Genomic DNA, 197,465 nt, shown 5'->3' on the forward strand with positions numbered 1-197,465 from the left:
ACAATAAGGCTAACATTCGTTAGCGAAGATTGGGAGGATATCATGTTAACAAAGCAAAGAATACTGGATGAAGCATTAACGCTGTTTGCTGAGAACGGATATGACGGAACCGGCGTAGATCTGATTGCTGAACGTGTCGGCATCAAGGGACCTTCCCTCTATAAGCACTATAAGGGGAAGGAAGAAATTCTAAATGCCCTGATAGATGCGGCTGAGGAACGTTATGAGGAGTACTTCGGATCGGAGAAGCATATCGGGAAACTGCCTCAGAGCCGGGAAGAGTTTATAAAGGTGACGATGGAAAGAATCTCATTTACGATGCGGGATCCCGTAATCCGTAAAACGCGGATGCTTCTTGTTCAGGAACAGTTCAGAAATGAAAGGATTTCCGAGGTTACGACCAGGCATCAGCTGGACGGAATACAGAGGATGTTTGCAAAGATCATCAAAGGTATGATGGATGAAGGTATCGTTAAGAATGATGATCCGGAACTGCTTGCGGTAGAACTAACCGCGCCTGCTGTTCTGCAGATTGCAAGGTCGGACAGGCAGCCGCAATATGAGGAAGAATGCATGGAATACATCGAAAAGCATTTACGGCATTTTTGCAAGGTATACATGAGAGAGGATTGATCAAACGGATTTAATCGTAGTATGGAGAAAACCTGTGACCCCAATAAAGCAGAAGTGGTTATCGGAACAGAAAGACTGTTTCTGCGGGAAATGAACATGGGCGACTATGAAGCACTTTATTCGGTCCTTGCGGATTCTGACAATATGCAGCACTATCCATATGCTTTTGATGAGGGAAGAGTCCGGGACTGGATAGAGAGGAACATGGAACGATATCGCAAGGATGGGTTCGGACTTTGGGCGGTATGCCTGAAGGATACGGGTGAAGTAATCGGCGACTGTGGGCTGACGCTGCAGGATATAGAAGGAGAAATGCTTCCGGAGATCGGATACCACATCCGTCGCGGCTGCCAGTGCAGAGGCTATGCAAAGGAAGCTGCATCAGCAGTACGGGATTGGGCGTTTAAGAATACAGATTACCCTGCGCTGTATTCATATTGTAAATATACAAATACAGCTTCCATAAAGACAGCGGAGGCTATCGGGATGAGATTTGACAGAGAATATTCTGATGAAGAAAACGGGATAACACATGTATCGGTAATATATCGGAGGACATGATCATGAATGAATACATTGCATATTGCGGGCTGGACTGTGAGGCTTGCGAAAAGGTAGGAGCAATTATAGGGAACAATCCTGATGCACGTGGCAGGCATTGAAAATGCCGGAAGCGTATGATGGCAAATGTAATAACAGGAATAAGAATCCTTGTGAGTGCGGCACTCCTGCTTTGTCCCGTGTTTTCTCCAATCTTTTATGCAATGTACGGGGACAAACTGATCCAGTACGATGCGCTTGCCGTTAATACGATCGTTAAAAACAAAAACAATGAAGTAAGTTCCTGTGATATCAGTCAGTCAGCAGATCTGCTGTTTGGATAGGACAGATTTGAACAGGAAATGACAGTAAAATTACAGGTTCAAGGAGGCGATCAAATGAATTGCAAAATAACAAAAATGTTCCAATTTAAGGTTATCGGTTTTCAAAAGGTATTTGATAACGATACCGCTTATCAGGAAATCCCGAAGTTCTGGGACAATATCTGCGAGAAGTATGCGGCAAATGTTTATGCAGGGAATGCTCCTGCAAATCCTTATGAGAAGGCTATCGTGGAGAACTGCATCGGTGAGTACGGTGTCTGCATCGACGATATCGGAGAGGGAAAGTTCCGTTATCTTGTGGCCGGTAAGTATGCCGGAGGCGAAGTTCCTGAAGGAATGGTGGTCTATGAGTTCCCTAGAGGTGATTGGGCAGTGTTTGACTGTATCGGCCCTATCCCGGAGGCATTGCAGAGCCTGAATACACAGATTTTCAAAGAGTGGCTTCCAGGGAATCCGGACTATGAACTTTGCGGGAATGCATCTGCAGAGTGGTATGACTGTGTAAATGGAGAAAAGACGGATAAGGATTACCACAGTGCGATATGGATCCCGGTAAAAAAGAAAGACTGAAAAAACCGAAAGCATTGTCTGAAAGAAGGATCGGGCAACCGGTTCTTCTTTCACAAGATGAAAGGAGTTCAAAATGAAAAGAAGACATAAAATAATATGTTACAGCGAAAGAGAAATGGACAGACGAGCAGATGCCTTGATAGAACAGGGATACAAGGTTGAGAGGTATTTAGGGGTACTGTATGTTCAGGCAATGTGCATCCCCACATATAAAGTGTTTTTTTGGAGGTGAACAAAAAAGAGGATATCCTGAATTCACTTGTAAATATTACACATCTGCGTACATGCAGGGAAGAATATAGGTTAGCACACGATGATGCGGTTTTAAGTAATATGGTATCAAAGGATAATTATCCGGATATTCCGATCATCCTCGTAACTCATTCATCAAAAGAATCTCAGGCTGCGTATAAGGCATTGGGATGTGTGCATGCTGAGGAGATAATACCCTGGATTGCAGATGAGGAGCCATTTGATGTACAGCTGGAATTTGTATTATAAATGGCTGTGTTCAGCAGAAGAGGTGGGGACAGATGAAGATAGAGCATATTGCTATGTATGTGAATGATTTGGAAGGAACCCGAGATTTCTTCGTAAAGTATCTTGGTGGGTTGTCAAATGATGGATATCATAATGAATTAACAGGATTCAGATCATACTTTATCACTTTTGATGACGGGGCAAGACTTGAGATCATGAATAAGCCCTCTATGGAAGATTCAGCAAAGATAGTCAATCGTACAGGGTATATTCATATAGCATTTTCGGTTGGAAGTGCTGAAGAGGTTGACCGTCTGACAAGAGTATTTCGAGAAGATGGATATGAAGTGATTAATGGTCCTCGAACAACAGGTGACGGATATTATGAAAGCTGTATTATCGGCGTAGAGGGAAATCAGATAGAGATTACAGTTTGAATTACTGTAGGATATATGACTAAGACAAATGGTTAAATACGAAATTATTGACTTGCCTATAATAGCGATTATTGGCAAGGAAGGCGTAGGCACGAAAGGAAAGAATTATTCATTTCTGAAAGGAGGCTTGAAAGGAATGTTTATTGCGGATATGATTGCCCCATGCGGACTGGACTGCAGCATCTGTAAACGTGCACTGGCTGAGACCGGCCCCTGTGCCGGATGCTCTGTAAGGAGCTGATTCCGGGGTATCTGGATGATGTGACCGGGGTATATCAGACTCCGCAGGGATACTATGTGAAGGACGAGGACGTGGATGAGTTTGATAAAGAGTTTCCGCCCAAAGAGAAACTGAAGCTTTTGGGACAGATATTCGGATAAGCGTTAGCAATTATAAGAGACCGCTGATGGAATTTTTAAGTCTGTCGGCGGTTTTTTGCGCGGTAAAGCCGTCATGCGGGCGTGCTTGCACTCACATTTGACGGCCTACGCGACATCGAGCAGCTTGCTGCGAGATTGTTGGCGAAAAAAAGTTTCATTGCTATAATAAACATGACATACAGCTGACATGTTAGATCTACTATGATACATACGGAGCGTGAGAGAAATGAAGATAGACAGACTTATCGGAATACTGTCCGTGCTGCTGCAGGAAGAGAAAACCACGGCACCGGAGCTGGCGGAACGATTTGAGGTATCGAGAAGGACAATCAACCGGGATATCGAGGATCTGTGCAAGGCGGGGATTCCCATAAGAACAGCGCAGGGAACCGGCGGCGGTATCAGCATTATGGACGGTTACCGGATGGACAGGACGATCCTGACATCAAAGGATATGCAGATGATCCTTGCAGGACTGCGAAGTCTGGACAGCGTGAGCGGAAGTAGCTATTATGGGCAGCTCATGGAGAAGATTCAAGCGGGATCCTCTGAGTTTATTACCGGCAGGGATTCCATTCTGATTGATCTGTCATCATGGTATCGGGAATCGCTTGCTCCGAAGATAGAGACCATACAGGATGCAATCGGGTTAAGGAAGACCATCAGATTTAAGTATTATTCTCCAGGCGGGGATACGGAAAGGGAAATAGAGCCTTATTATCTGATTTTCAAATGGACAAGCTGGTATGTTTATGGCTACTGTCTTATGAGAAACGATTTCAGACTATTTAAGCTGAATCGCATGGATAGTATTACGCATATAGCCTCCTTTGAAGGAAATCGTGAGGTTCCGCTGCCAGATCTTTCTAACGAGAAAGTATTCCCTGCGAAAGACCGGGTGAAAGCATTGTTTGATCCTTCGATGAAATGGCAGCTTGTGGAAGAGTATGGCGTGGATTCCTTTACGGAACAAGATGATGGAAGCCTGTTGTTTGAACGTGAGTATGCGGATGATGAGGGATTGCTTGCCTGGATTCTTTCATGCAGAGATATGGTGACTGTCCTGGAACCGGAGCGAATCAGGGAAAAGCTCTATCAGATTACCTCTGAAATAGCCAAAAGATATGAAGGAGAACGGGAATGAAAAACAAAGCGTTGGTCGTGATAGACCTTCAGAATGACATTACGAAGAATTACCAAAAGATCATAGGGCAGGTAAACAAGGCAATCGATTGGGCGATGTCGAACGATATGCATGTCGTCTATATCAGACACTACAATCTGTCGGAAAAGACAAGAACCTTTAAGTCGGACACAAAAGGGGCTGAGCTGGTTCCTGAAATGAAGGTGGTATCCGATAATATCTTTGTGAAGACGAAGGCAAATGCGCTTACGAGCGAGGAATTTACAGAGTTCATTGAAAAGAATGGAATTAACGAGTTCTTTATTGCCGGTGCGGATGCCACAGGCTGCGTAAAGTCCACATGCTTCAATATGACAAAGGCAGGATATAGCGTTCACGTGATATCCGATTGTGTTACAAGCTATGATCTGAAAAAGATGGATGAAATGTACGCATACTATGCGAAAAAGGGCTGTGAGGTCAAAGAACTTAAGGATTATATGGGGGGCGCTGATCGTCCGGTGGACGATCGTTTAGCGAGGACCGGAACGAAGTGGAGACAGAGTATGAGATTAGATGGTTTTGGGTTACTTGTAGAAGACATGGGGAAGATGATTCGCTTTTACAGGGATGTTCTCGGATTTGAGATCAAGGAAGAAGAGAATACTTCTAATGTTTATCTTGTAAAGGATGGAACGCTTTTTCTGCTTTACGGCAGGAAGGATTTTGAGAAGATGACAAGCCGGCGGTATGAGTATATAAAAGGACTGAACGGTCATTTTGAAATAGCGCTGTATGTCGATACTTTTGAAGAGGTGGATGAAGCATATAAGAAGGCCGTGGAAAATGGAGCGACATCCGTGCTGGAACCAGAACTTGAACCTTGGGGGTGCGGGTGTCCAGTGGACACCTCTCGCGAAGCGAGAAGCACCGACCGAGCCGGGAGGCGAGACCAGAGAACCTGCTATATCGCTGATCCGGAAGGCAACTTGATAGAGATCGGTTCCTGGAATAAGTCTTATGAAACAAAAGACTTGACGGAGGGGTGCACGTGAGAAGTTAAAAACAGTGATAAGGCATCCGATCAAAGTGAAAGGGGATTGATCTTATGGAATATATCAGAGTTACAAAGGATAACCTGGAAAAGGAACACATTTGCTGTGCTATTTCCAACAACAAGGATGCACAGGTATCTTCAAAGAAGGCGTGGCTTGCGGACAGATTTGATGAGGGGCTTGTATTCTTAAAAAGTGTGGAGCGCGGGAAGTGCTTCATCGAATATATCCCGGCAGAAAATGCGTGGGCTCCAATTGAGGCAGACGGGTATATGTATATAGACTGCCTGTGGGTGTCCGGATCTTTCAAGGGGCATGGATACTCAAGTGACCTGCTTTCCGAATGCATCAAAGACAGCAAGGAGAAGGGAAAGAAAGGACTTTGCATTCTTGCTGCAGCAAAGAAAAAGCCGTTTCTGGCTGATCCGAAATTCCTAAAGTACAAAGGCTTTATTGCCGGTGATGAAGCTGATAATGGGATACAGTTATGGTATCTGCCGTTTGAAAAAGGAACCGAGAAACCAGTGTTCAAGGAATGTGCCAGACATCCCCACATAGATGAGAGCGGTTATGTTCTTTACTATACGAATCAGTGCCCATTTAATGCAAAGTATGTACCGGTTTTGGAACAGACAGCGAAAGATAATGGTATTCCCTTCAAGGCGATTCACATAGAGAGCAGGGATGAAGCACAGAATGCCCCGACTCCGATCACGAATTATGCTCTTTTTCATGATGGAGAGTATGTAACAAATGAGCAGATGAACGATAAGAAGTTCCTAAAACTGGCCAATGGATCTTCTTAATATAAATTCGTGACTGCGCCGAAGTAATATACATATGATGGTAATGCTATGGAATAAACCATGCGTCGGGAAGGAATGGTGCATAGTCTTGAAAAGAGCTGATACTCAAAAACAGGTATTTACTATTTTTATCACTATTTTAATGTCACTGAACCTTATTACAGGGGTATTTGCCGGAACGGAAGAAGTTTCAAGGGATACCCTTTGTGTCGGCGTGCCTGTAGACAGGTGCCCTATGTTTTATCTCGATGATGAAGGCGGGATAACCGGCATAGGAGCCGATATGATGAGGGCTGTCTCGGAAGAAGCAGGCTACGACGTTTCCTTTAAACGTATAAATGAAGTGACTCTAAAGGAGGCTCTGGATAATGAAGAGTATGATGTTGTTATGCCCTTCGGAAGTGCCATTCCAAGCGCGGCAGGGCATGAAACCATTGTTTCGGAAAATCTGCTGCAGACTCCTTTTACCCTTGTAAAGGGTGGGGACAGAAATCTTTCTTCGATAAATAAGCTTAAAGTTGGGATGTTAAAATCCCTTGGGGGTGCAGCAGAGACTGTAAAGCAGCTTTTTCCGGGAATGGAAATAGTGTTTTACAACAGCATGGATGATTCTGTAAAAGCACTTCGAACAGGAGAGGTTGATGCTCTTCTGAACAATTCCTATGTATGGAGTTATGTGCTTCAAAAGCCTGCTTATGGAGATCTTTCGGTTCAGCCCTCAAATATGTTCTCAATGGATTTTCGTGTGGGAGCTATGGATACTCCGAAAGGTCATGAAATAATAGACCGGTTAAATGCCGGAATAGAGGCAGTGCCCGATACTCATCTTCAGGCCATAGTTCTTGACCATACCTCCAGAAAGCTCTATAAATATGATTTTTCCGATTATCTGTATCAGTACAGATGGTTTCTTATTTTCGGAGGAATGCTTTTTGCGGCCCTTATCATTATAACCACTATGAGAGTGAGGGTCATGAGACTTGAGCAGGAAGAAAAAGTGCGTCAGCTTATCGACAAGGATCCGCTTACGGGAGTCTTAAGTCTCAATGGTTTCAGAAAACGTGTTGAAGAGTTGCTTCGAGACCATCCTGATGTGCCGTACCTTATTTCATATAATAATATAAAGAATTTCAAATATATAAATGACAGTCTCGGTATGGCGGCCGGTGATGATCTGCTCAGATTCTGGGCCCAGAAATCTATGGAAGTCATGACCGAGGAAGATGCTATCGGCAGAATAGAGGGAGATCATTTTGTGGTTCTGAGAAAAGCCGGCGGGGATGAAAAAATGCTTCGTGATGAAATCGATGTGTTTGAACCGGTCAGAAACTTTTTTATCGACAAGGGCAAGGGAAACAAAGTACAGATCTGCAGTGGTGTCTATGTCCTGACTCCAAGGGATCATCAGATTATAGATGTTGATCATATGCTCGATTTCGCAAGAGTTGCGGAGAAAAGAGTCAGAGACAGTAAGAAAGACGGATATGAGTTCTATAATCCTGAGCAGTGGGAAAGAGGAAAGAGAAGCGCTCATATCATCGGGCATCTTCCTGTTGCCATTAAAGATGAAGAAATACAGGTATGGTACCAGCCTCAGGTGAACTATGAGACCGGAAAGATAACAGGAGCAGAGGCTCTTTGCAGATGGAATCATTCGAAACTCGGATGGTTACGTCCTGTGGAATTCATTCCGGCTTTGGAAGAAGCAGGTCTTATATACGATCTTGACTGTTATGTGTGGGAAAGAGTATGTCAGGATCTCAGGAAATGGAAAGATCAGGGTAAATACCGTTCTGTATCCGTGAATCTTGCCAGATGTGATATAAGCGAAGAAAGGAATATCTCCGGACACTTCTATGATTTGATAAAGAAGTATGGACTTGAACCTGATCAGCTTCATATTGAGATCACTGAAAACGCATATACAGAGGAACCTGAGCTTATCAAAAAAACAACGGAAGAGCTCAGAGAGTTCGGATTTCGTGTAGAAATGGATGATTTCGGAAGCGGATATTCTTCTCTTTCCATGCTCAAAGAAATTCCTATGGATCGTATAAAGCTGGATTTCCGTTTTCTTACTGGGGCAGGTGATCCTGAAAAAGGCCGTATCATAGTCAGCTATATTATAAAGATGGTTCATTCTCTTGGAATGGATATCATTGCAGAAGGTGTAGAAAAAATAAGCCAGGCGGATTATCTGAAAGAACAGGGCTGCACCGAGATGCAGGGCTACTATTTCCATAAACCTATGCCGGTTTCGGAATTTGAAGAATTGAATGACAGGATAGAAGCGGAGCAGTAAGAAATAAACCGGTTCGATGCCGTTTTACTAAACTCCCGGGGAATGTGTTGGAAATATTCCCCGGGAGTTTAGTATCGGATCTTGAGAATGAATCCCGGAAGTACCGGGAAGTATATATAAAAGGTGCGAAAGGGCTGATATTTCAGCCTTTTCGCACCTTTGCATTTACACATCGCTGTGCAATATAGTTATAAACAAAGTCGTAGTCGGAAGGTTCCACATAAATCTGATTATGGTCCAGAAGTTTATTGACCTTTATTACACACATCCATCTGCTGCCGATTACCTGTCGAACATTTATAAAATCCGAGGTAGAGGTATTGCGGGTCGCGGCAAGCATGCCTGTTCCGATGGTTCCGGCCCTTCCTGAAGCGATTCCAGCCATGGCTGTGAGCCATCCCAGGGCTTCCGATTTCTTAAACTGACTCGGCAGCTGTATATGGACTACCTTTTCCTCGTCCATTTCAAACAGAACCATATATTTAAAACCATACATTGCAGCCAGAATGATATATGATAAGATGACTACTCCTATAAAGAAAAGAATGACCCAAAAGCCTATTATCCATTCATCCGGATCTATGGCCGGGGTTATGCTTCCATCTTCGATAAGATCAATAAGCAGTGCAAATATGGCGATTATTGCTGCGGACATACCAAGAACCCTGAATACGGTAAATAAGATAACAGGATTTTTGAGCATAGGAAACTCATATATCCATCGGTACTTGCCGTCGGGACAGAGATAGACATTTTCCGTTACTCTTTCGCCATTGATGATTCCGGGTGTGTTCTGGTTATTGTTCATAGTTGTTCACCTCAAATTATCATAATAATGGTGGACATAAGAAATATATAACGCCACATGTTTCTATAGTATGGTATCGACACAAATTAACAGAAATATTCATTAAAGTATGTAATACGGGCAGTCTCTATCTGATATATTGACAGTATAATACTGTAAAAATATAATTGTAAGCGAACAATTTAACGGGGAGCTCGTAGACGGGCTGAGAGGGAATGATCAATTCCGACCCACAACCTGATTTGGATAATGCCAACGTAGGTAAATACCGTAATTTGATTTTATCAGTGGAAGCGTTGTCCCCCGTGGGCGGCGCTTTTTTTGTGATAAGGCCGTCAAGTGCATATCATGTGTACATGGTTATGTATTTGACAGCCAACGCGGAATCGAGTAGGGTATTTTCCCCTATTCGATTGGCAATATCCATTTTATTCTTGGAGGGATGATATGGAAAAAAAGACAACGGTTTTTGACAATGCACTTATCTGGTTCGGTGCGGGGGTATCGATAGCTGAGATACTGACAGGTACTTATCTGGCACCTCTGGGATTTCAGAGGGGACTCCTGGCTGTTCTGCTGGGACATCTTATCGGTGGCGTTCTGTTCTATCTTGCGGGGATGATAAGCGGACAAACCGGAAAGAGTGCCATGGAGACGGTTAAGATGACCTTTGGAAACCGGGGCGGAATGTTGTTTGCGGCACTGAATGTACTTCAGCTTGTAGGCTGGACTGCCATTATGATTTATGACGGGGCTCTTTCCGCTGCCGGAATATGGAATACGGATAAAAACATCTGGTGTCTGATCATCGGAGGGCTTATCATTCTGTGGATAATGGTAGGTGTGACTAATCTCGGAAAACTGAACCGTATTGCCATGACGGCACTTTTCATTCTTTCGGTGGTTCTATGTGTTGTTATAGTGAGACAGGGAGGGGGAACTGCGGCAGCTGAAAGCATATCCTTCGGTGCGGCTTTGGAACTGTCGGTTTCCATGCCTTTGTCATGGCTTCCTGTGGTGGGTGATTACACAAGAGAGGCCGGGGATGCCCACAGGTCAACATTGGCAAGCACCATAGTCTACAATCTGGTGAGCTGCTGGATGTTTCTTATCGGAATGGGGGCGGCGCTGCTCACGGGAACATCTGACATAGCTGAGATAATGCTTAGGGCAGGTCTGGGAGCGGCAGGGCTTCTCATTATAGTGTTTTCAACAGTTACCACAACATTTCTGGATGCATTTTCGGCCGGTATCTCAGGAGAATCTCTTACAAAGCAGTTGAGCGGAAAGTCTATGGCCATTGCGGCTGCAGTAGTGGGAATTGCAGGAGCTGTATTCTATCCTATGGATGATATCACAGGCTTTTTGTATCTGATCGGTTCGGTCTTTGCACCAATGGCGGCGGTTATGATAGGCACATGGTTCGTTCTCAAGACAAATTCAGAGCATAAGTCCTTCGATTTTGTGAATCTGCTCCTGTGGCTTGCCGGTTTTGTGCTTTATCGCTATCTCATGCAGCTGGATATTCCTGTGGGATATACGCTCCCTGATATTCTTTTCACTACCATACTCACGGTAATTGTAGGAAAAGTACTGATGGCTGATTACGGTCAGACCCGATACTCCGAATAACGAAATATCACACGCGCCCGACAGTCAGGAAGTGAACTCCTTCAGGACCTGTCCGGGTGCGATTTTTTTGTTTCAGGATATAATAACATGCCCTTAAATGTAAGCGCTTAACATGACGCAGAATCTTTAATACCACATCTTCGCGAATTAATGTCAAATTCAATGAAGTGTGGTATATTTAATAGTAATTATAAGGGACGCCTAATGCGTGAAAGGACAGGTTATGAAAGTAGTGTATTTGGGAACGGATGCAATGCTTCCTTGTTTTTCTTATTTCTTAAAAGAGCATGAAATCATGGCATTATATATATGCGGAAACAGAGAAGATTACTTTCGTGAAGAAGCTATCCGCAGGATGGCAGAAAAAGAAGGCATTCCTGTATTTAGTGAGACTATTGATGAGACGGCAGAAAGAAAGTTTATTGCTGAAGGCTGTCAGCTATTTGTCAGTGCGGACTATGGCAGAAAAATACCGGTTCTTCCGGAAGAAGATGGGTTTTTCGGGATAAACATTCATACAGCTCTGCTTCCGGAGGGGCGAAGCTATTGCCCTATAGAGTGTGCTCTTGAGAGGGGAGAGAGATGTACCGGAGTAACTATACATAAGCTGATATATGAGTTTGACAAGGGTGATATATTGATGCAGCAGGAAGTTCCTATCTGGAAAGACTGTGACAGTATAGATCTGTATCTCAAGTGTGCAAATGTAGCTGAAGCACTTCTTCGCGATATGATGAGGGATTTCACGAAGACCTGGAAGGAAGCGAAACCTCAAAAAGGGAAAGGTTCGACCTGGAAGCTAAGGGAATTCCAAAGGGCCAGACTCAGCCACGAGATGGATGTTGATGAAGCGTGGGAGATATACAGGATATATAATCGCATGACCAGAGTGAAAATAGATGAAGATGTCTATTTCGTACTGAGTATGGAAACAGGAAATGTGCCGATAAAGTATGATACAGTGAAACTTGGAGAGATTACATTGTTCCGCTTAAGAAACGGATATGTAAGACTGTTCCTTGAAAAGGCAGAGAACCCTAAAGCAGTATGGGAAAGTGAGAGTTATCCATTCAGATTTTGAAAAAAGGTGCTTTTATAGGAGGATAGTATGGGAGAGGGTAATGCAGCTTCAAAAAAACATTCATTGAGCAGGAAGTTTTTCATCAGGCTTCTCATTCTTTTTGTGGTCCTTTGGGCACTTATCAGTCTGAGCGTTACGATATTCTATAAAAACAACATGGAAGAAAAGTACACCCATACTGCTTTTTCCCAGGCACAGATCGCTGCCATGACTGTGGACGGAAATAAGATAAAAAAGTATGAGACAACGCTTGAGAAAGATGATTACTATGAGCAGGTTCTGAAAAAGCTGAAAGCTCAGAAGAGTGTATCCGGTTTAAAGTATCTTTATATAGTTGTTCCCAAGGAGGAGGAATACCTGTACATCTGGGATGCCGGAGATCCTGCTTCAGAAGAAGGTGTATGTGATCTTGGGGCTGCGGACAGCTATTACGGCGGTGGAGATGAGGTTATGAAAGCAGCATTTCGGGGTGATACCGGAGGCAGAATGCTTATTACCAGAAGCCCCAGTTACGGATATGTTGCATCAGCATTTTATCCTATATATGATTCCGAGGGTGAACCTGTGGCTTTGTCTTCGGTGGATATCTCCATGGAAGAGATTATTTCAGACATTCTCAAATTTCTTCTTGTCAATTCTCTTTTCATGATTTTTATTATGTTGCTGTCCAGTATTCTTTATTATAGAGCCATTTCAAGAAGCATCATTATGCCGGTTCAGAAGCTTGAAGAGATGGTCAAGCTTTTTGTTTCCAATCAGATGGAAAAGGGAGATGTTCTTGTTCCGGATATCCATACAGGTGACGAAATTGAGGAACTTGCAGACTCTTTCTCCAGAATGTCTGTTGAACTCAAAACATATATCAACAATTTTGAGACGGTAACCAAGGAAAAAGAAAGAATCAGTACCGAATTGCATGTTGCTACCCAGATTCAGGCAGATATGCTTCCCCGTATATTCCCGCCTTTCCCTTACAGAAAAGAGTTTGACCTGTATGCTTCCATGACTCCTGCAAAAGAGGTTGGAGGAGATTTTTATGATTTCTTCATGGTGGATGATGATCATATTGCGCTGGTTATCGCAGATGTATCCGGAAAGGGCGTTCCGGCAGCACTGTTCATGGTAATAGCAAAGACTCTGTTAAAGAACCGTTCACAGATGAAAGGTTCCACACCTACAGAGATTTTTGGAGATGTCAATAATCAGTTGTGTGAGGGCAATGAAGCAAGTCTGTTTGTAACGGTCTGGCTCTGCATAGTAGAGGTTTCAACCGGACATTGTATGGTTGCCAATGCGGGCCACGAGCATCCTGTGGTTAAGAGAAAAGGCGGCAGATATGAAGTAATTGACTATAAGCATTCGCCTGCTCTTGCGGTAATGGAAGATATGGTTTTCCGTCAGCATGATTTTCAGCTGGAGCCCGGAGATACTATCTTTGTTTACACAGATGGTGTTCCGGAGGCGACAAATGCTTCAAATGAACTTTTCGGAACCGAGCGTATGCTTGAGACATTAAATGCCGAACCTGAGGCCTGTGTGGAAGATGTTTTGCATAATATGAAAGCCGGTATTGATGCCTTTGTGAAGGATGCTCCGCAGTTTGATGACATTACTATGCTTGCTTTCCATTATAAAGGTTCATCTGATCAGGCAGACTAGAAATGGTACGTAGTATGAGGTGATGGTTTGAAAAAACATGAGAGTAATCTTGTTGTGTTATCTGTTATGCTGTGCTGGGCTTCAGCCTATGTTTTCATCAAGGGTCTGCCGCAGGAGCTTTCGGATTTCGGATATCTGGCGCTGATGAATGGTATAGCGGCAGTGATACTGGCAGTCATATTTGCGCGGAGATTTCGCTATCTGAATAAAAGTAATATCAAGCATGGAGTGCTTCTTGGGCTGCTTATGATGCTGGTGCTTTTATTTGAAAAGGAGGGAGTGGACAGGCTGACTGCATCGTCTGCCAGTATACTTACGTCGCTTGATATACTGATAGTACCTACACTTATGCTGGTTTTTTATCGAAGGAGGCCGCCAAAAAAACAAGTTGTTGCCATAGCCTTTATTCTGGCGGGAGTTATCAGTACAAACGGGCTTTCGCTAAAGGATTTTCCCATAGTCGGAACTTTGTTCATGTTGGGAGACTGTGTGTGCATGTCTCTTTATACCGTTGTTGCAAATAAATACTGTAAAAAGGATGATGCAATCTTACTTGCGGTAAATCAGATAGTTACCATGGCGATTGCGGCCATGATCTTGTGGACCGTTGAGGAACCGGGTATGATTTTCAGACTGAATTATACCCCGGCGCTGGCATCCTCGCTGTTTGTTCTTGCATTATTTACAAAAGCGTATGCGTATATAATGCTGATGTTCGGTCAGGCATATGCGGACCCTGTGGATGTGGTTATCATTTTTGCTCTGGAGCCTGTTGTCACTATGATACTTGCAGTGTTTATTCCTTCTGCTTTTGGAGGTGTAGAGGAGAATTTTTCGATCACAACGCTGTTAGGCGCTATTCTTATCGCAATAGGAGCTGTGATAGGAGAGGTTGATATAAAACGGTTTATAAGACGGTTCAGAGGAGGGGTGGAGTGTGCAAAGACTTGAAACAAAAAAGAGTTCCCAGGTCCTCGTTATATTACTGGCTTTTCTGATCCATGGCATCGGAATATATTTTAATGTCATGGTGCTTGTTGAAGGATTTACGGAAGTAAGGCCTGTCAATGCGGTCCCTGTTCCTGCCGGACTTTTTTTCGGACCGGTTGCAGGTATTGCATGTGCTTTCGGAAATCTGCTGGCAGACTGTTTCGGACAGTTGGCGCCTTCGTCGGTGGTGGGATTTATCGGTAACTTTCTGGCAGCCTATCTGCCTTTCAAATTATGGTATCTTTACACAGATGAAGAGCCTAATGTTCATAGGCTCAAAAACCTTTTCATATATGTCTGGGTTACATTTATTGCGGCTATTGCGGTAGCCTGTATGATTGGCAGCCTGTTATGGACGGCGTTCGGAGTCTGGACGGATAGTCTTACTCTCTATATCTTCATGAATGACTTTTGCTTCCCTCTTTTTTTTGGTCTTCCTGTTTTTATAGTTTTGACTTCTCCGACTATAAATATAGTATGCGTAAAGCCTGTAAAAAGTATTATCAGGCTTCCGGACAGAATAAAAAGAATATGTGTCATCGTATATGCCGTAGTTCTGACAGTGATTTTCTTTTTGACGCATTTCGGGGTAGAGAATATGAAGGGCATTATGTGGATTTTATATCTTCCTGCGGCAGTTCTCACCTTGATTCTTACACTGTGACAGTATTCAGGTATCAGCTGAAAAGAGTTTTATTGGTTTCTTTTATATAGGTGTTTTTACGAAAGGTTATGATATGCCGATAAATAATTCGAAACATCATAAACATTTAAAAACATTTGGCATCGTACTGATAGTTGTTATTATATTTATCCTGAGTTTTTTTAGGTGGCTGTTTTATGTTTCAAAACAGAATACGGTCAATACGTGGAAAAACTCCGTCACAAGGGTAGCGGGTGATGCGGAATACTACCTCATTATGCCTGTCCATGCCATACAGTTCACGGCTGTACAGGTGGAGAAGATGCTGGATAAAGATATGCCGGTTGAAACCATACAGGATTATCTCGTGCAGCAATCCGGAGTCTATTCAAATATAATTGAAAGCAACCATACCGGTATATATGGTTACTGTAAAGGAACATATCTGAATGGTTCGGGATGGGTGCCGGATGAGAGATATGCTCCAAGAGAACGTCCATGGTATATTGATGCCATAATTGCGAATGGAGAGGTTGCTTTTGTCCAGCCATACTACAATTTTCAGACGAAAACCATGATGATGTCAGTAAGCAAGATGCTCTCTGATGGTGAGAGCGTTGTATCCATGGACATATTTCTGGACGGACTTCAGGCTATGGTTGAGAAAATAAATGGGGCCGACAACATTGATTCCGTTATTGTTATGGCCGATGATGGATTTGTGGTGTCTCATTCAAATCCGGCCGAAATCGGAGTCAGGTACCTTGAGAGTAAAGATGAGTACAAGAAGAGCCTGGCAAAAAATGTTTTAAATTCGGATGAAAGCACCTTTTCTCTGAATGCGGCTGATAAGAAGACCATGGTCTTTTCGGAGAAGATCAACAATAACTGGTATGTGATTTTTATCCTGGATGAAAATAAACTGTTTGGATCTCTTCAGTTTATCTATCTCTTTTCTGCAGTGGCTCTTTTGGCTGCAATTATCTCGCTTTTGATGCTGTTCTATGTGTTCCATACAAAGTATATCGAAGCCGAGGAGCTGTCTCACGATATCCAGGCGGTGGCCAATATTTATGCCGCTGTGTACAGGATAAACATTAAAACAAATCACGCCAGACTCTTGAGAATCACCGGAAAGTTTGATCCTCTTATGGAGGGCGGAGTATATGATTATAACGGACCGCTTCCTGATCTGATTAAGCTTTTTGCAGCTGATCAGTCGAGAGATACACTCATAAACTTTCTTGACAAGAGCACCTATGAGGAACGCCTCAGAGAAAGCAATTCTCTTTCCCATGAGTTTTTGGATAAGAATGAAAGGTGGATAAGAGTACAGCTTATTGAGGTTGACAGAGATGATGATGGTAATCTCCTGCATGTCATGTGGGCGTTTGAGTCCATAGATGAAGACAGGAAACAGAGGGAGAGCCTTAAGCTTCTGGCTGAAACGGATGCCATGACGGGAATAAAGAACAGGAAGGGCGGAGAAGCCAGAATACGGGAGGCGATGGCTGAAGGAACCAAGGGAATGTTCATTCTTGTGGATGCGGATCATTTCAAATCTGTTAATGATGATTTCGGTCATGACGTGGGAGACAAGGTTATAATCACCATTGCAGATTGTCTGAGAAGAACATTCAGAGATTCGGATATAGTATTCCGTTTGGGGGGTGATGAGTTCGCGGCTTTTGCGCCAACTGTGGAAACCGAGGAAATCGGCAGACGTATCATCAGAAGACTTTATGACAACATTGAAATGGTGGATATTCCTGAGATGAAGGGCAGAAGGATAACCATAAGTGTCGGCGCAACTTTTTATCCCGCAGACAGAAATGATTCCTTTGATGCTATGTATCAGAGAGCGGATAAAGGAATGTATGAAAGTAAGAAGCAGGAAGGGAATGCCCTTTCGTTCAATAGGGGAGAATTGTAGGTTCTTAGATCAGGAATGGATTCTTTCCGGCCTGTCCCGTCATATAGATCCGATAGAAAGAAATTATTAGAAAAAGGATATATTTATATATACCCTCTTTATGAAATGCAAGGATTTGTTTCATAAAGAGGGTATTATTATGCGTTAATTCGCGGAGAACATCTGATATTGACTATTGATAAATGTTTAACCAATAGAAATAATCTATATTATATACAATGATTGCTACATAATTAACAGTAAACTGCCCATAATAGAATAAAAAATTGTACAATATTTATTTACAAATTGGTTTTTTAGTGGTTCAATCTTACTTAGACACTAAGATTTGATGTGATTTCTGCTTGAGAAATTACATTGGGAAGTAAGGAGGAGACACCATGAGTAGATTGAGCATTGTAACACAAAACAATGCTATGAAAACGGTGGAAGATCTTTATAAGGATCTTGAACGAAGGATAACAGCCAGTCAGCCCGGATTATGTCCGGTAGACCTGGCTGCATCTTTTTTGCACCTTTGCCACGCTCAGTCCTGTGGAAAGTGTGTTCCGTGCCGTATAGGATTAGGACAGCTGGAGCTGCTGATCGAATCCGTTCTTGACGGCACTGCCACTATGGAGACATTGAAAGTAATAGAACAGACTGCGGAAAGCATCTATTTTTCTGCGGATTGTGCCATAGGCTCAGAAGCGGCCAGAATGGTACTTAAGGGCATCAGAGGTTTCAGGGATGATTATGAAGAGCATGTTCTTCACGGACGCTGTTCGGGACACCAGGATCAGCCGGTTCCTTGTGTTTCACAGTGTCCTGCCCATGTGGACATACCGGGATATATTTCACTGATACATGAGGGAAGATATAATGATGCGGTTGCTCTTATCAGGAAGGATAATCCGTTCCCTGCAGTTTGCGGCATGATCTGTGAACATCCCTGTGAAGTTCGCTGCCGCAGGACTATGGTAGATGACCCTATCAATATTCGTGGATTGAAAAAGTTTGCCGTAGAGCATGAGGATGAGTTCAGAATAGGTGACAGGCAGCCTGCTACAGGAAAGAAGGTTGCGGTTGTGGGCGGAGGTCCGGCAGGACTTTCTGCAGCATATTATCTTTCTCTGATGGGACATGAAGTTGTGGTTTATGAGCAGAGAAAGAAGGCAGGAGGAATGCTCCGTTACGGTATTCCGGCATATCGACTCCCAAGAGAAGCCCTTGATGCAGAGATCGAATGCCTGAAGAAGAGCGGATTTACCATCAGGACTGATGTCAGCATCGGAAAGGATGTTTCCATTGCCGAACTCAGAGATCAGTATGATGCCATGTTTGTGGCCATAGGAGCCCATACCGACAAAAAGATCGGTATAGAGGGAGAGGACGCCAAGGGGGTTATTTCAGCGGTTGAGATGCTGCGAGCAATAGGAGATGATGATTATCCTGATTTCACAGGAATGGATATAGCTGTTGTTGGCGGCGGTAATGTCGCTATGGATGTTGCCCGTTCTGCCATCAGATGCAATGCAAAATCTGTAAAGATCCTTTACAGAAGAAGAATCAGCGATATGACTGCGCTTCCCGAGGAAGTTGAGGGAGCTATCGCTGACGGCTGTGAGGTGGTTGAGCTTCATGCACCTCTCCGTATAGAGAAAAATGAAGACGATACAGTAGCTGCTATATGGGTTCAGCCCCAGATAGTGGGACCTATCAGGGACGGAAGACCCAAGCCTGTTTCTGCCGATACAGAGGAAGTACGTATTCCCTGCGACAGAGTTCTCGTTGCCATCGGACAGGGTATAGATTCAATGAAGTTTGGTGAGTACGGTATTCCTGTTGAACGTGGTCATATCGATGCCTTTGATACCAGTGATATCCGTGACAAGGAAGGGGTATTTGCAGGCGGAGACTGTGTTACAGGTCCTGCAACTGTTATACGTGCCATTGCGGCAGGAAAAGTGGCAGCTGCGAACATAGATGAGTATCTTGGCTTCTTCCATGAGATAAAGTCAGACATTGACCTTCCTCCGGTTCGTTTTGATGATCATAAGCCCTGCGGAAGAGTCAATATGAAGGAGCGTTCACCTGAAGAAAGAAAGCATGACTTCAAGCTTATGGAATGTGGTATGTCTCATCAGGAGGCATGTCAGGAATCCGGCAGATGTCTGCATTGTGATCACTTCGGATACGGAATCTTCAAAGGAGGCAGAGAAGCAAAATGGTAAATGTTACGATAGACGGAATTAATATACAGGTTCCCGAAAAGACAACTATACTGGATGCTGCCTCTCAGGCAGGAGTCCATATTCCCACACTCTGTTTCATGAAGGAACTCAATGAAATAGGAGCATGCAGGGTTTGCGTCGTTGAAGTTGAGGGTTACGACAGACTGTTCACAGCCTGCAACAATACGGTAGCAGAAGGTATGGTGATCCATACAAATTCAAAGAAGGCGAGAGATGCGAGAAAGGTCAATGTCAAGCTCATCCTTTCCCAGCACAACACCAACTGTGCGGTTTGCGTCCGCAGCGGCAACTGTACTTTGCAGAAGGTTGCCAATGATCTTAATGTGCACAGCCTTCCTTACAAGAAACTGCTTCCCGAGAATCATGGAAGCCATAAGTTCCCGCTTATAAGAGATTATGACAAGTGTATCAAGTGCATGCGTTGTATACAGGTATGTGACAAGATTCAGAATACAAATATCTGGGATGTTGTTAATACAGGCTCCAGGGTGACTGTTGATGTTACCGGGGCTTATAATCTTGAGGATTCACAGTGTGCTCTTTGCGGACAGTGTATCACTCACTGTCCTGTAGGTGCCCTTCGCGAGCGTGATGATGTGGATCGTGTACTTGAAGCTGTGGAAGATCCCAACAAGATAACAGTTGTTCAGATAGCTCCATCCATTCGTGCGGCATGGGGAGAGCCTTTTGGACTGGATCCTGAATTTGCAACTGTTAAGCGTCTTGCGGCAGCCCTCAGAAGAGTTGGTGTTGACTATGTATTTGATACCAACTTTACAGCTGACCTGACCATCATGGAGGAGGGGTCTGAGTTTGTTGAAAAGCTCTCACATCCTGAAAAGAACAAATTCCCTATGTTCACTTCCTGCTGTCCGGGCTGGGTAAGATATGTGAAGGCACATTATCCCGAGTTTGTTGATCAGCTTTCCAGTGCCAAGTCTCCCCAGCAGATGTTCGGAGCTGTGGCTAAGAGCTATTTTGCGGAGAAGCTTAATGTTGATCCATCAAAGATCTTCTGCATATCCATCATGCCTTGTCTTGCCAAGAAGGCAGAGTGCGCATATCCGTCCATGGTTGATGCTCAGGGTGATCCTGAGGTTGACTGCTCACTTACAACCCGTGAGGTGAACCGGCTCATCCGTTCGGAACAGATCATTGTAAAGGATCTTCCGGAAGAAGAACTGGATATGCCATTCGGTATAGGCTCCGGCGCCGGCAACATCTTCGGAGCTACAGGCGGAGTTATGGAAGCTGCTCTCAGAAGCGCATACTATCTTGTGAATAAGAAGAATCCCGACCCCGATGCATTTAAGGCTGTACGAGGTATGGACGGATGGAAGGAAGCGGAGTTCGAGCTTGGCGGAAAGACTCTTAAGGTTGCGGTTACAAACGGTCTCGGCAATGCAAACAAGCTTCTTACCTACCTTAAGCAGGGCCGCGTAAAGTATGATTTTGTTGAAGTTATGGCCTGCCCCGGAGGCTGCGTAGGCGGCGGCGGACAGCCTATTCATGACGGTGTAGAGATGGCACCGGAAAGAGCTCCGATTCTCTACTCACAGGATAAGAGCATGAAACTTCGTTTTTCTCATGAGAATCCTTCTGTGGCAGAGGCTTACAGGGAATACTTTGAGGCACCTCTTTCGGAAAAGTCTCATCATCTTCTCCATACAGACCATCATGCATGGAAGATGCCCGGAGAAAAATAAAAATTTTACGGACCTCACACCGGAAGGTGCGGGGTCTTTTCTGTTGTCAGGCCGATGATGCCCGGCATTCACACATTCGTGTGCATAGAGCAGGAATCCTTACAGATTCCTTTGAAGCGCTCAAAGCCGCGTGGCTCCTTCGATTAAAAATCGAAGGCAGTTGTGATGCGGAACACTCATAACTCACTTCCTTTTGCCATGTAAAACGACTACGTTATTCGTATTCCGGTGGGTCATAATAGAAGAATGCAAAAGACCGTTGCGTATGCAACGAAAATGAAATAGAATAGGAACATTATGAAAAAAGAGATTACATATAAGGATATCCCGTTATTTGCCAATATCAAAGAGATGGATCTGAATCAGCTGTTTACCTGCCTTCGAAGTTATAAGCAGAAATACAAGCGGGGAGAGAATATCATAATGGAACAGGACAATGTCCAGTATATAGGAGTTGTACTGTCCGGTATGGTACACATGCTGAAGGATGATATCTGGGGAAACCAGACGCTTCTCGGGTTTATGGAGCCCGGAGAACTCATCGGAGAGAGCTTTGCCGTTCGGCGGTCAACGGAATCCTATGTCAGGTTTCAGGCTGTCAAGGATTCGGAAATCATATTTCTTGCGGCATCCAGTATCATACATAACTGTCCTAGACAATGCGGCTTTCATGCCCAGATAACCCAGAATATGTTTCAGCTTATGGGAGAGAAAACTGTACAGCTTATGGAGAAGATAGAGGTATCGTCCAAATCTTCCTTAAGAGATAAGATACTTGCCTATCTCTCTCTTATGTCCCAGAAACAGAATTCAAGATATATAGAGTCACCTCTTACAAGGACCGAGCTTGCGGAATATCTCTGTGCCAACAGAAGTGCCATGACCAGGGAGCTTGCGGCCATGAAGGAGGAAGGCATACTCGATTATGATAAAAATACCTACAATCTGAAAAAGTAAAGGAATACAAATGGATAAAAAGACTTTAAAGATCACCTACGGTGCCATGATTGTGGCTCTTTTCGGAGTGCTTCTTTTGATAAACAGGCAGACCGGAGGAATGTTCCAGGGTATACTGCTGTACATTCTTCCCATTCCCATGGTTGCCTATGGGGCAAGATACGGCTGGAAAGCAAGTATAGCGGCCTGGGCGGCTGCGACCTTCATAAGCATTTTCGTGAGTACCCCTACAACCATCATCTATGCAGCCTGTGAGGCATTTCTTGGTATGGTTCTGGGAACCTGTATTTATCACAAAAAGGATATGACCAGGTCTCTTCTTCTGATAATGTTTCTCTGCGTTATTTCGGAGCTTTTCAATGCTGTGATTATTACTGCCCTATCGGGTCAGAGTCTTTCCATGTATGTGAAAGAGATGCAGGAAGGCATGAATCAGTCTATGGAGCTGATGAGTAAATATATGGGCTCCGATCCGCGGATGGAGTCACAGATCTCCCTTATGAAATCCATGATGTCAGATGCCTTCATAGCAAGGATTCTTCTGGTGTCTATGGCTTTTGGAGGGGCTGTTCAGGGCTTTATCATATATGAAGTGAGCCTCCTTATACTGAGACGTCTTCATATCGCAGTTCCTAAGCCAAAGCCCGTTGCTCTCTATACACCGCCCTCATGGACGGCATACCTTGGGATAGTGACCTTTATGCTTTATAATTACACCTTTGCAAAGCCCTTTGAAAATGAAGTGGTTCAGAGCGTGGCGCAGGTTGCAGGTATAGTGGGAGTTATGTATCTGATGTGTTTCGGCGTCATAGCCGTAACTCTGCTGGTTCAGGTTTACATAACCAGGGTAAAGCTTGTGGTTGGTATCATGGGATTTCTGAGTCTTTTTATGATGCCTCAGTTGGTTCTCATACTGGGAATCTTTTATGTGGCAGGACAGCTTCACAGATTTCTGTTAAGGAAGCTGGGATATGAAGTGCAGGAATTGTCTGATAAACGAATGGGCTGATTTTTAATATAAAAAGATTTTTGGTGCAGATGCCGGTTTATAGACCCTCATCTGCACTTTTTATATTTAAAATGTCTTATTTGTTCCGATTTCTGATATAGTATATGTATAAGATGATGGTGGAACAGTTTCAAACCTGGGTTTGAAAAGCGCTTTTACACTGACATCTTATTATTACTTGGACGTAATGTATGGTTTCGTTCAAAAGGAGAGGCAGAGTATGGAATATAAGGTAATTACAATCAGCCGTAATTATGGAAGTCACGGACACGAACTTGCTCAGAAACTGAGTGACAGACTTGGGATACCGTATTACGACAGAGACTTTGTACGTAAGACGGCTGAAGAGAGCGGTTTTTCTCAGGAGCTTATAGATGAAGATGGTGAAAAGATAAAGATGGGAACAAAATTTCTCGAGATGCTGTCACCGGCTTCACTTAATTCAAGTCATGATGAAATATTTAAGGCACAGAGCAGAGTTGTACTGGAGCTCACGGCTTCACCCTGTATCATAGTGGGAAGATGTTCCAATTATATACTCAGGGAGGCAGGAATCCCCTCTTTTGATATATATCTTACAGCTGACAGTTCATGGCGTATTGATAACTCCCTGAATCACAAGGTAAAGAAGGAAGATGTTACAGAACAGTACTTAGTCAGGAAGGATAATGAGAGAAGCGATTATTACAAGCTCTATACAGGGCATCCCATGGGAATGGCTTCGGACTATACCATTTGTCTTGACGTGGGAAAGCTGGGGATGGACAAATGTGTAGATATCATCTGTGATCTTCTAGAGCAGCCTAAATAAAGACTTCCGTAGTGAATATACAGAGATTTGTGTTATAATACCCGTATTCTTGCATAAAACGCTGGAATATGGGTATTATTTTAATAAATATGCATCGTGCTGAATAAAATCAGAATCAGCCGGCTGCATCGTGACATAGGTTTTAACTAAATGCATAGCTGTTTGAAAGAAAAGAGGAGATGGCAATGAAAACAAAAATTTACATTGACGGACAAAGCGGCACCACAGGTCTTCAGATTTATGACCGTATCGGATCAAGAGAGGATTTGGATCTGCTCCGTATTCCTGAAGATAAACGTCATGATACAGAGGAACGTAAAAAGTATCTCAATGCTGCAGATATCGTGTTTCTTTGCCTGCCTGATGACGGAGCCAGAGAAGCGGTTTCGCTTATTGACAATGCTTCTGTCAGAGTTATTGATGCTTCAACAGCTCACAGAACAAATGATGACTGGGTGTATGGTTTTCCGGAGTTTTCAAAGGAGCAGAGGGAGGCTGTACGTACAGGTAAAAGGATCGCGAATCCGGGATGCCATGCCACAGGCTTTATTTCAGTGACTGCGCCTCTTGTACGCATGGGTATACTTCCAAAGGATTATCCTGTTACCTGCTATTCACTTACAGGCTATTCAGGCGGCGGAAAAAAGATGATACAGGATTATGAGACAGAAGGACGTTCAGAGCTTCTCAGCGCTCCCGGAATCTATGGACTGAATCTAAAGCACAAGCATATTCCCGAGATGCAGAAAATGACAGGTCTTTCTTACCCGCCTGTTTTTATGCCTGTAGTTGACGATTATTATAAAGGCATGGCAACCACTATCATGCTTCAGAACAGACTTCTTAAGGGTAATCCAACAGCAGAGAACATTTGTGAGAAACTGCAGGAGTACTATAAGGATGAGCATTTTGTGAAGGTGGTTCCTTTCGGTGAAAATGACAGTAAGCTTTATGCCAACAGGCTTGCGGGAACAAATGAGCTTCAGATCGTAGTGTGCGGATATGAGGATCAGACATCTGTTACGGCACTCTTTGATAATCTCGGAAAAGGTGCCAGCGGAGCAGCGGTTCAGAATATGAACATCATGCTGGGACTTCCTGAGGATACGGGACTTTAAAAGCCCAATCCATAACGAATGATGTACAGTGAAAAAAATACGATCACTTCCGGTTATGTCTGACGCTATGAAATATGTATGGCTTGAAGACTTCCCCGGAGTTTATTGTAGTGTAAAATAGTGTGAAATAATCGTTTTGCAAGTATATAATTGAGTTATGATTTTTCGTCAGGAGGAAATAATTATGCGTAGTGATTTAGTTAAGAAGGGTATAGAGCACACTCCTCATCGCTCACTTTTAAAGGCGGACGGACTTACGGACGAGCAGATGAGACGCCCTCTTATAGGTATCGTAAACTCCTTTACAGAGGTTGTTCCGGGGCATGAGCATCTTCAGCAGATTGCAAGAGCCGTAAAGGACGGAGTTCTGATGGCAGGGGGAACACCTCTTGAATTCAATACCATTGCCGTATGCGACGGTATCGCCATGGGACATGACGGCATGCACTTCTCACTGTCATCACGTGAGCTCATCACCGATACCATCGAGTGTATGGCCACAGGACATGCTCTTGATGCCCTTGTATTTATTCCTAACTGTGACAAGATCGTTCCGGGAATGCTTCTGGCTGCACTTCGTCTCAATCTTCCATGTGTATTTGTTTCCGGCGGACCGATGCTTTCACTTCATCAGCGTGACCTGAACACAGCTTTTGAGGCAGTGGGTGCCTACAAGGCGGGCCTTATGGATGAAGCAGGTGTTATGGATGTTGAGAACAGCTGCTGTCCGACCTGCGGTTCCTGCTCAGGTATGTTCACTGCAAACTCCATGAATTCACTTTGTGAGGTTCTCGGTATGGCACTTCCCGGAAACGGAACCATTCCGGCAGTTTATTCAGAGAGAATCCGTCTTGCAAAGACTGCCGGTATGCAGGTCATGAAGGTTCTGGAGCAGGATCTTCGCCCAAGAGACATTATCAAAGCGGAGACTATAGAAAATGCCATTACAGTGGATATGGCTCTCGGATGTTCAACCAATACAGCCCTTCATCTTATGGCTGTGGCACATGAGGCAGGTTTCCCCTTCGATCTTCACAAGATCAATGAGATTTCAGACAGAACACCAAATCTTTGTCACCTTGCGCCTGCGGGACATCACCATATGCAGGATCTCATGGAGGCCGGCGGTATCTATGCGGTTATTCATGAACTTGACGAGCATGGACTCATTCACAGAGATTGCAAGACCGTTCTCGGCGTGACTATAGGTGAGGCAACAAAGGGTGCAGTAAACAGAAATCCTGAGGTTATAAGACCTTTTGATAATCCATATCTTAAGGAAGGCGGACTTGCGGTTCTTTACGGAAATCTGGCACCTCACGGTTCAATCGTTAAGCGTTCGGCTGTTGCACCTGAGATGATGGTGAATGAGTGCACCGCAAGAGTATTTAACTCGGAAGAAGAAGCCATCGGTGCAATCTATGGCGGAAAGATCAAGGCAGGAGACTGTGTTGTCATCAGATATGAAGGCCCTGCAGGAGGTCCGGGAATGAGAGAAATGCTCAGTCCTACATCTGCTATCGCAGGCATGAAGCTTGATACAACAGTTGCCCTTGTAACAGACGGACGTTTCTCAGGAGCATCCCGCGGCGCTGCCATCGGACATGTTTCACCTGAGGCTCAGGCCGGTGGCCCTATCGCATATGTAAAGGATGGAGACAAGATAAAGATCGATATCCCTAACTATTCCATCCAGCTTCTGGTTTCCGATGAGGAGATGGAGGAGCGTAAGAAAACCATGCAGGTTCGCGAGCAGCGTAATCTGACAGGTTACCTGAGAAAATATGCAAAGCTTGTTCATTCTGCTGATACAGGAGCTATCGTAGAGTGATACTGAAAAAATAACATGTGATACTTCGGGGCAGACTTAGGTCTGCCCTCGTTGTTATGTTACAATGTACAAAGAATGATCAATCCGGTTTTGCAAGGAGGTAAGGTAATGAAGATTTTAGGCGCGATGCCGTTTACTGACGATGATAAAAAGTATCTTGAAAACATCGCGAAAGACTGCGAATTCGTGTATAAAAACAAGGAATCAGTGGGTGAAGATGATGTTCAGGACATAGATATTATTCTTGGCAATGTATCGCCGGATGTCATATCACGGGCACCTAAGCTCAGATGGCTTCAGACCAATTCCGCAGGGGTTGATGTTTACTGTAAGGATGGGATTCTCCGCCAGGATACTTTACTGACCAGTGCCTCCGGTGCCTACGATACGACGGTTTCCGAGTGGATGGTATCTGTATGCTTCATGCTGGCCCGTAAGGAAGACTTATATATGCGTAATCAGGTAGAAAAGCTTTGGAAGCATGAGGGCAAAGTAGTGTCTATAGAAGATTCGGTGACGCTGGTGCTGGGGCTTGGTTCCATAGGTAAGCATTATGCGAAAAAGATGCATGCCCTGGGAAGCTATGTAATCGGTGTAACGAAAAACCGGCATAGTGAAAAACCGGACTTCGTTGATGAACTTTCAACCGTTGAGAATCTTGATGAGCTGCTGCCAAGGGCCGACTATGTTGCAATGGTGCTTCCGGGAACGGCGGAAAATGTTCACATCATAGATGCTGAACGTCTTAAGCTGATGAAGCCCACTGCTTTCATAATCAATGCAGGCCGCGGTAATGCTATAGACGGCGTGGCACTTAATGCCGCACTCAGGAACGGAAGTATAGGCGGCGCAGCCCTTGATGTTACGGATCCTGAACCGCTTCCTGAGACAGATCCTTTGTGGGATGCCCCAAGATGCATCATTACCCCGCACATTGCCGGACAGTTCTATCTCAAAAAGACCTTCGAGAATATCGTGAAGATCACAGGAGAAAATCTTGAAAAGTATCTGTCCGGAGACATAGAGGGGATGAGAAACAAAGTGGATCACAAAAAGGGATACTAATAAGAAGTTAAGTATAAATCTTCCAACATATCTTTATTGCTAAGTAACGTGAAGAAAATGCAAGGGATGGGTGACTGGGCTTGCGAGTTGAAAGAACAGACTGATTGCTATGTACGAACCGGATGCACTTTTGTGCAGCCGGAGCGAACATAGCAAGAAGGATGTACTTTCAATCTCGTGGGCCGTCACCCGCCCCTTGCATTTTCTGTACTATTTCAAATTATATTCGTTGAACCTCAGATCTCAGCCGCAGCATTCTCTCCGGCAACCTTACCATAGTACATAGCCATGGAGTGGCTCACGCCCTTAAGACCGATAGGATATTCCATTCCGAAACGTCCGCCCTGCATGTTTCCGGCAACATAAAGACCCTTGATGATCTCTCCGCAAACCTGACGGCCCATTTCATCAGTCACCTCTGTAAAGGTGTGGCAGTCCTCATCGGATTCAAGACCTCCGATGCAAACAAGCATAATGGCTGTTGTGAACTGGTCTGCATAGAAAGGAGCTGTATCTACAGGCATGAGACGGCTTGGAACCTTGTGGAAATCCTCGTCATAGCCTGCGGCTGCAAGCTCGTTATATCTCTTGATTGACAGAAGTGCCTGCTTCTGGGCAGCTGTATCGTCAGGATATACCTTTTCAACCAGCTCTTCCAGGGTATCAGCCTTCAGGCATCTGCCGTCCTGAACAGCCGCTTCAAGCTGATAAGGACTCTTCCAGTTACGGTAGGTCTGGTTGTTCTTTGGAGCTTCGTCTATGGAAGCATAGTCCTCAAAGTAGCATGCTCCTCCGTGAGCCGCCGGCATATGTGTAACCTGCTCTGGCCAGTTTGCATCAAAGAACTGCCAGCTCTGCATAAGTCTTGTCTGCTCAATCTGATTTTCAAGCTGCTGTCCCGGAAGATCCTCGCACATGAAACGCCTGCCGTCCATATCAAGGTTCAGGAAGCCGGCATTACCCATGACACCTACGCCGGAAAGATCGGCTCCGCCGCCCATATGGTGAATCATAGGGGCATTGTAGCCCATGATCTTTGCGCCTGCCCATGCGCCCATTCTGAGACCGTCACCCTGGTTTGTAGGTACACCGTTTACGTCAAAGGAGGTGAAGAGTCTGTTGTTTGCGTGGGTCTTCATTACATCCGGAGCAAAGTGCTTCATTGCAGCATCATTGGAACCGTAATCGCCGGTAGAAAGGATTACACCCTTCTTTGCGGTTATCTTCAGGTACTTGCCCTTGTCTGAAGACTGAGGGTCGTCATTTAATGCATATACACCCACGCATTTTCCGTTTTCCATGATGAGCTTTCTTCCGAAGTGACCGAAGTAAGCCTCAACTTTGCCTGTTGCCAGAGCCTTTTCCCAGTTTGCATTGAAGGTGGCAGACTGATTGGGAAGGAATTCAACCGAAGTCGGGTAGCATGGGAAACGCTCTTCCTTCCAGTTGTATACATGCTCCTTTCCGTTTTCATCCTTGTAGGATGGAAGAGGACGGAAGATGGGAACCATGAAATCATCTGCATTCTCATCTTCGATAGCCTGTCTTGTCTCATCGGCTATGAAGAGATGGTCATCAGCGTCGGTCCACCAGTCAAAAGCTTCACCGATGTTGTCGGCCCACTTCTTTGCTATGCTTCTCTTTACACGATATGAAGATTCATTAACATGAGAGTCGATGATCTCATCAACTTCCTCTCTTGTTAATGCTCTCTCCGGCCAGCAGGCGTTAAGCTTTGGACTGTTGATAACCGCATATTCGCCTGAACGGCAGCAAGGGGACGCTGCACCGTCTATTCCGATTACAGAGGCGTCTTTTTCGGCTGCAGCTCTTGCTGCGGCAACGCCGGCTACACCCAGACCTACAACCACAACATCAGCTTCAACTTCGGAATAGATATCACTGTCCTTGATATCAGGTTCTTCTCCGAGCCACTCATCCTGAGAGCTTCCTGAAGCAGCTGCTCCTGAAGCTGCCTGTAACTCGCCCTTTGCCTGGGCTATACAATTTGCGGCAGCCTTCTTTACTGCATTTGATGTTACAGTTGCGCCTGATACTGCATCCACCTCTGCACTCTGGGCATCAAGAATGGCTTTGGACAAAGGTTCAGGAGTTGCTGTTCCGAGACCCTCCGTTTCACCTGCAGCATCAATGACCACATCGGTTATACTGCTTTCATCAAAGGTCATGGTGACAGTTACATCACTCTGCAGCCCCTTTTCTACTGCGGTATATGTTCCCGGTGTATAAAGTGATTTTGTAACTGCTTCTGTGGCAGCGGCAGACTGTGATGTCTCTGCAGCAGCAGTTGTAGCCTCAGGTACATTGGAGTTACAACCTGTAAGGGTTCCTACCACGGCACCGGCTGTTAATGTTACAGCACCTGCTGCGGTGCCTCTGAGAAAGTCTCTTCTGGAAATCAGTTTAGCCATTTTTCCTCCTTGGGGACCTCAAAATGAGTCCGATAATTATTAACACATACTAAATAGATTAAGCCAAATCTTTGGCATATATTTAACAATATTTTCCCACAGCTTTTCTTGTTTGTATATTTCAGTTGTGTTAATGTGTATTCAGGTTTACTTAACACCGGAGGCGATATGTACAGCACACAGATAAAGACATTTCTCGAGGTATGTGAAAAGGGTAGTTTTAACAAAGCGGCGGCGGAACTATACATTACCCCAAGCGCGGTTCTTCAGCAGATAAATTCTCTGGAAAAAAGACTTTCCGTACATCTCATGGTGAGGAACAGAGGAGGGGTGGAGCTGACCCCGGCAGGAGAATACCTGTATAAAGAAGCCACAGCATGGATAAGACAGGGGGATGCCATACTTGAGGAAGTGCGTTACATCGCTGAACAGGAGAGTACCATATACATAGGCACTTCACTTCTTGAAAAGTGCAGGCTTCTGTATGAGCTGTGGATGCTGTATTCCTCCCAGAATGATAGTGTAAAGATTAATATGGTTTCCATAGATGCAGACCATCACATACCATCCCAGACGGATATGGTGGAAAGTATCAACAGCGGTGTTCCCTGGATGAAGGAATGGGAATTTATAAAGATCTGTGATGTGCCCTTTGGAATTGCTGCTTCGGAACGTAATCCTTTTTCCAGGAGGGAGCGACTGTCACCGGAGGAACTTCGCGGGGAAACAGTCATATGTTTCAGAGATGATGGATCGGAAACCATTCAGGACGTATTTGGCTGTTTGAAAGCCCATGAAGTAAAGCTGGATATACATGAGTATCCCAGCAATGCACTTCTTTGGGGGAGCGGCTTTAAGGATCAGCTGCTACTGGTGCCTATGTGCTGGAACGATATACTTCCCGGCATGAAGCTGATTCCGTGTACATGGGATTATGATCTTCCCTACGGGATATTTTACAGGAAGAATGCTTCAGAAACGGTACGTAGTTTTCTTTCCTTTATTCGTAAGACCTACGAAGACGGCAACGAGCAGGGTATAGTGCCGGTACTGAACTAGTAAGGACGTATAACAATCGAGTAGGGAAATTACGCCCTACTCGATTTCACGTTGGCCTTCACATGTGCTATTGTACAAGCACAACGCACGCGTGAAGGCCTTATCGCGAATAAAAAAGCGTAGCAGCCATAAAACTGCTACGCTTTAAAAGATTAATTTTGGTGGTTCGGTACACAAGACCGAACTTTTTTTTTCGCGATCAGGGGACACCGAATCACATGAAAAATAGGTTTAAGCATTTGCAGCTGCAGTGTTCTCGGCAACTGTTTCAGCGGTTGTTTCTGCCGTAGTCTCTGTTACGTCATTTGCATGAAGGTAGTTCTGACTTGCTGCATACTCACGAAGGGCCTGAACCCAGATGACATAAGCGTCGGCATTCTGGTGAATGTACTCGTCTGTGCAGTACTTTGGATCAAGGTTTCCGTTTGCATCTGCAAGGCGGTTAGCGATGTCGATGTAGCCGTAGCCCTTTTCAGTGCAAAGCTCCTGAAGAGAAGTGTTGAGCTTACGGACTGTGTCATTATCAAAAGCCCAGCTCTTGATGCCGGAAAGCTTTGTCTGAGCAGCAGGATAGATGTAGGTGGTGCTTATGATGGTTATGTCTGCAGCAGGATTTGCAGTTGCGATGCTGCTTATAAGTGACTTGTAGTTTGCAAGAACCTCGCTTGGACGTCCCTTGATGTCGTTGAGACCAAGTGAGAGATATACATGCTTTGCGCCCACAAGAGAAACAAGCTCATAAGCATAATGCTGTGCTCCTCCATACCAGAGATGGTTTACGCCTTCTGTGCCGATAGGCTGGATCTCATCATGGATGCTGTAACGGGCCTGAGTCTGGAAATTGATGTTTGCAAGTAAAGGATTCTGATTGCGGGCTATGCAATATCTCTTGAAACCGTCTGCAACGGAATCTCCTATGAGGATGGAATCCTTATAGAAATCAACTACGCGCTGATCCTCTGTAGCGTTCAGAACAGGGTCGGCCGAAAGATCTGAAGCCGCTGAGCTGTTGGAAGCTTCGGCTGAAGATTCTGCAGCGGCTTCTGCTGAGGCTTCAGTTACAGCGTTTGTCTCTGCTGCAACAGCGGCAGTTTCTGATGGTACGGAAGGACCATCTGCAAGTGATACGATTCCTGATGTGATGATCATGGATGCTGCAGCAGCTATAAGAGCTGCTTTACTAAAAGTTTTTTTCATATCTATTCTCCTTTAGACCACAGAAAAAACAGGTTATTCTGCGGGGTCTATCACTGTTTATGCCATTCCCAGTTTCTTAAGCCCGTATTCCTTGAGGGCTGCTGTCCAGATGTCGTATGCCAGGTCGTTCTGGTGGATGTATTCATCTGAGCTGTAAACAGGATTCAGATCGCCATTTTCGTCTTTGAGACGGTCGGCAACATTGATGAAGTTCCATCCGTTAGCTATACATACCTGCTCCATGGTAGTGTTGAACTTTTTGACATTGGGACTGGTCATGGTTCCGTAATACTTGCCGGGATAAATGTAAGTGGCGCTGATAACTGTGATATCAACTCCGGGATTTACGGCAATGATCTGGTTTATGAGCTTCTGATAATCCTCGATAACGCTGGGATACTGAACCTCTGTAGTGCCGAAGGACAGGAATACATGCTTTGCACCCATGAGCTGTACGGAATCCCATACAAAGCGCTGCTGGCCTCTGTAGAAAGGATGGCGGCTGGTGGCGCTGATGGTTTCAAAGGCACCTTCTATATAGTAGCCGTTAGCTGTCAGGGACTGGAAGTTCTTGAGAACAGGATCCTCTGTGTGCTTTTTGGTGTAAAGAGCAAAGCCGTTTCCGATGGAATTTCCGATTATTACGGAGTTTTGGAATAGTTCGTCAAGAGCGGTGTTCTGAGAATCTGTCAGGGCAGATGTATCAATGGCGGATACAGGACCGATAACGATGGCACCTGTCTGAGCTGTGTATGTTCCGAGAGCTGCCTGAACCGCCTGTAAGGACTCCAGGGTTGAAGCTGCAGCTTCGTTTTCAGTGGTTTCCGGGGTGGCAGAAGCATCTGTACTGCCCGGCATCGGGCCGAAAGAAGAATTGTAGCTGCTTAAGTCGATACCCTGTGCGCCTGTTGATGCGGCAAGGGCAGGAAAAACTCCTGTGCCTGTTACAAGAGCTGCGCTCAAAGCAAGGGTGGCAAGTTTTTTCATACGTCTCATAAAAAAGACCTCTTTATTCTTTCAATAAATTTACATGCATCATTTTAGCACAAGAAAAGTATATGGATTATAAAATCAACTGTCACAACGATTACAAATTACTGACGTGGCGGGGGAATCCGGTGGAAACGGTATTAGCTGCCCGGAATCAGCGACATGGTTTTATAATAAAAAAACCGGAACCAAAAGACCGAAGTCTCCGGATTCCGATTTCAAATCAAGCAGCTAACGGGAATCGAACCCGCCTCCTCGGCTTGGGAAGCCGATGTACTACCGATATACTATAGCTGCAACAATCACATGTCCTAAATTTTACTCTTAATTTTTATCAAGTCAACATGGATTTTATGTACTTTACATATAACGATCAAAATCCCGCTTACTTTTTATTCTTCCATTTTGTGTTGAAAAAATGAAAATATGAGTAAACCGCAATCACGCATATTACAAGGTTTATATAAAAATTGTCCGTATATCTGTATATGAGAGTTGCGATAAGAATACAGGTCACTATGATGAAGATATTCCGGTTTCTGTTAAGGGAATTTCTGATTTTCTGAAGATCCATTATTTCGTACCTTTCTTTCGGCTTCCCGTATTTTTACGGTCTTTTGATTTCTTCTCTGACTTATCACTCCGGCCATTAAAAAGAGCTTTCTTTTGAAATTCGGGTTTGACTTTCTTTGGGGTCTTTTTTCCGGCAACAGGCTTTTTTCGTACGGAGTAGCCGAAGCTTCCCAGCTTTTCTCCCAGGGACATATAATCTCCATGGGAATATGCCACAAGACCTACCTGATCCATGTGGAAGGCGTCCTTTTCATCTATGTACCGGTCGTCTACCTGAACAGCCACAACCTCTGCAAGGAACATATCATGAGTTCCGAGAGGAAGCACTTTGGTGACTCTGCATTCTATGGATACAGGAGCTTCTTCAATGGTGGGGGCGGAGACCACGGAAGCCTTTCCCTCATGAAGGCCCATCTCTTTCCATTTGTCCACCTTGGCAACGCTGCGGACTCCGCAGTAGTCCAATGCTTTCACCAGCTTTTCATCCGGAAGGTTTATTACAAACTCTCCTGATTCAACAAGCATCGGGTAGCTGCCTCTGTTCTTTCGTACAGAAATGTAAGCCATAGGCGGATCGGAACAGATGGTTCCGGTCCATGCAACAGTAATAATGTTTGTCTTTCCTGATTTATCTTTGAGGCTGACCATAACAGCCGGTACGGGATATATGAAATTACCCGGTTTTTTAAATGCTATCTTTGCCATAATTCTTCCAAATAATAAGTATGTTTCTGAATCAAGATTAATCTAATCTTGAAGCTATCATACGTCAAGCATATTAAAGCATTATCTGTATAAATACTTAACTGGACATAAAGCTTAGGCAGTAATAAGATTATTTCAGACGTATTTTTCAGGGTATTGCAAGACGAGGTTGAAAATCCGGCATGTACCGTCAGTTTTTGAGAATCATTCTCAGAACGGCGTTCTCAGATTTAGGAGGGAAAATATGAGAAATCATCGGATCATAGCGGCAATTCTGACTTTTACCGTATCCGTATGCCCATTGTCTTATTCTCATGCAGAGACATTGACAAACAGCGCGGATACAACAGCACTTTCATCATCCGTGGGCCCCACAGTGGGAACATATTCCGACGGAGCATCATCAGTTCCTGAAACCACAGGGGGTTCAAATTATCCGGCGGCTTTAGAAACAGCAGAGGAAACTGTTCAGGAAACAAAATCCTATGAAGAGATTCTGCTGGAGCAGCAGGCTCTTGAACAGGCCAGGCTTGCGGCTCTTGCCATGCATGCAGCGGATATCGGAAATTACTATAAGGATTCTGTGCTTATAGGCGATTCCGTGGCCATGGGATTTTCTCTTTATGCAGCAAGAAATGCCACCGCCCCGATTTTCCAGAATCTTAAATTTCTCACCAGAGGAAGCTATTCTGTTCATAATGCTTTTTCCAAGATTACAAGCAAATCCACGCACCCTATCTACGGGGGAGAGCAGCATTACATCTGGGATTCCATCAAGCTTGTCAATGCAAAGCACGTTTACTCTTTCTTCGGTCTGAACGATCTTTATGACGGAGTTGATTACACAGTTCAGAAATATCTGCAGCTTTTGGACAAGATCAAAACTGAAAATCCTGATGTGGATTTCACCATAGTAAGTACCACGCCTATGTATAAAGGTTCGGAAAAGAAGAATCTTAACAATGCAAATATTCGTGCCCTCAATGAACAGATGAAGGCATTGGCTGCTGTGAACGGCTGGGGATTCATAGATGTGGCTACACCTCTCACGGATTCAACAGGATATCTTGCTCCGAAATACTGCAGTGATAAGTATGTTCATCAGACCAATTCGGCTTATGCGGTATGGCAGCAGACTTTCGAGCAGTATGCAGAGCAGCATCTTAAGGATGGGGAGAATGAGGAAGAGATAAAAGAGACAAGGGTGGAAGAGTCGGCTCCTGATGCTATACGACCCACAGAGGCAGCATCTGCATATTGATGGGGACATCTGGAATAATAGGCTCAGAAGACGGTCTTCAACAGCAAAGAATATTGAAGTTTTAAGATTTTCTCTATATAATGGTGCAAGAGTTCAAATAAAGTAACACCCGGAGGCAGGGGCCGATGGGTTATGCAGAAACATAAACTAGAGGGAGAATGGTTATGAGAAAGAACATTATCTGTACTACGGCTGCTGTACTTGCAGCATCAGCTCTGATTCTTAACGGATGCGGAGGAAGCTCTTCAGCTCAGGCTGTAACTACAGCTGCTGCAGAGACAACTGCAGCTGCCGAGGAAACAACAGCCGAAAAGGAGACAACAACTGCTGCAGAGACAACTACAGCCGAAAAGGAGACAACAACTGCTGCCGCAGAAGAGACAACAGCCGCTGCAGAGGAGTCATCTGAAGAAGAGACAACCAAGGAAGAGGAAACCACCAAGGAGTCCAAAGAAGAGACCACGACTGCTGAAGAAACAACAACTGCCGCAGAGACAACTACAGCCGCTGAAACAACAGCTGCAGAGACAACAGCTGCCCAGTCAGCCGGCATTGATCCCAGCGCTATCTACAGCAAGGTTACAGGACTTCTTCCGGGTATGATCACAGTTGATGCAAACTACATCTCAAACTACTATGGAATTGATGCTTCACAGCTTGAGGGTTATGTATTTGCCATGGCTGAGGATGTAACCAAGGCTGATACAGTTGCTATACTTAAGGCTAAGGATGCTGCTTCTGTTGCAGCTCTCGCAGGACAGCTCAGCGCTGTTCAGCAGCAGAAGGCTCAGGAACTTCAGGACTATATGCCTGAGCAGTATCAGATCGTAGCAGCAAGTGCCGTAAAGACAATCGGCAACTATGTATATCTGGTTATGTCATCAAACGGAGCTGCTATCGAGCAGACCATCGCAGCGAGCGTAGGCTGATAGGGAGAACTTAAAGAGCTTTGGTTAATACAAGGCTTTGGAAGACATTACAATAAAATGAATCATTATTATGGCAGGTGCAGGAATCGCACCTGCCATTTTTTTCACGATTTGCCATAAGGCGGAATTGAGTATTCCGGACAGGGAGTATTCTTTATATTTCCCTTATACATATTGCCATCCAAAGGCATTTGATTGTAATATATGAGAGTTGCGGACAGTGTATCCTGCCATCAAGACAGGGATGCTTCGGTTCGAATCAAGTCTACACAAACGGAGTTAATTTATGGTTTTCAGTAGTATTCCATTTTTGTTTTTCTTCCTTCCTCTGTGCCTGATACTTTACTATATGGTACCCTTCAAAGTGAAGAATTATGTGCTTCTTTTATTCTCGCTGGTTTTCTATGCATGGGGCGAGCCTATTTACATTCTGCTCATGCTTTTTGAGACATTATCCGACTATACCCTCGGAAGATTAATGCATAAGGCGGGGGATAACACAGGACTTCGCAGGCTCTGCCTCGCCCTTTCGGTGATCATCGACCTGTCTGTTCTCGGATTTTTCAAATATGCGGATTTCCTTATAGAGTCTCTTAATGCAGCTTTAGGAACAGCCATCACGCCTTTTGGTCTGGGGCTTCCTATAGGAATCAGTTTTTTCACTTTCCAGACCATGAGCTACACCATCGATCTCTATAAAAGAGAGGTTAAGGTTGAGAAGAATTATTTCTATTATCTGACATATGTATCCATGTTCCCGCAGCTTATCGCAGGACCTATCGTAAGATTTTCAACTGTCAATGAAGAGCTTCATGACAGAAAGATTGATTTCGAAGGATTTATACAGGGAGGTCTCAGATTCCTTCAGGGCCTCTTCAAGAAAGTACTTCTTGCCAATACCATCGGTTCCTTGTGGGAGGTGATCAAGGCGGGAGCATTTGCATCCGCAGGAGAACTTAGCGTTGTCAGCGCATGGCTTGGGGCAATATGCTTTACACTTCAGCTTTATTTCGATTTCAGTGCCTACAGTGATATGGCCATAGGCATGGGAAGGATGCTGGGTTTCCATTATCTTGAAAACTTTAATTATCCTTTGAGTGCGGTTTCCGTAACAGACTTCTGGAGACGCTGGCATATTTCATTAAGTACATGGTTCCGTGACTATGTTTACATTCCTCTTGGAGGTAATCGTCACGGGGAGCTGAAACAGCTGAGAAACATGTTTGTTGTATGGTTCCTGACAGGTCTATGGCACGGGGCGGCATGGAACTTTATACTGTGGGGACTTTTTTACGGAGTGCTGCTGGCACTTGAAAAGAATGTGTGGGGCAGGTTCCTTAAAAAGCTTCCGGCTTTCCTTCAGCACCTTTATGCCATGTTTATTTATGTGACAGGATTTATCATATTTGTATTTGATGATATGGGACAGCTGGGACATTATCTCGGAATCATGTTCGGTATGTCGGGAGCTCCTTTGTTCAATGCTGATTTTATATGGTATCTCAGAAACAATTTAATTCTGCTTATTCTGGGATGCATGATTTCGTTCCCGGTATATCCGTGGCTCAGAGGAAAGATAAGAAGTGTGGCAAAGGGAAACGGCAGGGCAGGCCTTTCCGAAATGATCACGAGGGAGACATTTATTACCATCATTAGATCGTCTTTCTACATTATTCTGTTTTTCCTGACCACGGCTTATCTTGTGAATGATACATATAATCCATTCCTTTATTTCAGATTCTGATGAGCCATGGGAATTATTTTTAAATAATCGTAAGGGCTTATGATGATCAGGGAAATTAAGACATTAACATCTGATAATTGGAGTTTATGATGCAAAACGAATCAAATAAAAAAGAAGACTATCTTCTGGCAGGTGTCCGGAATGTGGGTAATATCATTATCGTAATGACAGTTACTTTGGCCATACTTGTTTTCGGAGTCTGGTTTATGCTCTCACCTAAGAGAGAATTCAGTGAGAGCGAGAACAGACAGCTTGCACTGTGGCCGACCTACACTTTTCAGTCTCTGAAGGACGGTTCATACATGAGCGGTATACAGAGGTATCTGTCGGATCACTTCCCTGTTAGAGATCAGTTTATGACATTAAAGACAAAATCCGAGATAATGATGGGTAAGCAGGAAATCAACAACATCTATGTCGCAAAGGACGGTTTTCTCATTGAGGCTTATGATGAGCCAAAGCAGAACGAAAAGATCATAAATCAATTCGGAAAGCTTTATCAGAACATAACTACTGATGCAAGGAATAACATAAAGCTCATGCTTGTGCCGACGGCTGTGACTGTTTACAATGACAAGCTTCCCGCAGGTGCTCCGGATAAAGGTAACCTTTTGCAGCTTGAGACCATTGAAAAGCTCCGTGAGGCACTTCCCGGGTTAAAGTTTATCGATTGCTATGACGGGCTTCTTGAGGCTGCCCGGGCCGAAAAGAATGCTTCCGGATTTACCCCGCTTTACTATCGCACAGATCATCACTGGACAACCTATGGCGCGTATGTTTCGTACAGAGAGTACTGCAAGGCCGAAGGCATTGAACCTCTTCCCGAGTCGGCTTTTACAAAGACGGTAGTTACAGACAGCTTCCGTGGAACGGTTTATTCGAAACTAAACGATACTACTGTTCCCGGGGAGGAGATAACCATTTATGAGAATCCGGACAATGCTTTAACCGTGGATTACACTGACTCACATGAGGTTACGGATACGCTTTATAACAGGGAGTATCTTGAGAAAAAGGACAAGTATTCCATGTTTCTCAATAACCTCCATCCTCTTATTGAGATTACAAATGAGACTGCGGATTCCGATAAGGTTATGGTGCTCATCAAGGACAGTTACGCAAATTCCATTGTGCCCTTCCTTGTAAACCACTACAAAAAGATTTATGTGTTCGATACCCGTTACTACCGTTTCGGACCTGCTTCATTTATCAATCAGCATCCGGAGGTTACGGATGTGCTTATACTGTACAATATGAACACCATCGATACAGATCTGGGAATAGGCGGTATATTCTAAGATTTTGAGAAGGGCTGAAGGTAACGATACAGCCTGATGATAAAAACCAAAGAGCCTGTGGCATCCATTTGAAAACGGATGCCACAGGCTCTTTGGTTTTTTAGATATTTACGCTGACATTTGGTCAAAACCGTTCATCCAGCTTATTTACAATATATCGAAGGCATCCGTCCTCAAACACGTTATCGAGACCGGCCTTCTTCATGAGTCCGTTGTAGAAGTCTGAAGCTGAAAGCCTGCAGAGTTTAAGGTAGCTTTCCCATGCCTCACGGTAGTCTTTATCCATGCGGACCTTGTACTGGAGTGCATTGGCACCCGCGATGCAGTAGTCAATGTAGTAGAGCGGGCTGTCATAGATATGGTGCTGCCGCTGCCAGTATCCGCCTTGCTCAAAGTAGTCATTACCTGTGTAGTCAAGGTGAGGCTTGTACTGACGCTCAAGGTCTCGCCATACCTCGTTTCGTGCCTTTGGTGTAAGACCCGGGTTTGAGTAAACGATGTCCTGATATTCATCCACCATGGTGCCGTAAGGGATGAACATGACCGCATCCATGAAATGCATTTTGATGTAGTCATCTGAACGATTGCCGAAAATCAGAGGCATCCATGGCTCTGTAAAGAACTCCATAGACATAGAGTGGGTTTCCGCGATTTCCATGGTGATGTCATTATGCTCGATTACGGGATCTCCGGCGGTGATGTAGCCCTGGAAGGCGTGGCCGCATTCGTGGGTTATGACATCAGCATCTCCGGAGGTTCCGTTGAAGTTGGCAAATACGAAAGGAGCCTGATAGTCAGGGAGCATGGTCATATAACCGCCTGTCTTTTTGTTCTTTCTTCCCAGGACATCAAAGAGCTCAGAGTCGCACATGAAGTTAATGAATCTTCCGGTTTCCGGTGAGAGTTCATTGTACATTTTACGTCCGGCTAAAAGGATCTCCTCAGGGGTACCTATAGGAGCCGGGTTTCCGTTTGTAAAATAAACGCCTTCGTCTATGTAGCTAAGTCTGCTGAGCTTGAGCTGCCGGCGGCGCATATCGTGAAGCTTCTCTGCGAAAGGAACAAAATCACGCTTTACCTGTTTGCGGAACTCTTCTACATCGGAGCGGCCAAAGCTGTTTCGGTTCATTCTTGCGTAACCGAGAGGAAGGTAGTTCTCATGGCCCATGAGTTCGCCCTGTTCTGTACGGTTCTTTACAAGTTTGTCATAGAAGTCGTCAAGTTCTTCTTTGTGGGCTACAAAGAATTCACTGAACTTTTCCCATGCTTCCTTTCTTGTATTTCTGTCCTGATTATGGAGGTATGGATTCATGAGACTTAAGTTCAGTTCCTCACCGTTCCAAGGGATGCGTGCACTTGCAAGAAGCTTGTTGTATTCGGTCTGCAGTTTGTTTTCCTCCTGCATGAGGGGGATGAGCTTTTCGTCCACAGACTTCATGGCAAGTTCAATATTTTTGAAGGCCACCTTGCCTATTCGCTCTTCAAGATAAGGCCTGAACCTGGAATTAAAAAGCTTCTTCCTGTAGGAAACCACCAGATTCTGGAATACAGGCATGTTCTCGTCAAAATACTGCTGTTCTTCAAGAAGGGCCTCGTCTGACATGTCTATGTCTGAACGGATCATGGCTATCTGCGACTCTGTCATAACATGGTTGTAAATTTTGTAAAATTCTTCGTGGACAGCGAACTGTTCTTCGCCGGAAGAGGCTTTGTCGAAACGCTCCTCCAGTTCCTTAAAGTCCTTTGTGAGTCCGGTGAAATCTATACGCTCGTAGGGCATTTCCGAAAATCTCATTGATTATCTCCTTTCCGTTCTTTTTGAAAGAATAAGATTGCCTCGTCCGGAGGGCGAGGCAATCAATGATTATCATTATATATATTGTTACGTTGTCTGCAATACATTTTTGTACTGCTGAAAAGTTTCCTTTGAATCATCAATTCGGTGCAGCCGCCTGTATGGCATCTGACTGAACATCGCCTCCGGCCCCCGGATTCTGACCTACAGCCATCCATGCTGCGGTCTCTGAAACCTTTTGGGCCTCCTGGGCACTCGTAGGTACATAAGTGTCATCCTCCTCAGTGGGGGCTTCTATCACGTCGGCTTCGGTGGCTTCCGTTGCCGCTGCTGCCGTTTCTGTGGCTGAGGTTTCGGCTTCAGTGGCAGCCTTCGTGGTGCTCTGTTCGGATTTCCTGGTTTCCGAAGCGGTCTCCTTTGAGGCGGCTTTGGTGCTTGTTTCGGAAGATTTGGAAGAAGACTTTTCACTTGATTCCGAAACCGTTGATGAAGCTGAAGTGGTGCCTGCAGCAGCTGTCTCTGCATTAGTTGCATCAGGCGGAGCTGCATAAGGGAAAGAGGAATACTGCTTTCCGTTTCCTCCGTGGACCTCAGCATTATGGAAGGCAATAAGCTCCGAAACTGTTACCAGCTGATAGCCCTGCTCATAAAGCCATGGGATAACCTCCTCAGAGGCTGCCTGAGTGGCGGAGTAGAGCTCGTGCATAAGGACAACGTCTCCGTCCTTTATCTGAGATTCGATGATATCAACGGTACTCTGTGCATTCTTTGTCTTCCAGTCGATGGTGTCAATGGACCAGAAAATCATGGGCTGGGTCACGGCGCTTCGTACAGCGTCGGTGATGATTCCTCCCGGAAGCCGCACAAGAGCCGGTGATACACCGGTGACTTCGAGGATCTTTGCATTGGTCTTTTCAAACTCTTCCCTGATATAGTCGGTGGACTTTTTGGAAAGTGAGGTATCGTGATCCCAGCTGTGGTTGGCTACCTCGTGTCCGTTTGCTGCCATGCGCTGAACTTCGGATGCAAATTCGTCTATACGGTTTCCTACCAGGAAGAAGGTTCCTCTTCCGTTGCAGGCTTCAAGCGCATCCATGATTTTTTCTCCTGTGGAGCCGTTTGGACCGTCGTCCCAGGTCAGAGCTACCATGGGCTTTGTGGTGTCAACGTATCTTCCGTTTGAAAGAACGTGAGTAGGGTCATAGGCTTCGGTGGTTTCGACAGTTGCTTCGGTACTTTCCGCGGCAGAGGATTCTGCTGCAAATGTCTGGCCCACTACATCAATGGAATCATTTCCTTTATTTATCTCGATGTTCTGCATGGCATCAACTTTCTGCTGCCTGCTGTCGGTTATATAGCCTGTGATTCCGGTGACAAATTTCCATACGACGAATACCACTGCGATAACACAGCCTAAAGCTATTAAACGGTAGGTATAGGCTCTTTGACGGGCTTTCTTTTTACGCATGGCTCTTCGGTGCCGTTCCATCAGTTCCTGTTTTTCCGCGTTGGTCATCACCCGGTTCCTTCCGGTATGATTACGTTCCTGAGAGCGGTTGTCCCGGGATGAATATCTGTTTCCGGAGTTTCCGGAAGAATATTGACGGCCGGAACCTCCGTTATTTCTATTGTTGTGGTCTGAATAATAGTTTCTTGCCATTACATTAAACTCTTCTTAAAATTAATTTATTTATTTCTAACCTTGAATTATAAGGCATCATGCTTTATATGAATACTATTTTTGACAAAAAAATAATTTATTTGTGAATATAGCAGACAAATAAGGCGTCAGGTTATTTTAGAGCCCTGGTATATACATGAATAAGAATATGACGGGGACTTGGAAGAGAGCGGAATATATGATAATGTACCCATCTGAACCCCGGCTCTGATGATTTACGGGGAGTATAAACAGAGGCTGTTGATCTTTGCCCGGGAGGGGAAATCCTTCTCAGGGGAGCAGTAGGAGAATGATATATGCGTTTAGACAAGTATCTTGCCGACATGGGAGTCGGCAGCAGAAGCGATATAAAGAAAGCCATTCGTAAGTGTAAGGTCACTGTGAACGGAGAGGTTGTCCGGGATGCCGGAGAGAATGTTCCGGAAGGAGCAGTGATTACTTTTTTTGATGAAGAGATCGCTTATCAGAAGTATCAGTACTATATGATGAATAAACCGGCGGGGGTCATTTCCGCAAGTGAGGATAAGCATCAGGAAACTGTTGTTGATCTCATAAGAGATGATGTTTTCGGAGGACAGGTCCGCAAGGATCTTTTTCCTGTGGGGCGTCTGGATAAGGATACGGAGGGCCTTCTCATTATTACAAATGACGGTAAGCTCTCACACAGACTTCTTTCGCCGAAGCATCATGTAGATAAGGCGTATTATGCTGTGGTGACGGGAACAGTGGGAGAAGAGGATACAGAGAAGTTCAGGAAAGGGATACGTTTCGACGAGCATCTCACAGCCATGCCGGCGGAGCTTGAGATCCTGAGTACCGGAAAGACGGTAAAGGAGCTTGCGGATAAGCTGCAGCTTTCCGTGGATCCGGAGAGATTTGAGAGAGTCAGACTTTCGGGTGCCCTGTTTGCAGGCGCGGAAGGTCCTGCTGCCATAACAGATGAAACCCTTTGCTCCGAGGTGAAGGTGGTCATACAGGAAGGTAAGTTTCATCAGATAAAGAAGATGATAAGAGCTCTTCCGGGCGAAAAGGATGTTCTGTATCTGAAGAGAATGTCCATGGGAGACATTGCACTTGACGAGAGCCTTGCGCCCGGAGAGTACAGAAGTCTCACTGAGGAAGAGATGGAAATTTTGACAAAGTCCTGCGGCAATGAGGACTAAAGGAGAATGTTGTAAATGGATAAAAAGTCAGTAAGCGAGATCAAATCAAAGTGTTTTAATAAAAATGACTGCCGCATAGATCGTATGCGTGCCTGTTATGTCAATGAGGAGAAGGAGAAGATATCAACCTTCCATGATATGTTCCTGCAGCTTGAGGAGCAGGAGAGGGCTAAGTATTGTGAGCTTTTCAAACGTTCCATGTCGGGAAAGTTCGGAAGAAACCTGTTCAATGTAGAGTTTCCTGTTCCGGAGGAGATGGAGGGAGGACATCAGGAGTTCCTGTACCGCCTTCAGAAGTCGGAGCTTAAGGATGATGGGCTTGTGGAGCAGCTTTTCGACAAGATCATCGGTTCCTACAGCTATCCGGGAAAGTATCTCATCATACTGACCCACGGAGTTTATGACATTCCCATGAAGCTTAAGGATCAGACAGTGCTTGATGATGCGAGTGAGTACGTCTACAGCTTCATCCTTTGCACCATCTGCCCTGTGGAGCTTCTCAGAGAGGGACTCTGTTATGATGTCAATGCCCAGACCTTCCTTAGCCGTACCGATGACTGGGCTGTAAAGAATCCGGAAACCGCATTCCTGTTCCCGGCTTTCAACTTCAGAAACACGGATATCCATAATTCACTCTACTTTACAAGACATCCCGAGGAACGTCATGAGGAGATTCCACTTGATATTCTGGGAGCAGAGCTTTCCAGAACAGAGAAAGATCAGCAGCATGTTTTCAGAGAGATAATCGAAACTACTCTTTCCGGTGACTGTACGTTTGAGACTGTGAGAAACATTTCCGAAGAGATCAATGAGATGATCAGGGAGAACAGCAATGATAAGGAAAGCGATGATCATGTGGAGCTTGGAAAGGGAGATATGAGAAGACTCCTTGCTTCAAACGGAGCCACTGAAGAGCAGCTGAACCAGTTCGAGAGAATATATGATGAGGCTGTGGGAGATGACAATTCCCCGCTGGTTGCCGAGAATATCCAGGATCAGAAGCATCTGGTGGTGAAGTCACTTACCATGAAGCTGGATGTAAAATCTGAAAATGCCGATCTCGTGGAGACCCGTGTCATAGACGGCAGAGAGTATCTTCTTATTCCTATTGCGGATGATATCGAGGTGAACGGAATAAAGATAAGACAGAATCTGAAGCCGGTGAAGGTGGAGGAAGAGAAACAGTAAAAGCTCAGTGGCAAAGGACAGGCAGCAGCCTGTTCCGTGAACCCGTGAAATCTAAAAGCCTGTGTATCCTGTAACCCTTAGCGATGGTTACAGGATACACAGGCTTTGATTTTTTAAAGGAACTGATTTAAGCGTTCTTCAGGGCTTTGACGATGGTACCTCCACCCACAACCAGATCTCCGTCATAGAGAACAACGGCCTGCCCCGTGGCCACAGCCCGTTCGGGCTCATCAAAGGTTACTTTAACCTGACCGGTAAGCTTCCCGTTCTCATCTCTCAGGGCTTCCGCTGTGGCAGGAACTTCCTTTGCCTTATAACGGGTTTTTACGGTAACCCGTACAGGGCCTTCCGGTTCGTCGAAAGGTATCCAGTTAAAGCGGTCTGCAATAAGAGCCTTTGAGTAAAGCTCGGGACCTGTAGTAAGGATGACCTCGTTCTTTTCCATGTCTTTTCCACAGACATACATAGGCTGCTTAAGGGCGAGACCGAGACCTTTTCGCTGACCGATGGTGTAGCGGATGATGCCCTTGTGGGTTCCCAAAACATTGCCCTCTGTGTCGATGAAGTTTCCCGGAGCAAAGCTGCGGCCGGTATAGCGCTCGATGAAATCACCGTAGTCACCATTCACTACAAAACAGATATCCTGAGAATCGTGCTTGTGGGCGTTTATAAATCCGTGTTTCTCGGCTTCCACCCGGACTTCGTCCTTGGAGGCAAAGTTTCCAAGGGGAAACATGGTGTGGGCCAGCTGATCCTGATTCATGAAGTAAAGGACATAGCTCTGATCCTTTGCGAGATTTCGTGACTTTTTAAGAAGCCATCGTCCGGTGCCCGGATCCTGCTCGATTCTTGCGTAGTGTCCTGTGACTATGAGGTCGCAGCCCAATGTCTCCGCCCGGTGATACAGCTTTTCGTGCTTCATGTAGCGGTTACAGTCGATGCAGGGGTTAGGAGTGCCCCCTTCTTCATAAGTACGTATAAAGCGGTCAATAACCTGTTTGTCAAAGTCTTCTGTGAAATTGAAAACATAGTATGGCATGCCGAGGCTGGCAGCTACCTGACGGGCATCCTCAGTGTCCTCAAGGGTACAGCAGGTATTGGCTCGGCAATATCCTATGTCTTCGTTGTTATATAGCTTCATGGTGACGCCTATGCAGTCGTAGCCGGCTTCCCGCATAAGGGCAGCGGCCACAGAGCTGTCAACACCGCCGCTCATGGCGATTAATGCTTTCTTATTTTCCATTTTTACCTCCGTGGGCCAGGTGCCCGCCTGTTTCATCCGGGGCGTATCTGTCCCATCAATAAAGTTTGAAAGTCTGCTTTCAAACCTTTCTTTCTATAGATAGCTTTCTTTGATTTAAGTGACTATAACATTACCGGACAGGCTTATCAAGGGGACAAAAACAGGCATTTTGTACGATTTTTAATGCTTTTTATGCGGAAATTAATGATATTTCAATTTGTATATGGTAGTTGATTGTGTTAGAATTTGGAAAGTATGTAGACATATCAGGCGTAGTATGCCCTTTTGAGTGAGGTTTAAAAAATCTGCCTGATAACTAAAGGAGATATTATGAAGGGAATTATACTTGCCGGTGGATCCGGTACAAGATTATATCCGCTTACAAGAGTAACCTCCAAACAGTTACTTCCTATCTATGACAAACCGATGATCTATTATCCCCTGAGCGTTCTTATGAATGCCGGAATAAGAGACATTCTGCTTATTTCTACACCGAGTGATACACCGAGATTTCAGGAGCTTCTGGGAGACGGAAGTCAGTTCGGTATAAATCTGGAATATAAGGTTCAGCCATCACCGGATGGACTTGCCCAGGCATTTATCCTCGGAGCAGAGTTTATAGGTAATGATTCCGTTGCCATGATCCTCGGTGACAATATTTTCTCAGGACATGGATTCAAGAAGCTTCTTCGCAATGCAGCTTCCAAGACATCCGGTGCAACAGTTTTCGGATACTATGTTGATGATCCCGAGCGTTTCGGTATCGTTGAGTTCGACAAGACAGGAAAAGCTGTTTCCATCGAAGAGAAGCCTGAGCATCCAAAGTCAAACTATTGTGTAACAGGTCTTTATTTCTATGACAACAAGGTTGTGGAGTATGCAAAGAACCTTAAGCCTTCAGCAAGAGGCGAACTTGAGATCACAGACCTTAACCGTATTTATCTTGAGAACGGTGAGCTTGATGTGACATTGCTTGGTCAGGGCTTCACATGGCTTGATACCGGAACCCACGATTCTCTTGTGGATGCCACCAACTTTGTATATACTATCGAAACTCATGAGCATCGTAAGATCGCCTGCCTGGAGGAGATTGCATATCTTAACGGATGGATCGACGAAGACAAGGTCAAGGAAGCTTACGAGATGTACAAGAAGAATGAGTACGGCCGTTATCTTAAGGATATACTTGACGGCAAGTATGTTGATAAGCTCACTGAGTGATTTTAAATAATGAGAGGTTTTATATGAAATATATAGTAACAGGCGGCGCCGGATTTATCGGCGGCAACTTCATGCATTTTGCGGTCAATACTTATCCCGATGATCAGTGGATCTGTCTTGATGCACTTACCTACGCAGGAAATCTTGAGACACTTGCACCTCTTGAGGGCAAGCCTAACTACAAGTTCGTTAAGGGCGATATCGCAGACCGTGAGTTTGTATTCAAGCTTTTCGAGACAGAGAAGCCGGACGTTATCATTAACTTTGCGGCAGAGTCTCATGTAGACCGTTCCGTATCGGATCCCGGTATCTTCTTAAAGACCAATGTCGGCGGAACAGTAGCTCTTCTTGATGCATGCAAGGAGTACGGCATCAAGAGATATCATCAGGTATCTACAGATGAGGTTTACGGTGATCTTCCTCTTGACCGTCCTGACCTTTTCTTCACAGAGGACAACAAGATCAAGGCATCTTCACCATACTCTGCATCAAAGGCATCAGCAGATCTTTTTGTGCAGGCATACCACAGAACCTTCGGTATCCCTACAACTATTTCAAGATGCTCAAACAACTACGGACCGTATCACTTCCCTGAGAAGCTTATTCCGCTGGTTATCTCGAGAGCACTCAATGATGAGAAGATCCCTGTATACGGAAACGGTGCCAATGTCCGTGACTGGCTTTATGTAACAGATCACTGCAAGGCAATCGACCTTATCGTTCGTAACGGAAAGGTAGGGGAGGTTTACAATATCGGCGGACACAATGAGAGAACAAATCTTGAGGTTGTAAAGACCATCCTTAAGGCTCTCGGAAAGCCGGAGTCACTTATCGAGTACGTTAAGGACAGACCGGGACACGACCAGAGATATGCTATGGATCCGACAAAGATGGAGACAGAGCTCGGTTGGAAGCCTGAGTATACCTTCGACACAGGAATACCTGTGACCATCGACTGGTATCTCAACAACAAGGAGTGGTGGGAGCACATCATTTCCGGAGAATATCAGAGCTATTTCGACAAGATGTATGTTGAAGGCAAGGGACTCAGCGACTGATGCTCCGTTATGCCTTGAAAAAGACTTTTTAGTTTAAAAATAAAAAAAGATAAGTGTGCCATTTCGTGGTATGCAGACAGAATGAGGAGTGGATTTATGCTCCTCATATCTTTTAATAGAAAGTGAGAATAATGTGAAAGTATTTGTTACCGGTGTCGGTGGTCAGCTTGGCCATGACGTTATGAATGAACTTGCAAAGAGAGGCTATGAGGGAATCGGTTCCGATCTTGCTCCTGTGTACAGCGGTATTCAGGATGACAGCGCGGTTACAAAGATGCCTTATGTTTCCATGGACATAACAGATCGGGAGCAGGTGGAGAAGGTGATTTCCGGGGCAGCACCTGATGTTATAGTTCATTGTGCCGCATGGACTGCAGTTGATCTTGCAGAGGATGAGGACAAGAAGGCAAAGGTAAAGGCTATAAACACCGATGGTGTGCAGAATATTGCGGATGTTGCAAAGAAGCTTGATGCAAAGATGATCTACATCTCAACGGATTATGTGTTTAATGGTCAGGGAACAGAGCCCTGGCTTCCGGACTGCAAGGATTATGCACCCCTTAACTACTATGGAGAGACAAAGCTTGGTGGAGAACTGGCGGTTGCCAACACTCTTGAAAAGTACTTCATTGTACGTATCGCCTGGGTATTCGGCCTTAACGGAAAGAATTTCATCAAGACCATGCTTAATGTGGGTAAGACACACGATACGGTAAGAGTGGTAAATGATCAGATCGGAACACCTACTTATACACTGGATCTTTCAGTTCTTCTTGTGGATATGCTGGAAACCGAGAAGTACGGATATTATCACGCAACAAACGAAGGCGGATATATCAGCTGGTATGATTTCACGAAGGAAATCTACCGTCAGGCAGGCTATAAGACAGAGGTTAAGCCCGTAACAACAGAAGAGTATGGTCTCAGTAAGGCGGCCCGTCCCTTCAATTCAAGACTCGATAAGTCGAAGCTTGCGGAGAATGGTTTCAATCCGCTTCCGACATGGCAGGACGCTCTTTCAAGATATCTTGAAGCCTTAAAGGATATTGAGGTCTGAGATAAAGAAAAAGCAGGGACTGTCTTCGGACAGTCCCTTTCACTTCATAAAAGGCAGGAATTTTGTAAAGGATAATCCTGACAGCACCGGCTGAGAAGCAGCCCGGAATAATTTGTAAAATAGGAGTAATCATGGGTAAATATTTTGGTACAGACGGATACCGCGGTGAGGCTAATGTGAACCTTACTGCAGACAGTGCTTTCCGTGTAGGCAAGTTTTTAGGATGGTATTACGGACAGGGTAAAAAGGAAGGTGAGCGCTGCCGTATCGTTATAGGTAAGGATACCCGCCGCTCAAGCTATATGTTTGAGTACGCTATTGCGGCCGGAATCACGGCAACAGGTGCTGATGCATACCTGCTTCACGTAACCACCACACCTTCTGTAGCATACGTTGCAAGATCAGAGGATTTTGACTGCGGAGTTATGATCTCTGCATCACACAATCCTTTTTATGATAATGGTCTTAAGGTTATCAACGGAAACGGCGAGAAGCTTGGTGAGGATGTTATCGAGAAGATCGAGGACTATCTTGACGGGGTGACACCGGAGGTGCCTCTTGCAACAAGAGACAATATCGGACGCACTGTGGATTTCGCAGCAGGAAGAAACCGCTATATCGGTTATCTTATTTCCCTTGCCACAAAGAGCTTTAAGGGCAAAAAGGTGGCTCTTGACTGTTCAAACGGTTCCGCATCATCAATCGCAAAATCTGTTTTTGACGCCCTTGGAGCAGACACACATGTTATTCACAATGAACCAAACGGCATAAACATTAACGATAAGTGCGGTTCAACACATATAGAGTCTCTTCAGAAGTTCGTCAAGGATCAGGGATGTGATGTGGGCTTTGCCTATGACGGAGATGCTGACAGGTGTCTCGCTATAGATGAGGACGGAAATCTCATCGACGGTGACCAGATCATGTATGTATGCGGATGTTATATGAAGGAAAAGGGACAGCTTCAGGATGACACCATAGTAACTACCGTTATGTCAAATTTCGGTCTTTACAAGGCACTTGATGAGGTCGGAATAAAGTATGAGAAGACCAAGGTCGGCGACAGATTTGTTTATGAGAATATGTCCCAGAACGGCTTCTCTCTGGGCGGTGAGCAGTCCGGTCACATCATTTTCCTTAATCACGCAACCACAGGTGACGGAATCCTTACTTCCATAAAGGTGATGGAAACCATGCTGGCAAAGAAAAAATCTCTCAAGGAGCTGGCTTCACCGTTTACAGTGTTCCCTCAGGTACTCAAGAATGTCAGAGTTCTTGACAAGGAGGCTGCACAGAATGATGAGGCTGTTGTGGCTGCTGTGGAAAAGGTTACCGAAGAACTCGGATCTGACGGAAGAATACTGCTCAGAGCTTCTGGAACAGAGCCTCTTGTGAGAGTGATGGTTGAGGCCGACACTGTCGATAAGTGTGACAAGTATGTGGATCAGGTTATAGATGTTATGAAAGAGAGGGGACTAGTCCTCGACGAACAATGATAATATAATAAAAGAATGTGGGGAGCCTTTGGGCGTCTGTCTGTATAGAAGCTTCACATGGTCAGTGTCGGATTTAAACATGAGATCCGATATGGGATGCCGGTCTGTCTGATGAGAGACCCAAAGACCGGTGTTCCGGGAAGGGAGATGACATATGTTGAATTACAAGCGTTACAGGAGATTTCCGGCATTTAAGTATCCGGAGAGAACATGGGTGGATAATGAGATTACGGAAGCGCCGGTCTGGTGCTCTGTAGACCTTAGAGACGGTAATCAGGCACTTATTGATCCTATGAGTGTCGAGGAGAAGATAGAGTTTTTCCAGATGCTGGTGAAGCTTGGCTTTAAGGAAATCGAGGTTGGTTTTCCGGCTGCTTCACAGATTGAGTATGATTTCCTTCGTCAGCTTATCGAAAGAAAGATGATTCCTTCTGATGTTACCGTACAGGTGCTTGTTCAGTGCCGTGCCGAGCAGCTGGAGAAGACCTTTGAATGTCTTGAGGGTCTTGATAAGGCCATCGTTCATATATACAATTCAACTTCTGTTCTTCAGAGGGATGTTGTATTCAACAAATCGAAGGAAGAGATCATAGACATTGCCCTTACAGGCACAGAGCTTGTGAAGAAGTACGCCAAGGATTTCCCGGGAAATATCCGTCTTGAGTATTCACCCGAGTCCTTCACAGGAACGGAGATGGACTATGCTGCGGATATCTGCAACGCTGTTCTTGATGCCTGGGGATGCAAAGAGGGAAGAGAGGTAATCATAAACCTTCCTTCAACAGTGGAGATGAATACTCCCAATGTCTATGCCGATCAGATCGAGTATATGTGCAATCACCTTAAGCACAGAGAGCATGTGATAGTTTCCGTTCATCCCCATAACGATCGCGGAGAGGGCGTGGCTTCCACAGAGCTTGCCATGCTTGCGGGAGCAGACAGAGTTGAGGGAACGCTTTTCGGAAACGGAGAGAGAACCGGTAATGTAGACATTCTTACGGTTGCCTACAACATGTTCTCCCATGGAGTGGATCCAAAGCTTAACATTGAGGATATCAATTCCATAAAGGAAGTTTATGAGAGATGCACAAAGATGACTATCCCACCGAGAGCACCATATGCGGGAGAACTTGTATTTACTGCTTTCTCGGGTTCACATCAGGATGCCATCAATAAGGGCGTAAAGGCCATGAATGACCGTCACTCAAAGATCTGGGAGGTTCCTTATCTTCCTATCGATCCGGCTGATATCGGAAGGATGTACGAGCCCATCGTTCGTATCAATTCACAGTCCGGAAAGGGCGGAGTCGCATTCGTCATGGATTCCCAGTTCGGCTACAAGCTTCCTAAGGGAATGCAGAGAGAGTTTGCCGATTACATTCAGGAGGTTTCGGAGAAGGAAGGAGAGGTATCACCACAGGAAATCTTCGACATCTTCGATGCCCGTTATATCCAGACAAAGGAGCCTATGCATTTCAAGAATCTTCGTACTACAGATACGGAGAACGGAGAAGACAGCTTCACGACTCTTGCAAATGTCACCTATATGAATCACGGAGAACTGAAGACCTTCGGAGGTGTGGGTAACGGACCTATCGATTCTGTTGTTTCCGGTCTCAATCATGAGCTTAACATCAGGTCAAAGGTTATCGATTATCAGGAGCATGCCCTTGGTTCAGGTTCAGGAGTTAAGGCTATTTCCTACATTCACCTTCTGGATGTGGATACAGGAAAAACAAGCTACGGCGTAGGTGTTTCATCCAATATCACCCGTTCCTCAATCCGTGCTGTATTCAGTGCTGTAAACAGACTCTATTTCAAGAAAGAGGCTGAGGAGGCCGGAAGCAAGCGTGTGGAGATGCAGAGGGGCACAGAAAAGCCAAAGGGACTTTTCGGAAATTCCTAAAAAGAAAGTATAAATCTCAGGTTTGGCTTCGTGCTGGACTTATACAGCAAAAAGTATATAATCAGAAAGGGCTCACCCCGAAATGGGGATGGGGCCCTTTAAAAATTTAAGGATAAACATATAGATATGAATATTGTATATGCATCTGATGATGGCTACTGTCAGCACATGGCAGTCTCCATTGTTTCATTAATTGAACATAACAGGGAAGAGCAGCTTAATTTCCATATTCTCTCTGATGCCATATCTGAGGATAACAAGGAAAAGGTCCGTCAGATGGTGAAGCTGTACGGAAGAAAGGTTACATTTTATCCTATAGAGCATCTGATGAAAGAGCTTGAGGATAAGATATACGGACTCGATACCGGCAGGTTCAGGATAACCACCCTGGCCAGACTTCTGATGGGCTCCATACTTCCGGATACCGTGACGAAGGTGCTTTATCTTGACTGCGACACGGTGGTTCTTCGAAATCTTGCAGCCTTCTATGATTTGAGACTTAACGACTGTATAGCAGCCATGGCAGCGGAACCAACCATCTATCCCGAGGTCAGAGAGCTGGTGGGGCTTACGGAAGAAGACAACTATTATAATGCGGGAGTCATACTCTTCAATCTTTCTGCCTGGCGTTTGGAAAATATGGAAGAGAACTGCCTTGCCTACTATAATTCCATGGGAGGGAAGCTTCCTTTTAATGATCAGGATGTTCTGAATTATGTTCTGAAGGACCGTATCAAGAGGGTTGGGCAGACCTATGATTTCATAACCAATTACTATTATTTCAGATATTCGACTCTGGTTGAAAAATCTTCTGCCTATGCTTCGGGAGAATCAAGGGAGAGTTTCCATATGGCAAAGCATCATCCTCATATCGTGCATTTTGCATCGGATGAACGCCCCTGGAACAGAGGAAACCTGAATCACTACAGCCGTGCGTATGATAAGTATCTGAGACTCACACCTTTTGCAGAGGCAGAAAAGATAAAGGGAAAAGAAGGTTACATGGCGGCATACCATCTTATGAATGTGGCCACATTTATTGCGCCAAAGCTTCGCCAGTACATTTCGGATAAGTATTACAATGACAAGATTAAAAAATAAAAAAATACTTCTCATAATGCCGTATTTCTATAATTATGAGAAAGATATAAAGAAATGCCTTGAAAACGCAGGGGCAAAGGTCTGGCTTTTTGATACCAACCTTCATGCCCACAGTCTTTTTAACAAACTTTTGATGTTTTATACCGAGAAAATGAGGGACAGGCTGGTACTGAACTACTATGAAAAGTCTTTATCGGCTGTTCCGGAGGATATAGACATCGTCTTTGTAATCAAAGGACAGTGGATGACGGATGAGGTACTTGAAAGACTGAGAAAAAGATATAGAGGAGCATCCTTCAGGATATATCAGTGGGACAGTATAGCCACATTTCCGGATCAGGAGCGGATAAATCCTCATTTTGACAAAATTTACACCTTTGATCCGGTGGACTCGGAGAATCAAAAATGGATTTACAGACCTCTGTTTTTCAAAAAGGAGGAATGTAAGACAGGGGAAGATAAGAGATATGATCTCATCTTCCTCTGTTCCATGCATACAAGAAGGATGCAGGTTCTTATAGCCCTGAAGGAGCTTGCGGAGCGGTACGGAAAGACCCTTTTCGGATATATCTATGTTCCAAAGCTTCAGTATATACAGGAAGCGGTGCTTAAGAGAAACCCTCTGTACAAGGGAGCTGAGGAATCACTGCATTTTGATTCTCTCTCCATGGATAAAACTATGGATATATATAATCATACCCGCTGCTTTGTTGACTATACTTTCCCTCAGCAGAACGGACTCAGCATGCGTACCATAGAGTCTGTGGGGCACAGATGTAAACTCATAACCAATAACAGACATGTTATGGATACGGATTTTTATGATCCTGCCAATGTCTGCATATACGATCCCGACAACTTTTCGGTGCCGAAGGAATTTATAGAGGAACCGTACAAGGATATAGATGAGGCTGTTTATGACAGATACAGTCTGGAGGGATTTTTGAAGGAGATTTTGATTTAAATGAAAATTCTTGTAACCGGCGCAAACGGATATATCGGACAGGGGCTTGTAAAACAGCTTCTTAGTGATGGACATGAGGTAGTTGCCACCGATTTCAGAACGGATAACATTGATTCCCGTGCAGAGAAGGTGGCGCAGGATCTTTTTGCATTGGAGGACCCCTATGAATTTTTCGGACAACCCGATGCATGTTTCCATCTTGCCTGGAGAAATGGTTTTGTGCATAACGACCCTTCACATATCGAAGATCTGCCTAAGCATTTTTCTTTTCTCGAGAAGCTTATAAAGGCGGATATACCACAGCTTGCGGTTATGGGATCCATGCATGAGATAGGTTTCTTTGAGGGCTCCATAAAGCCGGATACCCCCTGCAATCCACAGTCTCTTTACGGCATTTCCAAGAATGCTCTTCGCCAGGCGGTGGAGCTTCTTTGCAAGAACAGGGAGACTGTATTCCAGTGGGTGAGAGGCTATTACATAGTGGGTCATTCGGAGTACGGTTCTTCGATTTTCTCAAAGATCACAGCGGCTGAGAAGCGGGGAGACAGGGAGTTTCCCTTCACCATGGGGCAGAACCAGTGGGATTTCATCAATTATGACCGATTCTGTGAGATGCTTGCGGCTGTGATAGAACAGAAGGAGTTCAGAGGAATCATCAATGCCTGCTCGGGCTATCCGGAGAAGCTTGCCACAAGAGTTGAGAACTTCATAAAGGAAAACGGCTACAATATAGAGCTTAAGTATGGAGCATTTCCCGACAGACCTTACGACAGTAAGGCAGTCTGGGGTGATGACTCAGTGATACGTAAGATAATGGAAAAGAGAGAAGCGTGATGGTGACTGTACTTTTGTGCACATATAACGGAGAAAAATATGTGAGGGAGCAGATTGAGTCTATCCTTACCCAGAGCTGTGAGGATTTCAGCATAGTGGTGTCGGATGACGGATCTAAGGACGGAACATTGCCGATAGTCCGTGAGCTTATGGAAAAGCATCCCGGAAAGATAAGACTTATTGAGCAGAATCCTCCCACAGGAAGTGCGGAGAGGCATTTCCTTAAGCTTCTTGCGGAAAAGCAGTACGGCATCGGAGATTACATCATGCTTTCCGATCAGGATGACGTATGGGATGCCCGTAAGATGGAAAAGACACTCATGGAAATGCAGGCGCTGGAGGTAATCTACGGTAAGGATAAGCCTTTGCTTGTGCATTGTGATTCCGAGGTGGTGGATCAGGAGCTGAAAGCTGTTTCACCAAGTTATGTGGAGTATCAGAAAATGACCCCGGAAAGAAAGGGCCTTAATCAGCTTCTGGTTCAGAACAATGTTGTGGGCGGTGCCATGATGATAAACCGGGCCCTTGCGGAGCTTATAACCGAAGTACCGGAACATTGTGTCATGCATGACCAGTGGATAGCCCTTGTGGCGGCAGCCTTCGGTGAAATCAGGTTCATTCCCGAATCCCTGTATAAATACAGGCAGCATGGCAGTAATGTTCTGGGTGCCGAGAAGGGATCCCGTATCATGGAGGTGCTGGGAAGATTCGGAATCGGAAGAAAAGACGGTAAGAGCAAGGCCGAGATGGATGAACATTCCCGAAAGGTGTACAGAGAGATGTTTCTGCAGGCAGAGTGCTTCAGGGAGATGTATGAATCAAGGCTTTCAGAACAGCAGAAGAAGCTTTTGGATAGCTTTGTAAGCATACCTGAGAAGAACAGAATCGGAAAAATAATTACCATTCTCCGAGGCGGATTCACATACAATATGCTGCACAGAACTGTAGGGGAATGTCTGTTTATATGCTGAGATTACATATTCATTTTTGATGTGTTTAGTCTGGAAAAGGCAAGGGATGTGTGCCAAGGCTTGCGAGTTGAAAGAACAGACGCACAGACATGTACAAGACCGGATGCACGTAGTGCAGACGGGACGGACATGTCGAGCAGGATGTACTTTCAATCGAGTGGGCCGGCACGCGCCATTGCCTTTTCCTTCTGTACATATTGATGCTATACTGATCAATAAAATCATTTTAATGCAAAAAATAATTGAAACAGAAAGTTGGATAAATGAGTAAAGTGGAGACTGATGTAAAAAGTGAGCATGATGATCCTGTAATGGTCTCTGTTTGCGTGGTGACCTACAATCATGGAAAGTATATAGGTACCTGCCTTGATCATATTCTGGGACAGAACCGGGATTTCAGGATCGAGGTTCTGATTCATGACGATGCTTCTACGGACAATGCCCAGGAGGTCATAAGAAGTTATCAGGAAAGGTATCCGGATATCATAAAACCCATTCTCAGAACAGAGAATCAGTACAGCAAGGGTATAACCAATATTTCGGGTGCCTTTAATTTCCCGAGGGCAGTGGGAAAATATGTAGCTCTGACAGACGGGGATGATTACTGGTGTGACCCTGACAAGCTGAAAAAACAGGTGGGATATATGGAGGCGCATCCTGAGTGCGGTTTTACCTTCCATTCGGCAAGAGTGGTTACGGAGGATGGCTCTCTTGTAAACGGTGAACTTATGAGACCTTATAAACAGTCCCGTGTGGTTAAACCGGAGGAGCTTGTGGATAAAGCAGTGGGCTCACCCTTTGCAAGTTTCCTTTTAAGGCGGGAAATCGTTGAAAAACTGCCGGATTACTATGTGGATTGTCCGGTGGGAGACAGACCTCTGGAGCTTATGGCTGCTGCGGCCGGAGACAGCTATTACTTCGATGAACCTATGAGTGTATACAGATTTTCCATAGGTGGATCATGGACACAGAGTCAGATGACAGGAGACTATGTAAAGAAGCAGAAGAAGTTCGCTGAGGATCTTTTCAGGATGTACAGGAGCTTTGATGAAGAGACAGGGGGAAGATTTCATGACGCAGCCATGAGGGCCGCCAGACGAAATGAGTTTCTTACCAATGTTAATGTCCGGGACTTTAAGGAGATATACAAGGCTGAGAACAAAGAGTTTTACAGTGAACTCAATTTCCGGGACAGATTCTTTATAGGATTTGAATATCGTATGCCTAGACTGTATAACTGGCTGCGTAACAGAAAAAATGGCAGAAAATAATAATTTGAAATTCAAGGTGATCAGAGGTCTTTTCTGGAAGATACTGGAACAGTGCGGTTCACAGGGAATACAGTTCGTGGTGGCACTGATGCTTGCCAGACTTATGACCCCTGAGGAATACGGAACCATAAGCCTCATCACTATATTTATAGCAATAGCGAATACTTTTATTCAGTCAGGTTTCGCAACGGCCCTTGTGCAGGGAAAAGATGTGCAGGAGGAGGACTACAGCTCAGTATTCTGGGTGAGCATGCTGCTTTCTGCAGTCTGCTATTCTGTTCTTTTTATGGCTGCACCGTGGATAGCGGATTACTACAGAACTCTGGTACTCAGAGAGCTTGTAAGAGTAATGGGAGTTGTACTGTTTCCGGGAGCCGTGGTCTCCATACAGACGGCATTTGTGGCCAGAAATCTGAGATTTCAGCAGCTCTTCCAGTCCACTATGGCAGCCGTTATCATATCCGGCGGGGTGTCCATAGCCCTTGCCATGAGAGGGTTCGGAGTATGGGCCATGGCTGCGCAGCAGATAGTCTACTATTTCTCTCTTATGTTGGTAATGTTCATTACCCTGAGATGGTATCCGGGGATCATCATTCATACCGGAAGGCTCAGGCAGCTGTTTTCCTTCGGCTGGAAGATACTGGTTTCGGGAATTATAGATGCGGTATGGCAGAATATCTACGGGCTCATCATCGGGAAAAAGTATTCAAGTGCGGATCTCGGTGCCTATAATCGAGGGGAGCAGTTCCCTAAGATAATCGCAACGAACCTTTCCACCGCGATTCAGTCGGTGATGCTGCCTGCCTACAGCAAAAAGCAGGACGATCCGGGGACACTTCGCCGTATGGCCAGCAGATCCATACGTTTAAGTGCATTTGTGATTTTTCCCATGATGGCAGGACTGGCGGCGGTGGCTAAACCTCTGGTCATACTTCTTCTTACAGAAAAATGGATAGTGGCAGCGCCCTATCTTGTGCTTCTTGCGATAAGCTACGGAGTATACCCTATTCATATCATCAACCTTCAGGTCATGAATGCCATGGGAAGATCCGATCTCTTTCTGAAACTGGAGATCATAAAAAAGGCAATAGGAGTAGTGATACTGCTTTTGAGTATTTCCCTGGGAATCTGGCCAATGCTTATTTTGAAGGTGGCTGATGAGTATCTTTGTACGATTATCAATGCAGCTCCAAATAAAAAACTCATAGGCTACGGGCCTATGAGTCAATGGAAGGAAGTTCTTCCTACACTGATCATATCCGTTATCATGGGAGTCGGAGTATGGAGCCTGGAGCTCCTCGGTATGTCAGTGATGATCACTATTATAATTCAGGTGGCAGCAGGTACAGTGCTCTATATCGGGCTGTCCTGGCTGTTTAACCGCGAGCCTTTGCAGTATATTTTCGGATTAGTTTCGAACCGTACTCAAAGGTAGCTGTAATAAGTTTTAGTTCCAGAGTGAGGTATCGCATGGGCGGTACCTCATTTAATTTTGCCCTTTTCAGGCTTTTGGCCTTACGGATTCCTTCCATAAGTCCTGAGAAATATGCCTTTCCGAATCCCTTCTTAAAAAAGAAAAGCTGCTTGATGAGATAGCCTGCAAGTATAGGGAGGATATTCAGTATCACCATAAATGCCGGAAGATTCTTATAGAGAAGATATACGGAATTTCTTGCACTGAGTCTTACCTTAAATTCATTGTACTTTGAACCGCTGGTTCCTGAGCCCACATGCTGCACTACAGCTTCAGGGCAGTAGAGAACCTTGAAGCCATATAACCGTGCTCTGAAACAGACATCTATATCCTCAAGGTAGGCAAAGTGGTTTTCATCAAAAAGACCGACTACCTTAAAAGCCGAGGTTCTGTACATGGCAGCGCCTGCGCAGGCGGAAAAGGTTTCAGACTCCCGGTTCCAAAGCTGGAGTGATGAGGGCTCATCAAGACCCCGCTGGAACTGCCAGCCAAGAACTGTGTACTGGTCTCCGGCATCGTCCATGACAGAGTTGTCGTGCATCTTTATCATCTTGCTGGAGAGAGCGAAGATACGGCCCGTGGCATCCGAATCCATTTTCTTTTCAAGAGATTTTACAAAATCAGGATCGATCTTAGTGTCGTTGTTAAGGAGCAGAGTGTAGGCTATATCATGATCAAGAGCCCAGTTTATGCCCTGATTAACTGCCCCGGAAAAACCAAGATTGTCCTTGTTCAGTAGGAGTTTTCTGCGCACAGGATCCTTCTCATGCCACTTCTTAAGCCAGATCCTGTCTTCCTCGCCCGAACCGTTATCCACAACAAGAGTCAGGAAATCCGTGACTGTCTGAGCGTCAATGGCTGCCATACAGTCATCCAAAAATCTGAGGCCGTTGTAATTGGGGATAACGATTACGGTCCTGAATGTAGAAGGGTCAGGTTCATTTTTTTTATTGATATCTTCCGGTTCAAAAGCCGGTGACATAGTATCTGTGTATCTGTTTTTTGATTCAAAGGAAGAGGATGCTTCGTTTATGGTTTTATTCATAGTCGTCATTTCTTGTTTTTTTCGAGCCGAAAAAATTTAATCCTGTGTTAATGATCTTTTTTATGCATGTCAGGGCCAATACGAGTACAGTTGTTACCGCAAATATAAAAAGCGTATATATAAGGCTGTAAAGTATAAGCCCTGCGGAGCTTTCTCCGAACACTCTGCTGAACCATGCCTCCACGCCTGCTGCACGAAAATGATTTGTGAAAATATAGTGCAGAAGATATATGGGGAAGGTGAATCTGCCCAGCAGGGATATGATTTTTGCAACCGTGCCCCGGAGGATATTTTCGGGAATCAGAAGTATGGCGCCGCTGAGTGCCAGGGTCTGAATACCGCATATCATTCCGTGCCAGCTTGTGAAGTAATAGTCCGTACTTAACTCTTCCGCCGTTCTTCCCGAAAGTATGCCTGTAAGATAGATATGCTTCTGAAGAAAGAACAGTATCACTGAGCTAAGGACAAAAAGTATTATAAAAGAAAGCTGATAGAAGTAAATACCGTGTTTTAAAGTACCGGTTTCTTTGCCGGATTCATCATTGTGGTTTCTTATCCTTTTTATAAAGGAGTAAAAAAGTAAACCGGCTACAGTGTACATGGCAGGCTTTCCGACTGATTCAGGAATATAGATGCCTACAGGCAGTATCACCAGGGCGCTCAGGTTCTGGAGAGTGAAGTGAAATACTGCGATCATAAGCATTGCCATGAGCACTTTTATCTCGTCATGTTTTACAAGAGTCAGTATCACGGGCATCCAAAACATCACACTTGCGTAACTGAATATGTACCAGAGATGGTCCGCATATAGACCGAATCGAACCGTGTCAAAGGCGAGAAAACCCTGCAGCATGTCCGAAAGAATGGTCAAAGGCCTGGAACTCAGTATGCTTTCCATGAGTGATATTTCAGGGTGATCTATCCATGGACGGATAAGTCCGAGAACAAATACGAAAGCAGCTGCAGGAAGTATGACTCCTGTAAGGAAACGCCCGAAAACATGTGAGAAGGTTTGCTTTTTATTTATAAAGAAGCCGCTGATGAGAAAGAAGGCGGCTACTGCCGGACCGTTCAGAACATATATAAGTACTGCAGCATCTCTTAAATCCGTACCGGAAAAAGGAAAAGGTCTGACATGGATCATTATGACCATAAGACAGGCGATTATACGGAGCAGCTCAACCCTGAGATCCTGCTTTTTTTTTACATCCTGCATCTTGTTGCATCCTCCTGAAAATGGATTATTTCGGCATCAATACCGGAAAAATACGGGATGATGAAAAGTACCATCCTCATGTAATATGCTGCCCCATTATAACACGTTGAAGCAGAGGGTCAAAAGGCCCTGAAGGGATTTGCACGGGGTGAAGAGGGTATATTTTTATGACAACAAAAAAGCGGAACAGATTTTCATCTGTTCCGCTAAAAAAGAATCTATGTTACTGTGGCTCGCCTTCGCCTGAAGCTGCATCTGATTCAGCCTGAGCTGCTGCCTGAGCCGCAGCCTGAGCAGCTGCAGCGTCCTGAGCTGCTGTTATGACAGGATCGGTAGGATCGAAGGTCTGGTTTCTCGGGATGGCCTGCTGGATAGCATCCTTCTCGATAGGACCCTTGTCCCACTTGTTGTTATAAATAGTAACTGTTGTTCCGTTAGGACAGTTGTTATAGATCCATGCACAGTCTACTGCACGAAGACGTACACATCCGCCGGACATGGAATCATCCATGTAGTTGTAATATATAGCGTCCATGGTGTTGGAGTCAGGTCTTGTATAGAGCAGTGAGTGGAGCAGGAAGTGTCCCTTAAATCTTGAAAGGAACTGACAGTAGCAGTCTGTATGCATGAAGTGCCATCTGTACTTCTCATATATTGAGAAAGAACCGATAGGGGTATCATCACCTACTGTAACCATAAGTGTCTTATAAGGGATTGTGAAGTTTCCTGATGCATCCTGAGCAAGGATGTACATGGTTCTTGTGGCTTTGTTTATTCTGATGGCATAAGCACCCGGAGTTCCCATGACTTCTGAAAGATCCCTGAGAGCTACACCGCTTTCATCGAAGTAAATGTTGTAGCCGTCGATGACATTCCAGCCTGTAACCGCAACACCGTTGTTGAAGTAGTACTGGTTTGAATCTCCGTCAAAGCCCCAGCCTGTATATGAACGTCCGTCAGCTGTAACGTATGTGGCACCGTTCTCTGTCCAAAAGACACCTTCGTTGCTGTCGTTGGCCATAGGTTTTTCGGTTGAATCATAGAACTCAACACCCTTCTTCCAAAGAGCAAGCTTGATGCCGACGATATAACGGTCATCGCCTATGGAACCTACTGCCTGTCCTTCAGGTGCCCAGTCAGTTACGGTACCGTCATTGAGAACCGCTCTGTAGTAAAGGTCTCCGAGATTGTGAGTATAACCCTTTACTCGGATCTGCATAGCGGAAACGATACCCTGGTTAGGAGTGGCCTCCTTTGATGTAGCCCATGGGCCCCATCCTGTTCCGTTGGAATAAGTTCTGTAGTACCATCTTCCTACATTGGCATGCTCAAGCATGAAACTTGTGAATCCGATTGCGGAATATGCAAAGGAATCGTTCTTTGAGGTTGTGCCCCAGTCAATACTTTTGCCTGAACCGTCATAAATGAAATAAGAACCTAAGGGAACCATGTTGAGAACAGGATCTGCTTCCATGTTTCCTTCATTTGGTGTTGTCATGTAGTTATAACGGATGGTTTCAACATCTGTCGGATCAACAGTGGGAAGAGTCTTTGTGCTTGCTGATACAAGATTTCCCTTTACGGCTGATGTTGATGCGGTTGTATTTGAAGCTGTTTCAGTTGTTGCCTCTGTGGTTGTTGTTTCAGCGGCTGCAACGCTTTCAGTTACGGCTGTCTGGGCATCCGGGGCAGAAGGCTCTCCCGGAACAGTAGCCTGAACAGTGGTATCGGTTGTGACTGATGCGGCAGTTTCCGCAGAATCTGCAGTGGTTGTGGTCGGATCCTCGGCTATAACGACATTTGCTGACTGAACTCCTGCAGCGGTCGTTTCCTCAGTTACCGTAGCCGCACCCGGTATCGCATCGGCAGGTGAAGCTGCGTATGCAGATATAGGCTGGGCCATCATGGCTGCTGCGGCAAGGAGTGCGACAGTACGTTTCATACTTATCATTTTTTAATCCTCCAAGACTAAATCTATCAAAAATAACACGCATACACTTTATCACATGGGATTTGAAAGTTCCACCCGGGATTTACTTTTTATAGGCAATATTATAAAATCGTAAAGTATTGGCAATAAACTGCCTATTTTTGCGTTTTTTTGGAGTTAAAATGTCGGATATAAATAAGAATATCATAAATGTTACAAAGGCAAGTCTGCCTCCTTTTGATGAGTATACCGGGATGCTGAGAGAAATCTGGGACTCGGCGTGGCTCACCAATATGGGAAAGTTTCATGAAGAGCTGAGGTCCAGACTCAGGGATTACCTGAAGGTCGGATCTGTACAGCTTTTTGTGAACGGACACAGCGCCCTTGAGTTTCTGATCCAGGCCATGGATCTTTCGGGAGAGGTTATCACAACACCCTTCTCTTTTGCGTCAACTACACACGCCATCGTAAGGAACGGGCTTAAGCCTGTATTCTGCGATATTAATCTTCGGGACTATACATTGGACGCAGATAAGCTTGAAAGTCTCATTACTGATAAAACTTCTGCAATCCTTCCTGTGCATGTATACGGAAATATCTGCGACGTGGAAAAAATCAGGGAGATAGCAGACCGCCATCACCTCAAGGTACTGTATGACGCGGCTCATACCTTTGGAGAAGAGTATAAGGGTAAAGGAATCGGAAGTTTCGGTGATGCATCCATGTTCTCTTTCCATGCCACGAAGGTGTTCAATTCCATTGAAGGCGGAGCCATCACTACAGGGGAGCCGGATGAAAAGCTTATGGCAAAGCTTTATGAGCTGAAGAACTTCGGAATCCTGGGACAGGAAGAGGTGGCTTCTGTGGGAGGAAACGGCAAAATGAATGAATTTGCCGCCGCCATGGGCCTCTGCAACCTCCGTCATGTGGACAGCTACATAGAAAAGCGTAAGCTGGTTTATGAGCGTTATATGGAAAATCTCGGAGGAATTCCCGGAATCATACTTCCGGAACCGAACAGGGACGTTAAACCGAACTATGCATACATGCCGGTACGTTTCCATAATTACAAGAGAAACAGAGATGAGATCTTTGCCATCCTTAAGGACGGACAGGTCAATGCCAGAAAGTATTTCTATCCCTGCATCAACGCTTACAGCTGCTACAGAGATCAGTATGATGTGAAGGATACGCCAAATGCTCTTCTTGCTTCAACTGAAATACTGACCCTTCCCATATTCCCGGATCTCAGTCTCGATGATGTAGACAGAATTTGTACTATGGTTTTGAACTAAGAGGTAATACAGAATGGAAAAAAGAACAGCGCTGGTCACAGCTATAGGTTCCTTTGCGGCAGATACTGTCATAAGGACTCTTCACGAAATGGGCTACAGAGTGGTCGGCAGTGATATATATGAAAAGGAATGGGTGGCCAATTCTCTTGATGTGGATGCCTTTTATCAGGCGCCTTTCGCCAGCGATGAGGAGAAGTATATTTCCTTTATAAAAGATGTTTGCGAAAAGGAGAATGTGGAACGCATACTTCCTGTCATAGATCTGGAAATCGATGCCCTTAACCGACACAGGGATGAAATAGAAAAAGACGGTGTCAGGATCTGCATGTCGGATCATGATACCATAGAAGTCCTTCGTGACAAGTACAGGATGACTCAGCTTGTACGCAGTGTTCTGGACAGCCTGGAGGATGAGGAGCTCAAGTCGGCGGTTCGGGCCATTACTTCCATAAGGGCTTCGGAGGTGGACTTTGAGGAGGTTACATTCCCCATCATACTTAAACCGGTGGATGGCAGAAGCTCCTGCGGACTCTACAGGATCTTCCAGGAGGATCAGCTTGGCTTTGCATTCTCAAACATCATGGATCCTACAAAGCTGAATGATACATCACTGGAGAATTATATAGTCCAGCCTTTGATAAAGGGTAATGTAGTTACCGTGGATATCCTGAGAGACGGAGAGGGAAACTGTCGGGCCGTGCCCAGAGAGGAGCTCCTAAGGACTCCGAACGGTGCGGGACTCAGTGTCCGTGTGATGGAAGACAGAGCCCTTCAGAATGTCTGCTATAAGATAGCTGAACGGGCCGGAATAAAGGGATGCGTCAATTTTGAGTTCATAAAAGGCGAGAGTTCGGGAATCTACTATTTCATAGAATGTAATCCCCGTTTTTCGGGCGGTATAGCCTTTACCGAGCTTTCCGGTGTACCTATGATAAAAAATCATATGTATATTTTTGACGGAAAGCCTATGGAGGACATGCCTTTACAGAAATGCGGATTCATAACCAGAAAATATCAGGAAATCAGGATGTGATATGAAAGAAAGCTTTGACAGAGAATCAAATAAGGGCAGAGTGATCCTTATCATTCCTGCATACAATGAGGCGAATAATCTTCCCAGGGTGGTAGCGGATATTCTTTCCCAGGATTTTCCCATGGACTATGTCATAGTCTCGGACGGTTCCACCGACGGGACCCACGAGCTTTGCGAAAGGGAACATTATAATTATATAGAGCTTCCGGTGAACCTCGGACTGGCGGGGTGTTTCCAGACAGGAATGAGGTATGCCTACAGAATGGGTTACAGTTTCGCAGTTCAGTTTGACGGAGACGGTCAGCACAGGGCTGCCGATGTGGAATCTCTGTACAATAAGATGAGAGAAGGAGACTATGATATAGTTCTCGGATCCCGTTTTCTTGATAAGAAGAAGGGCGGATCCATGAGAGAGATAGGCTCGAGACTTATTTCCATGGCCATCAGGTTTACTACGGGAAAGATGATCACAGATCCTACCTGCGGCCTCAGGATGTACAGCCATAAAGTCATAGACGGCTTTGCCAACCGGCTTAACTACGGTCCGGAACCTGATACCATATCATATCTTATAAAAAACGGCGCAAGAGTCGTTGAGGCACCTGTGACCATAGATGAGAGATTGTCCGGCGAGTCATATCTCCGTCCGGTAAATGCCATGAAATACATGGCCCGTATGCTCATCTCCATCCTGATCATTCAGAGAAGCAGGAAGAAGGAGCTGGTCTGAGGTGTTGAATAAAGTGACAGATACTAAGAGAGATTTTTTGTGGAATGCCATAGGCAGTTTCGTTTATGCCATGGCTTCCATCGTACTTGCATTTGCGGTCATCAGGATCGTTGGAGCCGATGACGGCGGTATATTTGGATTTGGCTTTTCCACCCTGGGACAGCAGATGTTCATCATCGCCTACTTTGGTATCAGACCCTTTCATATCACGGATATGAAAAAGCAGTTCAGCTTTGGGGATTATCTCTGCACGAGGCGCATTACTTCACTACTGGCAGTTCTTGCCAGCTTTTTGTTTGTAGGGGGGCAGATGGCCTGGGGAAATTATGATCTCCACAAGTCAGTCATTCTTCTGCTTCTTTCAGCATACAAAATAGTGGACGGCTATGGGGACGTGTATGAGTCGGAGCTCCAGAGACAGGGATTTCTTTATAGAACCGGACAGTCACTGGCTTTCCGTACGGGTATTTCGGTAATAACACTTCTTTCGGTGCTTGTGCTGACAAAGAATCTTCTTGCGGCAGTGGCGGCAGCGGATGTAATGCAGCTTGCCGGAACCCATCTTTTTGCGGTCAGGGTCCTGGAGAAGGTTTCCGGAGTTGACAGAAATATGGTAAAAGAAAACATTAAGTCCATTATAGGTTCCACAGGACTTCTGTTCCTCAGCGTATTTGTGGATTTTTATATCTTTTCCGCTTCCAAATATGCAATAGACGCAAAGCTCAGGGATTCGGTGTCGGGATATTTTAATGTGCTCTTTATGCCTACATCCTTCATTTATCTTATAGCGAATTTCCTGATAAGGCCTATGCTCACGAAGCTGGCGGATCAGTTTGCCATGAAGGATTCGGCTGCGTTTAAGAAGACTTCGGTCTATATGCTTAAGGCGGTTTCACTCCTCAGCGTAGTCATTATCGTCGGTGCGGTTATATTCGGCCGATTCGGACTTTGGATCTTTGAGCTTATTCTCGGAACAGGGGCAAAGGGAAAACTGGTGTCAGAGTATATGACATTTGTTCTGCTTATTGCCGGCGGAGCGCTTTATGCCTTTGCCAATGTAATGTACTATATTCTTGTCACCATGCGTAAGCAGTTTCATATTTTTGCAGGCTATGTTATGACTGCTGTAGTTGCGGTCTTTTCTGCCGAAGGTATGGTTCAGATGAAGGGTATGTTCGGTGGAGCAGTAAACTACTTTATGCTTATGGGGATTCTGGTTGTTCTCTTTTCCTTGTTTGCCTTTCAGGCGGTAAGGGAAATGGAACTTAAAGAAAAAAATGAAAACCGGGATTTTTCGGAAGAGGCAAAATAGATGAAAACAGTAGATGTTATCATACCCACATATAAGCCGGGGGAAAAATTCATAAGGCAGCAGAGGATGCTTCAGAAGCAGACCTATCCCGTAAACAGGATTATCATAGTGAACACCGAGGCTGAATTTTTGGACAGAAGCCTGCTTAAAGACTATGCCAATGTTTCCGTAACAGACATTTCCGCTTCGGAGTTCGATCATGGCGCCACCAGAAATCTGGGAGTGTCACTGTCCAAAGCGGATTATTTTCTGCTTATGACAGATGATGCAGTTCCAAAGGATGAAAAACTGGTGGAGCATCTTGTGGGAATGATGGAAAGAAAAAGCCTTAATGATTTAAGGGCAGAAAAAGACACCGCTTCTTATGATGCAGGTACAGGCCGTGATGAGGAGAAGAGCTGTGAGATAGCCGCTGTATACGGAAGACAGCTTGCTACCGTGGAAAGCTCGGAGGATGAGAAGTACTCAAGAAGTTTTAACTATCCGGACAGTTCCTTTGTAAAGACCATTGAAGATCTGCCTAGGCTTGGTATCAAAACATTTTTTGAATCCAACGTATGCTGTCTTTACAGAAGAGATGTGTTTGAAAAACTGAAGGGTTTTCCGGAGCACACCATCTTTAATGAGGACATGATATATTGCAGTAAGATGCTGAGAGCCGGATACGCCAGCGCATATTGTGCGGAGGCAGAAGTATTCCATGCACACAACTATAGCGGAATACAGCAGCTTAGACGTAATTTCGATCTGGGAGTATCCCAGGCGGATAATCCTGAGGTATTCGGAGGTTTAAGATCCGAGGGAGAGGGAATAAAGCTGGTAAAAGGAAATGCTTTATCTCTTTTGAAAAAGGGAAAGATCTTATCCACTGTAAGACTTATCTTTATATCTGCATGCAAGTATTTGGGATATCGTCTGGGAAAGAACTATAAAAAGCTGTCCCGTAAGACTATCATGAAGCTGACCATGAATAAGCATTATTGGGACTGAAGGTTTATATTTTGTGATGATTTCCCGGAATGAACAGGTTATGGGGCAGGACGGGTCTTATACTGATTTCCCGGGATCATCACTTCATAAAGGAGATTTATCGTTATGATGACGCCGCTTTTCAGAGTAGTGCTGGTGGCAGTATCTGTTGCAACGCTGTGGATAGTGCTTGGCAGGATACGTAAGTCAAAATTAAATATAGAGGACTCTATTTTCTGGATACTGCTGGTATTCATGTTCGTGGTCTTCGCGGTATTCCCTTCGGTGCCGGACACTCTGGCAGGCCTTTTGGGAATCTACAGTACCGCGAATTTTCTGTTCCTTTTCATGATATTCATACTGATCATGAGGCTTTTTTCCATGAGTATGCGGGTGAGTTCACTTGAGGACAAGGTGAGAAGTCTCGTTCAGGAGATAGCCCTGAGAGATAAGATGAAAATGGATGAGAAAGAGGCGGGAGCCGCGGTTAAGGACCTTTCGGAAGAAGAGGCTCCTGTGAATAGCGTGATATCAAAGGAAAAGTCCGAAGGACAGGGTGAATGATATGGCCGAAGGTAAACAGAGATCGCTTTTATGGGATATCTTTAAGGGATTCGGAATAATATTCATTGTGTTTGGCCATACCGGAAAGGTGGGGGGAGCCATAGTTTATCTTTTTCATCTGGCTCTTTTCTTTTTTGTGACGGGATATTTTTTTAATGAGGAAAAGTATGGCGACAGGCCCTTTGTTTATCTGGGACACCGTATAGCAGGGGCATGGCCCAAGTATGTGTTCTACTGTACTTTCTTTGCTCTTACTCACAACTATGCGGTCATTCATGGACTTATGACAGAGGGCTCGGTGATTTACGGTACTTCCGAATTCATACAATCGGTTATGGGAAGTATGGTCTTTGAAAGACCGGAGCTGTATTCGGGACCCATGTGGTTTGTGCCGCTGTGGCTTTTGGGAGCCGGTCTCTTTGCAGGAGTGGTACATGTGTCGGGAGGACTCGCGGAGTATCTGGTGAAGCTTAGGATAAAGACCTCTTTCAGAAGGATTGATAAAAAGGTGATGGGAACTGTAGAGGATGGTCCTTCGGCATCTTCCGACGGGAAGGATAAAAATCCGGGACCGGAATTGACGCAAAAGAGGAAGAGGAGAGTAAGCTCCTATGAAGTTCTGAAACAGGCGGTTGTTGTCATTCTGACAGCTGCGTGTATAGTTGTGGGGCAGTTCGCGGTGGATAATGGAATAAATATTCTTTATCACATGGAACTTGCATTTGTGATTGAACCGTTTTTTGCCCTTGGGTATTTTATGCGGAAGTATCTTCCGGATATTCAGGAGAAGCTTCCGGTTCCATTGATGATTGTTCTTTCTGCAGTGATATTCTATATTTTTACAAGGTTTATCGAAGCCGGAATATGGTTTGATCTTGCAAGTCAGCTTATATTCGGAATGTGGTTTTATGTGGGCGGAATACTGGGAATAGTATTTACCATATTTATCTCAAAACTCCTTGAGAAAATCAGGATTCCGGATGAAGCGATGAAGAAGATTCCCATAATAAAAAATGCCGCAAATCCCATTGCGGGACTTGTGGCTCTTGCAGGGCGTTACAGCTTTGATATTATGGCTCTTCATATTTTTGTGTTTAAGATGCTGGACATGGTGCTGAGAAAGGTCTATTACCATGATCCGGGGATGAGTCTGTCACAGTATCCCTCACCCCTGTCCATGGAGTGGTGGATACTGTACCTTGTGGTAGCAGTGATGGTTCCTCTTTTGGCCGGTGTGATTTCAGACAAAGTAAAGTCGGCTGTCAAAGCCGGTTTAAGGCATTGACCAAAAAACGGATTATTCTGTTCTGAAGCTTTCCTACGGTCATTTCATAGATGGGAGCCGTTATGAAAAGTGCTGTGAAAGTAGCTGCTGCGATGATGATAAATTCCTTACTGTAGGAAATGCGGTTCACCATCAGGATGTAGAGCTTCAGGGAAAGACAGCATATCAGCGGAAAGTGAATAAGGTATACCGAAAAGTTAGTTGGAGCGAGGCGTTTCATGATGCCTGGCTCCAATATTTTTTGCAGAAAACTGCAGTTCATGATACCCATGATAATGAAAAAGCTGAATCCGATGACCCAGTACATATTCCATGTAAAGTAAGGGAGAAGCTCCGGAAAGTGCCTGTGAACAAAGGGGCTTATGAAATTCACGAGTCCTCCCGCATCCAGTATGATGGGTATCAGAGCTGCCATCATAAAGATCAGATCATAGACCGGTGTTCCGCTGCCGCCGGTTTTCAGTTTTTCTTTTATGAATTTGTCGAGATGCATCATCACCGAGCCGAGAAGTACCAGCACCAGATGGAAGAAATTGGGCTCAGGCGGGAAAAGGAAGCTTACGACCATAAGGATCAAAGCGGAAGCATCGGTAAAGTGCAGGATTGCTGCAGAGACATTTGAACTCATTACGGTACTCGAAATATGTCTTATATAGTTATAGATGTAAATAAGACAGGTTCCTCCGAATATATACTTCATCATCCAGAGCGGTCCGTTCAGAGTTCCGTCCATGGTGAGAGATGCCATGATGAGCTCGTCTATACCGTAGGGGTGGCTATAAAAGGTGCTTACCCAGCTGTTGTGCAAAAGCTCACTGGAAATCTGGGTGGGGAATCCCAAGGTGTAGTACATCACAAATGTGATTATGTTTATGAAGAAGAAGGGAACAGCAAATCTTATATAACGGCCCATAAGCTGCAGCAGAAGTTCCTTCAGAGAACGTATTTTTCTGAAGGATGCAAGATATCCCGAGATGATACAGAAACCGTACAGGGCAAGGTTTGAGTCCACGAGGATTGAAAGAGGGGGCTGGAACAAAAGCTGAAGCTCCGGACGAAGATCAGGCTTTATTTCGCACATTGTCCAGAAGACCCCGGTGAAGTGGGTCCAGAAAATGATGAGGCAGAAGATGTATTTGAGTGAATCCAGATACAAAAGACGTTTTTGTTTGTTGTTCTGTGACATATTAAACTCCTGAATATGAAAAATGTTCATTCACACTTTACTAAATATGGGGATAAAGCGCAATGGAATAGAGTGGTGGCTTTTGACACATATATTAATCTATTGTAAAATTGGAAAGATTTAGACATGGAAAGAATTTGTCGGAAGGTGAGGCGAAGATGCTTCAGATATTAAACAGCTTTCGCGGAACCGGAGATCAGTTCCTGATCCAATGGTTCCTTTTACTTATTATGGCACTTGCCGTGGTGTTTTTGGCGGTGACTTTTCTTTTACTTAAGTCAAAGCTCAGGCTCCACCAGATATATTTTACTGCAGTCCTATGGATGGGAATCATTTTTATGGCGGTGCTGCCACCGCTGTCAGCACCTGATGAAGTGCTTCATTTTGTGGGAGCCTATGAGCTGTCCAATAAGATGATGCTGAAGACAGCGAGAGATGACGACGGAAACATTATCATAAGAAAAGAAGATGAGTATATAGTGAACTGGCCCGGGGACAATGATCTGAATAAAGCCACAGTCCTTGGTCAGATCCTGAGCCGTCCTGTATATAAGGAGCTTCACGAGAGCGGGATTTTTGCCGTGGAAGAAGGGGAAAGCATAACTCTTCAGCAGCCGGTTGCCACAACGCCGCTTTCGTATTTTATGCCGGCTCTGGGCATAAGTCTGGCAAGGATCTTAAATTTGAGCGCCTTTTCACTGTTGTATCTGGGACGGTTCATGAATCTTCTGATGTTCTGTGTTCTGGGGGCTGCCGCCGTGAGAAGGACGCCTGTAGGAAAGAAGGTTTTCTTTGCAGTGTCCCTTTTTCCCATGACGCTGGAGCTTATGGGAAGCTACAGCTATGACAGCTTCATTATCGCCCTGGGGTTTTATCTTACAGCGGTTATCTTAAGCCACGCCGTGAAAGGAGAAGGGGAAAAGATAGACTGGAGAGATGTGCTTGAGATGGGCATTCTTGCGGTTTTGTTATCTCCCTGCAAGATGATCTATTCGACTCTTTTTGCATTGTGCCTCATGATACCTGTGGCGAGATGGAGAAAGCCGAGTGCAGTCAGATGGGGAGCCAGTGTATTTATCATAGGTATGCTTATGGCGGGCTCCATTGTCTTTGTAAATCTCAGAGAGGTGCTCCGCTATGTCAATGCTTCCGGCGTGACACAGGCACCTGAGCTGACCTCCTCGGGAGAAATCAACACAGTGAAGCTGCATGACATGCAGGAACTTCTAAGGGATAAAACTCTGGTTTTTCGTATCATCAGGAATACATTCCAGATTCTGGGGATCCAGTATCTTGGAACTACAGTGGGAATGTGGCTCGGAGCTTTCGACAGGGGGCTTTCGACAGGAACGCCGCTTTTGTGGGGATTCTGGGGTGCCGCTTTCTTTACGGCTCTTTTCGGCCGCAAGGGAGAGCCCGTGCTTAAGCTGTGGAAAAGATGCTTTATGGTTTTGATTGCGATTCTGCTTACATTTATACTGCTTGTGAGCATGCTGCTTTCTTATACCCCGGCAGACACCTTTTACATACTGGGGGTTCAGGGAAGATATTTCCTGCCGTACCTTCCGGTACTGCTCATAGCTTTCCATTCAGGGATGCTCGACAGAAAGATCAGGGATATAAGATGGATCGAGCCTGTCACGGTACTTATGATTTCAGCAGAGATACTTATGGATGCCGCGGTTCTGACATGCTGTTATCTTACAGTTGTTTCCCGGGCGGGCTAATAGTGGTATAATCGGATTTTGACACATATAACATAGGAGTAAATCGAAGGTCGGGAATATGACCTTTATATAAATATGAAACATTTAAAGAAACTTTTCAGGGACATCATCGAAAGAAGGAGGATGATCTTCGATCTTGCGAAGTCGGATTTCAGAAAACGTTTTGTGGGATCATACTTCGGAATCATCTGGATGTTCGTTCAGCCACTGGTTACCGTGGTTATCTATGCGTTTATTTTCGGTCCATACGGATTCAAGTCGGCGCCGCCTGTACCAAACACCAGCTATGTTATCTGGCTTATACCGGGACTGGTGCCCTGGTTCTTTTTCAGCGAAGCCATGAACACCATAACGGGCATACTTCATGAGTATAACTATCTCGTAAAAAAGGTGGTATTTCCTGTGGAACTGCTGCCCATCATAAAACTTTCATCCTGCTTTTTCGTTCACCTTTGCTTCATACTTATCATGCTTATAGCATATATTGTTTCGGGAAAGATGCCGGAGGTGAGCTGGATACAGATTTTTTATTACAGTTTTGCGGCTTCTGTTCTTGCCCTCGGACTTGGATACTTCACCGGTGCGGTGAATGTTTTCTTTAAGGATATGCAGCAGATCGTAGGGATAATGCTTCAGTTCGGCATATGGATGTGCCCCATCATGTACGATGAGACATTATTTACCGGAAAAGCTCCCTGGGTTGGAACTGTCCTCAAGCTGAATCCTTTTTACTATATAGTTGCTGGATACAGGGACTCGATGCTCACAGGGGATCCTTTCTGGATGAGACCTATGCTCAGTGTTTATTTCTGGGTATTTACACTTATGGTGTTTTTCCTTGGACTTGGATTTTTCAAGCGCCTCCGTCCTCATTTTTCGGACGTACTTTGATTTGAATGGAGATTCTATATGTTACATACAATAGCAGTTATTTCACTTATCGTTTTCTTTTTGACCATCGGAGATTTGATCTATCACGGAAGGATAGAGAAAATCGAGGATAGAAGAGAAAGATCTGCAGCGGCCGTACCACTTGTACAGGGCATACTCAGAACTATACTCAAGGCCAGCGGAGTGACCTATGAGGTTGAAGGACTGGAGAACCTTACTTCGATTCCCAAGGAAGAGGGAGTCATGTTCGTGGGAAATCATCGTTCCTACTACGATGTACTTATCGCTTATTCACTTGTTGACCGTCCTACAGGCTTCATTGCCAAAAGCGAGATGAAGAAGATAAAGCCTCTTGCAAGATGGATGGAATATGTAAGCTGCCTTATGATAGAACGCAACAATCTCAAGCAGTCTCTTAAGGTCATCATCACAGCCATAAAGTATGTGAATCTGGGTATTTCAATGTGGATTTATCCGGAAGGAACCCGCTCAGACGGTGCATCTGAAGAGGATATGCTTCCGTTTAAAGAGGGATCTTTTAAAATTGCCGAGAAGAGCAACTGTAAGATAGTTCCTGTTTCCATGATCCATACAAGAGATATTCTGGAAGCTCATTTTCCGATTATCAAACCTCAGCATGTTAAAGTGAAAATCGGAAAGCCTCTTACGGTAAGTGACATTCCTGAGGATATGAGAAAACATGTAGGTTCCTATGTAAGAGATATCGTGATCGCAAACATCAAGGACCTTAAGGCAAAAGAACAGGACGAGAAGAAGGCATAAGGCTAAGGGTATAAAAAAGTAAAAGAAGACTGTATAAGACATACCGAATGAGACGTAGGATATAAGACTAAAGGAGAGGACCTCTGAAGATGGAAAGCACACAGACGCTACTTGAAATAAGAGACCGGTTGGATGTTATAGATAAGGAGATCACTGGGCTGTACAAGAAACGTATGGATCTCTGCGCCGAAGTTGCTGAAACAAAAATCAAAAGCGGTAAGGCTGTTTTTGATCCCGCAAGGGAAGCGGAAAAGCTGGATACCGTTTCGTCATATCTTGAAAGCGACTTTGACAAGAAGTCCATAAGAGAGCTGTATCAGCAGATGATGACCATTTCAAGAAGGCTTCAGCTTGCTATCCTGGCAAGACATGGGAAAAGCTATGATACAGGATATAAGAAGATCGGGACCAGAAATAAGCTGGGAAAGAGGGCTGTCTATCAGGGTGTGGAAGGAGCCTATGCACATATCGCCGCAAGACAGTGCTTTGGAAATGATGCGGATCTTACCAATGTGAAGACCTGGAAGGATGCAGCGGATATGGTAAAGGAAGGGAAGGCGGATTATGCAGTACTTCCTATAGAGAATTCAAGTCATGGTGTGGTGTCGGATAATTTTGACCTGCTGATAAAATATCCGGAACTTGCTATAATAGAAGAAGTAGATCTCAAGGTGGAGCATGCTCTTATGAGTGTTGAAGGTGCAGAGCTTGAGGGTATTAAGGCTGTGTACTCACATCCTCAGGCGTTGGGACAGTGCAGCAGCTTCTTTGATGAACATCCTGATATTACCCCGGTTGCCACTGCAAACACAGCAGTTGCTGCAAAGCTTGTGAAGGAGCGCGGAGACAAGAGCATAGCGGCACTTGCATCAGAGGAGTCTGCGGAGCTTTACGGACTTACAGTACTTCAGAGATCCGTAAACAAGGAGAAGACCAATACCACAAGGTTTATAATTATCGGAAGAGAGAAGACCTATACGGATGATGCAAAGAAGATAAGCCTTTGCTTTGAAACGGCACATCGTCCCGGAGCGCTATACAATATTCTGGGTAATTTTATTTTTAATGATGTAAATATGACCATGATCTCTTCCCGCCCGGTTCCGGAGCGTCCTTTTGAATATCGTTTCTTTGTGGACATCGAGGGGAGACTTGATATGCCGGATGTTATCAATGCTCTTTCAGGCATGGTGGATCAGGTGACGGAACTGTCTATTCTTGGTAATTATTGAAATATAGTCAAAAATCTTACTGCTTGGGTCGTGTGAGGGTATGACCATGCATGTTATTCCCTTTCACAGTAAATGTACGGAACAGGGTTCCGCGGGAGGAAGGCTATGACAGTAAACATAAAGAATGTTTTTGACCCGGTAAACTATACAAACCGTGAACTCAGCTGGCTTGATTTTGATGCCCGGTGCCTTTATGAGGCAAGGGATCATAGCGAGCCTTTGTTTGAGAGACTAAAATTTCTGAGTATTACTGCCTCCAATCTTGATGAGTTTTTTACCGTGCGTGTTGCGTCGCTGAAAGATCAGGTCAATGCCGGATACCAGAAAAAGGACATCGCCGGCATGACTCCCCAGCAGCAGCTTACGGCCATTTCGGAGAAGACCCACAGTTTCATGAATCTGCAGTACTCAACATACAACAGATCCATACTTCCTTCTCTCAGAAATCAAGGGTTATATGTTATTTCGGAGCATGAGAAGCTGACAGAGGAAGAGGCTGCATTCGTTGATGATTATTTCAGAAGCAGTGTTTATCCTGTACTCACCCCTTTCGCAGTTGACTCTTCCAGACCTTTCCCACTGGTTCTTAACAGAACACTTAACATAGCCGCTCTTGTAAAGCCCAAGAAAATAAAGGGCAAGAGCATAGTCAGCAAGAAACATAAAAAGGCGGCAGGACTTGATATGCCTCAAAGCAATATTGAATTTGCCATGGTTCAGGTTCCGAATACCCTGCCGCGAATAGTCGAACTTCCGCCGGAAACATTGGAAAACGGAAAGACCCAGCGTGTTGTGATGCTTCTTGAAGAGATAATCGAGCGTAATATGGGTCTTCTGTTTGCAAACTATGAGATAGTTTCCACCCATGTTTTCAGAATCATGCGTAATGCTGATCTCAGTATAGATGAAGAAGAGGCCACAGATCTTCTTGAAGAGATAAAGAAGCAGCTTAAGCAGCGCCGCTGGGGAGAGGTGGTTAGGCTTGAGGTTGAGGATACCATGGATAAACGTCTTCTTAAGGTTCTCAGGAAGGAGCTTCATATAGAGAACAAAGAGGATGTTTACAGAATAAACGGTCCTCTGGATCTGACCTTCCTTATGAAGATGTACAAGATGGAGGGCTTTGACTATCTGAAGACTCCGGCTTATGTGCCCCAGCCTGTTCCCGCATTGCACAATGAGAATTCCATTTTTGAATGTATCCGCAGGAAGGATATTTTCGAAACGGTGCCCTATGAGACCTTTGAACCCGTTGTGAGACTTATCAGAGATGCGTCCAGAGATGCAGAGACTCTGGCTATAAAGATAACCCTTTACAGGGTTTCGGGTAATTCACCCATAGTAAAGGCTCTTGAGGAGGCCGCCATAAACGGCAAGGATGTTACTGTGCTTGTGGAGCTGAAGGCCCGCTTTGATGAAGAGAATAACATTCAGTGGGCGGAACGTCTGGAGAAAGCAGGCTGCCATGTTATATACGGTCTCGTCGGACTGAAGACCCACAGTAAGATAGCCCTTGTGGTTCGCAGGGAGGCCGACGGTATCCGCCGGTATGTACATCTGGCCACCGGAAACTACAATGACAGCACCGCAAAACAGTATACGGATCTCGGCATCTTCACCTGCGAGCCGGAATTCGGTGAAGATGCATCAAATTTCTTTAATATGATTTCCGGATATTCTGAGCCGGAAAACTGGAATGAGCTTATTCTGGCGCCGTTATGGCTGAGAAAGTGGGTTTTGCAACAAATCCGTAAGGAAATAGAGAACGCAAAGAAAGGCCTTCCTGCTAAAATAACAGCTAAGATGAACTCACTATGCGATCCCGAGGTCATAGGAACTCTTTATGAAGCCAGTCAGGCAGGGGTTCAGATCGATCTGATAGTCAGGGGTATATGCTGTCTGAAAGCCGGAATACCTAAACTAAGTGAGAACATTCAGGTAAGATCCATTGTGGGTTATTTTCTTGAGCATGCCCGCATATTCAGATTTGAAAACGGGGGAGACCCGGAGTATTATCTGGGAAGTGCAGACTGGATGCCCAGAAATCTTGACCGGCGCATAGAAATAGTTTTTCCTGTACATGATAAGGATATACAGAAGAGACTTCAGCATATTCTGGATCTGGAGCTTTCCGACAATGTGAAGGCCTCCGTTATGGATGAAAACGGAGAGTATCACCACCCTGATCTCAGAGGCCGGAAGCAGGTAAATTCTCAGATCATTCAGTGTGAAGAGGCTTTGAAGCAGACAAAGAAGCTTTCGAAGGCAACTAATGCGGATAGAAAGAAGTTTATACCCAGAGAACATAAGGATTTAGGTCGTTAAGTACCGGTATCCCTGATGAATCCGGGGATACGGAAAGTTTTGCCGTTTCGGGGATAAAAAGATAAAAAGTATGAAAAGGAGTAGTTATGCCACAGATTAATATTCTTGTAGTAGATGATGAAAAGGAGATTGCCGAGCTTGTTGAGATCTATCTTGTAAGTGATGGCTATAAGGTTTTCAAAGCCTACAATGCTGAGGACGGATTGAGGATTCTTGATGAGCAGGAGATCCATCTTGTGCTCCTTGATATCATGATGCCGGGAATGAACGGACTTGAGATGTGCAAGAAGATCCGTGAGAAGTCAAACATTCCTGTGATTATGCTTTCTGCTAAATCTACGGATCTCGATAAGATCGTAGGCCTCACAGGAGGTGCTGATGACTATGTGACAAAGCCGTTTAATCCGCTGGAGCTTACAGCCCGTGTAAAGTCACAGCTTCGTCGTTACACACAGCTTAATCCAAATGCTGCCAACCAGTTTACCAACAACGAGATCACCATCCGCAATATGACTATCAATAAGGATAATCACAAGGTTGTTATAGATGGTGAAGATATAAAGCTTACTCCTATCGAGTTTGATATCCTTTTCCTGCTTGCTTCTCATCCCGGCAAGGTATTCTCAACAGATGAGATTTTTGAAAAGGTATGGAACGAAAAGGTTTATGAAGCCAATAATACGGTTATGGTCCATATACGTCGTCTGCGCGGAAAGATGAAAGAAGACAGCAGAGAAAACAAGATAATAACAACCGTTTGGGGCGTTGGATACAAGATTGAAAAATAAAGATATGCCGGAGGTTGCGCTACAGTTCATGCAGTGTTTCTTCCGGCTGTTTTTGGTTTAAGGTTAAAAACATTGGATAACGAAAATAAACACAATAACAATCAGATACACAGTACAGGACGGGGATACATGCTGCAGCTTATAGCCAATATAGCTGTGGCCACGGTGATAACTGCGGTGATAGAAGTCTTCCTGATCACCAATATCACGGCTATCACCAGTTTCCTGTATCAGACAGGAAACAGCAGCCTTGCAGTTCAGCGCTTTGCCTTTGGATCCACCATAAGCGTGCTTCTTTTCGTGCTTTTGGGCATAGTGATGTTTTCTTTCATTTTTCTCATGACTCAGAGAAAGACAGCAAGAGATATAGAGACCATAGCCAGTGCGGTTCAGCAGATTTCCGAAGGTGATCTGAGCACAAGGCTTGATGTGGTCGGAGAGGGAGAGCTGACTGAGATCGCGGAAAACATTAACCGAATGGAAAAGGATATTCAGGAGCTCATCGAAAAGGAAAGAAACTCTGAGCAGTCAAAAACGGATCTTATCACAAATGTCGCTCACGACCTGAGAACACCGCTGACCTCCATAATAGGATACCTTGATCTTCTCAGGAAGAACAGGAATATCTCGCCTGAAATGCAGCAGAAATATCTGGAGATAGCATATAACAAGTCTGAGAGACTGCAGAAGCTCATAGAAGAGCTCTTTGGTTTTACCAAGCTTTCCTACGGTAAGGTCAATCTCAATATTTCCAAGGTCGACATAGTGAAGCTCCTGACACAGCTTCTTGAGGAGAGCTATCCGAATTTTGTGAACAACGGTCTAAGCTATGATTTTGTTTCCAATACGGAATCCCAGATCATAGATGCGGATGGAGATCTTCTGGCCAGACTGTTTGATAATCTGATAAACAATGCCATCAAGTATGGTAAAGAGGGTAAGCGTGTAAAGGTAAATCTCAGGGTGGACAGAGAGATAGTTACCATAAAGATAGTCAACTATGGCTATGTGATTCCGGAAAAGGAACTGCCCCTTATTTTTGACAGGTTTTACAGAACGGATCACAGCCGTACCACACAGAACGGTCCCGGAGGAACGGGCCTCGGACTTGCCATCGTTAAGAACATTACGGATATGCATCATGGTGTGGTTTCGGTATCTTCGGATCTTTCGGGTACCGTCTTTTCCGTAAAATTAAAGATTCATTTTGAGGAAGGAATAGAGAATTTTGAATCCAGAAATATTGAATCCAGAAACATTGAATCTAAGAATGATGAACCACGCAGACGGTCAGGCAGAAGATAAGACCGGAAGCGGGTTCAGTATACAGGGGCGGGCTGCCGTAAGAACCATGGCAGCGCTTTTTTTGAGCCTTCTTTTTGCGGCTTTTTTTTCGTTTGTCTCAAAAGCTGACACTATAGACCTCTCTGTGACATACGGGTACCAGAACATAGCGAAGGCGGGAAGATATCTTCCTCTCAATGTTCATATAGAGAATACCGGTGAACAGACTTTTTCCGGATATATACACGTGTACATGGTTGAGTCTGAAGACAGTGTCTACGAGTATCAATACAAGAAAACCGTGGAGGGAGAGTCTGAGGACGATCTTTCGGTTATTGTTTCCCTGAGTTCGGGTGTCAATCAGATCCTTGTTACAGCAGAAGATCTGAACGGAAATGTCCTTGGTTCCAGGAGAGTGGGACTTGATGTGGCGGGTTCTGACGCAGAACTTATAGTCGGAATCATTTCCCAGAGTCCCGAAGCTCTGACGTACCTCGGAGGAGTGGGCATCAACAATGGAATTCTTCGTACAAGAACGGTGACACTGGATATAAAAAATCTCCCAAGGGATAAGAGTGAGCTTGACCAGCTGGACGTTCTCCTGATCTCTGACTATCCCGCGGAGTTTATGAAGGACAGTGAAGCCAGAACCATACTGGACTGGGTAAGAAAAGGCGGAATTCTGGTGATCGGTACGGGAGCCAAAGGCAACCAGGCACTGGCACCGCATTTTGACGGTTATCTGAAAAATGCTCTGTCTCCTTCATCCATGAAGGTTCAGATGGGGGAAGGAGATGAAGAGGAAAGGGATGAGATCACACTTTCGGCTTCGGCTATCATGCTGAACGGCGGAAGAGAGGTTATGTTCTCAAACAATGTTCCCATTCTTTCAACTGTGACGGAGGGTACCGGTATCATCGCTGTTTGCGGATTTGATTTTTGTGATATTCAGAGATATGCCACAGATAAGGTATTCTACGTGGATAAGCTTTTTACCGCCATACTTGGGCAGAGCCGTCTGGATAAGCTGTCTCTGGCTGCATCGGAAAGAAGTCTTAGGCTCTATTGGGATATTCAGTCTCTTATGAATATGAGTGATGTAAGAAAAATCCCTGAGCCTATGTTTTATGTAAGCATTTTATTTGCCTATGTTCTTCTGATAGGACCGGGATTATACTTCTATCTCAGAACTCATGAGATGATAAGGGTATATCGCTCGGGAGTCCTCATTATAACCATACTGGCGACCCTGCTGATATGGGTAATGGGAGTCGGAACCAGATTCTCGGGACCGTTTCTTACCTATGCAAGGATCAAGGAGGTTTCTGCCGACAGCATTAATGAAACGGATTACATCAATCTGAGATCACCGTATAACAAGACCTACAGTTTTGATGTTAAATCGGAATATTATGTGTATCCTGTTTTGAAGGGCTCGGATTATAACGGTGATATCCAGGAAATCGCCATGAACAGTGAAAAGGGACACACGACCATCAGTAATTATCGTAATAAAACTGAAATCACCGTGGCCAATACCTCTCCCTTTACTGCAAGATACTTTGAACTGAATACCAAAACTCCCAATACCTCCGGACATTTCACCACGGATATGGTCTATTCGGGAGGTGAGGTAAGAGGGAATCTCAGGAATTCATCCCAGTACACTCTTACGGATGCAGCCATTCTGATATACGGAAAGGTTATACGGTTGGGAAAACTTTCGGCAGGAGAGGTGGTTGATCTTTCTGATAAGGAAATCATCAATGTTCCTGTGGGTGATTGTCAGAGAATAGCAGAAACCGTAACCGGCGGATCCGGGCTTGGCTTCCTGAAGTACTATCTTTCAAACTACATGACTGGATATTACGGTGATGCAAGACTTGTGGGTTTTGTTCAGGAAGATGAGAATGATAATTCCCTGGACTTTTCCGACGATCCCGGCTATGAGAATTACGGTGCGACCATGGTTGTGGCTTCCCTTACTCTTACCACAAGAGTCGGAGATGAGTACAGTTACAGCGCATTGTCCACGGATCCCGAAGTAAAGTCGGGTAATTATAATGTCAGCGACAATACCATATCCGGTGTGGCACCAACGGTGCTGGCTTACCACCTTGGTGAGGGCAATAACATAAACAGCATAAGCATTGAAAGTATCAATGTGGATGATGCAGATTCAAAGGGCAGGATCGGAAGCATCAGACCTTTCAGGGGATCCCTCAGTTTCTATAATAATCAGACAGGTGGATTTGATGTTATGGATATAGGAGACGGTGTACTGAACATGGCAGAGCTTACATCCTATCTCAGAGAAGATAATGTTCTTATTGTCAAGTACACATCGGCGGAACAGAATGCCGGAATAGATGAGAGAAGATATCTGCCTATGATAACAGTTACCGTAAAGGAAAATGTTGCGGTTATAAATCAGATACTTGAGTCTGATGGTAATGATACAGAGCAGCCTTCAGGAACTACGGAAGAGACCGGACCCTATGAAGCCGGTTCTTATGGAACGGTAGTGGCCGAAGAAACAGCTCCGTCTGTGGCAAATAATCCGCAATTGACAGAGTCCGGCAGTGACGTTGGTTCCGAAACAACGGAGGGAAATGAAAGTGAAGCCGTACCAGGAGACAGTAGGGCGGCGGATACCGGAACAGGTGTCTGAGATAAGATAAGGGAAAAGGAGGTGGGACTGTCCATGATAGTTCTGGAAAATGTAAAAAAGAGCTACGGCCATATGAATGCTCTTGATGGTCTCACGATGCATATTGAGGACGGGGCCATGTACGGCTTTGTAGGCCCCAACGGTTCGGGAAAAACCACAGCCATACAGATGATGTGCGGTCTGGAATATCCCGATGAAGGAACGGTTAAGGTTGACGACATGGAAGCTGGTTCCAATGTTCGCCGACTGAAAAGAAGGATAGGGTATGTTCCTGATTATACGGGAACTTATCCTAATCTCAGGATCATAGAGTACATGGATTTTTTCGCGGAGTGCTACGATATGAAGGATCAGAAAACGAAGCGCCGCATACAGAATCTGCTGAGTATGGTGGGGCTCCAGGAAAGACAGACTCAGTTCATGGATTCCCTTAACAGAGGCGCACAGCAGAAGCTGAGCCTGGCAAGGGCCCTGATTCACGATCCGAAGATTCTTATACTTGATGAACCTACAGCAGGACTTGACCCCAACACGAAGTTTGAATTCCGTCAGATGATTGCAAATCTGGCTGATTCTGGAAAGACAATAATCATATCTTCAAATGTGCTGAATGAAATATCCGAGCTCTGTACAGATATAGGTATCATAGATCAGGGAAGGATGGTCATGGAAGGGAAGATAGAGGATGTACTGGATCAGGTCAATGCCTCGAACCCCATCATTATTTCCATAGCGGGAAGTCTGGGATCTGCGCTGCAGGCTCTGAGAACAGACCGTCTGGTTCGTTCTGTCAGCATCAGAAACAACGAGCTTTTTATCACTTATGCAGGTTCAAAAAAGGATGAGTCCAACCTGTTGAAAAAGCTTGTGGAGGCAGGAGTTCCCGTAAGAGGATTCCATCGTGAGAAGGGTAATTTGGAGTCTCTGTTCCTTCAGCTAACGGGAACGAGAGAGGAAAGGAGAGTGACCTACTATGAGGCTGAATCCGATTTTCCTGAAGGATGAGATAACCAGTTCGAGAAGGTTTGCCCTTCCTGCCCTGGTGACACTTGTAAACGGGAGCCTGTCCATGCTGGTTCTTCTGAACCTTTTTTACATCAGCAAAAGTGCAAGGGTAACGGGAGAGATATCTTATGTGAATTTCCTCCGGATATACTATATAGCGGCAGCTGCGGAGATACTTCTCATACTTCTCATAACGCCGGCCCTTACGGCGACTTCCATTTCCGGAGAGAGGGAGCGTAAAACACTTGGACTTCTTCTCACAACTCAGCTTGATCCCTGGGACATAGTCATAGGAAAGCTTATGGGAGCTCTGGGCACTCTGCTCCTTTTGGTGTTCACATCCACTCCCATACTTGCCACGGTTTATATTTACGGTGGAATCACCTTTTATCAGATTCTGGTATTTTTCCTTTTTCTTGTGACATCGGCAGTTTTCTGTTCAAGCATAGGAATCATGGTCAGTTCCTTTTTTACCACAACAGCTGCGGCAACTGCCGTGGCCTATGTGATGATATTTTTGAGCTATACGGTGATGCTTATGGTGACAGTCTTCAGAGCCCAGCTGGGAATTCCCGATAATCGTATCCTTCCGGGAATTTTTATTGTATTATTGCTGTTGTCTGTTTTTTTGCTGTATCTCAGTAAAAGGCACATAGCACCTCACAGAAAAAGAAAGCTGCGGGAGGGATGATTGACTGTCTAAGGAGTTTAAGGCGATGTTTGCTCTAAAAAATATAAAGAAAGCAGGGAGAAAAAGCATACTGTTTATGACGGTATTGTGGATGCTGGTGATATTTGTTTTTTCGGCACAGCCGGCGGATGAATCTACGGAGACCAGCCTTTTTATCGGACAGATAGTGGAGTCGGTATGTGTTCCCGGATATGTTGACTTGTCAGAGGAAGAAAGGCTCATAATGGCCGAGAATATAGATTTCTTTGTCAGGAAGACTGCCCATGCCGCAGAATATGCTGTGCTGGGAATGCTTCTTTCATTATCCGCAGGTGAGATTTCAGAACTTCCCTTTTTTGAAAGGCAGAGGGCAGCGTATATTTTCGGGACGCTCTACGCCGCAACAGATGAGTTTCATCAGCTGTTCGTGCCGGGCAGAGCAGGAATGATAAGAGATGTGGTACTTGATTCCGCAGGGGTGATGGCAGGAGTTCTTTCTGTCTATGTATTTAAAAAAATTACAGAAAAGAATTTTTGCCGCAAAAGACTATCTGTGGCATAACCAATATTTATGAAACCGGGTTCAGTACCCGGTTTTTCTTTTATCTTTGGTTGAAAACGGTAGTTTAATATGCTTAAATGGTGTAAATGTTAAACCAAGGATCCTTTGGGATCCCTTTTAGACAGAGGTATAAAAAGAATGAGCTGTATTATGATTGGTATCGCCGGCGGTTCAGGTTCCGGCAAGTCTACATTTACCAACCGACTCAAGACAGAGTTTGGTGACAAGGTCACTGTTATTTATCACGATAATTACTATAAATCAAACGATGGAATTCCTTTTGAGATAAGACAGAAGAATAATTATGATTCTCCGGATGCTTTTGAGACGGATCTTTTGATTGCACACTTGAAGACATTGAGAAGAGGAGAATCCGTTCAGTGTCCTGTTTATGATTATTCACAGCATAATCGTACAACTGAGACTATAGAGCTTAAGCCTTCAAAGATAATAATAGTCGAGGGCATACTGGTTCTTGAGAACCCTGAGTTACGTTCACTTTTTGATATCAAGATATATGTTGAAGCTGACGCAGATGAACGAATCATAAGACGTATCATCCGTGATGTTAAGGAGAGAGGCAGACAGGTGGAGGATATCTCCACTCAGTATCTCACTACCGTAAAGCCTATGCATTATCTCTATGTTGAACCTACAAAGCAAAAGGCAGATATCGTTATCAACAGTGGAATGAATGATGTTGCATTTGATCTCATGAAAACCAAGATCAAAAGTCTTTTAGAAAACGGAGGAAACAATACCAATGCTTTATAACAGCACACGTGGCGGAGAAAAGGGTTTACAGGCATCAGAGGCTATACTTAAGGGTCTTGCGGATGATGGCGGCCTTTTTATGCCGGAATCCATTCCCACACTCAAGACTTCTCTTACAGAACTGAGCAGGATGTCCTATCAGGATCTCTGCTATGAGGTAATAAAGGAATTCCTTACAGATTTTACTGAGGAGGAGCTCCGTCACTGCATTAACTCCGCTTATGACGAGAAGTTTGAGACTCCTGCCATAGCTCCGCTGGTGAAAAGGGATGATGCATATTTCCTTGAGCTTTTCCATGGAAAGACTATTGCATTCAAGGATATGGCTCTTTCCATCCTTCCTCACTTTATGGTAACAAGTGCAAGAAAGAATGATGTAACAGACAAGATCGTTATCCTTACAGCTACATCCGGAGATACGGGAAAGGCTGCCATGGCAGGATTTTCAGATGTTCCGGGAACAGAGATCATCGTATTCTATCCATACGGCGGAGTATCCAGGTTCCAGGAGCTTCAGATGAGAACAGAGCCGGGAAAGAACACTCATGCAGCGGCTATCCACGGAAACTTCGATGATGCCCAGACCGGTGTAAAGAAGATTTTCGGTGATAAGGATTTTACAGCAAAGCTTAAGGAAAAAGGCGTTATCCTGAGTTCTGCAAACTCCATCAACATCGGACGTCTCGTTCCTCAGGTGGCTTACTATGTATATGCTTATGCCCAGCTCATAGCTCAGGGTGAGATCACTGAGGGAGAGAAGATCAATGTCTGCGTTCCTACAGGTAACTTCGGAAACATCCTTGCCGCTTATTTTGCAAAGCATATGGGAGTTCCTATTGATAAGCTTATTTGCGCATCAAATGAGAATCGTGTTCTTACGGATTTCTTCGGAACAGGAAAGTATGACCGTAACCGCCCCTTCATTCTCACTTCAAGTCCATCCATGGATATCCTGATCAGCTCCAATCTTGAGAGACTTATCTATCTCAGCACAGGCTGCAGCGCAGAAAAGACTTCAGAGCTCATGAAGGAGCTTAAGGAAAACGGCGTTTATGAGATTACAGATGATATGAGAGCATTCATTTCCGATTTCTTCGGAGGCTATGCAGATGAGGATTCTGTTTTTTCTACCATTAAGGCTCTTAAGGATAAGACCGGATATGTCATCGATCCTCACACGGCTGTTGCAAAGGCGGTATACGACAGTTATGTTGAAAAGACAGGGGACAAGACAAAGACAGTTATTGCTTCTACGGCAAGCCCCTTTAAGTTCTCACCGAATGTCATGAAAGCTCTCGGAGAGAAGGGTGATGACGAGGATGTGTTCAAGGTTATCGATGCTCTTCAGGAAATTGCAGGAGTACCGGAGCCAAGAGCCATCAGGGAAGTTCGCAGTGCTGAAATCCGTCACAATACTGTATGCGAAGTTTCAGAGATGGAAAAGACAGTGGAAAGTTTTCTGTTTTCATAATCAATATCCTTTTTTGAAGGAAATGGGATGCCCTCCGGGTGTTTTCTCATTAAATCAGAGTCGATCGGATTCCTTGGGGAGTCCGATCTTTTTCTTAATGTGGAATGCAAAATGATTTTTTTTACAAACCAAGTACCATTACAGCTCTTAAAATGTTATGATAGACGAGGATGTTGTAAGAATAGACATTCTAAAACTTCGAATTTTATGGGGACATAAGAAATATTCGTCAGTTTCTTTATGTTCTTGTAGAAATACAATACGAAGTATGTTAATATATTCACATACTTCGTATAAGTTATCACATTAGGAGGATATAAAATGTTAGTAAACGCAAAGGAAATGCTGGATAAGGCTCTTGCAGGTCATTATGCAGTTCCACAGTTCAACATCAACAATCTCGAGTGGACAAAGTCAATTCTTCTTGCTTGTGAAGAAGTCAAGTCTCCGGTTATTCTCGGTGTATCTGAGGGTGCAGGCAAGTACATGACCGGCTTCAAGACAGTTGCAGCCATGGTAAAGGCTATGGACGAGTCACTTGGAATCACAGTTCCTGTAGCTCTTCATCTTGATCACGGTACATATGAAGGCTCAAAGGCTTGCATCGAGGCAGGTTTTACTTCTATCATGTTTGACGGTTCTCACTATGATATCGAAGAGAACGTTGCAAAGACAAAGGAACTCGTTAAGCTCGCACATGATCTGGGCGTTTCCATCGAGGCTGAAGTAGGCGGAATCGGCGGCGTTGAAGACGGTGTAGCCTCTGACGGTGAGAAGGCTGATCCTGCTGAGTGTAAGATGATCGCAGATCTCGGCGTTGATTTCCTTGCTGCAGGTATCGGCAACATCCATGGTGTATATCCTGCTGACTGGAAGGGACTTGACTTTGATGTTCTTGCAGCTATCAAGGATCAGATCGGAGATCTTCCTATGGTTCTTCACGGTGGTTCAGGAATCCCTGAGGATCAGATCAAGAAGGCTATCTCTCTCGGCGTATCAAAGATCAATGTTAATACAGAGCTTCAGCTTGTATTTGCCAAGGCAACAAGAGAGTATGTTGAGGCTGGAAAGGATCAGGCAGGAAAGGGCTATGACCCTCGTAAGCTCCTTAAGCCGGGCGCAGATGCTATCATCAATGAGTGCAAGAACAAGATTGCAATATTCGGATCAGCTGACAAGGCTTGATGTTAATTCAGGGAGTCGCTTCATGCGGCTCCCTTTTTTCTGTTTTTATTCTTAAATTTGTACATTTTTCTCAATGTCTTTATCAGAAAGCAGAATATTTTTTCCTTGCCACAGACTTATGCTGTGGTTTACAATCGGCAAAGTAAAACTAAATACGCAATTTATCCTTTCATAAGGGAGTAAAAGGAGATTAACGAATGAATGGTGTTCTGAACGTCGCCGAGATTTTTGGCGAAGATGTCTTCAATGACAAGGTTATGCAGGAACGTCTTCCGAAGGCTGTATATAAGAAGCTTAAGAAGACGATCACTGAGGGCTATGAACTTGATCCGACGATAGCTGATTCTGTCGCACAGGCGATGAAAGAGTGGGCGCTTCAGCATGGAGCGACTCATTATACTCACTGGTTCCAGCCTTTGACCGGTATAACCGCCGAGAAGCATGACTCTTTCATTTCCGCCGCTGATCAGAACGGTAAGGTAATCATGGAGTTTTCCGGAAAAGAGCTTGTCAGAAGTGAAGCTGATGCTTCTTCTTTCCCGTCAGGCGGACTTCGCGCAACATTTGAGGCAAGAGGATATACCATCTGGGATTGTACCAGTCCGGCTTTCCTCCGTCATGAGGGTGACGATAACGACATCGTGACTCTGTGTATCCCCACATCCTTCTGCTCCTTTGGAGGTGAGGCTCTCGATACAAAAACACCCCTTCTTCGTTCAATGCAGGCCATCAACGAGCAGGCATTGAGAGTTCTCCGTCTTTTCGGAAATACCACAACAAAGTCTGTAAAGCCATCCGTTGGCGCAGAGCAGGAGTATTTCCTTGTTGACAGAAACAAGTATTTAAAGAGAAAGGATCTCATATATACAGGCCGTACCCTGTTCGGAGTTATGCCTGCAAAGGGCCAGGAACTGGATGATCACTACTTCGGTTCCATTCGACACAGAATCGCTGAATTTATGAGAGACGTGGATGTACAGCTCTGGAAGCTTGGTGTTACAGCCAAGACGGAGCACAATGAGGTTGCTCCGGCTCAGCATGAGCTTGCTCCTGTTTATGATGAGGCAAATCTTGCGGTAGACCATAATCAGCTGGTTATGGAGGTTATGAAGAAGACTGCTCCGAAGCACGGCCTTGAGTGTCTCCTTCATGAGAAACCATTTGAAGGAATCAACGGTTCAGGTAAGCACAATAACTGGTCACTTGTGACGGACGACGGCATTAACCTCATGAGCCCGGGAGATACACCACACGACAATATTCAGTTCCTTCTGGTTCTTGCCTGCGTTCTCGCAGCTGTAGACAAGCATGCGGATCTTCTGAGACTCAGCGCTGCAGACGTGGGAAATGAGCACAGACTCGGAGCGGATGAGGCACCACCTGCCATTATTTCAGCATTTATCGGAACACAGCTTGAGGATGTTGTTCAGCAGCTTATAGGTACAGGATATGCCACCAACTCAAAGAAGGGCAAGAAACTCCCTACCGGCGTCAACACCATGCCGGATCTTTATGCAGATGTTACGGATCGTAACCGTACATCCCCCTTCGCCTTTACAGGAAACAAGTTTGAGTTCCGTATGGTGGGTTCCAGCGATTCCATTGCCAGTGCCAATATCATTCTCGATTCAATAGTGGCTGAGCAGTTCAAAGAGGCTGCGGATGTTCTTGAAAAGGCCGAGGACTTCAAGACTGCCTGCCATGACTACATAAAGCAGCTTCTTACAGAGCACCAGAGGATCATTTTCAACGGAAACGGATACAGCGAGGACTGGGTAAAGGAAGCTGAGAGAAGAGGACTTCCGAATCTTCCTTCCATGGTTGATGCCATTCCTGCTCTTACAACAGAAAAGGCTGTAAAACTCTTTAAGGAATTCGGTATCTATACACAGTCAGAGCTTGAGAGCCGTAAAGAGGTTGAGTACGAGCATTACGTAAAGGTTACAAACATTGAAGCCCGTGCCATGATAAACATCTCAGGTAAGCAGATCATTCCGGCTGTTATTCATTACACAACAAGACTTGCGGATTCCATCAACAAGGTGCTTGCCGCATGTCCCGGGGCAGATGTGAGTGTCCAGCAGAGACTTCTTGACAGGGCTTCAAAGCTTCTTTCGGATATGGACAGCGCACGTACAGAACTTTTCGATTATGTTGAGAAGTACGGTAAGGAAAAAGATGCAGAGAAGAAGGCACATGATTATCATGATGTAATTGTTCCTGCCATGAAGGCCCTCCGTGAGCCTGTAGATGAGCTTGAACAGATCGTTGACAAGGATCTCTGGCCTTACCCGAGCTATGGTGACCTGATCTTCGAGGTTTCAGAGCCGTAAGAGCCCTCCGCCCGGAAGGATTCGATGCTGATTTATGACTCCCGCATCGAGATATAACATAATATTTTACCTATGTGAGCACTTCTCTGTCGATTGAGACAGAGAGGTGCTTTTGTGGTATATAAAGCTTGTAAAGAAGGAAGTATGATGCTATTATGTTCAAAATATTAAAAATATCTTGATAATTGAACATAAAATCAGGATCTGCTTTTGAACAAAAAGGATTCAGGAAATAATGATATAAAGGCACTGGGGATGGGAGCAATATGATGAAAGAATCTATAGTTATTTTACGAACACTTCATGAGAACAGAGAGAGCACCCAGAGAGACATCGCACTTCAGCTGGGAGTTTCCCTGGGAAAGACCAATAAGCTTATTACGGAAACTGTTTCCGAAGGCCTCCTTGTGAAGCTGGAAAATGCAGAGGGACGTGGGCGTAATGTTTCCTACGAAATGACTGAAAAGGGAAGACGGCTTCTGGAAAGATACCGCGTGGACAGGGCCCTGATTCTTGCTTCCGGCTTCGGCTCAAGATTCGTGCCCCTCACTTATGAGACACCTAAGGGACTTTTGGAGGTTTTCGGGGAGCGAATGATAGAAAGGCAGATAAGGCAGCTTCATGAGGTGGGGATAAAGGACATCGCTATCATGGTGGGTTATCTCAAGGAGAAGTTCGATTATCTGATTGACAAGTATGATGTAAAGCTCATTTACAATCCTGAATTTGCCGAAAAAAATACCCTTGCAACCATGCACCATGCAAAAGACTTTCTGAAGGGCAGGAACTGCTACATACTTTCCTCGGATAACTGGATGAGGGACAATATCTACCACACTTATGAGGCGGATTCATGGTATGCCGCCACCTTTATGGAAGGTGAGACAAGAGAGTGGGCCATGGAGACAGGTAAGAACGGGGCCATCAGAAGTGTTTCCGTGGGTGGCTGTGACAAATGGTGTATGTACGGTCCGGTTTATTTTACAAAGCAGTTCTCCGAGGCATTTCTTCCTCTTATAGAGGCATATTACAGGATGCCCGGTACGGAACAGTTCTACTGGGAGGACGTGCTTATCAGAAATCTGAGAAGACTGCCTGAAATGTACATGAATAAGCGTCCGGAGGGGGAAGTTTACGAGTTCGAAAATCTGGAGGAGCTTCGTCTCTTTGATGAGAAGTATGTTAATGATTCCGGCTCAAAAGCTATGCAGCTGGTTTCGGAAGTTTTTGGTATGCCGGAGTCGGAGATAGTGAATATAAAGTGTCTTAAAGCCGGTATGACCAACAAATCATGGTATTTTTCTGTTTCGGATGCTGAAGAGGCGCCGGAGCAGTACAGAGGAAGGGCGTATATCTGCAGAATTCCGGGACCGGGAACCGAAAAGCTTATCAACAGAAAGCAGGAGGGGGCTGTTTACAAGGCTGTTACAGAGCTTGGCATAACAGAGGAACTTGTATACTTTAATCCGGAAAACGGGTATAAGATATCGAGATATTATACCGGTGCGAGAAATGCGGATTACGGGAAAAAGGAGGAGCTTGCAGCCTGCATGACCCTTCTGAAAAAACTCCACAATTCAGGTATAAAGCTGGATCATGAATTTGATTTCAGGAGAGAGCTTACCGGGTACGAAAAGGATATAAAAGATGTAAATGCACAGATTCCTTTTGAAGACTATCCTGCTGTGAGAATGCATGCCATGGAGCTTATGGACTGGCTGGATTCCCTGGAAAGACCCAGGACAATAGCCCATATCGATTCGGTCAAGGATAACTTTATCTTTACGGATGAAGGACTCAGAATGATAGACTGGGAATATGCGGGAATGGCGGATCCGCTGGTGGATCTCGCTATGGCGGCTATATATTCCTATATGAATTACGATGAAGTTAAAGAGCTTATAGAAGTCTATGCCGGGGCTCCGGATGGGTCATGGGATGACGGAGGCATTGCCCTTAAAGGCTTAAGCCCCGAGGATGCTTTCGCTATAGTGACAGCTTACATGGGCATGGGAGGACTTTTGTGGTCTCTGTGGGGAGTGTACAAAATGGCCCTTGGAGAATCCTTCGGTGATTACACATTAAAAATGTACCGTTATTTCAAGGACTCCTATAAAATCTTACAAAAATTAGAAAAAATTTAATGTAAAAGACAAGGACGTACGCAATACAGCGTGTTAATATGGACCTAGATATATAGCGGAGGACTTGTGATTATGAATATGAAAGCTAAATTGAATGTTGTTGGTCTGAGTCTTGCCATTGGATGTACGGCATTTGCGCCGTCTGTGTTTGCTGGATGGGGTCAGAAGGACGGAAAATACTATTATGTTGATGACTCCACCAATGAGAATATACATAACAAGTGGATACACACTTCATCCGGATATTATTACATCGGAAGTGACGGATACATGGTGACAGGATGGAAGAAGATCAATGACAACTGGCACTATTTCAGAAGCAACGGTCTTATGGCAACGGGCTGGAGACAGATCGACGATAAGTGGTATTATCTGAAGGACGACGGTGTTATGCAGACCGGATGGCTGAAGCTTACGGAAAATGATACTACAAAGTGGTATTATCTGAAGGCTGACGGATCCATGAGTACGGGCTGGGTACAGCTTGATTCAAAATGGTATTATTTCCAGCCGGGTGACGGAACCCTGGTTATGGATTCCTGGGCAAAGATCGATGACAAGTGGTATCGCTTTGAGTCCAACGGTGTTATGCAGACCGGATGGTATTCAAACAACGGATCTTATTACTATCTCAACACCAAGGGTGTTATGCAGACCGGTTGGAAGACGGATACTTCAGGAAATAAGTATTATCTTGACACAGAGAACGGCAAGATGGCTCAGGGCTGGAAATCTATAGACAGCAACAACTACTATTTTGCACAGAACGGCAAGATGGTAACGGGATGGCTTGAGTACAACGGTTCCTACTACTATCTTGACAAGGAAAACGGCAAGATGATAAGGAACAAGACTGTGACCATAGACAACACAGAGTACAGCTTCAACAGTGATGGTGTGTGCACAAGCAGCATTGGCGGCATAACAGTGACACATGCTACAGCCGGTACAGGCCAGAGCTCATCCTCCGGCACCATTACCACACCTGAAACGACGAGCTCATCGAGTTCCACAAGCACCAGCAGTAACGGAAGCACAACTGTTACCACAACAACTACAACTGTTACTACAAATACAAGCTCAGGTACCGCTACGACACCTTCCTCGGGAACAGTGACAACTTCTCCTGTATCAGGTTCAGGAACTGTTACAACATCACCGGGAAGCTCAGTGTCAGGAAGCAGCATTACGGCAACTACCGCGGCACCAACCAATGTGAGCACGGATACAAGCTCAACGAAGACAACTGTTTCCACAAGCAACAGCTCTTCTATCAATGCGGGACTGACAACAGGACCAAAGTGACGGGTTTTGGCTATATTTGCTATAGCAAAAAATCCATAAAAGATGTATTACATATATCAGTATTAGCTTTAGGCCAAATTGATGGCGGAGCGTGATGACTATTCCGGGATCAGGCATAAACGTCTGGTCCCGTTCTTGTGTGCGGGAAAGCTGAAGGAACAGCTTTTTTGTTTGTTGAAAGAATCAGGAGGCAGGAAAACTGCCGTGTTTAGGAGATTATGTTAGAAGATTATGTAAAAGCCAGGCATCTTGGGGAAGGACAATACCGTAAGGATGTGGCAGGAGGCCGGTATCCTTATCTTACGGCTCTTGATGATATCATTTCCCAAAACTCCATTACAGCAGAAAATCATATGGGTGTTATGGAGATACCGATTTCGGCTATAGCCGGAACAAAGACCCGAGGGAGACAGGAGTCCTTTGCCACGAACTTTATGCCGATTCTCAGCTCCAAGACGGAGTTCGCACTGAAGTGGGGTATCCTTTATGATGCGGCCCTGAATCAGGGCATAAGGGATGCCATACTTGTTTATGAGTATATGAACCGCTTCTATGTACAGGAGGGAAACAAGAGGGTATCCGTATCCAAATTCAACGGGGCGGTTTCCATAATGGCGGATGTTATAAGACTTCTTCCGGAAAGAAACGGTTCAAAAGAGGTCAATATCTACTATGAGTTTGTGGAATTCTTTAAAGCAGCGGGATTTTACGGTATTCGCTTTTCTGAAGAGGGGCGTTATCAGAAGCTTTGCGATGTTCTGGGACTGCCTATGTCAAAGCCCTGGGATACGGATACTAGAAAGAGTGTGAAGTCTGCTTTTGACAGATTTTCTGATATTTTTGACCGTAAGGGCGGGAACCGTCTGGAAATAACAAGGGGAGATGCATTTCTTCTTTATCTCACAATCTACGGGTTGTATAATCTTCAGGATGTTTCAAATTCTCAGATAGAGAGTAACCTCCATCAGATCTGGAATGAATTTTTGAAGGATACAGATGATGTGAGCCTGGTGAAGGATCCTGAGGTTCTGGAGAAACAGGATAAGCCCAATCTCTTCAGTATATTCACATCTCAGGATAAGGGTTTCAGGGGCGATACTCTGAGGATAGCCTTTATTTACGAGAAGAGTGCAGAGACCTCAAGCTGGGCCTATGCCCACGAGTTGGGAAGACAGTATCTGAAGGACAGATTCGGTGACCGTATAGATACCATAAAGTTTGAGAACTGTGAGACCCCGAAGCTGGTTTCCGATGCCATAGACGCTGCGGCAGAGACCGGTGCCAATGTCATCTTTACCACAACAGCTATGATGATTGAGGCTTCTGTAAAGGCGCAGATAAAACATCCGGATATATACATACTGAACTGTTCCGTTAATACGAATTACAACACTATAAGGACCTATTACGGACGTATGTATGAAGCAAAGTATCTCATGGGAGCTCTTGCGGCTTCAGTTACGGACGGCAACGACATCGGATATGCTGAACTTTGCCCCCAGTACGGAACTCTTGCCAATGTCAATGCATTTGCAATTGGTGCCCAGATGGTGAATCCGTATGTGCGAGTCCATCTTAAGTGGACCGGACTTAAGGACGGTGACTGGAAGCAGGAGATGAAAGATGAAAATATCATGACTATCTCGGGCCCGGAGATCAATCCTCCGAAGCGGATATCGAGAGAGTTCGGGGTGTATATGGTGGCTGACGGAGATGTGGTCTCAAACATTGCCATGCCGATCTTTGACTGGGGAAAATTCTACGAGATAATCATTGATTCCATTCTGTGCGGCACATGGGGTAATACCATGCTGACAAGAGACCATAAAGCCCTTAACTTCTGGTTTGGAATGAAGTCAGGGGTTATAGATGTGATACTTTCGAGACAGCTTGGGTATGCCACAAAAAAGATGCTCAGGGTTCTCAGAAACGGTATTATGGATGACAGGCTGAATCCTTTTGACGGTGAGCTGTACAGCCAGAGGGGAATCATAAAGACAGAGGATGCGCCGAGACTTACAGGCGAAGAGATAGTGAATATGCATTGGCTCAATGACAATGTTTTGGGCACTATACCTCCTATGGAGGCATTTGACCTGCGCTCCAAAGAGCTGATGCGCATGAGCGGGTTTATGTTAAACAGAGGGGAGAAGAGGGATGAAGGTTCTTCTGATAGCTGATGAAGAGGATAAAGCGCTATATGATTACTATGATGATTCAAAGCTCAAAGATGTGGACCTGATCATCTCCGCGGGGGACCTGAGCTCCAGGTACCTGGAGTTTCTCGTTACAGTGGGACACGCACCGGTGATTTACATTCCGGGAAACCATGACACATGCTATGTGACGGATCCGCCCCTTGGGTGTGACTGTGCGGATGACCGTATATTTGATTATCATGGACTTCGTATATTGGGGCTGGGAGGCTCCATGAAATACAAGGACGGGGCCTACATGTACACTGAAAAGGAAATGGAGAAACGCATAGACCGTTTGAGGGGCAGCATCAAGCTTCATAACGGCTTTGACATCCTTTTGACCCATGCTCCGGCAAAGGGCTACGGCGATATGGATGACCTTCCCCACAGAGGATTCCAGTGTTTCAATGATCTCATGGAGAAGTATCATCCCAAGTACATGATTCACGGGCATGTGCACAAGACCTACGGGGATTTTGAAAGGGTACGGACCCATTCTTCAGGTACGGTTATCATAAACGCCTACGGAAAATACAATCTTGACCTGAAAAAGGGGGATCATCCCGAAGAGGGAAAGACAGGATCTTTCCTCTATGATTTATATAAAAACGTGTCCATGGGAAAGCGGCAGAAGCTTTATCATGGCAGTTACGGAGAAGATAAATGATGATAAAAAACGACTGGCAGACTTTTCTTGAACCTGAGTTTGCCAAGACTTATTACAGAGAACTGTATGACAGGGTAAATGAGGAGTACAAGGCGGAAAAGATATATCCTCCTGCAGAGGATATCTTCAATGCTTTTGAACTTACGCCTGTAAGCAAAGTGAAGGCTGTGATACTCGGACAGGATCCCTATCACGAGCCCGGACAGGCCCACGGACTTTCTTTTTCCGTGAAGCCCGGAATAGACATACCGCCCTCTCTTGTGAACATATATAAGGAGCTGAACAGTGATCTGGGATGCTATATACCAAATAACGGCTATCTCAGGAAGTGGGCGGATCAGGGAGTGATGCTTCTGAACACGGTACTTACAGTGAGAGCCCATCAGGCTAACAGTCACAGGGGAATAGGCTGGGAGGAGTTCACGGATGCAGCCATAAGAACTCTTGATAAAGTGGACCGTCCGCTGGTATTTATTCTCTGGGGAAGACCGGCTCAGATGAAAGCATCCATGCTCAGAAATCCGAAGCATCTCATACTGAAGGCTCCTCATCCGAGCCCCTTGAGCGCATATCGTGGATTTTTCGGTTCAAAGCCCTTCTCCAAAACCAATGAGTTCCTGCAGGCCCATGGTATAGAGCCTATTGACTGGCAGATAGAAAATATTTAGAGCTAAAAGTAAACAGGAGTATTTTATGAGTTTTATTGAAATTTTAAAGGTCATTGTATTTGGACTTGTGGAAGGCTTCACAGAGTGGCTTCCGGTCTCATCAACAGGACATATGATACTTGTCAACGACATCATCAGGCTTCGCCAGCCTGCCGAGTACTATGAGGTTTTTGAAGTGGTCATACAGCTTGGTGCCATCATGGCGGTGGTTACCGCTTTCTTTAAGCAGCTTTGGCCTTTTGACCGCAGAAGAAACGGCGGAATAGCACTGGTTCCTTCCAAGGTAGAGCTCTGGATCAAGATAATAGTTGCCTGTATTCCGGCGGCTGTATTCGGACTTCTCCTGGATGATTTCCTGGATACCTATCTTTACAACGGGCTGGTTGTGTCTCTCGCTCTTATTATCTATGGTGTGATATTCATACTTGTGGAGAAAAGAAACGAGAATACTGAATTTGCAATTCGTAATTTGAATGATCTTGACATGAAAACGGCGCTCTTTATAGGTCTGTTCCAGTGCCTTGCTCTTATACCCGGAACCTCAAGATCCGGATCCACGATAATCGGAGCCATGGTTCTGGGAGTTTCCAGAACTGTTGCGGCAGAATTCTCGTTTTTCCTTTCCGTACCTGTCATGTTCGGAGCAAGTTTTCTTAAACTCCTGAAACATGGAACTGAATTTAATGGGGTACAATGGTTCTATATGATACTCGGAATGGTCATTGCCTATGCCGTAAGTATCTACTGCATTAATTTCCTGATGAAATATATACGTAAAAACAGCTTCGTTATTTTCGGATACTATCGTATCGTTATCGGTCTCATCGTACTTATATGGTTCGCTGCTTCTGCGGCTTCCTGAGGGTGTAAGAAATACTTAAGAGGGACGTAACCGATTGTCGGTTGCGGACCCTCTTTTTTTGAACTATGCTCGTATCAGGTTTATAAATAAGCAGATCATGGTCGATTTCAACTATATGGATGTCTGGGTATAAGAGTGGTCACATGGATTTTTTGACAGGTTATCGGGGGTAAATTCAGACAGCTTTGAGAGAGAATTCTGCAGGAGATATAAACATAGAGCATGGAAGCTGTATGATACTGAGGGAGAAGAAAATGAAGAGGTTTAAAGTTGCATTTGCGGCCATGGCGATGTCGCTCATTATGGGGATGACGGCATTCGCTTCAACAGGGATAGGACTTAATCTTGATTGGAAGTATGCAGAAAATTCAAAGATCAATACAGGAAAAGCTGTACTTTATTCCAGTGATGCTGCCAACAGGAAGGATATTACGATTGCGGTAGATGCAGGTCATGGAACACAGGGCGGTGAATCCGTAAAGGTGCCGGCTCATCCGGACGGTTCTGCCAGGACGAATGGCGGAGCCACAACAGAGTCTGCTGTTTCCGGCGGTATGACGTTTGCAGACAAAACGTCTGAAGCATCGGTGAACCTTCAGGTGGCAAAGAGCTTTGCATCGATGCTGCTTGCGGATGGATACGATGTTCTCATGCTTAGAGACGGTGATGATGTTCAGCTTGATGATGTGGCAAGAGCGGTTCTTGCAAATAACAAGGCAGACTGTCACATATCCATACATTTTGATTCCACGGCAAAGGATAAGGGCGCTTTCTACATAGGAACACCGGATGCCATGAAGGGTATGGAGCCTTCAGCTTCATACTGGAAGAAGTCGGAGAGGCTGGGAGAAAATCTCATAGACGGACTTAGGGAAAGCGGAATAAAGATCTACTCCGGCGGAAGCAAGGATGAGGATAACATTCAGAATGCATATTCCACCATTGCTTCAGTGGATATCGAGCTCGGTGACAAGACAACAGACCACTCTCAGGAGGCATGCGACGGTTTTGCAGCAGGACTTCTTCTCGGAGTGAACAAGTATTACGGATTTGCCTGATCGGGAAGAAAGTCTTAAGCAAAGGGGACTTTTATTTAGAACCCGGCTTCCGGCAGTGAAAAGCATAATGCGATATAAAATCTATGATTACAGGACCCGCGGCAGTGTTGCCGTGGGCCTTTTTGGTTTAAAAAAGGGCACAATCCGGCCTTTCGTTTACATGAAAATCTGCCTCTGTTATAATTCACAGGACACTCTAAAACAGATAAAAATATACAGAGGTTTATATGACAGTAGAACATTTATCGAGCATTTTCAGTCTGTTTGGCGGACTGGGCATGTTCCTCTATGGCATGACCGTCATGAGCGACGGTATGCAAAAAGCTGCCGGATCACGTATGTCAAAGTTTCTGGATATGGTTACGGGAAACCGTATCATGGCCGTTATTCTGGGTGCGGGAATCACTGCCCTCATTCAGTCTTCTTCTGCAACCACCGTCATGGTAGTGGGCTTTGTTAATGCCGGCATCATGAATCTGTCCCAGGCTGTGGGAATAATCATGGGGGCCAATATCGGTACCACCATTACGGCATGGATGGTATCCCTGACCCAGATATCAAGTGATATGCTTACGGTGCTGAAGCCGGATTTCTTTGCACCGATTCTGGTTGGATTTGGTGCCTTCCGTATTCTTTTCGGAAAAAAAGGAACGGATGACCTTCTGGGAGATTTCTGCATCGGAGTAGGTTTTATATTTATAGGCCTCGGATTTATGTCGGGAGCTGTTGCACCATATGCGGATTCGCCGGTTTTCTCACAGGCCTTCAAGGCCATAGGCGGAAATCCTGTTCTCGGAATACTTGTTGGTGCCATCGTAACGGGAATCATCCAGTCCTCTGCGGCTTCTGTTTCCATACTGCAGACCCTTGCTCTTGCAGGGGCGGTTCCCAGGGCTTCGGGCTTTTATATCACTCTCGGTCAGAATATCGGAACCTGTATCACTGCCATGATCTCTTCTGCAGGAACCACCAGAACCGCAAAGAGAGCGGCGGTTATCCATCTTTTGTTCAATGTTTCCGGCGCGATTCTGTTCGGAGTTATCATATTTGCCGGCACCTTCCTTGTGCCTGATTTTATGACAGGAAAGCTTACTCCGGTTGAAATATCGGTATTTCATACCATCTTCAATACTCTTTGCACACTTGTACTGTTCCCCTTGGGAGATTTCCTTGTGAATCTTTCAGGTGCCATCGTGCCTGAGGAGAAAAAGGAAGAGGATGATGAGACAGTTGAAGACAAACTGAATCAGGAGGCACAGAGACTAAGAAGACATCTTGATGAACGTATGCTGGAGTCTCCTGCCATAGCTCTTGCGGCAGCGAAGAGTGAGGTTGTGAACCTCGGAAGAGTAGTGGCGGTAAACATTAACGCCGCATGCAATGCAATTACCGATGATGGGGAGAATATGATTCAAAATGTCTATGACCGGGAGAAGATCATAGACCATATGACAAATCTGCTTACGGATTATCTCATAAAGATCGACAAGCTTTCCCTCAGTGACAGGCAGAAGCTTCAGGTCACAGTGATGCTGAATGCCCTTACGGATATAGAACGTGCGGGAGATCATGCGGAGAATATAGCGGAAAAGGCCAGTTATGCCCATGACAAAAAGACTGAATTCACGGACTACGGACTTCAGGATCTTGACCGTATCTCTGCAAAGGCACAGGAAAGCTTCAGTCTCTCACTCAATGCCTTTGAGGATGGAAGCATAGATGAAATGGTTGATACTGCAAAGGCTGAGGATCAGGTTGATGCCATGGAACGTGAAATGAGACAGAATCATATGATGAGACTTTCCATGGGAGAGTGCACTACAGACGCCGGAGTCGTATTCCTTGATATCATTGGCGATCTGGAGAGAATCTCGGATCATGCGGACAATATCGCAGGATATGTAAAACAGTTGATTTGACAGAAGACAGATTTTGAAAAGAGAGATGACCCGGTGGACTGATTGTCAGTCTGCCGGGTTTTTGCGATAAGGAAGTCAGACGCTCCCCGGATTTTTCCTTTATAAAAGACCGGAGGAGTATTTGACGGCCAATGCGGAATCGTGTAGTGATTTTTTTCTACCCGGTTGGGCTGCCCGATTGTGGAAATTGCATATATATGTAAGTACAATGCGGTATATGGAAAACAAGGAAACGGGATGGAAAAAGGCGGTTTTAAAATGAAAAAGTTATTGGCAGAAGCGAAAAAAAGAAGAAATTTAATCTCATAGTTAGAAATTTCACGAATTTGTGTGAAATATTTCACAAAAATAGGGTTTTGCACTTGCAAAAATACATTTCATGACCTACAATGATTTTGCTGACGCGGAAAACAGTCCGACAGCATGATGCACAGGGGATATGTGAATCGTGCATCATTGATGAGTGGAAATAATTTTCACTTAAATTATTAACTACATATCATTTAAAGTATCAGGAGGATATTTACTATGGCAGTTAAAGTTGCTATTAACGGTTTTGGTCGTATCGGTCGTCTTGCATTCAGACAGATGTTTGGTGCAGAGGGATTTGAAATCGTTGCAATCAACGATCTTACAAGCCCTGAGATGCTTGCACATCTTCTTAAGTACGACAGCACACAGGGTCGTTACGAGCTTTGTGACAAGGTTTCTTTCGGTGAGGATTCTATCACTGTTGACGGAAAGAAGATCACAATCTACAAGGAAGCAGACGCTAAGAACCTTCCTTGGGGACAGCTTGGTGTAGACGTTGTTCTTGAGTGTACAGGTTTCTATACAAGCAAGGATAAGTCACAGGCACACATCGATGCAGGTGCTAAGCACGTTATCATTTCTGCTCCTGCAGGTAATGATCTTCCTACTATCGTTTACAATGTAAACCACCAGAACCTTACAAAGGACGACAAGATCATTTCTGCAGCTTCATGTACAACAAACTGCCTTGCTCCTATGGCTAAGGCTCTTAACGATCTTGCTACAATCAAGTCCGGTATCATGTGCACAATTCACGCTTACACAGGTGATCAGATGACTCTTGACGGACCTCAGAGAAAGGGTGACAAGAGACGTTCACGTGCAGCAGCATGCAACATCGTTCCTAACTCTACAGGTGCTGCAAAGGCAATCGGCCTTGTTATTCCTGAGCTTAATGGAAAGCTTATCGGCGCTGCACAGCGTGTTCCGACTCCTACAGGTTCAACAACTATCCTTACAGCAGTAGTTGAAGGAAACGTTACAAAGGATCAGATCAATGCAGCTATGAAGGCAGCAAGCAACGAGAGCTTCGGCTACAACGAGGACGAGATCGTTTCTTCCGATATCGTTGGAATGAGATTCGGTTCATTATTTGATGCAACCCAGACAATGGTTCTTCCTCTTGACAACGGAACCACACAGGTACAGGTTGTTTCATGGTATGACAACGAGAATTCATACACAAGCCAGATGGTTCGTACTATCAAGCACTTCGGAAGCCTTCTTAAGTAATTATCCTTGAAAGATAAATAAGACATGACTTTGAAGAGGTCCGGCCTATATGGGCCTGGGCCTCTTTATTTACCTGAAAATGCTAAAAATATAAGGATATTCTACAAAAAATATAGGATTTACGCTTTTGCTTTTGTTGAAATACACAAAGAGTGGAAAAATTCTTTTATAATATCATAGAGAAAAAAACAAGAGAGATACTTCTCTCAAAAAGGAGATTCATATGGCAGGTTTAAACAAGTTGACAGTCGATGATATCGACGTTAAGGGCAAGAGAGTACTTTGCAGATGTGACTTTAATGTTCCTCTTAAAGAGGGAAAGATCACAGACGAGAACAGACTCGTAGCAGCACTTCCGACAATCAAGAAGCTTATCGCTGACGGCGGAAAGGTTATCCTTTGCTCACACCTTGGAAAGGTTAAGACAGAGGAAGACAAGCCTTCAAAGACACTTGCTCCCGTAGCAAAGAGACTTTCAGAGCTTCTCGGACAGGAAGTTAAGTTTGCTGCAGATCCTGAGGTTGTTGGTGCCAATGCCAGGGCCGCTGTTGCAGAGATGAAGGACGGAGACGTTATCCTTCTTGAGAACACACGTTACAGAGCTGAAGAGACAAAGAACGGCGAGGCATTCTCAAAGGATCTTGCATCTATCGCTGATGTATTTGTAAACGATGCATTCGGTACAGCTCACAGAGCACACTGCTCAAATGTCGGTGTTACACAGTTCCTTAACGGTCCTCACGCTGTTGGTTATCTTATGCAGAAGGAAATCAAGTTCCTTGGACAGGCTGTTGAGAATCCTGTACGTCCATTCGTAGCTATCCTTGGCGGAGCTAAGGTTGCCGATAAGCTTAATGTAATCTCAAATCTCCTTGAGAAGTGCGATACACTTATCATCGGCGGCGGTATGGCTTATACATTCGCAAAGGCACAGGGCTATGAGATCGGAACATCTCTTTGTGATGAGACAAAGGTTGACTACTGCAAGGAAATGATCGAGAAGGCTCAGTCTCTCGGTAAGAAGCTTCTTCTTCCTGTTGATGCCGTAACTACAGATCACTTCCCTGAGCCAATCGACGGTGCTATCGATACAGTAGTTGTAGATATTGACAAGATTCCTGCAGACAGAATGGGTATGGATATCGGACCTAAGACACAGGAGCTTTATGCAGAGGCTGTAAAGTCAGCAAAGACTGTTGTATGGAACGGACCTATGGGTGTATTTGAGAACCCTACTCTTGCAGCCGGAACAAAGTCAGTTGCAAAAGCACTTGCTGATACAGATGCTACAACAATCATCGGCGGCGGTGATTCAGCAGCTGCTGTAAACCAGCTTGGATATGGCGACAAGATGTCACATATTTCTACAGGCGGCGGAGCTTCTCTTGAGTTCCTTGAGGGTAAGGAGCTTCCAGGTGTAGCTGCTGCAGACGACAAGAACTGATTTGAAATAAATTCTATGGGATATTCCGGAAGAGGGGATGGTCTTTTCCGGATATCCCAGATATTAAGAAAGAGGAATCTTTATTATGAGAAAGAAGATTATCGCCGGAAACTGGAAGATGAACATGGTACCATCAGAGGCTGTTAAGCTTGTTGAGACTTTAAAGCCACTGGTACAGAATGATGACGTAGATGTAGTTTACTGCGTTCCTGCAATTGACATCGTACCTGTAGTTGAGGCTGTTAAGGGCACAAACGTTCATGTTGGTGCAGAGAACCTTTATTTTGAGGACAAGGGAGCGTTCACAGGTGAGATTTCAGCTGATATGCTTCTTGATGCAGGTGTTGAGTATGTTATCATGGGACATTCTGAGAGAAGAGGTTACTTCCATGAGACAGATGAGGACATCAATAAGAAGCTTTTAAAGGCACTTGAGAAGGGCCTTAAGCCTATCGTGTGCTGCGGTGAGTCTCTTGAGCAGAGAGAGCAGGGAATCACTATGGATTTCATTAACATGCAGATCAAGATCGCTTTCCAGAATGTTTCTGCAGAGCAGGCCAAGGATGTAGTTATCGCTTACGAGCCTATCTGGGCTATCGGAACAGGTAAGACAGCTACAGTTGAGCAGGCTGAAGAAGTATGTAAGGGAATCCGTGAGACCATCGCTTCGGTTTACGGAACAGATACAGCAGAGGCTATCCGTATTCAGTACGGCGGATCAATGAACGCAGGAAACTGCAAGGAGCTTCTTGCCCAGCCGGATATCGACGGCGGACTTATCGGTGGTGCATCACTTAAACCTGATTTCGGCACCATCGTAAATTACAACAAGTGATCATATCAGCTTAGCTGATTGATTAATATCTTCCTGAAAAGGCCGGTCAGATTTTCTGACCGGCCTTTTATAATTGCATCCAGTGGAGCGGGTTTCTGATGATATAAATTTGAATCAGATATTTTGAAATATCAGAGGTGAAGTACCTGAATAAATCGTAAGCCCGCAGGGGGAGAACTATGAGTGATATTCATTACAGCCTGCGGAGTAGATTATGCGGTTATAGGCATTGTCCAATGTGATGTGAACTATCAGTTTGTCATTTATCTTCTTGTCTATAAGTGTTATGTCACTGGAGGATGATATTTCTGCATCCCTGAGATCAGAAAGGTTCAGGATACGTTCACACTCAGCCTCATAAGTTTCGTCCGGAAGAACCTCACCGAGACTAAGATGAAAACTGTCCTCAAGGATACTGCTGTATTTATAGTAACGATAAGTGATATTTGAGGCATTTCCCGGGATTCTTTCCGGAAAAATATGTCTGCTGATTAGTTCTGCATCCGGATCAATATTCTGATCCATTACCATATAATGCTTTACGTTCTCAGTACTGGAGCAGTAGGGAGAAATAAAACATAGTATGACAGAAGCTGTGATTCCCAGAATAAGCACCGGAAGCGACAGCGCTGTAAAAAACCGTACCCATACAGGGAGCTCGTTTGTCCTCGCCCACAGCCCCAGCACACCCACAAAGAAGGGCAGAAAAAGAGTCAGATAAAGCATATTAAGAACAGCAGCTTTTTCAAAAGTGAGTTTAGGGTAGCCCATGTGCCAGACAAAAACAGCGACCAGAAAAACGATAATCTGAAGAGTTATTCCGAAAATAAGGTCATAGGTCAGCCAGTCATGCCATAGGGGAGTTTTCTTATTTGAAGATGTTTTCACGGTTTTCTCCTGGATTTATAAACTAAAAATGCAGCTGCCGAAGCAGCTGCATCTAATTTAATCTAATGAAGAGAATGTGTCAAATCATTGCTCCCATGGAAGATCAGGCTTACCGAAATGTCCGTAGCTTGAAACAAGATTGTAATCCACGTCTCTAAGCTTAAGGGAGTTGATGATTCCCTTTGGTGTAAGGTCGTAATCATGCTTGATCTCATCCCAGATCTTGTTGCGGTCTTCCTTCTCTGTGCCGAAGCAGTCAACATAAACAGATACAGGCTCTGCTACACCGATGGCGTAGGCAAGCTGAACCTCACAACGGTCAGCCTTTCCTGCCTTTACTATATCTCTTGCGATCTTACGTGCCATATATGCTGCAGAACGGTCAACCTTACTGGGGTCCTTTCCGGAGAAAGCTCCGCCGCCGTGGTGAGCTGCTCCGCCGTAGGTATCTGCTATGATCTTACGTCCTGTAAGACCTGAATCAGCAAAGGATGAACCCATAACAAAACGTCCAGTAGGATTAACGAGAACTCTGAAATCTGTGTTGAGACCAAGCTCCTCTGCAGTTTCCTTCATGATGGCAGTAACAATCTCGCGAACCTTGTCAAGAGAAGTCTCTTCAGCATGCTGTGTTGAAATAAGGAAGGTATCGATACGGTGTGTGTCATAATCGAAGGATACCTGAGCCTTGGCATCAGGACGAAGCTGCTTGAAACCATCCTTGATATTGAACTCTCTGAGCTTAAGAAGTGCTCTGTTGGAGAGAACATAAGGAATAGGAAGAAGCTCTTCTGTCTCGTTTGTGGCATATCCGAACATCATACCCTGATCTCCGGCACCGTCATTATCAACACCCATTGCGATGTCAGGTGACTGCTTTGAAATAAGAAGGCGGATGTTGTATTTATCAACGTCTGTGAGTCCGATATTCTTTAAAACATTGCGTGTCAATGTCTCGTAATCGGGATCATAGTTTGTTGTAACTTCTCCGAGAATTGTGATCTCAAAATCCTTTATGGTTGTCTCTGCTGCGATACGTCCTGTCTTATCGTGCTGAAGAATATCAGTAACGATAGCATCCGAAATCTGGTCGCAGATTTTATCAGGGTGTCCATTAGATACCTGCTCTGATGAAAATAACATATAAATAATCCTTTCTGACGCATGGCGTCCTTGCGTTTCGAAAATGAAATCAGGATGAAGATGGTCTGATCCAAAAAGAAAAAGCCCGTCGAACAATCGACAGGCTTATAATAAGCATCCTCTTATTGTTCGAAACAAAATTAGTTCGCTCAGGTTAGCACCTTCCGGGATTCCGGGGTTGCTGCGGTTTCATAGCTCCTATGTAGCTCCACCGACTCTGAATAAGTATTCATTTGTACGAGATATTGTAACATGTCAACTCGATTTGTCAACAACTATCTTAAATCGGCATCATCCCGTACTGTTTACCCATATTGTTTTCATCGGCATACGTCTGATATTTATAAATGTCTGTATGATATTTATTTGGATTGTTGTCAAAACTGTTGTCAAACTGTAGTCAGAGTATAGTTATGAAAAGCAATTATTTTAATTATTGATTTTTTAATGTATACTAGCTTTAGCTGTCTGTATTTACGGGTTTTATAGGGTAAGGACGGCATTTGTACAGGTTAGAACAGTACAAAGATCAAGGGGATTGCCCCGATTAAAGGAGATGTTCATATGCCAATTAAAGTACAGAATGATTTACCGGCAAAGCATATTCTGGAGAGTGAAAATATTTTCGTTATGGACGAAGATCGTGCACAGTCACAGGAGATTCGTCCCCTTCGTATATGTATACTCAATCTTATGCCTCTTAAAGAGGATACGGAGCTTGATATCCTGAGGGTTTTGTCAAATTTCCCTATTCAGACTGAGATCACACTTATGAAGGTGGCCAGCCATGAGTCTACACATACCAATGCATCACATCTCAATAAGTTTTATGTGACTTTGGATAAGATTGAAAATGAGATGTTTGACGGACTTATCATCACGGGTGCGCCTGTAGAGAAAATGCCGTTTGAAGAAGTGGAGTATTGGGATGAGCTTAAGGAAATCATGAAATGGTCAGAGACTCATGTATTCTCAACCTTCCATATCTGCTGGGGTGCTCAGGCAGGTCTTTACTACCACTATGGAATCAGAAAGGTTATGCTTCCGAAGAAGCTTTCCGGAATTTACCGTAATAAGGTCCTTCATCGTAAGAAGATGATCATGAGAGGAATGGATGATTATTTCTATGTTCCCGTTTCCAGATACACCGGAATAGATGAGAGGGCAGTTAGAAGTAATCCGGAGCTTTATGTTGTTGCCGAGTCAGTGGATCCGGAAGAAGGCGGATCATATATGATACTTGCCTGCTCAAGCCGTCAGATTTTTATCACCGGTCATTCGGAGTATGATAAGTATGATCTGGATAAAGAATACAAGAGAGATATGGCGAAGGGACTTAATCCGGACATTCCTGTAAATTATTACACTGATGATGATCCCGAAAAGGAACCTATCCTTAGCTGGAGATCTACATCAAACTGTACTTATACAAACTGGCTGAACTTTGTATATCAGGAAACACCATATGATCTTAAAGAACTTAAGCCTGTTCATTACGACAGTTATGTAAAGGATGGAGATCATTTTAAAGAAAGAGATACAACCCTGACATTCAGAAAAATATGAAAGTGAAATCTCCCATCTCTGATGGGAGATTTAAATTTTGGAGGAAAAATGGACGTTTTAGAAAGATTTATTGAATATGCAAAAATTGATACACAGTCAAGTGAGACTACAGGAACGCATCCCTCAACAGAGAAGCAGTTTGATCTTGCCAGACTTCTTGTGAAGCAGATGCAGGATATGGGGGTACAGGATGTTCGTTTGAGCGATAAATGTTATGTATTTGGAAGAATACCTTCAAATCTCGATGGTGAAGAGAAGGAGACAACACCGAAGCTTGGTTTCATTGCTCATATGGATACATCACCGGCTGCAAGCGATACAGGTGTAAGCCCCCGGGAGATAAAGAATTATCAGGGTGGGGATATCATTCTTAATGAAGAGAAGAAAATAGTTTTATCACCGAAGACATTCCCAAAGCTTAATACTATGATAGGTTCAGATCTTCTGGTGACCGACGGAACTACACTTCTTGGCGCAGATGATAAAGCCGGAGATGCTGAGATTATGGCTATGGCAGAGTACCTTCTCACTCATCCTGAAGTAAAGCATGGTGAAATCCTGCTTGGTTTCACACCGGATGAGGAAATAGGAGAAGGTTCAGACTTTTTTGATGTGGCTGATTTTGGGGCTGATGTGGCTTTCACTGTTGACGGCGGAACTCTTGGCGAAATAGAGTATGAGAATTTCAATGCTGCCTCCGGAAAGGTTGAGATCACAGGTGTCAATGTTCACCCCGGAGATGCAAAAGGCAAGATGATCAATGCTCTTCTCGTAGCTATGGAGTTTAACGGGCTGCTTCCTGAGGATCAGCGTCCGGCTCTTACAGAAGGTTATGAGGGATTTTTCCATCTTTGTGGTATGGAGGGTGATGAAGCTCTTACTAAAATGAGCTATATCATAAGAGACCATGACAGAGAGAAATTCGAGGAGAAAAAGAAGGTATTTCAGCAGGCAGCCGACAGGCTTAATGAAAAGTATAAGGATACAGCGGCGCATATCGACATAGTTATAAAGGATCAGTATTACAACATGCGAGAGAAGATAGATCCTGACAATATGTATCTCATAAGTGCTGCGGAGGAAGCCTTCAGAAAAGCAGGAGTAGAGCCTGTAACAAAGCCTATTCGCGGCGGAACAGACGGCGCCCAGCTCAGTTTCAAGGGACTTCCATGTCCAAACCTTTCAACCGGCGGTGAAAACTATCATGGAATCTATGAGTATCTCAATATCAATTCCATGAGAAAGATGGTGGAAGTGCTTATCAATCTGGCAACGGGGATGGTTAAGTAAAAAACAAAAAAACAAAGGACCCTACCTCAGGGTCCTTTTCTAAGTATTTGAATTTTTAAAAGTTTCTTATCTATATTCTATTTTCAACTATCTAATACAACGGGGTAATCTCCCTTCTATGTATTAGGCATATACGCTACGCGGCGAAGCTTTGTGCTACGCTCTACTTATATACCTTGGAAAATGTAAACAAAATAGATATCTAAGATTTAATTCTTAATACTTAAATACATCGTATCCTGACGACACTCAAACTTCAGAAAGGTTAAATGATTGGAGAAACACTCCTCAGTTGAATAACATGACCACGCGAAGTGCTGTTATCGATTTTTCTAAATTACCTATCTGAAACCTAAGATATCATCGAGTAACTGTGCTGGTGTCATAATTTTCATCCCTCAGCTTTCTACGATATAGTTTTGCGACTATGTATGATCACGACCGATCATAATCGCCTGTGAGCTAACTTCATCATCCTTTCTCGTCAGATGATTTAGTTACCTTTCGTTTATCTTCTGACTTAATAGTAACATTCGGGTCAGTCTTTGTGAATATCAAAAGTATAAGAAAACATTTTTATTTGAAATAAATAATTAATAATTAATAAAATTTAGTCATATATCAGTTTGCGGACGAAACAGCAGAAAAATGCTGTAAATGCCGGATTTCTTTACATCGGAACATGTTTAAAATCGGCTGACGTATACTGCCGGGAAGGTTATAATATCATTATGGAAAAGAAAGAGCTGCGGGAATTAATCCGCGAAAAGAACAAAAATCTTACAGAGGACTACAGAGCCAGGGCCAATGCAGGCATTGCTACACGTTTTTTACTATATCCGGTGTTTCAGCAGGTGGATTCTGTTTTCTGTTATGTGAGTATGGAGAATGAACCGGATACAAGGACCATCATAGAGACGGCATGGCAGATGGGAAAGATGGTCACGGTTCCCAGGTGCATTTCCATAAAAGAAAGCAGGATGGAGGCAGTACAGATAAAAAGCTGGGACGATCTTCAGGTGGGGACCATGGGCATACTTGAGCCAAAGCCGGGGCTTCCGGTGATAGACGGATATAAGATAGCATTGGCAGTGGTGCCCTGCGTTACGGCTGACAGATGGGGAGGAAGACTGGGACACGGAGCAGGCTTTTACGACAGATGGCTCAAGGGACAGAGCATGTATAAGTATTGTCTCTGTTATGAGGAGCTGCTTTCTGAAAAAGTGCCAACGGATCAGAATGACATAAAGATGGACAGAGTGTTTACAGAGGATAAGATCTACAATCCAAAAGCCCAGAGTGACGATTCCATACAGGAAGCCATGAAGGAAGCAGGGAACATCAGCATTATAGGCCTCATCAAGGGATTTTTTAAAAGGTAAGAGTTTTCATAGTGACTTTTAAATGACTATAGGAACCGCTTTTACAGAGGAGGAAAAAATGGACGAACAGAAGGTGTTGGAACTAAAAGAGATGATCGATAAGTCTCACAGCATTGTCTTTTTCGGAGGAGCGGGAGTATCCACCGAGAGCGGAGTGCCGGATTTCCGAAGTAAGGACGGATTATACAACCAGCATGACGTTCAGTTTGAAAAGTACAGGCCTGAGTATCTTCTCAGCCATAGCTGTCTTGTACTTGAGCCTGAGGTCTACTTTGAGTTTCACAGACAGAAAATGGATACCAGAAACATTGAACCGAACAACGCCCACAAGTATCTTGCAGCACTTGAAAAGACAGGCAAACTTAAGGCGGTGGTCACACAGAACATTGACGGACTCCATCAGAAAGCCGGCAGCAAAGAGGTCTATGAGATTCACGGAAGTGCTCTCAGGAATTACTGCATGAGCTGCGGAAAGAAATATCCTATAGATCATATATTCTGTTCCAAAGAGCCGGTGCCCCACTGTGACTGCGGAGGCATCATTCGCCCCGACATAACATTGTACGAGGAAAGCCTTCCCGAGTTAGAAGTGAAAAAGTCTGTCAATGCCATAGCTTCGGCAGATATGCTCATAATCGGCGGAACTTCCCTAACGGTATATCCTGCGGCTTCCTACATCAACTATTTTGAAGGGAAGTATCTGGTTATCATCAACAGGGATGAGCTGAGTCTCAGAAGAACGGCTCAGAATACGCTGGTGATAAACGACAAGATAGGAGAGGTATTTACCAGACTCGCAGAGCTCTCCGGGATGGATCTTTAATAGTAAAATGAAGCAGCGGTCAAGAGAGTGTTGACTGCTGCTTCGTTTTTTTAAAAGAGGGAACGGATCACTCCGTTCCCTCTCCATAAAGCTTAGATTTACATCCTCAATGTATCTGAGAAATCAACAGACCCCCAATTATCCGCTGATTTCTTTGTAATTTATATGCTTGTCCCAGAAGTAAAATCCCAGGCAAAAGACATATATGACCACTGCATAGAAGAATGTAAACGCCATCAGTTTTGTAGTGAAATCCTTGTCTTTATCCATATACACTACCTACAGAGACCGGACTATCATCCGAAGTATCTCTTGAGAAGTCCTGCAAATGCCTTGCCGTGTCTTGCCTCATCGCGAGCCATTTCATCGAATGTTCCGCTTCGCTCCACATTCGCAAATGCTTGACTTTTCGGCATTCCTTTCATTAGTGTTCAGAACACATGTGTTCCAACTAAATACAAGATTAACATAGAAAAAAGTGTCCCACAAGTGTCTTTTTGGAGGAAAAAAGCATGTCGGAACATTTTAATCTTGGAGTTTATCAACTTGATAATGGGAATTGGGCTTGGAGATTTACAAAGACAGTTAATGATAAGCGTGTAAATCGTAAGGGAACAAAAGATATTGAAGGAAATCCTTTACGCAGCCAAAAGGCAGCTATTAGAGCAAGGGAACGCGCTATGCTAGACTTTGAGGCGCAATTAAACACAAAACCTAACATACGTATGACTTTGAGTGATGTATTTAAAGAATACAGCGAACATAGCATGAAAGGGAAAGCCTATTCTACCATTAGAAAGCAAAACAGCTTATGGAAAAATCATATTTGCGAAAAGTTCGGCTCACGCTTTGTTGACGATATTAGTGTTGGAGAAATTAACGATTATCTAGCAGAACTTTACTATGTGGAAGGTCGCGCATACGGATATGTTGAAGGTTTTTTGAAAGTTTTCTATCTGCTCTTTGGTCAGGCGTATTCACACAATTATATCAATTCAGAAACATACAACAAATTATGTGTGAATAAAGATATCAGAATCACAATGCCTAAAATGAAGATTGATGAAGATACTGATATTGTGGCATTTAGTCCAGAAGAGATAAACCAACTTGACGAATATTTCAGCGGTACAAATGCGGAAACCGCGTATCTGTTAGGGCGCATGTGCGGTTTACGCATCAATGAAACTTACGGCATCAAATGGCAAAATGTAGACTTAGATAAAGGTACGATTATTATTGATAGGCAAATGCAGTATCAAGACGGATTGATAAAGCTTGTATCACTAAAAACAAGAAATGCGCGACGCACTATTTATTTAAACGATAAAATAAAGCAGCATTTGCAGCAGGCATGGCAGCAGAGATTAGATGCCGAAAAAAATCAAAAGGATTTACGCAAACAGAACCAAACTATCATTACCGATATTGACGGGGAATTGATTTCAAGTACAGAATTAGTCAACTGCCTGCCGAATGGAAAAATCCAGACCGTAAATTCTATGAAATTCCATTCCCGCACTTTAAAGGAAAAGGGAATCAATTTCAAATATCATTTTCTGAGACATACTTACGGAACACAGCTTGCAAACATGAATACACCGACACACATTCTTTGTAACCAGATGGGACACGCAAGCGGCAAGGTAACAGAACGCTATTATCTTGCAGTATCTAAAGCAGGAATTGATATCCTCTTGAAAAATATCAACCACATGTAAAGCATAAGAACTAAAGAACGGCAACGGCAACAGACGGCAGCAGAACATAAAAAATAGAGCGGGACTCGTTTTCCCGCTCTTTAGTATTTCAAAAGTTAAAATCTCCTTCTGCTGCCATAATATCATCGATAGGATATTCTATTTGTAAATCATTCCACAGATAGTGATACATGTTATCCAGAAGCACAAGCATCTTGCTGTATGCTGTTCTATCCTTATCCATAGTCATATTAGTCCAAACCTATGTAAGGCTTTCAATCATTTCGTTTTCTGTCATTTTGAAGTGTCCTTTCTTAGAATATGAATTTCTCAACAGCGGGAGAAGCTTGCTTCTCCTGCTGCTTATTTATATTATTATTTTTATTATTTATATTTATTTCTCTGCTATCAGCCGTGCTTTTCTGTACATCATACGTTTTTGCGGCAACGCAAAAAGTATCATCTTCAAAGAACAAACCGTTATCCGTGTGCTATACATCATCACGCGTCACGTTTTGAGGCCGTTCATGAAATTCATAATGATTATGTCCTTTATCTACCAGATATCCTTTATCTAAAAGCTTCAAAAATTGGTCTCGATAAGTTTGAGGTGGCATTCCCACAGCCTGCCGTATGGCAGCAGGAGAAAGTGCAAGCGCATAGCCATCAGCATTTGATGCAAAGTACATATAAAGCAATAAAGCATGTGCGCCTAAATCACGTGCCGCAGCCTACCAATTAGAATTTTTGATACCTAAGAAGTCAGAAGTGGCGCGTTCTCTGTGAACATAAACTGTTCTTTGATTTGCTACAGTTCGAGGCATTATAATATACTCCTTTATCTTTAATAAGGCAGCAGCACACAGAACGGCGGCCGCTGCCCATAGTTATTTTTAATTTTTTCCTAGACGGTCAATTGCTTTATTCAATTCGTCAATTTGATTGACTATATCTGTAACGTCAACAGTACCGCTGATTCTATCAATAACTCTTGACGCAATTTCTTCTATTAACTGTTCTCGTTCCTATTGGTCAAGTAACCTCTGATGTATCATTTCACGCTAAAATGCAAGTGTTAATGCAGCGTCACCGCTTTTTACAAGAGCATTCAGCACCGCTTGATAAAATCCATTTGACATTTTCGCCATTGGTCTTTCCTCCTTTCTTTATTTTTCTATATTTATAATACAAAATATTTTTATAAAAATCGAATAAGGGCATTTTGTCGCAGCATCGCAAACATTCGTAGTACATGGGGGCGGTATAATGCGGGAAAAGCTTGGTTTTGTACTCCTATCCAAGTTTTGCGTGACCAAGCGCGACACCATGAGTTATATTGCCACACCGTTACCCGTTGCATGTATATGCATGTCAATTTGATGCATTACGCGTGTTTTTGATGAAAAAACGTAGCAATTTACAGCAATCGCAATGAAATGCATGATTTTTGTGCAAAATCGCTAAAATCACACATATTATCATTGCTTTGCATGTGATATTGACGATTTGTGCGTAAAAAAATATAATTATTATATCGATGTAACGCAACGCAATACAATGCGCTTGTTTTAATAGTTTTGCTTTTAGAAAGGAGCGAAATATGAGGATTATTTTAGACACCGATAAAAAAACAATCACTGTACCTTGGAATTATGCTGACAAACTTAAAGAACTTAACCGCATAATAAAGGATGGCGGCGGAACTAAGCAGTATGATTTCAAGTCCTACCTCAAAGAAACTTGGGATTTTTGCATGTCAAATACAGATGAGCATCTGAAGGTAGCAGATAAGCCTGTTCGGAATACAAAATAATGGGCGCGCCGCGTGTAACGCCGCAAGAAATAGTTGAAATGCACCGCCTTTATTCAGAACTTGGCAATTATGCTGCTGTTGGAAGGAAGATGGGGCGAAGTGGTTCAACTGTCGCGCGGTACATCAAAATGAAAGGTACACCTAATATTGTAAAGCATACATTTTCCGAAATTGTTAGACGAGGGGGTAAATAATGGTTCATACGTTTGATGAAATCATTGGTCTATTGGGCCAAACAATGGGATATACTCCAGATTTCAATGAAAAGCTCGGAAAAACCCTTAGAGGACATATTGAATTAGCTGTTAATTACTTGGATAGTGATGAAGAGACTCTTGCGGTTGCAAATTGTCAACCTCTTCAAAGGAGGAACGCTCCAGATATTATAGGATGCGTTGTTATCTTTACAACTAAACGGATTTTACTTTGCGGAGGCACGAGTACTTTAACAAACAGTTTATCTTGTACATCAATTCTAATTGATAATGTATCTTCCATAAATCCCAGTAAAGGATTTTTACTAGGAAGCGTACAAATAGAAACAATCGGAAATGATGATATAAGAATGCTAAACTTGAAGAAAGAAGAAGTTGATAGAATTACAAAAAAATTCACGGATGCACTTAAAATTGCAAAAGAAAAAATAAAAGAAAATTCAGTAACAACAATTATACATAAAGAAGCTTCGGCGGCAGATGAAATCTTAAAGTTCAAGGGGCTGCTAGATGCTGGTATTATTACTCAAGAGGAATTTAACGCAAAAAAGAACCAATTGCTTGGGTTGTAATTATATTAAAAGCGGGACGCGAGTCCCGCTTTTACTTTGCCTGTTCGCAAGAGTACACCTTTACAAACACGTGAAAACAATGCGTTTTTCTCGTTCGTAAAATATATTTTTGTATTTACGAATATATTCGTATAATGTATTGACATTTACGAACACTTTTGACACAATACGAACATAGAAATATGAAAGAGAGGAACGCGCCACATGGAAAGCCGCACATACTATTATGCAAGAGTATCAAGCAAAGACCAGAATCTTGACAGACAAATTGCAGCATTCACCGCTCTTGGAGCGTCAGAACGCGATATAATAGCCGATAAAGAAAGCGGCAAGGATTTAGACCGCGCAGGATATCAAGCCCTTAAAAATGCAATTCTAAGGCGTGGTGACACGTTAGTTGTGAAATCACTTGACAGACTTTCAAGAAACAAAACAGATATCCATAATGAGTTACAGTATTTCAAGGAAAACGGCATTCGAGTAAAGGTCATCGATTTACCAACAACAATGATGGATTTACCAGAAGGTCAAGAATGGGTTTTTGAGATGGTAAACAACATTTTGATAGAAGTGTTGGGAACTATCGCAGAACAGGAACGCACAACGATAAAACAGCGACAGGCCGAAGGAATCGCAGCAGCAAAACAGAACGGCAAGCGTTTAGGGCGTCCCGCACTTGAATTTCCTAATAATTGGAATGAAGTTTATTCCTCTTGGAAGGCAGGTGAAATCACAGCTAAAAAAGCAATGGAACTAACCGACACAAAGCGCACTAGCTTTTATAAGTTGGTTCAAATATCAGAGCAACAGTAACAGTAAATTTAGGACACTTTTTTCAAGGACACATTTTTCTATCCTAATGGAACGGGAGCAGGCAGCAGGACACCGCAAAAGACACATGTGCGGCAGCAGGACATAAAAATAGAGGGAATGGATTTCTCCCTTCCCTCTTGGAAATGCTTGATTTACAAGGCTTTATATTAGCCGAAGTATCTCTTCAGGAGTCCTGCAAATGCCTTGCCGTGTCTTGCCTCATCGCGAGCCATTTCATGAACGGTATCATGAATAGCATCGAGGTTTAACTTCTTGGCTCTCGTAGCAAGATCAACCTTACCTGCTGTAGCTCCATTTTCGGCCTTAACGCGAACTGTCAGATTCTCCTTGGTTGATGCGGAAACGCACTCACCGAGAAGCTCTGCGAACTTTGCTGCATGCTCAGCCTCTTCAAATGCAGCTGTCTTGTAGTACTCGCCCACCTCAGGGTATCCCTCGCGGAAAGCAGCTCTTGACATGGCAAGATACATACCGACTTCTGTGCACTCAGCTTCAAAGTTTGAACGAAGATCTGCCTTGATATCTTCAGGAGCGTCAGCAGCAACACCGATAACGTGCTCTGCAGCCCATGTCATCTCACCTGACTGCTCAACGAACTTTGATGCAGGCGCCTTACAAAGAGGACATGCCTCCGGTGGTGTGTCACCCTCATGAACGTATCCGCATACTGAACAAACCCATGTCTTCATACTAGAAATCTCCTTTTCTTTTATTTAGCGTCTTTGACGCTTATCGACGTTATAATCTGTCATCATCCCGGACTGAAAGTTTTTCCGCAGCTTTGCACTCATCACATATACCATGAAATACAAGATCATGACCGGTGATCTTTCCTGATATATATTGAGAAGCGGCTTCGTCCAATGTTTCTGCCACCTGCATGGGCACATCGATTACTTTCCCGCAGAAATCACACACGAAATGATAATGGGGATTAAGCTTATGCTCGAAATGATCCGCCCCCGAAACGAAAGTCAGTCTTCTGATAGACCCGTTCTGTGCAAGCAGCTTCAGGTTACGATAAACTGTGGCAAGACTGATAGTGGGATCCTTTTCTCTGAGTTCTGAATAAATCACATCCGCAGTGGGATGATCAATATGGCAGCTGAGTTGTTCCAGAACCTCTTCTCTTTGTCTTGAATAATTCATCCATAACTCTCCATCTAAAATGATAACAATTATTAATTTATTTCCACTCTAGTCCTGATAACATGTTTAGTCAATAGTTATCGAAAAAATATTTCGCGATATTCCGAAAAATAAAAGTTAGTTTTTGCTAACAAGGCAGGTACAGGGTAAAACATATTAATATAATATTGAGAATTCCCTGTATAGAATGTGAATTGCTGAAACACCCGGCTTTTTACTGTACATCCTATGTCGAAATCAGCATTGCAGCAGATAAAAATCCTATGTATTGGTCCGCTTATGTTCTGCCGGTGCCGCAATAAATAAAACTCTGATATGGCATTTTTTGTTTTATCGTTCTATAATGGTTCAGTCTGTTTGACAGACACAGTTTGTACGTTTACGTTTTAAGGAGAAAATATGGGACAGATAAAAGTAACAAAGGCTCCTATCGAAGGCCTTTATGTTATCGAACCAACAGTTCACGGCGACAGCCGCGGATATTTCATGGAAACATATAATCAGAATGATATGCACGATGCTGGTCTTGATATGGTATTCGTTCAGGATAACCAGTCCATGTCCACAAAGGGAGTTCTCCGCGGACTTCATTTCCAGAAGGAGTTCCCCCAGGGCAAGCTTGTTCGTGTCATCAAGGGTTCTGTTTATGATGTAGCTGTTGATCTTCGTCAGGGCTCAAAGACCTACGGTCAGTATTTCGGTGTTGAGCTTACCGAGGAGAATAAGAAGCAGTTCTATATTTCAGAGGGCTTCGCTCATGGTTTCCTTGTTCTTTCGGATGTTGCCGAGTTCTGCTACAAGGTGACAGATTTTTATCATCCGGGAGACGAGGGCGGTCTTGCATGGAATGATCCTGAGATAAACATCCAGTGGCCTACTCTCACGGGCGAGTATAAGGGCAATGCTTCTGCCGAGGGATATACTCTTTCTGACGGAACACCTCTTAATCTCTCAGATAAGGATCAGAAGTGGCTTGGTCTCAAGGATACCTTCCATTTTGAATGAGCTTAATGAGATTCAAAAGATACACATCGGGATGAATTATTTTAATGTCTAAAAATCTAAGAGTAATCACCTATATAATTCCTGAAAGCTTCCGCGGTAAAACCGTGGAGGCTTTTCTTCGTTCCGAAGGTTTTTCAAAAAACGTAATCTATCACCTGAGGAATACCGGCACAGTTGTGCAGCCCGCAGACATTGACGGACTGCTGCTGAATGACAGGAAGACATGGCTCAGGCAGACGCTGGAAGAAGGAGATGTACTTCGCTGCAACATTCTGGAAACAGAGGACAGTCCAAATGTGACTGAATCCGAGATTCCCCTTTCCATAGTTTATGAGGATCAGGATCTGATGGTCATAAACAAGCCGTCAGATATGCCTATTCACCCTTCAATAGGGCATCATGAGAATACCCTTGCCAATGCCCTTTCCTGGTACACTCATCACAAACTTGGGTTTGATACCTATGTGAATCGTGTGATAAACCGTCTGGACAAGAACACCAGCGGTCTTTTGATCTCTGCAAAGAATATGCTTTCTGCAGCAAAGCTTGGAGATATGGTCAGAGAACGTTCCGTTCACAGGGAATATCTTGCGATCTGTCAGGGGGATGCAGGAGATCTCATGCCAATGTACCCTGCCGTAACAGAGGGCTTTGATATCACGATTTCTGCTCCGATTGCAAGAAAGGAAGAATCGGTGGTGGAACGTATAGTGGATTTTGACAGGGGGGATGATGCGGTCACTCATGTTAAGGTGCTGTCATACGACAGTGAAAAGGATCTTTCTCTTCTTCGTATAAAGCTTGAGACCGGGCGAACCCATCAGATTCGTGTCCATATGAAGTATGCAGGTCATCCCCTTACAGGAGATTTTTTGTATAATCCGGATTTCGAATTCATGGAGAGACAGGCTCTGCATTCGTATAAACTTGAATTCAATCATCCCATAACGGGAGAAAAGCTCAGTTTCGCTGCGTCGCTTCCGGAAGATATGCGGAGATTGTTCCCGGGCTTTATAATATAAGTTCTGTATCAGCTTCATGGGATGTAATGCGAGGGACGGATTACATCCCATGAAGCTGATTTCTTTATTTGGTGCGATTAAAAACAAGAGAAATATCGTAACAAGTTATCTGATTTTAAGCTTATGTCAAACGAATATTATAAAATGATTAAAAAAACTAAAAAGCAATAGGAAAACATTACTTTTTTAGATATAATGTATAAACGTTATCGATGGGATTATAAATTCCTATTATAATATTTTGCAGATATCTTGGGAGGATATTTTATGTCAGAAAAACTTACGAGAAGAGACTTTCTCAAGGGAATCAGTGCAACTGCAGTAATCGCAGGCTTAGGTTCTCTTACAGCATGTACAGCAGGAGATACTCCTGAGGCAACAACAGCTGCCGCAACAACAGCCGCTGCCGCAGAAACAACAGCTGCAGCAGCCGAGACAGCCGCAGCAGGAGCTGCCATCTACACACCCGGTACTTATACAGCCGGAGCTGATGGAATCAGCTCAAAGGTTACAGTTACCATGACTTTTGATGAGACATCCATCACAGAGGTAAAGATCAATGCTGATGGTGAGACACCATCAATCGGAGGCGCTGCTGTTCCTGATCTTGAGAAGGCTCTTATGGATGCACAGGCAGCAGAGTTCGATGCTGTTTCAGGCGCAACTATCACATCAGATGCCGTTAAGAAGGCAGCTGCAAACTGTATTGCACAGGCAAAGGGCGAGGCTGTTGCAGCAACAGGCGATCTTATTCCGACAGGTTCCGATGAGGACTGGCTTGGCGAGGAGCCTATAGTTGACGATGCAGACGTTAAGGAGACAGTTGATACAGATATCCTTATTGTTGGTGCAGGTAATGCAGGTATGATGGCAGCAGCTTATGCAGCATCAAAGGGACTTAACTTCCGTGTGATCGAGCAGAATGCTGTTGTTCAGGATACACGTCACTGGTACGGAGCTATCAACAGTTCAGCAGCAAAGGCAGCCGGTTCATCTGTTGATAAGAAGAAGCTTCTTTCCGAGATCAGCCGTTATGCATCCGGAAAGTGCGATCAGAGAGTAGTAAAGGTATGGCTTGATGAGTCTGCAGCTATGCATGACTTCGTAGCAGGTATTCTTGAGAATGAGCCATACAACTGGAAGTGCGATTTCACATCAGGTGAGGAGGCACGTTGGCCGGACAGCGATGAGAATACAACATTTGTATTCCCTGAGCAGGAGCACAACTACAGAGCATCAGAGTCTGAGTATGGAATGCAGAGAAATGAAGTATTCCTCGAGGTTATCCAGAAGGCAGGATATGATGTAGACTTCAAGACTGCTCTTGTAAAGCTTGAGAAGGATGATACAGGCAGAGTAACAGGCGTTATCGCTCAGAAGACAGAGTCCGGAGACCTTGTTCGTTACAATGCAAAGGATGGTGTACTTCTTGCCTGTGGCGGATATCCCGGCAACCCATTCATGATGGAGCAGCTTGATCCTCTTGGAACATCTGTTACAACAGCATGTTCTTTCAGCCCTGCTGATAAGGGTTACGGAATCCGTGCAGCGGTTTGGGCAGGTGCACACCTTGATGCAGAGTCAGCTCCTATGCTCTTTGACCGTGGTCTCGTAGCTCCGGGTGTTGATTCCGGATATGTTGAGAGTCCGTCATCATTTGCAGGAAAGGCGTTCCCGGGAACTGTAAGACAGTACAATCCCGGAACACAGCCATTCCTTAAGGTAAACCGTCACGGTGTTCGTTTCGCTAATGAGTCAAGCCCATACAACGATATCGTTTATGCAGCAGCTCATCAGCCTGGTCATGTTTATGCCCAGATCATGGATGCCAACTACATGGAGGATATAAAGAGATTCCATACTATCGGATGTTCAGCTCAGTCAAGAAACATCCCCGGTTATGTAGACAAGCAGCTTGAGCAGTACGGAGAAGAGGGCGAGGGCCTTATCTTTAAGGCTGACACAATCGAGGAGCTTGCTGACAAGCTTGGTTTCAAGGATGAGGACAAGGAGAACTTCCTTGCTACAGTTGAGCGTTACAATGAGCTCTATGACAAGCAGGAGGATGAGGATTTCGGTAAGATGAAGGTTCGTCTTTCAGCTATCAAGACAGCTCCTTTCTACGGATGCTGGCTTGGAGCATCTCTCCTTACAACAGAGCAGGGTATCTCAATCAACGAGAAGACACAGGCTCTTGATGCAGAGAACAATGCAATTCCTGGTCTCTACATCGGCGGTGATATGTCAGGTTCTTTCTTCGCAAACAACTATCCTTGCCTTATGGCCGGAATCGCTTGCGGACGTACACTTACATTCGCTATGAAGTCCATTAAGGAAATGGCAGGTATCGAAGAGTAATTCGGAATACTTTTTAAAGTCAGGGCGTCCGGTTTCCGGACGCCTTTTCTAAAAGGGAGGTTAAAATTGAGAAGTAAAACTATAAAGCTTTTGCTTGCGGTTGCAGCACTTTCTGCGGTTTGTGCCATGACGTCCATGGCGGGTCAGTGGTTAAAGGCCGGAGACTATTGGTGCTATCAGGATGATAACGGAGATTTTGTAAAGAATCGCTGGGTTGGCAATTATTATTTAGGAAGTGACGGTATCATGCTCACAAATACCTACACACCGGACGGTTACTATGTTGGAACGGACGGATGCTGGGATGGCAGAGGAGCGAATCTTTCAGCTGTGGAGAATCCTGTCAGCTCCCTCGGACTGACTATTTACAATTCTCCTGTGGTAAATGATGAAATAAATTATGGAGAGAAAACTCTGAGCTATAACGGCAGGGCAGTACAGATCATAGAGAGCAGGGATAATGTAATTCATGATTGCGGAACATACTATGAGATTCCGAATGCTGTTGTGGAAGGCGCTGTTTTTGACCAGTACGGTGAGCATGGATATGAGACTATAGCATCAGGCCCCATCTATGTGAGAAAGAGTGCTACAGTGGATTTTTATGATTACAATACAGGTGCCAGTTCCATTAAGACAGCAGAACAGATATACCTGATGTATGGTTCCCTTTATCAGGGATCACTTTACTGGTCAGAGAGTCCGTCCCTTTGTACTATAGGATGTGCGACGGAAGTGGATGCCGATGGATTTATCACAAAGCTGTCGGTTCATGAATTTGAATAATGGTGATTCAATTAAAGGAAGGCTTAGGGGGCCTTCCTTTTTATATTCGTGAAATTGATGAAAAAATATATATACAAAAATAAGAACCTCGAATCAATGAAGCACACGCCATTTCATCTACCGTTCTTATCTACACGACGTCTGGGATTTGTGAAGCACTCGCCACATCTCCTTCAACTGACTTAATTGTATCAAATAAAATACACATGCGCAAGCAAAAACAAAATAAAAAGAAATTTCCGTTCTGCAGTTAATCGATACGAAAAAATGATGCATTTTTAAGAAAAAAAGAAAATAATTTCTAGTTTAAAATAGTGTTAAAATCTATACATGGAGCATGTAAGAAAGCTTTTTCAGACTGAGAGAGGAAATGATGTATGGGAAATGAGGGGAATGGCGGAAATATGAAGCGTTTTAAGGACGGGGATGTGATATTTCATGAAAATCAGACCGACCCGTATATGTACAAGGTACTGAAGGGTAAGGTGGCTCTCTATGTAAGTTTCGGGGAGGAACATGAGAATATCCTGGGAGTCCTTAGTGAGGGCAAATTTTTTGGGGAGGTTTCCATGCTTACAGGAAAACCTCAGGTGTATACTGCAGTTGCCATCGAGGACTCATTGCTTCTCAGGGTAGGTGAAGATCAGCTTGAGCAGTTTCTTAGTGACAATCGCAGCAATATGGTTGGGATGATACGCAGTATGGCACAGGTCATAGTTACCCAGAACATGAACATTTCCCTTCTTATGGAGGACATGAATGAGATAATAAAGCAGATACCGAAAGAGACAAAACTGGATCCTCAGATAGAGATGAAGATAAGGCAGTATCAGCTTAGATACATCGAGAAGTGCGGTTCACCTGAGATGTATCTGATGAATGAGAAGGTTTGATTTAAGGTATCGGATACAGAATTGTATATTTTTTAACAAAGTTTGCCCCGGGTAATTGACGCTCCGGGGCATTTGTAATAAACTGATGTGAGGTTCAGGTGCCTCTGTGACTGGCAGATATTTTACCCGGGGTACCGGACCGGAGTATCAAAAGCGAGTGGGATAAACATTGACACCCGCATTATACTTATAGTTTTTATTTATATGTATTTTATAGAAGGATGGTTACTATGACAGATAAGAAACCTGTAGTACTACTGATACTTGATGGTTACGGAATAAATCCGAATCCTGAGGGAAATGCCATCGCTATGGCTAACACTCCTGTTATGGATAAGCTTCAGGCCGAGTATCCCTTTGTTCAGGGACAGGCATCAGGCCTTTACGTAGGTCTTCCCGACGGACAGATGGGTAATTCAGAGGTCGGACACATGAACATGGGCGCAGGCCGTATTATTTATCAGGATCTCACCAGGATAACAAAGTCTATTCAGGACGGGGATTTCTACACAAACCCGGCACTTCTCAGTGCAGTTGAGAACTGTAAGAAGAACGATTCAGCACTTAACATGTTCGGTCTTGTTTCCGACGGTGGTGTACATTCACATATAGAGCACATCTACGGTATTCTTGAACTTGCAAAGAGAAACGGTCTTAAGAAGGTTTACCTTTATGCATTCCTTGACGGCCGTGATACACCGCCTGATTCAGGAAAGAGCTTTCTTGTTCAGGTTGAGGAGAAGATGGCAGAGCTTGGCGTGGGTGAGATCGCTATGATTTCGGGACGTTACTATGCTATGGACCGTGACAAGAACTATGACAGAGTGGTTAAGGCATATGATGCTATGACAAAGGGAGAGGGAGACAAGGCTCCTTCAGCATTTAAGGCTATACAGCAGTCCTATGACAAGGATGTTCTCGATGAGTTCGTTGTTCCATGCGTTATCGAGAAGGATGGAAAGCCTGTACATGTGATTGAGGACGGAGATTCCTGCATCTTCTACAATTTCCGCCCGGACCGTGCACGTGAGATGACTCACTGCTTCTGTGATGATGAATTCGATTTCTTTGAGAGAGGAAAGAGACTTGATACAAAGTTCGTTTGTTTCACAGATTATGATCCGACCATCCCGAACAAGGAGATCGCTTTCCCTAAGCAGTCCATTTCAAAGACTCTCGGAGAGTATGTTTCATCCCTTGGACTTAAGCAGCTTCGTATCGCAGAGACAGAGAAGTATGCACATGTAACATTCTTCTTTAACGGCGGTGTCGAGGAACCGAATGAGGGAGAAGACAGGGTTCTCGTTCCTTCACCTAAGGACGTTCCTACTTATGATCTTAAGCCTCAGATGTCATGCCCGGAGGTTTGTGAGAAGCTTTGTGATGCCATAAAGTCAGAAAAGTATGACATGATCATCGCCAACTTTGCAAATCCCGATATGGTCGGACATACAGGAGTTATCCCATCCGCTGTAAAGGCTATTGAGGTTGTTGATGAGGCTGTGGGCAAGGTTGTTGACGCTCTTAAGGAAGCCGGCGGACAGATGATCATCTGCGCGGATCACGGTAATGCTGACATGATGATCAATTATGAGACAGGTGAGCCGTGGACAGCCCATACAACAAATCCTGTTCCGTTCATGCTAATCAATTCAAATCCTGACTGGAAGCTTCGTGAGGGTGGTGCCCTTTGCGATCTTGCTCCTACACTTCTTCAGATGATGGGTATCGAGCAGCCGGAGGAAATGACAGGAAAATCTCTTATTGCAGAAAAGTGAATATTATAGTATTATTTTAGGGTTACGTTTGAGCTATAAACGTTGTTTATAATACTAAATATAAGAGCGGGTGTTTCGTGAGAGGCATCCGCTTCGCCTATAAGATGCTTTTTTTGAAAGTGGCGGGTCACAAGAGACTTGTCATGGATTGCAGTTCTTCGTAAAATATGATTTATTGAGCATAAAAGGACTGACATTAGGAACGATAAGAGGTGTAGTTTATGAGAATTGGGGTTTCAACAGACTCCGGAAGCGGTATTACACAGGAAGAAGGCATGAAGCTGGGGATACGTGTGGTTCCCATGCCATTCCGCATAGATGGACAGGAATATTTTGAGGGTGTAAACATTACCAGAGAGGAATTCTTTGAGAAGCTTCAGGATGATTGTGATGTTGCAACGTCCCAGCCAAGTCCCGAGGATGTAATGAAGGTATGGGATGAGCTTCTGGAGACCTGCGACCAGGTGGTGCATATTCCGCTCACATCAGGACTTTCGGGTTCGACACAGACTGCTATGATGCTGAGTCATGAGGATAAATATGAAGGAAAGGTATTTGTTCCTGATGACAAGGGAGTTTCCGTTACTCAGAGACAGTACTGCATCTTTGCCAATGAGCTTGCTGAAAAGGGCTATGACGGACAGGCTATCTGTGACATCATAAATCGTGAGTCTGAGAGCAACCAGATCTATATCGGAGTTGATACCCTGAAGTATCTTAAGAAGGGCGGACGTATAACTCCTGTTGCGGCTGCCATAGGAACTCTGCTTCATATCAAGCCTGTTCTTGGTATTACATACGGAGGAAAGCTTGATTCCTACACCAAGGTAAGAACTACAAAGCAGGTCAGAGAGTCTATCATCAGGGGACTCAAGAACGAGCTTTCAGAGCGTCTCGGTGACAAGGATATGAACAACTGCTATGTCTGCGTTGCCTATACTGACAATCCTGAGCAGGCAGAGGCCTTTGCGGAGGAAATCAAGACTGAATTTCCGGACCGTCTCAATGCTGAGATCATTGTGGCACCGCTGTCACTTCTTATCAGCTGCCATATCGGTCAGAACGGTCTTGGAGCCGCTGTTATAGAGCGTCCGGAGGAACTAAAGTAAAATACAAAACCCGGCTGTGTGGATGATATAAAAGATCCTTGCAGCCGGGTTTTCTTTCTGTTACGATATAAACCTATGAATTATAAAAGACCTATGCTTCTGATTGCGTTGGTGTTCGTACTTGGAGTGTGTGTAACGGCAGTTGATGCGGGGGTCTGTTTCAGAACAGCTGCGGGAGTTCTTTTCTGCGGAATCATTTTCCATGGATGCAAAAGTAAAAGGCTGAGTAGGGGTGCAGGCGCACTTCTTTTTGTAGTGCTGCTTCTTGGGGTGCTAAGGTACGGATATGAGTTTTACGGTATGGAGACTCACAAAAGCACTATAGAAGAGTTCGGTGAGCAGAATGTGGTTCTGAGAGGCATAGTGGAGAGCTTCAGTGTTTCGGATAAAAATGACAGGCTGGTAATAAGGAACGGAAAGCTTTCCAATGCCTATGGCAGGGCAGAGACATTGGCAACGGATGCGCCTGAGGAGCTGAAAAGGCGATATGACAGAGATGTGGGAAGAGTCATGGTGTACCTGAAAAGGGGAGGAGCTGAGACATCCCTGAGACCTGAGGGAGATTCGGGAGGCAGTGGCGAAGCCGGTCCGGAAGGATTGTTTCATTCTGACGAGGTGCCGGAAGGAAAAGGCCCCTATCCCGGGGAGGCTGTGGAAGTATACGGGAAGATGATTGCTTCCGAGGCCCCTCACAATGAGGGGGAGTTTGATTTCGGACTTTACTACAGATCTGTGGGAATAAGCGGCTCCATGTACGGTGAAAGGCTGGAAGTGACAGGTGGAGAGCCGGAGCCTTTCGAAACGGGACTTCAGAAGATAAGGATGAGAGTGTGCGGAATCCTTGATGAAATAACGGAAGAAGAGGATTCAGGGATATACAAGGCCCTTCTTGCGGGAGAAAAGTCCTTTATGGATAAGGAAATAAGAGAGCTGTATCAGAGGAACGGAATAGCCCACATACTGGCGGTTTCCGGTCTTCATTTATCCATAATCGGAGCCGGATTTCATGAACTTTTGCGAAAGCTTGGCGCAGGAAAGAAGCCGGCAGGGGTAGCTGCTTCCGTCCTGGTGATCAGCTACGGAATATTTACAGGGAGCTCCGGATCTGCCATGAGGGCAGTGATTATGCTCCTGATGAAATTTCTGGGTGATGCCATTGGCAGGAGCTACGATATGCTGACTGCCCTTTCACTTGCCTGTCTGATACTTGTGGTGGAGGAACCCTATATCATATTTTCCTCAGGGTTTCAGCTTAGCTTCATGGCGGTTCTGTCCCTGGGAATAGGTTTAGAGCTTCCCCGTCCAAAGAACGAAGTTCTGAACGGTATCTATATGTCTTTGGTTTTACAGATATGCACATTGCCGCCGGTTTTATATCATTTTTTCAGATTTCCGGCTTATGGGATTTTTCTTAATTTTATTGTCCTTCCCTTCATGGGCTGTGTTATATACAGCGGGTTCCTTGCCGTGGCGGTTTCTGTGCTGTCCGTAACCCTCAGTATGGCGGCAATAGGCTCAGGGCACTATATACTCGGATTCTATACTGAACTTTGCAGAAAGATATCTGAAATTCCATATGCTTCACTTTTGCTGGGAAGACCTGCGGAAGCCGGCATCATATTATATTATTCCGTTATTTTTGGTACAGTGATGATTGTCCTCTTTCTTAAGGATATGAAAAAGAAGGATTTTCTTAAAGGAGGATGGGCAAAGCTATACAGATATATGCCGATGATATCCGGAATTGTTATCCTTATTGCTGTTTATGGACTGATACCCGGAAGTCCCGGGGGGCTTGAAATTACCGTTTTGGATGTGGGACAGGGAGACGGAAGCATCATAAGGTGCGATGGCCTGGTTATAACCGTGGACGGAGGTTCCAGCTCGGAGAAAAAGCTGGCGGAGAACAGGCTGATACCGTATCTTCAATCACAGGCAATTGATGTAATAGACGCTGCATTCATAACGCACTGCGATTCGGATCATTACAGTGGAATCCTGGATATACTTGAGGGAGAAAATGAGCTGTGTGTGAAAGAACTTTTTCTGCCCCCTTCTGCGGTGAAGGACAAGAGGTATGACAAGATACGGGCTGCTTCTGCAAAGAAAGGTACAAAGGTAGGATATTTCGGGGCCGGCAGCGTGCTGGAAACAGAGCGGCTTATGATTTCGGGACTTTATCCTCCGGATGATGAATATATTTCCGAGGCTAACAGCCATTCCATAGGTATGCTTCTCTTATATGGGGATTTTAACATGCTTTTCACCGGAGATATGGATAAAGAATGCGAATTTAAGATGCTTGAATATATGGAACAGATGAACATAAAAGGGGAGACAAAGAAATATGGTGCGTATGAAGATGATGGAGGAGTACATGGAGATGATGTTTTCGATATTGATGTTCTTAAACTCGGGCATCATGGCAGTTCTACTTCCACATCTTTTGAGCTGTTGGAAAGAATGAGACCGGAGTATGGGATCATAAGCTATGGACGGGACAACGATTACGGGCATCCCCATAAAGAAACATTGGAGATACTGAAGGAATTCGGAACAGAGCCTGTTGAAACCGCTAAGACGGGAGAAATACGAATAGTGAGTGATGGGGAGGGGTATGAAATATATTATCCCATGAGAAAATGAGCCAGGGGCATAAAGTCCTGCCCATGGCTATGTGCTGAGCGCTTGTGCCATGGGGCCTGAATAAAAAAGTGCATAAAGTCCTACGCATGGCTTCGCGCTGACGCGCTTGTACCATGGGGGGCTGAATAAAAAAGTGCATAAAGCCCCACGCATGACTTCGCTGACGCTTTCGTCATGCTGCAGAAATTCGGAATCCGGCCTGTCGGCCTACTTCCTCATTTCTGTTAGCGTCGCTAAAACAAATACGTCCTTGAACGCAAGCGTTCAGTCCGTTTTTGTTTTGCGACAGGGCTTTATGCACTAAAAAAACCAGCGGTGGGTCAACCGCTGGTCTTTGTGAGTAACGTTACTTACAAAGTTTTTTATTTCAAGAACGACTTGAAAAGCAGAAATCCTGATCAAAGATTTCCGGATCATAGTATATTAGTTCATTGCATCAACAGCCTTATAAAGCTTAGCAACCTTTCTTGAAGCGTTGTTTGACTTAAGAACGCCCTTGCTGTGAGCCATGCTGATCTTCTTCTGAGCCATCTTAAGAGCATCCTGAGCCTTAGCCTTATCACCAGCCTCTACTGCTGCGTATACTCTCTTGATGTATGTCTTAACTTCTGAACGAATTGACTTGTTACGCTCATATCTTGTAGCTGCAACAAGGATTCTCTTCTTAGCGGATTTAATGTTTGCCATTGGAAATATCTCCTTTCATAATGATATCAATATCTTTTTTATGCTGTTTTCAAATACCGGACACGGACAGTTTGAAAACACGCTCAACTATCATATATAAAAGCCATAATCGTGTCAAGAGAATAAAATGATTATGTTGGCAAAAAGTGTCACAATATGATAGTATATTTGCACAAAAACGAAGAAATAAAATTAAAATAGGAAAAAAGATGGCAGATATTAAAAACATTGATCAGTCAAAAATCAGAAACTTCTGTATCATAGCTCATATCGATCATGGTAAGTCGACATTGGCAGACCGTATCATCGAGATGACGGGTACACTTACCGAAAGAGAGATGCAGTCCCAGGTCCTCGATAACATGGATATCGAGAGAGAACGCGGAATCACCATCAAGTCTCAGACCACAAGAGTCATATATACCGCAAAGGATGGCGAGGAGTATATCTTCAATCTTATCGACACACCGGGGCATGTAGACTTTAACTATGAGGTATCCCGTGCCCTTGCGGCCTGTGACGGTGCCATACTTATAGTTGATGCCACACAGGGTATTCAGGCCCAGACCCTGGCCAATACTTACCTTGCGCTTGATCATGATCTGGAGATACTTCCGGTTATCAATAAGATAGACCTTCCATCCGCAGATCCTGACCGTGTTGCTGAAGAGGTTGAGGATGTCATCGGAATCGAGGCCATGGACGCGCCGAGGATTTCAGCCAAGACAGGTGAAAATGTTCAGGATGTTCTTGAGGCGCTGGTCAAGAAGCTTCCTGCCCCCGAGGGCTCACCGGAAAATCCTCTTCAGGCCCTCATCTTTGACTCTCTTTACGACAACTACCGCGGAGTTATCATTTTCTGTCGCGTAAAGGAGGGTACAGTCAAGGTGGGAACACGAATCAGGCTCATGGCAAGTAAGGCTGAGTTCGATGTTACGGAGGTTGGCTATTTCGCGCCGGGAAGATTTATTCCGTGTGAGGAGCTGACAGCGGGAATGGTTGGATACATTACCGCATCCATCAAGGATATCCGTGAGACCCGTGTCGGTGATACCGTTACCGATGCAAATCGCCCTGCGGACAAACCCCTTCCGGGATACAAGAAGGTCCAGTCCATGGTTTACTGCGGAATCTATCCTGCGGACACCATGAGATACCCTGATCTGAGGGACGCTCTTGAAAAGCTTCAGTTAAATGATGCGGCTCTTCAGTATGAGCCTGAGACCTCACAGGCCCTTGGCTTTGGTTTCCGATGCGGTTTCCTGGGACTTCTTCATCTTGATGTGGTTCAGGAACGTCTGGAAAGAGAGTACAATCTTGACCTCGTAACCACAGCACCGTCGGTTGTCTACCACATATATAAGACAGACGGCACCATGATAGAGCTTTCCAATCCGGCAAACCTTCCGGATCCTTCCGAAATAGATCATATGGAGGAGCCTGTAGTAGAGGCGGAGATCATGGTCACACCTGAGTTTATGGGTTCTATCATGACTCTCTGTCAGGAACGTCGTGGTGTATACAAGAGTACTGAGTATATTGAGGCAAACAGAGCCATACTTAAGTATGATATGCCGCTTAATGAGATCATTTACGACTTCTTCGATGCCATTAAGTCACGTTCAAAAGGATATGCTTCTTTCGATTATGAACTTAAGGGTTATCAGACCAGTAAGATGGTGAAGCTGGATATCCTTGTAAACAAGCAGATAATAGATGCTTTGAGCTTTATCGTTCATGCGGATTCAGCCTATGAGCGTGGAAAGAAGATGTGTGAGAAGCTAAAGAACGAGATTCCGCGTCAGCTGTTCGAGATTCCTATTCAGGCGGCTATAGGCGGACATGTACAGGCCAGAGAGACGGTCAAGGCACTTCGTAAGGACGTTCTTGCAAAGTGCTACGGCGGTGATATCTCACGTAAGAAGAAACTTCTGGAAAAGCAGAAGGAAGGTAAGCGCAGGATGCGTCAGTTCGGTAATGTTGAGATTCCCCAGAGCGCATTCATGTCTGTACTTAAGCTGGATTCTGAATAAAAAATATTATGGAGACCATTCCGCTATGCGGGGTGGTCTTTTTTCACGATAAAGCCGTCAAACGTTCTCCTGGACGTTGGCCGTCACAGATTAGAGATTTCGATATAACTTTTGGTGAAAACAGAAAATGATAAAATCATAATAGGTTATGGCTTGTATAAGAATATTATGTATTTTCTTTCGTTGAAAAGGTTTTTTTTTGAGACTATACTTGTGGAAACGGACGACGTTAAGGGGCGTCGTGAAAGGAGAATATTAACATGGCTAAAAAGGACCTTGATTGGGCAAATATAGGTTTTGCTTATCACGTAACAGATAAGAGATATGTTTCTAATTATAAAGACGGTAAGTGGGATGAAGGAAAACTCGTTGATGATCCGAACGTGACGCTTAATGAGTCTGCATGTGTGCTCCAGTACTGCCAGCAGGTATTTGAAGGTCTGAAGGCATATACATGGGAGGATGGTTCGGTTGTATGTTTTCGTCCGGACCTCAATGCTGACAGAATTTACGAATCAGCTCAGAGAATTGAGATGCCTCCGTTCCCTAAGGATAAGTTTATCGATGCGGTGGATCAGGTTGTTAAGGCCAATATTGACTGGGTACCTCCATATGGTTCGGGAGCATCTCTTTATCTTAGACCTTATGAGTTTGGAACAGGCGTTGTTATCGGTGTAAAGCCTGCTACAGAGTATCAGTTCAGGATCTTTACAACTCCGGTTGGCCCATACTACAAGGGCGGTGCTACTCCTATCGCTATTCTTGTGTCCGATTTTGACAGAGCGGCTCCTCGCGGAACAGGTGCTGTAAAGGCAGGACTTAATTATGCCATGAGTCTTCATTCCTCTGTTCTTGCACATCAGGCAGGCTATGCAGAGAATCTCTATCTTGATCCTGCAACAAGAAGCTATGTTGAAGAGACAGGCGGTTCCAATGCTATCTTCGTTGATGCGGATGGCAGGCTTGTGGTTCCCAAGTCACCTTCTATTCTTCCTTCCATCACAAGACGCTCAATTGTTTATATAGCTGAGCATTATCTGCATCTTACAGTTGATGAAAGACCTGTTAAGTTCGAAGAGATCAAGGGCTTCAAGGAGTGTGGTCTTTGCGGAACAGCTGCGGTTATTTCTCCTGTTGGACGTATCGTGAACGGAGAAGAGGAAATTCTTCTTCCGTCAGGTATGGAGAAGGCCGGAGAAGTTATCGGTGAGCTTTACAGCACTATCACCGGAATCCAGAGCGGAAAGATCGAGGCTCCGGAAGGTTGGATTCACCACGTTTGCTGATCTTTCTGACGGGATTTTCCGGGGCACTTTGGAGACTCTGACCGGAGATTCGGGAGAACACGATATACATCACTTAAATAAAACGGACCTGCCGCATTGCGGCAGGTCTTTTGCTGTCCTGATAAAATTTGAAGTTTTTGTATGACTGTGATAAATTAAATTGCCGCAAAGTGACATACTTAATATAGTGCGGCAACAGGAGCGGAAATGTCCGACAGAAGAATTATCGATCCATTTGACGAGAAGCAGCTTGAGCTGTATATACATATACCTTTTTGCGAAAAAAAGTGTAATTATTGTGACTTTCTGTCTTATCCTATGAACCCTCGGGCTCATTCGGATTATGTTGAAAAGCTTTGCAGCGAGATAGAACTTTTTGGGACCATCGGGGCCGGTCATGAGATATCCACTGTATTTATAGGAGGAGGCACGCCGTCCATTCTGGACCCTTCCCACATTACGGCCATCATGGAGGCTGTCAGGAAAAATTATAAGGTCCGGGAGGATGCGGAAATAAGCATTGAATGTAATCCTGCCTCGGCCATGCGCTATAAATTCAATGCTTATAAAGAGGCGGGCATCAACAGACTGTCCATCGGACTTCAGTCGGCAAATGATGAGGAGCTTCGTACTCTTGGACGTATACATATATTTGAGGATTTTCTCAAATGTTATCAGAATGCCAGAATGGCGGGGTTCAAAAACATTAACATCGACCTTATGAATGATATTCCGGGACAGACTGAGAAAAGCTGGAACGATACCATGAAGCATGTACTTATGCTTAAACCGGAGCATGTGTCCATTTATAATCTTATTGTAGAAGAGGGGACGCCCTTCATGAAGCTCTATGAGGAGGGGAGACTGAGTCTTCCTGATGAGGAAACTGCGGCAGGAATAGACGGGATAACCCGCTCGCTTACGGAAAAGAACGGTTATGAGAGATATGAGGTCTCAAACTTTGCGAAGCCGGGATATGAATGCAGACATAATTACGGGTACTGGTCCAATGTTCCCTATCTTGGGTTCGGACTTGGGGCGGCCTCCTATTTCGGAAACGAAAGATGGAATGTCACCCGGGATTTCGGAACCTACATGGATCTGGATTTCATGAATGAAATGCGGGAGGGTTTCACGCGGCTTCATACCGATAGACATTTGCTCAGCCGTAATGAGCAGATGGAGGAGTTCATGTTTCTTGGGCTGAGGCGTATTGCAGGAGTTTCCGAGACAGAGTTCAAACTGAGGTTCCAGGTTGATATAATGAGTGTATTCGGAAGTCAGCTTGAAGAGTTTTTGGGACAGGGGCTGATTGTTCACCGGGGATACAGATACTGTTTCTCGGAAAGAGGTATGGATGTTTCCAATGTTATCCTGAGCCGTTTCCTGCTGGACTGATAACGGCCTGATTACAGGAAATGTTTTTGGAGGACAGAATGGCAAAGAAGAGCGGAAGAAACACAAAACAGAGGATAGTTTCGGCAGCGTGGAAGCTGTTTTATGAACAGGGATATGATGATACAACTGTTGATGACATTGTCTTTGAATCGGGTACCTCCAAGGGATCCTTTTACCACTACTTTGAAAGCAAGGATGCGCTTTTAGGGTCTCTCAGTATCCTGTTTGATGAGAAGTATGGGGAGCTTATGGAGGTTATAGATCCCGATATGAATGCTGTTGACAAGCTTATCTACTTTAATCATGAGCTGTTTGAAATGGTGGATTCCTCGGTATCCATAGAACTTCTTACAAGAATGTTCTCGTCTCAGCTTATCACTCACGGCGAGAAGCATTTGCTGGACAGGAAAAGGATGTATTTCAAGCTTATCAAGCAGATAGTCAAGCAGGGACAGGACAGAGGTGAGATGAGGGATGATGTCACCGCAAACCAGATAGTCAATGATTATGCCATGTTTGAAAGGGCGCTCCTTTACGACTGGTGTCTGGAGGACGGAGAATATTCCCTGGTGAGAAATGCAGACAGATTGATGCCTATGTTTCTTGACGGATTCAGAAGTTTCGAAAAAAATTAAATTATTGTCTCAGAAACGAACGGTTGTCAGTCTAGTGAAAAATCCAGTAAAATAAAGGAAAAATTAGATTATTAATGAACGGTGTATAGACTATAGTCTATACACCGTTCTGCATTTCAGTCTAATTAATGTTGTGATATAGTACAGACCATATATAGGAAAAATAAATAAGTGAAGCTTTAGTGATAGCTTTACCAGGGGGTCATCCTTTCGCCGGGCGAAAATCCAAGGGATGGACATCAAAAAGGAGAAAAAGTATGTCAAGTGCAAGTATGTGTGTATTGATCGCAATTATCGCATATCTCGGGCTGACCATCGGAATCGGTGTTTACTACAGCCGAAAGGGAGGTTCCAGTGATACCGAGAATTTCTATCTGGGAGGCCGGGGTCTTAATCCTATCGTGACAGCCATGAGCGCGGAAGCTTCGGATATGAGCTCATATCTTCTCATGGGTCTTCCGGGCCTTGCATATCTTGCCGGAGTTGCAGAGGTAGGCTGGACCGTAATCGGTCTTGCAGTGGGAACTTATCTCAATTTCCTTCTTGTTGCAAAAAGACTTCGTATATATTCCGAGAAAATAGGTGCAAACACCGTTCCTGATTTCTTTTCAAGAAGATATGATGACAGAAAAAGAACACTGTCATGTATGGCGGCTGTGATCATCCTTATTTTCTTCATCCCTTATACAGCTTCCGGTTTTAAGGCTGTCGGAACACTGTTCAACAGTCTTTTCGGATGGGATTATCATGTTGCTATGGTTCTCGGTGCTGCTGTTATCATCGGATACACAGTTCTCGGCGGCTTCCTTGCGGTATCAACAACCGACCTTATTCAGTCTGTTGTTATGACCATAGCGCTTCTTATAATCATCGTTTTCGGTATTTCCCAGGCCGGAGGAATCGGAACGGTTATCGAGAATTCAAAGGCTCTTCCGGGATACCTGAATTTAACACAGGGTTATGATATAACAACAGGAAAGGCAGCTGTATTCGGAGGACTTTCCATTGTCTCAACACTTGCATGGGGACTCGGATACTTTGGTATGCCCCACATCCTTCTCAGATTCATGGCTATAAGAGATCCTGAGGAGATCAAGATTTCAAGACGTATCGCAGCAGTCTGGGCATTTCTTTCCATGGCTGTAGCTGTTCTCATAGGCTTCATCGGTTACAGTGTTTCCGTGACAGGAAAGGTTCCTTTCCTTGAGACAAGTGCAGAGTCAGAGACCATCATCATCCGTCTTTCAGATCTCATGAGCAGGAACGGAGTGTTTTTCTCAATCATTGCAGGTGTTATCATGGCCGGTATCCTTGCAGCTACCATGTCAACGGCTGATTCACAGCTTCTTGCCGCAGCAAGCAGTATGTCAGAGGATATTATGAGAGATTTCCTCCATATAAAACTTGATCAGAAGACATCTATGTTCGTTGCGCGTATCACAGTAGTTGCCATCGCCATCATTGCTGTATTCCTTGCCTGGGATCCAAACAGCAGCGTGTTCAGAGTAGTATCCTTCGCATGGGCAGGCTTCGGAGCAGCCTTCGGACCTGTTATGATTCTGGCTCTTTTCTGGAAGAGAAGTTCAAGAGGCGGAGCTACAGCCGGAATGTTCGCCGGCGGACTTATGGTTTTTGTATGGAAATATCTCGTTGCACCAATGGGTGGAGTATTTGCAATCTATGAGCTGCTTCCTGCTTTTGTAGTTGCCCTTCTGGTCAATGTGGTTGTATCCCTTCTTACATTTGCGCCTTCAAAGGAGGTTCAGAAAACCTTTGATGAGGTGGCTGAGTTAAGCAAAGGAAACATCGGCTTTGCATCAAAGAGTGATAAAAGCCTTTCTCAGCCTGCGCTTCAGGAGTGATTACCGGTATCGGTAAAGAGAACATAAAAGAAAAAAACGTATACGTCACGAACGGAATATTTATTCCGGTTTAAGGGTGGTGTTACAGCGAAATATGAAAAGGCCGCATCTTCGGATGCGGCCTTTTAGTGTACTCATTTATAATCCCGTGTTTATACTGTCTGATCCGACTTACGGATGAAGATCTAATCGGCTCGTAAATCTCCGGGCATTCTGCTATAATGCTCTTAATTTCTTGATGGGAGTGCTATATGGCTTACGGAAAAAAGGAAAATGATAACGAATATTTAAAGCTGGGAGATGATCTTAGGAGCGGTAAATTCAGGCCCTGCTACCTTATATACGGGGAAGAAGAATATCTCAAGCTTTCGTATAAGAAGGCATTCCGAAAGGCCTTCGGAGGAGAAGAGGGTATGGCATATACTTTCTTTGACGGTGCACCGGATGTGGATGAGCTTATAGACCTTTTGAATACCATACCCTTTACCTTCGGGGATAATGACGGAAGACTTGTGATAATTGGCGACAGCCAGTGGTTTAAAAAGACGCCCCCTGAAAAACTTGTAAAATTCCTTGAGGATATAGAGCATTATCCCGATACTGCTCATCTGATGTTTATTGAGAGCGAAGTTGATAAAAGGGGGAAACTGTACAAGCTCATACAGAAGAACGGATTTGCCTGCGAGATGGGAATGCAGGATCGCGGTCAGCTTGGAAAATGGGCAGCCAGATATCTTTCCAATGCAGGTAAGAAGATACGAAGTTCAACTATGGATCTTGTTCTTGAAAAGTCAGGGAACAGTATGGATAATATAGCCTCCGAGCTGGAAAAGCTTATCGCTTATACAGGTGAAAGAGATATTATCGAAGATGAGGATGTGGAAATCATCTGCTCTCAGAATGTAGAGGACAGGGTTTTCGATATGATTACTGAAATGAGTCTCGGAAACACGGACAAGGCACTGAAATTCTATGGAGATCTTCTGACCTTGCAGGAAGCTCCCATGAAGATACTGAGCCTCATGAGACGTAATTTCAACCAGCTCCTTCTTACAAAGGAATCGGTAACCAGAGGCATGACAGGGCAGGAGGCTGCGAAATATGTGGGTGTTACTCCCTGGATACTGGGAAAGCTTCAGAATCAGGCAAAGCACTATTCCCTTGACGGAATCGAAAATTATCTGGCCAGATGCCTGGATTATGACGAGGCCATAAAGAGCGGAAATCTTTCTGACCGTATGGCTGTTGAACTGCTTCTGACTGTATGAGGCCACCCTTTCCTTCCTGCTGAAAATGACCGGAATTTATGAGGATATTACAATTTGGTTATAAAAAAGTAAGTTGACCTGATTTTTTATGTGTATTATGGTTTAGCTGTATTTGCGGTTATATTTGTCTCTATAAGTATACTTTTCAGGCATGATAAGTTTGATGTGTGTCATGCAATTTCAGGAGGAAATATTTATATGAAACTGGCAGAATTAAAAACGCTGGCGGCGGCAGTTATGTTTGCTGCGGTTGTTTCGTCTTCTGCACTTGCGGCTGAAGTTACCGGGCCCACGGGTTCGGAGTGGACTGATGCTTCACTTGTAAACGGCTATTCATTGGAAAATACTACAGACGCGGAGCTGGATGCAGAAATGCAGTCGGAGATATATGCTGAAGAGGTTCTTTCGGCTCATCTGGCAGAGCTCGCTCAGATGAAGGCTTCTGCAAGACCGGGAGAGACGCCTATCGGCGACAAGGTTACGGAGGAATCCACCCATTATGTAAAGGGTGCATCTTTGGGAACCTTTTGCATAACAGGATACTATGGGGGCGGAGTTACTTATTCCGGAGCTCCTACAGTGGCGGATCATACCATAGCTGCTGATCTGTCGGTGCTTCCCATGGGAACAAAGGTGTTTATAAATAATACGGTCTACACTGTGGAGGATATCGGAAGCGGCGTAAGAGGAAATATGATTGATATTTACTATAATACTTATGCGGAGGCTGCCGGAGTAACAGAGCTGGGATGGCGTTATGCTGACGTTTATCTTGCGGTCTATAATGGATGACCATAAAACTGAAAAAAGATTACGTATTTCGGATAAGAGGATTTTAAAATCATATGATCCTGTGAGAGATACGGATAATGAAGGAGCTGCTTTGGACAGCTCCTTTTTTGTGGGATTTTTTTAGGAGCGGTTACTTCATCATTATTTCACAATTCAGCCGGGTTAAAGCTCTTGACAGAAAATAGTAAGGCGAGTATTATAACACTCAGATGTTAGCACTCCAATATTTTGAGTGCTAACAGAATAAAAACAAAGGAGGCGGACAGATGGAACTGGATCAACGCAAGGTCGTTATCCTAACTACGATAATTAAAAATTATCTTGAGACCGGAGAACCGGTGGGCTCACGAACCATAAGTAAGTATTCAGGGTTAAATCTTAGTTCTGCCACCATTAGAAATGAGATGAGTGATCTTGAGGAGATGGGATATATCCTTCAGCCTCACACTTCGGCAGGACGCATTCCCAGCGACAAGGGCTACCGCTTTTATGTCGATCAGCTGATGGAATCACATCAGCATGAGATAGATGACGTAAAGACGGAGATGTTTGAAAAGGTAGACAGACTTGAGACTACCCTGAAGACTCTGGTGAAGAATCTTGCCCAGAATACCAATTATGCCGCAGTGGTCACAGGACCATCCATCAGAACAAACAAGATTAAGTTCATTCAGACATCACTGGTAGATTCAAAGAGACTGCTTCTTGTAATCATGATGCAGGGAAACATCGTTAAGACAACTACAGTTCTTCTCGACGGCTCAGAGGAGCTTGATTTCAACAGGGTTCTAAGCATTAACATGCTTCTCAATGATGAACTCAGCGGACTCTGCGTTGAGGATATAACGGAAGGACGTCTTGCACAGCTTCTTGCCAGAACCAGTCACAAGGAGACCATAAAGGCTATAGTTTCCGGAATCGTGGATGTTTTGGATATCAAGTTCGGAGATTCCCAGATCTACACTTCAGGCGCCACGAATATTTTCAAATATCCGGAGCTTACCGAATCGGACAATGCTTCAAAGCTCATAAGTGCCTTTGAGACAAAGGACGAGCTGGCAGCCCTTGTAAAGGGTGTTGAGGAGCAGGGAGAAGGCAGGAGACCTATTCAGGTTTACATAGGTGATGAATCACCGCTTCAGAACATGGCGGATTGTTCCGTGGTAACGGCCAGCTATGAGCTTGGCAACGGGCTTAAGGGAACCATCGGCGTCATAGGACCGAAGCGTATGGACTATGAGAAGGTGCTTGAGATACTGAGCAGGCTTCAGAGTGAGATGGATCAGGCATTTCAGTAGCAGGGTTTAAATGCTGTAAAGACAGCTTTTACATATTAGGTCCTTAGGGACTTGAAACAGGAGGTTATCTTGAAAGACGAAGAATTGAAACAGTCTTCCGAAGAGCAGGGTACTGAAGAGACCAACGCGGGTAAGACAGAAGAAGTTAATGAGCAGCCTGCAGGCGAAAAGGATGTAAGTGAAGGAGCTGAGGCTTCAGAGGAAGCTCTGGCAGAAGAAGGAGCAGAGGAGGCTGATGCCGGAACTCAGAAGCTCAGAGAAAAGTACGAGGCGGAGATCGCTGACTGGAAGGATAAGTATACAAGACTCTATGCAGAGTTTGATAACTTCCGCAAGCGCACAGATAAGGAGAAGATTCAGAACTTTGATTTTGGTGCCAGGGATGTTATCGAGAAGCTTCTCCCGGTAGTGGATAATTTTGAGAGAGCCCTCGGAACTGTTGAAAAGGAAGATGAAGAGGATGCTTTTACAAAGGGCATCCAGGGTATATACAAGCAGATTCAGAAGATGTTTGAGGATCTCCAGGTAAAGGCCATAAAGGCAGAGGGTGAGAAATTCGATCCGAATCTTCACAACGCAGTCATGACCGACACAGAGAGCGATGTGGAAGAGGATACAATCACCCAGGATCTTCAGAAGGGATATACCTATAAAGATCAGGTTGTAAGACACAGCATGGTCAAGGTAAAGAAATAGTTCATAACGAAACGGCATAAGCTTTTTCGATGAAGTCCTCCGGGACCATAGGCGCTTAAACAGAGGACAGGTAAATACAGATTACAGATTTGTTTTTGAATAAAAAGGAGAAATCATATGGGAAAGATTATCGGTATTGACTTAGGTACAACAAACAGCTGTGTAGCAGTTATGGAAGGTGGAAAGCCAACTGTTATCGCAAATGCTGAGGGTCTCAGAACAACACCTTCAATCGTTGCTTTCACAAAGAACGGTGAGAGACTTGTCGGTGAGCCGGCAAAGCGTCAGGCTGTAACAAATGCAGACAGAACCATTTCTTCAATCAAGAGACATATGGGTTCAGATTATAAGGTAAGCATTGACGGTAAGGACTATACTCCTCAGGAGATTTCAGCCATGATCCTTCAGAAGCTTAAGGCTGATGCCGAGGCTTATCTCGGTGAGAAGGTAACAGAGGCTGTTATCACAGTTCCTGCATACTTCAACGATGCACAGCGTCAGGCAACAAAGGATGCCGGAAAGATCGCAGGTCTTGATGTAAAGCGTATCATCAACGAGCCTACAGCAGCAGCTCTTGCTTACGGTCTTGATGAGGGCAACGAGCAGAAGGTTATGGTATATGACCTCGGCGGCGGTACATTCGATGTTTCCATCATCGATATCGGAGACGGTGTAATCGAGGTTCTTTCAACAAACGGTGATACACGTCTCGGTGGTGATGATTATGATAACCGTATCCAGAACTGGATGGTTGAGGAGTTCAAGAAGGCTGAGGGCGTAGACTTAAGCGCTGACAAGATGGCTCTTCAGAGACTTAAGGAAGCAGCAGAGAAGGCTAAGAAGGAGCTTTCAGCTTCCACAACAACAGACATCAACCTTCCTTTCATCACAGCTACAGCTGAGGGTCCCAAGCACCTTGATATGACTCTTACAAGAGCCAAGTTTGAGGAGCTCACATCTGACCTTACAGAGAGAACAGCAATACCTGTACAGAATGCTCTTCGTGATGCAGGATTCACAGCTTCTGATATTGACAAGGTTCTCCTTGTAGGTGGTTCAACACGTATGCCTGTTGCCCAGGAGAAGGTTAAGCAGCTTACAGGCAAGGAGCCTAACAAGTCTCTCAATCCTGATGAGTGCGTAGCCATCGGTGCAGCTATCCAGGGCGGTAAGCTTGCAGGTGATGCCGGTGCCGGTGATGTCCTTCTTCTTGATGTAACACCACTTACACTTTCTATCGAGACTCTCGGCGGTGTTGCTACACCTCTCATCAAGAGAAACACAACTATTCCTACAAGACAGTCTCAGGTATTCTCAACTGCCGAGGATAATCAGACAGCCGTAGATATCCACGTAGTACAGGGTGAGCGTGAGTTCGCACGTGACAACAAGACTCTCGGCCAGTTCAGACTTGACGGAATCCTTCCTGCAAGACGCGGAACTCCTAAGATCGAGGTTACATTCGACATCGATGCCAACGGTATCGTTAATGTTTCCGCTAAGGATCAGGGAACAGGCAAGGAGCAGCACATCACTATCACATCCGGATCAAACATGAGCAAGGATGATATCGATAAGGCTGTTAAGGAGGCTGCTCAGTACGAGGCTGCCGATAAGGAGAAGAAGGAAGCTATCGAGACAAGAAACGGTGCAGATTCTATCGTATTCCAGACAAAGAAGGCACTTGAGGATGTTGGTGACAAGATTTCAGGATCTGACAAGGCTCAGGTAGAGGCTGATCTTAAGGCACTTGAGGATGTTCTTGCAGCAAATCCTCTTGACTCCATCACAAAGGATGGCGCAGAGAAGATCAAGGCAGCTCAGGAGACACTTATGAAGTCTTCACAGGCTCTCTTCTCAAAGGTTTACGAGCAGGCACAGGCAGCTCAGGGTGCAGGAGCTCAGGGAGATGCTTCACAGGGAGCACAGCAGAACTCAAATCCTGCCGATGACAATGTTGTTGACGGTGATTTCAAGGAAGTTTAATTTAAAACTTTACACGGCATAAAGTGTAGGGTATCATTCATAAAGCCTCCGGCGCATCGCGCCGGAGGCAATATGTCGATTATGGAATAAGCCGGTTCCCGGATTACTCTTTAATGTGAGTATCATAAGGAATGGCACTGTATCAAAAGCAGGTCTTGAGATGCAGATTATTTTGGTTTATAGGAGTAAAACATGGCAGAACAGAAGCGAGACTATTATGAGGTTCTCGGCGTAGATAAAAATGCTGATGATGCAACCATTAAAAGGGCTTTCCGTAAGCTTGCCAAAAAGTATCATCCGGATGCCAATCCGGGAGATAATGCTGCTGCTGAAAAGTTCCGTGAGGCGAATGAGGCCTATGCGGTGCTTTCTGATGAGCAGAAGCGTAAGGCTTATGACACTTACGGACATGCTGCATTTGATCCTAACTCAGCAGCAGGTCAGAGCAGCGGCTTTGGCGGCTTTGATTTCGGAGGTATGGATTTCTCCGACATTTTCGGGGATATCTTCGGCTTCGGAGGCGGAAGAGGAGGCTTCTCTTCCTATGGCGGCGGAGCAAATCAGGCCACCCGCGGTCAGTCTATACGTACCGGTGTGCGCATTACATTTGACGAGGCTATCAAGGGCTGCAAGAAGACTGTTAAGATCCGTTACAAGGATGAATGTTCAAAGTGCAACGGTACCGGTGCAAAGCCTGGAACCCAGCCTGAGACATGTTCAAGATGCGGAGGCCGCGGTCAGGTGGTTATGCAGCGCCAGAGCATGTTCGGAACCATTCAGCAGGTGACCACATGTCCTGACTGTCAGGGAAGCGGAAAGATAGTCAAGGAGAAGTGTCCTGACTGCCGTGGCGAAGGCTACATTGCAACACAGAAAAACATTGAGATCACTATCCCTGCAGGTATAGATGACGGACAGACACTTCGTCGTTCAGGCGGCGGAGATCCGGGAACAAACGGTGGTCCCAGAGGTGATCTGCTTGTTGATATCGCTGTATCACAGCATCCTTTCTTCAAGCGTCAGGGAACAAACATCTACTCAACAGAGGAGATCAGCTTTGCAACAGCTGCTCTCGGCGGCAAGAAGGTCATCCGTACAGTGGACGGAAATGTTGAGCTTGCCATAAAGCCGGGCACACAGTCTGATACCAAGACAAGACTGAGAGGCAAGGGAGTTCCGAGCCTTAACAATCCAAATGTTCGCGGTGACCACTATGTTACCATCGTGGTGAACATTCCTTCTTCACTGAATAAGAAGCAGAAGGAAGCCCTCAAGGCTTATGCCGAGGCATGCGGAGAGACTGTAGAGATCTAATATATGGTGAATTGTGCCGGAGAGGATTCTCCGGCGCTTTTTTGTGATAAGGCTTAAAGCACATATCATGCTTACATGGAAAGGATAAAATATTCATTGACTAAGGCTGTGATAACTGGCAGCCATAGTTCATCATATTTATTTAAGCTTCAGAAAGAGATAAGACTGCAGAGGGTACTGCCTAAGTGGTGGTTCTGAAGTACCCTACTCATTTTATATTTTACTTTTTGCGGTTAATTGTTATAATAGCGAAGATTTTATATAATCAGCAGAACCTTTTAGAGGGCTGACAGCTTATAGGATTTCTGCTGATAAAGAGTACTTGATAAAAAGAAGGTAGATATGCACCATTTTTTTGTGGAAAGATCCGATATTGATACAGATGCCCGCAGGGTACGCCTTACAGGTGATAATTATAACCATTTGAAGAATGTGCTTCGGGTAAGGACAGGAGAAAAGGTTCTTATTTCAGACGGAGAAGGCACGGACTATGAGTGTGAAGTGGAAGAAATCCATGATGAGAACTGGATTAAAGAGTCTGCCGGTGCGGCAGGTTCCGGAGCTTCAGATCCTGAGGTGGTGCTTCATATCAATTTTGTTGAAGAAATCCACGAGCTTCCTGCGGATATATATCTGTTTCAGGGACTTCCGAAGCAGGATAAGATGGAGCTTATCATTCAGAAGGCTGTGGAACTGGGAGCTCATGCTGTGATTCCCCTGGATTCAAAAAATACCGTGGTGAAGCTGGATGATAAAAAGGCTCAGAAGAAAACAGAACGCTGGCAGGCCATAGCTGAGGCTGCGGCAAAACAGTCCAAGCGTTCCATCATTCCTGAGGTCATGCCGGTTATGAAGTGGAAATCTGCTATGGAATTTGTAAAGGACTTTGATCTGAAGCTTATTCCTTATGAGAATGCAAAGAATATAAAGCATACCATGGAGGAACTTAAGAAGGTTCCCAAACAGGGCAGGATAGCAGTATTTATAGGGCCGGAGGGCGGATTTTCGGAAGCAGAGATAGAGGATGCCCTTTCTCATGGAATCGAGCCAATTACTCTCGGAAAGAGAATACTCAGAACTGAAACTGCTGCCATTACCAGTATGAGCATGCTGATGCTCACATTGGAAGCAATGGGGGATGAGAACTGAGAAGGGTCTCCGGCTTTTCTGAGCGGATTTTTCAGGAAATCCTTGAGACATAGACATTGAATTAATAGAGCAGGGAAGATAATGAGAGAAATTTATTTTGATAATTCGGCAACCACAAGGGTGTATCCCGAGGTGGTTGAGCTAATGAAGAAGATTATGGAGGAGGATTACGGTAATCCTTCTTCCAAGCACACAAAGGGCTTCGATGCGGAGAAAATTTTCCGTAATGCCCGTCAGCAGGTGGCTGATACCCTGAAGGTAAAACCAAGAGAGATAATATTTACATCCGGCGGAACAGAGTCCAACAACACTGTAGTTTTCGGAACTGCCTTTGCAAAGCGTAAGCAGGGAAAGCATATAATTTCCTCACAGGTTGAGCACGCTGCGATTTATAAGCCGCTTGACGTGCTTGCGGAGCTTGGCTATGAGATAACATATCTTCCGGTGGATTCCAGGGGACATATAAATCTTGAGGAGCTTAGGGCGGCCATCCGTCCCGATACCATACTTGTTTCCATCATGCATGTGAATAACGAGATCGGCGCCATAGAGCCTGTGGAAGAGATAGGAAGGATAGTAAAGGAATGTAATCCCAATACCTGGTTCCATACCGACGCCATCCAGTCTTACGGAAAACTTACTATCCGTCCGAAGAAGCAGAATATTGATATGCTTTCTGTTTCCGGACATAAGATTCATGGACCTAAGGGCGTGGGCTTCCTGTATGTAGATGAGAAGATAAAACTTCGTCCTATTATATACGGAGGCGGACAGCAGGAGGACATGCGTTCGGGAACCCATAATGTTCCTGGAATCGCAGGTATGGGACTTGCGGCGGAGATGGCCTACAGGGATCATGATGCGAAGATAAAGAAAATACAGGATATAAAGGATTACTTCATTTCGGAAGTATCAAAGATAGAAGGTGTAACGGTTAATTCAGAGATGGGAGATGCATCGGCCCCTAATATAGTATCTGTGTCCTTCGAGAAGGTTCGTGCTGAGGTACTTCTTCATGCACTTGAGGAGAAGGGGATCTATGTAAGCTCCGGCTCTGCATGCTCGTCAAACCATCCGGGAATTTCCGGAACCCTTAAGGCTATAGGAGTTAAGCAGGAGCTTCTTGATTCCACTATAAGATTTTCCTTCGGTATGTTCAATGAGAAGGAAGAGGTAGATCTTTGTATGGAGGCTCTGAAGGAGCTTGTTCCGGTACTGAGAAGATTCACCAGATTTTGATGACTCACACTGCATCAACATATCTTTTTTGAAACGTTCATCATGATAATGACTGGAGTTATCAGTTTTTCTTGGGTACATTCAAGATTCAACAGTTATAGGATGAGAGAAAGGTTTTAACATGGTTTGGAGAAAATTTACTATTCATACAACAACCGGGGCTGAGGATATCCTTAGTGCTAATCTTGCGGATCTTGGGCTTGACGGAGTTCAGATAGAGGACAGAATCCCTCTTTCCGAGGAGGACACCAAGGGAATGTTTATAGATATTCTTCCTGATATCGGTCCGGATGACGGAAAAGCGGATGTGAGCTTCTATGTTGAGGTTCTGTCACCTGAAGATAAGCAGGACAGAATCGAAAAAGCAAAAAAATATATGGAGGATCCTTCGGTTGATGCGAGCTACATGCCCAATACTTCCAATGTATACACTCCCGCTGAGCTTAAAAAGCTCCTTCAGGAAGTGGAAGAGATGATTGCTGATATGAGAAACTACTGCGAAGTGGGTGAGGGAACTATCGACACCTCAGAAACGGAGGATAAGGACTGGATCAATAACTGGAAGACCTTTTTCCATCCGTTTACAGTAGGAGATATCCTCATCAAGCCCACTTGGGAAGAAGTTCCGGAGGAGCATAAGGACAAGCTTCTTATCGAGATAGATCCGGGAACAGCATTCGGAACAGGTATGCATGAAACTACACAGCTTTGTATATGCCAGCTTCAGAAGTACATGAAGGATGGAGATGAAGTTGCCGATATAGGAACAGGCTCGGGAATCCTCGGTATTACGGCTTTAAAGCTCGGAGCCGGTCATATCTACGGAACAGATCTCGACGAAGAAGCAGTACCTGCTGTACATGATAACCTGAAAGCCAACGGGCTTCCTGACAGCAGTTTTGATATGATAGTCGGCAATGTTATCGGTGATGAGGATGTGAAGTCTAAGATGGGTCTCGAAAAGTACGATATCGTTGTAGCCAATATTCTCGCGCCTGTTATCGTGCTTCTCACCGGAGAGGTGGGACCGCTGCTTCGTAAGGATGGGCTTTTCATCACTTCGGGAATACTCAATGAGCGTGAGCAGGAGGTGCTTGATGCATTCAAGGCTCATGAGGATATCTGGGAAGTTCTGGAAGTGAACCATCAGGGCGAGTGGGTGAATGTGACTGCCCGGAAGAAGTAATAAACTTAATACCGAATGTTTGATTTCGGCTCATATAGTAAAGAAAATGCAAGGGCGTACGCCCTTGCATTTTCTGTATAAATCAATATTAATTTGCTGATCAGTGCTTTCTTCCGTCACACCAGATGAGCTCGGCTTCATTAACGGCTTTTTCAACCAGAGGAAGCATCTCCTCATATACTATCTCTTCGGACTTTCTGATCTTCTCAGGAAGTGGCTTTGTTACAGGATGCTTTGCAACGAAGATGGTGCAGCAGTCCTCGAAAGGCTCGATGGAAGTCTCGTATGTTCCGATCTTCTGTGAAACCTCGACAATCTGCTGTTTGTCGAAGGCGATGACAGGCCGGTATACCGGGAGAGTACATACTTCATTTGTGCAAACAAGAGACTGCATGGTCTGGCTTGCTACCTGACCGATGGACTCGCCGGTGATAAGCGCGATACATCCGCGCTTCTCTGCAATAGCCTCTGCTATACGCATCATGTAACGGCGCATGATGATGGTGAGCTCCTCGTGAGGACACTTCTCGTAAATCTTCAGCTGTATATCTGTAAAGTTTACAACGTGAAGAGCGATGGCACCTGAGTAGAGAGCTACTTCATTGGCAAGATCCACAACCTTCTGCTTTGCACGCTCTGATGTGTAAGGCGGAGCGTGGAAATATGTAGCCTCTATGATGGCTCCGCGGCGGGCGATCATATAACCGGCAACAGGGCTGTCGATTCCTCCGGAAAGAAGGAGCATGGCCTTTCCGTTTGTTCCGAGAGGCATACCGCCTACGCCCGGAAGGATTTCAGAATAAATGTTTATGAACTGACGTATCTCGACGTGGACAGTTACCTCTGGCTTGTGTACGTCAACGGAGGTGTTTTTAAACTTTTCAAGGATGTCGTGACCGAGCTCGGCATCAACCTCGTTTGACTGCATAGGGAACTCTTTGTCCGCACGTCTGGTGGTTACTTTGAAGGTGAGCTTGCGGTCTCCGTAAACCTCGGAGAAGTATTCAAGGACCTTGTCTGAAAGCTCACGATATTCATGGGTTGACTCCATCTGAATCATAGGACAGATGGAAACAATTCCGAAAACATGCTGAAGAGCGTCGATGGTCTCGTCATAGTCGTAGGTTTCTGATTTTACGGTTACATAGATACGTCCGCGCTCGCGATATACTTTGAAATCGCCGTCTGCGCGTTCAAGCTTTTTACGGATGTCATGGACAAGGGCATCCTCAAACACATAACGGTTTTTTCCCTTTGTGCCTATCTCTGCATACTTGATAAGAAAGCTTTGGTATTGCATAGAACTCCTTTTCTTTATTGCGAAAAAAATGAGTGCGCGAAAACACGCACTCATTTGCCACTTGTTAATTCATCGTTGCAATGCTACGATATGGATTACTCTGAAATGATGTAAGGTGTCAGAGCTGAAAGGATCTCTTCCATACGATTTGCATCGGCGTGGATGTTAAGATCGATAGGCTTTGAAAGATCCAGTGAGAAGATACCCATGATGGACTTTGCATCGATTACATAACGGCCGGAAACAAGGTCAAAATCAACATCAGGGAACTTTACAAGCTCATTGACGAATGATTTTACTTTATCGATGGAATTAAGCGAGATACGTACGGTTTTCACGATGAAATCCTCCTTAAATATGTTATTTATTTATTAAATAAGTAATTACAAACTTACTGTACAATAATTCTAGCAACAAGAAACTTCAAAAGTCAATAGAATGTCAAAGGTTTTCCCCCTGAAACCGGGACATTTTCCGGGGATTATACATATATATTTTAAGGAAATTAAAAAGAATCAGATGAATTTGAAAAATAAGAGAGCAGCCATGCATAACCTGGGCTGTAAGGTTAATTCATACGAGGCGGAGGCCATGGCGGCTGAGCTTAGAGCGGCAGGAGCGGAGATAGTGTCATGGGATGATTCGGCGGCGGACATATATATCATTAATACCTGTTCGGTTACCAATATTGCAGACAGAAAATCCAGACAGATGATACATAAGGCCCGGGCCATGAATCCTTCGGCGGTGGTGATCGCAGTCGGATGCTATGTTCAGGCGAGGGCGGAAGAGCTTAAAGAGGATGCGGCTGTTGATATACTTATAGGAAACAACGGGAAAAGCCGGATCGTTTCCGCACTGGAAGAGTATTATGAACCTGGCGGGAACAAGAATGTTTCATCTCTTTTTGCAGGAACCGGATCAGCAGAAGATGAGAATCCCGATAGTGAAGATACTGCAGAGACATTTGCAAAAAAACAGATGGAACTTCCAAAAGCCGGATGGACGGAAAACAATCTTTTGGAAGATGGACGAAACTTCAAAAGCAGGATCCCGGGCCATGTAAATGACATTTCGAAGGAGCGGCACTACGAGGAGCTCAGAACCGGAGAGATAGAGGATGAAGGAAGAGTGTTCATCAAGGTGCAGGATGGCTGTAATCAGTTCTGTTCTTACTGCATTATACCTCTTGTGCGTGGCCGTATAAGATCCAGGTCTTTGGAAAGTACGGTAGGAGAGGTCAGGGATTTTGCGGGACGGGGATATCATGAGATAGTTCTTACGGGAATACATCTTTCTTCCTATGGTCTTGATTTTGACGACACAAATTACGAATATGCCATGGATAATGATATTCCGTCGGAGCATTTGCTGGAGCTTATAAGGAGTGTTGCCGCTGTTCCGGGGGTTGAGAGAGTGAGACTGGGCAGCCTGGAGCCTCGTATCATAACCGAAAGCTTCGTGGAAGAGCTGAAGAGGATTCCTGAGGTATGCCCGCATTTTCATCTTTCTCTTCAAAGCGGTTGTGACAGAACCCTTAAGGCAATGAACAGACATTATACTACCGAAGATTTCCGGAAATCCGTTTCTATCATCAGAAAGGCATGGGATAACGCGGCTATAACGACGGATGTTATAGTGGGTTTTCCGGGGGAAAGTAATGAGGATTTTGAAGATTCCTACAGGTTTATAGATGAGATAGGGTTTTATGAACTTCATGTCTTTAAGTACAGCAGACGTCAGGGAACGGCGGCAGACAGGATGAAGGAGCAGGTTCCTGATAAGATAAAGTCCCTTAGATCCGAAAGGCTCATAAAGCTTGATGAGCTTAAATCCCGGGAGTTCAGAAGTAGATTCATAGGGATTTCCGATGAAGTGATTCCCGAAGAAGTGGTGGAAATAAACGGAATAAAATATTTGCGGGGCTACAACAGAAGTTATGTGCGGTATTTGGTACCGCTTACAGAAAACTGTACCCCTGACAGTAAAATCGGACAAATAATAAGGGCAGAGGGTAGAGATTTCTGTGAGACATGCGTACTTGCAATGCCTATATAAATGTTATAAAATTAGTTAAGTTATTAAAAGGACGTGACAATATGAACGATTTAGGCAGTACACAGATTATCAGACCGATGCAGGATTACGACTTGGATGTTACAGAGGTATTGACCCGGGTTTATGAGGCATTGACTGAAAAGGGTTATAATCCCATAAACCAGATCGTGGGTTATATTATGTCTGGTGACCCTACTTATATCACAAGCCACAAGGGCGCCCGCAGTCTTATTATGAAGGTGGAGCGGGATGAAATCCTTGAGGAGCTTATGAAAACTTATGTTGAGGCAAAGCTCAGCAAGTAATTTGTGTATCTATTGAGAGTCTGTCCATTTAGGCAGGCTCTTTTATTGTATTTGGAGACATCAGGTGAGAATTTTAGGATTGGATTACGGGTCAAAGACCGTAGGTGTTGCCATAACAGATCCCATGGGCATCACTGTACAACCATTGAAAACTATCATAAGAGATCGGGAATCGGCGCTTCGAAAGACGCTGAAGGAGATTCAGGAGATAGTAGAGGAAAATGATGTGGAAAAAATCATATTGGGACTTCCTCTGAATATGAACGACACCGAGGGAGACCGGGCTAAGCTTACAAGAGAATTTGCGGAAAAGCTTAAGCTCAGGGTATCGGTGCCCATTGAGTTTGAGGATGAGCGGCTTACGACTATGGAGGCTGCCGAGATACTCGACGAAAGCGGCGTAAAAAGAAGCGAACAGAAAAGGGTTATCGACCAGGTGGCCGCACAGTTGATTCTGGAACAGTATTTGAGAGGCTGAAGCCTGTCTATAAAAATATATTGGAGTTAGGAGAAGGAAATGGAAAATACTATCCGATTAAAATCAGATGATGGGAATATCGAACTGGAGATTCTTGAAGAGACTACGGTTCAGGGAGTTAATTATATTCTTGTTACAGATGCACCTGAGGGTGAGGACGGAGAATGTTATGTCATGAAGGACGTGTCCGGCCCGGAAGATGCGGAAGCGGATTATGAGTTTGTTGATGAGAAGGAATCGGAAGCATTGATGCAGGTTTTCTCAGCACTCCTGGAAGGTGAAGGTATAACGATTGAAAAGTAATACAGATAAAGAAGTAAAAGAAGTTATGGAGTCTGAAGTGAAGGATACGGCTGCTTCCGCAGGTGAGAAGCGTTCACGCAGACCCCAGAGAAGAACGACACGAAGAAAGCCGGCTGAAGGTCAGGCGGCTGAAGAGGCTAAAGAAGCGGTGTCTTCTGAAGAAGCCCTGAAGACAGATGAAAAGTCCCAGGTAAAGCCTTCAAGGAGAAGATCTTCCGGACAGAACAGGAAAAACGTGAAGACGGAAGAGGCTTCGGAAGGTGCGGCAGCTCTTGAGGCTCCCGCTGAAAAGAGAAGCGGCAATAACAGCAGAAGAAAGAGACAGAAGGCTGATGCAGCCGGGAAAAAGAACGGTAAGGTAAGGATCATTCCTCTGGGAGGACTTGATCAGATCGGAATGAACATAACCGCTTTCGAAACAGATGACTGTATTATCATCGTTGACTGCGGACTTGCATTCCCGTCAGGAGATATGCTGGGTATCGATCTGGTAATTCCTGATATCACATATTTAAAGGCCAATATCAGCAAGGTAAGAGGCTTCGTCATCACTCATGGACATGAGGATCATATAGGAGCTCTTCCGTATGTACTTCAGCAGGTGAAGGCTCCTGTTTACGGAACCAGACTCACCATGGCGCTCATTGAAAATAAGCTTAAGGAAAACGGTCTGGATCAGGTTATAGACATGAATGTAGTGCCTTTCGGAGGCGTTGTTGACTTCGGAGACATTAAGGTTGAATTCATCAAGACCAACCACTCGATTCAGGATGCGGCGGCATTTGCCATTTTTACACCTGCGGGAACCATTGTGCATACAGGTGACTTTAAGGTGGACTATACTCCGGTATTCGGAGATCCTATTGATTTACAGCGTTTTGCCGAGCTTGGTAAGTCGGGAGTTCTTGCCATGATGTCCGATTCCACCAATGCGCAGAAGCCGGGATCCACCATGTCCGAGCGTTCTGTTGGTGTGACGCTGGAACGTATTTTTGCAGAGCACAGGATGAACCGCATCATAGTTGCGACCTTTGCTTCCAATGTGGACCGTGTTCAGCAGATTATCAACACTGCAGCCAAGCATGACCGCAAGGTGGTGGTTGAAGGCCGTTCCATGGTCAATGTCATTACCGTTGCATCGGAACTTAACTATATAGACATTCCCGAGGGAACACTTATAGATATAGATCAGCTTAAAAACTATCCTGATGAACAGACTGTTCTTATCACAACGGGATCACAGGGTGAGTCCATGGCGGCTCTAAGCCGTATGGCCAGCGGTATGCACCGTAAGGTCCGCATCAAGCCGAATGATGTTGTGGTTCTTTCATCACATCCGATTCCGGGTAATGAGAAGGCTGTTGATAAGGTAGTCAATGAGCTTTGCATGCTTCATGCACAGGTTATTCTTCAGGATACTCACGTGTCGGGACATGCCTGCGCGGATGATCTGAAGCTTCTCTATTCACTGGTGAAGCCCGAATTTGCCATTCCTGTTCACGGTGAGTATCATCACCGTATGGCTGCCGCAAAGATCTGCGAGGCTGTGGGAGTCAATAAGGACAACTGTCTCCTTATCGAAAACGGTGATGTTCTTGAACTTTCCTCAAAGGATGGAAAGAACAAGGCCGAGGTAAAGGAACATGTTCAGGCCGGCGGAGTATTTGTAGATGGTCTCGGCGTTGGAGATGTGGGAAACATTGTTCTCAGGGATCGTCAGAATCTGGCTCAGAACGGTATCATCGTTGTGGTACTTACACTTGAAAAGTATTCCGGACATTTGCTTGCGGGACCGGATCTTGTTTCCCGTGGATTTGTTTATGTACGTGAGTCGGAAGATCTTATGGAAGAGGCAAGGGTACATGTACAGGATGCGGTTGATGATTGCCTTGTCCGTCATGTCAATGATTGGGGCAAGATCAAAAATATAATCAAGGATTCTCTCAGTGACTTCCTTTGGAAGCGCATCAAGAGAAATCCAGTTATTCTTCCGATCATCATGGAGGTTTAACAGATGGGGCAGGATACTCTGGAGAGAGTTGCAAGCTTTCTCATAGGACTTGCATGGCGTGTTATAGTGATAGCACTTTTGGTTTATGCATTGACGAACGGTGTCAGAGCGGCATACAGCTACGGCCATGGCCTTTTATATGATCACGCCATGGGAGGAGAGAAGTCTCCCGAGGTGGAGTTTGTCATTACAGATGACCAGACGGTGGAGGACATCGCCGAAGAGCTTATGAAGGGCGGATTTATCGATAACACTACCGCTTTTCAGGTTCAGTCAAAGCTTTATGAGGCTGACTATGTTCCGGGCATTTATACCATCAGCAAGGCCATGACTCAGGTGGAGTTGATCCAGTACTTCACTCAGGAAGGAAAGAAGAACCGTGAGCTCATGGAGAAGAATCTTGTGGATGCCGAGGCGGCTACAACAGCGGCTATGGAAACGGAAAACGGAATAGAGGTTATCGGCGGAACCGAGGATGAAAATATGATTGCTCAGGATGCTGCAAATGCAGCTCTCGAGTCACAGGCGGCTGAAAGCGCTGCACAGCAGCAGTATGCAGGAGGCAATGCTTCTGCCGGAAGTGCCGCAGAGAATTGATGAAAAACAGGAAGTGAAACTTTGATTGCAAACGAGAGACTGGTGAATTATATACGTTCACTTGAACCTGATCGGAGTGCGCTTCTGGATAAAGTCAGAAAAGAAGCGCTTGCAGCGGAAGTCCCCATCATAAGGGATGAAACGGCGGCGCTTCTTAAATGTTTTGTAACTATGCTCCGTCCAAAGAGGATACTGGAGATAGGTACTGCCGTAGGATACTCTGCCCTGACCATGGCTTCTGTTATGGATGAGGATAGTGAGATAATCACCATAGAGAACTATGAGCCCAGAGTTACAGAGGCAACAAAGAATATATCCGGAAGTATTTACAGAGACAGGATTCATCTTATAAACGATGATGCGGGGAAGGTTATAAAGAGCTTCGCGGAGTCGGGAAGACAATTTGATTTTATTTTTATGGATGCCGCAAAGGGTCAGTACATTAACTGGCTTCCTGATATCCTTAGTATGATGCCCCGGGGAGCGGTGCTTTTCAGTGACAATATACTTCAGGAGGGCAGTATCATAAACAGCCGCTATCAGGTGGAGAGAAGAGACAGGACCATTCACACCAGAATGAGAGAGTATCTTTTTGAGCTCAAACATAATGAGTGTCTGGAGACTGCAATACTGACCGATGGAGACGGAATATCCGTCAGTGTTAAACGATGACAGGTATAAGTGCCTTAATTTGAGTTATAAAGAGGAGAAAGAATGTTAAAGGAAACAGAGTTATTGATCCCTGCAGGATCTTTGGAAGTGCTTAAGGTGGCAGTCAATTATGGTGCCAATGCAGTATATATAGGCGGAGAAGCCTTCGGACTTCGTGCCAATGCCAAGAACTTCAGCATAGAGAATATCCGTGAGGGTGTAGCCTATGCACATGAGAGAAATGTAAAAGTGTTTGTAACTGCGAACATTCTGGCACATAATGGTGATATGGAGGATGCCCGTGAATATTTCAAGGAGCTTTCCACAACAGGAATCGATGCTGTTCTTGTAGCCGATCCGGGTATGTTCATGATCGCAAAGGAGACATTGCCGGAAAGCATCGAAATTCACATCTCAACCCAGGCCAACAATACTAACTATGAGACCTTCCTTTTCTGGTGGAAGATGGGTGCAAAGCGTGTGGTATGTGCAAGAGAGCTGAGCCTGAAGGAAATAAAGGAGATCAGACAGCATATTCCTGAGGAACTTGATATCGAGGCCTTCATCCACGGTGCTATGTGCATGTCATATTCCGGACGCTGCATGCTCAGTAATTTCTTTACAGGAAGAGATGCAAACCGCGGAGAGTGTACACATCCATGCAGATGGAAGTATAATATCGTTGAAGAAAAGAGACCGGGACAGTATTATCCGATCTATGAGAATGACAGAGGAACCTTTATCTTCAATTCAAAGGATCTCTGCATGATCGAGCATGTACCTGAGCTTATTGATGCAGGTATCGATTCCCTGAAGATCGAGGGTCGAATGAAGACCGCTCTTTATGTTGCGACAGTTGCCAGAACATATCGTAAGGCTCTGGATGATCTCAAGGAGAGCGAAGAGAAGTACCGTGCCAACATGGAATGGTACAAGTCCGAGATCGCAAAGTGTACCTATCGTGAATTCACTACGGGATTCTACTATGGCAAGCCTTCAGCAGAGGATCACATCTATGATAACAACACTTATGTTACAGGCTCGGTTTATCTCGGAACCATCAGGGATACAGATTCCGAGGGATGGTGTTATCTTGAGCAGAAGAACAAGTTCTCTGTGGGAGAGACCATCGAAATCATGAAGCCGAACGGAGAGGATATCCCTATTGAGGTTCTGGAGATCCGTGACGCTGAGACAGATGTTCCTCAGGAGTCATGCCCTCATGCATGCCAGCAGATCAAGGTGAAATTCTCAGTACAGCCGGCTGCCGGAGACATTATCAGAAAAGAAACAGCTGAAAAGGTAGATGTTGACTAAACAGAAAGGAAACATCCGAAACAAATGCGGTCTTATGACAGGCATTTTGCTTTCGGGTGTTGACTGAACAGAATGGAACTTATCTTTATAGCAATAGGAATAGCATCACTTGCGTATGACGCAGTGATATTCGTAAATCATGGGCTGACCGCATTTATGTGGTTCTGGCCCTTATTTGCGTTAATCAACTTTATGATGTTCAGTCTTGTAAGATATGTAAAACATAAAAACAGGGAAAAGAAAGAAATAAATTTAAGCCCTTTTATATTTGCATTTACGACCTACGGACTTTTGGTAGGTACATTGGCAGTGATTCTTCTGATTATTTTCGGCAATGCCAAAACCCTGGAACAGAAGAATCTGGATTATGTTATAGTGATGGGTACAGATCTTGTGGACAATAAGATCTCCAAGTCGCTTAAGAGACGACTGGACAGGGCGATAGAGTATTCGGAAGAGAATCCTAACACGATTTTTGTGCTTTCCGGAGGCAGAAGCGATTATGACAAAAGCACGGAGGCCACGGTCATGTATCATTACATGATAAAAGCGGGGGTTCCGGAAAAAAATCTGCTGCTTGAGTTCTATTCTGATTCAACTCAGGAAAAAGTAGGATTTTCGTTAAGGACCATCAGGCAGGATCATGAACAGAAGATGCTGGCTAACAGAGTGAGACATAATAACAGCATGGAGAAGCGAAATCTGCCGGGAGATGATATAATCATAGGAGTTGACCGTCCGTTATCTATCGGAATCATAACATCGGAATTCAATCTATTCCGTGCCGGAGAGATAGCGAAGAAGTACGGCGTCCCGGATGCCTGCCCTATGGCCGCGAAAACAGATGAGCTTATGCTGGTTCATTTTGCAACCAGAGAAGCGGTGGCACTTTTCAAGGACAGACTGATAGGTAATATTTAAAACAAGAAACGGCAGGTTCCACCGGGAACTGTTGCACAGCGTCGGCCCTTCGCACGACGAAATATAAGGGGTTGACTGAGAGGAGAACGGCTTATGAAGAACTATGAGCTGATTGAGACAAAACGAATTGATGAGCTGTCTACAGATGCGAGACTCTACAGACACAAAAAGAGCGGTGCCCGAATATTCACCATGAAGAACGATGACGACAATAAGGTTTTTGGTATTGCGTTCCGTACTCCTGCAGAGGATAGCACAGGTGTTGCTCATATCACAGAACATTCCGTACTCTGCGGATCTGATAAATTCCCGCTGAAGGATCCCTTCGTAGAGCTTGCAAAGGGATCACTAAATACATTCTTAAATGCAATGACATACCCGGATAAAACCGTTTATCCCATCGCTTCAAGAAACGACAAGGATTTTGACAATCTGATGAATGTCTATATGGATGCGGTATTTCATCCGAACTCCGTTAAGGATCCACGCATCATGCTGCAGGAAGGCTGGCATTATGAAATGGAGGACGAGAAATCCGATCTCATCTATAACGGTGTGGTATATAACGAGATGAAGGGCGTGTTCTCAAATCCCGAGTCAGTTCTTGAGAGATATATCATGCATGCTCTTTTCCCGGATACCACCTATGGCAATGAATCCGGCGGAGATCCTGTGAATATCCCTGATCTTACTTTCGATAAGTTCAAGGAGTTCCATGCCCGTTTCTATCATCCTTCCAATTCCTATATCTTCCTTTACGGCGATATGGATATGGAGAAGAAGCTTCAGTGGCTTGATAAGGAATACCTCTCAAAGTACGACGCCATCGAGCCGAATTCCGACATTGCATTCCAAAAGCCCTTCGGAAAGATGCATGAGGAGGAGATATCCTATTCCATAGGTGACAATGAATCTCTTGAGAACAACAGTTATCTTTCATGGAATGTAGTTGTAGACGCAGTGGACAATAAGCTTAACCTTGCGTTTGATATACTTGACTATGCACTTCTTTCATCACCGGGTGCACCTCTTAAACAGGCCCTGGTGGACGCGGGAATAGGAGAGGATATCTTCGGCGGTTTCCAGGACGGAATAAAGCAGCCCTACTTTACGGTTACAGCAAAGGGAACGGAAAAGAAGGAAAAGAAAAGATTCCTTGAGATCATAAACAGCACTCTGAAGAAGCTGGTGAAGGAGGGACTTGATAAGAAGACCCTTCTTGCGGCAATAAACCATGATGAGTTTCAGTACAGAGAGGCTGATTACGGTCGTACTCCCAAGGGACTGGTTTATTCCCTGACTTCTCTTGATACCTGGTTATACGGTGGAAAGCCATGGGAGTATCTTGAGTGCGACAGATTTTATAAGGAGCTCCGGGAAGATGTAGAAAAGGGATATTTCGAGAAGCTCATCGAGAAGTATCTTTTAAATAACGATCATTCTGCCATGGTCATCCTTACTCCTGAAAAGGGACTTACAGAGAAGCGTGAGAAGGAGCTTAAGAAAAAGCTTTCCGATATTAAGGCAAAGATGACTCCTGAGGAGATAAAGAAGTGTATTTCAGACACAAGGATGCTGAAGGAGTATCAGGCGGAGCCTACAAGTGAAGAGGCTCTGAATACGCTTCCCCTCTTAAGCATCAGCGATATAAACAGGAAGGCTGATAAGTTTGACTGGAAGGAAAACAGACTTTCCGATACTCTGGTTGTAAACACTGAGCTTAACACCCGGGGAATCGCATATTTAAGATTTAACTTCAATACCTCGACACTTACAGAGGAAGAGCTTCCTTATGCCGGATTCCTGAAGACGGTACTCGGTTACATGGATACGGAGAAGCATACTTTCCAGGATCTCACATCTGATATCCTTTTAAATGCAGGAGGCATCAATTTTGATACCAATGCATATCCTGATATAAGTAATTACGGAAGGTATACAGGCATTTTCAGTGTGGAGATAAAACTTCTTTATGACGGCTTCCGCTTCGGATTTGACATCATAGATGAGATACTTCATACAACAAAGTTTGAGGACAGAAAGCGTATGCAGGAAATCCTCAATGAGACACGTTCAAGAGAGCGTATGAGGGTTGAAGGTGCCAGCCACAGTTTTGCCGTGAACAGGGCAACCTCATATTTCTCAGGTACAGGAAGATATTCAGACCTTACAGGGGGCATAGGCTACTATCAGTTCATCAACAGGATATCTGATGAGTTCAGGAAGGATCCTAAGAAACTGGTGAGAAAGCTCTGGGAAGTTTCCGACAAGCTTTTCCGTGTTGAGAACATGTTTGTTTCCATTGCCGCAGAGAAGAAGGGTTATGAAGCTTTCAGTAAGGATTTCCCGGGATTCATAAAGAATTTCGCTTCCGGCGCTCTGAAGAAGCAGGAGAACAGCAAAAAGCTTGATAAGGACTATCGCCCATATAAGGGAGAGAAGGTTTCAGAGGGACCTCAGATAGAACTTACCGGCAATCTCAACGAGGGTTTCAAGACCCCTTCACAGGTGAACTATGTTGCAAGGACCGGACTTTTTGATATAAAGAAGCTTCCTTATACAGGAAGTCTCAGAGTTCTGAAGGTGATTCTTAACTATCAGTATCTGTGGCTGAATCTTAGAGTCAAGGGCGGAGCATACGGCTGCATGTCAGGCTTCGGAAGATCGGGAGAAGGATATTTTGTATCCTACAGAGATCCTCATCTCAAGGAGACTTTGGACATATATCAGGGACTCCCTGAGTATGTTCGCAGCTTCACAACTTCTGAGAGGGATATGACCAAGTACATCATAGGCGCCATCTCCGAGATGGACACACCGAGAACAAATTCAGCAAAGGCAGCGCTTACTGTCAGTGCCTTCGTATCAAAGGTGTCCAATGATATGCTTCAGAAGGAGCGTGACCAGGTGCTGGCGACAAAAGAAGAGGACATCAGAAAGCTTTCCGATTATATGGAGGCTATCCTCGAAAAGGGAGCTGCCTGCACCATAGGAAACGGTCAGCTTATTGAGGAAAATAAAGATAAGTTCCACACAACAGAGGAGCTTTTTAAGTAAGTTTGATTCCTTCCCGGGGATGTTGTCTTCGGGAAGGAATTGTTTGAACAGAGAGAGCGGTATAATGAGCAATAAAAAAATCAAAACAGGATATGTTGCGCTGGTGGGAAGACCTAATGTTGGCAAATCAACACTTATGAATCATGTCATCGGACAGAAGATAGCTATCGTATCCAACAAGCCTCAGACTACAAGAGGCAGGATTCAGACGGTCTATGATGATGAGAGAGGTCAGATCATTTTCCTTGATACACCGGGTATACATAAGGCAAAGAACAAGCTTGGGGAGTACATGGATAATGTTGCGGAGAAGACTCTGCAGGATGTGGATGTAATCGTATGGCTTGTGGAGCCCACAACCTATATCGGCGCCGGTGAGCAGCATATAGCAGAGGTCATAAAAGCCTCCAGCAAGCCTAAGATTCTGGTGGTGAACAAGATAGATACCATGAAGGAAAAACCTGAGGAGCTGGATGCTGCCATAGAGAAGTATAAGTCTCTCATGGAATTCGACGAGATCGTTCCGCTTTCAGCCGCAAGAGCCCAGAACATCGAAGGTTTCAAGAAGGCTGTGTTCAAGTACCTTCCTGAGGGACCACGCTATTTTGATCAGGATACCGTAACAGACCAGACCATGAGAGAAATTGCCGCAGAGCTCATACGTGAACAGGCACTTCGTAAGCTTCAGGATGAGGTTCCTCATGGAATTGCGGTTCTCATTGACCAGATGCACCAGAGAAACGACGGACTCTGGGATATCAAGGCGACTATAGTCTGTGAGAGGGATGCCCATAAAGGAATCATTATCGGTAAGGGAGGTTCCATGCTGAAGAGAATAGGAACGGGAGCCCGCATACAGATTGAGAAGATGGTGGAGGAGAAGGTAAACCTCCAGCTTTTTGTAAAGGTTCGCAAGGACTGGAGAGATTCGGATACATTTTTGAAAAATTACGGTTACAAGGATGAAACCTAAAGGATGAGGGATGAACTGGAACTTCACGGGGTGGTGCTTACTTCAGCACCATCCCGCGATTTTGATAAAAGACTTTCTGTACTGACAAATGAATACGGCAAGGTTACTGTATGGGCTGCCGGCGCCAAAAAACCCGGTTCTTCCTTTATGGCGGGTACAAGGAATTTTGTATTTGGTACCTTCAATGTCACAAAGGGCAGGAGCGGCTATAATCTGAGACACGTGAAGGTGAACAATTATTTTGAAGAGATAGCTTCTGATCTCGTGAATGCCTGCTACGGATCATACATTCTTGAATTTGCGGATTATATCTCTCAGGAGAATCTTGAGGCGGAAGAAACGGTGAATCTCATATATCTGTCACTGAAGGCCATACTCAATGAGAATCTGTCCAATGAACTCGTCCGGAGGATCTATGAACTCCGAATAATGTATATAAACGGTGAGTATACGGAGGAACCTCCTTTGCCTTGTTCCCAGGCCTGCCGGTTTGCGTGGCAGTTTGTTCTGGAAACACCGGTGATGAAGCTTTACACCTTTACGCTGAAGGAAGAGGTTCTTTCAGAGTTCGCGGATAATGTTGACAGGCTGCTTCATGGTGTAATTCCCCACAACTTCAGATCACTGGAGATATTGAAGACGTTGAAGTAAAGGTTTAAACCGTGGTGTGAAATACGGTCAGCATTGTCCTTTACGTATCATGCCGGTTTCTTTCAGTCTGAATAAGCAGTAAAGCAGACCGGATACGGCAGAGGAGTGACGGATCAGAAGTAATCTTTTGCTGGATTTTTCGCCGCGTCGGATGTATAGTTGGGAGTAACGCGTAAGCGGGAAAACAATACACTTTATTCTTAGCCGCACTCCGGCGGCAGAAAGAGGAAAAAATGGCAAAAGAATACACAATGGACACTATCGTTTCCCTTGCAAAGTCAAGAGGATTTGTTTATCCGGGTTCTGAGATCTATGGTGGTCTTGCAAATACATGGGACTACGGAAATCTCGGCGTTGAATTAAAGAACAACGTAAAGAAGGCATGGTGGAAGAAATTCATTCAGGAGTCAAAGTATAATGTAGGCATTGACTGCGCTATACTTATGAATCCACAGACCTGGATCGCATCAGGACACCTTGCTTCTTTCTCAGATCCTCTTATGGATTGTAAGGAATGTCATGAGAGATTCCGTGCTGACAAGATCATCGAGGATTTTGCGGCTCAGAATGCTATGGAGCTTAACGGTTCTGTAGACGGCTGGTCAAACGAAGAGATGGAGAAATTCATCGAAGACAACAAGGTAGAGTGCCCAACTTGTGGTAAGCATAATTTCACAGGTATCCGTCAGTTCAACCTTATGTTCAAGACCTTCCAGGGAGTAACAGAGGATGCAAAGAATGCAGTTTATCTCCGTCCGGAGACTGCACAGGGTATCTTCGTAAACTTCAAGAATGTTCAGAGAACATCACGTAAGAAGCTTCCATTCGGTATCGGACAGATCGGAAAGTCATTCCGTAATGAGATCACTCCGGGTAACTTCACATTCCGTACAAGAGAGTTCGAGCAGATGGAGCTTGAGTTCTTCTGCAAGCCAGATACAGACCTTGAGTGGTTCGCATACTGGAAGCAGTTCTGTCAGGACTGGCTCCTGAGCCTCGGTATGCCTAAGGAAATGCTTCGTGCAAGAGATCACGAGAAGGAAGAGCTCAGCTTCTACTCAAAGGCTACAACAGACCTTGAGTTCCTCTTCCCATTCGGATGGGGCGAGCTTTGGGGTATCGCTGACAGAACCGATTATGACCTCGGACGTCATGCAGAGGTTTCAGGTCAGGATATGACATACTTTGACGATGAGACAAACGAGCATTACATTCCATATGTAGTAGAGCCATCTCTCGGTGCAGACCGTGTAACTCTTGCATTCCTTTGCGCTGCATACGATGTAGAGCAGCTTGAGGGCGGTGATGAGAGAACAGTACTTCATTTCCATCCGGCTCTTGCACCTGTAAAGATCGGTATCCTTCCGCTTTCAAAGAAGCTTGCCGAGGGTGCACAGGCTATCCATGACGAGCTTGCCAAGTACTGGTATGTTGAGTACGATGACAGAGGAAACATCGGAAAGAGATACAGAAGACAGGATGAGATCGGAACACCTTACTGCGTAACATACGATTTTGATTCAGAGAACGATCACTGTGTTACAATCCGTGAGAGAGATTCCATGAAGCAGGAGCGTATCCCTATCGATCAGCTTAAGAGCTACTTCGAGGAGAAGCTTGCGTTCTAAGTGCAGATTCAGGTTATCTGCAGCATGGCGGAAGCGCAAGCGAAGCCATTCGTAGGACTTATATGAAATATTGATATAAGCATCAATCCGGTATGAACTATAGGTTCATACCGGATTTTTCTGTATAAACAGGGGTTTTCTTTTGAAAATAGGGGTAATAGATATGGTATAATTAGACGAAAATATAGATAGTAGAGGGGATGTGCCATGAAGCATGTAGGACTTATGGGGCGGGTAGCCGTGAGCTTTTGCATCAGTACTATTTTGCCCTTGATTTTGATGTATCTTATGTTCAAGGGATATACAACCATGAGCATGAACATGATGACACTTATTGTCGCAGGTCTTTTCTTTATCTGCTGGATATATATGGGTATAGTGAAGCCTGTGGATGAGCTTAAGGCGGCGGCGAAAAGGATAGAGTCGGGGGATCTGGATTTCACACTTGAAGCAGAGACCAATGATGAATTCGGTGAACTGATGCAGGCATTTGACGAAATGCGCATGAGACTAAAGGAAACCCAGGATGAAAAAATCCGGAATGACAATGCAAACAGAGAGCTTATATCTAACATAGCGCATGATCTGAAAACACCGCTTACTGCCATCAAAGGTTATTCAGAGGGGATTCTTGACGGAATAGCCCAAAGTCCGGAGATGCAGAAGAAGTATATCCAGACTATCAATATCAAAGCCAATGATATGGACAGGCTCATAGATGAGCTGAGATACTATGTTAAGGTAGAGTCCAACAAGATACCCTATGATTTTCAGCACATGAGGGTACAGGAGTATTTTCAGGATTGTGCGGACGAGATCGGACTGGATATGGAGTCTCAGGGCATTGAGTTTGAGTTCAGCAACAGTATAGATCATGAGGTAGAAATGATTGCAGACCCTGAGCAGTTGAGAAAGGTTATTAACAATATCATTTCAAACTCTGTCAAATATATGGATAAGGATGAAAAGAAGATAGCATTGAACCTTGAAGATGCGGGTGATTTTATACAGGTCAATCTTCAGGATAACGGAAAGGGCATAGCAAAGACAGACCTTCCGTATATATTCCAGAGATTTTTCAGAGCGGACAGTTCCAGAAATTCAATGAAGGGCGGCTCGGGAATCGGGCTTTCCATAGTTAAAAAGATAGTTGAGGACAGCGGAGGCCGGATCTGGGCATCTTCCGTGGAAGGAGAAGGAACAACGATACATTTTGTTCTTCGCAAATATATTCGAAGTATTCAGGAGGTACAGGTAAATGGATGAGGATAAAAAGAAGATCCTGATAGTTGAGGACGAGCAGTCCATCGCAGAACTTGAGAGGGATTATCTGGAGCTCTCAGGCTTTATGGTAACTATCACAGAAGATGGAGAGAAAGGTCTGGACAAGGCTCTGAAAGAGAATTTCGACCTCATCATACTTGATCTCATGCTTCCGGGCAGGGATGGATTTGAAGTTTGCAAGGATATACGTGCAATTAAGGATATACCTATCATCATCGTTTCTGCAAGGAAGGATGATATAGATAAGATAAGAGGTCTTGGACTCGGAGCGGATGATTATATGACGAAGCCCTTCTCGGCTTCTGAACTGGTGGCCAGAGTCAAGGCACATCTGGCAAGATATGAGAGGCTCATAGGTAACGGAAAAGAAAGCAATGATATGATAGAGATCAGGGGACTCAAGATCGATCCTACCGCGAGACGTGTCTGGGTGGGGAACGAGGAGAAGGTCTTCACTACAAAGGAGTTCGATCTTTTATACTTCCTTTCATCTCATCCCAACCATGTATATACAAAAGCCGAGCTCTTTAAGGAAATCTGGAAGATGGATTCGGTGGGTGACATAGCTACAGTCACGGTACATATCAAAAAGATCAGGGAAAAGATTGAGATGGATACCGCAAAGCCCCAGTATATAGAAACCATCTGGGGAGTGGGGTACAGATTCAAGGTCTGATTTATGATTGATACGGCTGATGTTTTTTGTTCTGTAAAGGACAGAAAACATCAGCTTTTTTGTGACTTTGAACTTTGGATAAAAGGTATATAAGGACAGTGGATTAAAACAAGAATTAAAACAAGAATTAAAGTGATATTGATTCCGAGTGAAATAAAATGAAGGAGAAAAAGAAATAAGGATGTTTGATTTTTTTTATTGGATTTAAGGGAGGTAATTTTTGATATTTACGGGTGTTGGACGTTCATTCTTCTCACTAACGCGTTATGGAAATAATTTTCATAAAATACGCAAAAACAAACCTTAGATATTCTTCGATTTTTCTTAGAATTTCTAAGGCATTTCGGCAACGCTGAAAAATTTTTTAAAATGTAACCGTTTACATCAAGAAGTGCACTTTACTAAAAAAATATAGTCATATATAATCTCAAATGGTGATTTTATCCGATTGAAGGGGATAAATCATTAGTGTTTTTGTGGTAGTTGCCGTGTATATCTGGCAATTGGGCAATTGTATACAGTAAACACTTATAAATGTATGTATGATTAGGAGGAGAATCAATATGGCTAAGAAATGGGTTTATACCTTCAAAGAAGGTAATATGTCTATGAGAAACCTGCTTGGAGGTAAGGGCGCTAACCTTGCTGAGATGACTGAGATCGGTCTTCCTGTTCCACAGGGTTTCACAATTACTACAGAGGCTTGTACACAGTACTATGAGGATGGTCGTAAGATCAACGATGAAATCATGGGTCAGGCTATGGAGGGCGTAGCCTGGATGGAGAAAGAGAATGGAAAGAAGTTCGGTGATCTTCAGAATCCTCTTCTTGTTTCAGTTCGTTCAGGTGCCCGTGCATCAATGCCCGGTATGATGGACACAATCCTCAATCTTGGTCTTAATGACGAAGTAGTTGCTGCTATGATCAAGGGCAATCCTGATCCGGCATTCGAGCGTTTCGTATATGATTCATATCGTCGTTTCATTCAGATGTTCTCAGATGTAGTTATGGAGGTTGGTAAGAAGTATTTCGAGCAGCTTATCGACAAGATGAAAGAGAAGAAGGGTGTTAAGTTCGACGTTGACCTTACAGCAGCTGACCTTAAGGAGCTTGCAGAGCAGTTCAAGGCTGAATACAAGAATCAGCTTGGAAAGGACTTCCCTTCAGATCCTGTAGAGCAGTTAAAGCTTGCTATCGAGGCTGTATTCCGTTCATGGGATAACCCACGTGCCAACGTATACCGTCGTGATAACGACATCCCTTATTCATGGGGAACAGCTGTAAACGTAATGCCTATGGTATTCGGTAACCTTAACAATCAGTCAGGAACAGGTGTTGCATTCACACGTGACCCGGCTACAGGTGAGAACAAGCTCATGGGTGAGTTCCTTATCAATGCTCAGGGCGAGGACGTAGTTGCAGGTGTTCGTACACCTATGCCTATCGCTCAGATGGAGCAGGAGTTCCCTGAGGCTTATGCTGAGTTCCTTAAGGTATGTAAGACTCTTGAGAATCACTATCATGACATGCAGGATATGGAGTTCACAGTTGAGAATAAGAAGCTCTATATGCTTCAGTGCCGTAACGGTAAGAGAACAGCTCCTGCAGCTCTTAAGATTGCATGTGATCTCGTTGATGAGGGACACAAGACACCTGAAGAGGCTGTTGCCATGATCGATCCTCGTAACCTTGATACACTTCTTCACCCACAGTTTGATGCTGCTGCTCTTAAGGCTGCAACACCACTTGGAAAGGGACTTGGTGCATCTCCGGGAGCTGCCTGCGGTAAGGTTGTATTCACAGCTGATGATGCTGTAGAGTGGGCTGCAAGAGGAGAGAAGGTAGTTCTCGTTCGTCTTGAGACTTCACCTGAGGATATCACAGGTATGAAGGCTGCTCAGGGTATCCTTACAGTTCGTGGCGGTATGACATCACACGCTGCCGTTGTTGCCCGTGGTATGGGTGAGTGCTGCGTATCAGGCTGCGGCGATATCATCATGGATGAGGAGAACAAGAAGTTCACTCTCGGCGGCAAGGAGTTCCACGAGGGAGACTTCATCTCTATCGATGGTACAACAGGTAACATCTACGATGGAAAGATCGCTACAGTAGATGCACAGATCGCTGGTGAGTTCGGACGTATCATGGCCTGGGCTGATCAGTTCAGAAAGCTTAAGGTTCGTACAAATGCGGATACACCGGCTGATGCAAAGAAGGCAAGAGAGCTTGGCGCTGAGGGTATCGGTCTCTGCCGTACAGAGCACATGTTCTTCGAGGAAGACAGAATTGCTGCATTCCGTGAGATGATCTGCTCAGATACAGTTGAGGAGAGAGAGGAAGCTCTTGAGAAGATTCTTCCATATCAGCAGAATGACTTTAAGGCTCTTTATGAGGCTCTTGAGGGCTGCCCGGTTACTATCAGATTCCTTGATCCGCCTCTTCACGAGTTCGTTCCTACAACAGAGGACGAGATCAAGAAGCTTGCAGATGCAAAGCATAAGTCAGTAGAAGAGATCAAGGCTATCATCAACTCACTTCACGAGTTCAACCCTATGATGGGTCACAGAGGATGCCGTCTTGCAGTTACATATCCTGAGATCGCAAAGATGCAGACAAAGGCTGTTATCCGCGCAGCTCTTGAGGTTCAGAAGAACCATCCTGAGTGGAATGTAAAGCCTGAGATCATGATTCCTCTTGTATGTGAGGTAAAGGAGCTTAAGTTCGTTAAGGAGATCGTAGTTGAGACAGCTGACGCAGAGATCGCTGCAGCAGGTGCAGATCTTCAGTACGAGGTTGGTACAATGATCGAGATCCCAAGAGCAGCTCTTACAGCTGACGAGATCGCAAAGGAAGCTGATTTCTTCTGCTTCGGTACAAATGACCTTACACAGATGACATTCGGTTTCTCACGTGATGATGCAGGTAAGTTCCTCAATGCTTACTATGATACAAAGATCTTTGAGTCAGATCCTTTCGCAAAGCTTGACCAGACAGGTGTAGGCAAGCTTATGGAGATGTCTATCAAGCTTGGAAAGCCGGTTAATCCCGCACTCCACATCGGTATCTGCGGTGAGCACGGCGGAGATCCTTCATCAGTAGAGTTCTGCCACAAGATCGGCCTTGACTATGTATCATGTTCACCATTCCGTGTACCTGTAGCCCGTCTTGCAGCTGCTCAGGCACAGATTGCAAATCCAAGAGCTTAAGTCGTATTAATAGCATAATCGAATATAAGTTGGATAAATCAGCGAGGCATCGGAGAAATCCGGTGCCTCGTTTAAGATATTGTATCATCATGGCAGGCTCTGAGCTTCCAGGGATTATTCGAGGAGTCATCTGAAGGCTGACGCGAAATCGAGATAAAGGAGAATACATGACAGATGTGAAATACAGTGCGATCTTTACAGATATCGATGGAACACTTCTGAATTCTGATCACAGGATATCGGAAAAGACACTTTTAGCACTTCGAAAATGGACAGATTCAGGAAGAGAGTTTGTTTTAGCATCCTCAAGAGGGATATCCGGTATAGAACCGATCATTCGAAGATATGACCTGGATTGTTCGGTGATTGCACTTGGAGGTTCTGTCATTAAAGACAGGGATGGAAGCATTATCTATGAAAAGGGTATGTATATAGACACTGTAAGAGAGGTACTGGAGCTTTCATGCCGTGAAAAGCTTCCTGTATCCTGGAGTGTTTACTCAGCGGAAAAATGGATAGCAAACAGTATTCACGATCCAAGGATAATGAATGAGGCGGCAATAGTTGAAGCCTTCCCCACGGGGGATGACCTTTCCTCATTTCTGCCTGGTGAAATGATAGGAAAAATACTGTTTTTCTGTGAACCCGGCAGCATAGATTCAGTCGAGATGAAGCTTAAGAGCAGCTATCCCGAGCTTTCCGTTGCGAAGTCATCAAATATCCTTTTGGAGGTGAATCCAAAGGGAATCACTAAAGCCGGCGCTGTAAAGGAATACTGCAGGTTAAAGGATATAGCGTTGGAAAATACAATCGCTTTCGGTGATAATTATAACGATCTTCAGATGCTTAAAATAGTCGGGAAACCGGTTGTGATGGGAAATGCTCCTCAGGAAATACGCGGAAGCTTTGACATGATCACATTGGATAATGATCATGACGGTATAGCGGCAGCCCTGGAAAGAATCACAGCTGATGAAATAACCCGGGATTCTCAGGATTAAAGAGCAGAAATTAAGGATTGAAGCGGTTTATGTGAAGAAGGTAAAATACAATCCTGTAAAGAGTTAAGCCTTGGCTTAACTCTTTTTCGATGTTAAACTAAGACGATGAAACAATTTGAAATATAATGAAAGGGAGGAACCATGGCAAATATTGCACTGCTGGTGCCGAATGATGAGCTGTTCAGACTTTCACATGATGCTTTACAGGAAATGAAAAAGCGTCTTTTTATGATGAAGGTGATTGAAACGGAAAGTGCGGTGACGGAAGCCCGTCAGGCCATAAATCAAGGTGCGGACATCATCATAGCCAGAGGTCTTCAGGCTACTGTCATAAAGCAGTATACGGATATTCCTGTTGTTGAGATAATCATGACACAGCAGGGGCTTATCAACATGCTGGAGAGAGCGAAAAGGATCCTCAAAAAGGAGCGGCCCGATATAGCTATAGTCATGTTCAAAAATATGGCCTGTGACATGACAGGGATAGGAGAAAAGTGCGGAGTTAATCTGAGAGAATACCTGATTCAGAATCCGGAACTCCTGAAACCGACTGCCATGCAGGCAATTGAAGACAGGGCGGATCTGATCATCGGCGGTTCCACTGTACTGAACATGGCGGATAGTGTGGGAATACCGGCACTGTATCTTGCCAATACTGAGGATTCGGTGAAAAATGCGATTAAGGAAGCATTCCTCCTTGCAGACACCTTTGAGAACAGCGACATTCCGCCCCATGCGGTGCTTAGTAAAGAAAAGAGTGCCGGAAAAAAGGGAAATTCATTTGTGAACTTTCCTTATAGGAGTATGAAGATGCAGAAGGCGGTAAATCTTGCTGAAAAGCTTTCGGTAACAGACTGCCCAAAGCTGATTGTTGAACCTGTCGGAAATCTTCACAGAGCCTTCATTAATGCCATGCATAATAATTCTAAGCATTCTCAGGAAAAGCTGGTGAGTTACGAGTGTGAAAAGGGGAAGTCTTCCTATGACGATCTTTATGGCCGTAATGCCAAGGTCAATGAATCTCTGAAGGGGACTCTCGTCATAAATAACATCGAATACATGGATGAGAGGTCCCAAAAGAAGCTCATGGAGATACTGATGTTCAGGAATGTTATTCTGGTGGCAAAGACCGTTAATTACAGGGCATATCTTATACCGGAGCTCTGCGCAAGGATGTCGGCATTTGCCATAAAGATCCCTTCTCTTTCCGAGACTCCCGAGGACATAGTGTATCTTGCCAATGTCTACATGCAGAGTATAACAGAACGATATGGAAAGTATCACGTTCTTACAAAGGACGGAGAGAAGGAGCTGGAACTGAAAAGGTGGGACGGAGGCAGAATTCAGCTTGAAAGCTTCATCGAGAGACTGGTTATAACCCTAGAGCACAGAAATCTGAAGGCCGGGGATATAAAAGAGCTCTATGAGGAACTTTATGGTGAAAAATCCGTATATGGTTTTGATGCAGTGTCTGAGAGTCATAAATGGAATGAGGTAAAACCGGATGAGGCTTTTGATAACGAAACAGATGATTTCGGAATGCAGGAGCCTTATCATACAGGGGTGAAAACAGACCGAAGCATGACTGTACAGGATCTCGAGAGAGACCGGATACTAAAGATCATCAGTAAGAATATGGGAAATCGTGAAAAAACCGCGGTGGAGCTTGGGATAAGCAAGACAACTCTTTGGAGAAAGCTAAAGAAGTACAATCTCATGATGTGATATTAAGAGCATGGTCTTGCATCGTGCTCTTTTTATTTGGCGTAAATTGAATTGTATTGAAATGATATGAATGTTGCAAAAACCCTTTCTACATTTCTTTCAAAAAAACGGGGCTCCTTTGTAAGTAATTCAGATTGTATCTGATAATGTGTTTTAATAAGATGATAGTGCCATAACAGAAAAGCATGATTTTTTGAATCATTTTAAGAAAAACTATGAGCGGTTATACAGAAGAGAATAGAGGAGAAAGAATATGAAAATAGGATTTGTTGGTCTCGGAATCATGGGAAAGCCCATGGCAAAGAATCTTATAAAGGCTGGCTACGATGTTGTAGTTACAACACATAAGCAGGAGGTTATAGATGAGTTTGTGGCTCTCGGAGCAGAGGGAGCAAAAAATGCTGCGGAGGAAGTAAAAAAGGGTTGCGAAGTCATCATCACCATGCTCCCCAACAGTCCTCAGGTGCGTGAGGTCACTCTCGGAGCAGGCGGAGTTATAGAGGGTGGAAAGAGCGGTATAACAGTTCTTGATATGTCATCCATCGACCCGGTAGAGTCACAGAAGATCGCAGCAGAGCTTACAAAGAGCGGAATTGAGATGCTTGACTGTCCTGTATCAGGCGGGGAGCCAAAGGCTATAGACGGTACACTTTCTGTTATGGCAGGCGGAAATAAGGATACATTTGACAAGTTCCTTCCTGTACTTAAGGCTATGGCTGCATCCGTTGTTTATGTGGGGCCTATCGGTTCCGGTAATGTTGCAAAGCTTGCAAATCAGATGGTAGTTGCGGCAAACATCGGAGTCGTGGCAGAGGCATTGACATTTGCCAAGAAGGCAGGAACAGATCCGGAGCTGGTTTATCAGGCAATCCGCGGCGGTCTTGCAGGTTCAACAGTAATGGACGCAAAGGCTCCCATGATGCTTTCCGGAAATTATGAGCCGGGCTTCCGTATAAAGCTCCACGTAAAGGATCTTACAAATGCGCTTAATGCGGCACATGCCATCAATATGCCTGTTCCTATGACCGCACATATGATGGAGGTCATGCAGGAGCTTATGAATCATGGTGAAGCTGACTGCGATCATGATGATATCGTAAGATACTATGAGCGCATGAGTGGTGTGTCCATCGTTCAGGCATAAAATGGTACGATCTTATGTTTTTGAAGTGTTGGACTATAATGTACACATATTTAAGTGCAGGTGATGGTTTTCATTTGCGGATTTTAAGGGAGCAGAATCATGGATTACAGAGTATTTGGAAAGCAGATAGTTTTGCGTGTGGACCGCGGTGAGGAGGTTATGGAGACCATAGGTATGCTTTGCGAGAAGGAAGGCATCAGACTTGGGTCTATCGTGGGTCTCGGGGCAGCGGATCATCTGGTTATGGGGCTTTATGATGTGGAGAAGCAGGAGTTCAGCGAGATAAAGCTGGATAAGCCGCTAGAGATTACTTCAATCGTGGGAAACATCACTGAGATGGATGGAAAGCCCTATCTTCATATTCATGTCAATGCTTCTGACGCGGAGGGGCATGCCTACGGCGGTCATCTTAAGGCTGTGCGCATCAGCGGAACCTCAGAGATTTTCATCACTGTCATCGACGGACATGTGGGAAGAGAGAAGGACAGCATAACAAACACCGGACTTAATCTTTTTAAGTTTGACTGATTACGGATAGATAGTATTTCTATATATACGGTGGAACAGAATTCACATGATTTTTTAATTTGCGGATGTTGGATATAAGCATTCGCATTTCTTTTATAAAAACCAGGCAGCAGGAGCTGCAAAGGAGAAATACAGATGAAATTACTTTTTGCATCAGATTCCTTTAAGGGGACCATATCCAGCGACCAGACCATCGAACTTCTTACAAAGGCAGCTCATGAGGTATTCGGAGAGTGCGAGACAGGGGGGGTGCCTGTTGCTGATGGTGGTGAAGGCACCACAGAGGCAGTGGTAAAGGCAAGAAAGGGTGAGATGGTCTATGTTGATGTTCATGGTCCTCTCATGGAGACAGAGCATGGCTTCTACGGTAAACTGTCTGATACTGAAGCTGTACTTGAGATGGCTGCGGCGTCCGGAATTCCTATGGTTCCCATGGAGAAAAGAAATCCCCTTCATACCACAACCTACGGTACAGGTGAACTCTTAAAGGCCGCTCTTGATGCAGGGTTTAAGGAGATTGCCATCGCCATCGGCGGTTCAGCAACCAATGACGGCGGAATGGGCTTTGCCAGAGCATTAGGGATCAGGTTCCTTGACGAGGACGGCAATGTTCTTTCTGGAAAGGGAAGTGAGCTTTCAAAGGTTCATCACATTGATATGACGGGACTTGATCCTGCCGTAAAGAATGCTCATTTTACGGTAATGTGTGATGTCACAAATCCTCTTTGCGGTCCTGACGGAGCAACTTTCACCTTCGGTAAGCAGAAGGGTGGTACCCCGGAGATACTTGATGAACTTGAAAAGGGAATGCAGAACTATCGTGACGTGATCATAAAAGAATTCGGAATCAATCCTGACGAAATAAAGGGTTCCGGAGCAGCCGGCGGACTCGGCACAGCGCTTAAAGTATTTCTTGGAGCAGAGATGAAGTCAGGCATAGAAACAGTTCTTGATCTCATTGACTTCGATCAGCGTCTTAGGGATGTTGACCTGGTTGTAACCGGAGAGGGCCGCACTGACTGGCAGTCCTGCTTCGGTAAGGTCATGCAGGGAGTCGGAGACCGTTCAAAGAGAAAGGGTGTTCCTGTAATTGCGCTCTGCGGCGGACTCGGGAAGGACTATGAAAAAATCTATGACCATGGCATCGATTCTATCATGACCACGGTTGACGGTCCCATGACACTTAAGGATGCTCTCGATAATGCAGAGGAGCTCTATTATAAGGGAGCTGTCCGCATGTTCAGATTCATTAAGGCCGGAATGAAAGTTAAGGCATAACAGAATAAAGAAATAAGCGGAAAAATGAAGCAAATTATTCTTACGAAAATCATGAATAGCTAATGTATATGAAAAAGGTTCAAATCATGTGCCGGAACAATGATTTGAACCTTTTAATTTCGTATGTAAAAGTCAGATATGTGATGTAATGATGGTCATATCGCCTTCGAAATGAAGCTCTCCGTAATTATATGGAGCGATGAAATTGTCACCTGAGCTTATCGGGATTCCATCAACAGTTCCGGAGCCTTCCAGAACATCCACTATCAGGAAGGAATGGTTTTGAATCAAGCTGAACCTATCCTTCACAAGATACTTGTCCACTGAAAAATATCTGCACTGCAAAAGTCCGGTGTGGGTCTCCCCCTGATACGTGGAGGCGTCATGAGAAGATACCGCGGAAGCCGGGGCTGAAGCCTTTTCATAGGAAGGATAGTTTATGACATCAATGGCCTTATCGATATGGAGCTCTCTCGGTTTTCCGTTCTGAAGGCGGTCATAATCATAAAGCCTGTATGTGAGATCGCAGTTCTGCTGGATCTCAAGAAGGAGCGTGCCCTTACGGATGGCATGAACAGTACCTGAAGGGATATAGAAAAAATCACCCTTATGGATAGGTATGACACGAAGGAGCTTATCCCATTCCCCGTTCATGATCATTTCCCGGAGTTCCTCTTTGTTCTTTGCGTGATGTCCGATGATAATGTCTGCGCCCTCATCACAGTCAGCGATATACCAGCATTCTGTTTTACCGCTGCCACCATTCTCATGAAGGTAAGCATAGTCATCATCAGGGTGAACCTGTATGGAAAGGTTGTCTTTTGCATAAATGAGCTTAACAAGAAGCGGGAAGCTGTCGTATTTAGTGAGCTTATGATTTTTGTCTAAACAGGAAGGGTGCTGATCTTTGTATGATCCATTTTCCGGAGCTTCCGGGTTCATATCAGACTTATCAAGTCCGAAGAGCGCAGGCTGGTTTTTCCATAATTCCGAAAGAGTCATACCCTTAAAGCGGCCGTCCCGTACACAGCTTTCACCGTTACGGTTCGCACTTACGACCCAGGCTTCTCCGACTGTTTCACTATCTGATTTATATCCATACTTTTCCTGGAGTCTGGTTCCGCCCCAGAGGACTTCCTTGAGAAAAGGAGTCATGAAAAGTAATTCATTATTATACATATGATTTTCCTTTAAATTAGTTTTATAGGACAAAAGTACATTACATTATATTAGAAAGTAATGGATATAACAATAAAAAAGAAGCAGAACCTTTATGGAAGCTGCTTCTTTTTTCTGCCCGATTTCAAAACCGGCTGCTTCAGGATTATAAGATAATATAATTAATTTGCCAGCTTCAGGAAGAATCCTGACTGCTTAAGCGCCGGTCTCAGTGCTGTGTAAACTACAGTTGAAACAATGAGAGAAATCACGGCATTGATTATGGTGGATACAAAGTTTATTTTAAGTGAAAGCTCAGCAGCTGGTTTTCCGAGTATGAGGATCTTGTACCAGTAACCGATGATAGGGTCGGCAAAAATGTTGAAGGTAAGACCTGCGGCAGCGGCGAGGATGGCAAAGCGAAGGACATGCTTCGGATCATCGCTTGTAGTTATGTGACCTATTTTATGGGCAACAAAACCTGTAATCAGACCAATTATGGTCTTGCAGATAAGGGTCTTTGGAACAAGAGGGGCATATACAGGATCAAAGAAATCGCCGATGCTCATTCCGATGGCACCTGCGATTCCCCCAAGAGGGCCGCCGATTATAAATGAAGCAAGAACTACAACGGCATTGCCGAGATGGATGGATGTCATATCTCCCGCTACAGGGATCTTTATCTGTAAGAAAGTAAAAACTGTATAGGACAGGGCTGCAAACAGAGCAGCAAGTGAAAGCTTGTAGGTTTTAGACTGATTCATGATTTGTTCCTCCCCAACCAGATGTATAATATTTTTTTTATGCCATGAGGCGAAGCTCCAAAGGGCAAATACCGGATACCCGGGATAACGTCTCTGTCATATTTTTGTTGTATTGGATTATAGGGAACTGCTGGAGATGTTTAAATTACCAGTTTTTGAAAATATTATATGACCAGATCGGGATGCTGATCTGTTTGAAGGATTGCTTCAGTGCTAACATGAGGCCGGATGGGGTATAATGGCACAAGGAACGCGTTTTGTGGCAGGCCGAAGGACCTGTCATGCAGCGTCAGCCCTTCGCGAAGCGAATACAAATGAGATGACGTTCCCATAGAGCGAAAAGCGCGAAGCGGTCCGATATCGTCTTTTTACACTTACATCATAAATTCTGGAGTGATTAAATGAGTCTTCAATTTGTTTTTGGCGCCGGAGGCGCCGGTAAAACAGAATATATTTTACAGTACTTTTTAAAGGAAGCGCCGAAGGATCTAGGGAAAAACTGGTTCCTGATAGTTCCGGAGCAGGACACCCTTGCCATGCAGAAGAGAATCACGGGGCATCTTTTCAACAAGGGAAACGGAATCCTGAACATTGATGTACTGAGCTTCAACAGACTGGCATACCGTGTATTTGAGGAGCTTGATATTCCCATTGGAAGTATGGCTATAATTGATGACATGGGTAAAGTCATGATACTTCGGTCTGTAACTGAAAAGATAAAGGACAAACTTAAGCTTTATCAGAGAGAGCTTAATAAGACCGGATTCCTTGCTGAGCTTAAATCTCAGATTTCCGAGTTCTATCAGTACCGCATTACTCCGGAGATGGTGGATGCAGCAGCAGAGCATGCGGAATCCGTATACACCAAAAATAAGCTTCATGATCTGGCTCTTATTTTAGAGGGATTTCAGGATTACATGACAGAGCACGGATATCTCACACAGGAAGAGATACTGGACAAGCTTTACAGGAGTATGCCTGATTCTGAGCTCCTAAAGGGTGCTGTTGTTGCCTTTGACGGTTTCACCGGGTTTACACCGGTGCAGCTGGACATCATGGAAGAGATTCTTCCGACCGCCAAAGAAACACTGGTAACACTGGATGTAAGCATTGACGCAAGGGAATCCATATATGATGAGCGGGGACCTGAGGATCTTTTCTATCTTTCGAGACAGACCATAAAGAAGCTGACAAAGATAGCAGACCGGCTTAAAGTGGAGCTTATTCCCGAAATAGATGTGAACCGGTACGATGCCTGGACCGGAGAGGAGAGAGGAGCTGACAGACCGGCTTACAGATTTGATACGCCTCACGGACATGCTCTTGATGTAATAGAGAGAAGAATCTACAGATTCGGTGTGAAGGACGGTAAAACAGAGGCGGGTTCGGCTCTCAGCATCTGGGAGGCTGCAGATCAGAGACAGGAAATAGAAGCCATAGCTTCAGAGATAGAAGAGCTGATACGAAGCGGAAGGATGAGATACAAAGATGTGGGCATCATCCTCACAAATCCCGAAAGCTACAGAGATATAGTGTATAAGGTGTTCTCGGAAGCGGGAATCCCTTATTTCTTTGATGACCCCGGAAGTCTTATGGATTCTCCCTATGCAGGGATCATGTGTTCCGCCCTGGAGGCAATAGATCAGAACTTCAGCTTTGATTCTGTCATAAGATTTCTGAGAGCCTGTCCCAAGGAGAAGCCTTCGGAGGAGCATGAAATAGATGTCATGGACAATTACCTCCGAAAAACGGGTAAAAGGGGTATCACAAAGTATGAAAATGTCTGGACCGAAAGAGACGGCAGTGAAAGTGAGATGGAGGCTCTCCGCAAGAAGCTGTTCAGTCCCGTTTTATCCCTTTATAAAAAAATCAAAAGCAGGGATACGGATGTTGCGGGTAAAGTTCAGGCCCTGAAGGACTTTATGACGGAATCCGGGGCGGAAAGCTATGTACTTATGCTTACGGAGAAGCTTAGAAAAGAGGGGGACCAGAATCGAGCGGAGTTCATAAAAGACAGTATATCGGCGGTTGATACGGTTCTTGATCAGATGTCAAAGCTTCTTTTTGATGCAGTTATTTCCGTAAGCGATTTTAAGGATATTCTTGAGGCAGGACTTGCAGAGGCTTCTGTCAGGGTCATACCTGCCACTATGGATCAGGTGGTGATTGGAGACCTGACGAGATCCAGGTTTTCCAATCCTCTGGTATTTTTTGTTGCGGGAATTACTTCCACAGAGGTACCGAAGGCTGAGAGCGACCATAAGATAATTACAGACAGAGACAGGAAGCTGTTTTCTGAAATAGGAGCTGAGCTTGCTCCGGATCGCACCGAAGAAGCATTGATACAAAGATTCTACATATACAGGGCTCTTTTAAACCCGTCGGAGAGACTTGTTCTCAGCTATCCCATGAAGGGGAGAGACGGAAAGGGAGTAAAGCCTTCCGGACTTATAGGGGATATAAAGGATATGTTCTCTGATTTTAAGATAAAGAAATTAAGGCGGCTTAAGCCTAAGATCTTTACCCCGAAGGAAGCAGTACGTTTTATTGCATCGGAGCTTCCGGAAACAGTTGGTCAGCCCGTAACGGAGGGCTCTCTATATGAGAAGCTTGTAAGGCTCCTGAGGATTCTTTATGATGACGGAAATTTCAGAGAGAAGACTCTGGACCTGGTTTCTGCGGCCTTTTCACATTATGAGGATATGGATCTTAAGCCGGAAGTGGCGGAAATGCTGTACGGAGATATGATAAGCGGTTCCATTACACGGCTTGAAAGGTTCGGACAGTGCGCCTATGCCCATTTCCTTCAGTACGGACTCAGGTTAAGCGAAAGAGAGACCTTTGAGGTTCAGATGTTCGATATAGGAAATCTCTATCATTCTGCCATAGAGAAGAGCTTCAGAGATGTCTTTAACATGCATAAAAAGCTGGAGGAGCTAAGTCTAGAGGAGCTTAATGCTCTTGCTGAGAACAGTGTCAGAAATGTAGCGGAGACCTACAATTACGGTATGCTGTTTGATACTGCCAGAAACCGGTATCTTGTCCATAAGGCGGGGAGCATAACAAAGCTCACTCTGTGGGCTCTTTCTGAGCAACTTAAGCATGGTGAATTCTATGTGGATGGAATGGAAAAGCAGTTTGATTATGTGAGAAACGGACTGAGGCTCAAGGGAAGGATAGACAGAGTAGACGTGGCAAGGGATGCTGATCATGTTTACGTGAAAATAATAGACTATAAGTCCGGTAAGACCTCGTTTGATCTTACAAAGGTCTACAATGGTCTGCAGCTTCAGCTGGTTACCTATATGAGCTATGCCATGACAGATTACCGGAACAGGAATCAGAACAAGGAGATAATTCCTGCAGCAATGCTTTACTACAGGATACAGGATCCGGTGCTTGAGTACGAGGCTGAAAGGACCAGGGAGAATGCGGAAAGGGAGCTTCTTAAGGAACTTAAGGTAGACGGCCTTGTGAATTCGGAGCTCCAGATCGTAAAAAAGCTGGACAGGGATATAGTAAAGGATTCTGAGGTGCTCCCGGTTACCTTAAAGGGCGGTACCGTAGACCTCAGTAAAAAATATGTCGCTTCCACAAAGCAGTTTGAAGCTCTGGAAAAGTATGTTGACAAGCTCATGCAGCGCTTTGCGGGAGAGATAAAATGCGGAAGGATCTCAGTGGATCCTATGGATTTCGGTAAGGACAGCACTGTATGTGACTACTGTCCTTATCACAGTGTATGTAAATTTGACAGACGTATCGAGGGATACAGATACAGGAAACAGATTATGATGAAACCTGAAGAAATTTGGAAAGAAATAATGCCGGAGGAGTCTCAGGATGAAATGGACGGATGATCAGCAGAGGGTAATAGATCATAAAGAAGGAAATCTTCTGGTGGCAGCAGCGGCGGGCTCCGGTAAGACAGCGGTTCTTGTTGAGCATGTGATCTCAAGGATAATGGATAAGGAGGATCCTCTGTCTCTTGACCAGATGGTCATTATGACCTTTACGGATGCGGCGGCCCAGGAGATGAGGGAAAGAATAAAGTCTGCCATAGACAAAAAACTTTCGGAGAATCCGTATGATGCAGGGCTTATAAGAGAGGCCGGAAATATTCAGAATGCCAATATCTCCACCATTGACTCCTTCTGCAAGAGGTTCATAACGGAAAACTATGCGGCCATAGATCTGGATCCCGGTTTCAGAATGGGTGACAGCGGAGAGCTGAAGCTGTTAAAAAGTGATGTGATCTCAGACCTTCTGGAGGAGCATTATGCTGTACAGGAGGATGAGGATTTTTTGAATTTTGTGGATGCCTTTTCGGGAGGGAAGGGGGATTCTGGAATTGAGGAGCTTATTCTCAGACTTCACGATTATGCCGAAGCGAGTCCCTGGCCCATGGAATATCTTGACAGATGTATAGACCGGAAGGACGGCGGCCGTAACTGGAAAAGATTTTATCTTAACCAGCTTAGAGCCAGGATAAGGGATGATGCCGAGAATATGGAATATGCATTATCCGTCTGTGAGGATCCCGACGGCCCGGAAGTTTATATAGACGAGTTCACCGCAAATCTAAATGCCATAGATGCTGTTTCGGAAGCTGATGATATAGAGAGCTTTGCGGCAGCAGTAAAGGCGGCAAAGGACAGCTTCGGAAGACTTAAGCCCTCAAAGGCAGAGCTTAAGGATAAGGCTAAGGATATAAGAGATGCGGTAAAAAAGGATCTTAAAACAATAGCCGAAAGTATAGTTATACCGGATAAAGAAACAGAGGAAAGGATGGAGGCCGGTATAGAGTCCGGCATAAAAGTTCTTGTGAATCTGACCAGGGAGTTCATCGGAAGATTTCAGGACCAGAAGGCAAAACGGCATATGCTGGATTTCGGGGATCTGGAGCATAAAGCCCTGGAGATCCTTTATACAGTGGATGAAAACGGGAAGAGATGCTTTTCACAGATTGCGGATGATTATGCCAAAAGATACCGTGAGATACTGGTGGATGAATATCAGGATTCAAACTATGTACAGGAGGAGCTGATAGCTGCCCTTTCTTCCGAACGTTTCGGGAGACCTGATGTTTTTCAGGTGGGAGATGTCAAGCAGTCCATTTACAGCTTCAGACAGGCAAGACCGGATCTGTTTCTTGAGAAGTATAATGACGTGAATTATCCGACCATAGAGTTGAGCAGGAATTTTCGAAGCAGAAATGAAGTCATAAGTGCTGCAAACGATGTGTTCAGTCGTGTCATGATCTCAGCTGTGGGAGGAATAGACTACACCGGGAAGGCGGCTCTTCATTATGGTTTTCCGGATGCGGAATACAGAGATGAACTTAAGCCTGAATATCTGACTGAGCTGCTTATCATGGAAAACAATAAGGAACTTTCCAGGGATCTCTTTGAAGGAGAGGAGCTTTTAAAGGAAGAAGCGGAAGCCCGTCTTATAGCCCACCGGATACATGAACTTCATGACAGGCAGGAAAAGATTCCATACAGAGACATTGTCATACTGACACGTTCCCCGGGATCCTGGGCAGATACCATAGTTGATGTACTGAATGAAGAAGGGATACCTGCATACTGTACAAGCAATGAGGGATATTTCAATACTGTAGAGGTTGAGACGGTATTGAGCCTCCTGAATGTCATAGACAATCCTGAGCAGGATATACCCCTTGCAGCCATCATGCATTCCGACATCTATAAGTTTACAGATGAAGAGATGGCTGAGATCGTTAATGCAAGAGGTACTCTGAGACCGATAATTGAAGAGGAAGGTGATGGGGATTATGACTCTGATGAGGTATCCTGTGCAAGCATTTCCGGAGATTATGAAGATACCGGGGAGACGGCTCCGGAAACTTACGGAATATACAGCATATTTGATGAAGAGAAGGCGGGAAGCGGTGAGCCTCTAAGGGATGAGCTTGCTGATAAACTTCTTGGTTTTTACAGAGACATAGAGAAATTCAGGCAGATGTCCCATTACCTGTCCATTCATGAGCTTCTTTACAGAATCTATGATGAGACGGGCTACTATAACTATGTAACTGCCATGCCGGCAGGAAGCAGAAGAAAAGCTAATCTTGATGCCCTGGTGGATATGGCGCTGTCCTTTGAGAAGACTTCCTATAAAGGCCTTTTTGACTATATAAGGTATATCGAGAAGCTGAAGAAGTATGATGATGATCAGGGGGAGGCCTCTGTTTATTCCGATCAGGACGACCTTGTGAGAGTCATGTCCATACATAAGTCCAAGGGTCTTCAGTTTCCGGTGGTGTTCCTGTCGGGTATGGGGCGTAAGTTCAATAAGCAGGATCTCAATTCGAAGATGCTTATAGACTCCGAATACGGTATAGGATGCAACTACATTGATCTTGAGAATAAGGTTAAGATTCCGTCTCTCAAAAGAGCTGCAATTAAGGAAAAGCTTGAAACAGATCAGCTTGGGGAGGAACTTAGGGTTCTTTATGTAGGTATGACGAGAGCTGTTCATAAGCTGATACTTACGGCTGCTGTAAGTGATGCGGAAAAGCTTCTGGAAAAGTACAGCGATGGGGAAACCGGGTTAAGCAGTACTGCGGTCAGAAATGCTTCATGCTATCTTGACTGGATAGTTATGGCTGAAGGAAGGATGAAGCTTGAAGACAGCGGCAACAGAAACATTGATAAACCCATAACTGTAAAGGTCTGCACCCTGGCTGACATAAAGAAGGGCGAGACTTGCAGGAATGAAAGTCTTAAGGAGCAGCATGAGGCTCTGATCCGGCAGATCATGGATGCTAAAACCGATGAAGAATCCTATCAGAGAGAGCTTCACAAATTCTCGTTCAGATATGCATATCAGGATGCGGTAGGGCTTTATCCGAAACATTCTGTTTCCGAGCTTAAGGAAGCGGAGATTGAAAAGTACGAAGAGGCAAGAGAGCTGAAGGGAGCGGAACCCTGGATGATTTCGGCAGATCATTCCGATACAGAAGGATTTTCTGCCGGGGCTTCTGCATCCTTGCAGTCATCAGGAGGCAAAGACAGGGCAGGCGGAGCAGTGATTGGTGATGCCTACCACCATGCCTTTCAGAAATATGACTATGAAGATGAACCCGGGAGATTTATGCAGCAGCTTAAGGAGAAGATGCCGGAGGCGGAATATAAGCTTTTGAAGGAGGATCGTTTCAGGACTTTTCTTGACAGTGATCTGGCTGCACGTTTCAGGAAGGCTCAAAAAAACGGAATGCTTTTCCGGGAGAAACATTTTATGCTTAATCTTCCCCATAACGAATTGTTCGGTACGGGAGAAGTGACAGAGCACATTCTGCTTCAGGGAATCATAGATGCGTTTTTTATAGAGGATGATGAGATAGTTCTTGTTGACTATAAGACGGATCGTGTTAAAACAGCAGATATTCTTATAGGAAGATATAAGAAACAGCTGGAGCTTTATGAAAAGGCCCTGGAATCCATCACCGGGAAAAAAGTGAAGGAGAAACTTATATATTCAGTCACTCTGGGGGAAAGCATTCCGGTGTGAACCATGGATCTGATGATACAGTAAAGGCCGGTGAAGTATTCTGTGCCGGCAGATAAAAACCACGCCTTCGAGCCTTGGGCCCGTTGGCGTGGTTTCCTTCATAATATTAAAAAACTGATTCCCCCGGTACTTTTTCTCCCTTTGAAGACGCGTTCCATTTCAGGGGATCCGGTTCTTATTTGTTATCATGCCTCCGGCTCAGCCTCATCGTTCTTTGCGATGATGATCTCCTGTGCATAGGGAAGTGACTCGATCCATTCACAGAAGGTATGCCACTCCTGAAGCTTATGATTTTTTCTTGCAAAATAGATATTAATGAGAGTTTCGTAATTAAGAGTTACAGTTCTCATCTGATTGTAGGACTCGGGGATCATCTGAATGAGATCGTACCAGTCATCCTTGTTCTTTCCTTCCTCCATATAACGAAGACGGATTTTCTCAATCTCTGCAATGTAATCCTTCATTATTTTCTCGGCATCCGGTGTAAGGTGATCATGAGAAAAGTCATCATATTCGATAGGCTTGCTGTGGATCTTGTGCATGGTTGAAGTTGAGTTTGCAACTGTGGCAACCTTGTAGGTATCGTATTCTTTCCACCAGTAGATAGGAGCAGTGATATCACAGCATACCATGATCATACGAACATACTTGCGATGATCGGAACCTGCAACACGGAGACGTTTTGCAAGGGAAAGATCATTAGGACCAAGGATATAATTTCCGTTCTCATCATAAGAACTGTCTGAACGGGCCCATGAGTTAAGCGGGTTACGTGCGCCTCTCATGGCGTTTTCAAGATTCATAACTGAAGTTCTCTCGATTTTTAGCATAATTACCTCTTTCTCTATTTATCAAACACCCGTGCCGAAATCGGCACCGGCAAAAGTATGATTTCATGGCATTGATCCGGTTATACTCCGGCAATGCTACGAACTATTGTATCAGATTTGTCAAGGCAGAAAAAGTGACAAAAAGAATGGTTAAAATTTTATCAATCAAGAGGCTCATTTTGTTGTATGGACAATGAGGAAGTGATATAATGTTAAACAATGTTAAAAAAATAACGATTGGCGTTTATGCTATTAGATATTGCCAACCGGACACTAAAGTATAAAAAGGAGATTGTGTTATGGCAAGATTTTGTTTACCAAGAGATGTTTATCATGGCAAGGGCTCACTTGCAGAGCTTAAGAACTTTAAGGGCAAGAGAGCTATGATCTGTGTAGGCGGCGGTTCCATGAAGAAGTTCGGCTTCCTTCAGAAGGCAGAGGATTATCTCAAAGAAGCAGGATTTGAGGTTCAGATCTTTGAGGGAATCGAGTCAGACCCTTCTGTTGAAACTGTTATGAAGGGCGCAGAGGCTATGGCCGAGTTCAAGCCTGACTGGATCGTTGCCATCGGCGGAGGTTCACCCATCGATGCAGCAAAGGCAATGTGGATCAAGTATGAGTATCCAGACTGTACATTTGAAGATATGTGCAAGGTATTCGGCATTCCTGAGCTTCGCCGTAAGGCACATTTCTGTGCGGTATCTTCAACTTCAGGTACAGCAACAGAGGTAACAGCATTCTCAATCATTACAAACTACGCAAACGGTGTTAAGTATCCTATCGCTGATTTTGAGATCACACCTGATGTTGCTATCGTAGACCCTGAGCTTGCAGAGACCATGCCAAAGAAGCTGGTTGCACATACAGGTATGGATGCAATGACACATGCTGTTGAGGCTTATGTTTCTACAGCTAACTGTGACTTCACAGATCCTCTTGCTATTCATGCTATTGAGATGATTCAGGAGAATCTCGTTAAGTCATACAATGATGATATGACAGCACGTGATGCCATGCACAATGCCCAGTGTCTTGCAGGTATGGCATTCTCCAATGCACTTCTCGGCATAGTACATTCCATGGCTCACAAGACAGGAGCAGCTTTCGCGGATTATGGCGCACATATCATCCACGGTGCAGCCAATGCCATGTACCTTCCAAAGGTCATCGCATTTAATGCAAAGGATGAGACAGCAAAGAAGAGATATGGTGTTATCGCAGATTACATGCATCTCGGCGGTTCCAATGATGATGAGAAGGTAGATCTGCTCATCAAGTACCTTCGCAAGATGAATGATGATATGAATATTCCTCACTGCATCAAGAATTATGGCAAGGATTCATTCCCAACAGAGCAGGGCTTCGTTCCTGAGGAGGTATTCCTTGAGAGACTTCCGAAGATCGCAGAGCTTGCTATCGGTGATGCATGTACAGGCTCCAACCCTCGTCAGCCGTCACAGGAGGAGATGGAGAAGCTCCTTAAGTGCTGCTACTATGATACAGAGGTTGATTTCTGATAGTGATCAGACAGTTTTTTTGACATTGAACTCCTAATAAAGCAATATAAAAGCCCCTTTCCGTTCCGGTGATGTGGAATGGAAAGGGGCATTGTTTTGTTAGTGATATGATCAGACAAGAACGGGAAGGAAGATTTCCGCCAGACCAAGGAAAATGAAAAAACCCAAAACATCCGTTGCGGTTGTTACAAATATACTTGAAGCAAGGGCGGGATCGGCGTGCATCTTGTCAAGAATCAACGGCACAAGGAAACCGAAAATACCGGAAACCATGAGATTGCCTATCATGGCGAGGAAAATGATGACTCCGAGAAAAGCATTGCCATAAACCAGGGAAACAATGATTCCTGTTACAAGTCCGGTGGCTGCTCCGTCAACTACTCCCAGCAGAATCTCTTTTACAAAGGACTTCCAGTTTTCCTTGAAATCCACATCGCCGTTTGAAAGTTCACGGACCATGATGGACATGGTTTGGGTGCCGGCATTGCCTCCCATACCGGAAACGATGGTCATGGTGGCAGAAAGGGCAACTACCTGGGCTATGGTGGATTCGAAAATCTTTACAGTAAATGAAGCGAGAAAAGCCGTGAGAAGATTTACCAGAAGCCAGGGGAGACGCATGCGGGCAGACTCCCAGAGAGTGGTATCAAGACCTTCTTCAGCTGATGTTCCTCCCAAATGAGCGATATCCTCATCGTGCTCTTCGTTGATGACATCGATGATATCATCGACGGTAATGATTCCCAGTATGGAACCTTTACTTGAAACAACCGGAATGGCCTGAAGGTCGTACTTTGATACTACCTGTGCTACCTCCTCCTGATCCACTTCCGGTTCTACGGAAACCACCTGATCATCCATGATGTCCAGGAGCTTTGTATTACGGGGGGAACTCAGAAGATCACGGAGATCCACTGTGCCCACCAGCTTTTTCAGGCGGTCTTCATCGGTTACATAAATGGTTTCGATAACTTCGGTTTTCGGACCGATATCACGAATGGTATCAAGAGCCTCTGCACAGGTTCTGTCTTCACGAAGTGCGATGTACTCTGTTGTCATGATACCGCCGGCACTGTCATCCGGATACTGCAAAAGAGTATGAATGATCTTACGGTCTCCGGATTTCATGCGATTTAGAAGCCGTTTCCGTCTCGCTATCTCCATCTCTCCGAGAATATCTACGATATCATCCTTTGACATGTCCTCGAACATTTCAAGAAGGGTGTCATCGGAAAGGTGATCACCGATACGCTGACGGGTTTCGTCATCAGCTTCTTCCATGATTTCGGTCAGCTGTTCTGTATTGAGGAATTCAGGCAGCTTTTCGATATCCTCATCATCAAGGTCGTCGATCTCTTCAACGAAGTCTGCAGTCTGCATGTCTTCGTAGTAGTCGCTGATGTCTTTTTTATTACCTTCATCAATGAGGTCTTCAAGTTCGTCTTCTTCCTCATCCTCATCTTCGTCGGTTTTTGAATCATCGAAATCATCGGAATCCGTATGAATCAGATTTCTTTCGTCATTATCCTTTTTGTTTTCATCGGGGATTGATTCAAAAAGATCTGTAAGGTTTGGCCTGGACTCTTCAGGAATCTCGGGCTCCTCATCCTCATCTTTTTCATCCTGTGACTCATTCCGGCGTTTATTCTGCCTTGAGACTGAAGGAGAGTTGTCGTTATTCGTCAGATTATCAGCTTTTTTTGTTTCGCTGCTGTCTGATTCTACAGTTGAAACGATGTCTTCGTTTGAAACAGGTTTTCCCGCTTCTGTTGTTTCCTGATTTAAAACAAGAATATCATCCTGCTTCTTCAGTTCATCCATGGCGCACCTCCTGCTGTGATTTATTCTGGCGTTATAGCGCGAAACTTTATTCTAAAGCTGAAAAATGTAAATCGCAACTATTTTTAACATATATATTGTAGAAACATTATCATTGATTGCCAACTGTTTTTTATAAAAACCGGGATGATTTTGCAAAATTTAACCCGGAGCTTATGCACAGTGTATACATAATTTTTTTGTTATATTTGTCTACATAAGCATGGGATTGTTAAAAATTTATTGTTCTTGCAGTGCAAAATGTTTATAATTGTAGCTGATTGCAATTCGGATTTAGGAATAGAGTCTTGGTGTCCATAGATCCTTGCAAATTTCGATGAATATCATGGAGGAGATCATGTACGAAATCACTAAAGTAGAGCACTTAGTTGATAAGGATTGGCTCATGGTTGTTAAAGCACCTTTTGTTGCCAAGAAATGCGAACCCGGTCAGTTTTTGATTGTAAAGCTCGGTGAGCTTGGAGAGAGAATTCCTCTTACTATCGCTGACTATGATAGAGAAGAAGAGACCATCACCATCGTTTTTCAGGTTGTCGGAGCTTCTACAGAGAAGATGAGCAAGCTGAAGGCGGGAGATTGTTTTACAGATGTTGTGGGACCTCTCGGAAAGCCTTCAGAGATGATAGATACACCGATAGATGAGCTCAAGAAGCAGTCCATCATTTTTATAGCCGGCGGTGTAGGAGCAGCTCCTGTTTATCCTCAGGTTAAGTGGCTCCACAGCCATGGTATCGAGGCAGATGTTATTCTCGGTGCGAGAAGCAAGGATCTTCTCATTATGGAAGATGATCTTCGCAAGGTTGCTGCCAATGTTTATGTATGTACTGATGACGGCTCCTATGGAGATAAGGGCGTCGTTACAGATATCCTTAAGAAGCTTGTTAATGAACAGGGCAAGAAGTATACCCAGTGTATAGCTATCGGACCGGTTATCATGATGAAGTTTGCCTGCCTTACAACAAAGGATCTCGGTATTCCTACTATCGTTTCCATGAACCCGATCATGATCGACGGAACAGGCATGTGCGGAGCATGCAGACTTGTTGTTGGCGATCAGGTTAAGTTTGCCTGTGTTGACGGACCTGAGTTTGACGGACACCTTGTGGACTTTGACCTTGCTATGAAGCGTCAGAGACAGTATAAGGACGAAGAAGGCAGAGCGATGCTGGCACTTCAGGAGGGTGCTACACACTCCGGCGGATGCGAAGCAGATAAATGATCGGGGAGGCACAAGATGAATAATTCTATGACAAGAGTTCCTGTACGTGAGCAGGATGCTAAGGTAAGAGCTACAAACTTTGATGAAGTTTGTCTTGGATACAATGATGAGGAAGCAGTACTTGAGGCTGAAAGATGTCTTAACTGCAAGAATCCTCTTTGCATGAAGGGATGCCCTGTTTCTATTCACATTCCTGATTTCATCACAAAGATCAAGGAGAAGGATATCGCGGGTGCTGCCGATGTTATCGCACTCTCATCTGCACTTCCGGCTGTCTGCGGACGTGTTTGTCCTCAGGAGACACAGTGTGAGGGCAAGTGTGTAAGAGGCATAAAGGGAGAGGCAGTTTCCATCGGTAAGCTTGAGAGATATGTTGCTGACTGGGCAAGAGAGCATGATTATGTTGCTGCAAAGCCGGGAGAGCCAAACGGAAAGAAGGTTGCTGTTATCGGATCAGGTCCTTCAGGTCTTACATGTGCAGGGGATCTTGCAAAGCTCGGATACGATGTGACTATTTTTGAGGCATTCCATCAGCCGGGCGGCGTTCTGGTTTACGGTATTCCTGAGTTCCGTCTCCCTAAGGACAGAGTAGTACGTCCGGAGATTGAAAATGTAAAGAAGCTGGGAGTTAAGATTGATACCAATGTTATCGTTGGACGTTCTCTTACTATAGATGATCTTCTTAATGAGGAAGGTTTTGATGCTGTATTCATCGGATCAGGTGCTGGACTTCCTAAGTTCATGAACATTCCGGGTGAGTCTGCTAATGGCGTATATTCTGCAAACGAATTCCTTACAAGAAACAATCTTATGAAGGCATTCCGCGAGGACGCAGATACACCTATCAAGGTAGGAAAGAAGGTAGTTGTAGTAGGCGGCGGTAACGTTGCAATGGATGCTGCAAGAACAGCTCTTCGTCTTGGCGCAGAGGTACATGTTGTGTACAGACGTTCCGAGGAAGAGCTTCCTGCAAGAGTAGAGGAAGTGCATCATGCCAAGGAAGAAGGCATTATCTTTGACCTTCTTCAGAATCCGGTTGAGATTTATGTCGATGAGAATGACTGGGTTAAGGGCATGAAGATCCAGAGAATGAAGCTTGGTGAGCCTGATGCTTCAGGAAGAAGAAGACCTGAGGAAATCCCGGGAGATGTATATGATCTTGACTGTGATATGGTTATTATGTCCCTCGGAACTTCACCTAACCCTCTAATCAAGCAGACCACTGAGGGACTTGATACAAACAAGCATGGATGTATCATAGCCAAGGAAGAGAACGGACAGACATCAAAGACTGCGGTATTTGCAGGTGGTGATGCTGTAACCGGTGCAGCTACAGTTATTCTTGCTATGGGTGCAGGTAAGGCTGCTGCAAAGGGAATCGATGATTTTCTTAACGGAAAAGCCTGAATGATTTAGAGACCGGTCTATGTACCGGAATATGGATGAGACTATAGTGTCAAACCGAATATTAAGGAACTGTCGCTTGGGCGGCAGTTCTTTTTTTGCGATAAGGCCGTTTAGAAATATTCAATATGATACAGGTTCTTAAGATTTGCCGGAAAAATCGGATAAATAATTTCAATTTATAGAGGCTTACCGGTTATTTTTTACGTAAATATGACGAAGTACAACATGCAGGGGCTTTGAAGACAAGGAAAGGATCTTTTTCAGCCATAAAAGATTGTACTATCGATGCTCCGGAATCTTGCAAAGGCGTGCAGATATTTATTTTGATGAGAGGAATCTGAGATGGACAAAAAGGCAACAAATCTGGGAATCAATTCACTGAAGTTCACGATAGTTTTTATGCTTCTTGCCACTGCACTGTTGACTGCTTTGGGCGTTGCTGCATTTTCTATGTACGGCACTATCAAGAACAACAACGAACAGGTAAAAGCTTATCGTAACAGACTTGAATCTGATGTTATGGAAAAGCTCAGACAGGAGACAGAAATAGCAGTCTCCATGATTGATAAAATTCACAATGAGCAGCTTGAAGGAAAGTATACGGAAGCAGAGGCTCAGAAACATGCTGCGGATATCGTGCGCGATCTGAGATATGATGATGGAAGCGGATACTTCTGGATTGACACATACGAAGGAATAAATGTTGTTCTTCTCGGAAGGGATACGGAAGGACAGTCAAGATGGGAATCGGTTGACCCTTCAGGTACGTATTTCATACAGGAGATGATAAAAAACGGACAGAAGCAGGGCGGAGGTTTTACAGACCTTATGTTTGCAAAGCCTAATGAAACAGAGCCGCTTCCAAAGAAGAATTATACCCTTGCCTATGAACCCTATAAGTGGGTTATAGGAACCGGAGTCTGGATCGATAATCTTGACGAAGCAGAAGCGACCTACCTTAAAAGAGCGTCAGAAGCCATAAGCACAACAATCAGAGATCTTGTGATATTTATCATAATCTGGTTTGTTGTACTGGTTGTTGTATCAACTCTTATGGGAGCATGGATTATCGGACCTATCAGTAAGGTTACAGCAGCTGCAGAGCGGATAGCCGCAGGCGATTTCGATGTGAAACTTGATGTTAAATCAAAGAATGAGGTTGGAGTACTTGCTGATTCCTTCAAGGACACCATATCTAAGATGCAGAACTATCAGGGTTATATCGATGAGATATCAGACGCATTGTCTGAGGTTTCAAACGGTAATTTGAATGTCCGGCTTCAGAGGCAATATGTAGGGCAGTTTGCAAAACTCAAGACAAATATGGAACAGCTCCTGTCCAATCTCAATGCTACACTTGGCGGAATCAATGAGGCTGCGGACAATGTAAGCAGAGGCGCTGAGCAGGTATCCTCAGGAGCTCAGGCACTGGCACAGGGCGCAACTGAGCAGGCATCATCCATTGAAGAGCTTTCTGCCAATATGAATGATATTTCTTCCAAGGTAGATGATACAGCCAATATGTCTAAGCAGGCTCTTTCACTTTCCAACAAGGTTGGTGAAGATATGATCACCAGCAATGGAAAGATGCATGAGATGTCAAGAGCGATGGAGGAAATCGTTGAGAGATCCAACGAGATATCCAAGATCATCAAGACCATTGATGATATCGCATTCCAGACCAACATACTTTCTCTCAACGCTGCTATCGAGGCTGCAAGAGCAGGCCAGGCAGGTAAGGGCTTTGCCGTAGTAGCAGACGAGGTTGGTAATCTGGCTAAGAAGTCACAGGAAGCTGCACAGAATACGGCGCTTCTAATTGAACAGACTATTGAAGCCGTACAGAAGGGCGGAGAGATTTCCGCAGAAACTGCAGAGGCCCTTGAGTCTGTATCAAACGGAGCAAAGCAGATTACAAGTCTTGTAGAGGAGATATCTACTGCTTCCGCAGATCAGGCTAACGGAATCAAGCAGGTAACAGAAGGTATCGATCAGATTTCATCTGTAGTACAGACCAATGCTGCAACTGCACAGCAGAGTGCTGCGGCAAGTGAAGAGATGACACGAATGGCTAAGAGCCTAAGCGGAGAAGTCGGCAAGTTTAATCTTAGATGATTTAAGTATCAGGTACCTAAGAGCAAGGAAAATTGTATTATGAGCTTTAACTTCCATCATATCAGGTGATATGGGATGGAGACATGAGATGTAAATCACTTCGGAAAAGGTGATTCCTGTTCCGAAGTGATTTTATTATAAAAAAATTCAAAAAAGTGTTTGACAATCATTTTTTGAATTGCTATAGTGTACAAGCTGTCAGCGAGAGCTAAACAAAAAGCTTCTCTGAAACAGCTCAGAACCTTGAAAATCAAAGATCGATTAATACACAGACCCTGAAGATTCTAAGAATTAGATTTTCAGAAACGACAAAAGTCGTAGCGAATTTATTCGCAGTAAAGAATAACGGACAGAACAAAAGCCAAGCTTAAGTTTTGAACGGGAAGAACTTAAAGAGCTGTAAGCTCTTAACATGAAATCGGAGAAAATGCCATTTAGATGCGCTTCGCGCAGGCATTTTCGTTTGATTTCGGCTAAAGCCGAAACCAGCCTCGCCGGCTGGGCGGCATCCGAATTTCCT

General features: G+C 44.6%; 161 protein-coding genes, 1 tRNA gene, 1 pseudogene and 2 riboswitches. Of the genes and pseudogenes, 135 read left to right on the forward strand and 28 right to left on the reverse strand.

Going from position 1 to position 197,465, the window contains the following annotated elements; all coding sequences use genetic code 11:
- Positions 1-42 precede the first annotated feature (42 nt).
- From T515_RS01820 to T515_RS01875, 13 genes are all read left to right on the forward strand, one after another.
- Positions 43-633 (forward strand): TetR/AcrR family transcriptional regulator, encoded by a 591-nt coding sequence (locus T515_RS01820; protein ID WP_036606908.1) that lies wholly within the window; start codon positions 43-45, stop codon positions 631-633.
- Between the two features lie 21 nt (positions 634-654).
- Entirely contained in the window at positions 655-1,194 is a 540-nt protein-coding gene (locus tag T515_RS01825; protein WP_242839309.1) for a GNAT family N-acetyltransferase, read from the forward strand.
- A gap of 119 nt (positions 1,195-1,313) precedes the next feature.
- Entirely contained in the window at positions 1,314-1,517 is a 204-nt protein-coding gene (locus tag T515_RS17815; RefSeq protein ID WP_036606910.1) for a hypothetical protein, read from the forward strand.
- A gap of 54 nt (positions 1,518-1,571) precedes the next feature.
- On the forward strand, positions 1,572-2,087 hold the full coding sequence (locus T515_RS01835; protein WP_051671330.1) for a GyrI-like domain-containing protein: 516 nt from the start codon (positions 1,572-1,574) through the stop codon (positions 2,085-2,087).
- A 73-nt stretch (positions 2,088-2,160) separates the two neighbouring features.
- On the forward strand, positions 2,161-2,319 hold the full coding sequence (locus T515_RS17275) for a hypothetical protein (RefSeq protein WP_155988229.1): 159 nt from the start codon (positions 2,161-2,163) through the stop codon (positions 2,317-2,319).
- Complete coding sequence (locus T515_RS01840) at positions 2,316-2,588, forward strand: hypothetical protein (protein WP_155988230.1); 273 nt, start codon at positions 2,316-2,318, stop codon at positions 2,586-2,588. The genes T515_RS17275 and T515_RS01840 overlap by 4 nt, the downstream gene beginning before the upstream one ends.
- A gap of 32 nt (positions 2,589-2,620) precedes the next feature.
- Complete coding sequence (locus T515_RS01845; protein ID WP_036606917.1) at positions 2,621-3,004, forward strand: VOC family protein; 384 nt, start codon at positions 2,621-2,623, stop codon at positions 3,002-3,004.
- 28 nt (positions 3,005-3,032) lie between these two features.
- The gene (locus T515_RS17280) at positions 3,033-3,245 is read left to right on the forward strand and encodes a hypothetical protein (RefSeq protein ID WP_155988231.1); all 213 of its coding nucleotides are present in this window, start codon (positions 3,033-3,035) and stop codon (positions 3,243-3,245) included.
- Positions 3,227-3,385 (forward strand): hypothetical protein, encoded by a 159-nt coding sequence (locus tag T515_RS16970; protein WP_197026381.1) that lies wholly within the window; start codon positions 3,227-3,229, stop codon positions 3,383-3,385. Before T515_RS17280 ends, T515_RS16970 begins: the two co-directional genes overlap by 19 nt.
- Before the next feature lie 226 nt (positions 3,386-3,611).
- Positions 3,612-4,529 (forward strand): helix-turn-helix transcriptional regulator, encoded by a 918-nt coding sequence (locus T515_RS01855; RefSeq protein WP_036606920.1) that lies wholly within the window; start codon positions 3,612-3,614, stop codon positions 4,527-4,529.
- A complete protein-coding gene (locus tag T515_RS18540; RefSeq protein WP_330372625.1) occupies positions 4,526-5,563 on the forward strand; it encodes an isochorismatase family protein in 1,038 nt (345 codons plus the stop codon). The genes T515_RS01855 and T515_RS18540 overlap by 4 nt, the downstream gene beginning before the upstream one ends.
- Before the next feature lie 53 nt (positions 5,564-5,616).
- Positions 5,617-6,369, forward strand: a complete 753-nt coding sequence (locus T515_RS01870; RefSeq protein ID WP_036606922.1) for an N-acetyltransferase — start codon at positions 5,617-5,619, stop codon at positions 6,367-6,369.
- Positions 6,370-6,457: 88 nt separating this feature from the next.
- Positions 6,458-8,671 (forward strand): EAL domain-containing protein, encoded by a 2,214-nt coding sequence (locus tag T515_RS01875; RefSeq protein WP_036606924.1) that lies wholly within the window; start codon positions 6,458-6,460, stop codon positions 8,669-8,671.
- A gap of 142 nt (positions 8,672-8,813) precedes the next feature.
- Here the strand turns inward: T515_RS01875 and T515_RS01880 are convergent, their stop codons facing one another.
- Entirely contained in the window at positions 8,814-9,479 is a 666-nt protein-coding gene (locus T515_RS01880; protein ID WP_036606926.1) for a hypothetical protein, read from the reverse strand.
- A gap of 176 nt (positions 9,480-9,655) precedes the next feature.
- A riboswitch (TPP riboswitch) is annotated at positions 9,656-9,761 on the forward strand.
- Positions 9,762-9,926: 165 nt separating this feature from the next.
- On the opposite strand from T515_RS01880, the gene cytX reads away from it, so the two are divergent.
- From cytX to T515_RS01950, 14 genes are all read left to right on the forward strand, one after another.
- Positions 9,927-11,111 carry a putative hydroxymethylpyrimidine transporter CytX gene (gene cytX, locus T515_RS01885; RefSeq protein ID WP_036606928.1) on the forward strand — a complete coding sequence of 395 codons (1,185 nt, stop codon included), beginning with the start codon at positions 9,927-9,929 and terminating at the stop codon, positions 11,109-11,111.
- A 295-nt stretch (positions 11,112-11,406) separates the two neighbouring features.
- Positions 11,407-12,192: a formyltransferase family protein gene (locus T515_RS01890; protein ID WP_197026382.1), complete on the forward strand. Its 786-nt coding sequence runs from the start codon at positions 11,407-11,409 to the stop codon at positions 12,190-12,192.
- A gap of 27 nt (positions 12,193-12,219) precedes the next feature.
- Positions 12,220-13,851 carry a PP2C family protein-serine/threonine phosphatase gene (locus tag T515_RS01895; protein ID WP_051671333.1) on the forward strand — a complete coding sequence of 544 codons (1,632 nt, stop codon included), beginning with the start codon at positions 12,220-12,222 and terminating at the stop codon, positions 13,849-13,851.
- Positions 13,852-13,878: 27 nt separating this feature from the next.
- The gene (locus T515_RS01900; protein ID WP_036606931.1) at positions 13,879-14,802 is read left to right on the forward strand and encodes a DMT family transporter; all 924 of its coding nucleotides are present in this window, start codon (positions 13,879-13,881) and stop codon (positions 14,800-14,802) included.
- A complete protein-coding gene (locus T515_RS16270; protein ID WP_051671334.1) occupies positions 14,789-15,505 on the forward strand; it encodes a hypothetical protein in 717 nt (238 codons plus the stop codon). The genes T515_RS01900 and T515_RS16270 overlap by 14 nt, the downstream gene beginning before the upstream one ends.
- A 301-nt stretch (positions 15,506-15,806) precedes the next feature.
- On the forward strand, positions 15,807-17,417 hold the full coding sequence (locus T515_RS16275) for a sensor domain-containing diguanylate cyclase (protein ID WP_197026383.1): 1,611 nt from the start codon (positions 15,807-15,809) through the stop codon (positions 17,415-17,417).
- A gap of 380 nt (positions 17,418-17,797) precedes the next feature.
- A complete protein-coding gene (locus T515_RS01915; RefSeq protein ID WP_036606935.1) occupies positions 17,798-19,630 on the forward strand; it encodes an NAD(P)-binding protein in 1,833 nt (610 codons plus the stop codon).
- Positions 19,624-21,357: an NADH-dependent [FeFe] hydrogenase, group A6 gene (locus T515_RS01920; RefSeq protein ID WP_036606937.1), complete on the forward strand. Its 1,734-nt coding sequence runs from the start codon at positions 19,624-19,626 to the stop codon at positions 21,355-21,357. The genes T515_RS01915 and T515_RS01920 overlap by 7 nt, the downstream gene beginning before the upstream one ends.
- A 297-nt stretch (positions 21,358-21,654) precedes the next feature.
- Positions 21,655-22,314 carry a Crp/Fnr family transcriptional regulator gene (locus tag T515_RS01925; RefSeq protein WP_036606938.1) on the forward strand — a complete coding sequence of 220 codons (660 nt, stop codon included), beginning with the start codon at positions 21,655-21,657 and terminating at the stop codon, positions 22,312-22,314.
- A gap of 10 nt (positions 22,315-22,324) precedes the next feature.
- On the forward strand, positions 22,325-23,323 hold the full coding sequence (locus T515_RS01930) for a DUF2232 domain-containing protein (RefSeq protein ID WP_036606940.1): 999 nt from the start codon (positions 22,325-22,327) through the stop codon (positions 23,321-23,323).
- Positions 23,324-23,543: 220 nt separating this feature from the next.
- The gene (locus T515_RS01935; RefSeq protein ID WP_036606942.1) at positions 23,544-24,134 is read left to right on the forward strand and encodes a cytidylate kinase-like family protein; all 591 of its coding nucleotides are present in this window, start codon (positions 23,544-23,546) and stop codon (positions 24,132-24,134) included.
- 185 nt (positions 24,135-24,319) lie between these two features.
- Positions 24,320-25,252: an N-acetyl-gamma-glutamyl-phosphate reductase gene (argC, locus tag T515_RS01940; RefSeq protein WP_036606944.1), complete on the forward strand. Its 933-nt coding sequence runs from the start codon at positions 24,320-24,322 to the stop codon at positions 25,250-25,252.
- A gap of 184 nt (positions 25,253-25,436) precedes the next feature.
- Positions 25,437-27,083: a dihydroxy-acid dehydratase gene (ilvD, locus tag T515_RS01945; RefSeq protein WP_036606946.1), complete on the forward strand. Its 1,647-nt coding sequence runs from the start codon at positions 25,437-25,439 to the stop codon at positions 27,081-27,083.
- A 108-nt stretch (positions 27,084-27,191) separates the two neighbouring features.
- Positions 27,192-28,148 (forward strand): D-2-hydroxyacid dehydrogenase, encoded by a 957-nt coding sequence (locus tag T515_RS01950; protein ID WP_036606948.1) that lies wholly within the window; start codon positions 27,192-27,194, stop codon positions 28,146-28,148.
- 236 nt (positions 28,149-28,384) lie between these two features.
- Here T515_RS01950 and T515_RS01955 read toward each other — a convergent pair whose 3' ends face one another.
- Positions 28,385-30,580: an FAD-binding protein gene (locus T515_RS01955; RefSeq protein WP_051671336.1), complete on the reverse strand. Its 2,196-nt coding sequence runs from the start codon at positions 30,578-30,580 to the stop codon at positions 28,385-28,387.
- Between the two features lie 168 nt (positions 30,581-30,748).
- On the opposite strand from T515_RS01955, the gene T515_RS01960 reads away from it, so the two are divergent.
- Entirely contained in the window at positions 30,749-31,639 is an 891-nt protein-coding gene (locus tag T515_RS01960) for a LysR family transcriptional regulator (RefSeq protein WP_036606950.1), read from the forward strand.
- Positions 31,640-31,870: 231 nt separating this feature from the next.
- Here T515_RS01960 and T515_RS01965 read toward each other — a convergent pair whose 3' ends face one another.
- From T515_RS01965 to T515_RS01985, 4 genes are all read right to left on the reverse strand, one after another.
- A complete protein-coding gene (locus tag T515_RS01965) occupies positions 31,871-32,836 on the reverse strand; it encodes a GDSL-type esterase/lipase family protein (RefSeq protein ID WP_036606953.1) in 966 nt (321 codons plus the stop codon).
- 57 nt (positions 32,837-32,893) lie between these two features.
- Positions 32,894-33,832, reverse strand: a complete 939-nt coding sequence (locus T515_RS01970) for a GDSL-type esterase/lipase family protein (protein WP_036606956.1) — start codon at positions 33,830-33,832, stop codon at positions 32,894-32,896.
- A 220-nt stretch (positions 33,833-34,052) separates the two neighbouring features.
- Positions 34,053-34,123, reverse strand: a tRNA-Gly gene (locus T515_RS01975).
- Between the two features lie 276 nt (positions 34,124-34,399).
- Positions 34,400-35,104, reverse strand: a complete 705-nt coding sequence (locus T515_RS01985) for a flavin reductase family protein (protein WP_036606959.1) — start codon at positions 35,102-35,104, stop codon at positions 34,400-34,402.
- Between the two features lie 244 nt (positions 35,105-35,348).
- Between T515_RS01985 and T515_RS16280 the strand changes: the two genes are divergently transcribed.
- The 4 genes from T515_RS16280 (at position 35,349) to T515_RS02010 (ending at position 40,336) form a co-directional block, all read left to right on the forward strand.
- Positions 35,349-36,365, forward strand: coding sequence for a GDSL-type esterase/lipase family protein (locus T515_RS16280; RefSeq protein WP_051671337.1), 1,017 nt, complete (start codon positions 35,349-35,351; stop codon positions 36,363-36,365).
- 164 nt (positions 36,366-36,529) lie between these two features.
- Entirely contained in the window at positions 36,530-37,294 is a 765-nt protein-coding gene (locus tag T515_RS16285) for a DUF4358 domain-containing protein (RefSeq protein ID WP_051671338.1), read from the forward strand.
- Positions 37,295-37,580: 286 nt separating this feature from the next.
- Entirely contained in the window at positions 37,581-39,038 is a 1,458-nt protein-coding gene (locus T515_RS02005; protein ID WP_036606961.1) for an MBOAT family O-acyltransferase, read from the forward strand.
- An 89-nt stretch (positions 39,039-39,127) separates the two neighbouring features.
- Positions 39,128-40,336, forward strand: a complete 1,209-nt coding sequence (locus T515_RS02010; protein ID WP_197026384.1) for a DHHW family protein — start codon at positions 39,128-39,130, stop codon at positions 40,334-40,336.
- Positions 40,337-40,460: 124 nt separating this feature from the next.
- On the opposite strand, the gene T515_RS02015 is transcribed toward T515_RS02010, so the two are convergent.
- Together T515_RS02015 and T515_RS16290 are read right to left on the reverse strand one after the other, a co-directional pair.
- Positions 40,461-42,131 carry a M3 family oligoendopeptidase gene (locus T515_RS02015; RefSeq protein ID WP_036606963.1) on the reverse strand — a complete coding sequence of 557 codons (1,671 nt, stop codon included), beginning with the start codon at positions 42,129-42,131 and terminating at the stop codon, positions 40,461-40,463.
- A gap of 139 nt (positions 42,132-42,270) precedes the next feature.
- On the reverse strand, positions 42,271-43,791 hold the full coding sequence (locus tag T515_RS16290; protein ID WP_051671339.1) for a polysaccharide deacetylase family protein: 1,521 nt from the start codon (positions 43,789-43,791) through the stop codon (positions 42,271-42,273).
- A 317-nt stretch (positions 43,792-44,108) separates the two neighbouring features.
- Here T515_RS16290 and T515_RS02025 point away from each other — a divergent pair, with 317 nt between their 5' ends.
- Together T515_RS02025 and T515_RS02030 are read left to right on the forward strand one after the other, a co-directional pair.
- Positions 44,109-44,975 (forward strand): pseudouridine synthase, encoded by an 867-nt coding sequence (locus T515_RS02025; RefSeq protein ID WP_036606965.1) that lies wholly within the window; start codon positions 44,109-44,111, stop codon positions 44,973-44,975.
- A gap of 15 nt (positions 44,976-44,990) precedes the next feature.
- Positions 44,991-46,163, forward strand: a complete 1,173-nt coding sequence (locus tag T515_RS02030) for a DUF4317 domain-containing protein (RefSeq protein WP_036606966.1) — start codon at positions 44,991-44,993, stop codon at positions 46,161-46,163.
- Between the two features lie 127 nt (positions 46,164-46,290).
- Here the strand turns inward: T515_RS02030 and mnmA are convergent, their stop codons facing one another.
- Positions 46,291-47,406, reverse strand: coding sequence for a tRNA 2-thiouridine(34) synthase MnmA (gene mnmA / locus T515_RS02035; protein ID WP_036606968.1), 1,116 nt, complete (start codon positions 47,404-47,406; stop codon positions 46,291-46,293).
- Positions 47,407-47,736: 330 nt separating this feature from the next.
- Here mnmA and rfbA point away from each other — a divergent pair, with 330 nt between their 5' ends.
- From rfbA to T515_RS02095, 11 genes are all read left to right on the forward strand, one after another.
- The gene (rfbA, locus tag T515_RS02040) at positions 47,737-48,627 is read left to right on the forward strand and encodes a glucose-1-phosphate thymidylyltransferase RfbA (RefSeq protein WP_036606970.1); all 891 of its coding nucleotides are present in this window, start codon (positions 47,737-47,739) and stop codon (positions 48,625-48,627) included.
- A gap of 23 nt (positions 48,628-48,650) precedes the next feature.
- The gene (gene rfbB / locus T515_RS02045; RefSeq protein WP_036606971.1) at positions 48,651-49,685 is read left to right on the forward strand and encodes a dTDP-glucose 4,6-dehydratase; all 1,035 of its coding nucleotides are present in this window, start codon (positions 48,651-48,653) and stop codon (positions 49,683-49,685) included.
- A 133-nt stretch (positions 49,686-49,818) separates the two neighbouring features.
- Positions 49,819-50,742 carry a dTDP-4-dehydrorhamnose reductase gene (gene rfbD / locus T515_RS02050; RefSeq protein ID WP_036606973.1) on the forward strand — a complete coding sequence of 308 codons (924 nt, stop codon included), beginning with the start codon at positions 49,819-49,821 and terminating at the stop codon, positions 50,740-50,742.
- 131 nt (positions 50,743-50,873) lie between these two features.
- Positions 50,874-52,238, forward strand: a complete 1,365-nt coding sequence (gene glmM / locus T515_RS02055; protein WP_036606975.1) for a phosphoglucosamine mutase — start codon at positions 50,874-50,876, stop codon at positions 52,236-52,238.
- Between the two features lie 154 nt (positions 52,239-52,392).
- On the forward strand, positions 52,393-54,144 hold the full coding sequence (gene leuA, locus T515_RS02060) for a 2-isopropylmalate synthase (protein WP_036606977.1): 1,752 nt from the start codon (positions 52,393-52,395) through the stop codon (positions 54,142-54,144).
- A gap of 126 nt (positions 54,145-54,270) precedes the next feature.
- Positions 54,271-55,245 carry a glycosyltransferase family 8 protein gene (locus tag T515_RS02065; protein WP_036606979.1) on the forward strand — a complete coding sequence of 325 codons (975 nt, stop codon included), beginning with the start codon at positions 54,271-54,273 and terminating at the stop codon, positions 55,243-55,245.
- Positions 55,226-56,209: a hypothetical protein gene (locus T515_RS02070; protein WP_036606981.1), complete on the forward strand. Its 984-nt coding sequence runs from the start codon at positions 55,226-55,228 to the stop codon at positions 56,207-56,209. The genes T515_RS02065 and T515_RS02070 overlap by 20 nt, the downstream gene beginning before the upstream one ends.
- Positions 56,210-57,043 carry an NAD-dependent epimerase/dehydratase family protein gene (locus T515_RS02075; protein ID WP_036606983.1) on the forward strand — a complete coding sequence of 278 codons (834 nt, stop codon included), beginning with the start codon at positions 56,210-56,212 and terminating at the stop codon, positions 57,041-57,043. It abuts the gene before it with no gap.
- Entirely contained in the window at positions 57,043-58,014 is a 972-nt protein-coding gene (locus T515_RS02080) for a glycosyltransferase family 2 protein (RefSeq protein ID WP_036606986.1), read from the forward strand. The genes T515_RS02075 and T515_RS02080 overlap by 1 nt, the downstream gene beginning before the upstream one ends.
- Positions 58,015-58,277: 263 nt before the next feature.
- On the forward strand, positions 58,278-59,285 hold the full coding sequence (locus T515_RS02090) for a glycosyltransferase (RefSeq protein WP_036606990.1): 1,008 nt from the start codon (positions 58,278-58,280) through the stop codon (positions 59,283-59,285).
- On the forward strand, positions 59,272-60,720 hold the full coding sequence (locus tag T515_RS02095) for a lipopolysaccharide biosynthesis protein (protein ID WP_036606992.1): 1,449 nt from the start codon (positions 59,272-59,274) through the stop codon (positions 60,718-60,720). Before T515_RS02090 ends, T515_RS02095 begins: the two co-directional genes overlap by 14 nt.
- On the opposite strand, the gene T515_RS02100 is transcribed toward T515_RS02095, so the two are convergent.
- The 3 genes from T515_RS02100 to T515_RS02110 all read right to left on the reverse strand — a co-directional run bounded on the left by T515_RS02100 (position 60,662) and on the right by T515_RS02110 (position 64,971).
- Positions 60,662-61,804 carry a glycosyltransferase family 2 protein gene (locus T515_RS02100; protein ID WP_242839310.1) on the reverse strand — a complete coding sequence of 381 codons (1,143 nt, stop codon included), beginning with the start codon at positions 61,802-61,804 and terminating at the stop codon, positions 60,662-60,664. The two genes, T515_RS02095 and T515_RS02100, sit on opposite strands and share 59 nt — an antisense overlap.
- On the reverse strand, positions 61,797-63,020 hold the full coding sequence (locus tag T515_RS02105) for an acyltransferase family protein (RefSeq protein WP_036606994.1): 1,224 nt from the start codon (positions 63,018-63,020) through the stop codon (positions 61,797-61,799). Before T515_RS02105 ends, T515_RS02100 begins: the two co-directional genes overlap by 8 nt.
- 223 nt (positions 63,021-63,243) lie before the next feature.
- Positions 63,244-64,971: a L,D-transpeptidase gene (locus T515_RS02110; RefSeq protein ID WP_051671340.1), complete on the reverse strand. Its 1,728-nt coding sequence runs from the start codon at positions 64,969-64,971 to the stop codon at positions 63,244-63,246.
- A 161-nt stretch (positions 64,972-65,132) separates the two neighbouring features.
- Between T515_RS02110 and T515_RS02115 the strand changes: the two genes are divergently transcribed.
- The 7 genes from T515_RS02115 to T515_RS02145 all read left to right on the forward strand — a co-directional run bounded on the left by T515_RS02115 (position 65,133) and on the right by T515_RS02145 (position 72,138).
- Entirely contained in the window at positions 65,133-66,245 is a 1,113-nt protein-coding gene (locus tag T515_RS02115) for a DegT/DnrJ/EryC1/StrS family aminotransferase (protein ID WP_036606996.1), read from the forward strand.
- Positions 66,246-66,258: 13 nt separating this feature from the next.
- Positions 66,259-67,278 carry an ATP-grasp domain-containing protein gene (locus tag T515_RS02120; RefSeq protein WP_036606998.1) on the forward strand — a complete coding sequence of 340 codons (1,020 nt, stop codon included), beginning with the start codon at positions 66,259-66,261 and terminating at the stop codon, positions 67,276-67,278.
- A 1-nt stretch (position 67,279) separates the two neighbouring features.
- A complete protein-coding gene (locus T515_RS02125) occupies positions 67,280-68,008 on the forward strand; it encodes a glycosyltransferase family 2 protein (protein WP_051671341.1) in 729 nt (242 codons plus the stop codon).
- A 13-nt stretch (positions 68,009-68,021) separates the two neighbouring features.
- Positions 68,022-69,320 carry a lipopolysaccharide biosynthesis protein gene (locus tag T515_RS17285; RefSeq protein ID WP_197026385.1) on the forward strand — a complete coding sequence of 433 codons (1,299 nt, stop codon included), beginning with the start codon at positions 68,022-68,024 and terminating at the stop codon, positions 69,318-69,320.
- Positions 69,321-70,310, forward strand: a complete 990-nt coding sequence (locus tag T515_RS17290; protein ID WP_036607003.1) for a glycosyltransferase family 2 protein — start codon at positions 69,321-69,323, stop codon at positions 70,308-70,310. It abuts the gene before it with no gap.
- A 105-nt stretch (positions 70,311-70,415) separates the two neighbouring features.
- Positions 70,416-70,853: a DUF2304 domain-containing protein gene (locus T515_RS02140; RefSeq protein WP_036607005.1), complete on the forward strand. Its 438-nt coding sequence runs from the start codon at positions 70,416-70,418 to the stop codon at positions 70,851-70,853.
- Position 70,854: 1 nt separating this feature from the next.
- Complete coding sequence (locus T515_RS02145) at positions 70,855-72,138, forward strand: acyltransferase family protein (RefSeq protein WP_036607007.1); 1,284 nt, start codon at positions 70,855-70,857, stop codon at positions 72,136-72,138.
- Here the strand turns inward: T515_RS02145 and T515_RS02150 are convergent.
- Positions 72,116-73,324, reverse strand: a complete 1,209-nt coding sequence (locus T515_RS02150) for an acyltransferase family protein (RefSeq protein WP_036607009.1) — start codon at positions 73,322-73,324, stop codon at positions 72,116-72,118. The two genes, T515_RS02145 and T515_RS02150, sit on opposite strands and share 23 nt — an antisense overlap.
- A gap of 158 nt (positions 73,325-73,482) precedes the next feature.
- Here T515_RS02150 and T515_RS02155 point away from each other — a divergent pair, with 158 nt between their 5' ends.
- From T515_RS02155 to tpiA, 26 genes are all read left to right on the forward strand, one after another.
- Positions 73,483-75,051 (forward strand): DUF2142 domain-containing protein, encoded by a 1,569-nt coding sequence (locus T515_RS02155; protein WP_051671342.1) that lies wholly within the window; start codon positions 73,483-73,485, stop codon positions 75,049-75,051.
- Positions 75,052-75,126: 75 nt separating this feature from the next.
- Positions 75,127-75,942 (forward strand): ABC transporter permease, encoded by an 816-nt coding sequence (locus tag T515_RS02160; protein ID WP_036607011.1) that lies wholly within the window; start codon positions 75,127-75,129, stop codon positions 75,940-75,942.
- A gap of 18 nt (positions 75,943-75,960) precedes the next feature.
- On the forward strand, positions 75,961-76,725 hold the full coding sequence (locus tag T515_RS02165) for a lysophospholipid acyltransferase family protein (RefSeq protein WP_036607013.1): 765 nt from the start codon (positions 75,961-75,963) through the stop codon (positions 76,723-76,725).
- 89 nt (positions 76,726-76,814) lie between these two features.
- Complete coding sequence (gene pheA / locus T515_RS02170) at positions 76,815-77,957, forward strand: prephenate dehydratase (RefSeq protein WP_036607015.1); 1,143 nt, start codon at positions 76,815-76,817, stop codon at positions 77,955-77,957.
- 105 nt (positions 77,958-78,062) lie between these two features.
- Positions 78,063-80,282 carry an RNA degradosome polyphosphate kinase gene (locus T515_RS02175; protein ID WP_036607017.1) on the forward strand — a complete coding sequence of 740 codons (2,220 nt, stop codon included), beginning with the start codon at positions 78,063-78,065 and terminating at the stop codon, positions 80,280-80,282.
- 86 nt (positions 80,283-80,368) lie between these two features.
- A complete protein-coding gene (locus tag T515_RS02180) occupies positions 80,369-81,070 on the forward strand; it encodes a response regulator transcription factor (RefSeq protein ID WP_036607019.1) in 702 nt (233 codons plus the stop codon).
- A 129-nt stretch (positions 81,071-81,199) separates the two neighbouring features.
- Complete coding sequence (locus tag T515_RS02185) at positions 81,200-82,375, forward strand: sensor histidine kinase (protein ID WP_051671359.1); 1,176 nt, start codon at positions 81,200-81,202, stop codon at positions 82,373-82,375.
- The gene (locus T515_RS02190; protein WP_155988236.1) at positions 82,299-85,025 is read left to right on the forward strand and encodes a hypothetical protein; all 2,727 of its coding nucleotides are present in this window, start codon (positions 82,299-82,301) and stop codon (positions 85,023-85,025) included. Before T515_RS02185 ends, T515_RS02190 begins: the two co-directional genes overlap by 77 nt.
- 33 nt (positions 85,026-85,058) lie before the next feature.
- The gene (locus tag T515_RS02195) at positions 85,059-86,030 is read left to right on the forward strand and encodes an ABC transporter ATP-binding protein (RefSeq protein WP_036607024.1); all 972 of its coding nucleotides are present in this window, start codon (positions 85,059-85,061) and stop codon (positions 86,028-86,030) included.
- Complete coding sequence (locus T515_RS02200) at positions 85,999-86,721, forward strand: ABC transporter permease (RefSeq protein WP_051671343.1); 723 nt, start codon at positions 85,999-86,001, stop codon at positions 86,719-86,721. The genes T515_RS02195 and T515_RS02200 overlap by 32 nt, the downstream gene beginning before the upstream one ends.
- A gap of 25 nt (positions 86,722-86,746) precedes the next feature.
- The gene (locus T515_RS02205) at positions 86,747-87,262 is read left to right on the forward strand and encodes a VanZ family protein (protein WP_051671344.1); all 516 of its coding nucleotides are present in this window, start codon (positions 86,747-86,749) and stop codon (positions 87,260-87,262) included.
- A gap of 138 nt (positions 87,263-87,400) precedes the next feature.
- On the forward strand, positions 87,401-88,036 hold the full coding sequence (udk, locus tag T515_RS02210; protein ID WP_036607026.1) for a uridine kinase: 636 nt from the start codon (positions 87,401-87,403) through the stop codon (positions 88,034-88,036).
- On the forward strand, positions 88,026-89,507 hold the full coding sequence (gene thrC, locus T515_RS02215) for a threonine synthase (RefSeq protein WP_330372627.1): 1,482 nt from the start codon (positions 88,026-88,028) through the stop codon (positions 89,505-89,507). Before udk ends, thrC begins: the two co-directional genes overlap by 11 nt.
- Positions 89,508-89,828: 321 nt before the next feature.
- On the forward strand, positions 89,829-90,692 hold the full coding sequence (fba, locus tag T515_RS02220; RefSeq protein ID WP_036607030.1) for a class II fructose-1,6-bisphosphate aldolase: 864 nt from the start codon (positions 89,829-89,831) through the stop codon (positions 90,690-90,692).
- A 197-nt stretch (positions 90,693-90,889) separates the two neighbouring features.
- Positions 90,890-93,025 carry a glutamine synthetase III family protein gene (locus T515_RS02225; protein ID WP_036607032.1) on the forward strand — a complete coding sequence of 712 codons (2,136 nt, stop codon included), beginning with the start codon at positions 90,890-90,892 and terminating at the stop codon, positions 93,023-93,025.
- A gap of 269 nt (positions 93,026-93,294) precedes the next feature.
- Positions 93,295-95,169 (forward strand): sugar phosphate nucleotidyltransferase, encoded by a 1,875-nt coding sequence (locus T515_RS02230; protein ID WP_036607243.1) that lies wholly within the window; start codon positions 93,295-93,297, stop codon positions 95,167-95,169.
- Between the two features lie 72 nt (positions 95,170-95,241).
- Positions 95,242-96,474 (forward strand): N-acetylmuramoyl-L-alanine amidase family protein, encoded by a 1,233-nt coding sequence (locus tag T515_RS18145; protein WP_036607034.1) that lies wholly within the window; start codon positions 95,242-95,244, stop codon positions 96,472-96,474.
- Between the two features lie 218 nt (positions 96,475-96,692).
- Entirely contained in the window at positions 96,693-98,654 is a 1,962-nt protein-coding gene (locus T515_RS02240) for a BMP family ABC transporter substrate-binding protein (RefSeq protein WP_051671345.1), read from the forward strand.
- The gene (locus T515_RS02245; RefSeq protein ID WP_036607037.1) at positions 98,632-99,339 is read left to right on the forward strand and encodes a metallophosphoesterase family protein; all 708 of its coding nucleotides are present in this window, start codon (positions 98,632-98,634) and stop codon (positions 99,337-99,339) included. Before T515_RS02240 ends, T515_RS02245 begins: the two co-directional genes overlap by 23 nt.
- The gene (locus T515_RS02250) at positions 99,339-100,007 is read left to right on the forward strand and encodes a uracil-DNA glycosylase (protein ID WP_442950142.1); all 669 of its coding nucleotides are present in this window, start codon (positions 99,339-99,341) and stop codon (positions 100,005-100,007) included. The genes T515_RS02245 and T515_RS02250 overlap by 1 nt, the downstream gene beginning before the upstream one ends.
- 25 nt (positions 100,008-100,032) lie before the next feature.
- Positions 100,033-100,869, forward strand: a complete 837-nt coding sequence (locus tag T515_RS02255; RefSeq protein WP_036607040.1) for an undecaprenyl-diphosphate phosphatase — start codon at positions 100,033-100,035, stop codon at positions 100,867-100,869.
- 254 nt (positions 100,870-101,123) lie between these two features.
- A complete protein-coding gene (locus tag T515_RS02260) occupies positions 101,124-101,927 on the forward strand; it encodes an N-acetylmuramoyl-L-alanine amidase family protein (RefSeq protein ID WP_036607247.1) in 804 nt (267 codons plus the stop codon).
- A gap of 227 nt (positions 101,928-102,154) precedes the next feature.
- Positions 102,155-103,846, forward strand: a complete 1,692-nt coding sequence (locus T515_RS02265) for a Na/Pi cotransporter family protein (protein WP_036607043.1) — start codon at positions 102,155-102,157, stop codon at positions 103,844-103,846.
- A gap of 528 nt (positions 103,847-104,374) precedes the next feature.
- Positions 104,375-105,391: a type I glyceraldehyde-3-phosphate dehydrogenase gene (gap, locus tag T515_RS02270; protein WP_036607045.1), complete on the forward strand. Its 1,017-nt coding sequence runs from the start codon at positions 104,375-104,377 to the stop codon at positions 105,389-105,391.
- A 223-nt stretch (positions 105,392-105,614) separates the two neighbouring features.
- Positions 105,615-106,835, forward strand: coding sequence for a phosphoglycerate kinase (locus tag T515_RS02275; protein ID WP_036607048.1), 1,221 nt, complete (start codon positions 105,615-105,617; stop codon positions 106,833-106,835).
- An 82-nt stretch (positions 106,836-106,917) separates the two neighbouring features.
- A complete protein-coding gene (tpiA, locus tag T515_RS02280) occupies positions 106,918-107,670 on the forward strand; it encodes a triose-phosphate isomerase (protein ID WP_036607049.1) in 753 nt (250 codons plus the stop codon).
- A gap of 177 nt (positions 107,671-107,847) precedes the next feature.
- Here the strand turns inward: tpiA and T515_RS02285 are convergent, their stop codons facing one another.
- Complete coding sequence (locus tag T515_RS02285; protein WP_036607051.1) at positions 107,848-108,558, reverse strand: hypothetical protein; 711 nt, start codon at positions 108,556-108,558, stop codon at positions 107,848-107,850.
- Between the two features lie 84 nt (positions 108,559-108,642).
- The gene (metK, locus tag T515_RS02290; protein WP_036607249.1) at positions 108,643-109,701 is read right to left on the reverse strand and encodes a methionine adenosyltransferase; all 1,059 of its coding nucleotides are present in this window, start codon (positions 109,699-109,701) and stop codon (positions 108,643-108,645) included.
- Between the two features lie 119 nt (positions 109,702-109,820).
- A riboswitch (SAM riboswitch) is annotated at positions 109,821-109,929 on the reverse strand.
- Positions 109,930-110,265: 336 nt separating this feature from the next.
- On the opposite strand from metK, the gene T515_RS02295 reads away from it, so the two are divergent.
- The 4 genes from T515_RS02295 to T515_RS02310 all read left to right on the forward strand — a co-directional run bounded on the left by T515_RS02295 (position 110,266) and on the right by T515_RS02310 (position 114,762).
- The gene (locus tag T515_RS02295; RefSeq protein WP_036607053.1) at positions 110,266-111,267 is read left to right on the forward strand and encodes a homoserine O-succinyltransferase; all 1,002 of its coding nucleotides are present in this window, start codon (positions 110,266-110,268) and stop codon (positions 111,265-111,267) included.
- A 48-nt stretch (positions 111,268-111,315) separates the two neighbouring features.
- Positions 111,316-112,557, forward strand: coding sequence for a peptidase T (gene pepT / locus T515_RS02300; protein WP_036607055.1), 1,242 nt, complete (start codon positions 111,316-111,318; stop codon positions 112,555-112,557).
- Positions 112,558-113,288: 731 nt separating this feature from the next.
- A complete protein-coding gene (locus T515_RS02305; RefSeq protein ID WP_081832623.1) occupies positions 113,289-113,939 on the forward strand; it encodes a 5-formyltetrahydrofolate cyclo-ligase in 651 nt (216 codons plus the stop codon).
- A 58-nt stretch (positions 113,940-113,997) separates the two neighbouring features.
- Positions 113,998-114,762 carry an NAD-dependent protein deacylase gene (locus tag T515_RS02310; protein WP_036607057.1) on the forward strand — a complete coding sequence of 255 codons (765 nt, stop codon included), beginning with the start codon at positions 113,998-114,000 and terminating at the stop codon, positions 114,760-114,762.
- A gap of 138 nt (positions 114,763-114,900) precedes the next feature.
- Here T515_RS02310 and T515_RS18150 read toward each other — a convergent pair whose 3' ends face one another.
- Both T515_RS18150 and T515_RS18385 read right to left on the reverse strand, forming a co-directional pair.
- Positions 114,901-115,032, reverse strand: a complete 132-nt coding sequence (locus tag T515_RS18150) for a hypothetical protein (RefSeq protein ID WP_278245393.1) — start codon at positions 115,030-115,032, stop codon at positions 114,901-114,903.
- A gap of 26 nt (positions 115,033-115,058) precedes the next feature.
- Positions 115,059-115,136 (reverse strand): annotated as a pseudogene (locus T515_RS18385) (NADH peroxidase); the annotation flags it as partial.
- Positions 115,137-115,274: 138 nt separating this feature from the next.
- Between T515_RS18385 and T515_RS02315 the strand changes: the two are divergent.
- The gene (locus T515_RS02315) at positions 115,275-116,483 is read left to right on the forward strand and encodes a tyrosine-type recombinase/integrase (RefSeq protein WP_036607059.1); all 1,209 of its coding nucleotides are present in this window, start codon (positions 115,275-115,277) and stop codon (positions 116,481-116,483) included.
- Positions 116,484-116,571: 88 nt separating this feature from the next.
- Here the strand turns inward: T515_RS02315 and T515_RS18155 are convergent, their stop codons facing one another.
- Positions 116,572-116,706: a hypothetical protein gene (locus T515_RS18155; RefSeq protein WP_278245394.1), complete on the reverse strand. Its 135-nt coding sequence runs from the start codon at positions 116,704-116,706 to the stop codon at positions 116,572-116,574.
- Between the two features lie 1,356 nt (positions 116,707-118,062).
- Between T515_RS18155 and T515_RS02320 the strand changes: the two genes are divergently transcribed.
- The 3 genes from T515_RS02320 to T515_RS02335 all read left to right on the forward strand — a co-directional run bounded on the left by T515_RS02320 (position 118,063) and on the right by T515_RS02335 (position 119,875).
- Positions 118,063-118,275 (forward strand): hypothetical protein, encoded by a 213-nt coding sequence (locus T515_RS02320; protein ID WP_036607061.1) that lies wholly within the window; start codon positions 118,063-118,065, stop codon positions 118,273-118,275.
- Positions 118,276-118,468: 193 nt separating this feature from the next.
- On the forward strand, positions 118,469-119,062 hold the full coding sequence (locus T515_RS17835; protein ID WP_051671346.1) for an SHOCT domain-containing protein: 594 nt from the start codon (positions 118,469-118,471) through the stop codon (positions 119,060-119,062).
- A 204-nt stretch (positions 119,063-119,266) separates the two neighbouring features.
- Positions 119,267-119,875 carry a recombinase family protein gene (locus tag T515_RS02335; protein ID WP_036607065.1) on the forward strand — a complete coding sequence of 203 codons (609 nt, stop codon included), beginning with the start codon at positions 119,267-119,269 and terminating at the stop codon, positions 119,873-119,875.
- A 167-nt stretch (positions 119,876-120,042) separates the two neighbouring features.
- Here the strand turns inward: T515_RS02335 and T515_RS02340 are convergent, their stop codons facing one another.
- Both T515_RS02340 and T515_RS02345 read right to left on the reverse strand, forming a co-directional pair.
- On the reverse strand, positions 120,043-120,585 hold the full coding sequence (locus tag T515_RS02340; protein WP_036607067.1) for an NADH peroxidase: 543 nt from the start codon (positions 120,583-120,585) through the stop codon (positions 120,043-120,045).
- A gap of 49 nt (positions 120,586-120,634) precedes the next feature.
- Positions 120,635-121,045: a Fur family transcriptional regulator gene (locus T515_RS02345; protein WP_036607069.1), complete on the reverse strand. Its 411-nt coding sequence runs from the start codon at positions 121,043-121,045 to the stop codon at positions 120,635-120,637.
- 399 nt (positions 121,046-121,444) lie between these two features.
- Here T515_RS02345 and rfbC point away from each other — a divergent pair, with 399 nt between their 5' ends.
- The 8 genes from rfbC to T515_RS02385 all read left to right on the forward strand — a co-directional run bounded on the left by rfbC (position 121,445) and on the right by T515_RS02385 (position 132,642).
- Entirely contained in the window at positions 121,445-122,050 is a 606-nt protein-coding gene (rfbC, locus tag T515_RS02350; RefSeq protein ID WP_036607072.1) for a dTDP-4-dehydrorhamnose 3,5-epimerase, read from the forward strand.
- A gap of 44 nt (positions 122,051-122,094) precedes the next feature.
- A complete protein-coding gene (locus tag T515_RS02355) occupies positions 122,095-123,072 on the forward strand; it encodes an RluA family pseudouridine synthase (protein WP_036607074.1) in 978 nt (325 codons plus the stop codon).
- 267 nt (positions 123,073-123,339) lie between these two features.
- Positions 123,340-125,430, forward strand: a complete 2,091-nt coding sequence (locus tag T515_RS02360) for an FAD-binding protein (RefSeq protein ID WP_036607076.1) — start codon at positions 123,340-123,342, stop codon at positions 125,428-125,430.
- A gap of 66 nt (positions 125,431-125,496) precedes the next feature.
- The gene (locus tag T515_RS17840) at positions 125,497-126,216 is read left to right on the forward strand and encodes a hypothetical protein (protein WP_051671347.1); all 720 of its coding nucleotides are present in this window, start codon (positions 125,497-125,499) and stop codon (positions 126,214-126,216) included.
- Positions 126,217-126,593: 377 nt separating this feature from the next.
- The gene (locus T515_RS02370; RefSeq protein WP_036607079.1) at positions 126,594-127,109 is read left to right on the forward strand and encodes a cyclic nucleotide-binding domain-containing protein; all 516 of its coding nucleotides are present in this window, start codon (positions 126,594-126,596) and stop codon (positions 127,107-127,109) included.
- Positions 127,110-127,339: 230 nt separating this feature from the next.
- A complete protein-coding gene (gpmI, locus tag T515_RS02375) occupies positions 127,340-128,887 on the forward strand; it encodes a 2,3-bisphosphoglycerate-independent phosphoglycerate mutase (protein WP_036607081.1) in 1,548 nt (515 codons plus the stop codon).
- A gap of 221 nt (positions 128,888-129,108) precedes the next feature.
- On the forward strand, positions 129,109-129,996 hold the full coding sequence (locus T515_RS02380) for a DegV family protein (RefSeq protein WP_036607082.1): 888 nt from the start codon (positions 129,109-129,111) through the stop codon (positions 129,994-129,996).
- A 75-nt stretch (positions 129,997-130,071) separates the two neighbouring features.
- Positions 130,072-132,642 carry a ComEC/Rec2 family competence protein gene (locus tag T515_RS02385; RefSeq protein ID WP_155988237.1) on the forward strand — a complete coding sequence of 857 codons (2,571 nt, stop codon included), beginning with the start codon at positions 130,072-130,074 and terminating at the stop codon, positions 132,640-132,642.
- A gap of 423 nt (positions 132,643-133,065) precedes the next feature.
- Here the strand turns inward: T515_RS02385 and rpsT are convergent, their stop codons facing one another.
- Positions 133,066-133,329, reverse strand: a complete 264-nt coding sequence (gene rpsT / locus T515_RS02390; protein ID WP_036607087.1) for a 30S ribosomal protein S20 — start codon at positions 133,327-133,329, stop codon at positions 133,066-133,068.
- Positions 133,330-133,547: 218 nt separating this feature from the next.
- Between rpsT and lepA the strand changes: the two genes are divergently transcribed.
- The 14 genes from lepA (at position 133,548) to prmA (ending at position 151,471) form a co-directional block, all read left to right on the forward strand.
- Positions 133,548-135,362, forward strand: coding sequence for a translation elongation factor 4 (gene lepA, locus T515_RS02395; RefSeq protein WP_081832632.1), 1,815 nt, complete (start codon positions 133,548-133,550; stop codon positions 135,360-135,362).
- Positions 135,363-135,622: 260 nt separating this feature from the next.
- A complete protein-coding gene (locus T515_RS02400; RefSeq protein ID WP_036607091.1) occupies positions 135,623-136,648 on the forward strand; it encodes a branched-chain amino acid aminotransferase in 1,026 nt (341 codons plus the stop codon).
- A gap of 207 nt (positions 136,649-136,855) precedes the next feature.
- Positions 136,856-138,046 (forward strand): radical SAM family heme chaperone HemW, encoded by a 1,191-nt coding sequence (gene hemW, locus T515_RS02405; RefSeq protein WP_051671348.1) that lies wholly within the window; start codon positions 136,856-136,858, stop codon positions 138,044-138,046.
- 38 nt (positions 138,047-138,084) lie between these two features.
- Positions 138,085-138,681, forward strand: coding sequence for a TetR/AcrR family transcriptional regulator (locus T515_RS02410; protein ID WP_036607092.1), 597 nt, complete (start codon positions 138,085-138,087; stop codon positions 138,679-138,681).
- A gap of 257 nt (positions 138,682-138,938) precedes the next feature.
- A complete protein-coding gene (locus T515_RS02415; protein ID WP_036607094.1) occupies positions 138,939-140,543 on the forward strand; it encodes a sodium/proline symporter in 1,605 nt (534 codons plus the stop codon).
- A 251-nt stretch (positions 140,544-140,794) separates the two neighbouring features.
- Positions 140,795-141,811, forward strand: coding sequence for a DNA polymerase III subunit delta (gene holA, locus T515_RS02420; protein ID WP_051671349.1), 1,017 nt, complete (start codon positions 140,795-140,797; stop codon positions 141,809-141,811).
- Between the two features lie 198 nt (positions 141,812-142,009).
- Positions 142,010-142,603 carry a 3D domain-containing protein gene (locus tag T515_RS16305; protein WP_051671350.1) on the forward strand — a complete coding sequence of 198 codons (594 nt, stop codon included), beginning with the start codon at positions 142,010-142,012 and terminating at the stop codon, positions 142,601-142,603.
- Positions 142,604-142,869: 266 nt separating this feature from the next.
- Complete coding sequence (gene hrcA / locus T515_RS02430) at positions 142,870-143,901, forward strand: heat-inducible transcriptional repressor HrcA (RefSeq protein ID WP_036607097.1); 1,032 nt, start codon at positions 142,870-142,872, stop codon at positions 143,899-143,901.
- Positions 143,902-143,970: 69 nt separating this feature from the next.
- Positions 143,971-144,597: a nucleotide exchange factor GrpE gene (gene grpE, locus T515_RS02435; protein ID WP_242839311.1), complete on the forward strand. Its 627-nt coding sequence runs from the start codon at positions 143,971-143,973 to the stop codon at positions 144,595-144,597.
- Between the two features lie 117 nt (positions 144,598-144,714).
- Complete coding sequence (dnaK, locus tag T515_RS02440; protein ID WP_036607101.1) at positions 144,715-146,583, forward strand: molecular chaperone DnaK; 1,869 nt, start codon at positions 144,715-144,717, stop codon at positions 146,581-146,583.
- A 192-nt stretch (positions 146,584-146,775) separates the two neighbouring features.
- On the forward strand, positions 146,776-147,897 hold the full coding sequence (dnaJ, locus tag T515_RS02445) for a molecular chaperone DnaJ (RefSeq protein WP_036607104.1): 1,122 nt from the start codon (positions 146,776-146,778) through the stop codon (positions 147,895-147,897).
- A gap of 342 nt (positions 147,898-148,239) precedes the next feature.
- Positions 148,240-149,046, forward strand: coding sequence for a 16S rRNA (uracil(1498)-N(3))-methyltransferase (locus T515_RS02450; RefSeq protein WP_036607106.1), 807 nt, complete (start codon positions 148,240-148,242; stop codon positions 149,044-149,046).
- An 81-nt stretch (positions 149,047-149,127) separates the two neighbouring features.
- Positions 149,128-150,285: a cysteine desulfurase family protein gene (locus tag T515_RS02455; protein ID WP_036607107.1), complete on the forward strand. Its 1,158-nt coding sequence runs from the start codon at positions 149,128-149,130 to the stop codon at positions 150,283-150,285.
- Positions 150,286-150,406: 121 nt separating this feature from the next.
- Positions 150,407-151,471 (forward strand): 50S ribosomal protein L11 methyltransferase, encoded by a 1,065-nt coding sequence (prmA, locus tag T515_RS02460; RefSeq protein WP_036607109.1) that lies wholly within the window; start codon positions 150,407-150,409, stop codon positions 151,469-151,471.
- A gap of 100 nt (positions 151,472-151,571) precedes the next feature.
- On the opposite strand, the gene thiI is transcribed toward prmA, so the two are convergent.
- The gene (thiI, locus tag T515_RS02465; protein ID WP_036607112.1) at positions 151,572-152,771 is read right to left on the reverse strand and encodes a tRNA uracil 4-sulfurtransferase ThiI; all 1,200 of its coding nucleotides are present in this window, start codon (positions 152,769-152,771) and stop codon (positions 151,572-151,574) included.
- A 95-nt stretch (positions 152,772-152,866) separates the two neighbouring features.
- Positions 152,867-153,109, reverse strand: coding sequence for an HPr family phosphocarrier protein (locus T515_RS02470; RefSeq protein ID WP_036607114.1), 243 nt, complete (start codon positions 153,107-153,109; stop codon positions 152,867-152,869).
- A 253-nt stretch (positions 153,110-153,362) separates the two neighbouring features.
- Between T515_RS02470 and mtaB the strand changes: the two genes are divergently transcribed.
- The 21 genes from mtaB to T515_RS02575 all read left to right on the forward strand — a co-directional run bounded on the left by mtaB (position 153,363) and on the right by T515_RS02575 (position 178,563).
- Positions 153,363-154,829 (forward strand): tRNA (N(6)-L-threonylcarbamoyladenosine(37)-C(2))-methylthiotransferase MtaB, encoded by a 1,467-nt coding sequence (mtaB, locus tag T515_RS02475; RefSeq protein ID WP_442950143.1) that lies wholly within the window; start codon positions 153,363-153,365, stop codon positions 154,827-154,829.
- A 41-nt stretch (positions 154,830-154,870) separates the two neighbouring features.
- Entirely contained in the window at positions 154,871-155,134 is a 264-nt protein-coding gene (locus T515_RS02480) for an IreB family regulatory phosphoprotein (protein WP_036607269.1), read from the forward strand.
- 64 nt (positions 155,135-155,198) lie between these two features.
- The gene (gene ruvX, locus T515_RS02485; protein WP_036607116.1) at positions 155,199-155,612 is read left to right on the forward strand and encodes a Holliday junction resolvase RuvX; all 414 of its coding nucleotides are present in this window, start codon (positions 155,199-155,201) and stop codon (positions 155,610-155,612) included.
- Between the two features lie 39 nt (positions 155,613-155,651).
- Complete coding sequence (locus T515_RS02490) at positions 155,652-155,915, forward strand: DUF1292 domain-containing protein (RefSeq protein ID WP_036607118.1); 264 nt, start codon at positions 155,652-155,654, stop codon at positions 155,913-155,915.
- 397 nt (positions 155,916-156,312) lie between these two features.
- Positions 156,313-157,926, forward strand: a complete 1,614-nt coding sequence (locus T515_RS02495) for a ribonuclease J (RefSeq protein WP_442950144.1) — start codon at positions 156,313-156,315, stop codon at positions 157,924-157,926.
- Positions 157,927-157,929: 3 nt separating this feature from the next.
- Positions 157,930-158,523: an endolytic transglycosylase MltG gene (locus tag T515_RS02500; protein WP_051671353.1), complete on the forward strand. Its 594-nt coding sequence runs from the start codon at positions 157,930-157,932 to the stop codon at positions 158,521-158,523.
- 21 nt (positions 158,524-158,544) lie between these two features.
- The gene (locus T515_RS02505; protein ID WP_036607120.1) at positions 158,545-159,195 is read left to right on the forward strand and encodes an O-methyltransferase; all 651 of its coding nucleotides are present in this window, start codon (positions 158,545-158,547) and stop codon (positions 159,193-159,195) included.
- A gap of 42 nt (positions 159,196-159,237) precedes the next feature.
- Positions 159,238-160,491 (forward strand): peptidase U32 family protein, encoded by a 1,254-nt coding sequence (locus T515_RS02510; protein WP_036607121.1) that lies wholly within the window; start codon positions 159,238-159,240, stop codon positions 160,489-160,491.
- 72 nt (positions 160,492-160,563) lie between these two features.
- Positions 160,564-161,412, forward strand: a complete 849-nt coding sequence (locus T515_RS02515; protein ID WP_036607122.1) for a YdcF family protein — start codon at positions 160,564-160,566, stop codon at positions 161,410-161,412.
- A 93-nt stretch (positions 161,413-161,505) separates the two neighbouring features.
- Complete coding sequence (locus T515_RS02520; protein WP_036607124.1) at positions 161,506-164,469, forward strand: insulinase family protein; 2,964 nt, start codon at positions 161,506-161,508, stop codon at positions 164,467-164,469.
- A gap of 61 nt (positions 164,470-164,530) precedes the next feature.
- Complete coding sequence (gene era / locus T515_RS02525) at positions 164,531-165,442, forward strand: GTPase Era (RefSeq protein ID WP_442950145.1); 912 nt, start codon at positions 164,531-164,533, stop codon at positions 165,440-165,442.
- Positions 165,443-165,445: 3 nt separating this feature from the next.
- Positions 165,446-166,093 carry a DNA repair protein RecO gene (gene recO, locus T515_RS02530; protein ID WP_036607125.1) on the forward strand — a complete coding sequence of 216 codons (648 nt, stop codon included), beginning with the start codon at positions 165,446-165,448 and terminating at the stop codon, positions 166,091-166,093.
- 233 nt (positions 166,094-166,326) lie between these two features.
- Positions 166,327-167,721: a glycine--tRNA ligase gene (locus T515_RS02535; RefSeq protein WP_036607127.1), complete on the forward strand. Its 1,395-nt coding sequence runs from the start codon at positions 166,327-166,329 to the stop codon at positions 167,719-167,721.
- 207 nt (positions 167,722-167,928) lie between these two features.
- Positions 167,929-168,987: a sensor histidine kinase gene (locus T515_RS02540; protein ID WP_036607128.1), complete on the forward strand. Its 1,059-nt coding sequence runs from the start codon at positions 167,929-167,931 to the stop codon at positions 168,985-168,987.
- Positions 168,980-169,681 (forward strand): response regulator transcription factor, encoded by a 702-nt coding sequence (locus T515_RS02545; protein WP_036607129.1) that lies wholly within the window; start codon positions 168,980-168,982, stop codon positions 169,679-169,681. The genes T515_RS02540 and T515_RS02545 overlap by 8 nt, the downstream gene beginning before the upstream one ends.
- A 563-nt stretch (positions 169,682-170,244) precedes the next feature.
- Complete coding sequence (ppdK, locus tag T515_RS02550; RefSeq protein ID WP_036607130.1) at positions 170,245-172,887, forward strand: pyruvate, phosphate dikinase; 2,643 nt, start codon at positions 170,245-170,247, stop codon at positions 172,885-172,887.
- A 167-nt stretch (positions 172,888-173,054) separates the two neighbouring features.
- On the forward strand, positions 173,055-173,888 hold the full coding sequence (locus T515_RS02555; protein ID WP_051671354.1) for a Cof-type HAD-IIB family hydrolase: 834 nt from the start codon (positions 173,055-173,057) through the stop codon (positions 173,886-173,888).
- Between the two features lie 141 nt (positions 173,889-174,029).
- A complete protein-coding gene (locus tag T515_RS02560; RefSeq protein ID WP_036607131.1) occupies positions 174,030-175,613 on the forward strand; it encodes a PrpR N-terminal domain-containing protein in 1,584 nt (527 codons plus the stop codon).
- 253 nt (positions 175,614-175,866) lie between these two features.
- On the forward strand, positions 175,867-176,757 hold the full coding sequence (gene garR / locus T515_RS02565) for a 2-hydroxy-3-oxopropionate reductase (protein WP_036607132.1): 891 nt from the start codon (positions 175,867-175,869) through the stop codon (positions 176,755-176,757).
- A 99-nt stretch (positions 176,758-176,856) separates the two neighbouring features.
- Positions 176,857-177,285: a PPC domain-containing DNA-binding protein gene (locus T515_RS02570; RefSeq protein WP_036607134.1), complete on the forward strand. Its 429-nt coding sequence runs from the start codon at positions 176,857-176,859 to the stop codon at positions 177,283-177,285.
- Between the two features lie 135 nt (positions 177,286-177,420).
- The gene (locus tag T515_RS02575) at positions 177,421-178,563 is read left to right on the forward strand and encodes a glycerate kinase (RefSeq protein ID WP_036607136.1); all 1,143 of its coding nucleotides are present in this window, start codon (positions 177,421-177,423) and stop codon (positions 178,561-178,563) included.
- A gap of 132 nt (positions 178,564-178,695) precedes the next feature.
- On the opposite strand, the gene manA is transcribed toward T515_RS02575, so the two are convergent.
- Both manA and T515_RS02585 read right to left on the reverse strand, forming a co-directional pair.
- Entirely contained in the window at positions 178,696-179,742 is a 1,047-nt protein-coding gene (gene manA / locus T515_RS02580) for a mannose-6-phosphate isomerase, class I (protein ID WP_036607137.1), read from the reverse strand.
- A gap of 161 nt (positions 179,743-179,903) precedes the next feature.
- On the reverse strand, positions 179,904-180,485 hold the full coding sequence (locus T515_RS02585; protein WP_036607139.1) for an ECF transporter S component: 582 nt from the start codon (positions 180,483-180,485) through the stop codon (positions 179,904-179,906).
- Between the two features lie 401 nt (positions 180,486-180,886).
- Here T515_RS02585 and T515_RS02590 point away from each other — a divergent pair, with 401 nt between their 5' ends.
- Positions 180,887-184,342 (forward strand): PD-(D/E)XK nuclease family protein, encoded by a 3,456-nt coding sequence (locus tag T515_RS02590; RefSeq protein ID WP_036607141.1) that lies wholly within the window; start codon positions 180,887-180,889, stop codon positions 184,340-184,342.
- A complete protein-coding gene (locus tag T515_RS02595; protein WP_036607143.1) occupies positions 184,326-188,018 on the forward strand; it encodes a UvrD-helicase domain-containing protein in 3,693 nt (1,230 codons plus the stop codon). The genes T515_RS02590 and T515_RS02595 overlap by 17 nt, the downstream gene beginning before the upstream one ends.
- Positions 188,019-188,203: 185 nt before the next feature.
- Here T515_RS02595 and T515_RS02600 read toward each other — a convergent pair whose 3' ends face one another.
- Positions 188,204-188,848, reverse strand: coding sequence for a hypothetical protein (locus T515_RS02600; protein ID WP_036607145.1), 645 nt, complete (start codon positions 188,846-188,848; stop codon positions 188,204-188,206).
- A gap of 299 nt (positions 188,849-189,147) precedes the next feature.
- On the opposite strand from T515_RS02600, the gene T515_RS02605 reads away from it, so the two are divergent.
- On the forward strand, positions 189,148-190,365 hold the full coding sequence (locus T515_RS02605; RefSeq protein WP_036607147.1) for an iron-containing alcohol dehydrogenase: 1,218 nt from the start codon (positions 189,148-189,150) through the stop codon (positions 190,363-190,365).
- A 111-nt stretch (positions 190,366-190,476) separates the two neighbouring features.
- On the opposite strand, the gene mgtE is transcribed toward T515_RS02605, so the two are convergent.
- On the reverse strand, positions 190,477-192,186 hold the full coding sequence (gene mgtE / locus T515_RS02610; protein ID WP_081832624.1) for a magnesium transporter: 1,710 nt from the start codon (positions 192,184-192,186) through the stop codon (positions 190,477-190,479).
- A 355-nt stretch (positions 192,187-192,541) separates the two neighbouring features.
- Here mgtE and T515_RS02615 point away from each other — a divergent pair, with 355 nt between their 5' ends.
- The 3 genes from T515_RS02615 (at position 192,542) to T515_RS16310 (ending at position 196,945) form a co-directional block, all read left to right on the forward strand.
- Positions 192,542-193,423: a sulfide/dihydroorotate dehydrogenase-like FAD/NAD-binding protein gene (locus T515_RS02615; protein ID WP_036607149.1), complete on the forward strand. Its 882-nt coding sequence runs from the start codon at positions 192,542-192,544 to the stop codon at positions 193,421-193,423.
- Between the two features lie 15 nt (positions 193,424-193,438).
- Positions 193,439-194,830 carry an NADPH-dependent glutamate synthase gene (gene gltA / locus T515_RS02620; RefSeq protein WP_036607151.1) on the forward strand — a complete coding sequence of 464 codons (1,392 nt, stop codon included), beginning with the start codon at positions 193,439-193,441 and terminating at the stop codon, positions 194,828-194,830.
- A gap of 342 nt (positions 194,831-195,172) precedes the next feature.
- A complete protein-coding gene (locus T515_RS16310) occupies positions 195,173-196,945 on the forward strand; it encodes a methyl-accepting chemotaxis protein (RefSeq protein WP_051671355.1) in 1,773 nt (590 codons plus the stop codon).
- Positions 196,946-197,236: 291 nt separating this feature from the next.
- Here T515_RS16310 and T515_RS17770 read toward each other — a convergent pair.
- Positions 197,237-197,465, reverse strand: a 229-nt coding sequence (locus T515_RS17770; protein ID WP_207641128.1) for a hypothetical protein, incomplete at its 5' end; no start/stop codon positions are given.

This window comes from Oribacterium sp. P6A1, from assembly GCF_000702885.1.
In the GTDB taxonomy this organism is placed as follows: domain Bacteria; phylum Bacillota; class Clostridia; order Lachnospirales; family Lachnospiraceae; genus Oribacterium.

What these genes read in the sequence shown, in the direction of transcription:
- T515_RS01820 (WP_036606908.1), top strand. Translation starts at nt 43, where the DNA reads ATGTTAACAAAGCAAAGAATACTGGATGAAGCATTAACGCTGTTTGCT.
- T515_RS01825 (WP_242839309.1), top strand. Translation starts at nt 655, where the DNA reads ATGGAGAAAACCTGTGACCCCAATAAAGCAGAAGTGGTTATCGGAACA.
- T515_RS17815 (WP_036606910.1), top strand. Translation starts at nt 1,314, where the DNA reads ATGGCAAATGTAATAACAGGAATAAGAATCCTTGTGAGTGCGGCACTC.
- T515_RS01835 (WP_051671330.1), top strand. Translation starts at nt 1,572, where the DNA reads ATGAATTGCAAAATAACAAAAATGTTCCAATTTAAGGTTATCGGTTTT.
- T515_RS17275 (WP_155988229.1), top strand. Translation starts at nt 2,161, where the DNA reads ATGAAAAGAAGACATAAAATAATATGTTACAGCGAAAGAGAAATGGAC.
- T515_RS01845 (WP_036606917.1), top strand. Translation starts at nt 2,621, where the DNA reads ATGAAGATAGAGCATATTGCTATGTATGTGAATGATTTGGAAGGAACC.
- T515_RS17280 (WP_155988231.1), top strand. Translation starts at nt 3,033, where the DNA reads ATGGTTAAATACGAAATTATTGACTTGCCTATAATAGCGATTATTGGC.
- T515_RS16970 (WP_197026381.1), top strand. Translation starts at nt 3,227, where the DNA reads ATGCTCTGTAAGGAGCTGATTCCGGGGTATCTGGATGATGTGACCGGG.
- T515_RS01855 (WP_036606920.1), top strand. Translation starts at nt 3,612, where the DNA reads ATGAAGATAGACAGACTTATCGGAATACTGTCCGTGCTGCTGCAGGAA.
- T515_RS18540 (WP_330372625.1), top strand. Translation starts at nt 4,526, where the DNA reads ATGAAAAACAAAGCGTTGGTCGTGATAGACCTTCAGAATGACATTACG.
- T515_RS01870 (WP_036606922.1), top strand. Translation starts at nt 5,617, where the DNA reads ATGGAATATATCAGAGTTACAAAGGATAACCTGGAAAAGGAACACATT.
- T515_RS01880 (WP_036606926.1), bottom strand. Translation starts at nt 9,479, where the DNA reads ATGAACAATAACCAGAACACACCCGGAATCATCAATGGCGAAAGAGTA.
- cytX (WP_036606928.1), top strand. Translation starts at nt 9,927, where the DNA reads ATGGAAAAAAAGACAACGGTTTTTGACAATGCACTTATCTGGTTCGGT.
- T515_RS01890 (WP_197026382.1), top strand. Translation starts at nt 11,407, where the DNA reads ATGGCATTATATATATGCGGAAACAGAGAAGATTACTTTCGTGAAGAA.
- T515_RS01895 (WP_051671333.1), top strand. Translation starts at nt 12,220, where the DNA reads ATGGGAGAGGGTAATGCAGCTTCAAAAAAACATTCATTGAGCAGGAAG.
- T515_RS16275 (WP_197026383.1), top strand. Translation starts at nt 15,807, where the DNA reads ATGCTGGATAAAGATATGCCGGTTGAAACCATACAGGATTATCTCGTG.
- T515_RS01915 (WP_036606935.1), top strand. Translation starts at nt 17,798, where the DNA reads ATGAGTAGATTGAGCATTGTAACACAAAACAATGCTATGAAAACGGTG.
- T515_RS01920 (WP_036606937.1), top strand. Translation starts at nt 19,624, where the DNA reads ATGGTAAATGTTACGATAGACGGAATTAATATACAGGTTCCCGAAAAG.
- T515_RS01925 (WP_036606938.1), top strand. Translation starts at nt 21,655, where the DNA reads ATGAAAAAAGAGATTACATATAAGGATATCCCGTTATTTGCCAATATC.
- T515_RS01930 (WP_036606940.1), top strand. Translation starts at nt 22,325, where the DNA reads ATGGATAAAAAGACTTTAAAGATCACCTACGGTGCCATGATTGTGGCT.
- T515_RS01935 (WP_036606942.1), top strand. Translation starts at nt 23,544, where the DNA reads ATGGAATATAAGGTAATTACAATCAGCCGTAATTATGGAAGTCACGGA.
- argC (WP_036606944.1), top strand. Translation starts at nt 24,320, where the DNA reads ATGAAAACAAAAATTTACATTGACGGACAAAGCGGCACCACAGGTCTT.
- ilvD (WP_036606946.1), top strand. Translation starts at nt 25,437, where the DNA reads ATGCGTAGTGATTTAGTTAAGAAGGGTATAGAGCACACTCCTCATCGC.
- T515_RS01950 (WP_036606948.1), top strand. Translation starts at nt 27,192, where the DNA reads ATGAAGATTTTAGGCGCGATGCCGTTTACTGACGATGATAAAAAGTAT.
- T515_RS01955 (WP_051671336.1), bottom strand. Translation starts at nt 30,580, where the DNA reads ATGGCTAAACTGATTTCCAGAAGAGACTTTCTCAGAGGCACCGCAGCA.
- T515_RS01960 (WP_036606950.1), top strand. Translation starts at nt 30,749, where the DNA reads ATGTACAGCACACAGATAAAGACATTTCTCGAGGTATGTGAAAAGGGT.
- T515_RS01965 (WP_036606953.1), bottom strand. Translation starts at nt 32,836, where the DNA reads ATGAAAAAAACTTTTAGTAAAGCAGCTCTTATAGCTGCTGCAGCATCC.
- T515_RS01970 (WP_036606956.1), bottom strand. Translation starts at nt 33,832, where the DNA reads ATGAGACGTATGAAAAAACTTGCCACCCTTGCTTTGAGCGCAGCTCTT.
- T515_RS01985 (WP_036606959.1), bottom strand. Translation starts at nt 35,104, where the DNA reads ATGGCAAAGATAGCATTTAAAAAACCGGGTAATTTCATATATCCCGTA.
- T515_RS16280 (WP_051671337.1), top strand. Translation starts at nt 35,349, where the DNA reads ATGAGAAATCATCGGATCATAGCGGCAATTCTGACTTTTACCGTATCC.
- T515_RS16285 (WP_051671338.1), top strand. Translation starts at nt 36,530, where the DNA reads ATGAGAAAGAACATTATCTGTACTACGGCTGCTGTACTTGCAGCATCA.
- T515_RS02005 (WP_036606961.1), top strand. Translation starts at nt 37,581, where the DNA reads ATGGTTTTCAGTAGTATTCCATTTTTGTTTTTCTTCCTTCCTCTGTGC.
- T515_RS02010 (WP_197026384.1), top strand. Translation starts at nt 39,128, where the DNA reads ATGCAAAACGAATCAAATAAAAAAGAAGACTATCTTCTGGCAGGTGTC.
- T515_RS02015 (WP_036606963.1), bottom strand. Translation starts at nt 42,131, where the DNA reads ATGAGATTTTCGGAAATGCCCTACGAGCGTATAGATTTCACCGGACTC.
- T515_RS16290 (WP_051671339.1), bottom strand. Translation starts at nt 43,791, where the DNA reads ATGGCAAGAAACTATTATTCAGACCACAACAATAGAAATAACGGAGGT.
- T515_RS02025 (WP_036606965.1), top strand. Translation starts at nt 44,109, where the DNA reads ATGCGTTTAGACAAGTATCTTGCCGACATGGGAGTCGGCAGCAGAAGC.
- T515_RS02030 (WP_036606966.1), top strand. Translation starts at nt 44,991, where the DNA reads ATGGATAAAAAGTCAGTAAGCGAGATCAAATCAAAGTGTTTTAATAAA.
- mnmA (WP_036606968.1), bottom strand. Translation starts at nt 47,406, where the DNA reads ATGGAAAATAAGAAAGCATTAATCGCCATGAGCGGCGGTGTTGACAGC.
- rfbA (WP_036606970.1), top strand. Translation starts at nt 47,737, where the DNA reads ATGAAGGGAATTATACTTGCCGGTGGATCCGGTACAAGATTATATCCG.
- rfbB (WP_036606971.1), top strand. Translation starts at nt 48,651, where the DNA reads ATGAAATATATAGTAACAGGCGGCGCCGGATTTATCGGCGGCAACTTC.
- glmM (WP_036606975.1), top strand. Translation starts at nt 50,874, where the DNA reads ATGGGTAAATATTTTGGTACAGACGGATACCGCGGTGAGGCTAATGTG.
- leuA (WP_036606977.1), top strand. Translation starts at nt 52,393, where the DNA reads ATGTTGAATTACAAGCGTTACAGGAGATTTCCGGCATTTAAGTATCCG.
- T515_RS02065 (WP_036606979.1), top strand. Translation starts at nt 54,271, where the DNA reads ATGAATATTGTATATGCATCTGATGATGGCTACTGTCAGCACATGGCA.
- T515_RS02070 (WP_036606981.1), top strand. Translation starts at nt 55,226, where the DNA reads ATGACAAGATTAAAAAATAAAAAAATACTTCTCATAATGCCGTATTTC.
- T515_RS02075 (WP_036606983.1), top strand. Translation starts at nt 56,210, where the DNA reads ATGAAAATTCTTGTAACCGGCGCAAACGGATATATCGGACAGGGGCTT.
- T515_RS02080 (WP_036606986.1), top strand. Translation starts at nt 57,043, where the DNA reads ATGGTGACTGTACTTTTGTGCACATATAACGGAGAAAAATATGTGAGG.
- T515_RS02090 (WP_036606990.1), top strand. Translation starts at nt 58,278, where the DNA reads ATGAGTAAAGTGGAGACTGATGTAAAAAGTGAGCATGATGATCCTGTA.
- T515_RS02095 (WP_036606992.1), top strand. Translation starts at nt 59,272, where the DNA reads ATGGCAGAAAATAATAATTTGAAATTCAAGGTGATCAGAGGTCTTTTC.
- T515_RS02100 (WP_242839310.1), bottom strand. Translation starts at nt 61,804, where the DNA reads ATGAATAAAACCATAAACGAAGCATCCTCTTCCTTTGAATCAAAAAAC.
- T515_RS02105 (WP_036606994.1), bottom strand. Translation starts at nt 63,020, where the DNA reads ATGCAGGATGTAAAAAAAAAGCAGGATCTCAGGGTTGAGCTGCTCCGT.
- T515_RS02110 (WP_051671340.1), bottom strand. Translation starts at nt 64,971, where the DNA reads ATGATAAGTATGAAACGTACTGTCGCACTCCTTGCCGCAGCAGCCATG.
- T515_RS02115 (WP_036606996.1), top strand. Translation starts at nt 65,133, where the DNA reads ATGTCGGATATAAATAAGAATATCATAAATGTTACAAAGGCAAGTCTG.
- T515_RS02120 (WP_036606998.1), top strand. Translation starts at nt 66,259, where the DNA reads ATGGAAAAAAGAACAGCGCTGGTCACAGCTATAGGTTCCTTTGCGGCA.
- T515_RS02125 (WP_051671341.1), top strand. Translation starts at nt 67,280, where the DNA reads ATGAAAGAAAGCTTTGACAGAGAATCAAATAAGGGCAGAGTGATCCTT.
- T515_RS17290 (WP_036607003.1), top strand. Translation starts at nt 69,321, where the DNA reads ATGAAAACAGTAGATGTTATCATACCCACATATAAGCCGGGGGAAAAA.
- T515_RS02140 (WP_036607005.1), top strand. Translation starts at nt 70,416, where the DNA reads ATGATGACGCCGCTTTTCAGAGTAGTGCTGGTGGCAGTATCTGTTGCA.
- T515_RS02145 (WP_036607007.1), top strand. Translation starts at nt 70,855, where the DNA reads ATGGCCGAAGGTAAACAGAGATCGCTTTTATGGGATATCTTTAAGGGA.
- T515_RS02150 (WP_036607009.1), bottom strand. Translation starts at nt 73,324, where the DNA reads ATGTCACAGAACAACAAACAAAAACGTCTTTTGTATCTGGATTCACTC.
- T515_RS02155 (WP_051671342.1), top strand. Translation starts at nt 73,483, where the DNA reads ATGCTTCAGATATTAAACAGCTTTCGCGGAACCGGAGATCAGTTCCTG.
- T515_RS02160 (WP_036607011.1), top strand. Translation starts at nt 75,127, where the DNA reads ATGAAACATTTAAAGAAACTTTTCAGGGACATCATCGAAAGAAGGAGG.
- T515_RS02165 (WP_036607013.1), top strand. Translation starts at nt 75,961, where the DNA reads ATGTTACATACAATAGCAGTTATTTCACTTATCGTTTTCTTTTTGACC.
- pheA (WP_036607015.1), top strand. Translation starts at nt 76,815, where the DNA reads ATGGAAAGCACACAGACGCTACTTGAAATAAGAGACCGGTTGGATGTT.
- T515_RS02175 (WP_036607017.1), top strand. Translation starts at nt 78,063, where the DNA reads ATGACAGTAAACATAAAGAATGTTTTTGACCCGGTAAACTATACAAAC.
- T515_RS02180 (WP_036607019.1), top strand. Translation starts at nt 80,369, where the DNA reads ATGCCACAGATTAATATTCTTGTAGTAGATGATGAAAAGGAGATTGCC.
- T515_RS02185 (WP_051671359.1), top strand. Translation starts at nt 81,200, where the DNA reads ATGCTGCAGCTTATAGCCAATATAGCTGTGGCCACGGTGATAACTGCG.
- T515_RS02195 (WP_036607024.1), top strand. Translation starts at nt 85,059, where the DNA reads ATGATAGTTCTGGAAAATGTAAAAAAGAGCTACGGCCATATGAATGCT.
- T515_RS02200 (WP_051671343.1), top strand. Translation starts at nt 85,999, where the DNA reads ATGAGGCTGAATCCGATTTTCCTGAAGGATGAGATAACCAGTTCGAGA.
- T515_RS02205 (WP_051671344.1), top strand. Translation starts at nt 86,747, where the DNA reads ATGTTTGCTCTAAAAAATATAAAGAAAGCAGGGAGAAAAAGCATACTG.
- udk (WP_036607026.1), top strand. Translation starts at nt 87,401, where the DNA reads ATGAGCTGTATTATGATTGGTATCGCCGGCGGTTCAGGTTCCGGCAAG.
- thrC (WP_330372627.1), top strand. Translation starts at nt 88,026, where the DNA reads ATGCTTTATAACAGCACACGTGGCGGAGAAAAGGGTTTACAGGCATCA.
- fba (WP_036607030.1), top strand. Translation starts at nt 89,829, where the DNA reads ATGTTAGTAAACGCAAAGGAAATGCTGGATAAGGCTCTTGCAGGTCAT.
- T515_RS02225 (WP_036607032.1), top strand. Translation starts at nt 90,890, where the DNA reads ATGAATGGTGTTCTGAACGTCGCCGAGATTTTTGGCGAAGATGTCTTC.
- T515_RS02230 (WP_036607243.1), top strand. Translation starts at nt 93,295, where the DNA reads ATGAAAGAATCTATAGTTATTTTACGAACACTTCATGAGAACAGAGAG.
- T515_RS18145 (WP_036607034.1), top strand. Translation starts at nt 95,242, where the DNA reads ATGAATATGAAAGCTAAATTGAATGTTGTTGGTCTGAGTCTTGCCATT.
- T515_RS02240 (WP_051671345.1), top strand. Translation starts at nt 96,693, where the DNA reads ATGTTAGAAGATTATGTAAAAGCCAGGCATCTTGGGGAAGGACAATAC.
- T515_RS02245 (WP_036607037.1), top strand. Translation starts at nt 98,632, where the DNA reads ATGAAGGTTCTTCTGATAGCTGATGAAGAGGATAAAGCGCTATATGAT.
- T515_RS02250 (WP_442950142.1), top strand. Translation starts at nt 99,339, where the DNA reads ATGATAAAAAACGACTGGCAGACTTTTCTTGAACCTGAGTTTGCCAAG.
- T515_RS02255 (WP_036607040.1), top strand. Translation starts at nt 100,033, where the DNA reads ATGAGTTTTATTGAAATTTTAAAGGTCATTGTATTTGGACTTGTGGAA.
- T515_RS02260 (WP_036607247.1), top strand. Translation starts at nt 101,124, where the DNA reads ATGAAGAGGTTTAAAGTTGCATTTGCGGCCATGGCGATGTCGCTCATT.
- T515_RS02265 (WP_036607043.1), top strand. Translation starts at nt 102,155, where the DNA reads ATGACAGTAGAACATTTATCGAGCATTTTCAGTCTGTTTGGCGGACTG.
- gap (WP_036607045.1), top strand. Translation starts at nt 104,375, where the DNA reads ATGGCAGTTAAAGTTGCTATTAACGGTTTTGGTCGTATCGGTCGTCTT.
- T515_RS02275 (WP_036607048.1), top strand. Translation starts at nt 105,615, where the DNA reads ATGGCAGGTTTAAACAAGTTGACAGTCGATGATATCGACGTTAAGGGC.
- metK (WP_036607249.1), bottom strand. Translation starts at nt 109,701, where the DNA reads ATGTTATTTTCATCAGAGCAGGTATCTAATGGACACCCTGATAAAATC.
- T515_RS02295 (WP_036607053.1), top strand. Translation starts at nt 110,266, where the DNA reads ATGCCAATTAAAGTACAGAATGATTTACCGGCAAAGCATATTCTGGAG.
- pepT (WP_036607055.1), top strand. Translation starts at nt 111,316, where the DNA reads ATGGACGTTTTAGAAAGATTTATTGAATATGCAAAAATTGATACACAG.
- T515_RS02305 (WP_081832623.1), top strand. Translation starts at nt 113,289, where the DNA reads ATGGAAAAGAAAGAGCTGCGGGAATTAATCCGCGAAAAGAACAAAAAT.
- T515_RS02310 (WP_036607057.1), top strand. Translation starts at nt 113,998, where the DNA reads ATGGACGAACAGAAGGTGTTGGAACTAAAAGAGATGATCGATAAGTCT.
- T515_RS18150 (WP_278245393.1), bottom strand. Translation starts at nt 115,032, where the DNA reads ATGGATAAAGACAAGGATTTCACTACAAAACTGATGGCGTTTACATTC.
- T515_RS02315 (WP_036607059.1), top strand. Translation starts at nt 115,275, where the DNA reads ATGTCGGAACATTTTAATCTTGGAGTTTATCAACTTGATAATGGGAAT.
- T515_RS18155 (WP_278245394.1), bottom strand. Translation starts at nt 116,706, where the DNA reads ATGGATAAGGATAGAACAGCATACAGCAAGATGCTTGTGCTTCTGGAT.
- T515_RS02320 (WP_036607061.1), top strand. Translation starts at nt 118,063, where the DNA reads ATGAGGATTATTTTAGACACCGATAAAAAAACAATCACTGTACCTTGG.
- T515_RS17835 (WP_051671346.1), top strand. Translation starts at nt 118,469, where the DNA reads ATGGTTCATACGTTTGATGAAATCATTGGTCTATTGGGCCAAACAATG.
- T515_RS02335 (WP_036607065.1), top strand. Translation starts at nt 119,267, where the DNA reads ATGGAAAGCCGCACATACTATTATGCAAGAGTATCAAGCAAAGACCAG.
- T515_RS02340 (WP_036607067.1), bottom strand. Translation starts at nt 120,585, where the DNA reads ATGAAGACATGGGTTTGTTCAGTATGCGGATACGTTCATGAGGGTGAC.
- T515_RS02345 (WP_036607069.1), bottom strand. Translation starts at nt 121,045, where the DNA reads ATGAATTATTCAAGACAAAGAGAAGAGGTTCTGGAACAACTCAGCTGC.
- rfbC (WP_036607072.1), top strand. Translation starts at nt 121,445, where the DNA reads ATGGGACAGATAAAAGTAACAAAGGCTCCTATCGAAGGCCTTTATGTT.
- T515_RS02355 (WP_036607074.1), top strand. Translation starts at nt 122,095, where the DNA reads ATGTCTAAAAATCTAAGAGTAATCACCTATATAATTCCTGAAAGCTTC.
- T515_RS02360 (WP_036607076.1), top strand. Translation starts at nt 123,340, where the DNA reads ATGTCAGAAAAACTTACGAGAAGAGACTTTCTCAAGGGAATCAGTGCA.
- T515_RS02370 (WP_036607079.1), top strand. Translation starts at nt 126,594, where the DNA reads ATGGGAAATGAGGGGAATGGCGGAAATATGAAGCGTTTTAAGGACGGG.
- gpmI (WP_036607081.1), top strand. Translation starts at nt 127,340, where the DNA reads ATGACAGATAAGAAACCTGTAGTACTACTGATACTTGATGGTTACGGA.
- T515_RS02380 (WP_036607082.1), top strand. Translation starts at nt 129,109, where the DNA reads ATGAGAATTGGGGTTTCAACAGACTCCGGAAGCGGTATTACACAGGAA.
- T515_RS02385 (WP_155988237.1), top strand. Translation starts at nt 130,072, where the DNA reads ATGAATTATAAAAGACCTATGCTTCTGATTGCGTTGGTGTTCGTACTT.
- rpsT (WP_036607087.1), bottom strand. Translation starts at nt 133,329, where the DNA reads ATGGCAAACATTAAATCCGCTAAGAAGAGAATCCTTGTTGCAGCTACA.
- T515_RS02400 (WP_036607091.1), top strand. Translation starts at nt 135,623, where the DNA reads ATGGCTAAAAAGGACCTTGATTGGGCAAATATAGGTTTTGCTTATCAC.
- hemW (WP_051671348.1), top strand. Translation starts at nt 136,856, where the DNA reads ATGTCCGACAGAAGAATTATCGATCCATTTGACGAGAAGCAGCTTGAG.
- T515_RS02410 (WP_036607092.1), top strand. Translation starts at nt 138,085, where the DNA reads ATGGCAAAGAAGAGCGGAAGAAACACAAAACAGAGGATAGTTTCGGCA.
- T515_RS02415 (WP_036607094.1), top strand. Translation starts at nt 138,939, where the DNA reads ATGTCAAGTGCAAGTATGTGTGTATTGATCGCAATTATCGCATATCTC.
- holA (WP_051671349.1), top strand. Translation starts at nt 140,795, where the DNA reads ATGGCTTACGGAAAAAAGGAAAATGATAACGAATATTTAAAGCTGGGA.
- T515_RS16305 (WP_051671350.1), top strand. Translation starts at nt 142,010, where the DNA reads ATGAAACTGGCAGAATTAAAAACGCTGGCGGCGGCAGTTATGTTTGCT.
- hrcA (WP_036607097.1), top strand. Translation starts at nt 142,870, where the DNA reads ATGGAACTGGATCAACGCAAGGTCGTTATCCTAACTACGATAATTAAA.
- dnaK (WP_036607101.1), top strand. Translation starts at nt 144,715, where the DNA reads ATGGGAAAGATTATCGGTATTGACTTAGGTACAACAAACAGCTGTGTA.
- dnaJ (WP_036607104.1), top strand. Translation starts at nt 146,776, where the DNA reads ATGGCAGAACAGAAGCGAGACTATTATGAGGTTCTCGGCGTAGATAAA.
- T515_RS02450 (WP_036607106.1), top strand. Translation starts at nt 148,240, where the DNA reads ATGCACCATTTTTTTGTGGAAAGATCCGATATTGATACAGATGCCCGC.
- T515_RS02455 (WP_036607107.1), top strand. Translation starts at nt 149,128, where the DNA reads ATGAGAGAAATTTATTTTGATAATTCGGCAACCACAAGGGTGTATCCC.
- prmA (WP_036607109.1), top strand. Translation starts at nt 150,407, where the DNA reads ATGGTTTGGAGAAAATTTACTATTCATACAACAACCGGGGCTGAGGAT.
- thiI (WP_036607112.1), bottom strand. Translation starts at nt 152,771, where the DNA reads ATGCAATACCAAAGCTTTCTTATCAAGTATGCAGAGATAGGCACAAAG.
- mtaB (WP_442950143.1), top strand. Translation starts at nt 153,363, where the DNA reads ATGGCGGCTGAGCTTAGAGCGGCAGGAGCGGAGATAGTGTCATGGGAT.
- T515_RS02480 (WP_036607269.1), top strand. Translation starts at nt 154,871, where the DNA reads ATGAACGATTTAGGCAGTACACAGATTATCAGACCGATGCAGGATTAC.
- T515_RS02490 (WP_036607118.1), top strand. Translation starts at nt 155,652, where the DNA reads ATGGAAAATACTATCCGATTAAAATCAGATGATGGGAATATCGAACTG.
- T515_RS02495 (WP_442950144.1), top strand. Translation starts at nt 156,313, where the DNA reads ATGAACATAACCGCTTTCGAAACAGATGACTGTATTATCATCGTTGAC.
- T515_RS02500 (WP_051671353.1), top strand. Translation starts at nt 157,930, where the DNA reads ATGGGGCAGGATACTCTGGAGAGAGTTGCAAGCTTTCTCATAGGACTT.
- T515_RS02510 (WP_036607121.1), top strand. Translation starts at nt 159,238, where the DNA reads ATGTTAAAGGAAACAGAGTTATTGATCCCTGCAGGATCTTTGGAAGTG.
- T515_RS02515 (WP_036607122.1), top strand. Translation starts at nt 160,564, where the DNA reads ATGGAACTTATCTTTATAGCAATAGGAATAGCATCACTTGCGTATGAC.
- T515_RS02520 (WP_036607124.1), top strand. Translation starts at nt 161,506, where the DNA reads ATGAAGAACTATGAGCTGATTGAGACAAAACGAATTGATGAGCTGTCT.
- recO (WP_036607125.1), top strand. Translation starts at nt 165,446, where the DNA reads ATGAGGGATGAACTGGAACTTCACGGGGTGGTGCTTACTTCAGCACCA.
- T515_RS02535 (WP_036607127.1), top strand. Translation starts at nt 166,327, where the DNA reads ATGGCAAAAGAATACACAATGGACACTATCGTTTCCCTTGCAAAGTCA.
- T515_RS02540 (WP_036607128.1), top strand. Translation starts at nt 167,929, where the DNA reads ATGAAGCATGTAGGACTTATGGGGCGGGTAGCCGTGAGCTTTTGCATC.
- T515_RS02545 (WP_036607129.1), top strand. Translation starts at nt 168,980, where the DNA reads ATGGATGAGGATAAAAAGAAGATCCTGATAGTTGAGGACGAGCAGTCC.
- ppdK (WP_036607130.1), top strand. Translation starts at nt 170,245, where the DNA reads ATGGCTAAGAAATGGGTTTATACCTTCAAAGAAGGTAATATGTCTATG.
- T515_RS02555 (WP_051671354.1), top strand. Translation starts at nt 173,055, where the DNA reads ATGACAGATGTGAAATACAGTGCGATCTTTACAGATATCGATGGAACA.
- T515_RS02560 (WP_036607131.1), top strand. Translation starts at nt 174,030, where the DNA reads ATGGCAAATATTGCACTGCTGGTGCCGAATGATGAGCTGTTCAGACTT.
- garR (WP_036607132.1), top strand. Translation starts at nt 175,867, where the DNA reads ATGAAAATAGGATTTGTTGGTCTCGGAATCATGGGAAAGCCCATGGCA.
- T515_RS02570 (WP_036607134.1), top strand. Translation starts at nt 176,857, where the DNA reads ATGGATTACAGAGTATTTGGAAAGCAGATAGTTTTGCGTGTGGACCGC.
- T515_RS02575 (WP_036607136.1), top strand. Translation starts at nt 177,421, where the DNA reads ATGAAATTACTTTTTGCATCAGATTCCTTTAAGGGGACCATATCCAGC.
- manA (WP_036607137.1), bottom strand. Translation starts at nt 179,742, where the DNA reads ATGTATAATAATGAATTACTTTTCATGACTCCTTTTCTCAAGGAAGTC.
- T515_RS02585 (WP_036607139.1), bottom strand. Translation starts at nt 180,485, where the DNA reads ATGAATCAGTCTAAAACCTACAAGCTTTCACTTGCTGCTCTGTTTGCA.
- T515_RS02590 (WP_036607141.1), top strand. Translation starts at nt 180,887, where the DNA reads ATGAGTCTTCAATTTGTTTTTGGCGCCGGAGGCGCCGGTAAAACAGAA.
- T515_RS02595 (WP_036607143.1), top strand. Translation starts at nt 184,326, where the DNA reads ATGAAATGGACGGATGATCAGCAGAGGGTAATAGATCATAAAGAAGGA.
- T515_RS02600 (WP_036607145.1), bottom strand. Translation starts at nt 188,848, where the DNA reads ATGCTAAAAATCGAGAGAACTTCAGTTATGAATCTTGAAAACGCCATG.
- T515_RS02605 (WP_036607147.1), top strand. Translation starts at nt 189,148, where the DNA reads ATGGCAAGATTTTGTTTACCAAGAGATGTTTATCATGGCAAGGGCTCA.
- mgtE (WP_081832624.1), bottom strand. Translation starts at nt 192,186, where the DNA reads ATGGATGAACTGAAGAAGCAGGATGATATTCTTGTTTTAAATCAGGAA.
- T515_RS02615 (WP_036607149.1), top strand. Translation starts at nt 192,542, where the DNA reads ATGTACGAAATCACTAAAGTAGAGCACTTAGTTGATAAGGATTGGCTC.
- gltA (WP_036607151.1), top strand. Translation starts at nt 193,439, where the DNA reads ATGAATAATTCTATGACAAGAGTTCCTGTACGTGAGCAGGATGCTAAG.
- T515_RS16310 (WP_051671355.1), top strand. Translation starts at nt 195,173, where the DNA reads ATGGACAAAAAGGCAACAAATCTGGGAATCAATTCACTGAAGTTCACG.